The 230,686-nt window shown below is 63.1% G+C and carries 197 protein-coding genes, 1 tRNA gene, 1 other RNA gene, 3 pseudogenes and 1 riboswitch; of the genes and pseudogenes, 100 read left to right on the plus strand and 102 right to left on the minus strand.

What is annotated here, in order from left to right:
• The first annotated feature begins 173 nt into the window (after positions 1-173).
• Together BUS12_RS36220 and BUS12_RS36225 are read left to right on the plus strand one after the other, a co-directional pair.
• Positions 174-1,397, plus strand: coding sequence for a lanthionine synthetase C family protein (locus tag BUS12_RS36220; RefSeq protein ID WP_074302291.1), 1,224 nt, complete (start codon positions 174-176; stop codon positions 1,395-1,397).
• A gap of 396 nt (positions 1,398-1,793) precedes the next feature.
• Complete coding sequence (locus BUS12_RS36225; protein ID WP_074302292.1) at positions 1,794-2,021, plus strand: hypothetical protein; 228 nt, start codon at positions 1,794-1,796, stop codon at positions 2,019-2,021.
• A gap of 139 nt (positions 2,022-2,160) precedes the next feature.
• Here BUS12_RS36225 and BUS12_RS36230 read toward each other — a convergent pair whose 3' ends face one another.
• The 4 genes from BUS12_RS36230 to BUS12_RS36245 form a co-directional block, all read right to left on the minus strand.
• Positions 2,161-4,389, minus strand: coding sequence for an NADP-dependent isocitrate dehydrogenase (locus BUS12_RS36230; protein ID WP_074302293.1), 2,229 nt, complete (start codon positions 4,387-4,389; stop codon positions 2,161-2,163).
• Between the two features lie 555 nt (positions 4,390-4,944).
• Positions 4,945-7,008 (minus strand): M3 family metallopeptidase, encoded by a 2,064-nt coding sequence (locus tag BUS12_RS36235; protein ID WP_074302294.1) that lies wholly within the window; start codon positions 7,006-7,008, stop codon positions 4,945-4,947.
• A gap of 143 nt (positions 7,009-7,151) precedes the next feature.
• Positions 7,152-7,622, minus strand: coding sequence for a GNAT family N-acetyltransferase (locus BUS12_RS36240; protein WP_216352750.1), 471 nt, complete (start codon positions 7,620-7,622; stop codon positions 7,152-7,154).
• A 133-nt stretch (positions 7,623-7,755) separates the two neighbouring features.
• The gene (locus tag BUS12_RS36245; protein ID WP_074302295.1) at positions 7,756-8,259 is read right to left on the minus strand and encodes a cupin domain-containing protein; all 504 of its coding nucleotides are present in this window, start codon (positions 8,257-8,259) and stop codon (positions 7,756-7,758) included.
• Between the two features lie 347 nt (positions 8,260-8,606).
• Between BUS12_RS36245 and BUS12_RS36250 the strand changes: the two genes are divergently transcribed.
• The 3 genes from BUS12_RS36250 to BUS12_RS36260 all read left to right on the plus strand — a co-directional run bounded on the left by BUS12_RS36250 (position 8,607) and on the right by BUS12_RS36260 (position 9,934).
• Positions 8,607-8,921, plus strand: coding sequence for a hypothetical protein (locus tag BUS12_RS36250; protein WP_074302805.1), 315 nt, complete (start codon positions 8,607-8,609; stop codon positions 8,919-8,921).
• A 13-nt stretch (positions 8,922-8,934) separates the two neighbouring features.
• Positions 8,935-9,282 (plus strand): hypothetical protein, encoded by a 348-nt coding sequence (locus BUS12_RS36255; protein WP_074302296.1) that lies wholly within the window; start codon positions 8,935-8,937, stop codon positions 9,280-9,282.
• A gap of 205 nt (positions 9,283-9,487) precedes the next feature.
• Entirely contained in the window at positions 9,488-9,934 is a 447-nt protein-coding gene (locus tag BUS12_RS36260; protein ID WP_253190322.1) for a lytic transglycosylase domain-containing protein, read from the plus strand.
• Between the two features lie 401 nt (positions 9,935-10,335).
• Here the strand turns inward: BUS12_RS36260 and BUS12_RS38585 are convergent, their stop codons facing one another.
• The gene (locus BUS12_RS38585) at positions 10,336-11,412 is read right to left on the minus strand and encodes a tetratricopeptide repeat protein (protein WP_143788583.1); all 1,077 of its coding nucleotides are present in this window, start codon (positions 11,410-11,412) and stop codon (positions 10,336-10,338) included.
• 405 nt (positions 11,413-11,817) lie between these two features.
• Here BUS12_RS38585 and BUS12_RS39075 point away from each other — a divergent pair, with 405 nt between their 5' ends.
• Positions 11,818-11,958, plus strand: a complete 141-nt coding sequence (locus BUS12_RS39075; protein WP_171991773.1) for a hypothetical protein — start codon at positions 11,818-11,820, stop codon at positions 11,956-11,958.
• A gap of 117 nt (positions 11,959-12,075) precedes the next feature.
• On the opposite strand, the gene BUS12_RS36270 is transcribed toward BUS12_RS39075, so the two are convergent.
• A complete protein-coding gene (locus BUS12_RS36270) occupies positions 12,076-12,537 on the minus strand; it encodes a DUF3331 domain-containing protein (protein ID WP_074302298.1) in 462 nt (153 codons plus the stop codon).
• Between the two features lie 28 nt (positions 12,538-12,565).
• On the minus strand, positions 12,566-14,275 hold the full coding sequence (locus BUS12_RS36275; RefSeq protein WP_074302299.1) for a thiamine pyrophosphate-dependent enzyme: 1,710 nt from the start codon (positions 14,273-14,275) through the stop codon (positions 12,566-12,568).
• Between the two features lie 261 nt (positions 14,276-14,536).
• Between BUS12_RS36275 and BUS12_RS36280 the strand changes: the two genes are divergently transcribed.
• Positions 14,537-15,325 carry a sulfite exporter TauE/SafE family protein gene (locus BUS12_RS36280; protein WP_074302300.1) on the plus strand — a complete coding sequence of 263 codons (789 nt, stop codon included), beginning with the start codon at positions 14,537-14,539 and terminating at the stop codon, positions 15,323-15,325.
• A gap of 43 nt (positions 15,326-15,368) precedes the next feature.
• Here BUS12_RS36280 and BUS12_RS36285 read toward each other — a convergent pair whose 3' ends face one another.
• On the minus strand, positions 15,369-15,623 hold the full coding sequence (locus BUS12_RS36285) for a hypothetical protein (RefSeq protein WP_074302301.1): 255 nt from the start codon (positions 15,621-15,623) through the stop codon (positions 15,369-15,371).
• Between the two features lie 210 nt (positions 15,624-15,833).
• Positions 15,834-16,190: a BON domain-containing protein gene (locus BUS12_RS36290; RefSeq protein WP_074302302.1), complete on the minus strand. Its 357-nt coding sequence runs from the start codon at positions 16,188-16,190 to the stop codon at positions 15,834-15,836.
• Positions 16,191-16,844: 654 nt separating this feature from the next.
• Between BUS12_RS36290 and BUS12_RS36295 the strand changes: the two genes are divergently transcribed.
• From BUS12_RS36295 to BUS12_RS36305, 3 genes are all read left to right on the plus strand, one after another.
• The gene (locus tag BUS12_RS36295; RefSeq protein WP_074302303.1) at positions 16,845-18,239 is read left to right on the plus strand and encodes a TAXI family TRAP transporter solute-binding subunit; all 1,395 of its coding nucleotides are present in this window, start codon (positions 16,845-16,847) and stop codon (positions 18,237-18,239) included.
• Positions 18,240-18,395: 156 nt separating this feature from the next.
• Positions 18,396-19,037: a 2-hydroxychromene-2-carboxylate isomerase gene (locus BUS12_RS36300; RefSeq protein WP_074302304.1), complete on the plus strand. Its 642-nt coding sequence runs from the start codon at positions 18,396-18,398 to the stop codon at positions 19,035-19,037.
• Positions 19,038-19,298: 261 nt separating this feature from the next.
• Entirely contained in the window at positions 19,299-20,297 is a 999-nt protein-coding gene (locus BUS12_RS36305; RefSeq protein ID WP_074302305.1) for a LysR substrate-binding domain-containing protein, read from the plus strand.
• 20 nt (positions 20,298-20,317) lie between these two features.
• Here BUS12_RS36305 and xdhC read toward each other — a convergent pair whose 3' ends face one another.
• The 3 genes from xdhC to xdhA are packed head-to-tail and all read right to left on the minus strand — an operon-like array spanning position 20,318 to position 24,831.
• Positions 20,318-20,890: a xanthine dehydrogenase accessory protein XdhC gene (gene xdhC, locus BUS12_RS36310; protein ID WP_074302306.1), complete on the minus strand. Its 573-nt coding sequence runs from the start codon at positions 20,888-20,890 to the stop codon at positions 20,318-20,320.
• 25 nt (positions 20,891-20,915) lie between these two features.
• Positions 20,916-23,282 carry a xanthine dehydrogenase molybdopterin binding subunit gene (xdhB, locus tag BUS12_RS36315; RefSeq protein ID WP_074302307.1) on the minus strand — a complete coding sequence of 789 codons (2,367 nt, stop codon included), beginning with the start codon at positions 23,280-23,282 and terminating at the stop codon, positions 20,916-20,918.
• A 31-nt stretch (positions 23,283-23,313) separates the two neighbouring features.
• The gene (gene xdhA, locus BUS12_RS36320; RefSeq protein WP_074302308.1) at positions 23,314-24,831 is read right to left on the minus strand and encodes a xanthine dehydrogenase small subunit; all 1,518 of its coding nucleotides are present in this window, start codon (positions 24,829-24,831) and stop codon (positions 23,314-23,316) included.
• Between the two features lie 377 nt (positions 24,832-25,208).
• Between xdhA and BUS12_RS36325 the strand changes: the two genes are divergently transcribed.
• Positions 25,209-26,420, plus strand: a complete 1,212-nt coding sequence (locus BUS12_RS36325) for an MFS transporter (RefSeq protein ID WP_074302309.1) — start codon at positions 25,209-25,211, stop codon at positions 26,418-26,420.
• Positions 26,421-26,480: 60 nt separating this feature from the next.
• Here the strand turns inward: BUS12_RS36325 and BUS12_RS36330 are convergent, their stop codons facing one another.
• From BUS12_RS36330 to BUS12_RS36340, 3 genes are all read right to left on the minus strand, one after another.
• Entirely contained in the window at positions 26,481-26,720 is a 240-nt protein-coding gene (locus BUS12_RS36330; protein ID WP_074302310.1) for a DUF6900 domain-containing protein, read from the minus strand.
• A 304-nt stretch (positions 26,721-27,024) separates the two neighbouring features.
• Positions 27,025-28,254 carry a pyridoxal-phosphate-dependent aminotransferase family protein gene (locus BUS12_RS36335; protein ID WP_074302311.1) on the minus strand — a complete coding sequence of 410 codons (1,230 nt, stop codon included), beginning with the start codon at positions 28,252-28,254 and terminating at the stop codon, positions 27,025-27,027.
• Positions 28,255-28,475: 221 nt separating this feature from the next.
• Positions 28,476-28,679: a hypothetical protein gene (locus BUS12_RS36340; protein ID WP_074302312.1), complete on the minus strand. Its 204-nt coding sequence runs from the start codon at positions 28,677-28,679 to the stop codon at positions 28,476-28,478.
• A gap of 588 nt (positions 28,680-29,267) precedes the next feature.
• Between BUS12_RS36340 and BUS12_RS36345 the strand changes: the two genes are divergently transcribed.
• On the plus strand, positions 29,268-30,011 hold the full coding sequence (locus BUS12_RS36345) for a hypothetical protein (RefSeq protein WP_143788585.1): 744 nt from the start codon (positions 29,268-29,270) through the stop codon (positions 30,009-30,011).
• Positions 30,012-30,126: 115 nt separating this feature from the next.
• On the opposite strand, the gene BUS12_RS36350 is transcribed toward BUS12_RS36345, so the two are convergent.
• The 3 genes from BUS12_RS36350 to aspT (BUS12_RS36360) form a co-directional block, all read right to left on the minus strand.
• Entirely contained in the window at positions 30,127-31,776 is a 1,650-nt protein-coding gene (locus tag BUS12_RS36350) for a bifunctional aspartate transaminase/aspartate 4-decarboxylase (protein ID WP_074302314.1), read from the minus strand.
• 111 nt (positions 31,777-31,887) lie between these two features.
• On the minus strand, positions 31,888-33,573 hold the full coding sequence (aspT, locus tag BUS12_RS36355; protein WP_074302315.1) for an aspartate-alanine antiporter: 1,686 nt from the start codon (positions 33,571-33,573) through the stop codon (positions 31,888-31,890).
• Between the two features lie 196 nt (positions 33,574-33,769).
• Positions 33,770-35,452 carry an aspartate-alanine antiporter gene (aspT, locus tag BUS12_RS36360; RefSeq protein ID WP_074302316.1) on the minus strand — a complete coding sequence of 561 codons (1,683 nt, stop codon included), beginning with the start codon at positions 35,450-35,452 and terminating at the stop codon, positions 33,770-33,772.
• A gap of 557 nt (positions 35,453-36,009) precedes the next feature.
• Here aspT (BUS12_RS36360) and BUS12_RS36365 point away from each other — a divergent pair.
• Both BUS12_RS36365 and BUS12_RS36370 read left to right on the plus strand, forming a co-directional pair.
• Positions 36,010-37,008 (plus strand): LysR family transcriptional regulator, encoded by a 999-nt coding sequence (locus BUS12_RS36365; RefSeq protein ID WP_074302317.1) that lies wholly within the window; start codon positions 36,010-36,012, stop codon positions 37,006-37,008.
• Between the two features lie 30 nt (positions 37,009-37,038).
• The gene (locus tag BUS12_RS36370; protein ID WP_074302318.1) at positions 37,039-38,037 is read left to right on the plus strand and encodes a 2-hydroxyacid dehydrogenase; all 999 of its coding nucleotides are present in this window, start codon (positions 37,039-37,041) and stop codon (positions 38,035-38,037) included.
• A gap of 68 nt (positions 38,038-38,105) precedes the next feature.
• Here the strand turns inward: BUS12_RS36370 and BUS12_RS36375 are convergent, their stop codons facing one another.
• Positions 38,106-38,627, minus strand: a complete 522-nt coding sequence (locus tag BUS12_RS36375; RefSeq protein WP_074302319.1) for a plasmid fertility inhibition factor family protein — start codon at positions 38,625-38,627, stop codon at positions 38,106-38,108.
• 161 nt (positions 38,628-38,788) lie between these two features.
• Between BUS12_RS36375 and BUS12_RS36380 the strand changes: the two genes are divergently transcribed.
• The 3 genes from BUS12_RS36380 (at position 38,789) to BUS12_RS36390 (ending at position 42,113) form a co-directional block, all read left to right on the plus strand.
• Entirely contained in the window at positions 38,789-39,571 is a 783-nt protein-coding gene (locus BUS12_RS36380; RefSeq protein ID WP_074302809.1) for a crotonase/enoyl-CoA hydratase family protein, read from the plus strand.
• A gap of 134 nt (positions 39,572-39,705) precedes the next feature.
• On the plus strand, positions 39,706-40,872 hold the full coding sequence (locus tag BUS12_RS36385; protein WP_074302320.1) for an MFS transporter: 1,167 nt from the start codon (positions 39,706-39,708) through the stop codon (positions 40,870-40,872).
• An 83-nt stretch (positions 40,873-40,955) separates the two neighbouring features.
• Positions 40,956-42,113, plus strand: coding sequence for an MFS transporter (locus BUS12_RS36390; protein ID WP_074302321.1), 1,158 nt, complete (start codon positions 40,956-40,958; stop codon positions 42,111-42,113).
• Between the two features lie 47 nt (positions 42,114-42,160).
• Here BUS12_RS36390 and fahA read toward each other — a convergent pair whose 3' ends face one another.
• Complete coding sequence (gene fahA / locus BUS12_RS36395) at positions 42,161-43,501, minus strand: fumarylacetoacetase (protein ID WP_074302322.1); 1,341 nt, start codon at positions 43,499-43,501, stop codon at positions 42,161-42,163.
• Positions 43,498-44,877, minus strand: coding sequence for a homogentisate 1,2-dioxygenase (gene hmgA, locus BUS12_RS36400; protein WP_253190308.1), 1,380 nt, complete (start codon positions 44,875-44,877; stop codon positions 43,498-43,500). Before hmgA ends, fahA begins: the two co-directional genes overlap by 4 nt.
• 268 nt (positions 44,878-45,145) lie before the next feature.
• Between hmgA and BUS12_RS36405 the strand changes: the two genes are divergently transcribed.
• Positions 45,146-45,970, plus strand: a complete 825-nt coding sequence (locus BUS12_RS36405) for an EAL domain-containing protein (RefSeq protein ID WP_074302323.1) — start codon at positions 45,146-45,148, stop codon at positions 45,968-45,970.
• A gap of 75 nt (positions 45,971-46,045) precedes the next feature.
• Here the strand turns inward: BUS12_RS36405 and BUS12_RS36410 are convergent, their stop codons facing one another.
• Positions 46,046-46,831, minus strand: a complete 786-nt coding sequence (locus tag BUS12_RS36410; protein ID WP_074302324.1) for an IclR family transcriptional regulator — start codon at positions 46,829-46,831, stop codon at positions 46,046-46,048.
• Positions 46,832-46,944: 113 nt separating this feature from the next.
• Here BUS12_RS36410 and BUS12_RS36415 point away from each other — a divergent pair, with 113 nt between their 5' ends.
• Positions 46,945-48,135, plus strand: a complete 1,191-nt coding sequence (locus BUS12_RS36415) for an acyl-CoA dehydrogenase (protein WP_074302325.1) — start codon at positions 46,945-46,947, stop codon at positions 48,133-48,135.
• 110 nt (positions 48,136-48,245) lie between these two features.
• Here BUS12_RS36415 and BUS12_RS36420 read toward each other — a convergent pair whose 3' ends face one another.
• Positions 48,246-48,884: a peroxiredoxin gene (locus BUS12_RS36420; RefSeq protein ID WP_074302326.1), complete on the minus strand. Its 639-nt coding sequence runs from the start codon at positions 48,882-48,884 to the stop codon at positions 48,246-48,248.
• Between the two features lie 339 nt (positions 48,885-49,223).
• On the opposite strand from BUS12_RS36420, the gene BUS12_RS36425 reads away from it, so the two are divergent.
• From BUS12_RS36425 to BUS12_RS36435, 3 genes are all read left to right on the plus strand, one after another.
• On the plus strand, positions 49,224-49,526 hold the full coding sequence (locus BUS12_RS36425) for an ElaB/YgaM/YqjD family protein (protein WP_007584918.1): 303 nt from the start codon (positions 49,224-49,226) through the stop codon (positions 49,524-49,526).
• Between the two features lie 113 nt (positions 49,527-49,639).
• Positions 49,640-50,026, plus strand: a complete 387-nt coding sequence (locus BUS12_RS36430; protein WP_074302327.1) for a phage holin family protein — start codon at positions 49,640-49,642, stop codon at positions 50,024-50,026.
• A gap of 63 nt (positions 50,027-50,089) precedes the next feature.
• Complete coding sequence (locus BUS12_RS36435) at positions 50,090-50,557, plus strand: DUF3318 domain-containing protein (RefSeq protein WP_074302328.1); 468 nt, start codon at positions 50,090-50,092, stop codon at positions 50,555-50,557.
• Here BUS12_RS36435 and BUS12_RS36440 read toward each other — a convergent pair.
• From BUS12_RS36440 to glyA, 7 genes are all read right to left on the minus strand, one after another.
• Positions 50,551-51,027, minus strand: a complete 477-nt coding sequence (locus BUS12_RS36440; RefSeq protein ID WP_074302329.1) for a type IV pilin protein — start codon at positions 51,025-51,027, stop codon at positions 50,551-50,553. The two genes, BUS12_RS36435 and BUS12_RS36440, sit on opposite strands and share 7 nt — an antisense overlap.
• A gap of 12 nt (positions 51,028-51,039) precedes the next feature.
• Positions 51,040-51,534: a pilus assembly PilX family protein gene (locus BUS12_RS36445; RefSeq protein ID WP_074302330.1), complete on the minus strand. Its 495-nt coding sequence runs from the start codon at positions 51,532-51,534 to the stop codon at positions 51,040-51,042.
• Positions 51,531-52,358 carry a type IV pilus assembly protein gene (locus BUS12_RS36450; protein ID WP_074302331.1) on the minus strand — a complete coding sequence of 276 codons (828 nt, stop codon included), beginning with the start codon at positions 52,356-52,358 and terminating at the stop codon, positions 51,531-51,533. Before BUS12_RS36450 ends, BUS12_RS36445 begins: the two co-directional genes overlap by 4 nt.
• Positions 52,355-52,780, minus strand: a complete 426-nt coding sequence (locus BUS12_RS36455; protein ID WP_074302332.1) for a type IV pilus modification PilV family protein — start codon at positions 52,778-52,780, stop codon at positions 52,355-52,357. Before BUS12_RS36455 ends, BUS12_RS36450 begins: the two co-directional genes overlap by 4 nt.
• Positions 52,777-53,346 carry a GspH/FimT family pseudopilin gene (locus tag BUS12_RS36460; protein WP_074302333.1) on the minus strand — a complete coding sequence of 190 codons (570 nt, stop codon included), beginning with the start codon at positions 53,344-53,346 and terminating at the stop codon, positions 52,777-52,779. Before BUS12_RS36460 ends, BUS12_RS36455 begins: the two co-directional genes overlap by 4 nt.
• Positions 53,347-53,497: 151 nt before the next feature.
• Positions 53,498-53,980: a transcriptional regulator NrdR gene (nrdR, locus tag BUS12_RS36465; protein ID WP_074302334.1), complete on the minus strand. Its 483-nt coding sequence runs from the start codon at positions 53,978-53,980 to the stop codon at positions 53,498-53,500.
• Positions 53,981-53,986: 6 nt separating this feature from the next.
• Positions 53,987-55,234, minus strand: coding sequence for a serine hydroxymethyltransferase (gene glyA, locus BUS12_RS36470; protein WP_074302335.1), 1,248 nt, complete (start codon positions 55,232-55,234; stop codon positions 53,987-53,989).
• 175 nt (positions 55,235-55,409) lie between these two features.
• A riboswitch (ZMP/ZTP riboswitch) is annotated at positions 55,410-55,509 on the minus strand.
• A gap of 370 nt (positions 55,510-55,879) precedes the next feature.
• Here glyA and ydfG point away from each other — a divergent pair.
• The 10 genes and pseudogenes from ydfG (at position 55,880) to BUS12_RS39875 (ending at position 63,139) form a co-directional block, all read left to right on the plus strand.
• Entirely contained in the window at positions 55,880-56,626 is a 747-nt protein-coding gene (ydfG, locus tag BUS12_RS36480; protein WP_074302336.1) for a bifunctional NADP-dependent 3-hydroxy acid dehydrogenase/3-hydroxypropionate dehydrogenase YdfG, read from the plus strand.
• 57 nt (positions 56,627-56,683) lie between these two features.
• Positions 56,684-57,163 carry a tol-pal system-associated acyl-CoA thioesterase gene (gene ybgC / locus BUS12_RS36485; protein WP_074302337.1) on the plus strand — a complete coding sequence of 160 codons (480 nt, stop codon included), beginning with the start codon at positions 56,684-56,686 and terminating at the stop codon, positions 57,161-57,163.
• A gap of 154 nt (positions 57,164-57,317) precedes the next feature.
• Complete coding sequence (gene tolQ, locus BUS12_RS36490; protein ID WP_074302338.1) at positions 57,318-57,995, plus strand: protein TolQ; 678 nt, start codon at positions 57,318-57,320, stop codon at positions 57,993-57,995.
• Positions 57,996-58,005: 10 nt separating this feature from the next.
• Positions 58,006-58,458, plus strand: coding sequence for a protein TolR (gene tolR / locus BUS12_RS36495; RefSeq protein ID WP_074302339.1), 453 nt, complete (start codon positions 58,006-58,008; stop codon positions 58,456-58,458).
• Positions 58,455-59,468 (plus strand): cell envelope integrity protein TolA, encoded by a 1,014-nt coding sequence (tolA, locus tag BUS12_RS36500; protein ID WP_074302340.1) that lies wholly within the window; start codon positions 58,455-58,457, stop codon positions 59,466-59,468. Before tolR ends, tolA begins: the two co-directional genes overlap by 4 nt.
• A gap of 114 nt (positions 59,469-59,582) precedes the next feature.
• A complete protein-coding gene (tolB, locus tag BUS12_RS36505; RefSeq protein WP_074302341.1) occupies positions 59,583-60,875 on the plus strand; it encodes a Tol-Pal system beta propeller repeat protein TolB in 1,293 nt (430 codons plus the stop codon).
• A gap of 18 nt (positions 60,876-60,893) precedes the next feature.
• A complete protein-coding gene (pal, locus tag BUS12_RS36510) occupies positions 60,894-61,403 on the plus strand; it encodes a peptidoglycan-associated lipoprotein Pal (RefSeq protein WP_074302342.1) in 510 nt (169 codons plus the stop codon).
• A 15-nt stretch (positions 61,404-61,418) separates the two neighbouring features.
• Positions 61,419-62,168 carry a tol-pal system protein YbgF gene (gene ybgF, locus BUS12_RS36515; protein ID WP_074302343.1) on the plus strand — a complete coding sequence of 250 codons (750 nt, stop codon included), beginning with the start codon at positions 61,419-61,421 and terminating at the stop codon, positions 62,166-62,168.
• 162 nt (positions 62,169-62,330) lie between these two features.
• Positions 62,331-62,406, plus strand: a tRNA-Lys gene (locus BUS12_RS36520).
• 302 nt (positions 62,407-62,708) lie between these two features.
• Positions 62,709-63,139 (plus strand): annotated as a pseudogene (locus tag BUS12_RS39875) (DUF488 domain-containing protein).
• Between the two features lie 66 nt (positions 63,140-63,205).
• Here BUS12_RS39875 and BUS12_RS36530 read toward each other — a convergent pair.
• The 3 genes from BUS12_RS36530 to BUS12_RS39545 all read right to left on the minus strand — a co-directional run bounded on the left by BUS12_RS36530 (position 63,206) and on the right by BUS12_RS39545 (position 66,037).
• Positions 63,206-63,925 (minus strand): hypothetical protein, encoded by a 720-nt coding sequence (locus BUS12_RS36530; RefSeq protein ID WP_253190310.1) that lies wholly within the window; start codon positions 63,923-63,925, stop codon positions 63,206-63,208.
• A 484-nt stretch (positions 63,926-64,409) separates the two neighbouring features.
• The gene (locus BUS12_RS36535; RefSeq protein WP_074302813.1) at positions 64,410-64,829 is read right to left on the minus strand and encodes a hypothetical protein; all 420 of its coding nucleotides are present in this window, start codon (positions 64,827-64,829) and stop codon (positions 64,410-64,412) included.
• Between the two features lie 8 nt (positions 64,830-64,837).
• Positions 64,838-66,037, minus strand: a complete 1,200-nt coding sequence (locus tag BUS12_RS39545) for a hypothetical protein (RefSeq protein ID WP_074302344.1) — start codon at positions 66,035-66,037, stop codon at positions 64,838-64,840.
• 302 nt (positions 66,038-66,339) lie between these two features.
• Between BUS12_RS39545 and tnpA the strand changes: the two genes are divergently transcribed.
• The 7 genes from tnpA to BUS12_RS36575 all read left to right on the plus strand — a co-directional run bounded on the left by tnpA (position 66,340) and on the right by BUS12_RS36575 (position 71,339).
• Positions 66,340-66,735: an IS66-like element accessory protein TnpA gene (tnpA, locus tag BUS12_RS39955; protein ID WP_074302345.1), complete on the plus strand. Its 396-nt coding sequence runs from the start codon at positions 66,340-66,342 to the stop codon at positions 66,733-66,735.
• Positions 66,720-66,914: an IS66 family insertion sequence element accessory protein TnpB gene (tnpB, locus tag BUS12_RS39885; RefSeq protein WP_367117703.1), complete on the plus strand. Its 195-nt coding sequence runs from the start codon at positions 66,720-66,722 to the stop codon at positions 66,912-66,914. Before tnpA ends, tnpB begins: the two co-directional genes overlap by 16 nt.
• A 259-nt stretch (positions 66,915-67,173) precedes the next feature.
• Positions 67,174-67,833 carry an N-acetylmuramoyl-L-alanine amidase family protein gene (locus BUS12_RS36555; protein ID WP_253190323.1) on the plus strand — a complete coding sequence of 220 codons (660 nt, stop codon included), beginning with the start codon at positions 67,174-67,176 and terminating at the stop codon, positions 67,831-67,833.
• A 67-nt stretch (positions 67,834-67,900) separates the two neighbouring features.
• Positions 67,901-68,317: a DUF2628 domain-containing protein gene (locus BUS12_RS36560; protein ID WP_216352751.1), complete on the plus strand. Its 417-nt coding sequence runs from the start codon at positions 67,901-67,903 to the stop codon at positions 68,315-68,317.
• A gap of 469 nt (positions 68,318-68,786) precedes the next feature.
• Positions 68,787-69,140 (plus strand): hypothetical protein, encoded by a 354-nt coding sequence (locus BUS12_RS36565; protein WP_074302349.1) that lies wholly within the window; start codon positions 68,787-68,789, stop codon positions 69,138-69,140.
• A gap of 392 nt (positions 69,141-69,532) precedes the next feature.
• Entirely contained in the window at positions 69,533-70,669 is a 1,137-nt protein-coding gene (locus BUS12_RS36570) for a glycosyltransferase (protein ID WP_083640841.1), read from the plus strand.
• 298 nt (positions 70,670-70,967) lie between these two features.
• Positions 70,968-71,339 carry a hypothetical protein gene (locus BUS12_RS36575; protein ID WP_074302351.1) on the plus strand — a complete coding sequence of 124 codons (372 nt, stop codon included), beginning with the start codon at positions 70,968-70,970 and terminating at the stop codon, positions 71,337-71,339.
• Between the two features lie 104 nt (positions 71,340-71,443).
• Here BUS12_RS36575 and BUS12_RS36580 read toward each other — a convergent pair whose 3' ends face one another.
• Positions 71,444-72,070 carry a ParB-like protein gene (locus BUS12_RS36580; protein WP_074302815.1) on the minus strand — a complete coding sequence of 209 codons (627 nt, stop codon included), beginning with the start codon at positions 72,068-72,070 and terminating at the stop codon, positions 71,444-71,446.
• 278 nt (positions 72,071-72,348) lie between these two features.
• On the opposite strand from BUS12_RS36580, the gene BUS12_RS36585 reads away from it, so the two are divergent.
• Entirely contained in the window at positions 72,349-73,161 is an 813-nt protein-coding gene (locus tag BUS12_RS36585; RefSeq protein ID WP_074302818.1) for a mechanosensitive ion channel family protein, read from the plus strand.
• Between the two features lie 173 nt (positions 73,162-73,334).
• On the opposite strand, the gene BUS12_RS36590 is transcribed toward BUS12_RS36585, so the two are convergent.
• On the minus strand, positions 73,335-74,015 hold the full coding sequence (locus BUS12_RS36590; RefSeq protein ID WP_074302352.1) for a VTT domain-containing protein: 681 nt from the start codon (positions 74,013-74,015) through the stop codon (positions 73,335-73,337).
• Between the two features lie 255 nt (positions 74,016-74,270).
• Here BUS12_RS36590 and mutL point away from each other — a divergent pair, with 255 nt between their 5' ends.
• Positions 74,271-76,343, plus strand: coding sequence for a DNA mismatch repair endonuclease MutL (mutL, locus tag BUS12_RS36595; protein ID WP_074302820.1), 2,073 nt, complete (start codon positions 74,271-74,273; stop codon positions 76,341-76,343).
• A gap of 100 nt (positions 76,344-76,443) precedes the next feature.
• Entirely contained in the window at positions 76,444-77,397 is a 954-nt protein-coding gene (miaA, locus tag BUS12_RS36600) for a tRNA (adenosine(37)-N6)-dimethylallyltransferase MiaA (protein WP_083640864.1), read from the plus strand.
• A 761-nt stretch (positions 77,398-78,158) separates the two neighbouring features.
• Here the strand turns inward: miaA and purM are convergent.
• Complete coding sequence (gene purM / locus BUS12_RS36615) at positions 78,159-79,226, minus strand: phosphoribosylformylglycinamidine cyclo-ligase (RefSeq protein ID WP_074302356.1); 1,068 nt, start codon at positions 79,224-79,226, stop codon at positions 78,159-78,161.
• Positions 79,227-79,369: 143 nt separating this feature from the next.
• Here purM and BUS12_RS36620 point away from each other — a divergent pair, with 143 nt between their 5' ends.
• The 7 genes from BUS12_RS36620 to panB are packed head-to-tail and all read left to right on the plus strand — an operon-like array spanning position 79,370 to position 85,688.
• The gene (locus BUS12_RS36620; protein ID WP_074302357.1) at positions 79,370-80,446 is read left to right on the plus strand and encodes an AI-2E family transporter; all 1,077 of its coding nucleotides are present in this window, start codon (positions 79,370-79,372) and stop codon (positions 80,444-80,446) included.
• A gap of 49 nt (positions 80,447-80,495) precedes the next feature.
• Positions 80,496-81,248, plus strand: coding sequence for a DnaA regulatory inactivator Hda (gene hda / locus BUS12_RS36625; RefSeq protein WP_074302358.1), 753 nt, complete (start codon positions 80,496-80,498; stop codon positions 81,246-81,248).
• A complete protein-coding gene (locus BUS12_RS36630) occupies positions 81,241-81,927 on the plus strand; it encodes a histidinol-phosphatase (RefSeq protein WP_074302359.1) in 687 nt (228 codons plus the stop codon). The genes hda and BUS12_RS36630 overlap by 8 nt, the downstream gene beginning before the upstream one ends.
• Positions 81,924-83,519, plus strand: coding sequence for a polynucleotide adenylyltransferase PcnB (gene pcnB / locus BUS12_RS36635; RefSeq protein ID WP_074302360.1), 1,596 nt, complete (start codon positions 81,924-81,926; stop codon positions 83,517-83,519). The genes BUS12_RS36630 and pcnB overlap by 4 nt, the downstream gene beginning before the upstream one ends.
• Positions 83,520-83,567: 48 nt before the next feature.
• The gene (gene folK, locus BUS12_RS36640) at positions 83,568-84,122 is read left to right on the plus strand and encodes a 2-amino-4-hydroxy-6-hydroxymethyldihydropteridine diphosphokinase (protein ID WP_074302361.1); all 555 of its coding nucleotides are present in this window, start codon (positions 83,568-83,570) and stop codon (positions 84,120-84,122) included.
• A complete protein-coding gene (locus BUS12_RS36645) occupies positions 84,119-84,835 on the plus strand; it encodes a deoxynucleoside kinase (protein WP_074302362.1) in 717 nt (238 codons plus the stop codon). The genes folK and BUS12_RS36645 overlap by 4 nt, the downstream gene beginning before the upstream one ends.
• Before the next feature lie 37 nt (positions 84,836-84,872).
• Positions 84,873-85,688 carry a 3-methyl-2-oxobutanoate hydroxymethyltransferase gene (panB, locus tag BUS12_RS36650; RefSeq protein ID WP_074302363.1) on the plus strand — a complete coding sequence of 272 codons (816 nt, stop codon included), beginning with the start codon at positions 84,873-84,875 and terminating at the stop codon, positions 85,686-85,688.
• An 88-nt stretch (positions 85,689-85,776) separates the two neighbouring features.
• Here the strand turns inward: panB and pabB are convergent, their stop codons facing one another.
• The 8 genes from pabB to hrcA form a co-directional block, all read right to left on the minus strand.
• Positions 85,777-87,729, minus strand: coding sequence for an aminodeoxychorismate synthase component I (gene pabB / locus BUS12_RS36655; protein ID WP_074302822.1), 1,953 nt, complete (start codon positions 87,727-87,729; stop codon positions 85,777-85,779).
• A 28-nt stretch (positions 87,730-87,757) separates the two neighbouring features.
• The gene (dnaJ, locus tag BUS12_RS36660; protein WP_074302364.1) at positions 87,758-88,900 is read right to left on the minus strand and encodes a molecular chaperone DnaJ; all 1,143 of its coding nucleotides are present in this window, start codon (positions 88,898-88,900) and stop codon (positions 87,758-87,760) included.
• A 267-nt stretch (positions 88,901-89,167) separates the two neighbouring features.
• Entirely contained in the window at positions 89,168-91,126 is a 1,959-nt protein-coding gene (gene dnaK / locus BUS12_RS36665; protein ID WP_074302365.1) for a molecular chaperone DnaK, read from the minus strand.
• 141 nt (positions 91,127-91,267) lie between these two features.
• The gene (locus BUS12_RS36670) at positions 91,268-91,693 is read right to left on the minus strand and encodes a thioredoxin family protein (RefSeq protein ID WP_074302366.1); all 426 of its coding nucleotides are present in this window, start codon (positions 91,691-91,693) and stop codon (positions 91,268-91,270) included.
• Positions 91,694-91,739: 46 nt separating this feature from the next.
• Positions 91,740-92,333: a nucleotide exchange factor GrpE gene (grpE, locus tag BUS12_RS36675; protein WP_074302367.1), complete on the minus strand. Its 594-nt coding sequence runs from the start codon at positions 92,331-92,333 to the stop codon at positions 91,740-91,742.
• Between the two features lie 483 nt (positions 92,334-92,816).
• Complete coding sequence (locus tag BUS12_RS36685; RefSeq protein WP_074302369.1) at positions 92,817-93,224, minus strand: RNA-binding S4 domain-containing protein; 408 nt, start codon at positions 93,222-93,224, stop codon at positions 92,817-92,819.
• Between the two features lie 51 nt (positions 93,225-93,275).
• Entirely contained in the window at positions 93,276-94,346 is a 1,071-nt protein-coding gene (gene hemH / locus BUS12_RS36690; RefSeq protein ID WP_074302370.1) for a ferrochelatase, read from the minus strand.
• 212 nt (positions 94,347-94,558) lie between these two features.
• Entirely contained in the window at positions 94,559-95,578 is a 1,020-nt protein-coding gene (gene hrcA / locus BUS12_RS36695; protein ID WP_074302371.1) for a heat-inducible transcriptional repressor HrcA, read from the minus strand.
• A 170-nt stretch (positions 95,579-95,748) separates the two neighbouring features.
• Between hrcA and BUS12_RS36700 the strand changes: the two genes are divergently transcribed.
• Positions 95,749-96,651 (plus strand): NAD kinase, encoded by a 903-nt coding sequence (locus BUS12_RS36700; RefSeq protein WP_074302372.1) that lies wholly within the window; start codon positions 95,749-95,751, stop codon positions 96,649-96,651.
• A 43-nt stretch (positions 96,652-96,694) separates the two neighbouring features.
• Complete coding sequence (gene recN, locus BUS12_RS36705) at positions 96,695-98,374, plus strand: DNA repair protein RecN (RefSeq protein ID WP_074302373.1); 1,680 nt, start codon at positions 96,695-96,697, stop codon at positions 98,372-98,374.
• A 183-nt stretch (positions 98,375-98,557) separates the two neighbouring features.
• Here recN and glnE read toward each other — a convergent pair whose 3' ends face one another.
• Positions 98,558-101,350 (minus strand): bifunctional [glutamate--ammonia ligase]-adenylyl-L-tyrosine phosphorylase/[glutamate--ammonia-ligase] adenylyltransferase, encoded by a 2,793-nt coding sequence (gene glnE, locus BUS12_RS36710; RefSeq protein ID WP_074302374.1) that lies wholly within the window; start codon positions 101,348-101,350, stop codon positions 98,558-98,560.
• 175 nt (positions 101,351-101,525) lie between these two features.
• Between glnE and BUS12_RS36715 the strand changes: the two genes are divergently transcribed.
• The 6 genes from BUS12_RS36715 to BUS12_RS36740 all read left to right on the plus strand — a co-directional run bounded on the left by BUS12_RS36715 (position 101,526) and on the right by BUS12_RS36740 (position 110,574).
• The gene (locus tag BUS12_RS36715; RefSeq protein ID WP_074302375.1) at positions 101,526-105,737 is read left to right on the plus strand and encodes a YhdP family protein; all 4,212 of its coding nucleotides are present in this window, start codon (positions 101,526-101,528) and stop codon (positions 105,735-105,737) included.
• Positions 105,738-105,877: 140 nt separating this feature from the next.
• The gene (locus BUS12_RS36720) at positions 105,878-106,720 is read left to right on the plus strand and encodes a carbon-nitrogen hydrolase family protein (RefSeq protein WP_074302376.1); all 843 of its coding nucleotides are present in this window, start codon (positions 105,878-105,880) and stop codon (positions 106,718-106,720) included.
• 97 nt (positions 106,721-106,817) lie between these two features.
• A complete protein-coding gene (gene tldD / locus BUS12_RS36725; protein ID WP_074302377.1) occupies positions 106,818-108,284 on the plus strand; it encodes a metalloprotease TldD in 1,467 nt (488 codons plus the stop codon).
• Positions 108,285-108,605: 321 nt separating this feature from the next.
• A complete protein-coding gene (gene aroG, locus BUS12_RS36730) occupies positions 108,606-109,679 on the plus strand; it encodes a 3-deoxy-7-phosphoheptulonate synthase AroG (protein ID WP_074302378.1) in 1,074 nt (357 codons plus the stop codon).
• A gap of 221 nt (positions 109,680-109,900) precedes the next feature.
• On the plus strand, positions 109,901-110,245 hold the full coding sequence (locus BUS12_RS36735; protein ID WP_074302379.1) for a type II toxin-antitoxin system RelE/ParE family toxin: 345 nt from the start codon (positions 109,901-109,903) through the stop codon (positions 110,243-110,245).
• Positions 110,242-110,574: a helix-turn-helix domain-containing protein gene (locus BUS12_RS36740; protein ID WP_074302380.1), complete on the plus strand. Its 333-nt coding sequence runs from the start codon at positions 110,242-110,244 to the stop codon at positions 110,572-110,574. The genes BUS12_RS36735 and BUS12_RS36740 overlap by 4 nt, the downstream gene beginning before the upstream one ends.
• 93 nt (positions 110,575-110,667) lie before the next feature.
• Here BUS12_RS36740 and hmpA read toward each other — a convergent pair whose 3' ends face one another.
• Both hmpA and BUS12_RS36750 read right to left on the minus strand, forming a co-directional pair.
• Complete coding sequence (gene hmpA, locus BUS12_RS36745) at positions 110,668-111,873, minus strand: NO-inducible flavohemoprotein (protein WP_074302381.1); 1,206 nt, start codon at positions 111,871-111,873, stop codon at positions 110,668-110,670.
• A 113-nt stretch (positions 111,874-111,986) separates the two neighbouring features.
• Entirely contained in the window at positions 111,987-112,541 is a 555-nt protein-coding gene (locus tag BUS12_RS36750; RefSeq protein ID WP_074302382.1) for a cob(I)yrinic acid a,c-diamide adenosyltransferase, read from the minus strand.
• 212 nt (positions 112,542-112,753) lie between these two features.
• On the opposite strand from BUS12_RS36750, the gene BUS12_RS36755 reads away from it, so the two are divergent.
• From BUS12_RS36755 to proC, 6 genes are all read left to right on the plus strand, one after another.
• Positions 112,754-114,169, plus strand: coding sequence for an FAD-binding oxidoreductase (locus tag BUS12_RS36755; RefSeq protein ID WP_074302383.1), 1,416 nt, complete (start codon positions 112,754-112,756; stop codon positions 114,167-114,169).
• 77 nt (positions 114,170-114,246) lie between these two features.
• The gene (locus BUS12_RS36760; RefSeq protein ID WP_074302384.1) at positions 114,247-115,740 is read left to right on the plus strand and encodes an FAD-linked oxidase C-terminal domain-containing protein; all 1,494 of its coding nucleotides are present in this window, start codon (positions 114,247-114,249) and stop codon (positions 115,738-115,740) included.
• 103 nt (positions 115,741-115,843) lie between these two features.
• The gene (gene glcE, locus BUS12_RS36765) at positions 115,844-116,932 is read left to right on the plus strand and encodes a glycolate oxidase subunit GlcE (RefSeq protein WP_074302385.1); all 1,089 of its coding nucleotides are present in this window, start codon (positions 115,844-115,846) and stop codon (positions 116,930-116,932) included.
• 8 nt (positions 116,933-116,940) lie between these two features.
• Positions 116,941-118,167: a glycolate oxidase subunit GlcF gene (glcF, locus tag BUS12_RS36770; protein WP_074302386.1), complete on the plus strand. Its 1,227-nt coding sequence runs from the start codon at positions 116,941-116,943 to the stop codon at positions 118,165-118,167.
• Between the two features lie 72 nt (positions 118,168-118,239).
• A complete protein-coding gene (locus BUS12_RS36775) occupies positions 118,240-118,938 on the plus strand; it encodes a YggS family pyridoxal phosphate-dependent enzyme (protein ID WP_074302387.1) in 699 nt (232 codons plus the stop codon).
• A gap of 16 nt (positions 118,939-118,954) precedes the next feature.
• On the plus strand, positions 118,955-119,770 hold the full coding sequence (proC, locus tag BUS12_RS36780) for a pyrroline-5-carboxylate reductase (RefSeq protein ID WP_074302388.1): 816 nt from the start codon (positions 118,955-118,957) through the stop codon (positions 119,768-119,770).
• 75 nt (positions 119,771-119,845) lie between these two features.
• Here the strand turns inward: proC and ubiA are convergent, their stop codons facing one another.
• From ubiA to recG, 8 genes are all read right to left on the minus strand, one after another.
• The gene (gene ubiA / locus BUS12_RS36785) at positions 119,846-120,709 is read right to left on the minus strand and encodes a 4-hydroxybenzoate octaprenyltransferase (RefSeq protein WP_074302389.1); all 864 of its coding nucleotides are present in this window, start codon (positions 120,707-120,709) and stop codon (positions 119,846-119,848) included.
• 164 nt (positions 120,710-120,873) lie between these two features.
• Positions 120,874-121,362, minus strand: a complete 489-nt coding sequence (locus BUS12_RS36790) for a Dps family protein (protein ID WP_074302390.1) — start codon at positions 121,360-121,362, stop codon at positions 120,874-120,876.
• Between the two features lie 219 nt (positions 121,363-121,581).
• On the minus strand, positions 121,582-122,067 hold the full coding sequence (dps, locus tag BUS12_RS36795; protein ID WP_074302391.1) for a DNA starvation/stationary phase protection protein Dps: 486 nt from the start codon (positions 122,065-122,067) through the stop codon (positions 121,582-121,584).
• A 44-nt stretch (positions 122,068-122,111) separates the two neighbouring features.
• Positions 122,112-122,270, minus strand: coding sequence for a hypothetical protein (locus BUS12_RS39080; protein ID WP_171991774.1), 159 nt, complete (start codon positions 122,268-122,270; stop codon positions 122,112-122,114).
• A gap of 151 nt (positions 122,271-122,421) precedes the next feature.
• Positions 122,422-123,873 carry a catalase gene (locus tag BUS12_RS36800; protein ID WP_074302392.1) on the minus strand — a complete coding sequence of 484 codons (1,452 nt, stop codon included), beginning with the start codon at positions 123,871-123,873 and terminating at the stop codon, positions 122,422-122,424.
• A 91-nt stretch (positions 123,874-123,964) separates the two neighbouring features.
• Positions 123,965-124,102, minus strand: coding sequence for a hypothetical protein (locus tag BUS12_RS39085; protein ID WP_171991775.1), 138 nt, complete (start codon positions 124,100-124,102; stop codon positions 123,965-123,967).
• 171 nt (positions 124,103-124,273) lie between these two features.
• On the minus strand, positions 124,274-125,233 hold the full coding sequence (locus tag BUS12_RS36805) for a LysR substrate-binding domain-containing protein (RefSeq protein ID WP_074302393.1): 960 nt from the start codon (positions 125,231-125,233) through the stop codon (positions 124,274-124,276).
• A gap of 189 nt (positions 125,234-125,422) precedes the next feature.
• Positions 125,423-127,741, minus strand: coding sequence for an ATP-dependent DNA helicase RecG (gene recG / locus BUS12_RS36810; RefSeq protein ID WP_074302394.1), 2,319 nt, complete (start codon positions 127,739-127,741; stop codon positions 125,423-125,425).
• Between the two features lie 190 nt (positions 127,742-127,931).
• Between recG and queA the strand changes: the two genes are divergently transcribed.
• The 5 genes from queA (at position 127,932) to secF (ending at position 133,973) form a co-directional block, all read left to right on the plus strand.
• Positions 127,932-128,981 (plus strand): tRNA preQ1(34) S-adenosylmethionine ribosyltransferase-isomerase QueA, encoded by a 1,050-nt coding sequence (queA, locus tag BUS12_RS36815; RefSeq protein WP_074302825.1) that lies wholly within the window; start codon positions 127,932-127,934, stop codon positions 128,979-128,981.
• Between the two features lie 129 nt (positions 128,982-129,110).
• Positions 129,111-130,346 (plus strand): tRNA guanosine(34) transglycosylase Tgt, encoded by a 1,236-nt coding sequence (gene tgt, locus BUS12_RS36820; RefSeq protein ID WP_253190311.1) that lies wholly within the window; start codon positions 129,111-129,113, stop codon positions 130,344-130,346.
• Positions 130,347-130,492: 146 nt separating this feature from the next.
• The gene (gene yajC, locus BUS12_RS36825) at positions 130,493-130,816 is read left to right on the plus strand and encodes a preprotein translocase subunit YajC (protein WP_074302395.1); all 324 of its coding nucleotides are present in this window, start codon (positions 130,493-130,495) and stop codon (positions 130,814-130,816) included.
• A gap of 145 nt (positions 130,817-130,961) precedes the next feature.
• Positions 130,962-133,004, plus strand: a complete 2,043-nt coding sequence (gene secD / locus BUS12_RS36830) for a protein translocase subunit SecD (protein ID WP_074302829.1) — start codon at positions 130,962-130,964, stop codon at positions 133,002-133,004.
• A gap of 18 nt (positions 133,005-133,022) precedes the next feature.
• On the plus strand, positions 133,023-133,973 hold the full coding sequence (secF, locus tag BUS12_RS36835) for a protein translocase subunit SecF (RefSeq protein WP_074302396.1): 951 nt from the start codon (positions 133,023-133,025) through the stop codon (positions 133,971-133,973).
• A gap of 107 nt (positions 133,974-134,080) precedes the next feature.
• Here the strand turns inward: secF and BUS12_RS36840 are convergent, their stop codons facing one another.
• The 4 genes from BUS12_RS36840 to BUS12_RS36855 all read right to left on the minus strand — a co-directional run bounded on the left by BUS12_RS36840 (position 134,081) and on the right by BUS12_RS36855 (position 137,257).
• Positions 134,081-135,358, minus strand: a complete 1,278-nt coding sequence (locus tag BUS12_RS36840; protein WP_074302397.1) for an MFS transporter — start codon at positions 135,356-135,358, stop codon at positions 134,081-134,083.
• 102 nt (positions 135,359-135,460) lie between these two features.
• Positions 135,461-136,027 carry a YceI family protein gene (locus BUS12_RS36845; protein WP_074302832.1) on the minus strand — a complete coding sequence of 189 codons (567 nt, stop codon included), beginning with the start codon at positions 136,025-136,027 and terminating at the stop codon, positions 135,461-135,463.
• A 97-nt stretch (positions 136,028-136,124) separates the two neighbouring features.
• Complete coding sequence (locus BUS12_RS36850) at positions 136,125-136,688, minus strand: YceI family protein (RefSeq protein WP_074302398.1); 564 nt, start codon at positions 136,686-136,688, stop codon at positions 136,125-136,127.
• An 8-nt stretch (positions 136,689-136,696) separates the two neighbouring features.
• The gene (locus BUS12_RS36855) at positions 136,697-137,257 is read right to left on the minus strand and encodes a cytochrome b (protein WP_074302399.1); all 561 of its coding nucleotides are present in this window, start codon (positions 137,255-137,257) and stop codon (positions 136,697-136,699) included.
• A 423-nt stretch (positions 137,258-137,680) separates the two neighbouring features.
• Here BUS12_RS36855 and BUS12_RS36860 point away from each other — a divergent pair, with 423 nt between their 5' ends.
• The 8 genes and pseudogenes from BUS12_RS36860 to BUS12_RS36895 form a co-directional block, all read left to right on the plus strand.
• Positions 137,681-138,400 carry a paraquat-inducible protein A gene (locus tag BUS12_RS36860; protein ID WP_074302400.1) on the plus strand — a complete coding sequence of 240 codons (720 nt, stop codon included), beginning with the start codon at positions 137,681-137,683 and terminating at the stop codon, positions 138,398-138,400.
• Between the two features lie 7 nt (positions 138,401-138,407).
• On the plus strand, positions 138,408-139,118 hold the full coding sequence (locus BUS12_RS36865; RefSeq protein ID WP_074302401.1) for a paraquat-inducible protein A: 711 nt from the start codon (positions 138,408-138,410) through the stop codon (positions 139,116-139,118).
• Entirely contained in the window at positions 139,111-140,769 is a 1,659-nt protein-coding gene (locus BUS12_RS36870; protein ID WP_074302402.1) for a PqiB family protein, read from the plus strand. Before BUS12_RS36865 ends, BUS12_RS36870 begins: the two co-directional genes overlap by 8 nt.
• Positions 140,766-141,572 carry a PqiC family protein gene (locus BUS12_RS36875; protein ID WP_074302403.1) on the plus strand — a complete coding sequence of 269 codons (807 nt, stop codon included), beginning with the start codon at positions 140,766-140,768 and terminating at the stop codon, positions 141,570-141,572. The genes BUS12_RS36870 and BUS12_RS36875 overlap by 4 nt, the downstream gene beginning before the upstream one ends.
• 110 nt (positions 141,573-141,682) lie before the next feature.
• On the plus strand, positions 141,683-143,794 hold the full coding sequence (locus BUS12_RS36880) for a site-specific recombinase (RefSeq protein WP_074302404.1): 2,112 nt from the start codon (positions 141,683-141,685) through the stop codon (positions 143,792-143,794).
• 30 nt (positions 143,795-143,824) lie between these two features.
• Positions 143,825-145,108, plus strand: coding sequence for a THUMP domain-containing class I SAM-dependent RNA methyltransferase (locus tag BUS12_RS36885; protein ID WP_074302405.1), 1,284 nt, complete (start codon positions 143,825-143,827; stop codon positions 145,106-145,108).
• A gap of 327 nt (positions 145,109-145,435) precedes the next feature.
• The gene (locus tag BUS12_RS36890; protein ID WP_074302406.1) at positions 145,436-145,822 is read left to right on the plus strand and encodes a VOC family protein; all 387 of its coding nucleotides are present in this window, start codon (positions 145,436-145,438) and stop codon (positions 145,820-145,822) included.
• A 54-nt stretch (positions 145,823-145,876) separates the two neighbouring features.
• Positions 145,877-146,569 (plus strand): annotated as a pseudogene (locus BUS12_RS36895) (helix-turn-helix transcriptional regulator); the annotation flags it as partial.
• A gap of 49 nt (positions 146,570-146,618) precedes the next feature.
• On the opposite strand, the gene BUS12_RS36900 reads toward BUS12_RS36895, so the two are convergent.
• Genes BUS12_RS36900 through BUS12_RS36910 form a run of 3 tightly spaced genes read right to left on the minus strand, consistent with a single transcriptional unit; the run spans position 146,619 to position 149,565 of the window.
• Positions 146,619-148,073, minus strand: coding sequence for an NAD(P)(+) transhydrogenase (Re/Si-specific) subunit beta (locus BUS12_RS36900; RefSeq protein WP_074302407.1), 1,455 nt, complete (start codon positions 148,071-148,073; stop codon positions 146,619-146,621).
• Positions 148,070-148,411, minus strand: a complete 342-nt coding sequence (locus tag BUS12_RS36905) for an NAD(P) transhydrogenase subunit alpha part 2 (RefSeq protein ID WP_074302408.1) — start codon at positions 148,409-148,411, stop codon at positions 148,070-148,072. Before BUS12_RS36905 ends, BUS12_RS36900 begins: the two co-directional genes overlap by 4 nt.
• Before the next feature lie 11 nt (positions 148,412-148,422).
• Complete coding sequence (locus BUS12_RS36910) at positions 148,423-149,565, minus strand: Re/Si-specific NAD(P)(+) transhydrogenase subunit alpha (protein WP_074302409.1); 1,143 nt, start codon at positions 149,563-149,565, stop codon at positions 148,423-148,425.
• Positions 149,566-149,785: 220 nt separating this feature from the next.
• Between BUS12_RS36910 and BUS12_RS39560 the strand changes: the two genes are divergently transcribed.
• The 3 genes from BUS12_RS39560 to BUS12_RS36925 all read left to right on the plus strand — a co-directional run bounded on the left by BUS12_RS39560 (position 149,786) and on the right by BUS12_RS36925 (position 153,141).
• Entirely contained in the window at positions 149,786-150,286 is a 501-nt protein-coding gene (locus BUS12_RS39560) for an NUDIX hydrolase (RefSeq protein WP_074302410.1), read from the plus strand.
• Positions 150,283-151,428, plus strand: coding sequence for a tRNA 2-thiouridine(34) synthase MnmA (mnmA, locus tag BUS12_RS36920; protein ID WP_083640843.1), 1,146 nt, complete (start codon positions 150,283-150,285; stop codon positions 151,426-151,428). The genes BUS12_RS39560 and mnmA overlap by 4 nt, the downstream gene beginning before the upstream one ends.
• 102 nt (positions 151,429-151,530) lie before the next feature.
• Complete coding sequence (locus BUS12_RS36925) at positions 151,531-153,141, plus strand: FMN-binding glutamate synthase family protein (RefSeq protein ID WP_074302414.1); 1,611 nt, start codon at positions 151,531-151,533, stop codon at positions 153,139-153,141.
• A gap of 93 nt (positions 153,142-153,234) precedes the next feature.
• Here the strand turns inward: BUS12_RS36925 and BUS12_RS36930 are convergent, their stop codons facing one another.
• Complete coding sequence (locus BUS12_RS36930; RefSeq protein ID WP_074302415.1) at positions 153,235-153,849, minus strand: glutathione S-transferase C-terminal domain-containing protein; 615 nt, start codon at positions 153,847-153,849, stop codon at positions 153,235-153,237.
• A 204-nt stretch (positions 153,850-154,053) separates the two neighbouring features.
• Between BUS12_RS36930 and BUS12_RS36935 the strand changes: the two genes are divergently transcribed.
• The 5 genes from BUS12_RS36935 (at position 154,054) to purH (ending at position 159,820) form a co-directional block, all read left to right on the plus strand.
• Positions 154,054-155,466 (plus strand): aminopeptidase P N-terminal domain-containing protein, encoded by a 1,413-nt coding sequence (locus BUS12_RS36935; RefSeq protein WP_074302417.1) that lies wholly within the window; start codon positions 154,054-154,056, stop codon positions 155,464-155,466.
• A gap of 24 nt (positions 155,467-155,490) precedes the next feature.
• Entirely contained in the window at positions 155,491-156,723 is a 1,233-nt protein-coding gene (locus BUS12_RS36940) for a UbiH/UbiF/VisC/COQ6 family ubiquinone biosynthesis hydroxylase (protein ID WP_074302419.1), read from the plus strand.
• A gap of 178 nt (positions 156,724-156,901) precedes the next feature.
• Positions 156,902-157,966 (plus strand): tRNA dihydrouridine synthase DusB, encoded by a 1,065-nt coding sequence (gene dusB / locus BUS12_RS36945; RefSeq protein WP_074302421.1) that lies wholly within the window; start codon positions 156,902-156,904, stop codon positions 157,964-157,966.
• Positions 157,963-158,196, plus strand: coding sequence for a Fis family transcriptional regulator (locus tag BUS12_RS36950; RefSeq protein ID WP_007180440.1), 234 nt, complete (start codon positions 157,963-157,965; stop codon positions 158,194-158,196). The genes dusB and BUS12_RS36950 overlap by 4 nt, the downstream gene beginning before the upstream one ends.
• A gap of 58 nt (positions 158,197-158,254) precedes the next feature.
• Positions 158,255-159,820 (plus strand): bifunctional phosphoribosylaminoimidazolecarboxamide formyltransferase/IMP cyclohydrolase, encoded by a 1,566-nt coding sequence (gene purH / locus BUS12_RS36955; protein WP_074302422.1) that lies wholly within the window; start codon positions 158,255-158,257, stop codon positions 159,818-159,820.
• A 157-nt stretch (positions 159,821-159,977) separates the two neighbouring features.
• Here purH and BUS12_RS36960 read toward each other — a convergent pair whose 3' ends face one another.
• A complete protein-coding gene (locus BUS12_RS36960) occupies positions 159,978-160,217 on the minus strand; it encodes a hypothetical protein (protein ID WP_074302424.1) in 240 nt (79 codons plus the stop codon).
• 169 nt (positions 160,218-160,386) lie between these two features.
• Here BUS12_RS36960 and ruvC point away from each other — a divergent pair, with 169 nt between their 5' ends.
• From ruvC to ruvB, 3 genes are all read left to right on the plus strand, one after another.
• A complete protein-coding gene (ruvC, locus tag BUS12_RS36965; protein WP_074302425.1) occupies positions 160,387-160,929 on the plus strand; it encodes a crossover junction endodeoxyribonuclease RuvC in 543 nt (180 codons plus the stop codon).
• A 67-nt stretch (positions 160,930-160,996) separates the two neighbouring features.
• Positions 160,997-161,578, plus strand: coding sequence for a Holliday junction branch migration protein RuvA (gene ruvA / locus BUS12_RS36970; RefSeq protein ID WP_074302427.1), 582 nt, complete (start codon positions 160,997-160,999; stop codon positions 161,576-161,578).
• 115 nt (positions 161,579-161,693) lie between these two features.
• Positions 161,694-162,758 carry a Holliday junction branch migration DNA helicase RuvB gene (gene ruvB, locus BUS12_RS36975; protein WP_074302429.1) on the plus strand — a complete coding sequence of 355 codons (1,065 nt, stop codon included), beginning with the start codon at positions 161,694-161,696 and terminating at the stop codon, positions 162,756-162,758.
• 98 nt (positions 162,759-162,856) lie between these two features.
• On the opposite strand, the gene BUS12_RS36980 is transcribed toward ruvB, so the two are convergent.
• The 3 genes from BUS12_RS36980 to tyrS form a co-directional block, all read right to left on the minus strand.
• Positions 162,857-163,528, minus strand: coding sequence for a histidine phosphatase family protein (locus BUS12_RS36980; protein WP_074302431.1), 672 nt, complete (start codon positions 163,526-163,528; stop codon positions 162,857-162,859).
• Positions 163,529-163,684: 156 nt separating this feature from the next.
• Complete coding sequence (gene dtd / locus BUS12_RS36985) at positions 163,685-164,143, minus strand: D-aminoacyl-tRNA deacylase (protein WP_074302833.1); 459 nt, start codon at positions 164,141-164,143, stop codon at positions 163,685-163,687.
• Between the two features lie 28 nt (positions 164,144-164,171).
• On the minus strand, positions 164,172-165,419 hold the full coding sequence (tyrS, locus tag BUS12_RS36990) for a tyrosine--tRNA ligase (protein WP_074302432.1): 1,248 nt from the start codon (positions 165,417-165,419) through the stop codon (positions 164,172-164,174).
• Between the two features lie 130 nt (positions 165,420-165,549).
• On the opposite strand from tyrS, the gene BUS12_RS36995 reads away from it, so the two are divergent.
• Complete coding sequence (locus tag BUS12_RS36995) at positions 165,550-166,683, plus strand: anhydro-N-acetylmuramic acid kinase (protein ID WP_074302434.1); 1,134 nt, start codon at positions 165,550-165,552, stop codon at positions 166,681-166,683.
• A 101-nt stretch (positions 166,684-166,784) separates the two neighbouring features.
• Here the strand turns inward: BUS12_RS36995 and erpA are convergent, their stop codons facing one another.
• The 3 genes from erpA to rplM form a co-directional block, all read right to left on the minus strand.
• Complete coding sequence (gene erpA / locus BUS12_RS37000; RefSeq protein ID WP_074262450.1) at positions 166,785-167,150, minus strand: iron-sulfur cluster insertion protein ErpA; 366 nt, start codon at positions 167,148-167,150, stop codon at positions 166,785-166,787.
• A gap of 195 nt (positions 167,151-167,345) precedes the next feature.
• The gene (gene rpsI / locus BUS12_RS37005; RefSeq protein WP_074302436.1) at positions 167,346-167,738 is read right to left on the minus strand and encodes a 30S ribosomal protein S9; all 393 of its coding nucleotides are present in this window, start codon (positions 167,736-167,738) and stop codon (positions 167,346-167,348) included.
• Positions 167,739-167,749: 11 nt separating this feature from the next.
• A complete protein-coding gene (gene rplM / locus BUS12_RS37010; protein ID WP_074262452.1) occupies positions 167,750-168,178 on the minus strand; it encodes a 50S ribosomal protein L13 in 429 nt (142 codons plus the stop codon).
• A gap of 601 nt (positions 168,179-168,779) precedes the next feature.
• Between rplM and BUS12_RS37015 the strand changes: the two genes are divergently transcribed.
• Complete coding sequence (locus tag BUS12_RS37015; RefSeq protein WP_074302834.1) at positions 168,780-169,202, plus strand: OsmC family protein; 423 nt, start codon at positions 168,780-168,782, stop codon at positions 169,200-169,202.
• Positions 169,203-169,348: 146 nt separating this feature from the next.
• Here BUS12_RS37015 and rnpB read toward each other — a convergent pair.
• From rnpB to pyrC, 3 genes are all read right to left on the minus strand, one after another.
• Positions 169,349-169,760: RNase P RNA component class A (gene rnpB / locus BUS12_RS37020), an RNA gene on the minus strand.
• 144 nt (positions 169,761-169,904) lie between these two features.
• Positions 169,905-170,741, minus strand: a complete 837-nt coding sequence (locus BUS12_RS37025; RefSeq protein WP_074302837.1) for a DUF3025 domain-containing protein — start codon at positions 170,739-170,741, stop codon at positions 169,905-169,907.
• A 130-nt stretch (positions 170,742-170,871) separates the two neighbouring features.
• Positions 170,872-171,933, minus strand: a complete 1,062-nt coding sequence (gene pyrC, locus BUS12_RS37030) for a dihydroorotase (RefSeq protein WP_074302839.1) — start codon at positions 171,931-171,933, stop codon at positions 170,872-170,874.
• 184 nt (positions 171,934-172,117) lie between these two features.
• Here pyrC and BUS12_RS37035 point away from each other — a divergent pair, with 184 nt between their 5' ends.
• On the plus strand, positions 172,118-173,068 hold the full coding sequence (locus BUS12_RS37035; protein WP_074302438.1) for a class II glutamine amidotransferase: 951 nt from the start codon (positions 172,118-172,120) through the stop codon (positions 173,066-173,068).
• A 112-nt stretch (positions 173,069-173,180) separates the two neighbouring features.
• On the opposite strand, the gene BUS12_RS37040 is transcribed toward BUS12_RS37035, so the two are convergent.
• The 5 genes and pseudogenes from BUS12_RS37040 to BUS12_RS37055 all read right to left on the minus strand — a co-directional run bounded on the left by BUS12_RS37040 (position 173,181) and on the right by BUS12_RS37055 (position 177,761).
• Positions 173,181-173,906 carry an amino acid ABC transporter ATP-binding protein gene (locus BUS12_RS37040; RefSeq protein ID WP_074302440.1) on the minus strand — a complete coding sequence of 242 codons (726 nt, stop codon included), beginning with the start codon at positions 173,904-173,906 and terminating at the stop codon, positions 173,181-173,183.
• A pseudogene (locus BUS12_RS38605) lies at positions 173,903-174,032 on the minus strand (amino acid ABC transporter permease); the annotation flags it as partial. The gene BUS12_RS37040 and the pseudogene BUS12_RS38605, both read right to left, overlap by 4 nt.
• A gap of 62 nt (positions 174,033-174,094) precedes the next feature.
• A complete protein-coding gene (locus tag BUS12_RS37045) occupies positions 174,095-174,988 on the minus strand; it encodes a glutamate/aspartate ABC transporter substrate-binding protein (protein ID WP_074302442.1) in 894 nt (297 codons plus the stop codon).
• Positions 174,989-175,272: 284 nt separating this feature from the next.
• On the minus strand, positions 175,273-176,577 hold the full coding sequence (locus BUS12_RS37050; RefSeq protein WP_074302444.1) for a Glu/Leu/Phe/Val family dehydrogenase: 1,305 nt from the start codon (positions 176,575-176,577) through the stop codon (positions 175,273-175,275).
• Positions 176,578-176,804: 227 nt separating this feature from the next.
• Positions 176,805-177,761, minus strand: a complete 957-nt coding sequence (locus tag BUS12_RS37055) for a LysR family transcriptional regulator (RefSeq protein ID WP_074302446.1) — start codon at positions 177,759-177,761, stop codon at positions 176,805-176,807.
• A gap of 199 nt (positions 177,762-177,960) precedes the next feature.
• On the opposite strand from BUS12_RS37055, the gene purB reads away from it, so the two are divergent.
• Positions 177,961-179,349, plus strand: a complete 1,389-nt coding sequence (gene purB, locus BUS12_RS37060) for an adenylosuccinate lyase (RefSeq protein ID WP_074302448.1) — start codon at positions 177,961-177,963, stop codon at positions 179,347-179,349.
• A gap of 221 nt (positions 179,350-179,570) precedes the next feature.
• Here purB and BUS12_RS39565 read toward each other — a convergent pair whose 3' ends face one another.
• Together BUS12_RS39565 and BUS12_RS37070 are read right to left on the minus strand one after the other, a co-directional pair.
• Positions 179,571-182,402 (minus strand): RHS repeat domain-containing protein, encoded by a 2,832-nt coding sequence (locus tag BUS12_RS39565; RefSeq protein WP_074302450.1) that lies wholly within the window; start codon positions 182,400-182,402, stop codon positions 179,571-179,573.
• The gene (locus BUS12_RS37070; protein ID WP_074302452.1) at positions 182,399-186,898 is read right to left on the minus strand and encodes a SpvB/TcaC N-terminal domain-containing protein; all 4,500 of its coding nucleotides are present in this window, start codon (positions 186,896-186,898) and stop codon (positions 182,399-182,401) included. Before BUS12_RS37070 ends, BUS12_RS39565 begins: the two co-directional genes overlap by 4 nt.
• 597 nt (positions 186,899-187,495) lie before the next feature.
• On the opposite strand from BUS12_RS37070, the gene BUS12_RS37075 reads away from it, so the two are divergent.
• The 3 genes from BUS12_RS37075 to BUS12_RS37085 all read left to right on the plus strand — a co-directional run bounded on the left by BUS12_RS37075 (position 187,496) and on the right by BUS12_RS37085 (position 197,099).
• On the plus strand, positions 187,496-191,182 hold the full coding sequence (locus BUS12_RS37075) for a Tc toxin subunit A (protein WP_074302454.1): 3,687 nt from the start codon (positions 187,496-187,498) through the stop codon (positions 191,180-191,182).
• Between the two features lie 57 nt (positions 191,183-191,239).
• Positions 191,240-195,859 carry a Tc toxin subunit A-related protein gene (locus BUS12_RS37080; RefSeq protein ID WP_074302456.1) on the plus strand — a complete coding sequence of 1,540 codons (4,620 nt, stop codon included), beginning with the start codon at positions 191,240-191,242 and terminating at the stop codon, positions 195,857-195,859.
• A gap of 265 nt (positions 195,860-196,124) precedes the next feature.
• Entirely contained in the window at positions 196,125-197,099 is a 975-nt protein-coding gene (locus BUS12_RS37085; RefSeq protein WP_143788588.1) for a LysR family transcriptional regulator, read from the plus strand.
• 27 nt (positions 197,100-197,126) lie between these two features.
• On the opposite strand, the gene BUS12_RS37090 is transcribed toward BUS12_RS37085, so the two are convergent.
• The 4 genes from BUS12_RS37090 to edd all read right to left on the minus strand — a co-directional run bounded on the left by BUS12_RS37090 (position 197,127) and on the right by edd (position 201,916).
• The gene (locus BUS12_RS37090; RefSeq protein ID WP_074302459.1) at positions 197,127-197,621 is read right to left on the minus strand and encodes a gluconokinase; all 495 of its coding nucleotides are present in this window, start codon (positions 197,619-197,621) and stop codon (positions 197,127-197,129) included.
• A 10-nt stretch (positions 197,622-197,631) separates the two neighbouring features.
• Positions 197,632-199,005: a GntP family permease gene (locus tag BUS12_RS37095; protein ID WP_074302460.1), complete on the minus strand. Its 1,374-nt coding sequence runs from the start codon at positions 199,003-199,005 to the stop codon at positions 197,632-197,634.
• Between the two features lie 395 nt (positions 199,006-199,400).
• Entirely contained in the window at positions 199,401-200,042 is a 642-nt protein-coding gene (eda, locus tag BUS12_RS37100; protein WP_074302462.1) for a bifunctional 4-hydroxy-2-oxoglutarate aldolase/2-dehydro-3-deoxy-phosphogluconate aldolase, read from the minus strand.
• Between the two features lie 2 nt (positions 200,043-200,044).
• On the minus strand, positions 200,045-201,916 hold the full coding sequence (gene edd, locus BUS12_RS37105; RefSeq protein WP_074302464.1) for a phosphogluconate dehydratase: 1,872 nt from the start codon (positions 201,914-201,916) through the stop codon (positions 200,045-200,047).
• Between the two features lie 294 nt (positions 201,917-202,210).
• Here edd and BUS12_RS37110 point away from each other — a divergent pair, with 294 nt between their 5' ends.
• Positions 202,211-203,056, plus strand: coding sequence for a MurR/RpiR family transcriptional regulator (locus tag BUS12_RS37110; protein WP_074302466.1), 846 nt, complete (start codon positions 202,211-202,213; stop codon positions 203,054-203,056).
• Positions 203,057-203,261: 205 nt separating this feature from the next.
• Here the strand turns inward: BUS12_RS37110 and BUS12_RS37115 are convergent, their stop codons facing one another.
• From BUS12_RS37115 to BUS12_RS37160, 10 genes are all read right to left on the minus strand, one after another.
• Complete coding sequence (locus BUS12_RS37115) at positions 203,262-206,198, minus strand: YadA-like family protein (protein WP_083640844.1); 2,937 nt, start codon at positions 206,196-206,198, stop codon at positions 203,262-203,264.
• Between the two features lie 552 nt (positions 206,199-206,750).
• Positions 206,751-207,167 (minus strand): CopD family protein, encoded by a 417-nt coding sequence (locus tag BUS12_RS37120; RefSeq protein ID WP_074302469.1) that lies wholly within the window; start codon positions 207,165-207,167, stop codon positions 206,751-206,753.
• A gap of 59 nt (positions 207,168-207,226) precedes the next feature.
• On the minus strand, positions 207,227-208,498 hold the full coding sequence (locus BUS12_RS37125) for a glutamate-5-semialdehyde dehydrogenase (RefSeq protein ID WP_074302471.1): 1,272 nt from the start codon (positions 208,496-208,498) through the stop codon (positions 207,227-207,229).
• A 216-nt stretch (positions 208,499-208,714) separates the two neighbouring features.
• Positions 208,715-209,833 carry a DNA polymerase III subunit delta gene (holA, locus tag BUS12_RS37130; protein WP_074302473.1) on the minus strand — a complete coding sequence of 373 codons (1,119 nt, stop codon included), beginning with the start codon at positions 209,831-209,833 and terminating at the stop codon, positions 208,715-208,717.
• A gap of 48 nt (positions 209,834-209,881) precedes the next feature.
• A complete protein-coding gene (gene lptE / locus BUS12_RS37135) occupies positions 209,882-210,433 on the minus strand; it encodes an LPS-assembly lipoprotein LptE (RefSeq protein WP_253190312.1) in 552 nt (183 codons plus the stop codon).
• Between the two features lie 88 nt (positions 210,434-210,521).
• Positions 210,522-213,113 carry a leucine--tRNA ligase gene (gene leuS, locus BUS12_RS37140; RefSeq protein WP_074302478.1) on the minus strand — a complete coding sequence of 864 codons (2,592 nt, stop codon included), beginning with the start codon at positions 213,111-213,113 and terminating at the stop codon, positions 210,522-210,524.
• Between the two features lie 142 nt (positions 213,114-213,255).
• Positions 213,256-213,687 (minus strand): ExbD/TolR family protein, encoded by a 432-nt coding sequence (locus BUS12_RS37145; RefSeq protein WP_074302481.1) that lies wholly within the window; start codon positions 213,685-213,687, stop codon positions 213,256-213,258.
• 30 nt (positions 213,688-213,717) lie between these two features.
• Positions 213,718-214,422 carry a MotA/TolQ/ExbB proton channel family protein gene (locus tag BUS12_RS37150; protein WP_074302483.1) on the minus strand — a complete coding sequence of 235 codons (705 nt, stop codon included), beginning with the start codon at positions 214,420-214,422 and terminating at the stop codon, positions 213,718-213,720.
• 75 nt (positions 214,423-214,497) lie between these two features.
• A complete protein-coding gene (dapB, locus tag BUS12_RS37155) occupies positions 214,498-215,295 on the minus strand; it encodes a 4-hydroxy-tetrahydrodipicolinate reductase (RefSeq protein ID WP_074302484.1) in 798 nt (265 codons plus the stop codon).
• 118 nt (positions 215,296-215,413) lie between these two features.
• Positions 215,414-216,235, minus strand: coding sequence for an outer membrane protein assembly factor BamE (locus BUS12_RS37160; protein WP_074302486.1), 822 nt, complete (start codon positions 216,233-216,235; stop codon positions 215,414-215,416).
• A 162-nt stretch (positions 216,236-216,397) separates the two neighbouring features.
• On the opposite strand from BUS12_RS37160, the gene fur reads away from it, so the two are divergent.
• Positions 216,398-216,826: a ferric iron uptake transcriptional regulator gene (gene fur, locus BUS12_RS37165; protein ID WP_074302488.1), complete on the plus strand. Its 429-nt coding sequence runs from the start codon at positions 216,398-216,400 to the stop codon at positions 216,824-216,826.
• A 226-nt stretch (positions 216,827-217,052) separates the two neighbouring features.
• Here the strand turns inward: fur and BUS12_RS37170 are convergent, their stop codons facing one another.
• The 3 genes from BUS12_RS37170 to BUS12_RS37180 all read right to left on the minus strand — a co-directional run bounded on the left by BUS12_RS37170 (position 217,053) and on the right by BUS12_RS37180 (position 220,032).
• Complete coding sequence (locus BUS12_RS37170) at positions 217,053-217,541, minus strand: ureidoglycolate lyase (protein WP_074302491.1); 489 nt, start codon at positions 217,539-217,541, stop codon at positions 217,053-217,055.
• A 30-nt stretch (positions 217,542-217,571) separates the two neighbouring features.
• Entirely contained in the window at positions 217,572-218,582 is a 1,011-nt protein-coding gene (gene alc / locus BUS12_RS37175; RefSeq protein ID WP_074302493.1) for an allantoicase, read from the minus strand.
• Positions 218,583-218,703: 121 nt separating this feature from the next.
• Positions 218,704-220,032, minus strand: coding sequence for a C4-dicarboxylate transporter DctA (locus BUS12_RS37180; protein WP_074302495.1), 1,329 nt, complete (start codon positions 220,030-220,032; stop codon positions 218,704-218,706).
• A 226-nt stretch (positions 220,033-220,258) separates the two neighbouring features.
• Between BUS12_RS37180 and BUS12_RS37185 the strand changes: the two genes are divergently transcribed.
• A complete protein-coding gene (locus BUS12_RS37185; protein ID WP_074302497.1) occupies positions 220,259-220,951 on the plus strand; it encodes a FadR/GntR family transcriptional regulator in 693 nt (230 codons plus the stop codon).
• A 140-nt stretch (positions 220,952-221,091) separates the two neighbouring features.
• Here the strand turns inward: BUS12_RS37185 and gap are convergent, their stop codons facing one another.
• Positions 221,092-222,102 carry a type I glyceraldehyde-3-phosphate dehydrogenase gene (gap, locus tag BUS12_RS37190; protein WP_074302499.1) on the minus strand — a complete coding sequence of 337 codons (1,011 nt, stop codon included), beginning with the start codon at positions 222,100-222,102 and terminating at the stop codon, positions 221,092-221,094.
• A 100-nt stretch (positions 222,103-222,202) separates the two neighbouring features.
• Positions 222,203-224,224, minus strand: coding sequence for a transketolase (gene tkt, locus BUS12_RS37195; RefSeq protein ID WP_074302841.1), 2,022 nt, complete (start codon positions 224,222-224,224; stop codon positions 222,203-222,205).
• Positions 224,225-224,584: 360 nt separating this feature from the next.
• Between tkt and speE the strand changes: the two genes are divergently transcribed.
• From speE to BUS12_RS37210, 3 genes are all read left to right on the plus strand, one after another.
• Positions 224,585-225,454, plus strand: a complete 870-nt coding sequence (gene speE / locus BUS12_RS37200) for a polyamine aminopropyltransferase (protein ID WP_074302501.1) — start codon at positions 224,585-224,587, stop codon at positions 225,452-225,454.
• Between the two features lie 99 nt (positions 225,455-225,553).
• Positions 225,554-225,967, plus strand: a complete 414-nt coding sequence (locus BUS12_RS37205; RefSeq protein ID WP_074302503.1) for a VOC family protein — start codon at positions 225,554-225,556, stop codon at positions 225,965-225,967.
• A gap of 19 nt (positions 225,968-225,986) precedes the next feature.
• The gene (locus BUS12_RS37210; RefSeq protein ID WP_074302505.1) at positions 225,987-226,727 is read left to right on the plus strand and encodes a 16S rRNA (uracil(1498)-N(3))-methyltransferase; all 741 of its coding nucleotides are present in this window, start codon (positions 225,987-225,989) and stop codon (positions 226,725-226,727) included.
• 170 nt (positions 226,728-226,897) lie between these two features.
• Here the strand turns inward: BUS12_RS37210 and BUS12_RS37215 are convergent, their stop codons facing one another.
• The 3 genes from BUS12_RS37215 to BUS12_RS37225 form a co-directional block, all read right to left on the minus strand.
• Positions 226,898-227,458, minus strand: coding sequence for a barstar family protein (locus tag BUS12_RS37215; protein WP_074302843.1), 561 nt, complete (start codon positions 227,456-227,458; stop codon positions 226,898-226,900).
• Positions 227,459-227,474: 16 nt separating this feature from the next.
• Positions 227,475-227,903 carry a ribonuclease gene (locus BUS12_RS37220; RefSeq protein WP_074302507.1) on the minus strand — a complete coding sequence of 143 codons (429 nt, stop codon included), beginning with the start codon at positions 227,901-227,903 and terminating at the stop codon, positions 227,475-227,477.
• 369 nt (positions 227,904-228,272) lie between these two features.
• Positions 228,273-230,612: an NADP-dependent malic enzyme gene (locus BUS12_RS37225; protein WP_074302509.1), complete on the minus strand. Its 2,340-nt coding sequence runs from the start codon at positions 230,610-230,612 to the stop codon at positions 228,273-228,275.
• Positions 230,613-230,686: the final 74 nt, after the last annotated feature.

Raw genomic sequence — 230,686 nt, forward strand, 5'->3', positions numbered from 1 at the left:
TCGGGATCGGCCAAGGGCGCAAGGGCTAGATGATCGGACAGCATGACGCCTTGCGCAAGCTGATTTGCGCGCTTATCGAGCGTGCAATGCAACATCCGATTCGCCGTGCATAGAGCCGAACGACAACGGCCTCACACGGCGGTCACTCTCTCCCATTCCAACGCGAGGTATGCATGCTTTTCAATCCGGCCCGTCACGAACCGCTGCAAACGATCGCATGGGATGAGACTCGGGTGCGCCAGTTCATCACGCGGATCGTCAGGCAGACCGAGGCGCACATGAACGTGGACGGACTGTGGCCCACGCATCCCAACGACGGCGACGGCGAAGACAATCCGCGCGAGCCGCTCACGCCGCTCTATCACGGCGCATGCGGCGTAGTCTGGGCACTCGATTACCTCGCAGCCGTCGGCGCAGTCGAACTCGAACGCGATCCGCTGGCGCATGCCGCGTCATTGCAAGCGTTGAATCGCGCGTGGCTCGAAGCGGATCACAACACCTCCTTCGGCGCGTGGATGATGGGCGAAACGCCCTGGCTGATGCTCGCGTACGGACGCGCGCCCAGCGAAGCGCTTGCCGACCAGCTCGCCGGACTGATCGCCGGCAATATCGACAACCCCACCCGCGAACTCATGTGGGGCTCGCCCGGCACGCTGCTGGCCGCGTCGTTGCTCCATGAGCGCACCCACGACGAACGCTGGGCCGAACTGTTTCGCCGGACCGCCGGCCAACTCGCGGCCGAACTGAAGTGGTCGGAAGAGCGCGGCTGTCATTACTGGACCCAGGATCTGTATAAGAAGGAGTGGACCTTCCTCGACGGCGTCCACGGTTTCGTCGGCACCGCACTGCCGCTGATACGCGGCCGGCATCTGCTCGACGCCGCCAGTTGGAGCGAATGGGAAAGCCGTATCGTCAACACACTGCAACGGACCGCGACGCTTGAAGGCGGCGCGGCCAACTGGCCGGCATTCCTCACGCCGCCCGAAGGCCGCAAGCCGACCATGCTCATGCAGTTGTGTCACGGCGCGCCGGGGTTCATCGTTTGCGTGGCGCATTTGCCGAGCCGCGAGCTGGATCCACTGCTGCTCGCGGCAGGCGAGGCAGTCTGGGCAGCGGGACCGCTCACCAAAGGATCCAACCTGTGTCACGGCACAGGCGGCAATGGCTATGCGTTTCTCTGCCTTTACCAGCGCACGGGAGACATCAAGTGGCTTGAGCGAGCCCAGGCCTTCGCGATGCACGGCATCGCACAGACCGAGGCCGATGAAGCAACGCACGGGCAATTGCGCTACTCGCTGTGGACGGGCGACCTCGGCTTCGCGATCTATCTGTGGGACTGTCTGCGCGGCGCAGCGGCCTTCCCGACTTTGGATGTGTTCTACGGCGCGGCGGGGTGATCGGTTTGCGTGGCGTGGCGCTACCGCCGGCGCCACGCCGCACCAAACGGCCAAATATCGGGAAATTTCACGATGTGGCATGAGTCGCTGCACTACAAAAAATCGTGGTGCATGGCACAAAGCACCCGTTTCGCAATGCCGTCCCACATTCCACAATCCGGAACAAACTCAATAAGCCACTGTTTTATAACATTATTTTTTATCTGAACGATCACACCACCAGCGCTTTCCCGGCGGCTCGCTGACGTAGACTCTTTTACATGAGCTGGCGTTCTGAGCGGCTGGATCGAGCGGCCTACCGCAACCGATCCGCAAAGCCTGCTTTTGAACCGGCCCGCGTCCCGCACGCAGGTCAGCCACGGAATCGCATTTTTTATGATGATCGGGAGAGAAAAAATGAAAGGCTTTCGCTTTGGCTCGACGGAAGGATCGTTCTACATTTTGCCCGGCAAGGACGGCTGGGAAGCGTCGTTCGGCAACGAAACGCTTGGGGCGTTCGACAGTCCCCAGCAGGCCGCCGACGACCTCGCACGCGGCGTGTGCTGTCCGCATCTGTCCGAATCCGATACTTCGACGCTTGAAATACCGGAGAAGATCGCCGACTGGGAAATCGTGCACGTCTGAGTGAATCCCACGCGCAAATGCGCCGCGGGCGGGTTGCAAGGCAGGGCTTAACGACCCCACCTTGCAACCCGCCCGCGGCGTTTTAACCGAAGCTTATTGACGCAAGCTCGTTGACGTCAGCTCATTGACGTCAGCTTCCTTACGCAACCGCATCCACGATCTTGTTGAGCGTAGCGCTCGGACGCATGGCCTGGCTCGTCAACTCGACGTTCGGACGGTAGTAACCGCCGATGTCCACCGGCTTGCCTTGCGCAGCCGCCAGCTCTTCGACAATCTTCGCTTCGTTCTCGGCCAGCGCCTTCGCCACACCGGCGAACTGTGCCTTCAATTCAGCGTCGTCGTTTTGCGCGGCCAGCGCCTCGGCCCAATACGTCGCCAGGTAGAAGTGGCTGCCGCGGTTGTCGATACCGCCCACCTTGCGTGCCGGCGACTTGTCGTTGTCGAGGAACTTGCCCGTTGCCTGATCCAGCGTCTTGGCCAGAACCTGTGCCTTCGGGTTGTGGTACGCGTTGCTCAGGTGTTCGAGCGAAGCGGCGAGCGCGAGGAATTCACCCAGCGAGTCCCAACGCAGGAAGCCTTCTTCGACGAGCTGCTGCACGTGCTTCGGCGCCGAACCGCCCGCGCCGGTTTCGAACATGCCGCCGCCGGCCATCAACGGGACGATCGACAGCATCTTCGCGCTGGTGCCCAGTTCCATGATCGGGAACAGGTCGGTCAGGTAGTCGCGCAGCACGTTGCCGGTGACCGAGATCGTGTCCTTGCCCGCACGAATGCGTTCGATCGAGAACTTCGTGGCTTCGACCGGCGTCAGGATGCGCAGATCCAGACCGTTCGTGTCATGGTCCTTCAGGTATTGCTCGACCTTCTTGATGATCTGGGCGTCGTGCGCGCGCGCCGCGTCCAGCCAGAACACCGCCGGCGTGCCGGTCGCGCGGGCGCGGTTCACGGCCAGCTTGACCCAGTCCTGCACCGGCGCATCCTTGGTCTGGCACATGCGCCAGATGTCGCCTTCCTCAACGGCCTGCTCGAGCAGCACCGTGCCGGCTTCGTCCGTCACGCGGACCACGCCGTTCGCCTTGATCTGGAACGTCTTGTCGTGTGAACCGTATTCTTCCGCGGCTTGCGCCATCAGGCCGACGTTCGGCACGCTGCCCATCGTCACCGGATCGAATGCGCCGTGCTTCTTGCAGTCTTCGATCACAGCCTGATACACGTCGGCATAGCAACGGTCCGGAATCACAGCCTTGGCGTCGTGCAGCGCGCCGTCGGCGCCCCACATCTTGCCGGACTCGCGAATCATGGCGGGCATCGATGCGTCGACGATCACGTCGCTCGGCACGTGCAGGCTCGTGATGCCCTTGTCCGAGTTGACCATCGCCAGATGCGGGCGTTGTTCGTATTGGGCCTTGATATCCGCTTCGATCGCTTCGCGCGTTTGCTCCGGCAGATCCTTCAGGCGCGCATACAGGTCGCCGATACCGTTGTTCGGATTGAAGCCGACCTTCGCCAGCGCATCCGCGTGCTTCGCCAGCACGTCCTTATAGAACACCGAGACCACGATGCCGAAGATGATCGGGTCCGAGACCTTCATCATGGTGGCCTTCAGGTGCACCGAGAACAGCACGTTGTTAGCCTTCGCATCGGCGATCTGCGCTTCGATGAAGCTGCTCAGCGCCTTCTTGCTCAGCACCGACGCGTCGATGATCTCGCCGGCCTTCACCGCCGTCTTTTCCTTCAGGACCGTCTTGCTGCCGTCAGCGGCCGTCAGTTCGATCTTCACGCTGCCGGCTGCGCCGATCAGCGCCGATTTTTCGCTGCCGTAGAAATCGCCGCTATTCATATGTGCGACGTGCGACTTCGAAGCCGCGCTCCATGCACCCATTTTGTGCGGGTGCTTGCGCGCGTAGTTCTTGACCGACAGCGGCGCGCGGCGATCCGAATTGCCTTCGCGCAGCACCGGGTTCACGGCGCTGCCCTTGATCTTGTCGTAGCGCGCCTTGACGTCCTTCTCTTCGTCCGTCGTGGCGACGTCCGGATAGGACGGCAGCTTGTAGCCCTGATCGCGCAGCTCGGCGATCGCAGCCTTCAATTGCGGCACCGACGCGCTGATGTTCGGCAGCTTGATGATGTTCGCTTCCGGACGGGTAGTCAGCGCGCCCAGTTCGGCGAGATCGTCGGCCCCCTTTTGTTCCGCCGTCAGATAATCCGGGAACGCGGCGATGATCCGGCCGGCCAGCGAGATGTCGCGCGTTTCGACGGCGACGTCCGATGAGCGCGTGAAAGCCTTCACAATCGGGAGCAGCGAGTAAGTCGCCAGAGCCGGCGCTTCGTCGGTGAGGGTGTAGATGATCTTCGGCGTTGTAGACATAGCTGATGCGTTGCTTGATGAAGTGATAGACAGAGCGTTGGTCGCGCTGGGCTGGCAAGGCGGCACGGTCGGAACGGCAGACCCATGCGCACCGGACCGGCGCGGCCCACGGACTACTTTTAAGGCGCGCCCGTGAGTATAGGCGTGTTTACCAGAATACGCTTCCGGACCTTGACATAACGGCCGGGATTCGGGTGAGGTCGGCCATGCCGATCCGGCACCTTTCCGGCCTCCCGCATGCACCTCGCCGAGCCAGTGAAAGCGCCGTGCGGCGCGGCTTTCGGCGATGTGGAGCCATCCTGGACGCGCGGGCCGGCCCGACGATTCGACGTCCGGCGGGACTCGCCCGCGTTTCGTCAAGCGCCGAAACAGTGCCTTGCGCGCCACGCGGGCAATCGGGCCCGGGCGGTATTGTAAGAAACGGAAGGGTAGTGATTTGAACACGACAAATTTCGTCGTGCGAGGGGGACGACCGGCAGGTGCAGGTATACGGTCAACGGTCGGGCGCACCCGGTAGATGCGCCCGACCGTTCCAACATGACACTACGCGCTGCGTCAGCCCAGCGCGGAGGTTTCCAGCAAGCCGCGTTTTTCCAGCATCGGCTCGACCGACGGATCGCGCCCGCGGAAGCTTCTAAAGGCCGTCGCCGGATCGATCGAGTTGCCCACGCTGTAGATCCACTTCAGCAGACGCTCGGCGGTGGCGCGGTCGAACGGATCGCCGGCCTCCTCGAAGGCGGCGTAGCCATCCGCCTCCAGCACCTCGGCCCACATGTAGACGTAGTAACCCGCCGCGTAGCTGTCGCCCGAGAACAGGTGCTGGAAATGCGGCAGGTAGTGACGCATGCCGATATCCTCAGGCACACCAAGCCGCGCAGCCTGCTCTGCCTGGAACTGCGCGATATCCACGGGCGTGTTGTCGGTGCGCGCGTGCAAGGCCATATCGAGCAGCGCCGGGCCGACATACTGCACGGTGGTGAAGGCCTGATTGAAGCGGCTCGCCGCCTGCAAACGTTCGAGCAGTTCCGCCGGAATCGGCTCGCCGGTTTCGACGTGACGCGCATGACGCAACAGCACTTCACGCTCCCGCGCCCAGTTCTCGAACAACTGCGACGGCAGTTCCACGAAGTCCCTGAGTACGTTGGTACCCGCCAGGCGCTCATACTGCACGTTCGACATCAGGCCGTGCAGCCCATGACCGAACTCGTGAAACAGCGTGCGGATATCGTCGAAGCTCAACAGCGCCGGCGAACCCTTGGCGAAGTTGTTGTTGTTCAGCACGATCGGCAACGTGCCGCCGTTGCGGCCCGACTGCGAGCGCAAGAGGCTCATCCACGCACCGCTGCGCTTGGTCTGCCGCGCGAAGTTGTCGCCGATGAACACGCCGATCATTTTTCCTTCGGAGTCCATCACTTCCCATAGACGCGCGTCGGGGTGATAGAGCGGAATGCCGTGACGTTCCTTGAAACGCACGCCGAAGAGCCGCGAGGCGCAATCGAACATCGCGGTCAACATCGCGTCGAGCGAGAAGTACGGCTTGACCTGCGCATCGTCGATGGCAAAGTTTTTCTGCCGCACCTTCTCCGACAGATAGCGCCAGTCCCATGCGGCAATCGGCGTCGGCTGGCCGAGCTCCACCGCTAGCGCATTCAGGCGCTCGCGGTCGTGCTTCGCCTTGCTGATGGCAGGCTTCCAGGCACGCTGCAGCAGTTCGTCCACAGCCGCCACGGAAGGCGCCATGCGATCGGCCAGCTTGTACTCGGCATAGGTCGCATAGCCCAGCAGTGCCGCTTGCTCCTGGCGCAGCGCCACGATCCGCGCCGCCAGCGGGCGGTTGTCGTGCTCGCCGGCCTGGGCACCACGTGCGCCGCGCGCGCGCCAGACCTGCTCGCGCAGATCGCGCCGCTCGGAGAACGTCAGAAACGGCTCCGCGAGCGACGGCGACAGCGTAATCACATGCGTGCCTTCCGGCAGACCGCGTTCGCTCGCCGCCTGCAAGGCCGCGTCCAGAACGAACGGCGGCAGGCCGGCACGCTCGTCGGGCGTGGCAAGCGTCAAGGCGAAAGACGACTCGTCGGCAAGCACGTTCTGCGAGAACTGCGTGGACAGCGCAGCCAGTTCCTCGACGATCGCCGCGAAACGCGCTTTGTCCTGCGCGGCGAGCGTGGCGCCGGCGAGCTCGAAGTCCAGATGAAAACGTTCGAGCAAACGCAGTTGCTCGGTCGTCAAGCCGAGACTGTTGCGCTTTTCATAGAGCGCATGGAGTCGCGCGAACAACGCTTCGTTCTGGTAGACCGCGCTCGAATGCGCCGCCAGACGCGGCGACAACTCGCGCTCGATCGCCTGCAACGCGGGCGAAGTCTCGCTTGACGCGAGGTTGTAGAACACCATTTCGATGCGGTTCAGCCATTCGCCGCACGCATCGAACGCGGCTACGCAATTATTGAAAGTGGGTGCGTCAGCGAGTGTGGCAACGGCTTCGATCTCGCGCTTATGCTGCAGCATCGCGGCATCGAAGGCGGGGGAGAAATGCTCGGGGAGAATGCGATCGAACGGCGGTAAACCGTAAGGTGTTTGCCATTCTTCGAGTAGAGGATTGGCTTCTTGCGAGAGGGACATGGATGGTTTCCTTAACGCGGGGTCACCATTCTATTCCTCGCCAATAGGCGTTTGCATAAATCTCATAGAGGCGAGGCTCAGCGCGCCCTGCCGTCCGGCAAGGCGCGCTGCGTTATGCAGAACACATCTTCTGTAAGCGCGCGTTAAGGTGCTGCGTTCGTCGGTACGACATGCGGATATTCGTAGTCGAGGTATTCCGCACCGGTCCTCACGCATTGAAAACCCGCGGACTCGTAGAGGAAGCGCGCCGGGTTGCCGAGGAACACACTCAAGGTCAGTTTCGCAAAACCGCGCGCACGCGCATCGTCAATATACCGATCGAGCAGCAGACGGCCGAGACCGCGTTGACGACACTCGTTCACTACATAGATCGAGGCGAGACAGGCTGCGCCGTCGATCGCTTCCCAGAAGCAATATCCCACCGGCACACCGTCCTGCTCGACGACGAACATGCGCTCGAGTGCGGAGGTCCACTGTCGCAAGTGGGAATGCATGGCATCCTTCCAGCGCTGCTCGTGCTCGGGTTCGATGGTCTGGATGTAATGGAGCTCGCCCTTGTAGACCATCGGCAGATCGGTTGGCCGCGCTTTTCTAACTGTTTGCTTCAGATTCAAGCCGCACTCCTTTTGGCGGAACATCATTCCCGCCGAGGTTGCGCGGACGGCGCATTCTATAGGCGATCCCCGTATCGTGTTGGCGTGGTCAATATTCGCGCGCGATGGTTGCGCGCTCAACCAACCTCGGCGCTCACGGCTCGGCGTCCCAGTAATCGAGCGAATTTTCCTTGCGCTGAATCGCGGTGAACAGCCCACCGCGTGCGCCGCGCACGATAGCCTGGTACTTGCCGGAATCGGGATACTCAACCACCTCCGGATCGTCGCGCGTGCTGATGGACAGATACTTCAACGGCGCCTCGGATGAGTTGACGATCTGATGCGGATATTGCGGACCAGGCGGAATGAAAATGACGTCGCCACCGCGGATCGGCAGCAGCTCGCCCGCCACTCTCAACGTGCCTTCGCCATCGAGGATCACGAACATCTCCTCCTGCGCATAATGAAAGTGATAGGGACATGAGCACTTGCCCGGCGCGACGATATCGATCGAAGCACCGAGTTTCTGTGCCGCCGTCCCCGACGCCAGCCGGGTGCACAGCGTTTCGTAAAGCGGCGCCCGGACTTCGGCATTCAATTCGACCTCGTTGAAGTTTCTGATGAGCTTGGCCGCAAGCTCCCTGGCGGTGTCGTTCACGTTTCCTCCGGTGGACGTTGCATTAAAAACGGTGTGCGCGCACGCAATGGCTACGCCGTTATTGTCTGATCTTTCGGCACCGCCCACCAGGTAAAAGCGCCCGCTGACCCGCACGACCGTGCAGGGCAACTTTACTTCCGGACGCGGGCCGGCAAGCCGTTGACTCACGCCTCACGGCCAATCTTGAGATACGTTTTCTTTTTTGCCAAACGTTTGCGTTCTGCATATCAAGTTCCCGCCTAAGCCTGCCGAAAACGCGTTCATAGCGTCGACGACACTTAAGGGAGCCTCTTGTGAAGCAGCTATGGTTTTTCGTGGCCCTTCTCGCATTGGCCGGATGCGCGCAAATGCCTCCGGTGACCGCCACGCAAGCGCCGAAGCCGCCGGTCAGCAACGAGATCATGAGCTTCACGATTCCGCCGGATGCACTCGGCGCACGCGATCCGCAACTGACCGCCGTGCTCGCCAAAGCGGGCGCGCTTGCTGCAGCGCAAAAACAGCCGACCACTATTCTCGTGACGGCGCTGGGGCAGGACCTGCCGTACCTCAACCAGGCCATCTGGCGAGGCGTGCCGGCCCAACATGCCGTCCGGCTGAGCCTCGATAACCTGACGGCCGGTGCGAATCAGCCGTACAGCGTATCGATCAAGCCCACGCAATAAGGAAGCCGAGTTTATGTATCGCCTGACCTTACTGACAACCAGCCTGCTGCTGGCGACGTCCGCGTTTGCAGGCCAGCCGGGCAGCGACGTGCAGCCCGGGGCAGCCGTGACCGTGGCGTCCATACCGCCCGCGGCGGCTGCGGCGGACAAGGTGTATCCGCCGCTGCCGACCCTCGCCATGCTGCCGCCCGCCACCGATGACGACGACGAGCCGCCCGTCAAACCGTCGAGCAAGAAAAAGAAGGTCCGCACCCAGGACCGGAAATGGGTGCCGCCGACGGCGCACCTCGTGGTCTCGGATGCCTCGCATGCGTACCTCGGCGGCATCGAAAAGCAGCTCGATCTCGCGCTTGCCAAGTAGCGCCGGCACGCCGGCTTCAACCCGCATCAACTCGCACTGACCTGCGTTACCCGCATCACCCGTCATTCCCGAGTAACCGCAAAGCGCCCACGCCACACCGGGCTCCATCACCCATCGCCAGCACGCGGAGGCTTCAGCCGTGTCGAACGAACAACCCATCGCTCCGGCGGCTGCACGCCGCCAGGCCACCCATGCGGGCCATGCCGTGCGGCATGCCTACGCAGCCCTCGTCCTGTCGCTGTTGTGCGGCGCCGCGCATGCGGAGGATTGCTTTAACCAGGCCGCCGCCTACCAGGGGGTCAACCCTTCGGTGCTGCGCGCCGTGGCATGGTTCGAATCGAAGGGCGACGCGAGCGCGATCAATCGCAACGCGAACGGCTCGATCGACGTCGGCCAGTTGCAGATCAACTCCATCCATTTCGGCGATCTCGCCCGCGAGGGCGTCCCCCATCGCGCCCTCACCGATCCGTGCGTGAACGTGTATGTGGCGGCCTGGCTGCTCAAGCAAAAGATGGTGAAGTACGGCAACACCTGGCGCGCGATCGGTGCGTATCACTCGGAGTCGCCGAGGCTGCGCGATGCGTATGCGCGGAGCATTCAGAAGATCCTGGTAACGTGGGGTGAGTTGCAGGTCGCGCAGAAGTCGGATTAGGTTGGGGTCGATCCGTTGTCCGGCCGGGTCTGAGTGGACGGCTCGGGCCGGGTCCGCCACGTAGTTGGGGACGGTGGAACAGGGATTGCTGCTCGTTCCATACCTCCACTCCTGCCAGGGAGATCAACGTGACGAGCGCGCCCCGCGATGCAGAGAAGGACCCCGAGCAACCCGCTGACGAACCTGCCACTCCGGTCTCAAAACCGATTGGCGACGCTATTCCCACGCCCGTCGAACCGGGCCTCGATCAGCCACTGCCGGAGAAGCCGGCGGATGAGCCGGCGGAAAGGAAGCCTTGAAGCTTGAGCCCCCGCCGACTTCCGGAGACGACACGCGGTCTTGAGGGCCGATCTGCTTCGTTAGCAACGGTCCAACCTTTCCCATTTCCCAAGAACACGCATTCAATGATGCGGAGCAGGCGGCGACGCCGGCTCGTGTGGCGCCTCGGCGCTGGGCGCCGTCGCCGGTCTGCGCTCCGTCTGGGCCTCATGCATCGCCTCGGCGACGATACGCTTCGCGTCCGCGCTGCCCGAGTCGATCACCAGCGCGCTGCCGGCATTGTGCCAGGCACAGGTCCAGCGGCTCATGTATTCGCAACCGCGCGCGACATCGAGCGCGGCGTCGCGTTGCTGTTCGCGCGCGCTCAGGTCGGCGCGCATGCTGAGTGCATCGCGGTTCTTCGGCTGGACGTTGAGGACCGCCGCGAGCCGTGATTCAGCAGCGGACAGGTTGTCCCGCTGCAGCATCGCGCGGGCGATTTGCAGATTCCTCGCGACATCCGCCTGTACATCGGGGCGCGTCGGGCTCTGGCTGCCTGCGATGTCGCGCTTCGTTATAGGCGTTGGAGCTGTTGGAAGCGCGGGAGGCGTTGCGTGATGAGGCGTCGCTGCGAACGTTTCGACAGGCTTGGGAGAGGTGGTCGGCTTGGGCGCGGCGGCTGGCTTGGGAGCCGTGGATGGCTTCGCGGCAGCAGGGTTTGTGACCTGAGCGGCTTGGGTAGTCGAGGTTTGAGTAGCCGCGGTTTGTTGGGTCGAAGTCTGCGCGGTTGAGGTTTGTACCGCCGAACTCTGCGCGCCAGGACTGCGCACCCCCGAGGCCGGCACGGCCGCGCTCTGACTAGTCGTGACCGAGCCGAACACGGCTTTCGGCGCCACATTGCCCACCTCGCGACCCGACCGCAATCCAAAGTACGCCACCCCAGCTACAACCAGCAACGCCAACCCCGACAGCAAGACCAACACCACACCCGGCAGCCGGCGAGATCGCCCCGGCCCGCCCCACGGATCGTGCCTGGCGTAAAAGCGGTCGTCCTCAGCGCCTGCGGGCGTGTTCCACGCAGCGGGCGCGGCGAGTTGCGGTTTGATGGAGGCAGCAGAGGCAGGCAGACGGGCTGTCGCCGACGAGGAATTCGGTGGCAACCAGCCGAGCGGGTCGAGCGAGTCGGCCTGGTTGGCGCCACAAGAAGGACAGGACAGCAAACGGGTGGCTAAGGTCGCACCACAGTGCCGGCACTGTGTGAAATCGGGCTGATCGGAAGTGATATCACTAAGCATTGGCCGAACCGCCACTCACGTTGCGAGAACAGACATGTCCGCCTGTTGAGCGCGGCACGCGCAAAATATGACTGGCTTGCGCACAAAGATCAATCGGCGATTTCGGCCAATTGGCGGATGAAGGATATTCGCGCGCGTTAGCGACTCAATACCGCGCAATAAGGTGGGATGAACCCCATCCTCAAGACCCGATGTTGAAGCGAGGCAAGCGGTGCGGCACAACGTCCGGCTTGCTGGCGCAAATGTTGCGCGACAGCGCAGACAATTCAGCGCACACTGAGTGGAGGCTCGGACATTTCGCCGGGCACACATGCAAACGGGAGTCTTGTCATGGCAAAAGGTCAAATGCGCAGCAATCGCGAAGTCAAGAAACCGAAGCAGGACAAAAAGTCCGCGCCGGCCACGTTGCCTTCGGGCGCGCCACCCATTCGGGTGACGCCGGCTTCGTCGTCCACAACCAAGAAGCATTAAGCCAAGGTCGATAAGGACTCAGGCTAAGGACCCAGCCGAATCGCAGTTCGATTCGGCAACGCGTGTGGCGGGCAGCGCACATGAACGCCACACGCGAGTTCATTGAATTAGTCGCGCTCAACCGCGCTGTCCAGCAGTCAACACCCCCGCCGTCAGGCGAGCGGGTTCTCCCCTTTCCAGCCGTGCAATCGCCGCCGCCGAAATCGACTGATGGGTGTTGCTCGCACTGCTTTGCCGCACGTTCGGGCGATAGACCGGGGCCCCCGGCAAAATGGGTTCGCCACTCACCGAACACACGCCCTTACGACGAGCCGTACGCAAATTCCAGGTCTGCTCGCCATACCGACCTGACGTCGCGTCGGCCCAGGAAATCACGATCGAAGTGGGTGAAAGACGCTCCAGTATCTCGACGCAGGCAGCGTTTCGTCTGGAGTCCCGACCTTTGCCATGCCGTGCCGTCGAAGCCAGGCGAGCTTCGGCATCCCGCTCGGCCCAGGGCGACGACACCGGGGCAAGCAAGGCCAGCATGTGCAACCACCGCTGATCGTCGGCACTGCCGTTGATGAGTCCCATGTCCATGGTCGCGACGCCTCAATGCGGGCCAGTCCTATAAGTTTTCGCGGATCATCGCGAACACGTCGGCGGACTGTCCCTGCAGCAGGGCTTTCGCCGAATACAGGACCATCCCGTACGCCGCGCCCCACTCGATCTTCGGCGGCATCACGAGCGTCATCGTATCCACCTTGACGTTGAGCAGCGCGGGGCCAGGCTCGTTCAGCCAGGCGACGACAGCGTCTTCGAGCTCGTCGGATTTCGTCACCGTGCGCCCCCACAGTCCGATCACTTCCGCGACCTTGCCGAAGTCGGGGTTTTGCAGGCCCGTATAGAGCGGCAGCATGCCTTCGGACTTCTGCTCGATGTCGATAAATCCCAGCTTGCCGTTATCGAACACCACCACCTTGATGGGCAGCTTCTCCTGCACGATCGTCATAAGCTCGCCGAACAGCATGGCGATACCGCCGTCGCCGGACATTGCAATCACCTGGCGGCCCGGTTGGCACTTTTGCAGGCCCAATGCCATCGGCATGGCCGCCGCCATCGTGCCGTGCAGCAGACTCGAAAACACCCGGCGTTTTCCATTCGTCTCGATGTGCCGATAGAGCCACACCGTGGGCGTGCCGTCGTCGGCGCAGAAGATCGCATCGTCCGTTGCGTGGCGGTTGATCAGCTCGGTCAGATAGATGGGTGGAATCGTCCCGCGGTCCGAGGCCACAGCCTTGGAGCGGTGGGTTTCGAGCGCCTGAGCATGCCGTGCGACGAGCTTGTCGCGGAACTCGGTCGACGTGCGCGGCTTGAGGCGCGGCAGCAATGCCTCCATGGTGGACTTGATATCGCCCACCAGCCCGAGCGTGACCGGATGGCGGCGGCCGAGATGATCGGGCGCAAGGTCGATCTGGACGATTTTGGCCTTCTCCGGATAGAACTGCCGCCACGCGAAGTCGGCGCCGAGCAGTAGCAAGGTCTCGCATTCGGAGACCGCCAGATAGCCCGCTTCGCCGCCGATAATCCCGGTCATGCCGACGTTGTACGGGTTGTCGTGCTCGAGCACGTCCTTGGCGCGGGACGTGTGCGCAATCGGTGCCTTGAGCCGCTCGGCCACCGCGAGAATTTCAGCGTGGGCGCCGCGGCATCCCGAACCGCCATAGATCGCAATCTTGTCGCCCGAATTGAGGATCTCGGCAACGCGGTCGAGGTCGGCGTCGCTCGGCCGGACCATCGGCACGTTCGTGTGCACGGAATACGGGACGTTGTCGTTCGCACTGGCGTGGGCAATGTCGACCGGCACGATCAGCACGGCCACCCCACCCTTCGCAATGGCGGTCTGACAGGCGATCACCGTCTTGCGGCGCGCCTGCTCCGGCGTAATGATCATGTCGCAGAACACGCTGCACGAGCCGTAGATCGCCTTGAAGTCGACCTCTTGCGGAAAGTTGAAGCCGAGTTCCTCGCTCGCCACCTGGGTGGCGATGAGGATAACCGGCGCCCGATTGCGGTTGGCGTCCACCAGGCCGTTAATGAAGTGAAGACTGCCGGGGCCGCAGCTTCCGGCGACGGCCGTCAGGTTGCCGGTCAACATGGCTTCGCCTTCGGCGGCGAACGCGCCTGCCTCCTCGTGGCGCACATGGACCCACTCGATCTCGCTCTCGTTGATGTGGTGGGCGATGAGATTCAGCGTGTCGCCCACGATTCCGTAGCAATGTTTGACGCCGGCTGCAGCGAGGGTCTCCACAATGATCTCGGCAACTTTCTTGCTCATCTCCACTCTCCTGAAAGGGATCCATGCACCATGTGCGAAGATTGATTTTGCATGGACCCCTTATCAGCAGATATCACCCCGATGGGGGATCGGTGCCATGCCGATGGCTCCGTGAAAGCAGCGGACACGCTGACCCGCCAGTTTTGCGACAATAGCGCCTTTGCCGCACCGGTTCGCGCCGCGAATCCCACCTCTGCCGTGGGACGCGTCAGGCTCGAGGATGCGGTTCGCAACCCCATACGACCGGTAGCGGTCCGCCCCATGGCACTCCCCCATATCGAACTCCTGTATTCGTTCTCCGGCCTGTTCGTCGGCTTCCTCGTCGGACTGACGGGCGTCGGCGGCGGCTCGCTGATGACGCCGATCCTGGTCCTGCTGTTCAAGATCCACCCCGCCACCGCGGTCGGCACCGACCTGCTGTACGCCGCCGCCACCAAGGCAACCGGCACGCTGGTGCACGGCCTGAAGGGATCGGTGGACTGGCAGGTGACCACGCGGCTTGCCGCCGGCAGCGTCCCCGCGGCCACCGTCACGCTGATCCTGCTGCACCGCTATGGCATGGATACGCCGGGCGCGAGCCGGTTGATCCAGATCGTGCTGGGCGCGGCCTTGCTGATCACGTCGGTGGCGCTGGTGTTCCGGCCACAACTCGCCAAACTCGGCGCGGGCCGCGAGAGCTCGCTCACCCAGGGCCGCACGCTCGGCTTGACCGTACTGACGGGGGCGGTGCTGGGGGTGTTGGTATCGCTGACTTCGGTGGGCGCGGGGGCGATCGGCGTGACGGTGCTGTTGCTGCTGTACCCGCGGCTGCCCACGACGCGGATCGTCGGCTCGGACATCGCCCATGCCGTGCCGCTGACGCTACTCGCCGGCGCCGGCCACTGGCTGCTCGGCTCGATCGACTGGTCGATGCTGCTGTCCCTGCTGGTGGGCTCGCTGCCGGGCATTGCGATCGGCAGTTACCTATCTGCGCGGGCGCCGGATGCGCTACTGCGCAACATCCTCGCCGCCACGCTGACGCTGGTGGGCGTGAAACTGGTGATGTCCTGAGGCGCGGGGCGCCGCGCCTTGCGGCCCTACCTGCCCCCGCCCGCTACTTGAAGAACCGGCAGGTCAGGTCGGTTTCGAACTGCCGCACCCAGTAGCCGGCCTCGTCGGCACGATACGACTGGGCCCAGCCGCCGCGCCGCACGGTCACGAGCCGGCGGTGATGGTCGATATCGTCCGGATCCGCCGACCCGGTGATCTCAAAGTGCGCCGGCGCAAAGCCGTGCCGCGCGCACACCAGTTCGAAGGCTGCCCGATCGCCGATCGGCAGGTCCGTATAGCGCTGTTGCGTGGTGTCCATTTCGGTTCACTCCGGGTTCACTCCGGTTCCAAGCCCTTACAGTACGCCTCAACCCGCGAAATTTGTGTGTCATAGCGCACTGCGCATATCGCTCGCATCGGCCAGCTTCGCGGCATCCTCTACTGCGTCGCCCCGGTCCCCAAAGCAGAACGGGCTCCGGCGAAACGCCGGAGCCCGTTCCAGACACTGCGGCGCACGCGCCGCGGCCGATCAGTTCGGCAGAACCACCGTCAGCTTGTTCGACACCGACGTCACGCCGTCGACACCCTTGGCGACTTCGCCGGCCTTGTCGACCTGACCCTGGTCAGGCACCGAGCCCGTCAGCGTCACTGCGCCGCCACGCGAGCGCACGGCGATGCTCGACACGTCGATACCCTGAGCCTTGGCCAGCGCGCTGCGCACTTTGCGACCCAGTGTACGGTCCGCTTTCTTGACCGTCTTGGCGCTCGGAGCGGCCGGTGCGGCGCCCGTCGTGCCCGTTGCATCGCTTGACTGCGCGTACGTGTTGCACGCGACAACCACCGCCACCACACCACCCAGCGCCTTCAGAAAATCGACCGATTTCATGATTTCTCCTGTTTACTTCGGTTATGACCGCATCTAACAAGCGGCTTCGTTACGACTTCGGGCGGCCGTTGCGGCGCACGCATACGCGCGGCTGGGCCACGGCCGATTTGAGGCTTCGACACGGTGTGCGAGAGGCGAGAGAGGCCGGCCCGAGCCATCGCATTGCGACGCCCAGCCGACGAGCCGCGAAGTCCGCCAACGCGCCCGGTTCTACTTTGTCGTGCCGGGTCGCGCTGCGCAAACGTTGAATCGCAGCAGCGATGCACAATTTAATCTACGCGCGCCAGAAGCGCAAAGGGTTTAGCGCAGGACGCCGGCCTTCATGTTGGGTCCCCGCCGGGTTCCTGCGGGGTTGGCGTGGGGTTTCAACCAGGGTTCCTGCGCGGTTCGCGTGGGGTTCGCGCGCGGTTCACGCGCGGTTCACGATTTGTTACGGGTTTATGGAACCGCACCCACACCGCGCCTGCCGCCACCGCGTCAATCTCATGTACCATCGGCGCGAGTAAGCCGCCTGGCGCGGCCGCCCGGCCTCCGGAGAGAGGCCGGCAGAGGTCTCGTCGAGCCGGACGGGCGGCCCCCGTGCACCACGACGCGGCTCGCCGCCGGCCTGAAGCCGCTCCATTCACCGAACCATCGTCGCCGTCACGTCATCCCATGAAGTCTTCCACCGGCCGCAAACCTGCCCGCCTCGTCGCCCGTTTCGTGGCGATCTCCTGGCGCGATCTGGCGGTGTCGTTCGGTCCGATCCTGTTGATCGCCGCCGCCGCCATCTGGGTCGCCGTGCGCCTGATCCAGCCCGCGCCGCCCGACACCCTGACGATCACCACCGGTCCTCAAGGCAGTTCGTTCTGGAATGCCGCGCAAAAGTACAAGGCCATTCTTGCGCGCAACCGCATCACGCTCAACGTGCTGCCCTCCGAGGGCTCCGCCGAGAACCTGCAGCGCCTGGCCGATCCGCATAGCAAGGTCGACGTCGGCTTCGTGCAGGACGGCGTGGCGGCCGGCCCGGTGCCGGACGGCCTGATATCGCTCGGCAGCGTGGCTTATGTGCCGCTCGCGATCTTCTACCACGGCGCCACCGTGACCCGGCTGTCGGAGTTCAAGGGTCAGCGCCTCGCGATCGGCGCAGAGGGCAGCGGCACGCGCCAGCTGGCGCTGGCGCTGCTGAAGGCCAACGGCATCGAGCCGGGCGGCGCCACCAAACTGCTGCCGCTGTCCGGCGACGATGCGGCTGAGGCGCTGGTGTCGGGCCAGGTCGACGCGGCCTTCCTGACCGGCGATTCCGCCCAGCCGCCGGTGATGGGCAAGCTGTACCGCACGCCCAACGTGCAGTTCTACAATTTCACCCAGGCCGAAGCCTATGCCCGGCGCTTCCCCTACCTGACGCAGATCCATCTGCCGATGGGCGCCTTCGATCTCGGCAAGAACCTGCCGTCGGCGCCGATCCAGATGGTCGCGCCGACCGAAGAACTGGTGGCGCGCGACTCGCTGCATCCGGCGCTCTCCGATCTGCTGATCGACGCGGCCCGCGAAGTGCACGGCAAGGCCAACGTGATGCAGCATGCCGGCGAGTTCCCGGCGCCGCTCGCACACGATTTCCCGATCAGCGACGACGCCGCGCGCTACTACAAGTCGGGCAAGAGCTTTCTGTACCGGATCCTGCCGTTCTGGATCGCGAGTCTCGCCGACCGTCTGCTGGTGGTCGTGGTGCCGCTGATCGTGGTGCTGGTGCCGGCGCTGCGGCTGGTGCCGTCGCTGTATGCGTGGCGCGTAAAGTCGCGCATCTACCGCTGGTACGGCGCGCTGATCGCCATCGAGCGCAGCGCGCTCAGCGAGACCTCGGCCGAGGAGCGCGTGACGCTGATCGAGCGGCTCGATGCGATCGAGGAATCGGTTAACGGACTGAAAATGCCGCTCGCCTACGCCGACCAGTTCTATGTGCTGCGCGAGCATATCGGCTTCGTGCGCGATCGGCTCACGCACGGCGGTGAGCCGCCATTGGACGCGGCCCGGCCATCCGTGCCCAACGAAAGCTCGGAAACGGCCTGAGCGCCCAGCACTTCAGCAAGCGCTGAAGATAATGCGGACTGCACGGGACCCCGGCTCCGCGTAAGATCACGACAATCTGGATGGTTTAGCAGACGCGTGTAACAGACGCGCGTGTGCAATCGCTCCGTCCAGATCCGAGCAATCCGGGAGACATTTATGACCGATGGCATCGACGCCACGCAACCGTTGTGGTTTTACGACTTCGTCTCGCCGTTCACGTACCTGTTGCTCGAGCAACACGATAAATGGCCGGGCTTTCCGTTCGTCGTCACACCGGTTGTATTGAACGATCTCTATCAGCACTGGGGCCAGCGCCCCGCCTACGGCGTGGCCGCCAAGCGCGTGTTCATGTACCGTCACGCGCTGTTTCGCGCGGATCAGCTCGGCATCCCGTTCAAGATGCCGCCGGCCCATCCGTTCGATTCGACGAGGCCGCTGCTGCTCGCCGTCGCGGCCAAGGCGGACATCAACTGCGTGCGGGAGATTTTCCGCTTTATCTGGCGCGAGGGACGCGATCCGTCGAGCGACGAAGCGTTCGCCGAACTGTGCGAACGGGTCGGCTTGCCGGACGGTCCCGAGCTGATCCAGCAAGAAGAGGTCAAGGCACAATTGCGCCGCAACACCGCCGATGCGATCGCGCTGGGTGTGTTCGGCGTGCCGACCTTCTGGCTCAACGATCAGCTGTTCTGGGGCGAAGACGCGCTGCCGATGGTGCTGTACTGCGCGCGCACGCCGAACTGGCTGGAGTCGAAGGAAGTGAAGCGGATCAGTTCGCTGCCGTCCGGGCTGAAGGGTTGAAGAACGGAATAGCCAGGAGGCCACGGCGAGTCGAGCTGAAAGCCGGATGTCAGCGCCTTCGCCGCGCATCGAAGCGGCATGGCGCCACGATGCACGCCACCTATGCCCTGGCCGCCCTGTGATCCCGGCCATACCGCGTCCGCTATGGCGGCCGCACGGCAAACAGGCCTAAGGTTATGCACTTCGCGCCCCGCTCCGCGAGCCGCCTGGGTGGGGGCTCCGAACGACGCCTCTCCCGAGTCTGATCCGCGCACCTGATCCATGGACGACACTGCCGCCTCCCTCGATATCTGGCTCGTGCGCGTGCTGCGCACGCTGCTTGTCGAGCGCAGCGTCACGCAGACGGCGCAGCGCCTGAACCAGACCCAGCCCGCCATCAGCACCGCACTGCGCAAGCTGCGCGAGACGCTGAACGACCCGATCCTCGTGCGCGGCAAGTCCGGCATGGTGCCCACGGAATACGGCGCATCGCTGCTGCCGTCGGCGCAATGCGTGCTGCGCGAGGTGGATTTTGTCGCGACACCCCATGGCGACTTCGACGCGGGCCGCTCGCGCCGCACCTTCCGGATCGCCGCGCCCGACTATCTGAACGATTTCTTCATGCCCACCGTGATCGCGCAGTTCCGCGAAGCGGCGCCGCACGCGCGTCTGGAAATCGATTCGCTGAACCCCACGCTCGACCACGCCGCCGCGCTCGAAGCCGGTGAACTGGACCTCGTGATCGGCAACTGGCCGAAGCCCGATACGCGCTTCGAGAAAAGCGACCTGTTCGCGGATACGGTGGTGTGTCTGATGCGCGCCGACCATCCGCTCGCGCAGGCGCCGCTGACGCGGGAGACCTATCTGGCGGCCCCGCATCTCGCGCCGACGCCGTACAGCGGCGCCAGCAGCGGCGCGATCGATATCGGCTTTGCACGGGCGGGCGCCGAGCGGCGCATCGTGACGACGCTGCCCTACTTCGGCCTCGTGCCGCAAACGCTGCTGCAATCGGATCTGATCTTCACGACGACGCGCCGCTTCGCGATGCACTACGCGAACATGCTGCCGCTCGCGGTGGTCGATGTGCCGATTCCGTTTCCGCGTATCCGGTGCTACCAGTTATGGCATCCGCAACCGGATCGGCCGAGCGATGTCGGCTGGTTGCGGACCTTGATGTCGCAGGTGTCGGAGCGCCTGGTGGCGCAAAAGGCGCGGCGCGTGAAGAAGCCGGGCGCGGTGGGGAATGCCACGGGGAAGGCGGCGGGAACAGAGGCGGCGTAAAAGCGCGCCGCTACGCGAACTCAAACGCTTGCGCAGACCTCACGCGCCATCGACGCCGCCGGCCGCGCCGCCTCTCGCGAGCGCACCTGCAGCAACTCGGCGCACACGGCCACTGCGATGGATTGCGGCGCCTTGTCGACGATACCGCCCACGCCAATCGGGCAGGTCATCTCTACCAGCCGCTCCAGATCCACCCCACGTTCGATCAACCGCCGCTCGAACTTCACGCGCTTGGTCTTCGAGCCGATCATCCCGAAGTAGGTGAAATCGCGCCGCCGCATGATGCGCGCGGCGAGCGAGAAATCGAGCGCATGGTTGTGCGTCATCACGAGGAAGTACGCGCCCGCCGGTGCGGTGTCGACGATCGCCTCGGGCGTGTCGGTGGCCTCGACCTGCACGTTGGCCGGAACTTCGTCGGGGAACAGCTCGTCGCGCTCGTCGACCCATTGCACGACGCACGGCAGGCTCCCCAGCAAGGCAATCAGCGCATGACCGACGTGACCCGCGCCGAACAGCACGATATGCATCGGTGCCGGACGCGACACAGCATGGCTGCTGCGCCGGCCGATCTGAACGAAAGAAGACAGGTCCATGGCGGGCATTCCGGTAGCGCTTCGGTTATTGACGCGGTGCGGCCGTAGCGGCGCGCACGGCCGCAACCGCTTTCAGGATCTCTTCGCTCGTCGCGGGTGCGTTGAGCGGCGGATTGACCTTGTAGTCGCCCACGCTCGCCACCGCATCACGGACTGCGAAGAACACCGAGAACGGCAGCAGCAGCGGCGGCTCGCCCGTGGCCTTCGAACGGTGGATGCTGTCTTCAGCATTTTTGTTCTTGAACAGCCTGACGCGGAAGTCCGGCGGCGTATCGTTGACGGTTGGGATCTTGTAGGTGGATGGCGCATGCGTCATCAGCTTGCCACCGGGGTTCCACCACAGCTCCTCGGTCGTGAGCCAACCCATGCCCTGAATGAAGGCCCCTTCCACCTGACCGACATCGAGTGCCGGATTCAGCGAATCGCCCACGTCATGCAGCGCATCGGCGCGCAGCACGCGCATTTCGCCGGTCAGCGTGTCGATCACGACCTCCGCCACCGCCGCGCCATACGAGTAGTAGTAGAACGGCCGACCCTGCAGCTTCGACTGATCCCAGTACAGCTTCGGCGTTGCATAGAAACCGTCCGACCACAACTGCACGCGGGCGAGATACGCCTTGGCGATGATCTCGTCGAACGGCACCACGGCGTCGCCCACGGCCACGCGGTCGTGACCGAAGCGCACGCTGGCGGCGCTCACCTCGCCCGCGCCGTAGCGATCCGCGGCAAAAGCGGCAAGGCGCTCGCGCAACTGGCGCGCGGCGTCCTGTGCGGCCTTGCCGTTCAGATCGGAGCCGGTCGAGGCCGCCGTGGCCGAGGTATTCGCCACCTTGCTGGTGTCGGTTGCCGTGACACGCACGCGGTTGAAGCTGATGCCGAGTTCATGCGCGACCACCTGCGCAACCTTCGTGTTGAGCCCCTGTCCCATCTCCGTGCCGCCGTGATTCACCAGCACCGAACCGTCGGTGTAGATGTGCACCAGCGCGCCGGCCTGGTTGAAGTGGGTAACGTTGAACGCAATGCCGAACTTCACCGGCGTGAGCGCCATCCCCTTCTTCAGCACTTCGTTGTTCGCATTGAACTCGCGAATCGACTCGCGACGCGCACGGTATTCGCTGGTCGCTTCGAGTTCGTCGATCAACTCGTGGATCACGTTGTCTTCGACGACCTGCCCATACGGCGTCTGATTGCGCTCGGTCTTGCCGTACAGATTGCGACGGCGCACGTCGAGCGAATCTTCGCCCAGCGAACGCGCGACGTTGTCCATGATGTATTCGATCGCGAACGCGCCTTGCGGACCGCCGAAACCACGGAACGCCGTATTCGACTGCGTGTTGGTCTTGCCGCAGAAGCCGTCGATCGTCACGTCCGAGAGCCAGTACGCGTTGTCGAAGTGGCACAGCGCCCGCGTCATCACGGGACCTGACAGGTCGGCGGAGAAGCCGCAGCGCGAGGTCATGTCCACGTTCACACCTTCGATCACACCCTTGTCGTCATAGCCGACTTCGTAGGTGTAGTGGAAATCGTGGCGCTTGCCGGTGACCATCATGTCGTCGTCGCGGTCCGGGCGCAGTTTCACCGGACACAGCAGCTTCCACGCGGCAATCGCCGCGCAGCAGGCGAACAGGCCCGATTGCGATTCCTTGCCGCCGAAGCCGCCGCCCATCCGGCGGCATTCGACCAGCACGTTGTGCGACGGCACGTGCAATGCGTGCGCCACCAGGTGCTGCATTTCGGTCGGGTGCTGAGTTGAACAGTAGACGTGCATGCCGTCGTCGTCCTTCGGCACTGCGTACGAAATCTGTCCTTCCAGATAGAACTGCTCCTGGCCGCCGAGCAGCATTTCGCCGGCGTCATGATGGGCCGCACGCGCGATCTTCGCGCCGGCGTCGCCGCGAGCGAGCTTCATGGGCGGCAACACGTGCTGATTCGCGGCGCGGGCCTGCTGCGCGGTGAGAATCGCCGGCAGCTCTTCGAAGACGGTTTCGGCGCGGCGCGCGGCGAGCCGCGCTGCTTCATGCGAAATCGCGACGACGATGAACATCGGCTGACCGACATACTGCACCACACCGTCCGCGAGGATCGGATCGTCGCCATGGATGATCGGGCCGACGTCGTTCACGCCCGGGATGTCCTGCGCCGTGAAGACGGCGACCACGCCGGGCGTCGCGCGCACCTTGTCGAGCGACATCGAGACGATCTTCGCATGCGCTTTCGGCGAGAGGCCGAGCGCCGCGTGCAGCGTGCCGGCGAGCACCGGAATGTCGTCGGTGTAGGTGGCGCGGCCGCTCACGTGCAGATGCGCGGACTCATGCGGCCGCGAGATGTGTACCTGGGTGAAATCGTCGAAGTCCTGAACGTCTTTCAGGAACGGTTCTGCTTGCTGATTCATTCGAGTGGTTCTCCGTATCCGGTTGACTGGGTCAGGCGTTCGCGCAGGCGGCCTGCACCGCGCGCACGTCGAGCGCGGATTTGGGCAGCGGATTGTGCGGCCGGGTCTCCAGCCAGAAGCGATACAGCGTGTTCTTCGCCGCCTCGAGGCGATAGTTGCTGGTGGCGCGCATGTCGCTCAATGGCGCGTAGTCGTTGCCGAGCGCGATCATCGCCGCCTGCGCGGTGGCTTCGTGCCATTCGGCGTCACGCAGCACGGTTTCAGCGTGCGTCGCGCGCTTCGAGGTCGCGGCCATGCCACCGAAAGCAATGCGCGGTTCGCGGATCGTGTCGCCGTCGGCAATGAACGAGAACGCCGCGCACACCGCCGAGATGTCCGAATCGAAGCGCTTCGAGAGCTTATAGGTGCGGAACTGCAGGTTCTGGCGCACGCCGGTGCGCGTAGGCACCTTCAGTCCGACGACGAACTCGTGCTCGGCCATGTCCTTCTTCTGATACGCGAGGTACAGGTCTTCGAGCGGCATTTCGCGTTCGATCTCGCCGCCGCGCACCACCACATGCGCGCCGAGTGCGATCAGGCCGGGCATCGAATCGCCGATCGGCGAGCCGTTGGCAATGTTGCCGCCGAGCGTGCCGGCATTGCGGATCGGCAGCGAGGCGAAGCGCTTCCACATCTCCGTCAGTTCGGGATAGTGCTTCGCGATCTCCTCGTAGGCCGCCTCGACGCTCACGCCCGCGCCGATCTCGATCCACTCGTCGGAGACCTCGATGCGCCGCAAGGCTTCGATCTGGCCGACATAGACGATATTGCCCAGCTCGCGCATCTGCTTGGTGACCCACAGGCCGATATCGGTGCTGCCGGCGAGGATGCGGGTGGCCGGTTGGGCCGCCTTGATCTGCGCGAGCGCGGCGACCGTGCGCGGCGCGTCGAACTGCTGGCCGGCGAATTCGTAGTGGAAGGTCTCGCCGCGCTTGAGCGTGGCGAGCTTCGCCGACAGCGCGGCGAGGTCGACCGGCGCCTTCGGAGCCGGCGCTTCGAACATGCGTACCGCCGCGTCGACGATCGGCCGGTAGCCGGTGCAACGGCACAGGTTGCCGGTCAGGGCATTGCTGATGTCGTCGCGCGAGGGCACCGTCCTGTTGGCGCAGCTCTGTTCGTGGCCGTGCTTTTCGTACAGCGACCACATCGACATCACGAAACCCGGCGTGCAGAACCCGCACTGCGAGCCGTGGCATTCGACCATCGCCTCCTGCACCGGATGCAGCGAGCCGTCCGGCTGGCGCAGGTCCTCGACCGTGAACAGCGCCTTGCCGTCCAGGGTAGGCAGGAACTGGATGCAGGCGTTGACCGCCTTGAAGTTCACGCCGCCCGCTTCGTCGCGCTCGCCGACCACGACCGTGCACGCGCCGCAGTCGCCTTCGGCGCACCCTTCCTTGGTGCCGGTGCAGTGGGCATCTTCACGCAGGTACTGCAGCACGGTGCGGGTGACGGGCGCATTCGCGATCTCGCGGATCGCGTTGCGGTGGTAGAAGCGAATCGGCTGGGTCATGTCTCTTACTCTTGAGTTGTTCTGTCCGTGGGGACAATGCTGCGGTGACGATTCGAACGCTATCACCGTCAATATCTGCAACCCATAGCGAAGGGCACATGCGGGACATATCGTTGGGACGATAAGGAGACAGGTTTGGAGCGAAGTGCACTTATATGAGATGCGTTAAATTGCAGCATTTATTATCAAAATACCGCAATTTAGCCACGGTATTCGCCATCTAAGCGAGCCCGGCGCGTGAAGCGACACCGAAATCCGTCCTTTATATCGATCCGGCACCGTATTTTTGGCGCAAAAAGTATTAAGCAAGTCCTGCAAGGGAATCGGTTCCATGGGAAAATCACGCCTTCCCGCCGATTTCAAGTCTCGTTTTCCCCATGTCCGCCGACACCGCTACACCGCGCAGCGAATTTGCGACCACCCTGCAGATCATTCCGGTCGTTTTTTTCACGTTTATTTGTTATCTGACCATCGGCATTCCGCTCGCGGTGCTGCCTGGCTATGTCCACGACGACCTGGGCTTCAGCGCGATCGTCGCCGGGGCGGCGATCAGCGTGCAGTACCTGGCCACCCTCGCCTCGCGCGCGCTGGCCGGCCGCTCGGCCGACACGCTCGGTCCGAAGCGGACCGTCGCCATTGGACTGATCGGCTGCGGCACGAGCGGCGTGATGCTGCTGCTCGCCGTGCTGTGCGGGCACTGGCCGGGTCTCAGCCTGACGCTGCTGGTGTTGAGCCGGCTGGTGCTCGGTTTCGGCGAGAGCCTGTGCGGGACCGGCGCCATTCTGTGGGGGATCGGCCGCGTGGGGGTGTCGCACAACGCGCGCGTGATCTCGTGGAACGGCATTGCCACTTACGGCGCGCTGGCGATCGGTGCGCCGCTCGGCGTGGCGATTGCGCATCTGGTCGGCTATGCGGCGCTCGGCATCGTGGTGATCGCACTGGCCGCGCTTGGCTACTACCTCGCGCGGCACATCGCGCCGGTGCCTGTCGTACATGGCGAACGCATGTCGTATCGCAGCGTGTTCATGCGCGTGCTGCCGCACGGCATCGGACTCGCGCTCGGTTCGGCTGGCTTCGGCTCGATCGCGACCTTCATCACCCTGTTCTACGCCGCACGGCATTGGCCGAACGCAGCCCTGTCGCTGACCGTGTTCGGCACGCTGTTTATCGGCGCGCGCCTGCTGTTCGCCAATACCATCAAGACGTATGGCGGCTTTCGGGTGGCGATTGCGTCGTTTTCGTTTGAATGCGTGGGCTTACTGATGCTCTGGCTCGCGCCCGAGCCGCACTTCGCGCTGGCCGGCGCCGCGTTGACCGGCTTCGGCTTTGCCCTCGTGTTTCCGGCGCTCGGCGTCGAAGCGGTCGGCCTCGTGCCGCCGGCCAGCCGCGGTGCGGCGTTGTCCGCGTACTCGGTGTTTCTGGATCTGTCGCTGGGGATTACCGGGCCGCTCGCCGGCTATATCGCAGGTGCGTTCGGCTACGGCTCGGTGTTCCTGTTTGCGGCGGCGGCCTCCGCGGCCGCGGTGGTGCTGTCGACCATGCTGTACCTGCGCAACGCCCGCGTGCCGAACGCGCCGGCCGCGACCTGACGGGCCAGCCCTGTTACGCCCGGAGTGGCCGACCGGCCGTAACGGGCAGCCTCGCGCCGCTCAAGGAAAGAAAATTTCGTCGATCGAGCGGGTGTCGTCATTGCCGCCGCGCGCCACGCGATGCCCCACCATCAGGCCCGCATCGTAGGCGGCTTCGAGCGCATGGGTCAGATCCTCGATGTGGACAATGCGCAGGTCCTTCGTCAGCTTGCCAGTCTGCTCGAGCTGATCGATGCCGAGGATGTCGGTGGAAATCGTCCGCAGTAACTCAAGACGTTCGTCGTAGATGGTGTTGCTCATTTTGTACCCCCTTTACAGGCGGGGCGTGAGACCTCACATGAGAAATCACTGTTGCCCAATTAGCCTTTGATTTGCGTCATCCTTCAGTTGTAATAATAGTAAGGAAACGCAGGCTTGGCACGTGACCTGCAGTCGCAGGTTGAAGCTCTATTCCAAAAAAGTGACGGCATCTGCGGCGATCAGACGCTTAAATGGGGACAATGTCGCGGCTGGGCGATGTGAACAGCCGCGAACGTACCGCACCGCCCGCCGGCGAGCCGGCCTCCGCGGCCGGCCCGCACCCAGGAGACGCCGCGCCGCGCAACTAGCGCGCCGTCACGCTACGCGCTCCGCCCGACAGCGACTTTTCCAACGCCGCCACACCCGCGGGCAAATCGACGGCCACACCCAGATCCAGTACGGTCCGGCCCAGCGCATGCAGCGTCCGGAACAGGTTGTGTTCGCGGCATTGCTCGCCCATCTGCCCGATCCGCACGATCGGCAAACCAAACGAGCCCGATATCTCCACCTGATGATGCCGCGAGATGTGCCCGCAGATATCGCCGGGGCTCAGGCCCTGCGGAACCTCGATGCCGACTACCGAGTTCAGCCGACACGCCTGCGGTGTGTAGAGCTGCAGACCAAGCGCCGTGATGCCTTCCTGCAGCGCCACGGAACACTTCAGATGCCGCGCGAAGCGCTTCTCGAGCGTCTCCGCGCACACGAGGCGCAGCGCCTCATGCAAGGCCAACACGCCCGACACCGGCGCCGTGTAGTGATAGCCCGCGTTGTGCCAGAAATTCTCCGCCAGCGACGCGTCGAGACACCAGTGCGCATTCGGCGCCGTGCGGCGCTTCACCCGCTCCCATGCGGCATCCGAGAACGCGATCAGGGACACGCCGGGAATCGACGACAGTCCTTTCTGGCCGCCGGTAATCACCGCGTCGATACCCCACGCGTCCATTTCCAGCGGCATCGTGCTGAGCGTGCACACGGCGTCGACGATCACCAGCGCGCCGGCCGCCTTCGCCAACGCCGCAATGTCTTTCAGATGATGATTCACCACCGTGTTGGAGGTCTCGCCCTGCACGATCGTGACGATCTCCGGCCGCTCGCGGCGGATCGCTTCGGCCACCTGATCGAGACTTGCCACCGTGCGATCCGCTACGTCGAGCGTCGCCACCTCGGCGCCGACGCGCCGGCCCATCTCCGCCATCCGTTCGCTGAAAAAGCCATTCTTGATGCTCAGCACACGCGTGCCCGTCCAGGCCAGATTGGAGATCGCCATTTCCATCGCCGCCGAGCCTGGGCCCGCCACGCCGAGCACCCACTTGGAGCGGGTCTGGAACACGTAACGCGCCATGGTCTTCACCTGACCGATCACCTTCACCATCGTACTTCCAAGGTGATTGATCACCACCGTATTGGCCTTGGCGACAGCGGCGGGAATCGGCACCGGGCCGGCGCCCATCATCAACAGCGGTTCTTCGGGGAGGATGGCGTCGAGCGATTCGACGTCCGGACAGGGAACGGGTGTGGAAGTAGTGGTGGACATGATCGGTACGGAGGAAGTCAAGGTGCCGGAGGTGCAAGCGGCCTCGCCAACTGTGACGCTGGCGAGGCCGCTTATACGTTGACCAGCGATCATTCACCGATCCGGCCGATTGTGCAAGTTTTTTGACAGCATGGCCTGGCCGTGATGAGCGGCCCGTCTCCTCGCCCGCTGCGACGGGTATCCCGCTTCGGATCAAGGCTGGTCATGAAGGCTACTCCGCGTCACTCGTAGCCGTTCTCGTCGAGAAGTTTTTCGATCGCAAGCCAGAGCGGACGCTCGTCATAACAGCCGTTGTGCCTGGGGACGTTGCACGGATACAAAGGATGCATGCGCCCCTCGTCCGGCTCTTCGTCGGGCGTCCGCGTCCACGCCCGCAGTACGCGCAGCAGCGTAAGCGCTTCCGTGTTCGTCTGTTCGATGTTCATGACCGTGCCCTCCAGGAAGGCGCCTCGAACCCGGAGGTTCAGGACGGTTCCGTACCATGCGTGCCGCCCTGGGACTCCGGGGATGAGTTGCCTATTCGCGAATACCTATGTCTACTTCGATTAACCCCTCTTCGACTTTATTCAATCAATACGATCTCGCAGACAACGACAACATAAACGAATCCGGGCGACTTCACTATTTAACCGGCTGCAATGATCGGAATGACATTTTACGGACTCGCCTGCCGCATCGCACCACAACCTGCCACCCGTGAAAATTGCCAGACCCACTTTCCATTCCAGCCAATTTTTGTATATCATCAGATCAGTGTCAAGCGCATTTGACGCACGTGTTGAACGAATCGATCGAGCCCGAGCATGGCTCTTTTGTTGCCTGAAACCATGCACTCGTCATTGACGAACGCCACGTTCCACAGGCAACTCCGCGCGAAATCCAGTCTCTGCTTTCAAACGACTCGCACTTTTTAATTAGCATAAAAATTTAACAGCCGTTTAATTCATTTTTTAATGCAATATGCCGCCGGCTCTCTTGTGGGATATCAAGCATCGTCACATGGAGGTTTACCCGTGATCAGCGCATCTTCGCAATGCACAAAAGTATTCCGTTCTGTTTTGACGAATTCCAGTCAGTTCGAAGCGTACGTAAACCGGATCGGGCGGCCGAGGTTTGCCATTAATTGCGTTGGCGATCAATTCGACGAGCAAGGTCCAGGTCTGCTGCCGGACGAATGGCTATTCGCGGATGACCTGGAACGCCTGATGATGGATTTCTTTGCCTGGGAAGCACGCGGCATCCGCATGGAATGGGTCACACCCACGGTCAGCGGCAAGCCCTCGCCAAGGTGGAGAGTGGCCGGCTTATCCGACTACCTCAACAAGTCGGCCTCGCACCTCAACGCGGCCCTTCTCGGTACCTTGTGTCAGGCGATGGGGGCCGACGGCGCGCGCAAGGCCTTTCTCGAAGCCGTTTTCGCAGACGCCGGCAGCTACGGATTCATCGCATTGCATGCGGATCGTTACGACCACTTCATTGAAGAATGGAAAACCAACGACGACAAAGCCGCGCGCCCCGCGGACTATCGGGCAGACAAACGTTTCGGAGTGGTGAGCGCGGTCGGCGAACTGGGCGTCGAGCATGCGTCGGTTCAGTACTGGGCGTCGATCGGCTGGGCGAGCGGTTGGCTCAGCGAGGCGCAACTTCGCGAAGTCGGCCTCTCTTACGATGTGCTGATCGGTCAGACGTGCGTGATCAACGGACTGGGCGAGGTTGAGTGGATCGGCAATATTCCCCTTCCAGACTGCGACTTGTGAAGAAGCCGCTACCCAGCAAGAGCCCGCACGGCCCGACCACGGCCGTACGGGTGCGCCTGGATCGGGGCGGGCCTGGCGGGCGACTCGCATATCACGCTAGCCGCCCGCCAGGTCTTCACTTCACCGCATGCCTGTCCAGCTTGCTGCCGGTTTCCTTGTTGTAACGTTCGACGTACTCCTCGATCAGCTTGCGCATTGCACGGCCAATCTGGCGATAGTCGGACTCGTTGAGGTTGGCGAGCGACACCCGGCCCGACGGATGCTGCGTGCCGAAGCCCTTGCCCGGCAACAGCACCACGCGTGCCTCGCGCGCGAGGCGAAACAGCAACTCGCTCGGCTCCGTATTCTTGAGCAGCCATTCCACGAACTTGCGGCCGAACATCCGCTCGCCGAGAAACTCGATGTCGAGAATCGTGTAGTAGTCGACCTGATTCGGATCGTCGTCCTCGAAGGAAATGCCCACCTCCTCGTACAACGCCTGCTTGCGCTTGCGAATCAGCCGCTTCAACGCGTTCTTGTACGCATCCGGCGTATCCATCAACGAGAACAGCGAGAACAGCACCATCTGCACCTGCTGCGGCGTCGATAGACCGGCCGTGTGATTCAGCGCGACAGTGCGGCTGTCCGCCACCAGACGGTCGATGAACTTCAGCTTGTCCGGTTCCGTGGTGATCGACTCGTACCGCGTGTGCAACTCCTTCTTCACGTCCTTCGGCAACTCGGCCAGCAGCTTGTCGAGCACGTTGTCGCGATGCGTGGCGATCGTGCCGAGACGCCAGCCGGTCGCCCCGAAGTACTTCGAATAGGAGTACACGAGAATCGTGTTCTTCGGCGCCAGCGCGAACAGCGACACGAATTCGTCGGCGAAGGTGCCGTACACGTCGTCGGTGAGCAGGATCAGGTCCGGGCGCTCCTTGACGATGTCGGCGATATATTCAAGGCTCTCGTCATTGATCTTCACCGAGGGCGGATTGCTCGGATTGACGAGGAAGAACGCCTTCACCTTCGGATCGCGCAGCTTGTCGAGTTCCTTCTTCGAATACTGCCAGCCGCTTTCCACCGTCGCTTCGAGATTCACGACATTGAGCTGATAGTCGTTCAGACGCGGAATCTCGATGTACGGCGTGAAGATCGGCATGCCGAGCGCGATCGTATCGCCCGGCTTGATGAGCCGGTTTTCGCGCATCGTGTTGAAGATGTAGGTCATCGCCGCAGTGCCGCCTTCCACTGCGAAGATGTCGAACTCGCCGACAAACGGATACTTGCCGATCATCTCGCGGCGCAAATACTGGCCGACAATGATCTCCGAGAGCTTGAGCATGCGGTCCGGCACCGGATAGTTCGAAGCAAGGATGCCTTCGCACATCTCGTACAGGAAGTCGCCCGCCGAAAGACCCAGTTGGTCGCGCACGTACGAGATGGCGCCGCGCAGGAAGTCGATGCCTGGCACACCTTTGTTTTCGCGCAGGAACAGGTCGAAGCGTTCCGTGAGCCCCTCGCGGCGTGGGAAACCGCCCACGCCCTCCGGCATGTAGGCGAACGAGCGCTCCGATTCGCGCATCGCGAACAGGCCCAGTTGCCAGAAACCATGGCGCGGGATGGTCGCCAAAAAGTTCGGGTTGCCGCGGCCGGCGTTGAGCATCGAAACGTTGGCGGCACGCTCGACCGCCCCGCCGCCAGCGGCCTTGATCAGTTCATCCTTCAGTTCGAACGGGCTGAGTGCTGCCAGCTTGTCCTGTTCGGTTTCGCTTTTGCCTTTTGCCATGATGCATTCTCCATTGCAAGGGTGAGATACGCCGGCGGCGGGCGCTCCTGCGGCAGCGCCGGCGTGAAGGAATGAGAGTGGCGAATCGAGCCTTATGAGACCGGCTCTGCGTTAGACAAGACCCACGACAAGCGGCCCGAGCAGCGTCAGCGCCACATTCGCAATCGCATAGGTAATCGCGAACGGCACGGTGGGCACGGCGCTTTCCGCCTTGTCGAGCACGCCGCCGAAAGCCGGGTTCGCGCTGCGCGAACCGGACAGCGCGCCGGCCAGAATCGCGGCGTTCTTGTAGCCGAGGACATAGCGGCCGAACAGCATCGTCAGCAGCAGCGGGAACAGCGTGACGAACACGCCCAGCAGGAAGATCGTCATGCCGCTCTGCTTGACCGTCACCACGGCCTGCAGTCCGGAGTTCAGGCCCACCACCGCGACGAACGCAGCCAGCCCGAAGTCTTTCAGCAACTGCGAGGCCGCCGACGGCAACACGCCGTACATGGGATGCTTGCCGCGCATCCAGCCGAACAGCAGGCCGGCGAGCAGGCAGCCGCCGCCCGAGCCGAGCGTGAGCGGAATCCCCGCCACATTCACCACGATCAGGCCGATCAGCAGCCCAAGCACCAGACCCACACCCATGTAGATGAAGTCGGTCTTGTTGCTGTACGGCAGCTCGTAGCCGGCCGCATCCACGGCACGTTTGGTGTCTTTCGGCGAGCCGTAGAAGGTGATCACGTCGCCGTGTTCGAGCTTGGTCTCCGGCAGGATGGGCAGCGGCTGGCCGGCACGCTTCGCGCCCTGGATATACACGCCATGACGCACGTCTCGATCCACGACTTCGCGTGCAGCGGCGATCGTCGTATGGTTCATGCCTTTGCGGGTGAACACGCCTTCGCGGGTCTGCATCACGACGCCAATGTCGTCCACGTTGGCGATCTCACTGCCGTTCGCGCCGAATGCGACCACAGCTTCGCGGCGGCCGATCACCAGCACTTCGTCGTTGAGTTGCAACGTCAGATCGGGTGTCGGCTCGAGGTTCTGACCGTCGCGCCTGATGCGCTCGATGGTCAACATGTCCTGATGCTGCGTCTCGACTGCCTTGACCGTTTTTCCGGCGCTTACGTCGATCTTGTAGGCACGTCCCACCAGTTCGGGCAACGCACGAATTTGCCCCGCTCCCAGCGACGACGACGAACCGGCGGACAGCTCCTTCTCCGCCTCGATCGACGCCTCTCGCAAGCCCTGCCCCATGAACTTCGGCAGGATGTTCACGCAGACGATGATCGCGCCGAGCGAGCCGAACACATAGGTCACCGCATAAGCGATAGCCACGTCGGACTGCAACGACTTGATCTCGTCGGCGGGCAGGCTGAGTCGCGCGATCGCGTCGCCCGCCGTGCCGATGATCGCCGACTGCGTCAGCGCGCCGCCGGCCAGTCCTGCCGCGAGTCCCTTGTTGAGGTGGAACAGCTTCGCGCACACCACCACAGTGATCAGCGCGGACACCGCAAGGAAGATCGCCATGGCGATTTCACGCAGCGTCTTGCGGTTGAGCGAGTTGAAGAAGCCCGGTCCCGAGTCGTAACCGACCGCGTAAATGAAGACGGCGAACATCACCGACTTCACGCCGTTGTCGATCGTGACGCCGAACTGGCTGATCACGACAGCGGCAAGTAGCGAGCCGCCCACCCCGCCTAGCTGGAATTTGCCGAAATTGATCTGGCCGACGTAATAGCCGACTGCCAGAGAGAGAAACAACGCGATCTCAGGTGACTTATGAAAAATGCTATGTAGCCAGTCCATCGTGCCCTCGCTGTGATGAGTGACCGTACTGCCCGGTGTAATTGCCGGCGGACGTCGTGGCACTCCCGTCCGCGGCCCTGACTGCGTCAAGCCCTGTGCGACCTCTGTCTCGCCCCTGTCCTGTCGTTTTGTCGAGCCGCGCGGCGTCCGGTCTGCGTGCGGTCTCTGTGGTATTGCTGCCGTCCTGCTGCAGCGCCTAGCCGAACTTGCCGGCCAACCCCACCACCACTGGCCCCATCAACGGCAGCAGGATGTTGGAAAGCGCATAGGTGATCGTGTAACCGATGACCGGCGTCGAATTGCCGGTCACGCCGACGAGCGCGCTGATAGCCGGCGTGCTGCACTGCTGCCCGGCAATCGCGCCGAGCAGCATGGGGGTTTCGAGCTTGAGAAACATACGGCCGATCCACAGCGACAGCAGCCCTGGAATCAGCACCATGAGAATCCCGACGACCGGCAACGCGATGCCGTACTCGCGCACCAGCCTGATCGCGTCCGGCCCCGCCGACAGGCCGACCGCGGCGATAAACGTTGCAAGGCCGAAGTCCTTCAGGATTTGCGCGGCGGCGGAAGGCAGCGAGCCGATCAGCGGATGGCGCGAGCGGATCCAGCCGAACAGCAGCCCCGACAGCAGGCAACCGCCGCCGGTGCCGAGCGCAATCGAAACGCCGCCGACGCGGCCGCCCAGATGCCCAATGGCCATGCCGAGCAACACCCCCAGCCCGAGATAGACGAAATCGGTCTTCTGGGTCGCGGGCAGCACGTAACCAAGCTGGCGCGCGCCGCGTTCCACGTCGGCCTTGGCGCCGACGAGGGTCAGCACGTCGCCGCGGTTCAGTTCGGTGCCCGGCAAGGCCGGCACCGTCGTCTCGAGCCGCGTCACGGCAGCGATATAGACGCCGCGCCCTTGTTCCGGCGTGGCCTGTTCGCGCAGCTGCGCGACGGTCATGCCGTGCGCCTCGCGCCGCGTCAGGACCACGTTCACGCGCTCGGCGGCCAGCGCGCCGAAGCGCGCGTCGGACACTTCCGTGCCGATTGCCGGGCCGGCCGCCACCACCGCCTCGCGCCGCCCGGCGACCAGTGCGATATCGCCGGCAGCCAGCAGCAGATGCGGTTCGAGCGCCAAACGCGCGCCGTCCCGGTCCACCTGCTCGACCGTCAGGTTGCAGCCATAGCGCTGTTCGAGCGCTTCGATCGCGAGCCCCGCCGCCGGGCCGACGCGAAACACCCGGCTCACCAGCGCAAGCGCGCCCATGCGCTGGCCTTCGTCGAGCGCGCCGTCGCCGCCCAGCTTGCGCCACACGCGCTCGGCTTCCTCGCGCAAATTGACGCGCAGCAGCAGCGGCGCGAACTGGCTGGTAAACAGCACGATGGTGATCAGGCCGAACAGGTAGCTGACGCTATAGGCCGTCACGATGTTGGCCTGCAGACGCGCGGTTTCGGCCTCGGCGAGGCCCAACCTGCCAATGGATTCCGACGCCGTGCCGATCACCGCCGACTCCGTCGCGGCGCCCGCCAGCAGGCCGGCCGCCGTGCCGGCATCGAGACGCAGCGCGAACACCGCGGTCATCACGAGCAGCAGCACCGAAACGATTTCGACAATCGACAGCAAGCCGTAGCGCCAGCCCCGGCCGATATTGGCGAAGAACTGCGGGCCGCCGGTGAAACCGAGCGCAAAAATAAACAGGGCAAAGGCAATGTTTTTCAGGTCGGGCGCAAGCCGGGCGCCGGTTTGGCCCAATAGCAACGCCACGATCAACGTGCCGCAGACCCCGCCAAGCTGGATCGGTCCAATCTTGAATGAGCCAATGAAATAGCCTAAAGCAAGGCTCGCAAACAGCGCGATTTCCGGTTGCGACCTGAGCAATTCGCCGATCATGTTCTGGGTTGCCGCTTTACCGTTGATTTATAACAATCGTGAGAAAAAATCGCCTTGAAATTTCTAAAAAGCCAATTCCTGGCAATCCTTCCGGGTGCGACAAGCGGCACATTGCCGCAACGCGATATGCGTCATTGAATTAAGGATTAAGGATTTATTGCACTCGGACGAGGCGAGACCGGGACCCGGGACCTGAGACTCCATGTCGCAGCGTGGCGACGGCCAGCCATTCGAGTCGGATTGCATAAGCGCATTGCTTCCTCGTTGAGTTGCCCAGGTACCATAAAAAGTCAGGTTATTTGGGTCATGGGTCAATACATTGCGTTCCGAATCATGCCGATTCGGTCAATACCTATTACCCTACAGACAAGTCGGAAAATTCCCAAACCCGAATTCGACAAGTCTGATCAATAAATATTGTAATTCGTCGTAATAGTCAATATGATTTTCCACAGTAGTCGCAGCACCCCTGGTCCGGACGATTGCTGATTCGGCCGTTCGTTATGCCGCAGCAAGTCTCACCCTCGCGGTTTTTCTAGCACATGAGGCGAATTCCAATGAACCAGATTCACGCAATGCGAGTTTTCGTCCGGGTGGCCGAAACGGAAAGTTTCCGCCGCGCCGCGCAACAACTCGCGGTATCGAATGCGCTCGTCACGCGCTCCATCGCCACGCTCGAAGCCCATCTGAAAACGCGGCTGATCAATCGCACCACCCGCAATCTCGCCCTGACGGAGGCCGGCACACGCTACCTCGAAGGTTGTCGCGGGCTGCTCGAAGAACTCGATCGGCTGGAAAACGCCCTTGCCGACAGCGAGTCCGAGCCGGGCGGCACGCTGCGGCTCGTCGCCTCCGGTGCGCTCTCGCTGCTCTCGCTGACCCCGCTGCTCGACGGTTTCCGCCGCCAATACCCGAAGGTCAAGGTGCGGCTCACGCTGACCGACCGGCATGTGGATCTGATCGAGGACGGTTACGACGTCGGCCTCGTCACCGGCTTCGTCGCGCCCAGCCAGGATCTGGTCGAACGGCCTATCGGCACGCATGCGCTAGTGGTATGCGCCGCGCCCGGCTATCTCGCGGAGCAAGGTGTGCCGCACACGCCGGAACAACTCGCCCTGCACGCGTTCATCGCGCTGCCGGCGGAGCAGCCCAACAGCACCTGGCATTTCACCGGACCGGGCCGGCGCACCGAAGAGGTCACGCTGCAACCGGTCTACTCCGTCAACAGCGCGATGATGCTGCGGCTGGGCGTGCTGGCCGGCATGGGCGTCGCGATCCTGCCGTGGCAAATGGTGGCCGACGACCTGGCAGCGGGCACCCTGACACGCATCATGGACGATCACCGGGTCGACGACCCGGACCTCAAGGTGTCGATCGTCTATCCGAATCGCCAGTTCCTGCCGGCCAAAACGCGCACCTTCGTCACCCATACGCTCGAGCATTTCAGCCGGAGCGTTGCGAGCGCGGACGCCGCCGCCGTGCCGGCAGCGGCGCAAACACCGCTACCGGTGGCCGGCGAGATGAGCACCAGCCTGCATGCGCTACGGGACGCTTAAACTATCGGCATACCGTCTGCGGAGCACCTCATGCGCATGATCCTGTTCAGTAGCCGTCAGTACGACAGCGAAACGTTTAACGAAGCGAACGCCGCCTACCGCTACGACCTGCACTTTCAGGAATCGCACCTCGACGCCGAAACCGCTGTGCTGGCAGAGGGCTTCGAGGTGGTCTGTCCATTCGTCAACGACTGCGCGGACGCAGCGGTGCTCGAGCGCCTGCACGCGGGCGGCACACGCCTGATTGCGTTGCGCTCGGCCGGCTTCAATCACGTCGATCTGGCGGCCGCCCAGCGGCTCGGCGTGACGGTGGTGCGCGTGCCGGCCTATTCGCCGCACGCGGTGGCCGAACATGCGGTGGGATTGATTCTCGCGCTGAACCGGCGCTTGCCGAGAGCGGCCGCGCGCACGCGCGAAAGCGACTTCTCGCTCAACGGCTTGCTCGGCTTCGATCTGCACGGCAGGACCGTGGGTGTGATCGGCACCGGCATGATCGGCCGTGTTTTCGGCCGCATCATGGCGGGCTTCGGCATGCAGGTGCTCGCCTACGACCCCGGCACGCCCGCGCAGGATCTGCTCGCGCTCGGCGCACGCTACGTGCCGCTCGATACGCTGCTCGCCGAAAGCGACGTCGTCAGCCTGCACTGCCCGCTGGTGCCGGACACCTACCATCTGATCGACGAACGCGCACTCGCCAAAATGAAGCGCGGCGCGATGCTGATCAATACGGGGCGCGGCGGGCTGGTCGAAAGCAATGCGCTGATCGGCGCACTCAAGAGCGGGCAGCTCGGCAACCTGGGGCTCGACGTCTACGAGGAAGAAGGCGGCCTGTTCTTCGAGGATCATTCGAACCTGCCGCTCCAGGACGACGTGCTGGCGCGTCTGCTGATGTTCCCGAACGTGATCGTCACCGCTCACCAGGCGTTCTTCACCCGCGAGGCGATGAACGAAATCGCGCAGACCACGCTCGGCAATGTGGCGGCGTGGTATGGCGGCACACCGCGCAACAGGGTGTCCGTGCGCGGCTAGAACAACGGCCAGGGTGCAGCGAAGGCACCGCCCACGCTCAGCCGCAACGCAGCCGGGCAAGGACGCGGCTAAGGCGCCCGATCCATGGTCTGACGAATCGCGGTGCGCGCATCGTCGGCCGCGCCGCACACTTCGCGCAGCAACGCCACTTCGCGCTCGTGCACCTCGACCGGAAACCAGCGTGCGCCGGCATCGGCCAGATAGCGCGCGCGATGCTGGCCGTTGCGAAACGCCACGACGCCTTCGTGTTCGAGTCCAAACCAGCCCATCAGACCCGGCGCGCGGCGCGTCGAAACGGTCACATAAGGCATCTGCGGAATGCGCGGGTTGGCGGGATCGAGAAACTCGCGAATGCCGCGCACCTTGCCCGTATGCCATTCGTTGACGGGCTTCAGGACGTAGTCGGTATTGTCGCGATTCGCGCAGTCGAGCAATTTGCGGGCGTCGACCAGCACGACCTGATGACGGGTGCCGTCGGCAATGAAGACGCGCTTCAGACGAACGTGGTCGTACCACGGGTGTTCGTGCAAAGGCACGATCCAGATGGGCTCCGCCAGAGGCGATTCGAGAGTCGGCGTGGGTGATGACATGGACAATAACAAGTGCAGACTCGATGTGCCGGCGTACGAAGCCGGCATGCTAAAAAAGCGCTTACGCTACGGTTCCCTCGTGAAGTATATGTGACAGCGTCGAGCAATAATCAGCGCGCATAGCAAATAGCTGGCGATCTGGACAGCCCTCGGAGATGGCGATGACACCCGAAGAATTTGGCGACCACGTGAGAATTGAAGCAAGCGAAACCGTGGCGACGATCGTGCTCGAGCGGCCGGCGCGGCGCAACGCGGTCGACCGTCCGACTGCCGACGCACTATCCGCCGCGTTCCGACGCTTCGAAGCCGAACCAAGCTGGCGCGCAGCGGTGCTGTTCGGCGCGGGCGGCACTTTCTGCGCGGGCGCCGATCTCAGCGCGCTCGCAGACGACACGCGCCGCAACGAACTGCACGCCGATGGCAGCGGCCCCGGTCCGATGGGTCCGACGCGCATGCCGTTCACGAAGCCGGTGATCGCCGCGATTGCCGGCTACGCCGTTGCGGGCGGTCTCGAACTGGCCGCGATGTGCGATCTGCGAGTGGTCGAGGAAGACGCGGTGCTCGGCGTCTTCTGCCGGCGCGTCGGCATTCCGCTGATCGACGGCGGCACGATCCGGCTGCCACGGCTGATCGGCCTGTCGCGCGCGCTGGACCTGATCCTGACCGGCCGTGCGCTCGACGCGCACGAAGCCCTCGCGTTCGGCCTCGCCAATCGCGTCGTGCCGCCGGGTACGGCGCGGGCGGCGGCCGAGCGGCTGGCCGCGGAACTCGCCGCGTTTCCGCAGGGCGCCTTGCTGGCAGACCGTCGCTCCGCACTCGAAAACAGCCCGCTCGACGACCTGCCGGAGGCCTTGCGTCGCGAGGGCGCGGGCGGTTATCAGGCAGTCTTCGCCGAGGGCGTGGCGGGCGCGCTGCGCTTTGTTGAGCGAAAAACAACACCCTGAGCGCTCGCCAGCAGCACCGTTTTGGCTTAGGTACAATCCCTTACTTGCTTGCCCTGCCGACGCCCGCGCTCTCGTTCCGAAACGCGCGCCGGCCACGCGCGCATCGCGCGGACTTCGTACCGATCTCCCCCATCATGCCTTTGCCTCTGCTTGCCCTCGCCGTAGCCGCGTTTGGAATCGGTACCACTGAATTCGTCATCATGGGCTTGCTGCCCGATGTGGCTCGCGATCTGGCCGTCTCGATCCCCGCCGCCGGCATGCTGGTATCGGCGTACGCGCTGGGCGTGACGATCGGTGCGCCGATCGTCGCCATCGCGGTGGCCAACATGCCGCGCAAGAAAGCGCTGATGAATCTGATCGGCGTGTTTATCGTCGGCAATCTGCTGTGTGCCGTCGCGCCCAACTATGGCGTGCTGATGGCCGCGCGCATCGTCACGGCGTTTTGCCACGGCGCGTTCTTCGGCATCGGCTCGGTGGTCGCGGCGGGGCTCGTCGCGCCGAACCGGCGTGCCCAAGCCATTGCCCTGATGTTCACCGGCCTCACGCTCGCCAACGTACTCGGCGTGCCGCTCGGCACCGCGCTTGGCCAGGCAGTAGGCTGGCGCGCCACGTTCTGGGCCGTCACCGTCATCGGCGTACTGGCGGCAGCGGCGTTGGCGGCGTGTCTGCCCGCGAAGATCGAAATGCAGAAGGCCAGTCTCGTGCACGAGTTCACCGTGCTGAAGAACCCACAGGTATTGATGGTGCTCGGCATCAGCGTGCTGGCATCGACCAGCCTCTTCTCCACCTTCACCTACATCACGCCGATTCTCGAAGACGTCACCGGCTTCACGCCGCATGCGGTGACGCTGGTGCTGCTGCTGTTCGGTCTCGGCCTGACCGTGGGCAGCACACTTGGCGGCAAGCTGGCCGACTGGCGTCTGATGCCGTCGCTGATCGCGTTCCTGCTCGCCATCGTCGTGATCCTCACGATCTTTGCCGGCACCATGCACGCGGCCGTGCCCGCGATGATCACGATCTTCGTGTGGGGCGTGCTCGCTTTTGCGATCGTGCCGCCGCTGCAAATGCTGATCGTCGATCGCGCGAGCCATGCGCCGAATCTCGCCTCGACGCTCAACCAGGGCGCCTTCAATCTGGGTAACGCCAGCGGTGCATGGCTTGGCGGTATGGTCATCGGCGCAGGCGCGCCGCTCACCACGCTGCCGTGGGTCGGCGTCGCGGCGGCTGCCGGCGCGCTCGCCTTGACGCTGTGGTCGGTGCAGATGGGACGCCGCACGCAGAGCGTCGCCGTCACCGGCTAAGCCTGCCTGTCGACGCCGGCGGCGCGCCTGGCGGCGCCTTGCCGGGATGCGCATGACAGACGGGCGGTGTAGCATCTCGCCCGATGAAAGTCATCTACACACGCGATTTTCTCGCACTCATCCTCAGCGTCGCCGTGGTCGGACTCGGCAGCGGCGCGACCCTTCCTCTCACTGCGCTTGCCTTGACCCAGGCCGGCTACGGCACCGACGTGGTCGGCCTGCTGAGCGCCGCGCAAGCGGGCGGCGGCCTGCTCGTGGTGCCGCTGGCCGGCTGGATCGCGGCGCGCTTCGGCGGCCGCCAGGTGATCGTCGGCGCGGTGCTGGTCGTGGGCCTGGCCACGGCGTCGATGCAGATGAGTTCGAACCTGTGGGTCTGGGGCGTGCTGCGCATCCTCTGCGGCGCCGCGTTGATGCTGCTCTTCACGATCGGCGAAGCATGGGTCAACCAGCTCGCCGACGATGCGACGCGCGGCCGCGTCGTCGCCATCTATGCGACGAACTTCACGTTGTTCCAGATGGCCGGCCCGGTGCTGGTGAGCCAGATCGCCGACTTCACCGCCTGGCGCTTTCTGCTGTGCGGCGCGCTCTTCATGCTGGCGCTGCCGGCACTCGCGGCCATCCGCTCGACGCCCGTCTCCAGCGCCGAGCCGCAAGCGCACGATAGCTGGCGGCACGTGCTGCCGCAGATGCCAGCGCTCGTGATCGGTACCGGCTTCTTCGCGCTGTTCGACACCATCGCGCTGTCGCTGATGCCGCTCTTTGCGATGGCGCACGGCATCTCCGGCGAGGTGGCCGTGCTGTTCGCCTCCGCCCTGCTGCTCGGCGATACGACCATGCAGTTTCCGATCGGCTGGCTCGCCGACCGCCTTGGCCGCGAGCGCGTGCATATCGGCGCGGCCGTGGTGGTCGTGGTGCTGTTGCCGCTGCTGCCGTGGGCGATTGCGTCGCCGTGGCTATGCTGGCCGCTGCTGTATGTGCTGGGCGCGGCGGCGGGGTCGATCTACACGCTCTCGCTGGTGGCATGCGGCGAGCGCTTTCGCGGCGTGGCCCTGGTATCGGCCAGCTCGCTGGTCGGCGCGTCGTGGAGCGCCGCGAGTTTCGGCGGTCCGTTGCTCGCGGGGGCGTTGATGAAAAGCGTGGGCGATGACGCGATGATCGGCGTGCTGCTGGCGAGTGCGCTCGCGTTTCTGGTGGCGGTGTGGTGGGAAAAGCGGCGCGGGGCGACGCAGGCGCTGCAGTGAACGAGCGGTGGGGCCAAGGGCCCGCGCCCGTAAGTGCGCCTGCGACTTTAACGCTGCGCCGGCAGAATCTCGCCGCTGCATGCGCCGAAACCGACCCGGTAGCCTTCGCCCTGGCACCATCCGGCAAGCGTCAATTCATCGCCGTCTTCGATGAAGGCGCGCGTTCCACCCTCCTTCAACTCCAGCGGATTCTTGCCGTTCCACGTCAGCTCAAGCAAGCTGCCGTACGAGTCTGCGGCAGGCCCGCTGATCGTCCCCGAACCCATCAGGTCGCCCACTCGCGTATTGCAGCCCGACACGGTGTGATGCGCGAGTTGCTGCGCCATCGTCCAGTACATGTGCCGGAAATTGGTGCGGGCGATGGTCGTCGCCTGTTGCGCGCGCAGCGGGCGTAGCGTGACTTCAAGCGCGATATCGAACGCATGCGCGCCGTCATGCCGCAGATACGCGAGAGGTTGCGGCTCCTGCACCGGTTGCGCGACGCGGAACGGCTCCAGCGCATCGAGCGTGACGATCCACGGGGAGATCGTGGTCGCAAAGCTCTTCGCGTTGAACGGCCCGAGCGGCACGTACTCCCACTGCTGGATGTCGCGTGCGCTCCAGTCGTTGAGCAGCACCATGCCGAAGATATGCGCCTCCGCATCGGCGCAGGCAATCGGCTCGCCGAGCGCATTGCCGCGTCCGACGATAAAGCCGGTCTCCAGTTCGATATCCAGCTTGCGGCATGCGCCGAACACCGGGCGCTCCTGGTCCGGCAGCTTGAGCTGGCCGTTCGGCCGCCGCACCGGCGTGCCGCTCACCACCACTGACGAGGCCCGGCCGTTGTAGCCGATCGGCATCTCCGACCAGTTCGGCAGCAGCGCATTCTTAGGATCACGGAACATCGAACCGACGTTCGTCGCATGCTCCTTCGACGAATAGAAATCCGTGTAGCCAGGAATCTGCAGCGGCAGATGCAGCGTGGCGCTTGCCTGAGATACCAGCGCGCGTTCGCGCAGGGCGGCGTCGTCGCGCAGTGTGGCGCTTTCGCGGGCGAGCAACTGGCTCAACTGGATACGCACGCTGCGCCAGGCATCGCGTCCGAGGGCGATGAAATCGTTCAGCGTGTCGCGGGCGAAAACCGGTGCGCTTGCCGCCGTGCTTGCGCTTACGCCTGCACCTGCGCCGGCATCCGGTAGACGCAGCAGCCCGCTCGCCTGCAAGACCGCAAGGTCGACGATGCTGTCGCCAATCGCCACGCCCACCCGCCGCGCCGCATGGCGCGTATCGCTGAACACGCCGAACGGCAGGTTCTGGATCGAAAAATCACAGGCGGGATCGTTCGCCGCTTCGATCCAGCTTTTGCGCGACGCATCGAGCGTCGCCTGAAGATCGCTCGCTGCGCTCATCGTTGCTCCGGGTTGAAGTGTTTCTTGAGACCTTGCCAGCACTCGTAGTAGTGCGCCTGCAATTGCGCGGTTTCGAGGGCAAAGCGGGTCGGCTTGATCAGCGTGCGGGTTTCGAACATGAACGCCATGGTGTCGCCGACCTTGTGCGGTTTCGAGGTATCGCTGTGCGATGCCTTCTCGAAGGTACCCGCGTCCGGGCCGTGGCCCGACATGCAGTTGTGCAGGCTCGCGCCGCCCGGCACGAAACCCTCGGCCTTCGCGTCGTAGACGCCGTGCACCAGTCCCATGAATTCGCTCGCCACGTTGCGATGGAACCAGGGTGGCCGGAAGGTATCTTCAGCGGCGAGCCAGCGCGGCGGGAAGATCACGAAGTCGATCGTGTCGACGCCCGGCGTGTCGCTCGGCGAATGCAGCACGAGGAAGATGGACGGATCGGGATGATCGAAACTGATCGAGCCGATCGTATTGAAGCGGCGCAGGTCGTACTTGTACGGCGCGTAGTTGCCGTGCCACGCGACCACGTCGAGCGGCGAGTGGCCGATGTCCGCGCGCCACAGATTGCCGTTGAGCTTGGCGATCAGTTCGAATGCGCCTTCGCGGTCTTCGTAGGCCGCGTGCGGCGTGAGGAAGTCACGCGGATTGGCGAGACCGTTCGAGCCGATCGGCCCGAGGTCCGGCAACCGCAGCAAGGCGCCGAAGTTCTCGCAGATATAACCGCGCGCGGCGCCATCGGGCAGCGTCACGGCAAAGCGTACGCCACGCGGGATCACCGCGATCTCGAACGGCTCCACGTCCAGCCGCCCGAGTTCGGTGGCGATGTGCAGCCGCCCTTCCTGCGGCACGATCAGCAGTTCGCCGTCGGCGCTGTAGAAGAAGCGGTCCTGCATCGAACGGTTGGCCGCGTACAGGTGGATCGCGCAGCCGCTCATGGCCTCGGCCGAACCGTTGCCGGCCATCGTCACCCAGCCGTCGATGAAATCGGTCGGCTCGGCGGGCATCGGCAGCGGATCCCAGCGCAACTGGTTGGGCGGGGTCGGCGGCACGTCATGGAAGTTCGCCACCAGACGATGCGACGGCAGCGCCGTGAACGGCTGATGCACTGCCGCCGGCCGGATCCGGTAAAGCCACGAGCGGCGGTTGTGACTACGCGGCGCGGTGAAGGCCGTGCCCGACAGTTGCTCCGCGTACAGGCCGTAAGCGGCCCGCTGCGGCGAGTTGCGACCTTGCGGCAGCGCGCCCGGCAACGCTTCGGTGGCGAATTCGTTGGCAAAGCCCGACTGGTAGCCCGATTGATAGCCCGGCTCGATGTCGGGCCGCGCGGGGTTGCCGGTGGGGTTGTCCGCACTGGCGTGGGCGGAGCTTGGGTGGGCATTCATCGAGTCGTCTCCTCATCCTGACCGGGTTCCTGGGGGCAAGCGTGGCGAAGGCGGCGCAAGCGCAGCCACCACCGCCGCCATTCTGCGATTTACGAATGGTAAAACTAATTACGAATAGTGAAATTAACGTTAACCCTGAATCATCCGTAGGAACCCCGATATGGTTATCAGCATTTTGTTCATGTGACGACGGTGCGGACTGCTACCATCGAAAGATGCGGCCAAAGCCGCCTTTCGATGCGCGCACGACGCGCCACCACCACCACACATGATCCCGCAGACTGTTCCCGAACTCGTCGCCCGTGCTGCCGACCATCCGTTTCTCGGCCAGCATCTGGCGTTGGGCGAAGGCATCTATCACGACAGCGCACTGGCCCGTTTCGAAGGGCTGGAACTCGCCAGCGCCTATGAGCCGATCTTCGATATCAGCGTGCATGCGCTTGCCCAGTCGCTGTCGGCCGCACCGGAGAGCGTGGATCGTTTCGGCGACGAACTGGGATTTCAGGCGGTGACGGTGCGCCTCGACGGGGAACCCTACGACCCGTTCGACCGCATCGAGGACGACCCGCAACTGGTCACGCTGGACCGCATGTCGCGCGCGCTGCATGCGATCAATTTTTTCGGCGCGCAGCGCCATGGGCTGTTGTTCCTGCGGGTTCACGAACGCTTGCTGAAGAGCGTGAAGTACGACCATGGCCGGCACTTCTCGACGGTGCTGGTGTCGTTCGGACTCAATCCGTCGCGCATCGTGATCGAATTGCCGGCGGCCGCGGTCGCGCACCGCACCTTCCTCGGCTATCTGACGAAGAGCTACCAGCGCTATGGCTTCAAGGTGGCGGGAAATCTGCCGAACGCCGGCCAGATCCTCTCGGTCTCCGACATGGCGCGGCTCGACTTCATCAAGATGGATGCCGGCCTCGCCTTGCGCGACGCCATGGTAAAGCCGCTAGTGGGCTATGCGAACCGCTTGCGCATACCGTTGATCTTCAACCGCGTCGCGAGCGAAGCGCAGTTCGACTTGCTGCAGCAGTACGACGTGCGCTTCGTGCAAGGGCCTCTGTTTGCGGTGCATAGTCACAACGGCACGGTTTGACGTGCACGGCAGAGGAAGTCGCCGGTAATCAAGCCGGTAATCAGGCGTGCAATCAGGCCTTCAATCGGCCCGGGTTCAACCGGCATCGCCGAGGCGCCGCGCCAACGCCTTCAGCCGCGGCGCGACGCTCTCACGAAACACCTCTTCCCCCATTGACGACGCCGGCCCGCTGCAACTGAGCACCAGCCAGCGCCCTTCGCGCGGCTCGCGAAACGGTACGGCGACCGCGTTCACATCGTCGTGCCAGTCGCGAAACGAATAGCAGCAGCGTTCGAGCGCGAACGCCGCGATCTCCTTCTCCGCGTCCGCCACCAGCGTCGCGCCCTCTTTGCCAGCCGCCTTCTTCAACTCCGCCATCAACGCGGCACGCACGTCGAGCGCTTGCACCGCGAGATACGCGCGGCCCATCGAACTCGTCAGCATGGACAGCTTCGAACCCGACGCGAGACCGAGCGTCAACGCCGTCTCGCTGCGGATCGTGTCCAGATAAATCATGTCGAGCCCGTCGCGGCATCCCAACGACACCGCCGCCCCCACCTCGCGTGCGAACGTGCGCATATGCGGCCGCGCCAGTTCGAGCGTGTCGGTGCCCGAGAGCAGCGCGAAGCCGAGTGACAGCACCCCCGCATCGAGCGCATATTTGCCGAGCGACTCGTCGAGACGCAGGTAGCCGAGCACCGTCAGCGTATAAGCCAGACGATTGACGGTGGCCTTCGGCAAGCCGGTGCGCTCGACGAAATCGCGGTTGCCCAGCATCGTCTCGCCGGGCCGGAACGCGCGCAGCAGGTCAAGGCCGCGGGCCAGCGCGACGACAAACTTGCGCTCGTCCAGGGGTTCGAGGGGAGTAGATGCAGGCGTCATCGGGTGATACACTCGGGGCTGATTTGCAAAACATTGTTTCGCATAGCGGAACTCAAGTCAAGCACTTCAAGTCAACACCAGACACATCAGATTCGATTCAGGAGATACGCATCATGGCCGACGCCGCGCAGTTTCACTGGGAAGATCCTCTGTTGCTCGATCAGCAACTCACCGAAGATGAGCGCATGGTGCGCGACGCCGCGGCGGCCTACGCGCAAGACCGGCTGCAACCGCGCGTGCTCGAGGCGTTCCGGCATGAGAAGACCGACATCGAGATCTTCCGCGAAATGGGCGAACTTGGCCTGCTCGGCCCGACCATTCCCGAGCAATACGGCGGCCCCGGTCTGAACTACGTGGCCTACGGCTTGATCGCACGCGAAGTGGAGCGCGTCGATTCCGGCTACCGCTCGATGATGTCGGTGCAGTCGTCGCTGGTGATGGTGCCGATCTACGAATTCGGCTCGGATGCGCAAAAAGACAAGTACCTGCCGAAGCTCGCCACCGGCGAATGGATCGGCTGCTTCGGCCTGACCGAGCCGAACCACGGCTCCGATCCGGGCAGCATGGTTACGCGGGCGAAGAAGGTCGACGGCGGCTTCTCGCTGTCGGGCGCGAAGATGTGGATCACCAACTCGCCGATCGCCGACGTGTTCGTCGTCTGGGCCAAGCTCGAAGAAAACGGCAAGGACGCGATCCGCGGCTTCATTCTGGAGAAAGGCTGGAAAGGCCTGTCCGCACCGACGATCCACAGCAAGGTGGGCCTGCGCGCCTCGATCACGGGTGAGGTCGTGATGGACGAAGTGTTCGTGCCGGAAGAAAACATGCTGCCGAAGGTGAGCGGCCTCAAAGGCCCGTTCACCTGCCTGAACTCGGCGCGCTACGGTATTGCCTGGGGCGCGCTCGGCGCCGCCGAGGCCTGCTGGCATACGGCGCGTCAATACGTGCTCGACCGCAAGCAGTTCGGCCGGCCGCTCGCCGCCAACCAGTTGATCCAGAAGAAGCTCGCCGACATGCAGACCGAAATCACGCTCGGCCTGCAAGGCGTGCTGCGCCTCGGCCGCATGAAGGACGAAGGCACGGCCGCGGTCGAAATCACCTCCATCATGAAGCGCAACTCGTGCGGCAAATCGCTCGAGATTGCGCGTCTTGCCCGCGACATGCTCGGCGGCAACGGCATCTCGGATGAGTTCGGGATTGCGCGGCACCTGGTGAACCTCGAGGTCGTCAACACCTACGAAGGCACGCATGACATTCACGCGCTGATTCTCGGACGCGCGCAAACGGGCATTCAGGCGTTCTTCTGATTTCCTGAACGTTCCGAGGCGGTGAAAAGAAAAGCAAAAGGCCAACCTGTGCGGTTGGCCTTTTGCATTGCGGCAGCGCTCCGGCTTGCTGCCGCAGCTTGCTGCTTCGCTTACTTGTTCGGCTGCGGCGTCAGGCGCAGATACGGACGCAGCGCCTTGTAGCCCTTCGGGAATTTCTGCTTGATCACTTCCTCGTCCTTCAGCGACGGCACGATCACCACGTCGTCGCCGTGCTTCCAGTTGCCCGGCGTGGCGACCTGGTAATTATCGGTGAGCTGGAGCGAGTCGATCACGCGCAGCACTTCGTCGAAGTTGCGGCCCGTGCTGGCCGGGTAGGTGATGGTCAGACGAACCTTCTTCTTCGGATCGATCACGAACAGCGAGCGGACCGTGAAGGTTTCGCTCGCATTCGGGTGGATCATGTCGTACAGCTCCGAGACCTTGCGGTCGCCATCGGCGAGAATCGGGAAGCCGACGTTGGCGGCCTGCGTCTCGTTGATGTCCTTGATCCATTCCTTGTGCGACTCTGCGCTGTCCACCGACAGGGCAATCGTCTTCACATTGCGCTTTTCGAATTCGCCGGCGAGCTTTGCCGTGAGGCCAAGCTCGGTCGTGCATACAGGCGTGAAGTCCGCCGGATGGGAGAACAACACGCCCCAGCTATCGCCCAGCCACTCATGGAACTTGATGCGGCCAATGCTCGATTCCTGCTCGAAATCCGGTGCGATGTCGCCAAGACGTAGACTCATGATGCTGCTCCTTTGTATGTTCGGACGGTCCGTTCAGGCTGGCGCCTACGGTACCCCGCAAATTTAGAGCATACGGGAGCGCGCGTACACCGCGAACGAACATCGCGTCACAACTTTATGAGTTTTTGTAATTTTCATCGGAATGGAGGAAACTTTGCGGGACAGATCAACTCCATCATGATCGCGGTATGCCGTTTGACCGCCGGGTGAGGCGGTCGCTAACCGGCCGTGGATTGGCCGGGAACGGATCGTGCGTTGTCGTGCGCTAACCCGCTGCGCTCGCCACGTGACGTTTCTTTGGTTACGATTCACGCATGCCATACGAGATGGGAGCTGTAAATGTCGGAAGTCAACAAGGAGAGATTGATGTCGGATATCAAAACCGTCCTCGCGGACGCTGAAGACCTGCTGAAACAGGCCGCGAGCGCCACCGGCGAACGCGCTTCCGAACTGCGTGAAACGGCGCTGTCGCGCCTGAAACAGGCGAAGGAGAAGGCTGCTGATGTGCAGGTCGTGGTGGTCGAGAAAGGCAAGAAGGCTGCCCGTGCAACGGATGACTACGTGCACGAGCATCCTTGGGCTTCGATCGGCATCGCCGCAGGTGTCGGCGTACTGGTCGGCCTGCTGATCAATCGCAAGTAAAAACAGCTGGCGTTGCCGGGCGGTTTTTCCGGCACGCCGCCGACACGGGTTGACCGGTGCGTGCCTGACCGGTCCGCTTCTTCTGGCGCATCTCACGCGCAAGCGCCCAAGCCATGACGATCGACAATCAATCGCAGCGCGCGGATCACAGTCCCTTGCGCCGCATCCTCAGTTCCGTATTTGCGATCCTGCAAACGCGGCTTGAACTGGTGGGTATCGAACTGGCCGAGGAAAAGGACCGCCTGCTGGGCGTCCTGTTTCTCGGACTCGCGGCGATGATGCTCGCCACGATGGCCTTGATCGCGCTCACGGCGCTGGTCGCCATCGCGTTCTGGGATACCTACCGGTGGCAGGCGCTGGCCGGCATTACGGCGGTCTATGCGATCGCGGCACTGGTTTGCGCGATCAAGGCGCGCAGTGGCTTGCACAGCGCACCGATGGTGTTTGAAGCCACGCTGGCCGAGTTCGAGAAGGACCGCGAGATATTTCGCAAACCGTGACACAGGCCCGGGCACGGCCGCTGGCGCCGCTTGCCCGTTCGACAACCCCTTGCGCCCGACACCATGAGTTCTCGACACCCCGATACCGCCTTCCGCAACAAGCGCCCGGCCGCCCGCGACCTGAGCGCGCCGCACCTGCGTGCACTGCGCAAGGAATTGCTGCTGGTGCGCTCGGAAGTCGAGCGTATGGAACTCGCGCAGGCCGCGGTTGAGTTGCGTCAGGCCGTCACGCACTTCAGCTGGATCAAGTTCATCGTGCCGGGCTTCGCCGGCGGCATGCGCTGGAACAAGGCGCGCGGCGCGACAGCGGGGATCAGCGCGCTGCTCAAGGAGTACCCGCTGGTCAGCTCGATTGTTTCGATGCTGCTTGCCAAACCGTTGCGCGCCACGGTCGCGGCCACCGCCAAGCCGGTGTTGAAATGGGGCAGTCTGGGACTCGCCGCGTGGGAAGCCTATCGCGTCTGGCAGCAGATGAAGAGCGACTCGGGCCGGACCAAGGGCGAAGCCGCGGCGCAGGACAGCGGTTACTGAGTGTTCCAGCATACGTTTGAATCCGGCGCGTTGGCGCCATCCGCGGCGCGATTTCCCCGTAGACCCGTTGCGTCGAGCGTGAAGGTGCCGCAGGCGTCGTCGCGCATCGGGCCTGTCTCTAGAGGCTGCGCTTCCACCGCGTAGCCGCCGTTCGTTTCGTCAGCAGGTAGGGCGCGCAGCCGGTAGACGGGTGTGCCGAAGGGCGGCGCCTGGTCGAGTCCGCTGGGTAAGGGACTTACTGCGGGACTTACTGCGGGGCTTACTGCGGAACTCATCCCTGGGCTCACTTCTCCGGCGGCCCCCGCTTCGACAAACTGCGCCGCGCGATACAGCGCCGATGCCGCGTCGATCCGATGCGAACGCGCGACATGACTGCGATACGAGGGGACCGCGTACACCACCAGGATGGCGCCGATCGCCAACGCGATGACCAGTTCGAGCAGCGTGAACGCCGATGCTTGCGACCTCATGCCGATGCGCCTTCAAAACGGCCTGGCGGTAACCCGCCGCCAATGTTGCTCGGTCGTGCTGCCGGCCACGACCAGCTCCAGTTGCACCCAGGCTTGCGACTCCTGGGTGCGGCCGAAGCCGCGCGCCGTCAGCAGGTAAGCGCTGACCTCGGGACGCGTGCTCGGGCGCCAGGCCTCGGCCAGGCATTGCGGCGCCATGGCTGAGCCCGGCCACACGGCGATGGGCGTGACGGCGCCGGCTGTGAAGGTCGATTCGAGTCTCCATCCGGTTGGTTCGCTAGCCACTGCGCTTGCGACGCGCGCCGTACCTGCTGCGACGGCTCGGGCGCACAGGGTGAGCACCGAATCGGCGGCATGGAAGGCTTGCAGGGTGTCGCGAAGATTGGCGGAAACACGCGCCGCTGCCAGGGAGGTTTCGAACCAGGCGGCGGAAGTGATCAGCATCATCGACGAGATCAGCAGAACGATGGGTAAGGCGGCGCCACGGACGTGAGGTGCGGTCTTCATGACGCACTCACCTCGTTATTGCGGATCGCCACGCGCCGCCAGAATGCCTGGCGCGCGCGCAAGTCTGTTCCTGCGACGTTCGCGCCGTCGCAATCGACGTAGCGTGAGCGCCGCCCCTGAGGCGCACCGCGCACCAGGACGCACAGGTCCACCGCGACGACATTCGCCCATTGATCCGGCGCGAGCGCCGATGCATCGAGCGCGGTCTGCGCGCCGGCTAGCCAGTACCTGGCGCGCAGCCGTTCAACGCCCTCCACCAACGGCTGCGCGGAACCGGATTTGCCATTGCCGTCGCAATACAGCTCGGACTCGCCCGTCGAGGCGCTGAGCTTCGCGAAGAAGCGATTGACGATCAGCACGCGACCCGCACCGTAAGCCGCATTCCCGACGCTCACGGCCTGGCCCAGACAGTCGGTTGGCTGTCCCGTGGACGAAGGCCACGTGGAAACGTTGTCGCCGACGTAGCGAATCGCGATGCCATCCGATCGGCTTGTCAGCGCTTCGCAAGTGGGGTTGTCGTCGGTCCCTGTCGGCCGCGCAGCAGAGCATCCGAACAGCGTGGGTTTCTGTTGCGGCTGCGGCAGGTCGGCCGGCACAAAGCCGGTCATCTGGATTTGCTGACCGATCAAGGTGAGCGCCGTCAGGCCGGCTTCGCGAATCTGGGTCGTATCGTCTGCACGGCCAAACGCCGCGCGCTGCGAACGGTACAGGGAGACGGCGCCCACGGTGACGACGAGCCCCAGCCCCACGGCGATGACCAGCTCGACGAGCGTATGCCCGCGCGCTCGAATCCGCCAGCGCGGATGAATCTCACGCGGCTTCATTTCGCGAACGCCAGGGCGACGCACGAGCGGTTGGCGGAGAGCGCCAGATCGCCGCACGATTCGGGCTTGTCGATAATCTCGCCCGGCGTTCGCAAAGTGGCCGCTGCCGACCATGTGACGCGGGCGAACGAAACCCCGCCGCCGCGCTCGCTGACCGATGCATCGCCCTGGGGCAGCAGACTCGCCGCACGGACGCTCCATTGCCGCAGGGCAACGTCGCCGCCGGTCGGCGCCCGTGCGGCCTCGGCTACGGCATCAGCCACGAAAGCCGCATGTTCGCGCGACGCTGCGGCACGCGCCTCACGCGCGATCCACAACTGCGACGCAATCAGACCGAGGGCCGTGACTGCGGTCAGCGCGACTGCGAGCATGACCTCGATCAGCGATGCGCCGCATGACTGTTCGACTCGGATGGTTTTCATGACGTCGCTCCACAAGCACCGTCCGCAATGCGCGGCCGTCCGCCCGCAGCGATGCGGATGCAGCGCCGCCAAGGCTCGCCGCGCGTGACCTGCGAAGGCACATGCGGTGCGATGTCGAAGCTGCGAAAGCTGCCGATCAACTGCCCCGCGGGCGGTGTGAAGGTAAGGTTGGTCTGCGTCCCGGCAATACTCACTGCCGCGAGTTCGGTCTGCGCGCGCAATACCGTGGACATTCCACCGCGCTCGACCATCACCGCCCAGCCGCACGACCAGTCCGCGACTCCCACGCGGCACGCTTGCCCCGAGGCCAGACAATGGCGCGCCGCATCGACGCGGCACACCGTCACGCGCACGCCGCGCCGAACCGCCTCGCTGCGCGCGTAGGACAGCGTCGACAGCAGCGCCCGGGCTCGTGCATCGACCTGATCGCGCATGCGCCAGGCAACCAGCGACGGCGTCGCCATCACCGCAGTGACAGCCAGAACGGCGACCACCACTAGCGTTTCGATCAACGTGAAACCGCGGCGACGCACACGCGGCAATTCGGCATCCTGCTTCATCTGCATTCCTTAGCTTCGAAAGAATGCAACCAATTTACTCAGGCAGGAGCGCGTCGACAATCGGCCGAACGGCCAGGTAGCGAGCGTGCGGCGTCACCGGCAACAATGTCGGCGTGACGCATACAGAAAGGGAATACCGATGCTATTACGAGAACAATCAGCGCTTGCGGGGCGGCTTGGGCGGCGTGGCCGCACGGCGAAATTCTTCAATGACGTCTTCGAATTCAGACACGTCTTCGAAGCGGCGGTACACCGAGGCAAAACGGACGTAGGCAATCGTGTCGAGCTCGCGCAACTCGTTCATCACGAGTTCACCAAGACGCTCACTGCGCACTTCGCGTTCGCCACTGCCCAGCAACTGATATTCGATGCGGGCGACCGCCGCGTCGACCGCGTCCGCAGCAACCGGGCGCTTTCTCAGCGCCAGTTGCATGCTCGCGACAATCTTGCGGCGATCGAATTCAGTGCGGCTGCCATCCTTCTTGACGACCGACGGCAACGCCAGCTCGACCCGCTCATACGTCGTGAAACGTTTGTCGCAGGCCGGGCAGCGGCGGCGCCGGCGAATCGCGGCGCCGTCCTCGGATACGCGGGAGTCCACGACCTGCGTATCGTCGTGCCGGCAGAAGGGGCAGCGCATCGTGGCTTACTTGTAGACCGGGAAGCGCTTGGTCAACTCGGAGACCTGCGTGCGGACGCGTTCGATCGTCGCGGCGTCTTCCGGGTTGTCCAGCACGTCGGCGATCAGGTTACCTACCTGCTCGGCTTCCTTCACACCGAAACCGCGCGTGGTCATGGCAGGCGAGCCCAGGCGCACGCCGCTCGTGACAAACGGCTTTTCCGGATCGTTCGGGATCGCGTTCTTGTTGACCGTGATGTGCGCCGCGCCGAGCGCCGCTTCAGCGGCCTTGCCGGTGATGTGCTTCGCGCGCAGGTCGACCAGCATCACGTGGCTTTCGGTGCGGCCCGAAACGATACGCAGACCGCGCTTGACAAGCGTTTCCGCCAGCACGCGAGCGTTATCCACGACCTTTTGCTGGTATTCCTTGAATTCAGGCGACAGCGCTTCCTTGAACGCAACAGCCTTACCGGCAATCACGTGCATCAGCGGACCACCCTGGATGCCCGGGAAGATAGCCGAGTTGATCTGCTTTTCGAACTCGGCCTTCATCAGGATCACGCCGCCGCGCGGACCGCGCAGGCTCTTGTGGGTGGTCGTGGTCACGAAGTCGGAGTGCGGCACCGGGTTCGGATAGACGCCCGCGGCAACGAGACCCGCGTAGTGCGCCATGTCCACCATGAAATAGGCGCCCACCGACTTCGCGATCTTCGACATACGTTCGAAGTCGATGCGCAGCGCGAACGCCGACGCGCCCGCGACGATCAGCTTCGGCCTATGTTCCTGAGCGAGCTTTTCAGCGGCTTCGTAGTCGATATCTTCCGCTTCGTTCAGGCCGTAGCTGACGACGTTGAACCACTTGCCCGACATGTTCACGGGCGAGCCGTGCGTCAGGTGGCCGCCGTGGGCGAGGCTCATGCCCATGATGGTGTCGCCCGGCTTGAGCATGGCGAAGAACACACCCTGATTCGCCTGCGAACCCGAGTTCGGTTGCACGTTTGCGGCTTCGGCGCCGAACAGTTCCTTCACGCGGTCGATCGCGAGCTGCTCGACGATGTCCACGTACTCGCAACCGCCGTAGTAGCGCTTGCCCGGATAACCTTCGGCGTACTTGTTGGTGAGCTGCGAGCCTTGCGCAGCCATCACGGCCGGGCTCGTGTAGTTTTCCGACGCGATCAGTTCGATGTGATCTTCCTGACGGCGGTTTTCCTGCTCGATCGCCTTCCAGAGTTCGGGATCGATGTTGGCGATGGTGCTTTGGGCTCTATCAAACATACGGGTTCCGTTGAGTGTGTTCAGGTTGACCGGATCTCGCGCCGAATTTCGTGCAGAAAGCGTAGTGGGTACGCGGCGCTGCTGGCGGCTGGGCCAGCCCTGACGTGGCGGATGAAGATGGGCCGCACACGCGAGGCAGGACAGCCACCGGCGGCGCAGATGAATGCGCGCGGATCACGGCTGCCCAGGCGAACGGCAAAACGGCACCCTGCGCTTCACGGTGGGTCGCTCCACCTTGAACCTGTTTGGTTCTATCGCCAGTCACGCAGGGATGAGCGCGTTAGTGTATTGGAAGCGCCCCGAATAGGCAACCGCGTCTCCACCAGGCTCACGGCCACGGCGCAAACCCCGTTCACGAGCGTCACAGCCGGTCGTCGCATCATCAGTGTCCCGCCCGGAATCGGAGAGGCAGCGGCTCTCGCCAGCGGGTCGCAAACATCTGATGAAAACGGCACACAGGCAGGAGCCGCCGGCGCCCTGCATGCCCACTCCGGTGCGCCCGATCCGGCCACGGTCCGCGCGCCGACCGTCCCCAGCCAGTCCGCCCGCCTGACGGTAGTCCGCTGGGACCAGGGTCATTCTTGCCGCAGCGCCGCAATGGAAGTAGGCTTGGCAACTTTCCCCCCTCCCGACCAGGAAACCGCAATGATCGTCTTCGTCACCGGGGCGTCCGCCGGATTCGGCGCCGCCATCGCCCGCACTTTCGTCAAGGGCGGCCATCGCGTCGTCGCCACCGCGCGCCGCAAGGATCGTTTGCAAGCGCTTGCCGACGAACTAGGCGAGGCCCTTCTGCCGTTCGAACTCGACGTGCGCGACAGCGCCGCCGTCGCGGCCGTGCCGGCCGCGCTGCCGGAAGCGTTCGCCGCCATCGACGTGCTGGTCAACAACGCGGGCCTCGCGCTCGGCCTCGAGCCGGCGCAGCGAGCTAACCTCGACGACTGGCGAACCATGATCGACACCAACTGCACCGGACTCGTACAGGTCACCCACGCGCTGCTGCCGGGGATGGTCGAGCGCCAGCGCGGCCACGTGTTCAACCTCGGCTCAGCGGCCGCCAACTGGCCTTACGCGGGCGGCAACGTGTATGGCGCCACCAAGGCATTCGTGCGCCAGTTCAGCCTGAACCTGCGCGCCGATCTGGCCGGCACGCCGCTGCGCGTGACCGACGTCGAACCGGGCCTGTGCGGCGGCACGGAGTTCTCGAACGTGCGCTTTCGCGGCGACGACCAGAAGGCTGCTAACGTCTATCAGAACGTGCAGCCGCTGACGGCCGAAGACATCGCCGACGCGATCTACTGGACCGCGACGCGCCCGGCACACGTCAACGTCAACACGATCGAACTGATGCCGGTTGCGCAGTCGTTCGCGGGGCTCTCGGTGCATCGCGGTTGAACGCCTTGAGCCGGAGCGCCGCCCCGAAAATAACGCCGGGGTGTGCGTTCCGGTAAAATGCGCCGCATGAATATGTCCCCCAGCGAGTCCGGCGCCGAAATCGGCTTCACCTGGCCAATTCGCGTGTACTACGAAGATACCGACGCCGGCGGCATCGTGTTCTACGCGAACTATTTGAAGTTTTTCGAGCGGGCGCGCACCGAATGGCTCCGCGCGTGCGGCGTCGAGCAGGATCGCCTCGCGGAAGAGACAGGTGCATTGTTCATCGTACGCAGCACTGCAGTCGACTATCGTGCGCCGGCCCGGCTTGACGATCTCGTGAAAATTGTCAGCCGCCCTGAACGAATTGGCCGCGCGTCGGTCGATTTCTCGCAGGAGGCCTGGCGTGACGGCACGCTGCTTGCTACCGGAAGCATTCGGGTCGGCTGTGTCGACCGGGTAGCGCTGCGTCCTGCCGCCATTCCAGCACAGGTTCTCGCCGCATTGCGGCGCGGGCCGAAGCTTACTGCGCCCAACGTGTCAACGGACAACGCCTGAACATCGTTGTTACGGGGCCAGTGAACTCGTATCGATCAAGCAACACAAAGCATGGTTCGGCCCGCGGTTTGCCGATGCTTCCGGTTTCCCCACGGAAAGCTTCGACGGACCTTGCAGCCGGACGCCCCCTTTCGGGACGTTACAGCGAACCTATATGAACACTACACAAGATCTATCGATCATTTCTCTCGTTCTTAATGCGAGCCTGCTGGCGCAGGCAGTGATGGCACTGTTGCTGTTGCTGTCGCTGCTGTCGTGGACGTTTATCTTCCGCAAGTGGTTTGCGATCCGCCGGGCGCGCGCGCAAACTGAACGCTTCGAACGCGATTTCTGGTCCGGTGGCGACCTGCAGGCGCTGTATCAAAGCGCAGCGAACAACCGTCACACGATCGGCGCACTCGAACGGATCTTCGAATCCGGCATGCGCGAGTTCCTCAAGGGCAAGGAAAAGCGTCTCAACGACCCGGGCCTGATCCTCGACGGCGCACGCCGCGCCATGCGCGCAGCGTTCCAGCGCGAGATGGACGTGCTAGAGGCCAATCTGTCGTTCCTCGCCTCGGTGGGTTCGGTCAGCCCGTACATCGGTCTGTTCGGCACCGTGTGGGGGATCATGAACGCGTTCCGCGGCCTCGCCAACGTCCAGCAAGCCACGCTCGCCAACGTCGCGCCCGGCATCGCCGAAGCGCTGACTGCAACGGCCATCGGTCTGTTCGCCGCCATTCCGGCGGTGGTCGCCTACAACCGTTACGCGCACGACATCGACCGTCTGGCGATCCGCTTCGAGACCTTCATCGAAGAATTCTCGAACATCCTGCAACGCCAGGCGCACTAAGGAGTCCACGATGGCCGGTTCCTCCAGTCGCTCCTCCAGTATGCGCGGCGGCCGTTCGCGCCGCGCGATGGCCGACATCAACGTCGTGCCGTATATCGACGTGATGCTCGTGCTGCTCGTGATCTTCATGGTGACCGCGCCGCTCGTCGCACCGTCGATCGTCAATCTGCCTACTGTCGGCGGCGCTGCGCCGCAACAGCAAACGCCCCCGGTTGTCGTCAATATCCGCGCAGATGGCAACATGAACGTCAAATATAAAGACGACAATGGCGCCATGCAGCAGGAAGACATGACGCGCGCGGATCTGGACAGCTTCGTCACCGACCGCGAGCAGTCGCATCCGGATCAACCGGTGGTGATCGCCGCTGACAAGACGGTGAAGTACGAAGCCGTGATGAACGTGATGTCCGACCTCAAGGCTCGCGGCGTCAAGCGCGTTGGCTTGCTCGTCAAATCGCAATGATCCGCAAGAATTCCGCCCGCCCGCTCCAGCCACCGCGTGAACGCGGCACCTGGCGAGCCTTTGTGCTCGCGCTGGTGATGCACGTGCTGCTCGGATTCTTCCTGTACCACGGCATTCAATGGCAAAACAGCACGCCGGCCGGCGCCGAAGCCGAACTGTGGACGGACGTACCCGAGGTAACGACGCCCCAGCCGCCCCCGCCTCCCCCGGTGCCGGTGGCCCCTGCCCCGCCGCTGCCTGACGAGCAGGCCGATATTGCGCTTCAGGAAAAGAAGCGTCAGCAGCAGGAAGCCGCCCGCCAGGCGCAGCTCGCCGAACAACAACGCCAGCAGCAATTGCAAGCGCAGCAGGAAGCCGAGGCGAAGCGCCAGCAGCAGCTCGCGGCCGACCAGGCTGCGCAACTGGCCGCCCAGAAGGCCGCGGCAGCCAAGCTGAAGCAACAGCAGCAGCAACAGGCTGACAAGCTCAAGCAACAGCAACTCGCCGACCAGCAAAAGCAGGATCAGTTGAAGCAGCAACAACAGGAAGACCAGCAGAAGCAGGCCCAGGCCGACGCGCAGAAGAAGGCCGATGCGCAGAAGGCGAAGGCAGCCAAGGCGGCGGCCGATGCAGCGCAAGCGAAGAAGGTCGACCAGGAACGTCGGGCGCGGCTCGCGCAGATGCAGGGTATGGCCGGCGGTGAAGGCTCTACCGGCAACGGTCTTGCGAAGAGCGGCACAGGCACTGGCTCGGGTGGCACGTCAACCTCGCCGGGCTACGCGGACAAGGTCAGGCGGCGCGTGCGGCCCAACATCGTATGGTCGGGCGACACGCAAGGCCTGGAAACCGAAATTTCCGTGCGCTGCTCACCTACCGGCACGCTGCTGGACGTGACGGTGACCCGTCCCAGCAGCAATCCCCAATGGGATGCAGCCGCTGAGCGGGCGGTCCGGGCGTCCGATCCGATGCCGGTCGACGTGGATGGAAAAACGCCGTCGAGCTTCAAGATCACCTTGCGACCAGCAGGTTGACAGCAGCCCATGCGCCCCGCCCAGCGTGGCGCGCCCGGGAACGAATTGAACGTTTCCGGGTCTGTCTGCTGTCATACCGTGTTAGAAATCTGATTTTTTGGGAATCCATACAGCATGACTTTGATGACCAAGCTAGGCCTGCGGACTTTGGTGGCGTCGTGCCTGATTGCGGCCGGCGGCGCTGCGCACGCGCAACTCAACGTCCTCGTCACGGGCGTCGGCTCCACCCAGTTCCCCATCGCAACGGCGAATTTCGCCAATGAAGCGAGCTCGCCGCAACAGGTCAGCACGATCGTGCGCCAGGATCTGCAGCGCAGCGGCAAATTCACCAATATCGACGCCGGCAGCGCGCCGGTGGCGGAAACGGATTCGGTTGACCTCGGCAGCTGGAAGGCCAAGGGCGCCAACGCGTTCGTGGCCGGCAGCGTGAACCGCCTGCCCAACGGCCAATACGAAGTGCGCTTCAAGCTGTACGACACGGTCAAGGGCGAGAGCCTCGGCGGCCTCGTCCTGGTCAGCCCCGAAAGCGGCCTGCGGATGAGCGCCCACAAGGTGGCGGACTACATCTACGCCAAGCTGCTGGGCGATCGCGGCGTGTTCGCCACGCGTCTGTCTTATGTGATCAAGACCGGCAACCGCTACCAGTTGCAGATTTCCGATTCGGACGGCCAGGACGCGCACATCGCGCTGTCGAGCCCCGAGCCGATCATCTCGCCGGCGTGGTCGCCTGACGGCACGAAGGTGGCCTACGTATCGTTCGAAAAGAAGAAGCCCATCGTCTACATCCACGATCTGCCCACGGGCCGTCGTATCGTCGTCTCGGACCAGAAGGGCAACAACAGCGCGCCGGCCTGGTCGCCGGATGGACGCACGCTGGCAGTGGCGCTTTCGCGCACCGGCAACACGCAGATTTTCGCCGTCAACGCTGACGGCAGCGGCCTGCGCCGGCTGACTCAAGGCACCTCGATCGACACCGAACCCAACTACTCTCCTGACGGACAGTGGATCTATTTCACCAGCGACCGCGGCGGTCAACCGCAGATCTACAAGATGCCGGCGCAGGGCGAAAGCGCAGGCGCGGCTCAGCGCGTCACGTTCACGGGCAACTACAACACCAGCCCGCGCGTGAGCCCGGACGGCAAGCAACTGGCCTACATCTCGCGTGTAGGCGGGGCCTTCAAGCTGTACGTCCAGGACTTGCAGTCCGGCTCGGCAACCGGCCTGACCGATACAACACATGACGAATCGCCCAGCTTCGCGGCGAATGGTCAGTACATTCTTTACGCCACACAGGTGAACGGCCGTGGCGTGTTGGCCGCAGTATCGACCGATGGTCGCACTCGGCAGGTCCTGTCCGTTCAGGGCGGCATCGTTCGCGAGCCGTCCTGGGGCCCGTTTATGCAATAACACACAAGGAGAGTAACAATGATGTCCAAACTTCGTATCGTATTTGCCGCATTGCTGGTCGGTGCACTCGCTGCATGTCACTCGGGCGTCAAGCTCGACGACAACGCCAATAAGGGCGGTGCTGTCGCCACGCAACCGAACCCGAATGCAGTCGCACAGGTGAACGTGGACGAGCTGAACGATCCGAACAGCCCGCTCGCCAAGCGTAGCGTCTACTTCGACTTCGACAGCTACTCGGTCAAGGACGAATACCAGTCGCTGCTGGGTCAACACGCCCGTTACCTGAAGGCACATCCGGAACGTCACGTGCTGATCCAGGGCAACACCGACGAACGCGGCACGAGCGAGTACAACCTGGCACTCGGCCAGAAGCGTGCTGAAGCTGTGCGTCGCGCGCTGTCGCTGCTTGGCGTGCCGGATTCGCAAATGGAAGCCGTGAGCCTCGGCAAGGAAAAGCCGATGGCCGACGGGCATGACGAAGCGTCGTGGGCACAAAACCGCCGCGCCGACCTCGTCTACCAACAGTAATAGGTGATGAGCCGTATGACGCAACGTTTCTCCTGGCTGCGCTTTGCTGCAGCCGCCTGCGTGGCGGGCTCGGCCTTGATGGCCGCGCCGGCTCACGCCGGCATGTTCGACGACGACCAGGCCCGTCAGGCGATTCTCGATCTGCGTACCAAGACCGATAGCCTGTCGAGCCAATTGTCGGCCGCACAGCGGACCATCCTCGATCAGTCCAACCGCCTCGACCAGCTCAACCAGCAGGTCGCGACGCTGCGCGGGCAGAACGAGGACATGGCCAACCAGCTTGCCACGGTGCAGAAGCAGCAGAAGGACTACTACACCGATCTCGACACGCGGCTCAAGAAATTTGAACCGCAGCAGCAGACGGTCGACGGTGTGGAAGGCACGGTACAGCCGGGCGAGACGGACGCGTTCAATGCGGCTTCAACGCAGTTCCGCAACGGCGACTTCAAGAACGCGGCGGCCTCGTTCCGCAGCTTCATCGCCAAGTATCCGCAGAGCCCCTATCAGCCGACCGCGCAGTACTGGCTCGGCAACGCGCTGTATGCACTGCGCGACTACAAGGGCTCGACGGCGACCTGGGAAGGCGTCGTGAAGAATTACCCGCAGCATCCGCGTGCGCCGGAAGCGATGCTCGCGATTGCCAACAATCAGCTCGAACAAGGTCAGAAGGCTGCGGCCAAGAAGACCCTCGAGCAGATCGTCGCGCAATACGGCAGCTCGGACGTCGCACAGTCGGCACAAAGCAAGTTGTCGCAAATCAAGTAGTTTTGCAGGTAGCAGTAAACGCGTAGTGTCGGATGAAACGCCACGCGCGCCTCTCGCCGGGAAGCCCAGGGCAGTCGATGCCTTGGGCTTTTCGTTTTGTGGCGCGGCACTGGATGGGTTGACAGGATCGAAGGCTTATCGCTATAATCCCGCTTCTCTTTTGGGTCGTTAGCTCAGCTGGTAGAGCAGCGGACTTTTAATCCGTTGGTCACAGGTTCGAATCCCGTACGGCCTACCAAGAAAACCAAAGGGTTACAGGCGTAAGGCCTGTAACCCTTTGTCCGTTTACGGCTTCATGTAGGCGCTGTGTAGGCATTTGGGCGCAACACAAAACCATTCCGATCCATATCTCCATGGGGCAAAACGATTGCCAACCCTAGGCGACCAGAGCCTGCCACCGAGCGCATAGCGACTTTTAATCATGGCGGGGAACATCACTAAGTTTCGTGCGGCCTGCTGCACCGAGACCATTGGCACATTGAAAGGCTCACAATGACTGTTTTCACCGTAGGCTACGAAGGACTGGACATTGATGTGTTCATGTCGTTACTCGCAGAGCACGGCATCGAAACGGTTGTCGACATCCGCGAGCTACCATTGTCGCGCAAGCCCGGCTTCTCGAAAAAAGCTTTGGCCAGTCCGGCCTAGATTACGTTCATATGGTCGAGTTGGGGTGCCCGAAACCGGTACGTGACCGCTACCGGGAGGACGGTAACTGGAAGCGGTACACGGAAGGCTTTTCGAAGTACCTAAAGACGCAAGCAGCCGCTATCGCCGAACTGTCCGAACTGTCCGAACTTGCAGGCTCGTCGAATTGCGCACTGCTCTGTTACGAAGCCGACTTCAATTTCTGCCATCGTTCGATGGTAGCCAACGCCGTCCGTGACTACTGCGGCGCGGACGTTGAGCACATCAAGGCAACAGACGTTAGAACAGTGAGTCCTGCCGGTCGTCAGCAGGCTTTTGCTTAGGCGGATAGATCAAGCTGATGATCAGCCACTGATCTTGAAAACGATGCTGATTGCCCATCAGGAACATCAGGTCTTTGCGGCTAAGGTGTTCCTTAGCTTTGCGCGAAACGGTTCTTCCCAGCTTGCGCCGTAGGCGTGGTGACAATTCCAAAACAATGCGCCAGCCTCCCAATCGACGATCTTGTGCCTGTGCTCCTTCTCACCCTCTGGAGTCTTGCATAAGAATCGATAGTGGAAATCGAACGGCACTTTGCGCAGTTGCTTCACCTGCTGCTTCGCCTCCGCTTCTGAAAAGAGATCGCCCTGCATTTGCTCGCGCGCTAGCTTCTCCCTTTCCTCATCAGTCCAGTCCGTGTTTCGCGCCTTGGTGATGTCGAGACCAAGAAGGCGGTCTGGACGCAGCAATGCAAGAGACAATTCGTCGGTGAGCCGTGCCTCTTCAACGGCGTCGAAACTGTCAAACGAGGGAATCTTTTCCAGCCATTCCCGGCGGGCAGCCCAGTCCTTTTTGGTGTCAATCAATTTTCCGCAGGCAATCGTATCGACATAAAGCTTGTGGCTTTCTGGCCGATGATCCTTAGTGGCCTTTTCTACGCGCACGTCAACCCACTGCCATTTTTTGAACTGCTGGTCTTGCTCGATCATCCGGAACGGCACCGGGTACAAGCGGCGCATTGAGCCGTCCTGGCTGATGCCCGCTACGCAGGAGGTCTCCACGTATTGCGCGCTAGGCGAAGGATAGGTCTTCGCCAGAATCAGAATGCGCTCCACTCTCCCAAGTGCCATTGCTCCGTTTCTCCTCTTCAACCGATGTTATCGCACCACGGCTAAATCAAAACAGCGAACAACTTCTTTAGGTAGTTGCTACCGCCGCCTTCCATGAACAGCACATGACGACCCAACCGCGTTGGAAGTCGGGGAGCTGAATTTGGCCAACAGCGATGCCGTTGAGAACATCCTTCAGCGCGGGCTCTACGGTACGGAAATTCATATCGTCGGCCTCGCGATTACGTCTGTTCCGTCCGGCCAGTGTCCCACGTTGCACCGAAGTGCTTGCGCAAGGGCTCCAGTGCATGCGGTAGTTCCGCGACGCAAGTCACACCCAGATACTGAGCTGCACGGGTTGCGCCAACGTACACGAACTTATCGAACAACTCTGGCCGGATAGCGGCCAGTTGGTGATCTGCGTCTGATGAGCCTGCGCTTGTGCCGACAGTGACTCATTGACAGGAATCCACTTTCCGCTTGCATTGTTTGTGGCAACTAAAAATCAGGCTTGGCGTGCAGGTTCATTCTCATCTAATACGTGCAACTCAAATTCTCGCGCCTCGACCACAATACTCACCGATGAAGCGAACCCTTGCAGACTCCCCTCTAACTCGTACCTCGATGTTTTTTCTTGCGTCACCCCCGAGTAAATAAAATTGACGGGATCGCGCCAAATTATCCCGCCCTCTTCTCGGACATAAGGATTGACAATGAAATTAAACCTCTCAACATCCAAGAAAACCAACAAACAATGCCCAACAAATCCATCGGAATTCTTCCGCCAAAAGAATCGATCGAGTCCACCAAATGCTGCGAGCCAATGACTTACATAAATCATTGCGTTCGTTCCATCAAACATATGTGCACCGTACTGACACTCTGACGCTCCGAGCATTGCCCAACAATCTTTTATGATCTTCATCGTGATCCTCACTTCTTAACAAAGACAATAGAGCGCATTGTGCTATTCGGAATCGGCGAGCCATCTGTGCGCGCAAAATCGAGACCCTGGTACTCAGGCAGAAGAGCACCCTGATATTGGATCTTTAGTCCCAATTGGTCAAATTGAGCGGCAGTCGGCATATTCGAAAAATATGGATTGACACTGTTACCATTGATCACGACCTGCCCCCCTGATTCGGTGATCCGCGCAGCCTCTGGCAAGTAGTTCATCATCGAACCCGTACCTCCGCCAGACGCGGGAATAAATGGGTTGTTCGCCACCACTTTTGCCTGACTATTGCTCGCAATATTTGGCATGTTCGTGGCGTCAGCAGCTACCGCAGTTGGATCTGTTGGACCAACGCCCATTGCGCCAGACACCTTAGGACCACTGGAATCGGTGAACAACTCAACCGTACCACCGGCCTTAACGTTGTTTGTGGCATTTCCGCTCGACGGCGACGAACCGGAATCGCCTGCATCGTTCCCACCACTATTCAACGTGGCAGTGCTCGGCACATACCCCGGCGTACCCGATACGGCATTCGCAGCCTGTCCCGACGAATTTACCAGCACGCCTCCCGCACTCGATGCCGGCGGCTCGCCACCCTCAACCACGCCCGCAGACAGACCGTTCGCAGCGCCCCTGGCCAGCTGTGTCGTGGGAGGTTGAGACATTATCGCCCGAGCATCGCCGTCCATCTTCGCTTTAAACTGGGCTGCCCAGCCGTCCACCGTCTTGTTTGCCGAATCGAGCGGACCGGTAATCCACGAGGGCAGGTTGTTCTGCAGGTAGGAAGCGATCACGTTCTGCGATGCCGCGAGATCCTCTTTCGCCTGATCATTGCCGAGGTCATTTTTCCGGTTGTAGAGGTCGACGTTCGAGGCCGCTGCGGCCCCTGCCGTGCCCCCAACCAGCGCGCCACCCAGCCCGGCGAGGATATTGCTGCTGATGTTGCCCACCAGCGACGAGTCGGTCGCATCCGTCACTGCATCGGCGACAGCCCTGGTCTGGTCGGCGCTTTTCGATGACAGCCCTGCGCCAAGCCCCCCACCCACAGCCGTGAACACGCTGCCGCCCCCGAGACCACCGATGAGCGCGCCACCCACAACCTGTAGTTCAGCGCGCGAGTCGCCGCCTTCCATCCACTGTTTGGCTTCGTCCGAATCCACCGCGAAGGCGGCCAAATCGCCACTCTTGGCGTCCGCCGTGGCCCGTCTACGACGACAAAATCGCGAAAATCGACCTTTCCAAACTGCGTACCTCGCATCTGAAAGACTGGCTGGCGAACCAGATCGACTCGATCGAAGAAGGCACCGAAGACATTCGGCAGTTAGTGAAGGCAATGCTCTTTGCAGCGGCTCGGCCTGGAGAGCTTGCCAAAACAAACGTCAAACAGTAACCGTCCGACCCTGACCGTATAGACGCCTGATGAAGGCGACGCCATGCTTTCCGGGGGCACAAATGTGACTGTGTCCACAAAGGAATCATGGACACAGTGACTGAATTCACCGAAGTCAAAGTCGCCCGGAAGTATCGCCGGCGTACCGTGGACGAGAAACGCCAGATCGTCGAAGAGACGTTATCCAGTGGACGTTCGGTGGCGGAGATTGCACGCAGTCACGAAGTGAACGCGAATCAGCTGTTCGACTGGCGCAAGCAGTATCTGGATGGACGCCTTGGCGTGAACGGTCGCGAATGCGCCTTGCTGCCGGTCACCGTGAATGAGGCCAGTGACAGCGGCGCGGCCGAACCGGATGCATCGACGCCTTCGGCACAGGCGTCCGGCACGATCCGAATCCAGTTGCCACGGGGCGAGGTACACGTTGAAGGGAGCGTCGATCCCGACACGCTGCGCGTGGTGATCCCGTGCCTGATCCGATGATTGGTCCGCTGGCAAACACGCGCATCTGGGTTGCCGCCGGATTTACGGATATGCGCTGCGGCTTCGACGGCCTGGCCGCGAAGGTGCAGACCGTGCTGGCGAAGAATCCGGCCCTCTGTCAGCCGCGCAGCATGCGCGAGAAAACACCGGAAATTCTTCATTTTTTGAGTGGCGCTTAACGTGTCGTGGAGTCTAACCAGGCGCGCGCCTATTGTCGCGATAATGGCCGCGGCTTAGAAGCGACAACACCAATCTCCATGCAATATGAATCGCATTTTCGCGCCTATAGATCGTGAGATTTAGATACACTAAACGCCCAAACGATGCCTGCTTTTCAGCCTCAATGCATTTTGAATATCCGTGAAATCGTTCACGACTTCACCGTGTCAAACCTCACCATTCCGGCGAAATAACGTGACCCGATTCCTGCGTTCAGCACTGATTCCTTTTGTACTCGCGTTGTCCGCAATACCCTGCCATGCAGTCTCGGTTATCGTCGACGCGGGGCACACACCGGCTCATCCTGGCGCCACCGGCGCAAGCGGGCGTGTCGAGCATCTTTACAACCTCGATCTAAGTGCGGCGGTTGCTCGCGATCTCCAGGCAGAGGGTTATAGCGTGACACGCACGGGCACGGACAGCCGCGAGATCGCGCTTGCGGATCGGCCCAATGCGAAGCCGGACGCCAACTTCTTCATCTCGATTCATCACGACTCGCTGCAGCAGGCATGGATCGATGCAGGACGACGCCGCGAGTTCAAGGGGTACTCGATCTTCGTTTCCGAGCGCAATCCGCACTATCAGGAAAGCCTCGTCTGTGCGAAGGCAATTGGCGAAAAACTGCTCGCGGCGGGCGAAACGCCTTCGCTGTATCACGCCACGCCTATCAAGGGCGAGAACCGTCCGTTGATAGACCGGCGACTCGGCATTCACCGCTTCGACGATCTGGTCGTACTCAAGACAGCGCCGATGCCGGCGGTGCTGGTTGAAGCAGGCGTCATTGCGAATCCGGACGAAGAACCGCGTCTGCAGAATCCTGACACGATTGCCAAGCTCGCGAATGCGATTGCGGGCGGCATCGTGGCATGCCAGCAGTAACGACACACCTTAGCCGTCCGTCCGCCCAAGCGCCGCTTGCGCCATCCTCTTATGGAGACAAATTATCTTGAGTACGTCCAACGTAGCCGATATCAAACCGAAGTGGCGCGAACGCTTTGAATTCTTCGACGCCTACGGATCGCCCGCGTCTGCCGAGTTTCGTGCGGCCTTCAAGGCGCTGCCGCGCGGCAAAAGACGGCTCATCAATTTCAGTTTCCTCGCCTTCTTCTTCGGCCCATTCTATTTTTTCGCACTCGGTCTGTGGAAGAAGGGGCTGTCGTTGCTTGCCATCGCGCTTGCGATCGCCGTCGTGGAAGTCATCTTCTCGGCCGTCACCGGCATCGATATTCCGCGGCCCGTCGATACCGGCCTCAATATCGCGATCGCCTTCGCCTTTGCCCTGTGTGTCAACTACGCCTACTACCTGAAAGAGGTAAAAGGCAGCCAGGGTTGGAATCCATTCGAAGGCATGCGAGCGTTCTAGGCGAATCACGGCGTGCCTCGATAATGGGGCACTGTCAGCCGTCAAGGTTTGAAACGCTATCGTCGCGCGCCAACCTTGCCAATATGGCATGTCGCAGCCATCCGTATTCCATTCATACATATTTTTGAAACGTTTTCTTATGTCAGATTTAAGTCCACAGTAACAAACGTCGCTTGAGACCGGCTAACTGTCTCCGCCAATCGAGCCCGTCCTCCGAGCCACCCCATAGAAATACGCAAACGGCGAACTTACCCGGTCTTTGGGTAAGCGAAGGAATGCGCTTGCGCTTGAAAAGACACCCCCAGTTCGCGACAAATCACGCAGCAGCAAAGTAGCCGTCATTCCCGTTGCTTGTCATCGTATTGCATACACGCTCTCAAAGATCTTTCCAATTTTCGAATGGATAAGGTTTGAATATCCCGAGTGGCTGCAAACCACCGACCTGCCCAATACGACCATGGAGGTTTTGATGCGGCTTTTGCTCTCGAATGCATTTCTGTCGATAGTCAGCAACCCCGCCGATACGTCCTCGCTGACCGTGCGGGCAAGCCGGGCCGGAGATATTGAAACGGTGTTCGGCCAGGGCTTCGAGGTGGTGACATCGCCTGGCCACGTCTATCCGTTCCGCGCGTTCATCCCGCGCCGGATCGTCGCGGACACCATTGCCGCGCATGTCTTCCACATCAACTACGGCAAGTTCAGGGAAGCGGTAGTGGACGCGCCGCTGTACGACGTCTACACGAAGGTGTATGACGCCATGGTCGACCTGCGAGATAGTCCACAGCACGGCACGCCCCCACGCAACGGACTGGGTTCTCTTTGAGCGCCGTGGTCGTGCGACGCGCACTACCTTACGCATCGCGCCACATGAATGACGTATGAAACGACGATCCGTCCAGCCCGCAAGCGATCAGCCATATCTGCGGGCGCGGTCGTATTTTCCGAATTTCCCCTTAATCAGAACGCCATTTGCAGTACGGAATACTGATATCTCTCGGTTTTATTACACCATCCAGTCAAAGCACGCCTAACGTTCGCCTCTCTCCGCTCACAAGTCGTAAGCCAGTTCTTACGCTGCTAGCATTTCAATCGTCGGGAGAATCGAATGCAACCGGGCAGCATCGCAGTCTGCACGGGTGCACCCAGCTTGCCCGGCGAGAAGACGGTAGTTGCCTCAAGTGTCGGGCTGCCCCACAAACATGGCGAGGACAAACGATGAGCGATACACCGCTAGAGCCTGGATGCGCAACGTCGCATGAGAAACTGACGGTGTTTTACGTGCAACCGCTCGTCACGCGTTATCGCGTCGAGGTTGTCGACTCCCTGAACCGGGCATTCAAGGTGCGAGTATTTGCCAGTTCGCCGGAAGTCGACCCGCGCGGGTTTTCGCGCGAAACGCCCACTTGCGACGAATTCGTGGTGACCGGCATCACCCGTATCTTTTCCGAGCGAGTCAAGCTTCAGACACGGGTCTTCGGACAGATCGTCCGCGTGCGTCCCGCTGCCGTCCTGATCTTTGCCGACATGCGGTATCTGTCGCTATGGCTCGCGCTGCTGGCCGGCAGGGCGCTCGGCGTGCCGGTGATCATTCATGGCCAGGGGCTCTACCGGAACGCGCAGCCGAGCCTGATGCGCAAACTCCGCTACCGCGCCGCGGTTGCACTCTGCACGCGCTATGTGTGCTATTCCGAAGGGTCGAAGCTATCGCTCGCGCGCATCGGTTGCCCGAGCTCGAAGCTGGTCGTCGCAGACAATTCGTTGCGCGTCTCCCATACCGTCAGGCCAACCGAGAAGTCCGGCAACGAGCAAGGCGTGATGTTTCTGGGGCGCATGCGCGACGGTTCGAAAGTCGAATGCCTGATCGAGGCAGTCGAATCATTGCGCCGAAAAGGCCACGACATCGTGCTGCATCTGGTAGGCGACGGCAAACACGGCGAGCGGCTGCAGCGTACCTATGCGGACCGTCCTTACCTGGTGTGGCACGGCGCGGTGTTCGACGATGGCGAGATCGCCTCGATCAGCCGCGCCTGCCGGATAGGCTGTTATCCCGGCGACGCGGGTCTGAGCGTGGTCCACATGTTCGGCCTGAGCCTGCCACCGCTGATCCACGACCAACCGGCTTCGCACATGGGGCCCGAGCCCGAATACGTGGAAGACAACGCCACGGGGTTCCTCTACCGACGCGATGGCGGAGTCGAGGCGCTGACGACCGAGCTCGAAAAGATCTGGCTCCTGCCAGCGGACGAGATCCGGGCCATCAGCACGGGCGCGTTCTCCAAATATCAGCAACTCAACTCGCCCACCCTGGGCCAGCGTCTCGCCACCATTGTCGACAGCGCCATTCATCAATAACGCGCAGCGGACAAATCTCGTTGCGCGGGTCGACGGAGCGCTGAGTCACTCAGCGCGATGCCGCCAGCCGCCGTTCCTACAGAATGCAACCAGCCTTTAGTCGGACTATCCCAATCCATCTACAGGGACACTGACAGCACCCCTTCAATCGACTCAATCGGAGTCCGAACATTCGAATTTATTGAGATGTAAAGACGTGTGATGATCGCGCCCGGCTTGCCGATAACGTGTTGCTTCAGCCTGCTGAAGCGCGCACGGGGAAAGCCAACAACAACACCCGCGCTTTCATTCCAACATCATGAGCAACTTTCTGTTCGACCTGGCCACGAACCTCGCGATTCTTGCGACGCTGCTGATCGCGTGTCATCTGTGCAATCTGGCCAGGCCCGACCTCGCGTTAAACGGCGGTTATATCTACGTCCTGCTGGCAGCAACAGCCCTGGTGTTCGATGCCACGCTGACCTTTCTCGTGTTCGCCGATGCGGCGAGCCGCTATGGACAATTCAGCACGCCGAGCGCGTTCGTCGAGCGTGCCTGCTCCTATACGCTTGCTTGCGCGTTGGCGCTTTACTTCGCACGATGCACGCGCATCCGCATGGAAAAGGCCAAAGCCGGTCACGCGCTGGTGATCCACACCTCGCCATACAGCGAGTCGCATCTGCCGATGTGATACCCGTCCCGTGACGCCGCCATAGCGTGGTCTTGGCGCCCCGCCGCGCGCCATCCCGCAACCGGAGCACGCGGCGCCCACGCAGCCAATCCTCCGTCAAGTCGTCAAGCCGGCGTCGCGATCACCCCGGACCAGCCTGGCAGGTAACGCGCCTCGGGGGTATGGGCGAGGGTCTTTGCCTGGTCGAGCGCCTTTGCAAAGTTCTTCGCAATCTTGCTCGCGGACACTCGCGGCCGCAGGAAGTCGGCCCACAGGAACTCGCTGAACGGCGTGGCGTCCTTCGCATAGCCGCCCGCATTGCGCAGCTCGCCGGCGAGACTGCGATAAGGGTCGTCGCTCATTTCGGTGACCACCTTCGGCAGATGTTCGTAGTCGTAGCGCGAGCCGTCTGCCCCAAATGGATGGACCCACTGGTTGTGCTCCATCATGCGCCAGAAAATGGTGAAATCGAGCCACGACAGGTCTTTGAGCACCATCACCTTCACTTCCTTGACGCCCTCTTCGAGCAACGCCCGGCCAAGGTGATGATGGTCGACGATGTAGTAACAGTGCTCCGGCCCGAGCACCGCAGGAAACGAGTGCGCATCGATCGCGGCGCTACGCTCCTTCTTGTTCAGCGTCTTCCAGTGAGCCCGCTTGAGCGCGACCTCACGATAGCCCACCGTCATCTGCGTGGGCCGCAATGCCGTGAGCTTTGCCGGGATGAAATGAATGTCTCTGTTCGGGACCATGGTCTGCCTCATCAAATCGTTAAAGACAATTTCGTTGAAAGCCATTTCGCTGAAAGCAATTCCGCGGGGAACGATAGCGCGAATTGCATACGCCGTTAATACCACCGATACATTTCGCATACCTGACAGGAATGGTCCTTGCGCAGGCGCGAGCCGTCAGCTATAACTGGCGAAGACCGAGAGTGAGAGATCGCGCCCGTCGTCGGGCATTGCAGGCGCTGTGTTGAATCGAAGCAGTTCGTCATCCGTCACACGCAACCGACTTGAGCGAGGGCATTTTGAATCTCGAAACCGTACGCATCTTCCTGATGACGCGAGGCATCGACCTCGGCACCAAAGTTCTCGGCGCGATTGTCCTATGGATTGTCGGCCGCTGGGTGATCGGGGTCATCACCGGCCTGCTGCGCAAGCTGCTCTCGCGCAACGGGCGCGTCGACCCTACCCTCGCGCACTACCTCGGCTCGATCCTCGGTGCCTTGCTGAACCTGCTGCTGATCCTTGCGATCCTGCAGGTCTTCGGAGTCCAGACCACCTCGTTCGCGGCGCTGCTCGCAGGCCTCGGTCTCGCCATCGGCACAGCATGGGGCGGCCTGCTCGCCCACTTCGCGGCCGGCATCTTCATGCAGGTGTTGCGCCCCTTCAAGGTCGGCGACTTCGTGATGGCCGGCGGCGTAACCGGCACCGTCCAGGAGCTGGGCCTGTTCGGCACCACGATCATCACGCCGGACAATGTCACGACGATCGTCGGCAACAACAAGATCTTCTCGGACACGATCTCGAACTACAGCGCGCTGCCGGTGCGCCGCGTCGAGCTGACGGCGAAGATCGCCAACGGAGTGGACCCGCTCGATGCGGCCAACCGGTTGCGAGCCGCCGTCGTCAAGATTCCTAACGTTGCGGACAGTCCGGCGCCGGATATCGAGGTGCTGTCGTTCACGCCGGAGGGGCCCTTGCTGTGCGTGCGTCCCTACACGCATACGAACAACTACTGGCAGGTCTATTTCGACACCAACCGCGCCATCATCGAAACCTTTCGCGAAGCGGGCTACCCGACACCGGAAACGCCATTGGTGCGCCGCGCCGCGACCTAGCGAACCCACGCCTCTCCCCTACCGGCCCGCCCTGCGCGGAGGGCCGGCAGGGTCACTTGCGTCGCTCGCCGAGGGCGAAAAAAAGCGGCGCCGCGAAATCTCGCGGCGCCGCTTGTGTTTGCAGGGTCCTGACGACAGGCCCGATCGCCGCGCGCAGGCGGCTTGCTGACTGCTTACCGGCTGCCGGGCCCGGACTTCGCAGCCGCCGGCTTGCGCAGCATCTTCCACAGCGCGCCGAGCACCACCGGCACGACCGCCGCGCCGATCCCCACCAGCACGATCACGTTCAGGTACTGGCGAATGAACGGGATGTTGCCGAAGAAATAGCCCAGCAGCACCAGCAGCAGCACCCAGAACAGCGCGCCCACGAAGTTGAACAGCTGGAAGCGGCTCAAGGTCATCTGCGACGCGCCGGCGACGAACGGCGCAAAGGTGCGCACCACCGGAATGAAACGCGCGAGCACGATGGTCTTGCCGCCGTGCTTCTCGTAGAAGTTGTGGGTTTTCTGCAGCGCTGCGCGATCGAGGAAGCGTTCGAGCACCGGAATATGCGAATTGAACACCTTGGGTCCGATCGCCTTGCCGATCAGATAGTTGAGCGTATTGCCCCCCACTGCGGCAACGAGCAACAGCACGATCAGCAGACCGAGGTTCATTTCGCCGCTCGCGCAGAACGCGCCGCCGATGAACAGCAGCGAGTCGCCCGGCAGGAACGGCAGAACGACCAGCCCGGTTTCGCAAAACACGATCAGAAACAGCACGGCGTAGACCCACGCGCCGTATTGTTGAATGAAGACTCCCAGAAACTTGTCGATATGCAAAACAAGATTCACGAACTGCAGCAGCGTGTCCAAAAGCGTCCCTTATTGAGCGAGTGGCATGAACGGCGGAAGCGGCGCGCCGTCATGACATGGTGAAATGGGCAACGATCCGAGCGCCCGAAGGCGCCGAAATTGACCGCGCCATGATACCGAAAGTGCCCGGCTGCGATAAAAAAACTGCGTACGCGGACGCACACCCGCCGCCGGTTGTCCGCAGCGAAGGCTTGAGCCAACTGCCGGATTCCGATGCTCGCCAGCCGGTTCGCCACGAATCGCTATAATTTCGCCATGTCCGAATTCTCCGAACCGCCCGTCGACGCCGCCAGCCAACCTGTGGCGCCAGTCCTACGTCCATTGCGGGCGATCCAGCCCTTGCCCGACCTGCTGATCAGCCAGATCGCCGCCGGCGAAGTGGTCGAACGGCCGGCCTCGGTCGTTAAGGAGTTGCTGGAGAACGCGCTGGACGCCGGCGCGCAGACGTTGCGCATCCTGCTCGACGAAGGCGGGGTCAAGCGCATTTCGATCACCGACGACGGCTGCGGCATTCCCGAAGCCGAACTCTCACTCGCGCTGATGCGCCACGCGACCAGCAAGATCCGCTCGCTCGCCGAGCTCGAAGCGGTCGGCACGCTCGGGTTTCGGGGCGAGGCGCTGGCGTCGATTGCCTCGGTGTCGGAGCTGTTCATCACGAGCCGCACGGCCGACGCCCCCCACGCGGTGCGCATCGAAGCGCAAACCGGCGTGCTGAGCCCGGCGGCCGGCACCCAGGGAACGACCATCGAAGTGCGCGAGCTGTACTTCAACACGCCGGCGCGCCGTAAATTCCTGAAAAGCGAGCAGACCGAACTCGGCCACTGCCTCGAGATGATCCGCCGCGCGGCGCTGGCGCGGCCGGACGTGGCGATTTCGGTGCTGCATAACGGCCGGGCGGTCGAGCACTGGAACGCGTCGGAGCCGGCCACGCGCGTCGCAAAGATCATGGGCGAGACCTTTGCCACCGCCCATCTGCCGCTCGACGAATCGGCCGGGCCGCTGGCCGTCTATGGCTGCGCCGGCCTGCCGACCGCGAGCCGCGGCCGCGCCGACCAGCAATATTTCTTCGTCAACGGGCGCTTCGTGCGCGACAAGCTGCTGACTCATGCCGTGCGCGCCGCATACGAGGACGTACTGCACGGCGAGCGCTACCCGTCGTATGTGCTGTTTCTCGATCTGCCGCCCGAGGGTGTCGACGTGAACGTGCATCCGTCGAAGATCGAGGTGCGCTTTCGCGATTCGCGCTCGATCCACCAGTTTGTCTTCCATGCCGTGCAGCGGGCTCTGGCGCGGCATGCGGGCGCCTCGCCGGAAACCACGGCAGGCGGCCACGCGGCGCATCTCGAACCGGTCGCGGGCAGTCCGGTGTCGTTTGCGGCCACGCCGCTCGGCGGTCTGGCGAGCACAGGCGGGATCAGCGGTGCCGGTGGCATCGGTGGTGGAAGCGCAGGCGGTGGCGCCTTCGCAGGCGGCATGGCGGGTGCTGGAGGGAATGCCGGCGGCGGGTTTGGCGGCGCCCAGGCGGGCAACACCTGGCTGCGTCAGGCGCGTATGACGCAGGGCACGCTGCCGGTCGCGCAACCGTTGGCCCTTTACGACGCGCTGTTCGGGCGCAAGGATAACGGCATCGGCACCGCGCAGGGCGCGACCACGCTGGAGGCGCGCGATTCGGCCGCCGAGGCGCCGTCGTTCTTCGCGCCGCCGGGATCGGCGTCAGGCGGCCCGTCGTTTCATGCGTCGGACGAACAGCCGCTCGGCTTCGCGCTCGGCCAGATTCACGGCATCTATGTGCTGGCGCAGAACGCGCAGGGCCTGGTGATTGTCGACATGCATGCGGCACACGAACGGATTCTGTACGAGCAGTTCAAGAACGCGCTGGCTGACCGGGCGATTGCGGTGCAGCCGTTGCTGATTCCTCTGTCGATGCAGGCCGACCCGGTCGAGATCGGCACGGTGGAGGAAGAGCGCGACACGCTCGACGCGCTCGGCTTCGACCTTGCGGTGCTGTCTCCGACCACGCTGGCGATTCGCGCGGTGCCGGCGCTGCTCAAGGACGCCGACCTGCAGGCCCTGGCCCGTGCCGTGCTAACCGATCTGCACGCTTACGGCGGCTCGCGGGTGCTGACCGAACGGCAGCACGAACTGCTCGGCACGCTGGCCTGCCACCACGCGGTGCGCGCGAACCGGCGGCTGACGCTGGATGAAATGAACGCGCTGCTGCGCCAGATGGAAGCGACCGAACGCGCGGACCAGTGCAATCACGGACGCCCGACGTGGTATCAACTGACGCTGTCCGACCTCGACCGACTGTTCATGCGTGGTCAATGAGCGCGCGCATCGCGAGAAGGCTGCTGCGATCGCGCGCACCACTCACACCACTCACGCCATTCGTTCCGTACGCGCCACTCGCGCCGCGGACATGCCGGTCATGACGCAACCTACCCCCACACCGATTGCCTGCATACTGGGCCCGACTGCCTCGGGCAAGACTGCGGCGGCGCTTGCGCTGGCTGCGCGCAGGCCGGTGGAGATCATTAGCGTGGATTCGGCGCTGGTGTATCGGGAGATGGACATTGGGACGGCCAAGCCGACTGCGGAGGAACGGGCGCGGGTGCGGCACCATCTGATCGATATCGTCGACCCTGCCGATGCTTATTCGGCGGCTGAATTTCGCACGGACACCTTGCGGCTGGTGGGGGAGATTTCCGCGCGGGGGCGGGTACCGTTGCTGGTTGGCGGGACGATGCTTTACTACAAGGCGTTGACGCAGGGCCTGAACGACCTGCCGACGGCTGATCCTGAGATCCGCGCGGCGCTTGATGCGGATGCCTTGCGGGACGGCTGGCCGGCCTTGCATGCGCGGCTGGCTGCGGTGGATGCGGTGACGGCTGCGCGTCTGGCGCCGAACGATTCGCAGCGGATTCAGCGGGCGCTGGAGGTGTTCATGGTGACGGGGCAGCCGATGTCGGCCTTGTTGGCAGCGCCTACGCGTACTGACGATGCGGCGTTGCCGTGGCGGTTTGTGCCGGTGGCGCTGGAGCCTTCGGATCGCGGCGTGTTGCATGCGCGGATCGCGGCGCGGTTTGATGCCATGCTGGCGGGCGGGTTGATGGAGGAGGTGGAGCGGTTGCGGGCGCGCGGGGATTTGCATCCTGGGTTGGCGTCGATGCGGTGTGTGGGGTATCGGCAGGTTTGGGAGTATCTCGATGGGGGGGGTGATTTTTCGACCATGCGGGATAAGGGGGTTTTTGCTACTCGGCAGTTGTGCAAGAGGCAGCTTACGTGGCTGCGGAGTATGCCGGAACGGGTTGTGGTTGATTGTTGTGCTCCGGATGCTACTGAACGGGTTTTGCAGGTTGTTGAAGGGGTTATTGCTGGCTGATGTTTTTTTGTCCTTTCTGACCGGGGTTTTGCCTGCGGCGCCTTGGTTTTGGCTGTCTTCTTCGGGTGTTGGCCTTTCCTTGCATTCTTAGCGGTCTATTTGCGTTGCCCCTGTGCGGGGCGGCACTTACTTTCTTTGCCGCCGCAAAGAAAGTAAGCAAAGAAAGCGGGCTCACACCGCTAGCTCTTAGGTGTCCACATCTTTTACATATCCGGAGTGGTCCGAGACGAGGGCCGCCCTCGCATTTCCCACGTTCGTGACACAGCGCTCATCCACCCCACTCCGCACTACGTGCGTCGCGGATGGGTATGCAAGGGAACCCCGTTTGCCATCGGAGCCGGAAGAAGGTCGAGCCGACGAGGTACTGGGGACGCTCGCATGCAAAGCGCCCCGCCCCAACGGCGACAAGCCAGGATAGTTAGAATACCTACAGAATCCGCCGAAGGCGCTATACCCGACGGCGGGGCGCGCAGCGCAACGCTGGAACGGATGACAGCCTTGTCACTAACGTGGATGGTGCGAGGAAGGATCTTGTGTTGGGCCGTTCCCGGATGCAGACTGGGATGGCTCACTACGGGCTGGCGGTTGCAGCCCGCTTTCTTTGCCTACTTTCTTTGCGGCGGCAAAGAAAGTAGGTGCCGCCCCGCACAGGGGCAACGCAAATAGACCGATAAGAATGCAAGGAGAGGCCAACGCCATAGGCAAACAACCAACAACAAGGCGCCGCAGGCAAAACCCCGCCCGGAAGGACAAAAAAAACCTCAAACCACTACAGTCTGCGCCTCACCCTCAAGCGACTTCCGCACAGCCCCGATCGCCCAAACCTGCTCCCCGGCGGCAGCCAGCAAACCAATAGCCTTATCAGCATCCGCAGCAGCAACAACAACAACCATCCCGATGCCGCAATTAAACACACGGTGCATCTCAGCATCAGCCACGCCACCGTGCTTCTGCAACCACGAGAACAACGGCGGCAGCGGCCAGGCCCGATGATCCAGCTCAGCAGTCAAGCCATCACGCAAAACGCGCGGAATATTCTCCACCAGCCCACCGCCGGTGATATGCGCCATCCCCTTCACCGACACCTGCTCCATCAGCGAAAGCAAAGGCTTCACATAGATATGCGTAGGCGCCATCAACGCATCCGCCAACGACCGCCCATCAAAGTCAGCGTTCAGATCCGGCTGCGCCCGCTCAATAATCTTGCGCACCAGCGAGAACCCATTCGAATGGATGCCACTCGAAGCCAGACCCAGTACAACGTCGCCCGGGACAATCGTGCTACCGTCAATGATCTTGCTCTTTTCGACCGCGCCCACCGCAAAACCGGCCAGATCGTATTCGCCGTCAGGGTACATGCCCGGCATTTCCGCCGTCTCGCCGCCAATCAGCGCGCAGCCAGCCAGCTCGCAACCCTGCGCGATGCCCTTCACGACCGTCGAGGCCGTGCCGACATCCAGCTTGCCGCAAGCAAAGTAATCGAGGAAAAACAGCGGCTCAGCACCCTGCACCAGGATGTCGTTGACGCTCATCGCCACCAGATCCTGGCCCACCGTGTCATGCTTGTTCAGATGAAACGCCAGCTTCAGCTTGGTGCCGACGCCGTCCGTGCCCGAGACCAGCACCGGTTCGCGGTATTTCTTCGGCACCTCGAAGAGCGCGCCAAACCCGCCGATGCCACCCAGCACGCCGTCGCGCATCGTCTTTTTGGCAAAGGGCTTGATCGCGTCGACAAGGGCGTCGCCCGCGTCGATGTCCACGCCGGCGTCGCGATACGACAGACCTTGGGCCGAATCGGTTGAATGCTGGGCGGATTTCGGTTGATTCATGGGGAAGAGCTCGAAGGTCGGTAAAATGCGATTTTACCCGATGCCGACCCGAGTTGGCGCTTCAGCGCTTACTCGGGTCCCATACAGAGTTGCCGGCCAGTTGGCTGGACTTTCCCCTGCGCCAATCATCTGGGAACCGCACTTTGCAGCAAAACTCGTCATTTCTTACGCCGTATCAGCGCCAGGCTTTCATCTGGGTCGCCATCGCGCTCGGCCTCGGCATCCTGCTGTGGCTGCTCAGTCCGGTCCTCACGCCGTTCCTGCTCGGCGCCATCCTCGCCTACATCCTGCAGCCCGGCGTAGCGTGGATGGTACGGCGCCGCGTGCCGCGCAGCCTAGCCGCCCTGCTGATGATGCTGCTGTTCACCATCGCCCTGACCCTCATGATCCTGCTGGTGCTGCTGGTGATCCAGAAAGAAGGCCCGCAGCTCAAGCAGCAGGTGCCCGTACTGTTCGCCCACGTCAGCGCATGGCTGCAGCCCAAGCTCGCGCTGCTGGGCCTCGCCGATTCGCTCGATTTCGCCAGCATTCGCGACCTCGTCACCGGCCAGCTCGAAGGCAGCGCGCAAACCATCGCGCTGTACGCCTGGACCTACCTTCGCACCAGCAGTAACGTAATGATCACCGTGATCGGCAACGTCGTGCTCGTACCGCTCGTTCTGTTCTATCTGCTTTACGACTGGAACCGCATGCTCGCGCGCGCCGAAGGTTTCGTGCCGCGCCGCTGGCTCGACAAGACCGTGCAGCTCGCCCACGACATGGACCAGATGCTGTCGCAATACCTGCGCGGCCAGTTGCTCGTGATGGCCGTGCTTGCCGTGTTTTACGCCGTCGCACTGAGCATCGCCGGCTTCGAGATCGCGCTGCCGGTCGGCATTTTCACCGGCGTGGCCGTGTTCATTCCGTACATCGGTTACGCCACCGGCCTCGCGCTGGCGCTGCTCGCCGCGCTGCTGCAGTTCGGCGACTGGTACGGCTTCGGCGCGGTCGCCGTCATTTACGGGGTCGGGCAGATTCTCGAGAGTTTTTTCCTGACGCCACGCCTCGTCGGCGAACGGATCGGCCTGCACCCGCTCGCCGTGATCTTCGCCCTGCTCGCGTTCGGTCAACTGTTCGGCTTTTTCGGCGTGCTGCTCGCGCTCCCCGTCAGCGCAATCCTCTCGGTAGCCCTGCGCGAATTGCGGCAAGGCTATCTGTCGAGCACGCTTTACAAGAACTGACCATGAGCGAACCGGCTCCTGGCCGCCCCCATTTCCGGCTTCCACTACTGTGCTTCGTCAACTGACGCTCGATCTCGGCACCCCGCCGCCATCGACATTCGACAACTTCTTCGCCGGCGCCAACGCCGAGCTGGTCACGCGGCTGCGCGAGCTGGAAGGCGCGCTCGCCGCCGGTCCGGTGGCCGATCGTACCTTCTACGTGTGGGGCGAAAGCGGTAGCGGCCGCACCCATCTGCTGCAGGCGCTGATCCACGAGGCACAGCCCGGACACGCCCGCTTTGTCAGCCCGCAAAGCAGTCTTGCAGCCTTTGCCTTCGACCCGCGCGTCGCGCTGTACGCCATCGACGACTGCGACGGCCTGTCCGGCGCGCAGCAGATCGCCGCGTTCAACCTGTTCAACGAAGTGCGGGCGCATCCCACCAGCGCGCTGGTGGCCGCGGGCAACGCGGCGCCGATCGGGCTCGCCGTGCGCGAGGACCTGCGCACGCGGCTCGGCTGGGGCCTCGTATTCCACCTTGCGCCGCTGGCCGACGAAGGCAAGGCCGCCGTGCTCAAGCACGCCGCCCGCGAACGCGGCATCGCGCTCGCCGACGACGTGCCGGCCTACCTGCTCACCCACTTCCGGCGCGACATGCCGAGCCTGATGGCGTTGCTGGACGCGCTCGACCGCTTCTCGCTCGAACAGAAGCGCGCGGTCACGCTGCCGCTCTTGCGCACGATGCTGGCGTCGCCTGCAGGCACCGAAGAACTGAGAACGGCAACCGTTTCACCCGCTTCAAGTAAAATGGGCCCCCATGGCTAATCTCGCTCTCTTCGACCTCGACCACACCCTCATCCCCACCGACAGCGACCACGAATGGGGCCGCTTCATGGTGAAGCACGGCATGGTCGACGCCGACAGCTTCGCGCGTGAAAACGATCGCTTCTTTGCCGACTACAAGGCCGGCAAGCTGGACATTCACGCCTACCTTATCGCCATGCTGACGCCGCTCGCGAAGTATTCGCGCGCGCAACTGGCCGAGTTCCACCAGATGTACATGCACGAGGTGATCAAACCCGCCATCGTGCCGGCCGCGCTCGAGCTGGTACGCCGGCACCGCGATGCCGGCGACCTGTGCTGCGTGGTCACCGCCACCAACGAATTCATCACCGGCCCGATCGCCGCCGTCTTCGGTGTCGACAAGCTGATCGCCTGCGAAGCCGAAACCGTGGACGGCCAGCCGCACTCCGACTACACCGGCCGTCCCACCGGCACGCCCAGCTACAAGGAAGGCAAGATCGTCCGTACCGAGGCATGGCTCGCTTCGCTCGGCAAGACATGGTCGGATTTCGAGCGCAGCTATTTCTACAGCGATTCGCACAACGACATCCCGCTGCTCCAAAAGGTCACTGACCCGATCGCGACCAACCCGGACGACACGCTACGCGCTCACGCGCAGGCAAACGGCTGGCGCATCCTCGAACTCTTTCAACCCACGTGATCAAAAAATTTATCCGCAAACTGTTCGGACAGGATCCGGCACCCGCTGACGACACCGCAGCCTCCGAAGCAGACGAAGCCGCCCGCGCAAGCGCCGGGCACGACCGCGAGCGCAACGCCGCCACGGCCGCCAGGCCGCGCCGCAAGACGGCGCGCGACACCGGCAAGCCCGCGGCGCGCGATCCGGACGTGCCCGTCATCATTCCCGCGGACGTCCACGGCATCAACCCGGCGCTGATCTCGCGGAACGCCATTCGCGTCACCGAAGGACTGCAGCAGGCGGGCCACCGGGCGTTTATCGTCGGCGGCGCGGTGCGCGACCTGCTGCTCGGCATCGCGCCGAAAGACTTCGACGTCGCCACCGACGCCACCCCCGAACAGGTGCAGAAGCTGTTCCGCCGCGCGCGCATCATCGGCCGGCGGTTTCAGATCGTGCACGTGCAGTTCGGCCAGGAAATCATCGAAACCTCGACGTTCCGTGCGCTGGTCGATCCGCCCGCGGCCGACGCCGCTCCGCCGCGGCGCCTGAAGCGCGACGAACTCGACCGCCGCACCCACGCCGTCGACGCCAGCGGCCGCGTGCTGCGCGACAACGTCTGGGGCGAGCAGCACGAAGACGCCACCCGCCGCGACTTCACGATCAATGCGATGTACTACGATCCGGCCACGCAAACCGTGCTGGATTATCACAACGGCATGGCCGACATGCGCGCCCGCTTGCTGCGGATGATCGGCGACCCGGCCACGCGCTATCGCGAAGATCCGGTGCGCATGCTGCGGGTGGTGCGGTTTGCCGCCAAGCTCGGCTTTGAAATCGAAGACGCCACACGCGCGCCGATCAAGGAAATGGCCGACCTGATCAACAACGTGCCGGCCGCGCGTCTGTTCGACGAAATGCTCAAGCTGATGCTGTCGGGCCACGCGCTCGCCTGCCTGACGCGTCTGCGCCAGGAAGGCCTGCATCACGGCCTGCTGCCGTTGCTCGACGTGGTGCTCGAGCAGCCGCACGGCGAGAAATTCATCACGCTCGCGCTCACCAACACGGACAACCGCGTGCGCGCCGGCAAGCCGGTCTCGCCGGGCTTCCTGTTCGCCACGCTGCTGTGGCACGACGTGCAGCAACGCTGGCAGGCCTTCGAGGCGCAGGGCGACTATCCGGTGCCCGCGCTGCACCGCGCGATGGACGACGTGCTCGACATGCAGACCGAGAAACTCGCCATCCACAAGCGCTTCTCGTCGGACATGCGCGAGATCTGGGGCCTGCAGTTGCGCCTCGAAAAACGCTCGGGCCGCGGCGCGCTGAAGCTGATGGAACACCAAAGATTTAGAGCGGGGTATGATTTCCTCCTGTTGCGCTGCGAATCGGGCGAACTCGATGAGTCGGTCGGTACGTGGTGGACGGAGTTCATCGACGGAGACGCTGCCGCGCGCGAGACATTGCTCACGCAAGGCGGGAAGGACCGAAGCCCCAAAAAACGGCGGAGGCGCAGCAGTGGCGCCAGGAACCGCCAGCCGGGCGACGGAATGGAGGGCGGCACGACAGTCGACCGCGCAGCAGACGACGTGAGCCAGGGCGGCTCGCACGAAGACTGACGCGGCCAGGCTTCTGGCCGTCGAACGATAGTCGCAGGAAGTTATGCCATGACGGTTGCTTATCTCGGCCTCGGCGCGAATCTCGGGGATGCGCGCCAGACCCTGAAAGACGCGGTGGTGTGCCTGGCCCAACAGCACACCATCACCGTGCTCGCCAAGTCGAGCCTGTATCGCACCGCCCCGATCGACGCCGGTGGCGACGACTACTACAACTGTGTCGTGAAGCTCGAAACGACCCTGCCGGTGCGGCATCTTCTGGCGCTGTGCCACAAGATCGAATCGCACTTCGGTCGCGAGCGGCCGTTTCGCAACGCACCCCGCACGCTAGATCTCGACATCCTGCTTTACGGCGATCACTCGATCGACGAACCCGATCTGATCGTGCCGCATCCGCGACTCACCGAACGCGCCTTCGTGCTGGTGCCGCTGACCGAACTCGCTCCGGATTTGACAATCCCCCAACGTGGCCGCGCCGACGCCTTCCTTGCCGCCGTCGCCGACCAGCGCATCGAAAGAATGAAATCGCCCTGCCAGTGCCCGGTGCTCAACGCGCTCGGCGGCAGCAACGACAGCACCAGCACCACCAAGGGCCGTTGCTCATGAACGCCACTCCGCTGACGGTCACAGCGCCGCAGCTGCGCCCGCCGTTCCGCTACATCGCGATCGAAGGGCCGATCGGTGTCGGCAAGACTTCGCTGGCGCGGCGCCTTGCCGAACGCTGGTCGATGCATCCGTTGTTCGAACGGCCGCAAGACAACCCGTTTCTCGAACGCTTCTATCGCGACACCGCCCGCTACGCCCTGCCCGCACAACTGCACTTCGCGCTGCAGCGCGCGCAGCAGGCCCAGGAAGTCGCGGCGATTCATGCTGCCGGCACGCCGCTGATCGCCGATTTCATGACGCAGAAAAACGAGATCTTCGCGCGCCTGACGCTGCCTGAAGACGAGTGGCAGTTGTATCGCGCGCTCTCGGCGCGGATCGATGCGCAAGCGCCGCGCGGTGCGGTGGGCGGCAATCCGGGCGCGGCGCCAGCACCCGATTTCGTCGTGTACCTGCAAGCCAGTCCGGAGGTGCTGTTTGCGCGCATTCAGAAACGCGCGGTGCCGATGGAATTGCAGATCTCCGACGCGTACCTGCACGCCCTGTGCGACGCGTACAACGAGTTCTTCTATCACTACGACCGCACGCCGGTGCTGACGGTCAACGCCGAACATCTGAACCCGCTCGACTCGGACGCGGACCTTGCACTGCTCGTCGAACGCATCGGGACGATGCGCGGGCGCAAGGAATTCTTTGTCAAAGGCACGTCGCTCTGAGCGACGGCGCCCTCTTCTTTTTCCAACGGAATACCCCATGAGCTATTTGCAGGAAACGAGCCGGAACGCCATTACCGTCCCGAAACTGCAGGCAATGCGCGATGCGGGCGAGAAGATCGCCATGCTCACCTGTTACGACGCGAGCTTCGCTGCGCTGCTGGATCGCGCGGGCGTCGACGTGCTGCTGATCGGCGACTCGCTCGGTAACGTGCTGCAAGGCCAGACGACGACGCTGCCGGTCACGCTCGCTGAGATCGCCTATCACACCACCTGCGTGGCTCGGGCGCGGCCGTCGGCGCTGGTCGTCGCCGATCTGCCGTTCGGCACCTACGGCACGCCTGAGGCGGCCTTCGCCAGCTCGGTGGAGCTGATGCGCGCGGGCGCCCAGATGGTCAAGCTGGAAGGTGGCGAATGGCTGGCCGATACGGTGCGCTTTCTGGTCGAGCGGGCGGTGCCGGTGTGCGCGCACGTAGGCCTCACACCGCAGTCGGTGCATGCGTTCGGCGGCTTCAAGGTGCAGGGCAAGACGGAAGCGGGTGCAAGCCAGTTGCTGCGCGACGCGCGTGCCGTGCAGGACGCCGGTGCCCAGTTGATCGTGATAGAAGCGATTCCGACGCTGCTCGGCGCCGAAGCTACCAAGCAGTTGCGGATTCCGACCATCGGCATCGGCGCGGGCGTGGATTGCTCGGGTCAGGTGCTGGTGCTGCACGACATGCTTGGGATTTTCCCCGGCAAGCGACCGCGCTTCGTGAAAGATTTCATGCAGGGCCAGCCGAGTATTTTTGCGGCCGTCGAGGCCTATGTGCGGGCGGTGAAGGACAGCTCGTTTCCGGGCCCGGAACATACGTTCTGAACTGGGTGTTTGGCATGTGCGGCCGGATGGTGGGTGGTTAATCCGGTCTCATCCGGTCTCATCCGGTCTCATCCGGCCACATACGGTCTCATCCGGCAAGACGCGCCGGCAACGCGCCCCGCAACGCGTTGCAGACTAGAAGCGCCTCGGCATTCAATACGTCGTCCCGCGTCAGCACGCGCTCTGCGGCGCCCAACGCGGCATCTTCCAGCAGCACGCCTCGCATCACACCAGGCAGCACGCCCGACGATAACGGCGGGGTCCACCAGCGCCCCGCCAGCTTGACAAACACATTCGAGCGACCGCCTTCGGTCAGTTCGCCACGCTCGTTGAAAAACAGCGTGTCGAACGCGCCGAGCGCCTCCGCGCTGCGCCAGCCGCGGTCGTACGCTTCCCGACGGGTGGTCTTGTGATGCAGCAGCACGTCGCTCGCGGCGGTCGCGGCGAAACCGTGATCCGGTGCGAGCAGCACACCCACTTCGCTGTCTTGCAACGGTATCAGCGGCGCAGCGCTGATCTGTGCCGCGCCGCTCATGGCGAGGGCCAACCTGACACGATGCGGTGTCTGCGGCGGCAATGCATGGCACTGTGCGTCGAGACGCGCACGCAACTCCATTTCGTCGAATCCGAAGCCGAACCACGCGGCGCTCGCCGCGAGCCGCGCGAGATGGCGCGCAAGGTGCCGGACGCCGGCCTCGCGCGTTGCGTGCATGGTTTCGAACAGCTCGAAACCGGGATCGGCGTCGGTCAGGAAACGGGCTTTCAATTGGCACTCCGCATGTTCGTCGGCAGCGACGCTGTCCAGTACGATCCCTGCGCCGACGCCCATGCTGCCGTGACGCGCGTGGCCGCTGCTTGCGGGGGCGTCGAGCGTCAGCGTGCGGATCGCGACGGACAGGCAGAAGTCGCCGCAGGTGTCTGTCGAATCCGCCGCATCGAGCCAGCCTATCGCGCCGGTGTACAGGCCACGCGGCGTACTCTCGAGCGTCTCGATCAACTGCATCGTGCGATGCTTCGGCGCGCCGGTGATCGATCCGCACGGGAACAGCGCGCGCAACACCTCGGCGAACGACGTCCGCGCGCGTAACCGCGCTTCCACCGTCGACGTCATCTGCCAGACGGACGCGTACGGCTCGACGGAGAAGAGCGCCGGCACCTTGACCGAGCCGGTCTCGGCGACGCGCGACAGATCGTTGCGCAGCAGATCGACGATCATGACGTTCTCGGCCCGGTTCTTCGGGTCGTTGGCGAGAAACTCCGCTGCGTGGCGGTCGGCAATGGGATCGTCAGGCGCCCGCGGCGCGGTGCCCTTCATCGGCCGCGCACGCAACGTCGCGCCCGCTTTCTCCACAAATAGCTCCGGCGAGCACGACAGCACCCAGCGCTCGCCCGGCAACGCGATCAACGCGCCATACGGCACCGGCTGCCGGGCCCGCAGACGCCGGTATAGCGCAGCCGGAGTACCGAACACGTCGAAGTCGAGCCGGTATGTGTAGTTGACCTGATAGGTATCGCCGATACGCAGCGCGTCGTGAATCGCGCCGATCGCCGCTTCGAATTGCGCCGGATCGACGCTCGCGCGAACACCGGCCGTTCCCGCCACCGACGGCTGTGCCGCGTCGCCGTCGAGCTGCGCCAGCCATGCATCGGCTTCGTCACGCGAAAGCTTCGCGCATCGTTCGAACAATAAAAAACGCAGCGTGGCATCGCCACGCTGCGTTTTATACGACTGGAGTGATTCAGCACCGGACGGTGGTACGCCGCCCCCGGAGATGTTCCGTTCGGTCAAGGCGAACCGCGACGTCCCAGATACACGCTCCTCCAGTACAAGCTGACGGCCGAACTCATAATCGCCCAGCACAACGGCATGCAGGCCGCCGCGCAGGTCGGCCGCCACCGCTTCGCACACTGCCTCGAGCGACGCCGCGCCGGCGCAAACCCTTTCGTGCACAAACGTCGTGTACAGACGGCTCGAGCGGCGCGCCGCCGTCGCGTCGCAATCGTCGAGCAATGCGAACACGGCGCCGCGATCATCCACCATCTTGCCTGCCGCCAACTTCAAACTGCGATTAATCGAAGAAGCTCTTCACGCGATCGAACCAGCTCTTGCTTTGCGGGCTATGACGCGCGCCACCCTCGACCAGCGACTTCTCGAACTGCTGCAACAACTCGCGCTGCGGCTCGGTGAGCTTGACCGGCGTCTCAACCTGGACATGCACGTACAGATCGCCGGCGATGCTCGAACGTAGCCCCTTGATGCCCTTGCCGCGCAGACGGAACGTCTTGCCCGACTGGGTGCCTTCGGGCACGGTGAAGCTCGCGCGGCCCGCCAGCGTCGGCACTTCGATCTCGCCGCCGAGTGCTGCCGTGGTGAACGGAATCGGCATCTGGCAATGCAGGTCGTCGCCGTCGCGCTCGAACACCGAGTGCTGCTTGATATGAATCTCGACGTACAGGTCGCCCGACGGACCGCCGTTGATGCCCGGCTCGCCGTTGCCGGCCGAGCGGATCCGCATGCCGTCGTCGATGCCTGCCGGAATCTTCACTTCCAGCGTCTTGGTTTCCTTCACCTTGCCCGCGCCATGGCAGTGCAAGCAGGGATCGGGAATGTGACTGCCGGTGCCATGGCACTTCGGGCAAGTCTGCTGGATGCTGAAAAAACCCTGCGACATCCGCACCGAACCCGAGCCGTTACAGGTCGGGCAGGTTTCGGGCTTGGTGCCGGGTTTTGCGCCCGAACCATGACAGATTTCGCACGATACCCAGCTCGGTACGCGAATCTGCGTGTCGTAACCGTGCGCGGCCTGTTCCAGCGTGATTTCCATGCTATAGCGCAGATCGGCGCCACGATACACCTGCGGACCGGCACGGCCGCCGCCGCCGCGTGCGGCGCCGCCGGCCGCCTGGCCGAAGATGTCGCCGAAAATATCGCCGAATGCATCGGCAAAGCCGCCGAAGCCCTGGGCGCCGGCGCCGCCCATGTTCGGGTCGACACCCGCATGGCCGTATTGGTCGTACGCGCCGCGCTTCTGCGAGTCCGACAGCATTTCATAGGCTTCCTTCACCTCTTTGAAATGCTCTTCCGCATCCTTGTTGCCCGGATTGCGGTCAGGGTGATGCTTCATCGCAAGCTTGCGATAAGCCTTCTTGATTTCGTCGTCGCTCGCGTTCTTTGCGACGCCCAGAACCTCGTAGTAATCCCGTTTCGCCATATCGGTTCAACGCCCTCCGCGCAGCAAGGCGCGGCGGCTCCTCTTGAATGCTGGAGTCTCACGACTCGTCCGGCCGCTGCTCGCTCCTCGTTTGCACGATTTGAGCAACGCCCTCCATAAAACAAATGTGCCCGGAGAGCCCAAAAGGCTCACCAGGCGCGATAACCGCTTTGCAGGTTCATGCCCCCGGAGACGGGTGCAGACCGTTTTGCAGCCGAGCCGCACACATTGCTGTGTGCGGCTTTACGGTCAAATGGCGACCTGGCTTTAGTCCTTCTTGACTTCCTTGAACTCGGCGTCGACCACGTCGTCTTCCGGCTGGCTCGCGCCGCCGGCCGAGGCACCGCCTGCGGCACCCGCGGCACCGGCCGCAGCGCCTGCTGCACCCTGGGCAGCCTGCATGTCGGCGTACATCTTTTCGCCGAGCTTCTGCGAGGCCGTTGCCACGACTTCGATCTTGGCTTCGATCGCCGCCTTGTCGCTCGAACCGCTCTTCAGCGTGTCTTCGAGGTCCTTCAGCGAGGCTTCGATCTTTTCCTTCTCAGCCGCTTCCAGCTTGTCGCCGTATTCGGTGAGCGCCTTCTTCGTGCTGTGCACCAGCGCGTCGCCCTGGTTGCGGGCATCGGCCAGCTCACGCAGCTTGTGATCTTCTTCCGCGTTCGCTTCTGCGTCCTTCACCATCTTTTCGATTTCGGCTTCCGACAGACCCGAGTTCGCCTTGATGACGATGCGGTTTTCCTTGCCGGTGGCCTTGTCTTTCGCGCCGACGTGCAAGATGCCGTTCGCGTCGATGTCGAAGCTCACTTCAATCTGCGGCACGCCGCGCGGGGCCGGCGGAATGCCTTCGAGGTTAAACTCGCCCAGCAGCTTGTTGCCGGCTGCCATTTCGCGTTCGCCCTGGAACACCTTGATCGTGACGGCGCCCTGATTGTCGTCCGCCGTCGAATACACTTGCGCGTGCTTCGTCGGGATCGTGGTGTTCTTGTTGATCATCTTCGTCATCACGCCGCCGAGCGTTTCGATACCGAGCGACAGCGGGGTCACGTCGAGCAGCAGAACGTCCTTGCGGTCGCCGGACAACACCTGGCCCTGAATCGCGGCGCCCACGGCCACGGCTTCGTCCGGGTTCACGTCACGGCGCGGTTCCTTGCCGAAGAATTCCTTAACCTTTTCCTGCACCTTCGGCATACGGGTCATACCGCCGACGAGAATCACGTCGTCGATTTCGCCAACCTTCACGCCCGCGTCCTTGATCGCCAGACGGCACGGTTCGATGGTGCGTTCGATCAGTTCTTCCACCAGCGCTTCGAGCTTCGCACGCGTGATTTTCAGGTTCAAGTGCTTCGGACCCGACGCGTCTGCCGTGATGTACGGCAGGTTGATTTCGGTCTGCTGGCTGGACGACAGTTCGATCTTCGCCTTTTCAGCCGATTCCTTCAGGCGTTGCAGCGCGAGTACGTCCTTCGACAGGTCGACGCCTTGCTCTTTCTTGAACTCGCCGATGATGTAGTCGATGATGCGCTGGTCGAAGTCTTCGCCGCCGAGGAACGTATCGCCGTTCGTCGAGAGCACTTCAAACTGCATTTCGCCGTCAACGTCGGCGATTTCGATGATCGACACGTCGAACGTACCGCCGCCGAGGTCATACACGGCAATCTTGCGGTCGCCCTTTTCTGCCTTGTCGAGGCCGAACGCGAGCGCAGCTGCGGTCGGTTCGTTGATGATGCGCTTGACTTCCAGACCGGCGATGCGGCCTGCGTCTTTGGTAGCCTGGCGCTGGCTGTCGTTGAAGTACGCGGGAACCGTGATCACCGCTTCGGTGACCGGCTCGCCGAGGTAGTCTTCAGCGGTCTTTTTCATCTTGCGCAGCACTTCCGCCGAGATTTGCGGCGGAGCGAGCTTCTGGTCGCGCACTTCGACCCAGGCGTCACCGTTGTCGGCCTTGACGATCTTGTACGGCATCAGGCCGATGTCTTTCTGCACTTCTTTTTCTTCGAAGCGGCGGCCGATCAGGCGTTTGACCGCGTACAGCGTGTTCCTCGGGTTCGTGACCGACTGACGCTTCGCAGGCGCGCCGACGAGAATTTCGCCGTCTTCCATGTAAGCGATGATCGACGGCGTGGTGCGCGCACCTTCCGAGTTCTCGATCACCTTGACCGAATTGCCTTCCATGATCGCCACGCACGAGTTGGTCGTGCCGAGGTCGATGCCGATGATTTTGCCCATTTTTACTAATCTCCTGACTTTGATCGCTGCGGAAAGTGCCTTGTGCCCATCTGGCGGCAAGGCACGCCGCCTTCAATTCATACCTGCACTCAACATAAGTGCGTCCGCATCGTTTTCAAGACCTTGAATGCAATGCGGTCTTTAATTTTTTTCAATCTCCTGCTGCTTCGGGATTGGCGAGGCAAGCTTCGCCCGCACCTTCTCCCGCGCGGCTGCCACCGCTGCCTCGAACTGCCCGAGGCCGTGCCAGCCGGTTGCCCGGCCAAGCCGCTTGCCATGGTGAAAGAAGAACCACGTCGGCACGCCGTGCAACATGAAGCGGCGGCCCAGCTCGCGGTGCTCGTAGACGTTGCTGTGAAACCATTTGAGCCCGAGCGCGCGAATCGCCTCGGGCTGCGCCAGCATCGCCTTCTTCGCTATTTCACAGTTAAAGCAGTCCAGCCCCCAGAAGAACACCACCGCCAGCTCATCGCCGGCCGCCTCGAGTCCGGCGTCGAACGACTCCGCGCTCAGTTCCTGCATCTCGAACACGGCAAAAGCCGTGGCGTCGACGGGAAGGTTGGCCATAGTAACGGCGTGCCGGCCTTGGCGGCTCTTAAACGCAACCGGGCGCTTACTTCGGCTGTGCGACGGTGACGAGTGCCGGACGCAGCACGCGGTCGGCAATCACATAGCCCTTTTGCAGCACGGAAACGACCGTGTTCGGCTCCTGCTCGGCCGGCACCATGGAAATAGCCTGGTGACGATGCGGGTCGAACTTCTCGCCGGCCGGAGGATTGATCGCGGCCACGCGACCTTTCTCGAGCGCCCCGTTCAACTGACGCAGCGTCAGCTCGACGCCTTCGCGGACCTTCTGCAGGTCGTCCGACGAGTGGGCAACGGCGGCCTCGAGACTGTCGACCACCGGCAGCAGATGCTCGGCAAAGCTTTCGATCGCAAACTTGTGGGCCTTGGTGACGTCTTCCTGCGCACGGCGGCGCACGTTTTCGGTCTCGGCCTTCGCACGCAGGAAGCTCTCCTGCAGCTCGGCAATCTTCGCTTGCGCTTCGGCCAGCGCGGCCTCGACGCCGGCCGGCGCGGCAGCGCCCGGCGCAGCATCAGCCGGGTTCGCGTCGGGCTGAAGCGCGGCGGCCTCGGCGGCCTGGCGCGCGGCTTCTTCGGCGGGCGTGGGATTCTGGCTCGTCGGGTTCTCTTGCGTGTTTTCCATGTCGCTGAAAGTCGTTAGAAAGTTAAAGCCAAGGGCGGCCGCATGGTGTTCGCGGGGGCTCGTTCGAGCGTTGCAAAAACACGACACAGACCACCGCTCATCGTTCGATAAGTTGGGGACCTAAAGCACGATTTCAAGCGGTCAAAACGACCTTTTTGCACCGCAGCAGTGCGGGAGAAATGCCTGGTTACAACCATTACTCTGACTTCATGAGAATGAGATTGAGTGGGGTCGAGGACTGACCTAAACTGCAGATGTCCGCCGGAAAAGGCACGTTTACCCTAGCCCGGTATATACCACTTCAATTCACTCACTACGCGCGTTCGTTCAGCACCTTTCGGGGGAGTACCGTGAAACTGACCTTCGCAATATCCGTGGTCGCCTTGGTGCTCATCGCGGGAACCACGACCATCTGCATGTCCGGGGCCGTCAATGACAGCACGACCGAGTATGGCGGCGTGCATGCCACGATGGAACAGTTGTTCAATCCCCACCTGAAAGTTTGTCGATAGTGCGCCGGTCGCGCTTGGTAGGACGCCCGTGCAAGGCGGCCGCCGGTTCGCGATACGTCTTGCGCCGCTCCTGTTCCACCTGCCGCTTTACCTTGCTGTCCTCGGTTTCCGCGTAAAGCGTTTGCGCCACGCTGGCGGGCCCGCGCACATCGCACATGCCCAGCACCTCGACCTGCCAAACGATCCTTTCGATCTCGACTTCAACGAGATCGCCGACCCGCACGTCCTTTGCCGGCTTGACCGTGGCCCCGCCGATACGCACATGGCCTTTATCGACGGCATCCGCCGCCAGCGAGCGCGTCTTGAAGAAGCGTGCAGCCCAAAGCCATTTGTCGATACGCAGACGCGCACCCGGTTCGGTTGAAATCCTGTAGTTCATCGATCAGTCCGGCGCCCTAAGCGCGTTCCCTAAGCGCGTTGAAACACGGCCTCACGCCTCCACCACCCCTTGCAGCGAAGCCGCCTGCACCGGCCAGCCCTGCAGATTCTGCGCGACGATCTCACCAAGCGCGGCAATCCACGCCTGCGAGGCGTTCAGGCAAGGAATCCGGTGAAACTCCTTGCCGCCGGCGTGAACGAACTCGTCGCGAACCTCCATGCCGATTTCCTCGATCGTTTCGAGGCAGTCAGCGGTAAAACCCGGACAAAACACGTCGGCCCGACGGACACCCGCGGCGCCCAGTTCCTTGAGCGTCGGCGCGGTGTAGGGCTGCAGCCATTCGGCCTTGCCGAAGCGCGACTGAAACGTAATGCGGCATTCGACCGATGTCAGCTCAAGCGCCTGCATCAGCAGCGCCCCGGTTTGCTGACACTGGTCGTGATACGGATCGCCCAGATCGAGCGTGCGCTTGGGCACACCGTGGAAGCTCAGCACCAGCTTGTCGCCTGCTGCGAAATCCGGACGGCCGTGAGCGTGCCAATACTGGTGCACCTGCGCCGCCAGCGCCGCGATATAGGCCGGATGATCCGCATACTGGCGGACGGTGCGGATTTCCAGCTGGTTGCGCATGCGCCCAAGCGCCGCAAATGCGGCGTCGAAAGCCGTGGCGGTGGTCGACGACGAGTATTGCGGATACATCGGCACGAGCAGCACACGTTCCGCACCGGCCAGCTTGAGCTGGTTCAGCATGTCCGGAATGCCCGGCATGCCATAGCGCATGGCGTAGTCGACGAGCACCGTGTAGTCGTTCGCCTGCAGCAGATGCCGCAACCCTTCCACCTGCTTCTCGGTGAACACGCGCAACGGCGAGCCTTCCGGCGTCCACACCGCGGCATACTTGCGCGCCGACGAGCGCCCGCGAAACGGCAGGATCAGGAGCCGCAAGATGACCTGCCAGACGGCGGCGGGAATCTCGACCACCCGTGGGTCCGACAAAAACTGCGCGAGGTAGCGCCGCACGGCCTTCGGCGTTGGAGCGTCGGGCGTGCCCAGATTGATCAGCAACACCGCAACACGATGGGCTGTGGCGGGCTGAGATGGCCGCTCGAGGTCGAAACGCATAGGCAACAGGGCTAACCGCTTAAGGCGGGAAATCGATTCAGGTGAAACTCATTATAGCGGCGCGATCCGCCGCCGATACCTGGCCATTCGGCCAATTGGCAAGCTCCGCGCCGCCAGGCATTATTACCGGCATGACGTTGCGGACGTCGACCGGCGGTCGGTTGCAGGCAGTGGCAATGGCATCGGCCGCCGCGCCTCGCGACAGGCGGTTGCTATTGCTGGCTCAGCGTCAACGAAAGCAGACGCGCCGTAATGTCGACGATCGGGATCACGCGGTTATAGGCCATCCGCGTCGGTCCGATCACGCCGAGCGTGCCGACGATCTTGCCGTTCACTTCATACGGTGCGGTCACCACGCTCATTTCTTCGATCGGCACGAGATTCGACTCGCCGCCAATGAAAATCTGCACGCCCTGGGCGTGACTCGACACGTCGAGTAACTGAAGGAGGCTGGTCTTTTGGTCGAATACATCAAACAGCTTGCGCAGCCGCGCCATGTCGGAAGACAGGTCGGCCACTTCGAGCAGATTGCGCTCGCCGGAAATCAATACGGTCTCGCCGGTGTCGGCTTCGTCGGTGCTGGCGGTGACGGCCGCGTGCATCAGCGTAGTCATGTCGCCGCGCAGTTCGTCGATCTCTTCGCGCAGGCGTCGGCGCACCTCGTCGAAGGACAGGCCGGCGAAGTGTGCGTTGATGTAATTGGAGGCTTCCACCAGTTGCGACGGCGAAAAGTCGCGCTGCGTCGCCATGATGCGGTTCTGCACGTCACCCTCGGGCGTGACGATGATCAGCAGAATGCGCTTGTCCGACAGGCGCATGAACTCGATCTGCTTGAACACATGGCTGCGCCGCGGCGTCAGCACCACGCCGGCAAACTGCGACAGGCTGGACAGCACGCTCGCCGCCGCCGCCACAATCTTCTGCGGCTCGCCCGCCTGCAAGGTGGTCTTGACGGTACGGGTGACGGCTTCTTCGTCCGCGGCGGACTCGACCGTGAGCATGGTGTCGACGAAAAGGCGGTAGCCACGCGGCGTCGGAATGCGGCCCGCCGAAGTATGCGGGCTGATTACGAGCCCCAGCTCCTCCAGATCGGACATCACGTTGCGGATGGTCGCCGGGCTCAGTTCGAGGCCGGAATAGCGGGACAACGTGCGCGAGCCGACCGGCTGACCCTCGGCGATATAGCGCTCGATCAGCGTTTTGAGGAGGGTTTGTGCGCGAGGATCTAGCATGACGGAAAATTTTAGCTTAATGACGCAACAACCGCGAGCGCTAACAATACCACTCGGTTCCGTGCGGGTCTCCCCGCGGACCTGGCAGGTAAGGCAGCGCCCCGCCCAGGCCGGGCGCCCGTGTGGCCCGGACGGTTCTTTTCAGTCCCCACCTATGGTGTAATGCCGGCATGCAAGTTACCAGCCAGTTCAAGACCGTTGCGCTAGTCGGGCGCAACAATACGCCAGGCATCGGCGAGCCTCTGACCGCGCTCGCCTCGTGCATCGCCAGGCGCGGCTTCGACGTGGTGTTCGAAGCGGACACCGCCGCGGAGATCGGCATCACCGATTACCCGGCCCTGCGCCCCGCGGAGATCGGCGCGCGCGCCGACGTCGCCGTGGTGCTCGGCGGCGACGGCACGATGCTCGGCATCGGCCGCCAGCTCGCGCCGTACCGCACGCCGCTGATCGGCATCAACCATGGGCGCGTCGGCTTTATCACCGACATCCCGATTTCCGACATGCAGGAAATCGTCCCGCTGATGCTCAGCGGCCACTTCGAGCGCGAGGAGCGCACCCTGCTCGAGGCGCGCATCATGCGCGACGGCAGCCCGATCTACCACGCGCTGGCGTTCAACGACGTGGTGGTGAACCGCAGCGGCTTCTCGGGGATGGCGGAACTGCACGTTTCGGTCGACGGCCGCTTCATGTACAACCAGCGCTCGGACGGGCTGATCGTCGCCACGCCGACCGGCTCGACGGCCTATGCGCTGTCCTCGTCGGGGCCGATCCTGCATCCGCAGTTGCAAGGCATCGTGCTGGTGCCGATCGCGCCGCACGCGCTGTCGAACCGGCCTATCGTGCTGCCGGACGACTCCAAGGTCAGCATCCAGATCGTGGCGGGGCGGGACGTGAACGTCAATTTCGACATGCAGTCGTTCACTGCGCTCGAACACAACGACACCATCGAAGTTCGCCGCTCGCGCCACACCGTGCCGCTGCTGCATCCGGTCGGCCATAGCTATTACGCGACGCTGCGCAAGAAACTTCACTGGAACGAATACCCGTCGCACGAAGACGACATCAAGCCCTGAGCGGATCGCCCCAGCCGGTAACCCACGCCCACCAGACGACCCCATGCTTCGCCACCTCTCGATACGCGACTTCGTCATCGTCGCCGCGCTCGATCTTGAATTCGACAGCGGCTTTACGGTTTTTTCAGGCGAAACAGGCGCCGGCAAGTCGATCCTGATCGACGCCCTGGCATTGGCGCTCGGCGCCCGTGCCGACGCGAGCGTCGTGCGTACCGGTGAGGCACGGGCCGACATCACTGCGGAATTCGAAACCCATGCGCAGCTCGAGCACTGGCTCGACGAGCAGGCGCTGGCCTCGGCCGCCGCCGCAGGGGCCGACGATCCGCACGGCAGGACCGTCATGCTGCGACGCGTGGTCGACGCGAACGGCCGCTCGCGCGCCTTCATCAACGGCACGGCGGCGACGCTCGCGCAACTGCGCGAGGTCGGCGAAATGCTGGTCGACATTCACGGCCAGCACGCCCACCAGTTGCTGATGCGCCCGGACGCCCAGCGCGAGCTGTTCGACACCCACGCCGGACTGATCGACAAGGCAGGCGCCGTGGGCCGCGCCTGGCGCAACTGGCGCGACAAGGTGCAAGCCATCGAACTCGCCAGGACGCGCGACCGCGAACTGCAGCTCGAGCGCGAACGCCTAGCATGGCAGTTGGCCGAGCTCGACAAGCTCGCCCCGCAGCCGGGCGAATGGGAAGAGGTCAACGCCGAACACAACCGCCTGTCGCATTCGGCCAACCTGATCGACGGCGTCCAGGGTGCGCTCACTGCGCTATCCGAGTCGGACGAGGCGATGATCACGCATCTCGCCTCGATCGTCTCCAAGGTACGCGACCTCGCGGAGATCGATCCGGCGCTGAACGACGCCCTCGCCGCCCTTGAACCCGCCGAGATCCAGTTGCAGGAAGCGGCGTATTCGCTGAGTCACTATGCGCAGCGGCTGGAGCTCGATCCCGAGCGCCTTGCCCAGATCGAGAAGCGCGTCGACGCGCTCCATTCGGCCGCCCGCAAATTCCGTTTGCAGCCGCAGACGCTGCCGGAGGAACACGCCGCGCGTCGCGCGCAACTGGCCGCTCTGGATGCCGCCGCGGATCTGGACAGCCTGCATGCCGCCGAAGTCAAAGCGAAGGAAGCCTATCTCGCCGAGGCCAGGCAGCTATCGAAAGCACGCGCCAAGGCCGCCAAGGCACTGGGCTCGGCGGTCACCACGGGCATGCAGGAACTGTCGATGAAAGGCGGCAGCTTCGAAGTCGCCCTCGTGGCACTGCCGGATGGAGGCCCGCACGGGCTGGAACAGGTCGAGTTCCGGGTGGCGGGCCACGCGGGCGTGCCGCTGCGGCCGCTCGCCAAAGTCGCCTCGGGTGGCGAGCTGGCGCGGATCAGCCTTGCGCTCGCCGTGATCGCCAGCGCCGCCAGCCCCACCCCCACGCTGATCTTCGACGAAGTGGACACCGGCATCGGCGGTGGCGTCGCGGAGGTGGTCGGACGCTTGCTGCACCAGCTCGGCCGCGCCCGCCAGGTGCTGTGCGTGACCCATTTGCCGCAGGTCGCCGCGCGCGGCGACCATCACTTCCAGGTGGCAAAAGCCGCCAACGGCAAGGGTGGGACGGTCAGCAGCGTCACGCCGCTCGACAAGGCAAGCCGGGTCGAAGAAGTAGCGCGCATGCTCGGCGGGCTGGAGATCACCGCCACGACGCGCAAGCACGCCAAGGAAATGCTGGCAGCGTAAGAGACGCCATCACACAGGGGCTGCGGGCCGTGCCGACACCACGGCGAGGCGCCCCGATACACTGCGGGCCGCCCCACTACCAGAGCCAGAGCGACCCCTCGCCCGTATTCACGGGTTTCACCGAGCAAATCCGCACAACACGCTCCGAGCCTTCAGCGCCCCGAGCCGGCCAGGCCCCAACCCTCACCCGAACACCCGTTGCCACAACGCCAGCACCGCCTGGCGCTCCGCTTCGACGGCGGCCGGCTCGACGCGCGCCTTCTCCATGCCGTCGAGCCTCAGCTTGTGCTGCAACTTGCGGTAAGTGCGATACGCCGCGCCCACCGTCTCGGCTTCCTCCTCGCTCATCATCCCGAAGCGCGACACCTCGCGTAGCAGCGCGATATTGCCGGTATTGCGGATCAACTCCGGATCGCGCGCCGCGTGCAGCAGCACCCAGTATTGAACGGTGAACTCGATATCCACCATCCCGCCGCGATCGTGCTTCAGATCGAACAGTTGGGTCCGGTTCGGATGCCCGGCCTCCACCCGCTCGCGCATCTCGACGATCTCACGCGCGAGCGGCCCTGCCTCGCGCGGAGTGGTCAGAACCTGCTCGCGGATCGCCTCGAACTTCGCGCCGATCTCGGCGTCGCCCGCGCAATAGCGCGCCCGCGACAGCGCCTGGTGCTCCCAGACCCATGCGGTATTCGCCGCGTCGCCTTCGCGCAACTGGTAACGCCTGAACGCGTCCAGATCCGTGACGAGCAGCCCCGACTCGCCGTTCGGCCGCAGCCGCAGGTCGACGTCGAACAGCGTGCCCGCGCCCGTGGCCATCGTCAGACAGGTGATCAGGCGCCGCGTGTACATGGCGTAGATCTCCGCTGCGTTCTCGTCGGCGTCGTCGTAGAGGAAGATCAGGTCGAGGTCCGACGCGTAGCCCAACTCCTTGCCGCCCAGCTTCCCGTACGCGATGACCGCAAAGCGCGGCACCTCGCGGTGGCGTCGGGCCAACTGGTTCCAGACGGCTTCGAGCGTGACGTCGAGCACGGCATCCGCGAGTTCCGAGAGCCGGTCGCTCACATGTTCGACGCTCAGCTTGCCGGCCAGATCGATCAGCAGAATGCGGAACACTTCGGCCTGATGGGCATGGCGCAACAGATCCATCTGCTGTTCGACGCCGTCCGCCGCGGCGAGCCGCAAGCGCAGGGTGCGCTTGAATTCGGGCCAATCGAACGGGCTCGCAATCGCTTCGTCGTCCAGCAGTTCGTCGAGCAGTTGCGGATGGCGGATCAGATAGCCGGCCGCCCAGTGCGAGGCGCCCAGCACCGACAGGACCCGGTGCAACGCTTGCGGATACTCGGTGAGTAGCGCCAGATAAGCGCCGCGGCGACTCACGGCTTCGAGCAGGTCGAAGAAGCGCGCCACCGTATCGCCGCGCCGCGCCGGCGGCTCCAGCGTGCGCGCGGCTTCGAGCGCGCGTTGCGCCACGATGTCGAAGCGCTGCCGGCTGCGCTCGGCGAGCCCCGCGTAACGCGACGATTGCCAGAGGGCGCGCAGCCGCGCGAGCAGTTCGGCCGGCTCGGCAATGCCAAGCTCGACGAGGCGCGCCTGCAAGGCAACGTCCGCGCTATCGTCGGCCAGCGCGCTGCTCCACACCCACACCGCCGCGCCGTCCTCCGGCGCGCCGCAACCATCGCGGCCCGTCACCTTGTCGGCGAAGATCTGATCGAACTGCTGTTCGACCAGCTCGCGGTGCGCCTCGAGTTTCACCATCAGCGCCGCATAGTCGTCGAAGCCCATGGCCTGCGCCAGCGCCGCGCGCTCCTCCGGGTCGACCGGCATCGCGTGCGTCTGCGCGTCGTTGCGATATTGCAAGCGGTGTTCGAGCTCGCGCAAAAAACGATAGGCCTGCGAAAGCTTCACGCACACGGTCGGCGCAAGCAGGCCGTGCGCCGCCGCGTGGCGCAGCACGGCGAGCGTCGGCCGCACGCGGAAACCTGCATCCTGCCCGCCACGAATCAACTGGAACACCTGCGCGCTGAATTCGATCTCGCGAATGCCGCCGCGGCCGAGCTTGATGTCGTCGGCCTTGTCGGGCCGCATCGAGGCGCGGCGTTGCGCTTCCTGGCGGATCTGCAGATGCAGCGCACGGATCGCGCTGATCACGCCGAAGTCCAGATAGCGGCGGTAGATGAACGGCAGAACGATTGCATCGAGCTGCTTCGACAGCCGGCGCGCGGCGTCGCTGCCGCGCTCGGATACGAGCCGCCCCTTGATCCAGGCATAGCGCTCCCACTCTCGGCCCTGCACGTAAAAATACTCTTCGAGCATGCCAAGACTACACACGAGCGGTCCCGAATCGCCATTCGGCCGCAAGCGCATGTCAACGCGAAACACGTAGCCATCGGCGGTGACTTCGGCCAGCGCGGCGATCAGGCGTTTGCCGAGGCGGGTAAAAAAGTCCTGCGTGGCAATCGGCGAGCGCTGGCCGCCGGCGGTTTCGCCGTCCTCTTCATAGAGGAAGATCAGGTCGATATCCGATGACACGTTCAGCTCGCGCCCACCCAGCTTGCCCATGCCGACCACGCCGAGCGTCAGGCGCTCGCCCTGCGGGTCGCGCGGCTCGCCGTACAGCACTTCGAGATCGGCGGAGAGCACCGCCAGCGCCCGCTGGATGGTCGTTTCAGCCAGATCGGTCATCGCACCGGTCACTTCGGCGACGTCCGCATGACCCGCCAGGTCGCGCTCCATCACGGCGCAGAACACCTCGGTGCGCAACTGGCGCAACGCCCGCTTGAGCCCGTCCTCGGTCAACGCGCCGCCGGCAGGGCCGGCCTGCGCGGCGCACAACGCGTCGAAGCGGGCTTCGATCCGCTCGCGCGTCAACGGCGCGGCAGCCAGCGCCGCAATGCGCTCCGCCAGTTCAGGACGGGCCGCCAGCGCGCGCGCCGCATAGTGTGAATAGCTGGAACTCAGGAGTATGGCGTCAGTCATCAAAGGTCTGGATCGCTTGTTGCGTCATCCGTCTCATCACGGAGCCTTGAAGCGCGTCGCGCAGGTCGCGAGGCGGCATGGGCACAGGCTTTGACGGATATTCGTCGCGGCTGGCCCGTGTGTTACATTTCGTCGTCAGACCGCAAAACTACCATACGCCCACCCCCGCCGCAGCATGTCCGAGCGAAACGAATCCGCCGCGCCACACGAACCCGGACAAGTCAGGCCAGTGCGCGGCGGCGACCATGTGGTGCTGCGTCACACCCTGAGGGTGCTGGCGGCCATTGCGCTGGTCATCTACTTCATCGCGGCGGCGCTCTTCATGGGGCTGCGCTACGGCTTGCTGCCACGGGTCGACGCGTTCCGGCCGCGCATCGAAGCACTCGTATCCGAGAAAATCCACGCGCAACTCAGCATCGGCAAACTGGCGCCGCACTGGACCGGTTTTCAGCCTGGCATCGACGTCACCAATCTGACCATTCGCGACCATGACGGCAAGGTCGGGCTCGCGATCCCGCACGCCACCGCCACGGTGTCGTGGAGTTCGCTGTGGCAACTCAAGCCGATCCTCTCGAGCCTGATCGTCGATCAGCCCGACGTGCTGATCGCGCGCGGCAGCGACGGCGCGCTATCGGTCGCCGGCGTCACGATGCCGAGCCGGCACACGGGCAACGACACCTTCACCACGTGGCTGCTGCGCCAGCAGGCCATCGTGCTGCGCGGCGGCACGCTGCGGTGGAAGGACGCGAGTCACGACGCGCCGGAACTGGCGCTGCAGAACATCCGGCTCGCTATCCTCAACGACGGCTACGACCACCACCTGGCACTGCAGGCGCCGCCGGACGGCAGCGTGCTGCACGGTCCGCTCGACTTCCGCGCGCAATTCAAGCACGCGCCGCTCTCGGCGATCGGCAAGCCGATCAACTGGACCGGCCAGGCGTACGTGTCCACCGGCCCGGTCGACCTGCCCGCCCTTGCGCACTACATCGACTTCCCGATCGAGACCTTCGCGGGCCGGGTCGACAACGCCATCTGGATCGAGTTTGCCCAGGGCCGCATGAAATCGGCGAGCGGCGAGCTGGCCGGCACCAACGTCTCGATGCGGGTGCGTCCAACCCAGCCGCGCCTCGACGTGCCGACCGCCAGTTTCTCGTGGAAAGTCGAGGTGGCGGAGACGGGCGACTACACGCTGCAACTGAACCACCTGCACGCCGAACTGGGCCAGCCGCCGCTCGACGACGGCACGCCACTCACCCGCACGCTCGCCTTGACGACGCTGACCGGCCACTACCGCAGGGCCTCCCTGCAGCACGGCCAGTTGATCAGCGTGACCGGCGACCGCGTCGACCTCGGGATCCTCGCCGAATTCAGCCGCGCGCTGCCGCTCTCCGGACACCTGCTCAACGAGCTGGTGCGCTTCAATCCGCGCGGGCTGGTGGCGAACTACCTGATCGAGGTCGAACGGGCCACGCCGAACTCCGGCGAAGCGGCCACCGAACATAACGCAAGCGGCGCCGAACCGATCGTGCGCTACCGTTTCAAGGCGGACCTGCAGGGCATCAGCGTGGCGGCCCAGGAACCGCCGCCGGGCTTGACCCCGCTCGGTCACCCGCGAGCCGGCTTGCCCGGGGTCGAGAACCTGTGGGGCAGCGTCGATGCCGACGAAACCCACGGCTCGATGACGATCGACACCAACAATGTGGCGCTCACGCTGCCGGGCGTGTTCGACGACCCGCGCCTCAAGTTCGACCGCCTGCAGGGGCGCGGCAACTGGACCGTCAAGCCGGCGGCGCCGGGCGAGGCGCATAAGGCGTTTGCGATCACCGTCCCGGAACTGAGCGTGGCCAACGCGGACACCGCCGCAAAGGTCACCGCCGACTACAGCAACCCCGGCCACGGCCGTGGCTCGCTCGATCTGAAGGCCCAGTTCGATCACGCCCAGGTCACGCGCATCGTCCGCTACCTGCCCACCAGCATCAGCGAGAAACTGCGCACTTACCTCGGTCACGGGCTGCAGGCCGGCATATCGCGCGGCGCGGTCATCGAGGTGCATGGCGACCTCACCAAGTTCCCCTACTCGCGCGATCCGAGTGCCGGTGTGTTCCATATCGTCGCGCCCTTCAAGGGCGGCAAGTTCGACCCCTCGCCGTATCCGCCGCGCCTGATGAAGGACGGCGTGACGCCGAACGTGTGGCCGGCGCTGGACGGCATCGACGGCACCTTCGAGCTGAAAGAGAACGTGCTGCGCTTCGATGTCGATCGCGCCCGTTACAAGCGCATCGCGCTCACCAAGGTCGGCGGCAAGATCGACGACCTGGGCACCAAGGCCTCGCCCCTCGTGATCAGCGGCGACGGCCATGGCCCGCTCGCCGACATGATCGATTACGTCAATGCGAGCGCGCTCGGCGGCCTGTCGAAGCACGTCGGCGAGAAGGTGCGCGCCGACGGCCCCGCGTCGCTCGCGCTGAAGCTGACCGTGCCGCGCACGCCGAAGCCGCATATCGCCGTCGAGGGCGCGCTGGGCTTCCAGAACAACCGCCTGAGCATGGACAACGTGCCGCCCTTGTCGCAACTCACCGGCAAGGTTCGCTTCACCGAACACACCGCCCAGCTCGACCGGCTCTCCGGCCAGTTCCTCGGCGGCGACGTCCACGCCAACGGCGGGGTCAAGAACAACGGCAGCTATGCGCTCGACCTGAACGGCCACATTGCCGTCGATGCCGCACGCGGCCTGAACCTGCACGGTCCGGCCGCGCAAGTGCTCACGCGCATGAGCGGCAGCGCGCCCTACGACCTGAGCGTGAGCGGCGCGAAGGGGCGCCTGCCCGACGTTACCGCGAACTCCGACCTGAGCGGCCTCGCGCTCGACTTCCCCGCGCCGTTCAACAAGCCGGTCGGTCAGCCGATGCCGCTGCACTTCACCTTCAAGCCGGCCGTCCCGGCAAGCGACGCCGGCCTGCAACGCACCGACCTGCGGTTCGGCCCGATCGCCGCCACCTATCTGCTGCGCCATACGCCGGGGCAACCGCCGACGGTGGTGGTCGGCGCGGTGGGTGTCAACAAGCCGGCCGAACTGCCGACCGAAGGGGTGATCGCCGCGGTCGACATCGACAGTTTCGACGCCGACCAGTGGCGCGCGTTCGTCAACCAGATGCGCAGCAAGGAAGCAGCGGCTGCGCCCGCTGCGTCGGCACCGGCGTCGGCAGCCAACGCGCCCAATCCGGCGCTGACGCAGTTCCTGCCGAACCGCTTTGCCGTGCACATCGGCATGCTGACGCTGCTCAAGCGCCACTGGGAAAGCGTGATCGTCGGCGCGTCGCGTGACAACGGCAACTGGCAGGCCAACGTCGCCTCGAATCAGGTGTCCGGGCACCTCGCCTGGCTGCCCGGTCCCGTCAAAGGCTCGCCCGGCACGCTGCAGGCCCGCCTCGCCCGTCTCGTGATTCCGTCCGCCACCGAAAACGACCTGCTCGGCCAGGCGATCTCGGCGCCGGCGCAGAACATGCCGTCGATCGATCTGGTGGTGAACGAGCTGATCGTGCGCGACCACAACATAGGCAGCCTGGAAGTCGACGCGCACAATTTCGAGGAAGACGGCGTCCCGGTCTGGCAACTGGACAAGCTCGACATCAGCAATCCGGCCGCCACCCTGACCGCGACGGCCAACTGGCGCACCTCGACGCGCCTCGGCGCCAATGCCGACGAAGACACGCCGAAGCGCACCGTGTTCGATTTCAAGCTCGACATCAAGGATGCCGGCGCCCTGCTCGAACGGGCCGGCCAGCCGCGCACGCTCAAGGGCGGCAGCGGCACGCTGTCGGGTAAGGTGGTCTGGCGCGGCGGCCCGACCCGCATCGACTACCCGACGCTGAACGGCAACCTCGCGGTCGACCTTCAGCACGGCCAGATCCTCAAGGTCGATCCGGGCGTCGCCAAGCTGCTGGGCGTGTTGAGCCTGCAAAGTCTCGCGCGCTTTGCGACGCTGAATTTCCGCGACGTGATCGGCGAGGGCCTGCCGTTCGAAAGCGTCAAGGGCACCGGGCAGATCAGCGACGGCATCGGCCGCACGGAGAACTTCCAGATGGTCACGGCGCCGGCCCGCGCCGAGATGACCGGCTCGGTCGACCTCGCGCAGGAAACCCAGGACCTGCATGTGCATATCGTGCCGACGATCAGCGCCGGCGCCGGCGTGGTCGCCGCCACCGTGATCAATCCGCTGTTCGGTCTCGCCGCACTGGTCGCCGATTTCGCGCTGTCCAAGTCGATTTCAAAAGCCTTCGCGCTGGACTATGCAATCACCGGTTCGTGGTCGAAACCGCATGTCGAGCGGGTGCGCAGCGATCGAGGTAAGATGGACCTGCCGGCTTCGACCGTGGAAGCGCATTGAGCCACCCCGCATTGACCACCGTGAGTGCCGTCTGACGATACTCGCGGCGCCGGACCGGCAACGGTACGCCCTTGATCGACACAGGCAGCGCCCGCAGTTCGCGCCAGCCTGCTCACTGCCGGGAGTCTTTCGAAACGCCCATGAGCGAACACCACGCCCACCCAACTTCCCCTGCCCTGTCCTGCCGCGTCGCCGCCCTGCAAATGGTCAGCACGCCGGATCGCGAGCGCAATCTGGCCGAGGCGGAACGCCTGATCGCCGAGGCCGCGGCCGACGGTGCGCAACTCGTCCTGCTGCCCGAATACTTCTGTTTCATGGGCTTCAAGGACACGGACAAACTCAGCGTACGCGAACCCTACGGCGACGGCCCGATCCAGCGTTTTCTGGCGGATGCGGCGCGCCGCCACGGCGTCTGGGTGATCGGCGGCACGCTGCCGATCACCGCGCCGGAAGCCAGCCGCGTCCTCAATACCACGCTGGTTTTCAATCCACAGGGCGAAGAAGCGGCCCGCTACGACAAGATTCACCTGTTCAATTTCGAAAAAGGCGAAGAATCGTTCGACGAGGCGCGCACCATCCGGCCTGGCGAGGAAGTTCGCACCTTCGACGCGCCGTTCGGACGGGTCGGCCTGTCGGTCTGCTACGATTTGCGCTTTCCGGAGCTGTATCGCCGCATGGGCGATTGCGCGCTGATCGTGGTGCCCTCGGCCTTCACCTATACGACCGGCGCCGCGCACTGGGAAATGCTGCTGCGCGCCCGCGCCGTCGAAAACCAGTGCTACGTGCTCGCCGCGGCGCAAGGCGGCAAGCACGAGAACGGCCGCCGCACGTGGGGACACAGCATGCTGATCGACCCGTGGGGCGAGATCGTCGCGGTCCGCGACGAAGGCGCCGGCGTCGTCGCCGGGAATCTGGAGCGCGCACGCATCGACGAGGTCCGCCAAAGCCTGCCGGCCTGGCGCCACCGCGTGCTCACGAGCTAAAGCTGAACTGGACATTGAAAGTACGACGCCGCCCACCCATGTATGCGATGCGCGTGCGCCAACCGAACCCCTTTGTATCGAGCAGAACAGACCTCGCATGAATATCATCGAACCCGGTATCCGCAATCTCGCCACCGCCAAGGACGTGCTCCTCACGCCTTACGGCCTCGACGAAGCCGTGCTCACCCGCACGCTCGCCGAAATCTTCACGCACCGCATCGACTACGCGGACCTGTACTTCCAGGCCACCCGTAGCGAAGCATGGAGCCTTGAAGAAGGCATCGTGAAATCAGGCAGCTTCAGCATCGATCAAGGGGTGGGCGTGCGCGCCGTGTCAGGCGACCGGACCGCGTTTGCCTACTCGGACGACCTGTCGCCCGAGGCGATCCGCCAGGCGGCCCTCGCCACCCGCTCGATCGCCAAGGCCGGCGGCGGCAAGCAGAAGATCAAGGTGGCCTCGTCGCTGACCGGCGTGGCCGGGCGCGACCTGTATCTGCCGTCCGATCCGCTGCATTCGCTCGACGCGACCGCCAAGGTCAAGCTGCTCGAGCGCGTCGAACAGATGGCGCGCAGCCGCGATCCGCGCATCACCCAGGTGATGGCGGGTCTGGCCGGCGAATACGACGTGGTGCTGGTGGCGCGTAGCGACGGCGCGATGGCCGCCGACATCCGGCCGCTGGTGCGCGTCTCCGTCACGGTGATCGCCGAACAGAACGGCCGCCGCGAGATCGGCAGCGGCGGCGGCGGTGGCCGCTTCGACTACGGCTATTTCACCGACGCCGTGCTGTCGAAGTACGTCGACGACGCCGTGCATGCCGCGCTGGTCAATCTCGACGCCCGCCCGGCCCCGGCCGGCGCGATGACGGTCGTGCTCGGACCGGGCTGGCCCGGCGTGCTGCTGCACGAAGCGATCGGCCATGGTCTGGAAGGCGACTTCAATCGCAAGGGCTCGTCGGCGTTCGCCGGACGCATCGGCGAGCAGGTGGCCGCCAAGGGCGTCACCGTGGTCGACGACGGCACGCTGCCGAACCGCCGCGGTTCGCTCAACATCGACGACGAAGGCAACCCGACCCAGTGCACCACGCTGATCGAGGACGGCATCCTGAAGGGCTATATCCAGGACACGCTGAACGCACGCCTGATGAAGATGCCGGTGACCGGCAACGCGCGCCGCGAATCGTACGCCGCCCTGCCGATGCCGCGCATGACCAACACCTACATGTTGAACGGCGACAAGGATCCGCGGGAAATCATCGCCTCGGTCAAAAACGGCCTGTACGCGGTGAACTTCGGCGGCGGCCAGGTGGACATCACCAACGGCAAGTTCGTGTTCTCGGCCTCCGAGGCCTACATGATCGAAAACGGCAAGGTCACCTACCCGGTCAAGGGTGCGACGCTGATCGGCAGCGGCCCGGAATCGCTCAAGTACGTCACCATGATCGGCAACGATATGGCGCTGGATTCGGGTGTGGGCGTCTGCGGCAAGGAAGGCCAAAGCGTGCCGGTGGGCGTCGGCCAGCCGACGCTGCGCATCGAGAAGATGACGGTCGGCGGCACGGCCTGATCGTCATCTGACGCATACTTCGTGCACGCTAAGCACGGAGTATGCGGATTATCCGCATTTTCGCAGCCCCCTGGTTGTCAACTGGGACTGCACGGGTTATAAAGTCACTCACCCTTTTTCGCCACAGACCTTACTTTCGCCATGTCCGCCAAGTTTTATTTTTACTTTTTTTGGCATCTCAGACCGCTGGCGGATCGAGAGGGGTGTTAGTGCACGTAAGGCACCCGAAATTCCCGAAAAACCGCCAGCGAGTCTGGCGGTTTTTTTTCGCCCTGCGCGAACACACTGCTCACGCTACGAATTGAATCCTGGAGAACAACCATGCCCCCACACAACACCGACGACGTCCGTATTCGAGAATTGAAAGAACTCACGCCGCCCGCCCACCTGATCCGCGAATTCGCCTGCGAAGAAGCGGTGTCGGACCTGATCTACCATTCGCGCCAGTCGATGCACCGCATCCTGCACGGCATGGAAGACCGGTTGATCGTGATCATCGGGCCATGCTCGATCCACGATACCAAGGCGGCGCTCGAATACGCGGGACGGCTGGTCGAGCAACGCAAGCGCTTCGCCGGCGAGCTCGAAATCGTGATGCGGGTGTACTTCGAAAAGCCGCGTACGACGGTGGGCTGGAAGGGTCTCATCAACGACCCGCATATGGACAACAGCTTCAAGATCAACGAAGGTCTGCGCACCGCGCGCGAGCTGCTGTTGCGCATCAACGAACTCGGCCTGCCGGCCGGCACCGAATACCTCGACATGATCAGCCCGCAATACATCGCCGACCTGATCTCGTGGGGCGCCATCGGTGCACGCACGACGGAGTCGCAGGTGCATCGCGAACTGGCGTCGGGCCTGTCGTGTCCGGTGGGCTTCAAGAACGGCACCGACGGCAATGTGAAGATCGCCGTCGACGCCATCAAGGCGGCGTCGCAGCCGCACCATTTCCTGTCGGTGACGAAGGGCGGCCATTCGGCGATCGTCTCGACGGCAGGCAATGAGGACTGCCACATCATTTTGCGCGGCGGCAAGACGCCGAACTACGACGCGGACAGCGTCAACGCAGCGTGCGCCGATATCGGCAAGGCCGGCCTCGCGGCACGTCTGATGATCGACGCGAGCCACGCCAATAGCTCGAAGAAGCACGAAAACCAGATTCCGGTCTGCGCGGACATTGGCCGTCAGGTTGCCGGCGGCGACGAGCGGATCGTCGGCGTGATGGTGGAGTCGCACCTCGTGGCCGGCCGCCAGGATCTGAAGGAAGGCTGCGAGCTGACCTACGGTCAGAGCGTGACCGATGCGTGCATCGGCTGGGACGAAAGCATCGCCGTGCTGGAAGGCCTCGCCGAAGCAGTCAGGCAGCGCCGCGTGGCGCGCGGCAGCGGAAATTAAGCGGCCACGCTGCGCGGTAATCCTCGGCAGCATCGCAAGCCCGGCTCGGTGAGCCGGGCTTTTTTTCGTCCTGTCACAGGCCGTTGCGAATCATTTAGTTGGCCGAACGGCCGAATGGTGGCGCGCCCCCCACCCCTGTAACGTAGGTACCCATGGCGGGAACGGAAAGGTATTGAGTTTCCCGGAAGATGGGTATACAATTTTATACATGCAAGGGACACATGGGGAACGAGAAAGAAATCCGCTGGGTAGGCTCCAGCTACAACGATCTGCTGGCATTCCCAGAGGAACCGCGTCGGCAAGCTGGCTTTCAACTGGGCAAAATCCAGGCAGGTCTTGACCCGGACGACTGGAAGCCCTTCGCGGCGGTCGGCCCAAGTACGCGTGAAATCCGCGTCAAGGAGAGTGACGGCATTTACCGGGTGATGTACGTAAGCAAGTTTGAGGAAGCCATTTATGTACTGCACTGCTTCCAGAAAAAAACCCAGGCCACCAGCCGGCATGACTGTGAGATTGCAGAGGTGCGGTATCGCGCCATAGTCAACGAGAGAAAGGTATTGCAATGACGATCGACACCAAAATCCGTCACGTAACCAAGCCGGGAGACAACCTCTTCCTTGAGCTCGGATTTGCCCCTGAAGAAGCGGCGCGGCTGCACGCGGCGTCGCAGAAACAGATCAACGACACGCGGCTGCTGAAGGAACAGTTGATGACCGAACTGTCCAGCTGGATCGACGAACACCATCTTAAGCAGGCCGAAGCGGCCGAGATCCTGATGGTGTCGCGCCCGCGGGTATCCGACGTGGTCAACAAGAAGACCGCCAAATTCACCATCGACACACTGGTGGAAATGATGAGCCGGATCGGCAAGCCGGTTACGCTGGCCGTCGGCTGACGCGCGCCGGGTCGGTGCGTGGGGTTTGCCTCGCGTTTGCCTCGCGCTTACCCTTTGCTTGCCTCGCGTTCAATCAAATCATGCGCCTGGCTTTTACTCGACTGTCCCCGAGCCGAACACCTCGGTATGAATGCGCCCGGCGTCCACACTGAGCGCCACCAGCGCGTCGCGTTGCGCCTGCATGAACGGAACCGGTCCACAGATGTAGTAATCCGCATCGGGCACGCCGCCCTGCGCGAGGAGTTTCGTCAGGTCGAGACGGCCCTCGAAGTCGTAATCCACGCCTTGCCTGTCGGTCGCGTCAATCGCTTCGTAGAACACCGCACGCGCGACGTTCGGATGCGCCGCAACCGTGTCGTTCAACCACTGCCGGAAGGCATGCACGCGGCCGTTACGGCACGCATGGACAAAGGTCACCCGGCGCGGACTCCGCTCGGCAAGCAGCGTCGACAGCATGGAGATCATCGGCGTCACGCCCACGCCGCCGCTCACCAGCACAACAGGCGTCGTCCGGGCGCGCTTGAGCGTGAAGTCGCCCATCGGCGCGCTGACATGCACAATCGTGCCGGCCTCGACGCCATCGTGCAGCAGGTTCGACACATGACCCGCCGGCGTGTCTTCACGTCCCGCTTCACGCTTCACGGAGATGCGCAACCAGTGTCCATTCGGTGCGTCGGACAGGCTGTACTGACGCGGTTGATCGACACCCAGCTCATCGACAAAACGCTTCACGCTCAGATACTGGCCGGGTTCGAAGCTGCATGCCGGCGAACCGTCCGCAGGCGCCAGATAGAACGACGCGATCTCGTCGCTCTCGATCTCTTTGCGCGCTACCACGAAGGGCCGGAAGCCGGTCCATGCGGCGCCGCTATAAAGCCTGGCTTCGGCGCCGATCATGATGTCCGCGAGTTGCCCATAGGCCGCTTCCCACGCGTCCATGGTCGGCTTGTCCACCGCATCGCCAAGCACATCGACGATCGCACCCAACAGATGCCGTCCCACGATCGGATAGTGCTCCGGGCGGATGTTCAGGCTTGCATGCTTGTGCGTGATCCGCGAGACGGCTGAGCCAAGTACGCCGAGATTGTCGATGTTCGCCGCGTAGGTGTAGACCGCCCGCGCGAGGGTTTCTGGCTGGCTGCCGCTGATCTGGTGGGTCTGGTTGAAGACGTTCTTCAACTCTGGATGGTGCGCAAACATGCGCTTGTAGAAGTGCCGGGTAATCGTCGTGCCGTGCGCGGCCAGAACGGGAACCGTGGCTTTGACGCGGGCAATCTGGTCAGTTGTCAGTGTGCTCATTGCGATGTCCTCGCTTAAAGATGTATTTACAATACATTTTTAAGCGGCACTGAAACCCCGGCATTTTGTCGCAGTGCAGCGTGCCGGCTGGACGCCTCGTCTATGCAGGTGCCTTACTTCGAGCCGCGCTGATGCTGCCAGAGCACATCGCTGCCGCCGTCCGCCCGATTGAGCACGCGCGCCAGCACAAACAGCAGATCGGACAGGCGGTTGACGTATTGGCGCGGCGCAGCGTTGATGGTCTCACTCTGGCCGAGCGCCACAATGGCGCGCTCGGCGCGCCGGCACACCGTCCGGCACACGTGCGCGAGCGCGGCCGGCCGCGAGCCGCCGGGCAAAATGAATTCCTTGAGCGGCGGCAGCGTCGCGTTGTATTCGGCGAGCCACCCGTCGAGCTGGCCGAGATGCCTGTCAGTAATCATCGTGTGGCCGGGGATGCACAGCTCGCCGCCCAGATCGAACAGATCGTGCTGGATTGCCGTGAGCGCCGAGCGCACGTCGTCCGGCAAGGTTTCGCACAGCAGCACGCCGAGATTCGAATTGAGCTCGTCCACCTCGCCGATCGCCGTGATCCGCAAGTCGTCCTTGCGCACCCGGCGGCCGTCGCCGAGACCCGTGGTGCCATCGTCGCCGGTGCGGGTGGCGATCTTGCTCAAGCGGTTGCCCATGATATGTGCCGTCCTTTCAGTGTCCGAAGCGCCTGCCATTCACCGGGCGCACGCATTCAACGCATTCCACGCTTCTGCCACGCTTCTGCCACGCACATCCCGATAACGCCGCCATTATAGGATCGGCTGTCCGGCCAGGCGCCGGCCGCCGGACGATCGGCGTAAAATGAATCAGAAGCTACAGACGCCATGCCCGTCACCAGGAGACACGTGTGAATCATCCCGCGCCGCCGGCCCCCTTGCGCCGTCCCTTCCCCGCCGAACTGCTCACCTCGCTCAAGTCCGCTTTCGGAGAGCGCGTCTCGACCGCCGAAGCCGTGCGCGCCCACCATGGCCGCGACGAGTCCCCGTTCGACCCGCAATTGCCCGACGCCGTGGTGTTCGCGCGCAATACGGAAGACGTGCAGACCATCGTCAGGCTTTGCGGGCAGCACGATGTGCCGATCATCCCTTATGGCAACGGGTCGTCGCTGGAAGGCCATCTGCTGGCGGTCCAGGGCGGCGTGTCGATCGATCTGTCCGAGATGAATCAGGTGCTGTCCATCAACGCGGAAGACCTCACCGTCACCGTCGAGCCGGGCATCTCGCGCAAGCAACTGAACGAAGCGTTGCGCGACACGGGCCTGTTCTTCCCGATCGACCCAGGAGCGGACGCGAGCATCGGCGGCATGTCCGCGACGCGCGCCTCGGGCACCAACGCCGTGCGCTACGGCACGATGCGCGAGAACGTGCTCGGCCTCACCGTCGTGCTGGCGGACGGCCGCGTCATCAAGACCGGCACGCGAGCCCGCAAGTCGTCGGCGGGGTATGACCTGACGCGCCTGTTCGTCGGCTCGGAAGGCACGCTCGGCGTCATCACCGAAATCACCCTGCGGCTCTATCCGCAACCGGAAGCCGTCTCGGCAGCGGTGTGCACGTTTCCGTCGATGGGCGACGCGGTGCGCGCCGTCATCGAAACCATTCAGATGGGCGTGCCGATTGCGCGCGTGGAGTTTGTCGATTCGCTCGCCATCCGCTCGATCAACCGCCACTCCAACCTCACGCTGCGCGAAGCGCCCACGCTCTTCTTCGAATTCCACGGCACCGAAGCCGGCGTGAAGGAGCAGGCTGAAACGGTGCAGGAGATCACCGCGCAGAACTCAGGCGAAGGCTTCGAATGGGCCACCCGTCCTGAAGACCGCAGCCGTCTGTGGAACGCACGGCACAACGCCTATTTCGCCATGCTGCAACTGAAGCCCGGCTGCCGCGCCGTGACCACCGACGTGTGCGTGCCGATCTCGCGGCTCGCGGAATGCGTGGTCGAAACCGAACAGGATCTGCTGGCCTCGCCGCTGCCTTGCCCGATCGTCGGGCACGTGGGCGACGGCAATTTCCACGTCGCGATCCTGATCGACCCGGCCAAGCCCGAAGAACTCGTCGAGGCCGAACGGCTCAACCAGCGCATCGTGCAGCGCGCGTTGCGGATGGACGGCACCTGCACGGGCGAACATGGCGTCGGTCTGCACAAGATGGGCTTCCTGCTGGAAGAACATGGCGAGGTCGCCGTCGACACGATGCGCTCGATCAAGCACGCGCTTGACCCACGCAATCTGATGAACCCCGGCAAGATTTTCTCCTGGGCCGCTTAAGCCTCGCCCGCTGACACCTGTCACACCTCGCGCGGCATGACCGCGCCCCGGCGCAACAGAGTACGAGGAGACGAAAGATGAACGCACCCGCCGAACTGTCGGCTGAAGTGCTCGCGCAGCGCCAACGCGAGGTCGTGCAGGCACTGATGGCCGTGCTGCCGACCCACTGCCTGCTCTACCGCGAGGAAGACACCGTCGCCTACGAGTGCGACGGTCTCGCCGCCTACCGCCGGCTGCCGCTGGCGGTTGCCTTGCCGGAAACCGAATCGCAGGTGCAGCGCATCGTGCAGATCTGCCACCGGCTCGATGTGCCGATCGTGCCGCGCGGCGCCGGCACGGGTCTGTCGGGCGGCGCCATGCCGATCCGCCACGGCGTCGTGGTGTCGCTCGCGCGCTTCAGAAAAATCGTCGAAGTGGATTCATATGCGCGTACCGCTACGGTTCAACCGGGCGTGCGCAACCTCGCTATTTCTGAAGCCGCCGCGCCCTATGGGCTCTACTACGCTCCCGATCCTTCGTCGCAGATTGCCTGCACGATCGGCGGCAACGTGTCGGAAAATTCCGGCGGCGTGCACTGCCTGAAATACGGCCTGACCGTGCACAACGTGCTGCGGGTGCGGGCCATTACGATGGAAGGCGAAGTGGTCGAGTTCGGCTCGCTCGCGCCCGACGCGCCCGGGCTCGACCTGCTGGCGGTACTGATCGGCAGCGAAGGGATGTTCGCGATCGTCACCGAAGTCACCGTCAAGCTGATCCCCAAGCCGCAGACCGCGCAGGTCGTGATGGCGAGTTTCGACGACGTCGTGAAAGGCGGCGATGCGGTCGCCGGCATCATCGCGGCGGGCATCATTCCGGCCGGTCTGGAGATGATGGACAAGCCGGCGACGCGCGCCGTCGAAGAATTCGTCAACGCCGGTTACGATCTCGACGCCGCCGCCATCCTGCTATGCGAGTCGGACGGCACGCCCGAAGAAGTGGCCGACGAAATCGTCCGCATGACGGCCGTGCTGCGCGAGCACGGCGCGACGCGCATCCAGATTTCGCGCTCCGAAAGCGAACGCCTGCGCTTCTGGTCCGGGCGCAAGAACGCGTTCCCGGCGGCGGGCCGCATCTCCCCGGACTACTACTGCATGGACGGCACGGTGCCGCGTCGCAGTATCGGGCCGCTACTGGCGCGCATCGAAGTGATGGAAAAGAAGTACCAGCTGCGCTGTATCAACGTTTTCCATGCCGGCGACGGCAACATGCATCCGCTGATCCTGTTCAACGGCAACGATCTGGACGAGTGGCACCGTGCCGAGGCGTTCGGCTCGGACATCCTCGAGACGTGCGTCGAGTTGGGCGGCACGGTGACGGGGGAACATGGCGTCGGCATCGAAAAGATCAATTCCATGTGCGTGCAGTTCTCGCCCGAAGAACGCGATGCGTTTCACGCCGTCAAACGGGCTTTCGACCCGCCCGGCCTGCTGAACCCGGACAAGGGCATCCCTACGCGAGCGCGCTGCGCCGAGTACGGCAAGATGCACGTGCGCGGCGGCTTGTTGCCGCATCCGGACCTGCCGCGCTTTTAGGCGGCTTCCCCCGATCCACCGACAACCCGATGCGGGTCCGCTCCGGGTTGTCAGCACGCCTCTGCCAGGTACAATCGAGCGAAACACAACGAAGCAGGACACCATGGAAGAGGACGACACCGTCGCCGCATGGTCCGAACGCATCCGTTCGGCCACCGCCGAAGGCCGCCCGCTACGCATTCGCGGCGGCGGCACCAAGGACTGGTACGGGCAGACGCTGGAGGGAGACATCCTCGACACGCGCGCGCATCGCGGCATCATTGCGTATGACCCGGCCGAGCTGGTCATCACCGCACGCGCCGGCACGCCGCTGCTGGAAATCGAGGCGGCGCTGGCCGACCATGCCCAGATGCTCGCCTTCGAGCCACCCCATTTCGGGCCTAGCGCTACTCTGGGCGGTTGCATCGCGGCCGGCATCGCCGGTCCGCGTCGCCCGTCCGCCGGGGCCGCGCGCGACTTCGTGCTCGGCGCGGTCATCATGAACGGCCAGGGCCAGGTGCTCCATTTCGGCGGCCAGGTGGTGAAAAATGTGGCCGGTTACGACGTCTCGCGGCTGTTGGCCGGTTCGCTCGGCACCCTCGGCCTGATCCTCGAGTTGTCGGTGAAAGTGTTGCCGTTGCCGAAGGCCGAAGCCACGCTCAAATTCGACATGAACGGCACCGACGCCGTGCGCAAGCTCAACGAATGGGGCGGCAGGCCGCTGCCGATCACCGCGAGCGCGTGGCGCAACGGCACGCTCGCAGTGCGCCTCGCCGGCGCCGAAGCGGCCGTCAAATCGGCGCGCTCGGCGCTGGGCGGCGAGGTGGTCGATGCCGTCGAAGCCGAACGTTTCTGGGCCGGCCTGCGCGAGCAGACCGACCCGTTCTTCGCGGCCATTGGACCGAAAAACGCCCTGTGGCGCCTCGCGCTGCCGTCGATCACGGAGCCGCTGCAACTGCCGGGCGCCCAGTTGATGGAATGGGGCGGCGGCCAGCGCTGGTGGATCACCGACACCGACGCGCAAACCGTGCGCATCAGCGCCAAACAGGCGGGCGGGCACGCCACCATCTTCCGCACCGGTCACGGCTATGACCGCAGCGCGGGCGTGTTCACACCCTTGCCCGCCCCGCTGATGAAAATCCACCGTGGCCTGAAAGCCGCTTTTGACCCAGCCCGCATCTTCAATCGCGGCCGGCTGTACCCCGACTTCTGAGCGGCGCGATGCAAACCAACCTCGCGGAATTCATTCGCCACACCCCCGACGGCGCCGAAGCCGACGCCATCCTGCGCAAGTGCGTGCATTGCGGCTTCTGCACCGCCACCTGCCCGACCTACCAGCTGCTCGGCGACGAGCTGGACGGACCGCGCGGGCGCATCTATCTGATCAAGCAGATGGTCGAAGGCGCGGAGGTGACGCGCAGTACCCAGACCCATCTGGATCGCTGCCTGACCTGCCGCAATTGCGAAACCACCTGCCCATCGGGCGTGCAGTATGGGCGACTGGTGGAAATCGGCCGCAAGATCACCGAAGAAAAGGTGACCCGTCCTTTCGGCCAACGGCTGCTGCGCCGCGTGCTGGCGAGCTTCGTGCCGAACAGCGCGCTATTCACGCCGGCCATGCGGCTCGGCCAGCACGTGCGCGCATTCTTGCCGAAGAAGTTGCGCGACAAGGTGCCGGCGCGCCAGCGCCCGCTCGAGTGGCCCGTCGCCAAGCACGAACGCAAGATGCTGATGCTCGCCGGTTGCGTGCAGCCGGCCATGATGCCGAACGTCAACATCGCCACCGCGCGCGTGCTCGATGCGCTCGGCGTCGAGACGATCGTCGCCGCCGAAGCCGGCTGCTGCGGCGCGATCCGGCTGCATCTGGGCTACAACGACGAAGCGCTCGACGATATCCGCGCCAATATCGACGCCTGGTGGCCGTACGTCGAACAGGGCGTGGAGGCGATCGTGATGAACGCTTCCGGCTGCGGCGCCACGGTCAAGGAATACGCGCACCTGCTGCGCCACGATCCGGCGTATGCCGAGAAAGCGCGGCGCATTGTCGGACTGACGCGCGACATCTCCGAGATCCTGCCGGAGTTCGAAGAGTCGCTCGTCGCCGTGACGCGCCGCCGCGCCGTCCATACCGTGGCGTTCCATCCGCCCTGCACGCTGCAGCACGGTCAGCAGTTGCGCGGCCAGGTCGAGCACGTGCTGGCCGCGCTCGGCATTGAAGTGCGTCTGCCGGCGGACAGCCATCTGTGCTGCGGTTCGGCCGGCACCTATTCGCTGACGCAGCCCACGCTCTCGTATGCGTTGCGCGATCAGAAGCTCGAGAAACTGCAGGCCCAGGAACCGCAGGTCATCGTCTCGGCCAACGTGGGCTGCATTGCGCACCTGCAAAGCGGCACCTCGACGCCAGTGGCGCACTGGATCGAACTCGTCGAGCACATGCTGTACGCGTGATGAACGAGATGGCGCGGCGGGGGTCCGTATAATCCGGTACATCGTCCCTGTGCAGATTTCTCCTGACGTCTCATGCCCGATCTCGTACACAACTTCCACGCGGTTCTGGAGCGGATTGCCCTTGCCGCGCAACTCGCGGGACGCGACCCGCGTTCGGTCGCCCTCCTCGCGGTGTCGAAGACGTTTCCCGCCGAAGACGTGCGCGCCGCGCATGCGGCCGGCCAGCGTATGTTCGGCGAAAACTACGTGCAGGAATCGTTGACGAAGATCGAGGCGCTGGCGGACCTGCGCGCATCGCTCGAATGGCATTTCATCGGGCCGCTGCAATCGAACAAGACGCGCCCGGTTGCGGAGAATTTCGACTGGGTGCATTCGGTCGACCGGCTGAAGATTGCGCAGCGGCTCGCCGAACAGCGTCCGGCGCATTTGCCGCCGCTCAATGTGTGCCTGCAGGTGAACGTGAGCGGCGAGGCGTCGAAAGCCGGTGTGACGCCGGCTGAAGCGGCCGAAGCGGCGCACGCGATCGCCGCCCTGCCGCAACTGCGCCTGCGCGGTCTGATGTCGATTCCCGAACCGGCCGAAACCATCGAAGCACAACGCGCGCCGCATCGCCAGCTACGCGAACTGTTCGAGCGGCTCCGTGCCGACGGACTCGAACTGGATACGCTGTCGATCGGCATGTCGGGCGATCTCGAAGCCGCGGTGCTCGAAGGCGCGACGATCGTGCGCGTCGGCACGGCGATTTTCGGCGCCCGCGATTACTCCCACTGACCTCTCCCGGATCATCATGAAAATTGCCTTCATCGGCGGCGGCAACATGGCTGCTGCAATCATCGGCGGCCTGATCAAACACGGCGTCGCGCCGACCGACCTGTACGCGATCGACCCCAACGAAGACGCCCGCAAGCGCAACGAGCAACAGTTCGGCGTTCGCACGGGCGCCGGCGCGGATGCCGCGCTCGCGCCGTTCGACGCGATCGTGCTGGCCGTCAAGCCGCAGATTCTCAAGACGGTGGCGGAAGGACTGGCGCCGCATCTCGGCGACAGGCAGGTGGTGATCAGCATTGCCGCGGGGATTCGCAGCAACAATCTGTCGCGCTGGCTCAACGGCCATCAACGCATCGTGCGTGTGATGCCCAATACCCCTGCGCTGATCGGCATGGGCGTCGCCGGCCTGACGGCGACGGGCAGTGTCGACGCAGCAGACCGTGCGCTCGCCGCCCAGGTACTGGGCGCGGTGGGTGAGACCGTCTGGTTCGACGACGAAGCGAAGATCGACGCCGTGACTGCCATCTCGGGTAGCGGGCCGGCCTACGTGTTCTACTTCATCGAAGCGCTGCAGGAAGCCGCGCGCCAGCTCGGCATGGACGAAGCGCAAGGCCGCGCGCTGGCCGTCGCAACCTTCACCGGCGCCGCACAACTGGCTGCGCAATCCGACGAGCCGCCGGGTGTATTGCGCGAACGGGTGACGTCGAAAGGCGGTACGACGGCGGCCGCGCTTGCCTCGTTCGACGCGAGCGGCATCAAGGATGCGATCGTGCGCGGCGTGCTGGCGGCCGATGCGCGGGCCAAGGAAATGGGCGACGAGTTCGGCAAGCTGTAAGGGGGATCGAGCGGCCCGCGGCTAACCACCAGGCCGCTTCAGTCCGGCAGACTGCGCGGCCGCGCTGCGCCGCCCTCAGAACGACGCAGCCGCATAGTGCGCCGCAATCCCCACAAACAGCGCGCCGCCCAGCCAGTTGTTATGGCGAAAGGCGGCAAAGCACGGCATGCGCTCGCGATTGCGGATCAGCGTGTAGTGGTAAATCGCGCAGCCCGCGGCCGCGGCCCAGCCGAGCCAATACAGCGGACCAAAACCCAGCGTCAAGCCAATACGAATGTAGATGCCGAGCGTGAACGCGTAGCACAGCATGATCGCAAAGACATCGTAGCGGCCGAAGGTCAGCGCCGAGGTGCGGATGCCGATCTTGATGTCGTCGTCGCGATCGACCATGGCGTATTCCGTGTCGTACGCCACCGACCAGAACACGTTGGCGAGCAGCATCAGCCAGGCGAGCATCGGCACATGGCCCTGCACGGCGGCAAAGGCCATCGGGATGCCGAACCCGAAGGCGATGCCCAGATACGCCTGCGGGATCGCGAAGAAACGCTTGGTGAACGGATACGAACCCGCCACGAACAGCGCCGCCACCGAGAGCTCTTTGGTCAGCGTATTGAGCGGCAGAATCAGCAGAAACGACACCAGCGCGAGCGCCGCGGCCAGCACCAGCGCTTCCCACGCCTTGATCTTGCCGGAGGTGATCGGCCGGTTTTCGGTGCGCTTCACGTAGCGGTCGAAATCGCGGTCGGCATAGTCGTTGACGGCGCAGCCGGCCGAGCGCATCAGGATCGTGCCCAGCGTGAAGATCACCAGCAGCGACAGCGATGGACGCCCTTCCGACGCAATCCACAGCGCGTTGAGTGTCGGCCAGAGCAGCAGCAGGCTGCCGATCGGCTTGTCCATGCGGACGAGGCGCAGAAACAGGGGAAGTCGGGCGAACATGGGCGGGCGTCGTCAAGTGCAGGCGGTGGCCACATTTTAAGGTATGTGCGCGAGGGGCACTGCGAAAGCGCGCAGCGCAATGGCGCGCCGCTTCGGTTTAAGTTCGGCCCACCAAAAACAAAGCCTCCCGTTCAGGGAGGCCCGGTACTTCAGCTCGCTACCGCTTAAGCCAGCATCGAACGCAGCATCCACGCGGTCTTTTCGTGCGTCTGCATGCGTTGCGTGAGCAGGTCGGCGGTCGGCTCGTCGTTGGCGGCTTCCGTTGCCGGGAAAATGCCGCGCGCGGTGCGCACCACGGCTTCCTGGCCTTCCACCAACTGGCGAATCATCTCTTCCGCTGCGGGCACGCCGTCCGCTTCCGGGATCGACGACAGCTTCGCAAACTCCTTGTAGCTGCCCGGCGCATGCACGCCCAGCGCACGGATGCGTTCGGCGATCGAATCGACGGCCAGCGCCAGTTCGTTGTACTGCGTCTCGAACATCAGGTGCAGCGTGTTGAACATCGGACCCGTGACGTTCCAGTGGAAGTTATGGGTCTTCAGATACAGCGTGTACGTATCGGCGAGCAGATGCGACAGGCCGTCGGCGATCTTCTTGCGATCCTTGTCGCTGATACCAATGTTGACGTGTTGCACGGTTTCTTTTTTGGCCATGACGACTCCTTTTGACGAGTGGTGCGAAGCGGCAGGCAGAGCACGATGCGCCAATGCGCAAACCCTGTACCTGCGAACGTCCGCCAGTTTATCGTACAAATACGCAAATTTTGCACGACCGCTGCCCGCGAGCCGCGTTGCACACCAACGCCAGACCGTCAGCAACCTGAGGTTGCCCACACCACCAGGGCGTTGCCCTCGGCTGTGTCTTCACTCGCGTTACTTTGCGTAGTGATGGGCTTCGACCTTCCACAAATATTCGTCCACGGCACGCGAGATCTGGGTGAAGAGATCGGATGTCGTCGGATCTCCAGCGCTACCCGACTCCATGATGGCCGCAAGCATCTGCTGTCCGTATTTCGCAAGCGCACCCGCGATCTGGCGCACGTGGTCATTGCCGTCCTGCCATTCGAGCGAATACCGTTCGAGCGGCGTTTTGTCCGCCACCTGCTGGACCCGGCCGTCGGCCGTGCCGCCGAGGGCGACGAGACGCTCCGCACTCAGATCGGCCCACTCGATAGCGGCAGTGTGAAGCTCGTCGAACAGCAAATGCAGCGCGATGAAGTTGGGACCCTTCACGTTCCAGTGCGCCTGCTTCGCCTGCCGCTGCATGTCGATCGCGGTGACGAGCGAATGGCCGAGCAGATCCACAGACTTGCGCCGAATCTCTTGCGGCAGAGTATTGCGCGTAGGGTGAAGCGACATGACAACCTCCGTGTGAAAAGTGCAAAAAACTTCGTCGGTCAGGGTTAGTGGCCCGACAGGTGTTGCAGCGCGTGCGACGCGATCAACGCATAGCCGCTCGTCACGATGGCGAGCCCGACCAGCTTGCGCGAGAAGTTGCCGCCAAACACCATCCGTGCGTCACGCGCGAGCCGTGCGCTGCCGGTACTCAACATATGAACCATGATCGTTCTCCTTCGCTTCGTCTTCGAACCGGCAACACGCGCATGCGCTCGCCATCACTATCGGATCGGCCCAGGCGGTGTGCTTTAACCGCCTGAGCCTGCAGCACCTGCCGGCCCCGTTAGCCGGCATCGCGCATGCTTCGCTTGATACTTACTTCGCAGCCTTCTGGAGTGCCGCCAGCGCAGCCGCCACCCCTTCCGCATACGCCGGATCGATCCGGCGGAAATGCTCCATCTGACGCGCGACGATCTCTTGCGGCACACCGTTGATATGGCGTGCGATGTTGCCGAAGAAGCGCTCGCGTTGCGCCGCGTCGAACAGCCGGAACAGCGCAGCCGGCTGGCTGTAGTAGTCCTCGTCTTCGCGATGGTCGTAGCGGTCCACCACGCCCGCGGCGAGCGGCGGCTCGGCCGCGTTGCGGTCCTGCGCGAAGTCGCCGAAGCGGTTCGGCTCGTAGTTCACCGTCGCGCCGAGATTGCCGTCCGTGCGCATCCCACCGTCACGATGGAACGAATGCTGACGCTGCACACGCGGAGCATTCACCGGGATCTGGTGGTGGTTGATCCCGAGGCGATAGCGCTGCGTGTCGCCGTACGAAAACAGACGCCCCTGCAACAGACGGTCGGGCGAGAAGCCGATGCCCGGCACCACGTTGGCCGGCGTAAAGGCTGCCTGCTCGACGTCCGCGAAGTAGTTCTGCGCGTTGCGGTTCAGCTCGATCGTGCCGACGTCGATCAGCGGGTAGTCCTTGTACGGCCACACCTTGGTGATGTCGAACGGGTTGTAGCGATACGTCGCCGCATCCGCTTCCGGCATCACCTGAATGCAGAAGCGCCATCTCGGGAAGTTGCCGCTGTCGATGTTGCCCACCAGATCGCGCTGCGCGCTTTCACGGTCTTGCGCCACGACCTGGGCCGCTTCGGCGTCGGTGAAATTCTCGATACCCTGCATCGACTTGAAGTGGAACTTCACCCAGAAGCGCTCATCCTTGGCGTTGATGAACGAGAACGTGTGCGAGCCGAAGCCGTGCATCTGACGGTAGTTCTGCGGAATGCCGCGATCGCTCATCAGGATCGTCACCTGGTGCAGCGACTCCGGATGACGCGACCAGAAGTCCCACGCCGCCACGTTGCTGCGCAGGTTCGTGTACGGATCGCGCTTTTGCGTGTGAATGAAGTCCGGGAACTTGAGCGGATCGCGGATGAAAAACACCGGCGTGTTGTTGCCGACGATGTCCCAGTTGCCCTCTTCCGTGTAGAACTTGATCGAGAAGCCGCGCACGTCGCGTTCCGCGTCGGCGGCGCCGCGCTCGCCTGCTACCGTCGAAAAGCGCATGAAGAGCGGCGTTTCCTTGCCGACCTCAGCGAACACCTTGGCCTTCGTGTAGCGCGAGATGTCCTGCGTCACCTTCAGCGTGCCGAACGCGCCCGAGCCTTTGGCGTGCACACGACGCTCCGGAATCACTTCGCGGTCGAAGTGCGCCAGCTTTTCGAGCAGCCAGACGTCTTGCAGTACGACCGGGCCACGGGCGCCGGCGGTCATCGAATTCTGGTTGTCGGCGACGGGCGTGCCGGCCGCGGTAGTAAGTTTGCTTTCAGACATCGTGTATTCCTGGTGAGGTAGTGTTGTTGTGAGGAAAGCAGGCTGCGCGCGCAGTCTTGCGATGCAGCGGCCCACCCGTCCGGAAGACGGCTCAGGCGCTCAGCGCGCGGTCGACCAGCAACGAGAACGCAACGGTGCGCATGCTGCTCAGCGACGCCGCAAGGCGATTGACCGGCACAGTACGTTGGGTGGAAAGCGGCTGGGATTGCTGCGCGTGAGACTGGGTCATGACTTCCTCCGTGTCTTGTGGGATCGGGTGATCCATGGAGGAAACTATAACAATGCTATCGAAAATTAGTATTTGATTAATTTTATCTATTCGATAGGGGCCGACGCTATCGGCCCGAAGTGCTGCCGGCCAGCGCCCGCGGCGGCGCCGGCCTTGCCTCGAAAGGCGTGCTCAGTTCACCGCGACGGGCAGATCGAGCTTGTTCACGCCGGGCAGATCGCAGGCGTTGATGGCGTCGCAGATCGCGTCGATGGCGGGCATGCGCGTGAAGCTCTTGCGCCAGGCCAGCACCACCCGGCGATCCGGCACCGGTTCGTCGAAGGCCACATAGCTGAGCAGCCCCGCATCGATGCCGCCCGCATGCGCCTTCACTTCATGCACCGACATGCGCGGCAGAACCGTGATGCCGACGCCGCTCGCCACCATATGGCGAATCGTCTCGAGCGACGAGCCTTCGAACGTCTTCTGGATGCCGTCCGCATTCTGCGAGAAGCGCATCAGCTCGGGGCACACGCCCAACACGTGATCGCGGAAACAATGACCGCTGCCGAGCAACAGCATGGTTTCCTGCTTGAGGTCGTCCGGATCGATCTTCGCGCGGTGTTCCCAGGCATGGCCGGACGGCAGCGCCACGACGAACGGCTCGTCGTAGAGCGGGCGCAGCATCAGGCCCGTTTCCGGGAACGGCAGCGCCATGATGGCGACGTCGATCTCGCCCTGCTTGAGCAACTCGATCAGCTTGAGCGTGTAATTCTCCTGCAGCATCAACGGCATCTGCGGGACGCGCTTGATCATCTGCTTGACCAGCGTGGGCAGCAGGTACGGTCCGATCGTATAGATCACGCCAAGGCGCAGCGGCCCAACCAGCGGGTCTTTGCCCTGCTTGGCGATTTCCTTGATGGCAAGCGTCTGCTCCAGCACCCGTTGCGCCTGGGTGACGATCTGCTCGCCGATGGGCGTGACACTGACTTCGCTCGTACCGCGCTCGAAAATCTGCACGTTCAGCTCGTCTTCGAGCTTTTTGATCGCCACCGACAGCGTCGGCTGGCTGACGAAACACGCCTCGGCCGCGCGGCCAAAATGCCGCTCGCGAGCAACCGCGACGATATATTTCAATTCAGTGAGCGTCATTGGGGACCAATCAGTGCGATGAATTCGATAGGTTTCAGTTATACACCTATGGGGCCAATTCGCCAACCACCCCCGGCACCCGGGATTGCCCGTAAAGGTTACCGACCGTCACCGTTGCGTTCGACGTCTTCGGCGACACGCCCGCTTCGAACCTTCGTTCGGACCTTCGCTGGACCTTCGTTTGGACTGTCAGGCCTTCAGGTACTGTTCACGCGCCCCGAGCCAGCGCGCCAGATGCTGGGTGACGACGTCCGGATGCGCTTGCAGCAGATGCGCCGCCGCTTCGCGCGCCGGCTCGATCAGCCAGCCGTCCTGCTCGAGGTCGGCAAACCGCAGCATGGCGGCGCCGGACTGGCGCGCGCCGAGAAACTCGCCGGGGCCACGGATTTCGAGGTCGCGGCGGGCGATTTCGAAGCCGTCGGTGGTTTCGCGCATGGTTTGCAGACGGGCGCGGGCCGTCATCGAGAGTGGTCCGGTGTAAAGCAGCACGCAGACGGACGCCGCGCTGCCCCGCCCGACCCGACCGCGCAACTGATGCAACTGCGCGAGGCCGAAGCGTTCAGCATGCTCGATCACCATCAACGACGCGTTCGGCACGTCCACACCCACTTCGATCACCGTGGTCGCCACCAGCAACTGCACCTCGTTGCGGGTGAACGCGTCCATCACCGCCGCTTTTTCCGCCGGCGCGAGCCGCCCGTGCACGAGACCCACGTTCAGTTCGGGTAACGCGGCGATCAGCGTTTCGTAGGTTTCGACGGCGGTCTGAAGCTGCAGCGTCTCGCTTTCTTCGATCAGCGGACACACCCAGTAGACCTGGCGCCCCGTCAGCGCCGCCTCGCGCACGCGGCCGATCACCTCCTCGCGGCGCGCGTCGGAGACGAGCTTGGTCAGGATCGGCGTGCGGCCGGGCGGCAACTCATCGATGGTCGAGACGTCGAGATCCGCGTAGTAGGTCATCGCCAGCGTGCGGGGGATCGGCGTGGCGGACATCATCAACTGGTGCGGCTGGAAGCCGCTCGCGCCGTCCGCCGCGTTCCGCCCCGGAGGAAGTCCCCCTGGGGGATGCGCCTTGGCGCGCAGCGCGAGCCGCTGCGCGACGCCGAAACGGTGCTGTTCGTCGACGATCACGAGGCCAAGACGCGCGAACTCCACGGCATCCTGAATGATCGCGTGCGTGCCGATCACCAGTTGCGCGGTGCCGAGCGCCGCGGCTTCGATCGCCGCACGCTTTTCCTTTGTCTTCAGACTGCCGGCCAGCCACGCGACGCTCACCCCGAGCGGCTCCAGCCAGCCGCGCAGTTTGCGCGCGTGTTGTTCGGCGAGGATTTCGGTGGGCGCCATCAGGGCGGCCTGATAACCGGCGTCGATCGCCTGCGCGGCGGCCAGCGCGGCGACGATGGTCTTGCCGCTGCCCACGTCGCCTTGCAAGAGGCGCTGCATCGGGTGAGGCTGGGTCAGATCCAGCGCGATCTCGCCGCCCACGCGCTCCTGCGCACGGGTCAGCGAAAACGGCAGCGCCTTCAGGAGACGCGCCACCAGCGAGGCCGGGTCGTCCGCCGTCCGCCGCGGCATGCTCGGCGCCGCGCGAGTGCGGCGCTCGTCGTGCGCGCGCTTGAGCGACATCTGCTGCGCGAGCAGTTCCTCGAACTTGATCCGCACCCAGGCGGGGTGCGTGCCGTCCATCAGCGCGGTTTCATCGGAATCCACGCCCGGGTGATGCAGCATGCGCACCGCCTCCATCAGCGGCGGCACGCCGAGCGGCTGCAAGTACGTCCTGGCGACGGCTTCCGGCAACAATTCCGGCAACGCCGTGCGCGACAGCGCGTTATCAATGGCTTTGCGCAGATACGCCTGACTCACCCCCGCCGTGCTCGGATAGACAGGCGTCAGCGCCTGCGGCAAGGGCGTGTCGCCGTCGACGACGCGCACCGCCGGATGCACCATCTCCATCCCGAAGAAGCCGCCACGGACGTCGCCGCGCACGCGCAGCCGCGCGCCGATCGCCATCTGCTTGACCTGCGAGCCGTAGAAATTCAGAAAGCGCAGCACCAGTTCGTCGCCGTCTTCGTCACGCAGTTTGACCAGCAACTGACGGCGCGGACGATAGGCGATCTCGTTGTCGAACACCACGCCTTCGGTCTGCGCGATGCCGCCCGGCAACAGATGCGCGATCGGCGTGAGCGAAGTCTCGTCCTCGTAGCGCATCGGCAGATGCAGGACCAGATTGATGTCGCTTGTGAGGCCGAGTTTGGCGAGCTTGTCCACGGTTTTGGCGAGCGCCGGCGTGGCCTTGTCCGCGGTCTTGGCGGCCTTGGATGTCTTCGCCGCCTTCGGTGTTCTGGACGTCTCGCCCGTCCCGGCGACCTTGGTCACCTTGGCCGCTTTGGCTTCTTTCCCCGGTCCGGCATTGAGCAGTTCGCCCCCCTTGCCGCGAGCGGCGGGGCGCTTCGGCTCGGCGCTCACTTCGTCAGTAGCAGAGGGCAAACGGCGGTCGGACAAAGGCATGGGTTGCTTCGCAAGTACAATATCGGCTTTCAAAGGTTTCGCGGCCTCGCAGCGCGCCGGCTGGAACCAGCCGTGTGGCGCCGCTGCGGCGTCCCGCAATCATAGCCGCACGCCGCGGGGCTTCGGTGCAATTCCGCCCGGCTTCGGCCCAATTCCGTTTCGTTTCACGTCCAGCATCCAGCCCGTTCGCATGTTCACGCTTTCCGATTTCGATTTCGACCTGCCGCCCGAGTTGATCGCGCAAACCGCGTTGCCGGAGCGCAGCGCGAGCCGTCTGCTCGAGGTAGACGGCCTCGCTACGCCCGCGCGCCTCACCGACCGCCGCTTCGCGGAACTGCCCGACTGCATTGCGCCGGGCGATCTGCTGGTGTTCAACGATACCAAAGTCCTGAAGGCGCGCTTCCTCGGCCAGAAGGCCAGCGGCGGCAAGATCGAGGTGCTGGTCGAACGGCTGACCGGCGAGCGCACGGCGCTCGCGCAGATCCGCGCCAGCAAGAGCCCCGCGCCCGGCACGACACTGCGCCTCGCCGACGCGTTCGACGTGACGGTCGGCGAGCGCGTCGAGCCGTTCTATACGCTGCACTTCCCTGAAGACTGCCTGACGCTGATCGAGCAGTTCGGCCGCCTGCCGCTGCCGCCCTATATCGAGCACGGCCCCGACGCCACCGACGAAACCCGTTACCAGACGGTGTTCGCGCAGAATCCGGGCGCGGTGGCCGCGCCGACCGCGGGCCTGCACTTCGACGACGCGCTGCTCGCCCGTCTCGACGCACGCGGCGTGGAGCGCGCCACACTGACGCTGCACGTGGGCGCGGGCACGTTCCAGCCGGTGCGGGTGGAGAACCTCGCCGAGCACAAGATGCATAGCGAGTGGTATCAGTTGCCGCAAACGCTGGTGGAGCGGATCGCCGCGACGAAGGCGCGCGGCAACCGCGTGATCGCAGTGGGCACGACCTCGATGCGCGCGCTCGAAGCCGCCGCGCGCGACGCCGAAGCCGCCGGCCGGCCGCTCGCCGCGACCGCCGCCGAGACCGATATCTTCATCACGCCGGGGTACAGGTTCCGCGTGGTGGACCGGCTGGTGACGAATTTCCATTTGCCGAAGTCGACGCTGCTGATGCTGGTGTCGGCGTTTGCGGGCATCGAGACGATCCGCGCGGCTTACCGGCATGCGATCGAGGAGCGCTATCGCTTCTTCAGCTACGGCGACGCGATGCTGCTGACGCGCAACGACGGCTGACTTCGCTTGCCGGCCAGGCGGCGCTCAGGGTAGTCTGCCGCACCTTGTTTTTCTTTACCCGCCGCCGCGGCTCGCCCGGCGGCGTTCACGTTATGCGCCGGACTGTTCTCCGGTGGCACAGGAGTCCCCATGACCGACGGTCATACCCACGATACAGGCGCCGCCCGCGCCGCTTGCCCAACCTGCGCCGATCACGGCGGCAACCCCGCGGAACGTCCCGCCAACGGCCTCAAATTCGAGCTGCTCACCACCGACGGCCAGGCGCGTCGCGGCCGCCTGACGCTGAATCACGGTGTGGTCGAAACGCCGATCTTCATGCCGGTCGGCACCTACGGCACGGTGAAGGCCGTCCAGCCGCGCGAGCTTGAAGAAATGCACGCGCAGATCATCCTCGGCAACACGTTCCACCTGTGGCTGCGTCCGGGGCTCGAGACGATCGGCGCGCATGGCGGCTTGCACCGCTTCATGGGCTGGAACAGGCCCATCCTGACCGATTCCGGCGGTTTCCAGGTGTTTTCACTGGGCGATCTGCGCAAGATCACCGAAGATGGCGTCACGTTCGCCTCGCCGATCAACGGCGACAAGCTGTTCCTGTCGCCGGAAGTGTCGATGCAGATCCAGAAGGTGCTGAACTCGGACATCGTCATGCAGTTCGACGAATGCACGCCGTACGCGACCAACAACGTGCCCACCTCCCACCAGGACGCCGCCGACTCGATGCGCATGTCGATGCGCTGGGCCCAGCGCTCCATCGACGAATTCAACGGCCTCGGCAATCCGAACGCACTATTCGGCATCGTCCAGGGCGGCATGTTCGAAGACCTGCGCGACGAATCGCTGGCGGGCCTGGCGGCGATGGACTTCCACGGCCTCGCGATCGGCGGCCTGTCGGTCGGCGAGCCGAAGGAAGACATGATGCGCGTACTCAACCACATCGGCCCCAGGCTGCCGGCCGACAAGCCGCACTACCTGATGGGCGTGGGCACGCCGGAAGACCTGGTGGCCGGCGTGGCGGCCGGCGTCGACATGTTCGACTGCGTCATGCCCACCCGCAACGCCCGCAACGGCTGGCTCTTCACGCGCTTTGGCGACCTCAAGATCCGCAATGCGACCCACAAGAACTCGCTGCGCCCGCTCGACGAAACCTGCGGCTGCTACACCTGCCGGCATTTCACCCGCGGCTACCTGCATCATCTGCATCGGGTCGGCGAAATTCTTGGCGCGCAGCTCAACACGATTCACAATCTGCATTACTACCTCGAACTGATGGGCGAAATCCGCGTATCCATCGAGGCGCACGAGTTCGAAGCGTTCCGCAAACGCTTCCACGAGAACCGGGCCAGAGGGGTCGAGCAGGCCGCCTAAAGGGTTTCTACGACAGTTTCATTTCGCGACGGCCCAAATAAGCTTTAACAGCTTGATCGGAAAGCCCATTTGCCGCGCCGTCGTACCAAATGCCGGTGGTAGAATAATCGGCTGATTTTTTTGATCGTTATAACGGAGAGACCAACGTGTCGTTCATTTCAAACGCCTTCGCTCAAGGCTCAGGCGGTGCAGAATCGAGCCTGATGAGCTTCCTGCCGCTGATCCTGATGTTTGGCGTGCTGTACTTCATCATGATTCGCCCGCAAATGAAGCGCCAGAAGGAACATCGCAACATGCTCTCCGCCATGGCGAAGGGCGACGAGGTGGTGACGAACGGTGGCATCGTCGGCAAGGTGACCAAGGTTAGCGACGCGTATGTGGGCGTCGAAATCGCCGAAGGCACGGAAATCACCGTGCAAAAAGCATCGGTCACGACGATTCTCCCGAAGGGCACGATCAAGTCGCTGTAAGGCCTGCTCTCTCGCGTCCGGCGCGGCCTCGCGGAACTGGAGCCAGAATGCCTGTCATGTCATCCATGCAACCAGGCAGGCTGTGTTCCCCGCGCTCATCGCCGGACGCATCGCTTCCAAGCCAACCTTCCCGTTGGACCACTCCATGAATCGTTACCCCCTCTGGAAATATGTCGTGATGGTCGTGGCGCTTGCCATCGGCCTCATCTACACGCTGCCCAATTTCTTCGGCGAAGCGCCGGCGGTGCAGGTGTTGAGCGGCAAGGCAACGGTCAAGCTCGATTCGACGACGCTGTCGCAAATCGAAGCCGCACTGGCTGCCAATCAGATCACTGCTTCCGACGTGACGTTCGACAACGCGTCGACCAACGCGAACATTCGCGTGCGTTTGTCGGACACCGACACGCAGTTGCGCGTGAAGGACTTGCTGTCGAAGACGCTGAACAGCGACCCGACCGATCCTGACTTCGTCGTCGCCCTGAACCTGCAAAGCGCGTCGCCGCGCTGGCTGACCGCCCTGCACGCGCTGCCGATGTACCTCGGCCTCGACCTGCGAGGCGGCGTGCACTTCCTGCTGCAGGTGGACATGGCAGGCGCGCTGAACAAGAAGCTCGATTCCGACGCCTCGGACGCGCGCACCTTGCTGCGCGACAACAACATCCGCGACGGCGGCGTGAACCGCGTCAACCAGACGGTGGTGATCAACTTCGCCGACAAGGACACCGCGAGCACGGCGAGCACGCAGCTCTCGCGCAGCATCACGGAACTCCAGTGGGCAACCCAGACGGCGCCTGACGGCAGCTATCAGCTGATCGGCACGTTCACGCCGGCGGTGCAGAAGACCGTCGAAGATGCGGCGCTCAAGCAGAACATCACGACGCTGCATAACCGGGTCAACGAACTCGGCGTGGCCGAACCGGTGATCCAGCAGCAAGGCTCCGACCGCATCGTGGTCGAACTGCCGGGCGTGCAGGACACGGCGAAGGCGAAGGACATCATTGGCCGCACGGCGACGCTCGAAGCGCGCCTCGCCGACCCGGTCAATACGCATCCGAATCCGGGCGATCCGGTGCCGCCGGGCGACGAACTGTTCACCGACGCCAACAAGGTGCCGGTGCTGCTGAGAAAGCAGGTGATCTTTACCGGCGACCGCATCATCGACGCGTCCGCGGGCTTCGACGAACACCAGCGTCCGTCGGTCAACCTCCGCCTCGACTCGGCCGGTGGCCGCGCCGTGGCGAGCGTGTCGCGCGACAACATCGGCAAGCCGATGGCCATGGTGCTGTTCGAAAAGGGCAAGGGCCAGGTGCTGACCGTGGCGACGATCCAGTCCGAACTGGGCGACCGCTTCCAGATCACCGGCCAGCCGACGCCGCAAGCCGCCGCCGACCTCGCGCTGCTGCTGCGCGCCGGTTCGCTGGCCGCGCCGATGGACATCATCGAAGAACGCACCATCGGTCCGAGCCTTGGCGCCGATAACATCAAGAAGGGCTTCCACTCGGTGATCTGGGGCTTTGCCGCCATCGCCGTCTTCATGATGGCGTACTACATGCTGTTCGGTGTGGTCTCGATCATTGGCCTGTCGGTCAACCTGTTGCTGCTGGTCGCCGTGCTGTCCATGTTGCAGGCCACCCTGACCTTGCCGGGTATCGCCGCTATCGCGCTGGCGCTCGGTATGGCCATTGACGCGAACGTGCTGATCAACGAGCGCGTGCGTGAAGAGCTGCGTCACGGTGCGCCGGCGCAACTGGCCATCCAGAACGGTTACGCGCATGCGTGGGCAACCATTCTCGACTCGAACGTGACCACGCTGATCGCCGGTCTGGCGCTGCTCGCGTTCGGTTCGGGTCCGGTCCGCGGTTTCGCGATCGTGCACTGTATCGGCATCCTGACGTCGATGTTCTCCGCGGTGTTCTTCTCGCGCGGTCTCGTGAACCTCTGGTACGGCGGCAAGAAGAAGCTGAAGTCGCTGGCGATTGGTCAGGTCTGGCGTCCGGCAGCGGTTGAAGGTGCAGGCGCTGCCGCGTATCTGGGCAGCGAAGACGCCGCCACCGACACGGCACGGGCCACGAGCGCCGCCTCTGCCAAGCCGAAGGCCACGGCCCAGGCGCGCGCCGCCGGCAAGCCGACGGTGCGCCGTCGCAACAGCCCCGGCAACACGCCGCAGAAACCGGGTTCATCCCGCTGAGCCCCGGAGAACAAGACCATGGAATTTTTCCGCATTCGCAAAGATTTGCCGCTCATGCAGCGCGCGTTGGTGTTCAACGCAATCTCGCTGCTGACGTTTATCGCTGCCGTGTTTTTCCTGCTGCATCGAGGGCTGCATCTGTCGGTGGAATTCACCGGCGGCACGGTCATCGAAGTCCAGTATCCGACTACCGTGCCGCTCGAACCGGTGCGCGGCACGCTCGCCAAGCTCGGCTACCCGGACGCCCAGGTGCAGAACTTCGGCACCTCGCGTGACGTGCTGATTCGCCTGCCGGTCAAGACCGGCCTGACCTCCGCTCAACAGAGCGATCAGGTGATGGGCGCGCTGAAGGGTGAAGACGCGCAGGTGCAGTTGCAGCGCGTCGAGTTCGTCGGCCCGCAGGTCGGCAAGGAGCTCGTCACCAACGGCCTGCTCGCGCTCGCCTGCGTGGTGGCCGGCATCGTGATCTACCTGTCGTTCCGCTTCGAATGGAAGTACGCCGTGGCCGGCGTGATCGCCAACCTGCACGACGTGGTGATCATTCTTGGCTTCTTCGCCTTCTTCCAGTGGGAGTTCTCGCTGTCGGTGCTGGCCGCCGTGCTTGCGGTGCTCGGCTACTCGGTGAACGAATCCGTGGTTATCTTCGACCGGATTCGCGAAACCTTCCGCCGCGAACGCAAGATGACGGTCATCGAAGTCATCAACCACGCGATCACCAGCACGATGTCGCGGACCATCATCACCCACGGCTGTACGCAGATGATGGTGCTGTCGATGTTCCTGTTCGGCGGTCCGACGCTGCATTACTTCGCATTGGCGCTGACGGTCGGTATTCTGTTCGGTATCTATTCGTCGGTGTTCGTTGCCGCTGCGCTCGCGATGTGGCTCGGCGTGAAGCGCGAAGACCTGCTGAAGGACAAGAAGGAACGCCACGATCCGAGCGACCCGAACGCAGGCGCGCAAGTCTGAGGTTCGAGGCTGTCGCGGGTCGTCGCAAGAAGCACAAAGGCCGGTTCAGTCGAACCGGCCTTTTTCGTTTACCCGCGCGCCGCGCAAACCTGCCGTGAAAAGCCCGCTCAGCTAAAACCCAGCTTCCGCCGCGCCGCGATCAACGCGATCAGGCTCAGCACCGCCGCGAACATCATGTAGAAACTCGGTGCCACCTTCGAGCCCGTGGCGCCGATCAACCACGTGATGATGAACGGACCAAAGCCGCCGAAGATCGTCACCGCGATGTTGTACGACAGGGACATGCCCGTCGTGCGCGTCTGCACCGGGAAAATCTCCGACAGCAAGCCCGGCAACGCGCCGAAATAACCGGTCATCAGGAAACCGAGCACGATCTGCACGACGATCAGCGTGCCGAAGCTCGGATGAGCAACGAGGTAGACGAAGGCCGGATAGATCAGCACGAACAACAGCACCGCCGACGTCAACATGATCCGGGTGCGGCCATGGCGGTCCGAGAGATGACCCACCAGCGGCGCAAACACCATCTGGATCAGACCGGTAAGCGCAATCGCCGCAAACGCGACCGAGGGCGCGAGGCCGAGTTGCTTGATGCCGTAGGTCGGCATGAACAGCACGAGGTAGGTGGAGACCGTGCCCAGCACCACCACGCCCATCGCAATCAAGAGACGCAGCTTCTGGCTCGCAAGCGTATCGCGCAACGGTGTCGTAGTCGTCTCCGCGGCAAGAAATTCGGGCGTCTCGTCGAGACGCGTGCGGATGTACCACGCCACCGGCCCGATCAGCAGTCCGAAGAAGAACGGCACACGCCATCCCCACGCGGCCATCTGCCCGGCCGAGAGCTTGCCCGTCAGCACCACCCCGAAGCCGGCCGCCAGCAGCGTCGTCAGTCCCTGGCTTGCCACTTGCCAGCTCGCGAAGAATCCGCGCCGGCCGGGTTCGTGCTCGGCGAGAAAGGCCGTCGCGCTGCCGAACTCGCCGCCTGCGGAAAAGCCCTGCATCAGGCGCGCCGCCACGAGGATCAGCGGCGCCGCGAGGCCAATGGTCTGGTAGGTGGGCAGGATGGCGATGATCAGCGTGCCGCTCATCATCAGCAGGATCGACAGCGTGAGGGCCGCCTTGCGCCCGGCGCGGTCCGCGTAGGCGCCAATCACGATCGCGCCGAGCGGCCGCATGAAGAACGATACGCCGAAGGTCCCGAGCGTCAGCAGCAACGAGACGGTGTCGTTGCCGGTGGGGAAAAACAGCCTGGCGATCAAGACCGCGAAAAAGCCGTAGACCACCAGATCGAACCATTCCAGCGCATTACCGATCGACGCGGCTACCACCACGCGCCACGAATTCGGGCGGCTCGCCGCCAGGCTTGCAGACGTCGTTGCGTTCATGCAGATCTCCGTTGCGCTTGGAATTGTCGTTGTAGGGCGATCGATCGCGCCCTTGTACGGCCGGACTGGTTGCGCGCACAACCAGTCCGATGCCGGCGTTTCTTACTGCTTGATCCCTTCAGCCTGAATTTCCAGCCTGGTCTCCATGCTGAAACCATACTTGCTGCCGAAGTCCATGCCGTAGTCCGCGCGGTTGAATTCGGCGCTCGCTTCCACGCCGCACACTTCGCGCTTGAGTACCGGATGCTGCATGCACTTGAACGACTCGATCGTCAGGTTCAGCGGCTTGGTGACGCCATGCATGGTCAGGCTGCCGATCACTTCAACGGGCTTGTCGCCGTCGAACTTGATATCCGTGCCTTTGTAGGTGACCGCCGGATACTTCGCGACATCGAAGAAGGCGTCAGATTGCAGATGCTCGTCGAGCTTGGTGTCGCCGGTCTGGACCGAAGCCGGGTCGACAGTCACGTCGACCGTGCCGGTTTTTGCCGCGCGGTCGAGCGTGACCGTGCCCGAACTTTTCGCGAACTTGCCGCGCCACACCGACAGGCCGCCAAGGTGGTCCGCCGCGAAGCTCGGATAGGTGTGGGTGGGGTCGAGCATATAGGTATCAGCCGCCACCGCGCTGAACGAGACGGAGGCAGTCAGGGCGACGGCAGCGATCAGCAAAGTCTTTTTCAAGTCATGCTCCTTTCAGGATTCAGAAACGCACCGCGCTCGGTGCGGGTTCACAGTGCGGCTGCGGCAGACGTCGCCGCATGACGCCTCATTTGCGTGCTGCCACGATATGAAACTTGATGACGACGTCGTCGGCCACCACCGAGGTGTCTTTCCACTCGCCGGTGCCGATATCGAACTGCGAGCGCTTGATGGGCAGCAAGCCGTCGAAGGCCTGCACGAGCCCCTGCTGGGTGACCGTGACCGGCACCGCCACGGTCTGCGACTTGCCCTTGATGGTCAGCTTGCCCGTCACCGTGAAGCGGTTGCCGCCCGCCGGCGCGATCGCGCTCGAGACGAAGGTCGCCTGCGGATACGTCTTCGCGTCGAACCAGTCCTTGCCGCGCACCTGCTCGTTGTAGCTGTCGTCGCCCAGATCGTAACTGCCCACGTCGACGCTGAACTGCGCGCTGCCCTCGGCCGGCTTCGCCGGGTCGAAGGCGACCTGCGCCGTGAACTTGTTGAACTTGCCTTCGACCGGCACGTTCATCTGCTTCGAGGTCGCGGTAATCGTGCTCTTCGAGACATCGACCTGGGCCAGCGCGCTGCCCGCCGCGCTCAGCGAGGCAGCCGCGAACGCCGCCAGCATGTAGCGATAAAACGAAACCTTCATGGGGGTCCTTATTTGATGAAAGGGATCATGCGCGACAGCAGGCCGTCGCGGTCCAGCCATTGATGCTTGAGCGCCGCGGCCACATGCAGCACGAACAGAACCAGCAGCGTGTAGTTGAGCGCGATGTGAATATTCTTCAGCAGCACCTTGAGCACGGGGTCCGGCGCGATCAGGCGCGGCAGCGGCACGAGGCCCAGATACACCACCGGCACGTTGGCGGCGGAGCTATAAAGATAACCTGATACCGGGATCGCAATAATCAGCACGTAGAGCAGCAGATGCGTCAGATGTGCCGCCGTGCGTTGCCACGAGGCCATGCGGCGCGGCAACGGCGGTGCGCCGTGAGTGGCGCGCCAGAGGATGCGCAGCACCGACAGCCCGAACACGGTCACGCCGATCCATTTATGCCAGGAGAAATAGCGCAGCTTGGCGGGCGTAAAGCCGGGGATGTCGGTCATCACCCAACCGAGGGCGAAGCCGCAGATAATCAGCAGCGCGATCAGCCAGTGAAGCGCGATGGCCGTTCGCGTGTAGGAATCGCGAGCGCCGAAGGTAGGTTTGATTGCCATGAAAGGTCAACGCAAGCTGAGAGGTTAGCGGCGCAAGCGAATGACAACCCGGTTGAACGCAGGCCGGTCATCCCGTATGCGAATCGCGTAGGATCGCGGCCGCCGGCATCACCGGCCTGCCGCGACATACGCCAAGGCCGCCATGCTACCCCAAGCCGAAAAAGCCGGCAGGTCTCGTTCCGGGCAGCATGCCGCGCGCTGTCATACGCCGCAACAAAGCAATTGAACAATTGGGGCCCGCAAATGTCCGATCACCTGTCGGAATGCTTAACGAAGCTCTACGCTTGTCTGACGTGTGTCTCGGACCGGCCCAAATACGCATGAGAGGAAGCCTTTGGTACTATTGCTCCAGGCTTTCGCCAGTCCCTACCGTGCAAGCCTGCGTTGCACGCCCCCGCTCACGTCGTTTTGCCCTTCGGCCGTATGGAACATGACAACCTGATCGCGTGCCACGAGTGCGATACCCTTTTCAAGAAGCCTCAACTGCTCGGCAGCCGCTCCGTGGCCCGCTGCCCGCGTTGCGGCGCGACCCTGTACCGGAGCGCGTATCGGCGGCTGGACGGCATCAGCGCCATGACGCTCGCGGCGCTCTTCACCTTTCTGATCGCGCAGGCCTATCCGATTCTCGAGCTCGACGCCAACGGCATTACCTCGCAAACCACGCTGTTCGGCGCGCTCGTCGCGCTCTGGAACGAGGACATGCAGATCGTCGCGGTGATGGTGTTTTGCGCGACCACGCTGTTCCCGCTCACGGAACTGGTCGCGCTGCTCTATGTGCTGATCCCGATCCGCTCGGGCTATGTGCCGGCCGGCTTCAACCAGGTGCTGCGGGCCATCCAGTTCGTGCGACCGTGGGGCATGATCGAGGTGTTCATGCTCGGCGTGCTGATCACCATCGTGAAGATGGTGAGCCTCGCCCGCGTGATCCCCGAAGCGGCGCTGTTCGCCTTCGGCGCGCTCACCTTGATGTTCGCGGTGGTGGTCATGTTCGACCCGCGCACCTTGTGGGACATCGCCGACGAACTGACCGCGCGGCGCGCCCGGCCCACGCCGCGCACGGCCGCCGACAGCGCGGCGGCCGCGGTCGGCGCAACGCTGACGGGCAGCGCATCCGGCCAGCCCGCCGCGCCCCACCAGGGATGACTGCACGATGAAATACGTCACCGCGTTGCGCGCGGGCCTGGTTTCCTGCCACGCATGCGGCCGCGTCGCCCCGCGCATCCGCTCGATCACCCCGCAGCACTGCGAGCGCTGCGGCGCGGTGCTGCACCGGCGCAACCCGGACAGCCTGATGCGCACCTGGGCGCTACTGCTTGCCGCCGCCTTGCTGTATATTCCCGCGAATCTGCTGCCGGTGATGCATACCTCGTCGCTGCTCGGCTCGGAAGACGACACGATCATGAGCGGCGTCGTCTACTTCTGGACCTCGGGCGACTGGCCGCTCGCCATCATCGTGTTCATTGCCAGCATCATGGTGCCGATGCTCAAGCTGAGCGTGCTCGTGCTGCTCACCGTGACGGCCCAGCGCCGCTCGCGCTGGCGCCCGATGCAGCGCACCAAGCTGTACCGCATGGTCGAACGGATCGGCCGCTGGTCGATGCTCGACATCTTCGTCGTCACGCTGACGGTCGCGCTGGTGCGCTTCAAGTCGATCGCCGTGATCACGGCTGGACCGGGTGCGATTGCGTTCGGCTCGGTGGTGATTCTGACCATGATCGCGTCGATGCAATTCGACCCACGGCTCATCTGGGACACCGTGGAAGGCACGGACGGCAGTGCGAAGAAACAGGCGAAACCCGTGACAGGCCCGCAAGACGCGCAAGGCAGCACCCAACACTCTCAGGACCTCAAACATGACTAGCCCGCAAGGACCGACGCCCGCTCCCAGCGCGCCGCGCAACGATTCGAACGGACCCACGCTGCCACCCAACCTGCCCGATCCCGAGATCGAACCGCGCAGCCACTGGTTGCCGTCGCTGGTCTGGGTGATCCCGCTGATCGCCGCATTGATCGGCATCGCGCTCGTCATCAAGTCGGTGACCGAAAAGGGACCGGAGATCAGCATCAGCTTCAGCAATGCCGAAGGCCTCGAACCCGGCAAGACCCAGGTCAAGTACAAGGACGTCAATATCGGCCTCGTGAAGAACGTCACGCTGTCGAAGGATCTTTCGCACGTCCTGATTCAGGTGCAGTTGACCAAGGAAGCCGAAAACTTCGCCGTCAAGGACACGCGCTTCTGGGTGGTGCGTCCGCGCGTCGGCGCGAGCGGCGTCTCGGGCCTCACCACGCTGCTCTCGGGTGCGTATATCGGCGTGGACGCCGGTCATTCGCAGGACAGCCAGAAAGATTTCGTCGGGCTCGAAACGCCGCCGCCGATCACCGGTGACCAGAAGGGCCACCGCTTCACGCTGCATGGCGATTCGCTCGGCTCGATCGATATCGGCTCGCCGATTTTCTACCGGCGCGTGCAGGTCGGCCAGGTGGTGGGCTTCTCGCTCGACAAGGACGGCACCGGCGTCACCATGCAGGTGTTCGTCGCCGCGCCGTACGACCAGTATGTCGGCGTCAACACGCGCTGGTGGCATGCGAGCGGCGTCGATCTGCGGCTCGATTCGAGCGGCTTCAAGCTGAACACGCAGTCGCTCGCCACGGTGCTGGTGGGCGGCCTGTCGTTCCAGTCGCCGCCGGGGCAGGCGGTCGGTACGCAGGCGCCGCAAAACATGACCTTCCGCCTCGGCTCGGATGAAACCGACGCGATGCGCGAGCCGGACGGCGTGCCGTTGCGCGTGGTGATGAACTTCAACCAGTCGCTGCGTGGGCTGTCGGTCGGCGCAACGGTCGATTTCCGCGGCATCGTGTTGGGTCAGGTGACCAACATCGGCATCGACTACGATCCGAAGACCCGCAACTTCACGATGCCGGTGACGATGAACCTCTACCCCGACCGCCTCGGCAAGCGTTTCCGCGAGTCGGCGCCGGAGCCGGGCAGCGTCGCCGGGGAGGACCTGCTGCAACGCCTCGTCAAGAACGGCTTGCGCGGCCAGTTGCGCACGGGCAACCTGATTACGAGCCAGTTGTATGTGGCGCTCGATATCTTCCCGAAGGCCGCGCCCGCCACGGTCGACGTCCACAGCGATCCGCTCGAGCTGCCGACCATCCCGAACACGCTCGACGAGTTGCAACTGCAGGTGGCCGACATCGCGAAGAAACTCGATCAGGTGCCGTTCGACCAGATCGGGACCAACCTGAACAACTCGCTGAAGAACGCCGATCAACTGTTCACGCGCCTGAACACCGAGGTGGTGCCGCAGGCCCGCGACACGCTGGCGGCCGCCAAGCAGACCTTCGGCTCGGCTGAGGCGACGCTGCAGCAGGACTCGCCGTTGCAATCGGACGTGCATCAGGCGCTGCAGGAACTGACCCGCACGCTGCAGTCCTTGAATGCGCTGTCGGACTATCTGGAACGCCATCCGGAATCGCTGTTGCGCGGAAAACCAGGAGATCAACCATGATGTTTGCCCGGCTCCCCCGTTCGCCGCGCGGGCTTGCCCGCGCCGCCGCGTACCTCGGCGCCTGTGCCGGACTGCTGGCGCTTGCGGCGTGCTCGTCGTCGCCGCCGAGCCGCTTCTACACCCTGGGCGCCGACGCTGCGCCCGTCACTGCGCGCAGCACGGCCGCGCCGGCGCTGCTGATCGAAGTGCCGCCAGTCGACGTGCCGTCGCAGGTCGCGAAAAATCAGCTCGTGGTCCAGACGGGTCCGACCCAGGTGCAGGTCCTCGAACAGGACCGCTGGGCCTCGTTGCCTGGCGACGAGATCCGCCGCGCGTTGTCGTCCGATCTCACGCAGCAGCTGGGCACGATCGACGTTTACGGCACCGCGTATCCGGAAGGCACGCCGGTCTATCGGGTCAGCGTCAACGTGCAACGCTTCGAGTCGTGGCCAGGCTCGCATGCCTTGATCGACGCCGTGTGGAGCGTGCGTGCGGTACGCAGCGAGACCGTCATGACCTGCCGCAGCACCGTCAGCACGCCGGTGACGGCGGGCTACGACGCGCTGGTCGACGGCCATCGCCAGATCGTGCAGCAGATCTCCACGCAGATCGCCGCCGGCATCAAGGCCATGGCGGCCGCGGCGCCGCGTGTCGCCACCGCTGCGCCGGCGAAAAACGGCTCCGGTGTGCCGGCGCGGATCGCCCCGGCGACCGTGCCTTGTCCGTTGCCGGTGGGCCCGAGCGCCGCGCTCGACGGTGCCGGCGGTTTGGCCGGCACTCTCGTTGGCGGCCTTGCCGGCACGCACACTGGCGCGCAAGGCTGAGCCGCCGGTATGGCGGCGGCGGACGCGCATCGGGCGTCCGCCGCGCTCTGTGCAGCGACGCCTGCGGCACCTCTCGACGTCAATAACCCAGCGTCCGCATTGAGCATCCCATGTTCCGTTCCCTCCAAACCTTCGTCAAGAAATGGCGCGCGTCGCGCAACAGCGGACACCAGCTCGACGCGCTGCTGGCAATCGCCGATCAGCACGCTCAATATGCGGAACGCAGCGAATGGCTGATCGAACTGGCGCACTGGATCCATCGCGGCGGGACGGTGCAGCCCGTCGCGCAGGAGCCGCTCGCCGACGAGGCGCGCCGGCAGCCCGAGCACACGCGGCTGCGCTATCTGCTGCATGTACTGGATCGCAACCCGCTGTGGAAGGCAAACGTGGCGGGCATTCTGCGCGCGCTGCTGCGCGAGAGCGACGGCATTTCGCTGTTGTGCGACGCCGGCATGCCGGTGCACTCGGCGTTTTTCGGCGCGCTGTTCGAGCGCTTCGAAGCGTCGCTGATTCCGCCCGCGCCGAACCGCCGCGACCTGGCGGCGATCTTCACGCTGATGTTCACGGCGGCGGAAGATGCCGACTGGATCGCGGCGCTGCCCACCGATCTGCTCACACGCATCCGCGATCTGTTCACTTACGAGCTGGACAGCGGCAACCCGCGCGAGGGCGTGCCGTTCTCGCTCGATCTGCTCGCCGCCCTGCACAACCTGACTTGCCAGATCAGCTCAACCGGACTGTCGCAAACGGTGCGCAGCCGTCTGGGCGACGCGGACGTACGCGTGGCCATGGAGAAGCAGCCGTTCTACCGCCTCACCCGCGCGATGCTGGCGCTGGAGTCGGCGCATCAGGCGGAGGAAGCCGGCGCGGACCCGGGCAAGCTGCTGCATGAGGTCAACTATCTGCGCGTGCTGCTGGACGAATGCCGCATCGCCACCGACAACGTCTTTAGCCATCTGTACCGCAACGGTGTAAGCGTCGACATCGTGTTTCAGATCGAACGCATGCGCATGCGTATCCAGCGCGCCGAGCATCTGCTGGACGCGTGGATGGCCTCCGACGACCCGCACGCGAGTTCGCGCCTCGTCGCCGAGCTGGTGAAGGCCAACCATGCAAGCCAGAGCGTCGCGCACCTGATGCGCAGCAACTTCTCCTTGCTGGCGCGCAAGGTGGTGGAATACAGCGCGGATACCGGCGAGCATTACATTGCACGCGATCGCGCCGAGTATCTGAAGATGCTGCGCATGGCCGCGGGCGGCGGCCTCGTCACCGTCGTGACGGTGTGCGTGAAGTTCGCCATCACCGGCGCGCATCTGCAGACGATGCTGGAAGGCTTGCTCGCCGGCGTCAACTACGCGGCCAGCTTCCTGCTGATGCACTTCCTGCATTTCTCGCTCGCCACCAAGCAGCCGGCCATGACGGCGCCGACCATCGCCCGTGAGCTCGACGGCGCGGGCACGCCCGAAGGCGTGGACAGTTTCGTGAGCTCGGTGGTCGCGCTGATCCGCACCCAGGCCGCGGCCGTGTTCGGCAACGTGATGCTGGTCTTTCCGGTGTGTCTCGGCGTACAGCTTCTGTGGCACGCGGTGTTTCACGCCAACATCATCTCGCCGGAGAAGGCCCACGCCACGCTGCATTCGTTCTCACTGATCGGACCCACGCCGTTTTATGCGGCGCTGACCGGCGTGCTGCTGTGGTCGTCGAGCCTGCTTGCGGGCTGGGCCGACAACTGGTTCGTGCTGCACCGGGTCGCCGATGCGCTCAGCTACAACCGCCGCTTGCGCATGACGCTCGGGCCGGCCGGCGCCGCGCGGCTCGCGAATTTCTGCCGCTCGAATGTGGCAGGGGTGGTGGGCAATATCACGCTGGGTCTGATGCTGGGGCTCGTGCCCGCCATCGTGAGCGCGCTCGCCTTCAGTTTCGAGGTCCGGCACGTCACGCTGAGCGCGGGGTCGATCGGCGTGGCGCTCGGTGTGCTGGGCAGCAGCGCGCTGGACTTGCCGGAGTTCTGGTGGGCTATAGCGGGCGTGTGCAGCATGGCCATCCTGAACGTGGCGGTCAGTTTCGCGCTCGCGTTTCATATGGCCGTACGCTCGCGCGACCTGCGGCGCAACTATGTGCGCTCGTTGCGCGGGGCGATCTGGCGCCGGGTGTTCCAGCAGCCGCTGGATCTGGTGTGGCCGGTGAATGCCCGGCCGGCGCACCCCGACCGCGTACAATAGCGCCTTATTCAACGCCTCCCGGCAACTTCAATGTCCTTCGATTTTTTCATCCCCTGCCCTCGCGGCCTGGAAGCCGCGTTGGCGGCCGAGCTCGCCGAAATCGCCGCGCGCCACCTGAATGGTGCGCCGTTCACCGCGGGCGCGCAGGTCCCAGGCGGAGTGCATTTCCGCGGCGGCTGGGCAGCCGGCATGGCGGCCAATCTGCATTCGCGCATTGCCAGCCGTGTGCTGCTGAAAATCGCCCACCGGCCGTATCGCAGCGAACAGGACATCTACGCACTCGCGCTCGAACAGCGCTGGGAGCAATGGTTCTCCGCGCGTGAAACGCTGCGCGTCGACGTCACGGCCATCAAGTCGCCGCTGCGCAGCCTCGAATTCGCCACGCTGCGCGTCAAGGATGCAATCTGCGACCGTCTGCGCGAAGTGAGCGGCGACCGTCCCAACATCGACACCAGCGCGCCCGATGTGCGCGTCTTTGTCTTCCTCACCGCCACCGATTGCACGCTGTACCTCGACACGTCCGGCGAGCCGCTCTTCAAGCGCGGCTGGCGCCTCGACAAGGGCGCTGCGCCGCTGCGCGAGAACCTCGCGGCAGGCATCCTGCGCCTGACCGGCTGGACGGCCGGCACGCCCCTGTACGACCCGATGTGCGGCAGCGGCACGTTCCTCGCGGAAGCCGCGCAAGTAGCGCTGAATATCGCGCCGGGTGCGGAGCGCCGCTTCGGCTTCGAGAAGCTCAAGCAATACGAAGCCAAAACCTGGCAGACGCTGAAAGCGGCTGCTCTGGACGCCAAGCACGCCGCCCGGACGTCGCGCGCCGATCTGCAGATTTTCGGCAGCGACATTTCCGGCGACATGCTGATCAAGGCACGCGCCAACTTCGAGCGCGCGGGTTTGTCTTCGGTCTCGCTCAAACAGGTCGATGCACGCGGCATGGCGCCGCCGTCGTCGGAGCCGGGCATCCTCGTCGCCAATCCGCCGTATGGCGAGCGGATCGAAGTACGTGGCCGCAACGCGCGTGGCGAGCTGCGCGAGACGCGTGAAAACCGCGAGGACGACAGCTTCCGCCGCGCCCAGGAAGAGGCGCCGGACAGCGAATTCTTCAAGTCGCTCGGCGATGCGTTGAAGCAGCGCTTCACCGGCTGGCACGCGTTCATCCTGACGTCGGATCGCAAGCTGCCCGGTCAGTTGCGGCTGCGCGAATCGACCAAGACGCCGCTCTTCAACGGCGCGCTCGAATGCCGGCTGTTCCGCTTCGATCTGATCGCCGGCAGCGTCAGGCAACGCCCGGCAAACGATACGCCGGCGGCTTGATATAACCGGGTCGCACGTGAGTTGATTGAAAGGCTGCGGATATCATGTCCGCAGCCTTTTTCATTGCGCAGGCCAATCGGGCGATGTGCCGCCGCCCGCATCCGGACAAACGCTTCGCGCCATCTCGCGGCGCGCCAAAACCTTCGGTTCCAGCAACACCTCGCTTCAAAGTCATTCCAGCGGGAGCGAAGGCTACTGACAGAACGCTGTCAGTAGCCCCGCCGCACACTCCTGATCACGCCATCCGGCGCATCGCAAGGGCCAACCGGGGCCAACCCGGGACGACCTGGACAACCCAGGCCACCCCACCGCCCCAAGGAGAGTGTCATGTCAGCAGCCGCCACCCACATCATTTCCTGGTTCGAGATTCCCGCCACCGACTTCGAGCGCGCCGTGCGTTTCTACGAGACCGCGTTCGCCACCACGCTGCGGCGTGAAAACGTCGGCGGCCAGCCGATCGGGATCTTCCCGTACACCGAACCGGCCACCGGCGGCTGCGTCATCCACAGCCCCACGCTCAAGCCTTCCACCGATGGTGTGATGGTCTATCTGAACGCCGGCCCGAGCGTCGATGCTGTGCTGGCCCGCGTCGAGAAAGCCGGCGGCAAGGTGCAAGGGCCTGTCATCGAGCTGCCGCAGGATATCGGCTATATCGGCTTCTTCACCGATACCGAAGGCAATCGCATCGGACTGCATTCGCCGAAGCATGATTGACGGCATCGCACAGCGCTATGATCGCGGGACCGCCCCGCTCCCTTCCATAAGACGCCCACGATGACGCGCCGTGCCGACCGCCTGTTCCAGATCGCCGAGCTGCTGCGCGGCCGGCGTCTGACGACCGCGCAGCAGCTTGCCGACTGGCTGCATATCTCGCCGCGCACCGTCTATCGGGACGTGCGCGATCTGCAGTTGTCGGGGGTGCCGATCGAAGGGGAAGCGGGGATCGGCTACCGTCTGAACCGCTCGGCGAGCCTGCCGCCGCTCACCTTCACCGTCGACGAACTGGCCGCGCTCGCCGCCGGCGCACGCATGCTGGAAACCTGGGGCGGCGCGAGCTTCGCAAAGGGCGCGCGCGGCGCACTGGCGAAGATCGCCTCGACCATGCCCGCCGACAAGCGCGCAACCCTCGACCGTCTGCCGATCTTCGCGCCGTCGTTTCACATCAAGGGCGAGTTCGCGGAGAAAGTCGATGCGCTGCATCTGGCCATCGACGGCAAGCGGGTCGTCAGCTTTGCGTATCGCGACCGCAAAGGCGCGCACACGGAGCGGCGCGTCTGGCCGCTCGGGCTGTTTTATTGGGGGGCGCGCTGGACCATCGGCGCGTGGTGCGAACTGCGCGGCGACTTCCGCAATTTCGACGTCGAAGAGATTCGCGAGTTGCTGGTACTCGAGCCGTTCCCCGATATGGAGGGCAGACGACTCGCGGATTTTCTCAGGCACGTCGAGGTGAAACAGCGCTGAGGTCAGGACATCTCGGGGCCACGCCCTACGCGCGGCCCCGAAGCCATCCTCACTCGACCGACTTCACCATATCCTCGATCACCTTCTTCGCATCGCCGAAGACCATCATGGTCTTGTCCATGTAGAACAGATCGTTGTCGAGACCCGCGTAGCCGGCCGCCATGGAACGCTTGTTGACGATCACCGTGCGCGCCTTGTACGCCTCGATGATCGGCATGCCTGCAATCGGCGACTTCGGATCGTTCTTGGCCGCCGGATTCACCACGTCGTTCGCACCGAGCACCAGCACGACATCGGTCTGGCCGAACTCGTTGTTGATGTCGTCCATCTCGTACACGAGGTCGTACGGCACCTCGGCTTCCGCCAGCAGCACGTTCATGTGGCCCGGCATGCGCCCCGCCACCGGATGAATCGCGTAGCGCACATCGATGCCCTTCTCGATCAGCTTGTCGGTGAGCTCCTTCAGCGCATGCTGTGCGCGGGCCACGGCGAGACCGTACCCCGGCACGATCACCACGGTCTCGGCATTGCCCAGCATGAACGACGCATCCTCGGCCGAGCCCGACTTGACCGGCCGCTGCTCCTGCGCGCCGCCCGCGGCCGCCGCGCCCGGTTCGGCGCCAAAGCCGCCCAGCAGCACGTTGAAGAACGAGCGGTTCATCGCGTGGCACATGATGTACGACAGAATCGCACCGGACGAGCCCACCAGCGAGCCGGCGATGATCAGCATCGGATTGTTCAGCGAGAAGCCGATGCCCGCCGCCGCCCAGCCCGAGTACGAGTTGAGCATCGATACGACCACCGGCATATCCGCGCCGCCGATCGGAATGATGATCAGTACCCCGAGCGCAAACGCGATCAGCGTCATGATGATGAACGGCAGCCATGCTTGCGTGAGAAAGAAGATCACGCCGAAGCCGAGCATGCCGATCGCCAGCATCAGGTTGATCAGATGCTGGCCCGGATACACCACCGGCGCGCCCTGAAACAGGCGGAACTTGTACTTGCCCGAGAGCTTGCCGAACGCGATCACCGAACCGGAGAAGGTGATCGCCCCGACGAAGGTGCCGATAAAGAGCTCAATCCGGTTGCCGTACGGCAGAAACCCCGGGATCGGATTGTCCGGATCGACGAGGCCGAACGCCGACGGCTCCGACACCACCGCATAGGCAATGCACACGGCCGCAAGACCGATCAGCGAGTGCATGGCGGCGACCAGTTCCGGCATCTTGGTCATCTCGACGCGCGCGGCGACGAACGCCCCGATCGCCCCGCCGACCACCAGCGCCGCGAACAGGAGCCCAAGGCCAAGCCCGAGATTCGAGCCGAGCCCGGCGGCCTGCTTGAGGATCAGCGCGATGGTGGTGAGGATCGCAATCGCCATCCCGGCCATGCCGAACGTATTGCCGATGCGCGCCGTCTTCGGATTCGAGAGCCCTTTGAGCGCCTGAATGAAGCAGACCGAAGCAACGAGATAAAGCAGCGTGACGACGTTCAGACTCATTGCTTGCCCCCTTCAATGCGCGCCGCACCGGCAGCGGGAAGCTTCTTCGGCTCTTTCTTCTTGAACATCTCCAGCATTCGCCTCGTGACGAGGAAGCCGCCGAACACGTTGACCGCGGCCAGCGCCACCGCCAGCGTGCCGAAGAACTTGCCCGTATCGCCGACCGTCAGGCCGGCGGCCAGCATCGCGCCCACAATGACGATCGCCGAGATCGCGTTGGTCACGGCCATCAGCGGTGTATGCAGCGCCGGCGTGACGTTCCAGACCACGTGGTAGCCGACGTAAATCGCCAGGATGAAGATGATCAGGTTGATGACGGTATGGTTGATGACTTCCATTGCCGGTGTCCTTATGCCTTGCGCGTGACTGCGCCGTCACGGGCCAGCAGCGTGGCCGCGACGATGTCGTCCGCGAGATCGATGTTGAGTGCGCCTTCCTTGTCGATGATCAGCTTCAGGAAGTCGAGCAGGTTGCGGGCGTAGAGCGAGGACGCATCGGCGGCCACCATCGACGCCAGGTTCGTAAAGCCCACGATCTGCACGCCATTTTTGACCACGATCTTGTCCGGCTCGGTCAGCGGACAGTTGCCGCCGCGCCGCCCTTCGTACTCGGGGCCGCGGCCCGCGGCCAGATCGATCAGCACCGAGCCGGGTTTCATGGCCTGCACGGTGTCGACGGAGATCAGCGTCGGTGCGGGACGGCCCGGAATCAGCGCGGTCGAAATCACGATATCGGCCTGTTTGGCGCGTTCGTGGACCAGCGCGCCCTGGCGTTGCAACCAGCTTGGCGGCATCGGTTTTGCGTAGCCGCCGACGCCTTGCGCGGCCTCGCGTTCCTCGTCGGTCTCGTACGACACCTCGAGAAACTTGGCGCCCAGCGACTCGATCTGCTCTTTCACCGCCGGTCGCACGTCCGAGGCCTCGATCACGGCGCCGAGGCGCTTGGCGGTCGCGATCGCCTGCAAGCCCGCCACGCCGGCGCCGAGTATCAGCACGCGCGCCGCTTTCACGGTGCCGGCTGCCGTCATCAGCATCGGCATGAAGCGCGGGTAGAGGTCGGCGGCGAGCAGCACAGCCTTGTAGCCGGCAATGTTGGCCTGCGACGACAGCACGTCGAGACTTTGCGCGCGGGTCGTGCGCGGCGCGGCTTCCAGCGCGAACGCCGTGACGCCGGCCGCGGCGAGCTGCGCCGCGTTGTCGGCATTGAAAGGATCGAGCATGCCGACCAGCACCGCGCCGCGTTTCAGGTGCGGCAATTCGGCTTCGGTCGGGGACTGGACTTTGAGAACGAGATCGGCGCCGAATGCGGTCGCGGCGTCGACGATCTCCGCGCCGACCGCGCTAAAAGCCTCGTCGGGGAAGCTGGCGCCGGTTCCGGCACCGCTCTGGATCGTGACCCGGTGGCCCTGCGATACGTATTTCTTGACCGTCTCGGGGGTGGCGGCAACGCGTGACTCGTGCGCTCGCGTCTCGGCTGGCACTCCGATGTGCATCTTTGACTCCTCCTCGGCCTTGCTGTTATTACGACAGAGCTGCCGACGAGGGACGCCGGCTTGCAATTGCAACGGCTACGACGCCACTTTAACCGAAACCGGGGGGCGCACCGAAATCAGGGACAATCCGGGGGGCCGGCGGGAGCCGCACGGGTCCGCAGTGGCGCCCGAACCGCCGCTTCCCGGCAGCCAGCCGCCATAGACGGTAAAATACCGCCCCATGAATCCCGAAACCTGGGCTGCGCACGTCACCGTGGCCGCCATCGTCGAGCGCGACGGACGCTTTCTCCTCGTCGAGGAGCACACGGACCACGGGCTGCGTCTGAACCAGCCCGCCGGCCATCTGGAAGCGGGCGAAACGCTCGCCGAGGCGGTCGTGCGCGAAACGCTCGAAGAATCCGCGCATCCGTTCACGCCCGAGGCGCTGGTGGGCGTCTACATGACGCATTTCGAGCGCCCGGCCGCAGCCGGCGTCACCTATCTGCGCTTCACGTATTGCGGCAGCGTCGGCGAGGCCGAGGCTCACCGCGCGCTCGATCCCGATATCGTCCGCACGCTGTGGATGAGCGCCGACGAGTTGCGCGCCTGTCCCGAGCGGCATCGCACGCCGCTCGTGATGCGCTGTATCGACGATTACCTCGCAGGCCGGCGTTTCCCGCTCGACTTCGTGCATACGCATTCGGTCGGGCCCACCCGATCAAGCAAGTCAGGCAACCCATGAGCAAGCAGAAAGTCGTAGTAGGCATGTCGGGCGGCGTCGATTCGTCGGTCACCGCATGGCTGCTCAAAGAGCAAGGTTACGACGTCGTCGGTCTCTTCATGAAGAACTGGGAAGACGACGACGACGGCGAGTACTGCTCGACGCGGCAGGACTGGATCGACGTCGTTTCGGTGGCCGATCTGATCGGCATCGACGTGGAAGCGGTCAACTTCGCCGCCGAATACAAAGACCGCGTGTTCGCCGAATTCCTGCGCGAATACTCGGCCGGCCGCACGCCGAATCCGGACGTGCTGTGCAACGCCGAAATCAAGTTCAAGGCCTTCCTCGACCACGCCATGTCGCTCGGCGCGGAAACCATCGCGACCGGCCACTATGCGCGCGTGCGCGAGGTCGAAGGCCGCTTCGAACTGCTGAAGGCACTGGACCATACGAAGGATCAGTCGTACTTCCTGCACCGCCTCAATCAGGCGCAGTTGTCGAAGACGATGTTTCCGCTCGGCGAAATCCCCAAGACGAAAGTGCGCGAGATCGCCGAGCAGATCGGCCTGCCGAACGCGAAGAAAAAAGATTCGACCGGCATCTGCTTTATCGGCGAGCGGCCGTTCCGCGATTTTCTGAACCGCTACCTGCCCACCAAGCCGGGTCCGATGAAAACCACCGACGGCAAGGTGGTCGGCGAGCATATCGGCCTCGCGTTTTACACGTTCGGCCAGCGCAAGGGCATTGGGCTCGGCGGCAGCAAGGAAGGCAGCGGCGAGCCGTGGTTCGTGGCCGGCAAGGAGATTGCGTCGAACACGCTGTATGTTGCCCAGGGCCACGATCATTCATGGCTGCTGAGCCACACGCTGAGCGCGGGCAATACCAGTTGGGTAGCCGGCCGCTCACCCGCCGAAGACTTCGCCTGCGGCGCGAAAACGCGCTACCGGCAAGCCGACGCGGCCTGCACGTTCAGCACGGCGGGCGAGGCGGACGGCCACTTCGCGCTCAATTTCGCCGACGCGCAATGGGCTGTCACACCAGGGCAATCGGCCGTGCTCTACGATGGCGAGATCTGCCTGGGCGGCGGCATCATCGAACATGCGGTGACCGCGCAGCCGGCCGTGCGGCAGCCGCAGACCGCTGTGCTGCTCACCGCGCGATAAGTCGTGCGGTGAGCTGTGCAACGAGCAGTACAACAGGCAAAACGATAAGCGGCGCAGCAACATAACAATCAGCGGTTAACCGCTCTCTGCAATGGAGTCCCCATGTTTTCTCGACGTTACCTCGCCATGTGGTGTGCAGTTGTGCTGCTCGTTGCCTGCGCGGCGCTCGCCGCGGCACATCATCTGTCGTGGTTCTGGATCATCGTCCCCGCATTGCTCGTCGCGCTCGGTCTGTTCGATCTGACCCAGGAACGCCATGCGATCCTGCGCAACTATCCGTTGTGGGGCCACTTCCGGTTCATGTTCGAATTCATCCGGCCTGAGATCCGCCAGTATTTCGTCGAAGACGACACCGACGAAAAGCCGTTCTCGCGCGCCCAGCGCAGCATCGTTTATCAGCGTGCGAAGAACGATGTCGACAGCCGCCCGTACGGCACCGAACTCGACGTCAAGGCGGTAGCGCACGAGTGGATCAGCCACTCGCTCGCCCCCACCCAGCTCGACGGTCACGACTTCCGCGTGGTGGTCGGCCCGGACCGTGCGCAACCCTACTCGATGTCGATCTTCAACGTCTCGGCAATGAGCTTCGGCTCGCTCTCGGCCAACGCCATCATGGCGCTCAACCTCGGCGCCAGGAAAGGCAACTTCGCGCACGACACGGGCGAAGGCTCGATGTCGAAGTATCACCGCGAGCATGGCGGCGACATCATCTGGGAAATTGCTTCGGGCTACTTCGGTTGTCGCAACGACGACGGCTCCTTCAATGCCGACAAGTTCGCCAGGCAGGCAAAAGAGCCGCAGGTGAAGATGATTGAAGTGAAGCTGTCGCAAGGCGCGAAGCCGGGTCACGGCGGCGTGCTGCCGGCGGCCAAGATCACGCCGGAAATCGCCGAGACGCGGGGCGTGCCGATGGGCCGCGACTGCATCTCGCCCGCCACGCACTCCGAATTCTCGACGCCGCGCGGCCTGCTCGAATTCGTCGAGCGCCTGCGCACGCTGTCCGGCGGCAAGCCGACCGGCTTCAAGCTGTGCATCGGCCATCCGTGGGAGTTCTTCGGCATCGCCAAAGCGATGCTGGAGACGGGCATCCTGCCGGACTTCATCGTCGTGGACGGCGCGGAAGGCGGCACGGGTGCCGCACCGCTCGAATTCACCGATCACGTCGGCGTGCCGCTGCAGGAAGGGCTGCTGCTGGTGCACAACACGCTGGTCGGCATCGGCTTGCGGCAGCGCATTCGCATCGGCGCAAGCGGCAAGATGATCACCGCCTTCGACATCACCAAGACGCTCGCAATCGGCGCCGACTGGGTCAACTCGGCACGCGGCTTCATGTTCGCGGTGGGTTGCATCCAGGCGCAGACCTGCCACACGGGCCGCTGCCCGACCGGGGTTGCGACGCAAGATCCGGTGCGCCAGCGCGCACTGGTGGTGCTGGACAAGTCCGACCGGGTCCTCAACTTCCACCACAACACCTTGCACGCACTGCAGGAAATCATCCAGGCCGCCGGTCTCAAGCATCCGGCCGAATTGCGCGCGCATCACATCGTGCGGCGGGTGTCGTCGCATGAGGTCAGCCTGATGTCGGATCTGCTGAAGTACCTCGAACCGAACGATCTGCTGAACGGTAACTACCGCTACTCGCTGTACGAAAAGTGGTGGCCGGTGGCGAGCGCCGAGTCGTTTGCGCCGAAGGTGGAACTCGCGGCGACCTGACGCGCGGCTTGCGGACGGCGGCACGGCCTGGCCGCCGTCCGTCCGTCCGTCGTGCTCGCGCAGCCGCGCTCGGTCCACCGCTCAGCCTGCCGCTCAGTCCGCCGGGAAAGTATCGATGAACGGCTGCCGCTGCGACAGCTTCTGGAAGTGCTTGTCGAGATTCGGATACGACTCGCGCCAGTTCAGACCCGGCGTGCGGAAATCCAGGTAGCCGAGCGCGCAGCCCAGGGCGATATCCGCGAGCGTGTAGCGATTGCCCGCGCACCACGGTTTGCCGCCGAGCCCCTGCGACATTGCCACGAGGCCATCGTCGATCTTGCGTTGCTGGCGCGCCAGCCAGCCGTCCGAGCGCTGTTCGGCCGGGCGCAGCATGCCTTCCAGGCGGATCAGCACCGCCGCATCCAGAACCCCGTCGGCGAGCGCTTCCCAGCAGCGCACCTCGACGCGCTCGCGCCCCGACGGCGGAATCAGCTTGCCGACCGGCGACAGCGTATCGACGTATTCGCAGATGACACGCGAGTCGAACACCGCCTCGCCGTCCTCCATCACGAGACACGGCACCTTGCCGAGCGGGTTGAAGGTATGGATGGTGGTGTCCGGCGCCCAGACGTTTTCGAGCACCAGCTTGTAGTCGATCCTCTTCTCGGCAAAGACGATCCGCGCCTTGCGGACAAACGGACTGCCGAGCGAACCGATGAGTTTCATCATCACATCTGCCTTTTCTGCTTCTGGAATTGGGCGGAAGTATACGTTGGTTGACGGCCCTCCTGAGTGCCGCGCCCCATCTTCCGGAACAACGCCCACCGGAGCTGTGGACGGATTGCAACATTGCAGCTTCCTGCGCCGCCCGTCCACCTGGCCGGATGGCCAGGGCGCCGAATCCGGATGCCGATTGGGCGCTACAATTGCGCCATGAACCAGCCGAACGAACCCACTCTCGCCATCGACGTTTACCGCAAGCGCCGCGAGCGCGTGCTAGCTGCGCTGCGCGCGGCAGGCGGCGGCGTCGCCATCGTCCCCACCGCGCCCGAAGTGGTGCGCAACCGGGACGCCGACTATCCCTACCGGCACGACAGCTACTTCTACTACCTGACGGGCTTTACCGAGCCCCAAGGGCTGCTCGTGCTGGACGCCAGCGCGGGCGAGAACGGCCCGGCGTCGATCCTGTTCTGCCGCGCCAAGAATGCCGAGCGCGAGATCTGGGACGGCTTCCGCTTCGGTCCCGAGGCCGCCCGCGAGGCGTTCGGCTTCGACGCGGCGTTTGCGGTCGAGGAGATCGAGAGCCAGATGCCGCTCATCCTCGCGGACAAGCCGGCGCTGCACTACGCGCTCGGCAGCTCGGCCCAGCTCGACGAACAGGTGCGCCGCTGGCTCGACGCGGTGCGCGCCAAGGGCCGCAGCGGCGTCGCCGCGCCGGCCGCCGCGCACGACCTCCTGCCGCTCCTCGACGAGATGCGTCTCTTCAAGGACAGCCACGAACTGGCCATCATGCGCCGCGCCGGCGAGATCTCGGCGCTCGCGCATCGTCACGCCATGGCCGCGTCCCGCGCCGGCGTGCGCGAGTACGAACTCGAGGCCGAGCTGCTGTACACGTTCCGCAAATACGGCGCGCAAGGGCCGGCGTACGGCTCGATCGTCGCCGCCGGCGCCAATGCCTGCGTGCTGCATTACGCGGCGGGCAACACCATCGCACAAGACGGCGACCTGATCCTGATCGACGCCGCCTGCGAACTCGACGGCTACGCGTCGGACATCACCCGCACGTTCCCGGCGAACGGCCGCTTTACGCCGGCGCAACGCGAGCTGTACGACATCGTGCTCGCCTCGCAGGAAGCCGCGGTTGCCGCCACCCGCCCAGGCGCCCATTTCGACGACCCGCATAACGCGGCCTTGCGCGTGCTGTCGCAGGGGCTGCTCGACACGGGCATCATCGAGCGGGGGCTTTTCTCCTCGGTCGACGACGTGATCGAGGAACGCGCCTATGCGCCGTTCTACATGCACCGCACCAGCCACTGGATCGGCATGGACGTGCACGACTGCGGCGACTACCGGGAGCGCGGTGCGCCGCGCGATGCACAAGGCGCACTGCCTTCGCGCATCCTGAAGCCGTCGATGGCGCTGACGATCGAACCGGGGCTCTACATCCGCCCGGCAGAAAACGTCCCTGAGCAGTACTGGAACATCGGCATCCGCATCGAGGACGACGCGGTCGTCACACCGGACGGTTGCGAGCTGCTCACGCGCGACGTGCCGGTCAAGGCCGACGAAATCGAAGCGCTGATGCAGGAAGCGCAGGCTGCGGCCGGCGCTGCGCGGCAGGCGTGATCAGACCGAAGCGATAGATAGCCCATGAACGACGTTTCTCAACCGGCCGGTGTGCCGCAGCCAGGCTCACCTGATACGCCCGAGGTGCCGTTCGACTTCGACGTGGCGATTGTCGGCGCCGGGCCGGTCGGGCTGGCGCTGGCCGGTTGGCTCGCGCGCCGCAGCGCGACCCAGGCGCTGTCGATTGCGCTGATCGACGCGCGCAAGCCTGAAGACGCGCTCGGCGATCCGCGGGCGATTGCCGTCTCGCAAGGCAGCCGCATGATTCTGGAGCCGCTGCGCTGGCCGGCGGACGCCACGGCGATTCACCGCATCCACGTGTCGCAGCGCGGGCACTTCGGCCGCACGCTGATCGATCACACCGAGCACGGCCTGCCCGCGCTCGGCTATGTGCTGCGCTACGGTTCGATCGTGCAGGCGCTCGCCGAGGCCGTACGGCCGACCGCCGTGCACTGGCTGCAGTCCACCTCGGCGCAAGCGCCGGTTCAGGAACACGACGGCGTGACGTTGCCGGTCGAATCCGCGCAAGGCCCGCGCAACCTGCGCACGCGTATTCTGGTGAACGCCGAAGGCGGCTTGTTCCAGGAGCAGCAGAAGAAAAGCGGCAGCGCCGGCGGCACGCGGGATTATGGGCAAACCGCCCTGGTCGGCACGGTCAGCGTGGCGGCGCCGCGTCCGCATGTCGCGTGGGAACGTTTCACGGACCAAGGGCCGATTGCGCTCTTGCCCACGGGCGGCGCGCGTGACGCCGACTACGCGCTGGTCTGGTGCTGCTCGCCGGACGAAGCGGCACGCCGGGCTCAACTACCGGACGACGCGTTCCTGCGCGAACTCGGTACGGCTTTTGGCGACCGGATGGGCCGCTTCACGCAGATCAAGGGCCGCGCGGCGTTCCCGCTCGGCCTTAACGCGCTCGATACGCTCGTCAAGGGACGGGTCGTCGCAATCGGCAATGCGGCGCAGACATTGCATCCGGTGGCGGGCCAAGGGTTGAATCTGGGACTGCGCGACGCGCATGCGCTCGCCGACGCGCTCTCGCAGCACGGCGCGACGCCGCTCGCGCTGGCCGCGTTCGCACAGCGCCGTTCGCTCGACCGGCGCCTGACGATCCGCTCAACCGACACGCTCGCCCGTCTCTTCACGGTGGACTTCCCCGCGCTCGCTGCGCTGCGCGGACTCGCGCTGACCGCGCTCGAATTCGTGCCGCCGGTCAAAACCGCGCTGGCCCGGCAGATGATGTTCGGGCAACGTCGCTAGCTCTTCGGGTCATTCGCGTTCCGCGGCTCTATGAACCCGTGCACTTTCATAGAAGATTTAATGGGTTACGACAGCCTCAAGTCGGGTGTCGCGATTCCGTTAACGCTAAAATAGCGGTTTTCCCTCGTATTTCGCACCCGCCCCCATCACGCTGATGTCCGGCGGTTGCGTCCCTGCCATGCCCACTCTCGGCTCCCACAATCTGCGCAACAACCTGTTCGTCGCCCCCATGGCGGGCGTGACCGACCGGCCGTTCCGCCAGCTCTGCAAGCGGCTGGGCGCGGGCTATGCCGTGTCGGAAATGGTCGCGTCGAACGCGCAGTTGTGGAAAAGCGAGAAGACCATGCGCCGCGCCAATCACGCGGGCGAGGTCGAGCCGATTGCCGTGCAGATCGCCGGCGCCGATCCGGCCATGATGGCCGAGGCGGCCCGCTACAACGTCGCCAACGGCGCGCAGATCATCGACATCAACATGGGCTGTCCCGCCAAGAAGGTGTGCAATGTGGCCGCCGGCTCCGCGCTGCTGCAGAACGAGCCGCTGGTGCAGCGAATCGTCGAGGCGGTGGTGGGCGCAGTGGGCGTGGGGCCGGATGCGGTGCCCGTCACGCTGAAAATCCGCACCGGCTGGAACCGCGACAACAAGAACGCGCTGAGCGTCGCGCATCTGGCCGAAGACGCCGGCATTTCGATGCTCACGGTGCACGGCCGCACCCGCGCCGACCTGTATCACGGCGACGCCGAATACGAAACCATCGCCGCGGTGAAGGCCGCGGTGCGCATCCCGGTAGTCGCCAACGGCGACATCACCACGCCGCAGAAGGCCCGCGAGGTGCTCGCCGCTACCGGCGCCGACGCCATCATGATCGGCCGCGCGGCGCAGGGCCGCCCGTGGCTGTTCCGCGAGATCGAGCATTTCCTGCAAACCGGCGAGCTGTTGCCGCCGCCGCGCATCGACGAGATCCAGCAGGTGATGAACGAGCATCTCGAAGATCACTACGCGTTCTATGGCGAATTTACGGGCGTGCGCACTGCGCGCAAGCACATCGGCTGGTACACTCGCGGCCTTTCTGGCGCCAATGTGTTCCGGCACCGCATGAATACGCTGGACACGACGCGCGAACAACTTCTCGCCGTCAACGAGTTCTTCGACGCCCAAAAGGCGCTCTCCGACCGCCTCGTCTACGTGGAAGAGGATGTCAACCCGAACGGCGAGCCGGACCACTCCGACCGACTAGCAGCATGAGCAAGAACAATATCGAACAATCCGTCCGCGACAGCCTGGGCATGTACTTCCAGGACCTCGACGGCTCCAATCCGCATGACGTCTACGACATGGTTATTTCGTGTGTCGAAAAGCCGTTGCTCGAGGTGGTGCTCGAGCAGGCCGGCGGCAATCAGTCGCTGGCCGCCGAGTATCTCGGCATCAACCGCAATACGCTGCGCAAGAAGCTGCAACAGCACGGTTTGCTGTAGCTCGTTGTAGTTTTTTGGCGCCCCTGCCACGTCCACCTTCGGCTTCTCATTCTTCATCATGATCAAGCAAGCGCTCATCTCCGTTTCCGACAAGTCCGGCATCGTCGATTTCGCCAAATCGCTGTCGGACCTCGGCGTCAAGATCCTGTCCACCGGCGGCACCGCGAAACTGCTCGCGGACGCGGGCCTCGCCGTCACTGAAGTGGCCGACTACACCGGCTTCCCGGAAATGCTCGACGGGCGCGTGAAAACGCTGCATCCGAAAGTGCACGGCGGCATCCTCGCGCGCCGCGACCTGCCGGAGCACATGGCAGCGCTTGAGAAGCACGATATTCCGACCATCGACCTGCTGGTCGTGAATCTGTACCCGTTCGTGCAGACGGTAGCGAAGGAAGAGTGCTCGCTGGAAGACGCGATCGAGAACATCGACATCGGCGGTCCGACCATGCTGCGCTCCGCGGCGAAGAATCATCGCGACGTAACGGTGGTAGTCGACCCTGTGGACTACGCGGTCGTGCTCGAAGAAATGCGCGCGAACAGCAACGCTGTGTCGTACAAGACGAACTTCCGTCTGGCCACCAAGGTGTTCGCGCACACCGCGCAGTACGACGGTGCGATCACGAACTACCTGACGAGCCTGACCGAAGAACTGCAGCATGCGTCGCGCAACACCTACCCTGCTACGTTCAATCTGGCCTTCGACAAGGTGCAGGACCTGCGCTACGGCGAAAACCCGCACCAGAGCGCCGCGTTCTATCGCGACCTGTCGGTGCCGGCCGGCGCGCTGGCGAACTACGCGCAGTTGCAAGGCAAGGAACTGTCGTACAACAACATCGCCGATTCCGATGCAGCATGGGAATGCGTGAAGACTTTCGACGTGCCGGCCTGTGTCATCGTCAAGCATGCGAATCCGTGCGGCGTGGCGGTGGGCGCCGATGCGCACGAAGCCTACGCCAAGGCGTTGCAAACCGATCCGACCTCGGCGTTCGGCGGCATCATCGCCTTCAACCGCGAAGTGGACGAGGCAGCGGCACAAGCGGTGGCCAAGCAGTTCGTCGAAGTGCTGATTGCGCCTTCGTTCAGCGCGGCAGCACGTCAGGTGTTCGAAGCGAAGAAGAATGTGCGTCTGCTGGAAATCGCGTTGGGCGAAGGCCATAACGCGTTCGACCTGAAGCGCGTGGGCGGCGGCCTGCTGGTGCAGTCGCTCGATTCGCACAACGTGCAGCCGCACGAACTGCGCGTCGTTACGAAGCGTCATCCGACGCCGCAGGAAATGGACGATCTGCTGTTCGCCTGGCGCGTGGCGAAGTATGTGAAGTCGAACGCTATCGTGTTCTGCGGCAACGGCATGACGCTCGGCGTCGGCGCAGGCCAGATGAGCCGCGTGGACTCGGCGCGGATTGCGAGCATCAAGGCGCAGAACGCGGGCTTGACGCTGGCAGGTTCGGCGGTGGCGTCGGACGCGTTCTTCCCGTTCCGCGATGGTCTCGATGTCGTGGTCGCCGCAGGCGCAACCGCCGTGATCCAGCCGGGCGGCTCGATGCGCGACGATGAAGTCGTCGCTGCCGCCGACGAGCACAACATTGCGATGGTGCTGACCGGCGTGCGTCACTTCCGGCATTGATGCCTGCTTGACCCGGCGATGCTGCGTTGTGCGCTGTTGCAAGGCCGGCGCGCCACACCTCCTGGTCGCATGAACCACGCGAAACGAAACGGCCCGGCAGATTTTTCTGCCGGGCCGTTTTGTCTTGTGCGCGCGGCTTCGCTTGCGCGTACGCCGCTCAATCGTCGGGGTCTTTTCTGGCGTAACCAGCGCTCACCTCGTCGTGGGTGCTGATGTATGTGCTCAAACCCAGACCACGCTGAGCCAGTCGGCTCATCTCCGCCACATGATCGGCTCCGGCACTCGCATCTGTGTACCAATAGGTCACACCGGATCTGAAGCGAACCGCAATACAGCCGACGCCGAGCGCGTAAGCCTCGACGCCCGAGTCACCGCTTAGATTTCGATAGCGCTCCATGCCTGCCTCCTCGGCTGTTTCCGGTTGCCCCGACTACTTATGCCTCGCCCTTACTTCGTCCGGCTGCCGCAAGCGTGGCGAAGCTTTATTCGCGGCTCGGCGGCTTGCGCACCCCGCCGCGCGTCCCGTTCGTTGTAGTATCGCAGGCACTTAGTTCGCAGCGCATCTCATGAGAATTCTCGGCATCGACCCCGGCTTGCGTGTGACCGGTTTCGGCGTGATCGACCAGCACGGTCATCAGCTCACCTACGTGGCAAGCGGCACCATCAAGACCGCTGACGCCGACTTGCCGTCGCGCCTCGGCACGATCTTCGAAGGCATCTCCACGCTGATCCGCCAGCACGCCCCCGATCAATCCGCGATCGAAAAGGTGTTCGTCAACGTCAATCCGCAATCTACGCTCCTGCTCGGCCAGGCGCGCGGCGCAGCGATCTGCGGGCTGGTGGCGGGCGGCGTGCCGGTAGCCGAATACACCGCGCTGCAACTGAAGCAGGCCGTGGTGGGCTACGGCCGCGCGACCAAGGAGCAGATGCAGCAGATGGTGGTGCGTCTGCTGAACCTCGCCGGCGTGCCCGGCACCGACGCCGCCGATGCCCTCGGCATGGCGATCTGCCATGCCCACAGCGGCAGCACGCTCAGCACGCTGGGCGGCATCGCACCCTCGCTCGCCAAGAAGGGCCTGCGGGTGCGCCGCGGGCGGCTGGTGGGCTAACGCCTGCCGCGTCCGGGCGCCCCCGCGCTGCGCTACACTCGCCCTTTCTCTCACGATTGAACCCGCCATGATCGGTCGCATTGCCGGCGTCCTGCTGGAAAAAAATCCGCCCCACCTGCTCGTCGATTGCAACGGCGTGGGCTACGAGGTCGACGTGCCGATGAGCACGTTCTACAACCTGCCCTCGACCGGCGAACGGGTGGTCCTGCTCACCCAGTTGATCGTGCGGGAAGACGCGCATCTGCTGTTCGGCTTCGGCACCGCCGAAGAGCGCGCCACCTTCCGCGAACTGCTGAAGATCAGCGGCATCGGCGCGCGCATGGCGCTCGGCGTGCTCTCCGGCATGAGCGTGCACGAACTGGCGCAGACCGTCACGATGCAGGACGCGGCGCGCCTGACGCGCGTGCCGGGCATCGGCAAGAAAACGGCGGAACGCCTGCTTCTCGAACTGAAGGGCAAGATCGGCGCCGACCTGGGCGCGATGGCGGGCGCGGTGTCGGCATCCGACCACGCCTCCGATATCCTGAACGCACTGCTCGCATTGGGTTACTCCGAAAAAGAAGCCTTGGCCGCCGTCAAGAACGTGCCGGCGGGCACGGGGGTGTCCGAAGGCATCAAGCTCGCACTGAAGGCGCTTTCGAAGGCCTGATGGAAAGCGAGGCGCCGGGCGTGCTGTGGGGTAAAGCTTCGCACGCCGCGCGCCAAAGCGCACCCTGGCCGTTCGGCCAGCTTCGGCGGCGAGCGCCGCGCGGTACAATGCAACCATGATCGAAACCGACAAACTCGCCGCTGAGCGCATCATCGCTGCCACGCCCGTATCGCCGAACGAAGAAGCGTTCGAGCGGGCGTTGCGCCCGCGTCAGCTCGACGAGTACGTCGGGCAGGAAAAGGTGCGCGGCCAGCTCGAAATCTTCATCGAGGCCGCCAAGCGCCGCTCCGAATCGCTTGACCACGTGCTGCTGTTCGGGCCGCCGGGTCTCGGCAAGACCACGCTCGCGCACATCATCGCGCGGGAAATGGGTGTCAATCTGCGGCAAACGTCCGGCCCGGTACTCGAGCGCGCCGGCGACCTCGCCGCGCTGCTGACGAACCTCGAAAAAAACGACGTGCTGTTCATCGACGAAATCCATCGGCTCTCGCCGGTCGTCGAGGAAATCCTGTATCCGGCGCTCGAGGATTATCAGATCGACATCATGATCGGCGAAGGGCCCGCGGCGCGCAGCGTCAAGCTCGATCTGCAGCCGTTCACGCTGGTCGGCGCCACCACCCGCGCCGGCATGCTGACCAATCCGCTGCGCGACCGCTTCGGCATCGTCTCGCGGCTCGAGTTCTACAACGCCGAAGAGCTGGCCCGTATCGTCACGCGGTCGGCGTCGCTGCTTCACGCGCAGATCCACCCGGACGGCGCGTTCGAAATCGCCAAGCGCGCCCGCGGCACGCCGCGGATCGCCAACCGGCTGCTGCGTCGCGTGCGCGACTTCGCCGAGGTCAAGGCGGACGGCAACATCACCGCGAAAGTGGCCGACGCCGCACTCAGAATGCTGGATGTCGACCCGGTCGGCTTCGACCTGATGGACCGCAAGCTGCTCGAGGCGATCCTGCACAAGTTCGACGGCGGCCCGGTCGGCGTCGACAACCTGGCTGCGGCTATCGGCGAAGAGCGCGACACCATCGAAGATGTGCTCGAACCGTATCTGATCCAGCAAGGTTTTCTGCAACGCACGCCGCGTGGCCGCGTCGCTACCCTGCTGACCTATCGGCACTTCGGTCTTGCCGCGCCGGACTCGACCAGTCCGGTACGCGACCTGTGGGATTCGGGCGCGACCTGAGTCTCTGCGCGTCGCGCGCTGCATCGGCAGAATCAGCGGAATCGGCAAAACCCGCGGGCCCGTTCAATGGGCGCAGCGCGCGCCCACACCCGTCACACTCAGAGACCGGGCTTGACGATCTTGCGCAGCGTGTCGTCCTCGCTCGGCGCATCCAGATGCGAGACATCCGCCCACGATTTCACCGTTGCCTTGCCGCCGTCGAACTCGACCACATTGACGCTCGTATTGAGCAGCGCATAGTCGCGCGGCACTTCTAGCGACAGGTCGCGTGCGAAGCGGTAGACACAATCCAGCACGCCGCCATGCGCGACGCACGCAATGCGGCCGCCAGGATGCGCTGCGACGATCGGCTCGATCGCATCCATCACCCGGTGGTAGAAGGCCCGCATCGACTCGCCTTCGGGCGGTGCGAAGCCAGGATCGCGGGTTTGCCAGCGGTCGTATTCGTCGGGATAACGCTCCGCAATCTCATCACGGTCGTAGCCCTGAAACGCGCCGTACGAACGCTCGCGCAAGCCTTCGCGCAGATGCAGCGGCAAACCGAGGACATCGGCGACAGGCTGCGCGGTCTGCTGCGCACGTTGCAGATCGCTCGAGTAGATCGCATCGAGCCGGCCGCCCTGCTGAGCTTCATCCGCGAGACGGCGCGCGAGTCGCTGAGCCTGCTCGAGACCGCTCGTCGCCAGGGGAATGTCGATGTGCCCCTGGATGCGCTTGATGCGGTTCCAGTCGGTCTCGCCGTGCCGGATGAAAAGAATCTGCGTGGACATGAGAAGAGAAGGGGGCGTCGGTAGCCGGTGGTAGCGAAGCGCTATTGTCGCAAATGCGGCGCGGTGCCGGGGACGATGCTGAAGCTGGCCCTGGCTTGCCCTCGCACTTATCCCCTTGGCCCGTGAAGCGCGAACGGCGCGCGCGGCCGCGAAACCCTAGGCGTGCGTCTGCAACCAGAAGGTGACGGGGCCATCGTTGACGAGCGAGACCTGCATATCCGCCCCGAATTCGCCGGTTTCGACAATCGGATGCTTCGCGCGGGCCGCCGCAACGAAGTAGTCGAACAGGCGCTTGCCCTCGTCGGGCGGCGCAGCCGGCGTGAAGCTCGGGCGCAGGCCGCTGTTGGTATCGGCCGCCAGCGTGAACTGCGAGACCAGCAGCAGACCGCCGGAACGCCCTGCCCCGTCGAGGTTTTGCACCGAGAGATTCATCTTGCCGGCGGCGTCGCTGAACACGCGGTAGCCGAGCACCTTCGCCAGCAACCGGTCGGCGGCGGCGTCCGTATCGCCGCGCTCGGCGCACACCAATGCGAGCAGGCCCGCTTCAATGGCGCCCGTGACACGTTCGCCGACGCGCACTTCCGCGCGCCTCACGCGCTGGATCAGCGCGATCACGCGCGGCACTCCGGCATGCGACGCTCCATCACGCCGTCAGCGTCACGCGCGCAAAACGGCGCTTGCCGACCTGCACGACATACTCGCCCGCGTCGACTTTCAGACCCTTGTCCGACACCGTCGCGCCGTCGATCTTCACGCCGCCCTGTTCGATATTGCGCAGCGCTTCGCTAGTCGACGGCACCAGATTCGCCTGCTTCAGCAACTGACCGATTGCGAGCGGCGCACCTGCCAGGGTGACCGAAGGAATATCGTCCGGCACACCACCCTTCGCGCGATAGTTGAAGTCTTCGAGCGCACGTTCCGCATCCGCCTGCGAGTGGAATCGCGCGACGATCTCCTGCCCAAGCAGCACCTTGAAGTCGCGCGGATTGCGGCCCGCTTCGATTTCTTTCCTGAAGCCGGCGATTTCGTCCATCGGGCGGAACGACAGCAGTTCGAAGTAACGCCACATCAGATCGTCGGAGATGCTCATCAGCTTGCCGAACATATCCGTCGGCTTTTCGCTGATGCCGATGTAGTTGTTCTTCGACTTCGACATCTTCTCGACGCCGTCGAGCCCTTCGAGCAGCGGCATGGTCAGGATGCACTGCTGGTCCTGGCCGTACTGCTTCTGCAGTTCGCGGCCCACCAGCAGGTTGAATTTCTGGTCGGTGCCGCCGAGTTCGAGGTCGGCATTGAGCGCGACCGAGTCGTAACCCTGCATCAGCGGGTACAGGAACTCGTGAATCGAGATCGGCAGACCGCCCTGGTAGCGCTTGGTGAAATCCTCGCGCTCGAGAATCCGCGCCACCGTGTAACGCGACGCGAGCTTGATCATGCCGTCGGCGCCGAGCGGCATCGACCATTCGCTGTTGTACCGAATCTCGGTCTTCTCGCGATCCAATACCAGCGCGGCCTGCTCGAAGTAGGTCGTGGCGTTCGATTCGATCTGCTCGCGCGTCAGCGGCGGGCGCGTGGCGTTACGGCCGGACGGGTCGCCGATCAGCGAGGTGAAGTCGCCGATCAGGAAAATCACCGTATGGCCGAGATCCTGCAACTGGCGCATCTTGTTCAGCACGACGGTATGCCCGATGTGGATATCGGGCGCCGTCGGGTCGAGACCGAGCTTGATGCGCAGCGGGACGCCGGTGGCCGCGCTCTTCGCGAGCTTTTGTGCGAATTCCTCTTCGATCAGCAACTCGTCGACACCCCGTTTGGTAACGGCGAGTGCGTGACGGACTTCATCGGTGATCGGAAAGACGGGACTGGGCTTGGACGTGGACTCGGTGCTCATGCTGGAACGTGAGGTCGCAAAAAGTGAGATTGTCCCATAGATGCGTGCCGCCGCGTCCGCGGACGGTGGTGGCAGGCGTCTGATAATCTGCGAAGATGGCTCATCACCAGCGACTGACAGGAGCGGCAACGTGGCGCAAGACAGCACGGCGGACGGCATCTATTTCGGATTGATGTCGGGTACCAGCATGGACGGGGTGGACGGCATCGCCGTCGAATTCGCCAAGGGCAAGCCTCCGGTCGTCCTCGCGGAGGCCTTTGTCGGCTTCGCAGAGGGGCTGCGCGAGGCGCTGTTCGGCCTGCAGCACCCAGGCGAGAACGAGATCGAGCGCGAAGCGCTGGCGGCCAATGCGCTCGCCACGCGCTACACGGTGTGTTGCCACGAACTGCTACGCGCGGGCAATCTGTCCGCCGCCGACGTGCGGGCGATCGGTGTGCATGGCCAGACCGTGCGGCATCGTCCGGAGAAGGGCTACACGCGTCAGATCAACAATCCGGCGCTGCTGGCGGAGATGGCGCACATCGACGTGATCGCGGACTTCCGCAGCCGGGATGTCGCCGCGGGCGGCCAGGGCGCGCCGCTGGTGCCGGCCTTCCATGCGACCGTGTTCGGTGCGCCGGGCGAAACGCGTGTGGTCTGCAACCTAGGCGGCATCAGCAACATCACGATTCTGAACGCCGCGGGCAGCGTGCGCGGCTTCGACTGCGGGCCGGCCAATGCGCTGCTCGACGAGTGGGCGCACCGCCACCTCGGCAAACCTTACGACCAGAACGGGCACTTCGCAGCGGGTGGCCAGGTGCATCGGCCGTTGCTGAATGCGCTGCTGGACGAACCGTTCTTCACGCAACAGCCGCCCAAAAGCACCGGCCGCGACCTGTTCAATCCGGCCTGGCTCGACGAGAAGCTGCAGGCGTTTGCCGGTCTGCCCCCCGCCGACGTGCAGGCGACGCTCGTCGTGCTGACGGCGATCACGGTGGCACGCGAGATCGAGCGACACGCATCGGATGTCCGCGCGGTCTACGTCTGTGGCGGCGGCGCGCGCAATCCGGTGTTGATGAAAGCGATCCAGGCCGCGCTCGAGGACAGTGGCGTGAGCGGCGTTCCGGTGCTGACTACCGAAGCGCTCGGGGTGCCGCCTCACCAGGTCGAGCCGCTGGCGTTCGCTTGGCTGGCGATGCGCTGTGTGGCGCGCGAGCCAGGCAATCTGGCCGCCGTCACAGGCGCCGCGGGCGAACGGGTGCTGGGCGCGATTTATCCGCGCTGAGCGGCGCTAAGCGGCGCTGAAGGCAGCGCAAACGCACCAATAAGAAACGGGGCCAAAGCCCCGTTTCTGCATACTGCCGGTCCAGCCTTCGACCAGATTGCTTAGACCGAGAACGACGAGCCGCAACCACAGGTGGTGGTGGCGTTCGGATTCTTGATCACGAACTGGGCGCCATTGATGTCGTCCTTGTAGTCGATCTCAGCGCCAACCAGGTACTGGTAGCTCATTGAATCGATCAGCAACTGGACGCCGCTCTTGTTCATCACGGTATCGTCTTCGTTGACGGCTTCGTCGAACGTAAAACCGTATTGAAAGCCCGAGCAGCCGCCGCCCTGCACGAATACGCGCAGTTTCAGCTCCGGGTTGCCTTCTTCGTCGATCAGCTGCTTGACCTTGTCAGCCGCTGCGTCGGTAAAAACGAAGGGGCTAGGCATCTCGGTCACGGGGGTGTCGGTGACTGCGTTCATTCGAACTCTCCAAAAAAGCTTCTAACCGCTATTGTAGGGCTGATCTCGATATCGTGCCGAAGCCCACAAAATCAATGGGTTCTCTTCAGGCGCGACCCTACCGCACGGCAGCCCAATATGAAAAAAGCCGCCAACGCGAACGCGCCGGCGGCTTTTGCAGTGGCCTGGCCCGAAAGCCAGAGCACACCGAAGCGATTAACGCTTCGAGAATTGCTTCCTGCGGCGTGCCTTGTGGAAGCCGACCTTCTTACGTTCGACTTCACGTGCATCACGCGTGACGAAGCCAGCCTTCGACAGTTCCGGCTTCAGCGTTGCGTCATAGTCCATCAGCGCGCGGGTGATGCCGTGGCGAACCGCACCGGCTTGACCCGTTTCACCGCCACCCGACACGTTGACCTTGATGTCGAACGTGACGCCGTGGTTCGTGAGTTCCAGCGGCTGACGCACGATCATCAGCGACGTTTCGCGCGAGAAGTACTCAGCGATAGGCTTGCCGTTGACAACGATGTCGCCCTTGCCTGCCTTGATGAACACACGTGCAGTGGCGCTCTTGCGGCGGCCCGTGCCGTAATTCCAGTTACCGATCATGTGGGCTCCCCTTAGATCTCGAGCGCTTTCGGCTGTTGTGCCGAATGCGGATGCGTTGCTTCAGCGTAGACCTTCAGCTTCTTGATCATCGCGTAGCCGAGCGGGCCCTTCGGCAGCATGCCTTTGACCGCCTTCTCAAGCGCACGGCCCGGGAAGCGTTCTTGCATCTTGCCGAACGTCGTTTCATAGATGCCGCCCGGGTAACCCGAGTGGCGATAGTACTTCTTGTCCGTGGACTTGTTGCCCGTGACACGGAGCTTGCCGGCGTTGATAACGATGATGAAATCACCGGTGTCGACGTGCGGAGTGAATTCTGGCTTGTGCTTGCCGCGAAGACGGTGTGCCACTTCGCTGGCGACACGCCCGAGAACCTTATCCGTCGCGTCAATCACGTACCATTCGCGCGTAACCTCATGGGCTTTTGCGGAAAATGTCTTCATGATCGATCCAAAAATAATTGCTGCGCCCTGTGTTTTTTCCTGCTTGTAATGTGCGCATCGAGGCGCGTGCAGGCTCTCCCTGTTCTTCCTCCGCGGGCACGAATGCGGAAAAGCCTTGGATTATAAAGGAAATTCCGGCCTCAAGTCAAAATTTGAGGCAAGCGGCGAGCAGGCGAAAAAAAACCCGAACGAGCGGTTCGGGTTTAATCCACCAAAGGAGGAGGGTGGAGGAGACATGCGGAGGTTGCCGGACTGCGACAACCAATGAAAACGATTATATGAGCCGACCTTGTGCGACGCAAGATTATTTGCATTGCGAAATTCGATTTCATAATGTGACAAACGAGCAAGCGCCAACAAAAGACCATAAAACTGTTTTGTATCAAATACATAAGCACGATCCGGCGCACTTTTCGCGTGTCAAAACTAGAGTAAAACCCCTAACGGCATCAGGGCAATCCCGCACCCTCAAACCATGCCGCACCGCAGCACGCAAGGCGTCAACGAGCATAACGGCGCGCCGGAGTGCCCTCGGGCGAACACTCAGGCGCCGGGCTACAATGGCATTTCGAATACAAGTTATGCGAGCTGGGGTAAAGGCATGGAATGCAAAGTAAGCTGGATGGGGCAAGACGGCATGGCGTTCGCCGCCGAAACCGGTAGCGGCCACCTCGTCACGATGGACGGCGCGCCGGAAGGCGGCGGCCGCAATCTGGCCCCGCGGCCGATGGAAATGGTTCTGCTCGGCACCGGCGGATGCACCGCGTACGACGTGGTGATGATCCTCAAGAAGAGCCGCCAGGAAATCGCCGGCTGCTCGGTGACGCTGAAGGCAGAGCGGGCCAGCGAAGACCCGAAAGTGTTCACCAGGATCCACTTTCATTTCACGGTGACCGGCAAGAACCTGAACCCGGCTACGGTCGAACGCGCCATCAATCTGTCGCACGACAAGTATTGCTCGGCCTCGATCATGATCGCCAAGACCGCCGAACTGACGCACTCGTTCGATATCGTCGCGGGCTGACCGCCGCGGCGTACGGTGGGCCGGATGCAATCAACCAGCGCCCATGACACGGGCAATCCAACGCGCCAATACGCGCGGCGCCCAATAAACGCGGCACCAAAAGGAAATGCCGGCATCCTCACGGACGCCGGCATTTTTCTATTCAGCGGCAAAGCAGGTCGATAAGCCGGATTCTGTGCACGCGCCGCGCCGAAGCGCCGCGCGCGTGGCAGCCATTCCTCTAGGCGCGCCATTGCTGACGCGCTCAAGCTTCCTACCCGCAGACGTGACGGGGGCCCCATCCTGCATCTCGAAGATGCTAGCCTGCCTACTTGGAATTGCTCCGGGTGGAGGTTACCGTGCCGGTCTGCCTCGCAGCAGCCGCGGTGCGCTCTTACCGCACCGTTTCACCCTTACCTGATCCCGGCTTGCGCCGGGCCATCGGCGGTTTGCTTTCTGTTGCCCTGTTCCGCGTGTCACCACGGATGGCCGTTAGCCATCACCCTGCCCTATGGAGTCCGGACTTTCCTCGCCCTCTTTGACCGAAGCCGCAGAGGCCGCGACTGCCTGACCTGCTTTGCTGGCCGGGATTTTAACACCTGCTGACCGGGGCGGACGCGCGCAAGCGCCGAAATAGAAAGCTGGCGTGGCCTGACGGATGACTGCCGCGACGGCCGCCAAGCCGCAGCCCACCGCGCCCACCGCCCGCCGCCCGCCGCCGGTTCAGCGCGCCTGGCGACGTCCTGAGCGAAACACAGCGGGGTCGTCATAGAAGGCAGCGGCCCCGTTGGCGGGCCACCAGCCGGGGATGCCCAGCACCGGAAGCGGTGCAAACACGCGCGTCGTCAAATCCCGCGTGGATGAGAGCTCACGGCTGACCGCTTCGTCGAGCCAGGCATCGCGCTCCGCAACAGGCCACGAGAAGTACTCGACCGGGACGTCGACGATCCACGTATGTCCCGTGCACGCCTTGTACGGCGCGATCAGCTTTTCGAGCAGCGCGTGACCGAAGCAGCGCACCTCGCACCGTTCGCCCCACGCCGCGCGGTTGGCAACGCATAGCGTCACCCAGTCGAAGCCGCGTAACGCACGGCTGAGCGCAGGGTCGGCACACGCGAACAGCAGCGCGTTCTCATCGAACAGGGTCAAGGCGTCGCGCTCGCCGCCGCGCGTCGGACCGACACCCAGAGCATCGATGGCAGCCGACTGCCGCGCATTCAGCGCGGCCTTGATGCGCGGGAACGCAAACCAGACCGAGGCATTGAAGAAGTCGTGCAGGTTATGACGGGTGGGCACGCAACCGGTCGAGGCAATGTGAGCCTCATAGGCCGCGCCTGGCGGCAGATCATCCTGCGCGATGAAGGCAAGCCGCTGGCCGCGGCCGGTGGTCTGCCGCGACTGCTGGGCGTCGGCGTTCATTTCGGCAAGCAGCGCGGCGTAGCTGTTCAGCGCAGCTTGCTGCCAGCGGATGCCCCGCGCGCTGAACTGGGCGAACCACGGCAGCGACCAGTCGATGTCGGCAAAGCCCGGCTTGCCAACATGGGCAGCGCTGCTTGCCATAGCGCACCCTGTTGCCGCCAGCCCATGCGCAGCGAAGCCCAAGCCTCGGCCGTCGACGACCATCTCGTCCCGTGCGGCGCCCGCCGCGACCGCCCACATCACCGTATCTTGCCCGGCCACCTGCCCTACCTCAGACCAGCCGCCAGCCGATCGTCTCGCCACCGCGCAACGGCACGACCGGCGTATCGCCCACCGGCAGTTCGGCCGGCAGCGTCCACTGCTCGCGGCGCAGGGTGACCTGCTCGCCGCTACGTGGGAGACCGTAAAAGTCCGCGCCGAAGAAGCTTGCAAACCCCTCGAGCTTGTCCAGCGCACCGGCCTGGTCGAACGCTTCCGCGTACAGTTCGAGCGCATGCAGCGCCGTGTAGCAGCCCGCGCAACCGCACGCATGCTCCTTCAGCCCCTTCGGATGCGGCGCGCTGTCCGTGCCGAGGAAGAAGCGCGGATTGCCCGAAGTCGCCGCCTCGACCAGCGCCACGCGATGCGTCTCGCGCTTGAGTACCGGCAGACAGTAGTAGTGCGGACGAATGCCGCCCTGGAAAATCGCGTTGCGGTTATAGAGCAGATGGTGCGCGGTGATCGTCGCGCCGAGCAGCTCCGGCGCCACGCCGGCCTCGCGGATATAGTCCACCGCGTCTTTGGTCGTGATGTGCTCGAACACTACCTTCAGCGCCGGAAACGCGCGGCGCAGCGGCGTCATTACGCGGTCGATGAAGACCTTCTCGCGGTCGAACAGATCAATGGATGCATCCGTCACTTCACCGTGCACCAGCAGCGGCATGCCGGTTTCCTGCATGACTTCGAGCGTCTTCGCGCACTTCATGATGTCCGTGACGCCGGCGTCCGAATTCGTCGTGGCGCCCGCCGGATACAGCTTCACCCCATGCACGAAGCCGCTTTCGCGCGCGCGGCGCATCTCGTCGGGCGGTGTGTTGTCGGTGAGGTACAGCGTCATCAGCGGCTCGAACTTCACGCCCGCCGGGATCGCCGCGACGATGCGCTCGCGGTAAGCCTGCGCCATTGCCGTGGTCGTGACCGGCGGTTTCAGGTTCGGCATGATGATCGCGCGGCCGAACTGGCGCGCGGTGTCCGGCAGCACCGCCGCCAGCATGGCGCCGTCGCGCACGTGCAGATGCCAGTCGTCGGGACGGGCGAACGTCAGGGAATCGATCGAAGCAGTGGAAGCAGTCATGGCGTGAAGTTGACCGACCCGGCGCAGCAGCAGCGTTGACGTGAGCAAACCGCCACATTGCGGTCTATACATAGATCAATTTAGCTATTTGACGCGCCTGGCTCGGTGATATGCTTGGGAAATCATCATTGTAACGGGGTCAAGCCCAAACGGGCCGACCGTTAAGACGCTCCGCCTTAGCAACATGTGCCAACTTCTCGGAATGAACTGCGCCGCGCCGACGGACGTCACGTTCTCGTTCACCGGCTTTGCGGCGCGCGGCGGCGTCACCGATCACCATGCAGACGGCTGGGGCATCGCCTTCTTCGAAGACAAGGCCTGCCGCCTCTTCATCGACCATCAATCGTCCGCGACCTCCCCGATCGCCGAAATGGTCAAGCGCTACCCGATCAAGTCGAAGAACACGATCGCGCACATTCGCAAGGCGACGCAAGGGCATATCCAATTGGAGAACTGCCACCCGTTCATGCGCGAACTGTGGGGCCGTCACTGGATCTTCGCGCACAACGGCGACCTCAAGAACTATTCGCCGTTCCTGACCGGTGTCTACCAGCCGGTCGGCACCACCGACAGCGAACTCGCGTTCTGCGCCTTGCTGCAAGGTCTGCGTAAGGCCTTCCCGACCACCCAGCCGCCGCTCGACGAATTGTTCGCAGTACTCGGCACGCTCACGCGCGAGATCACGCAGTTCGGCGTGTTCAACTTTTTGATGTCCAACGGCCAGGCGCTGTTTGCGCATTGCTCGACCAACCTGCACTACATCGTGCGCCGCTGGCCGTTCTCGACCGCGCATCTGGTCGACGCGGACGTGTCGATCGATTTCGCCAAGTACACCACGCCGGAAGACCGCGTTGCGGTCATCGCCACCGCGCCGTTGACCGACAACGAAGTGTGGACCGCGTTCAAGCCCGGCGACCTGCTGATGTTCCAGCACGGCGAAGTGGTGGGCCGCGTGAATGTGCCGGTGCCGCCGTGCGTACTCGAGAAGCTGCGCAATCCGGCTACGGATGCTTCGGCTTCGGCGCCCGCGCCGGTCGCGGCATCCTCGACCACGGCGATTCGCAATCCGGCAGTGCGCGAGACCGCCACGCTCGATGTCGAAGCGGCAGACGACGCAGCCGCGTTCGAGTCCTGAGGCACACGGCGCCGTTTGACGGGTACGCTCGCTGCATGCGAAAACGCCGCTCCAGAGAGCGGCGTTTGCATGTTTGGCGAGCCTGTCGCGGCGGCGACCGCCGCAGCAAGCCTCAGTGCAAAATCTTCGCCAGAAAATCCTTGGCCCGATCCGACTTTGGATTAGCGAAGAAATCTTCCTTGCGGTCGTCCTCGACGATCAACCCTTTGTCCATGAAGATCACACGGTGCGCGACCTTCTTCGCGAAGCCCATTTCGTGCGTCACGCACATCATGGTCATGCCTTCCTGCGCCAGTTCGACCATCACGTCGAGCACTTCGTTGATCATCTCCGGGTCGAGCGCCGAGGTCGGTTCGTCGAACAGCATGGCGATCGGGTCCATCGAGAGCGCACGGGCAATCGCCACACGCTGCTGCTGACCGCCGGAGAGCTGTCCCGGAAACTTGTCCGCGTGAGCGCGCAGGCCGACGCGATCCAGCAGCTTCAGCGCCTTCGCCGTGGCTTCGTCTTTCGAGCGGCCGAGCACCTTGACCTGCGCGAGCGTCAGATTGTCCGTGATCGACAGATGCGGGAACAGTTCGAAATGCTGGAACACCATGCCGACTTTCGCGCGCAGCTTCGACAGGTTGGTCTTCTTGTCGCCGACCGATTGACCATCAATGGTGATCTCGCCTTTCTGAAACGGTTCGAGGCCGTTGACCGTCTTGATGAGCGTCGACTTGCCCGAGCCCGATGGGCCGCACACCACCACGACTTCACCCTTTTTGACTTCCGTCGTGCAGTCGGTCAGCACCTGGAACTGACCGTACCACTTCGACACGTTCTTGATAGAAATCATCTTGCAACCCTTTTCTGAAGACCTTTAACGAGGCCCGATGCGTTTCACACGGGCCACGAAATCACACGCGCCCGCGAACAGTACCATTTCGACATTCGTGCCGTCACGGCCGTCAATATTCGCGGCGGGTCCAAGCCGGGCAGCGCGGCGCCGGCCCGGCACCCAACCCCCGGCCAGGCAATGGTCGGCTAGTCGATCGGTTTGTCATTCGGGTTCTTGAAGAGCGCCTTGATGGCGTCATTTTCCGGGAAGTTCAGATTCAGGCCTTTGGGCGGAATCGGCGATTCGAACCACTTCTGGTAGATCTGATCGGCTTCGCCCGAGGTTTCAACCCGCGCGATTGCGCCGTCCACCACCTTCTTGAACGCCGGGTCGTTCTTACGCATCATGCAGCCGTACGCTTCTTCCGATTGCGGCGCTCCGACGATCACGAATTCGCCCGGATTGCCCCACTTCGCGCGCTCGCCGGCTAGCAGCGCGTCGTCCATCATGAACGCGGACGCGCGGCCGTTAGCGAGGGTCTGGAACGCCTCCCCGTGATCCTTCGCGCTGATGATGTTCATGCCCATGCCCTTGTTCTGGTTCATCTTGCGCAGGAGCCGCTCCGAGGTGGTGCCGGCCGTCGTCACCACCGTCTTGCCCTTGAGATCCGGCCAGCCTTTGATGCCCGAATCTCTCCGGGTCATCAGACGGGTTCCGATCACGAAGATCGTGTTCGAAAACGTGACCTGCTGCTCGCGTTCGATGTTGTTCGTGGTCGAACCGCATTCGAGATCCACGGTGCCGTTCTGCACGAGCGGGATGCGGTTTTGCGGCGTAACGGGCGTCAGCCTCACCTTCAGGTCAGGCATATTGAGCTTCTGCTTGACCGCATCCACGATCTTCAGCATGAACTCGTACGAGTAACCAATCAGGTTCTGCTGGTCGTCGTAGTACGAAAACGGAATCGACGATTCGCGATAGCCCAGAGAAATAACGCCCGTATCCTTGATCTTCTTTAGCGTACCGGCGTCCTGCGCCTGCGCGCCGCCGGCAAACAGCCCGAGCGTCGCGACCAGCAGCGCAGCTTTCCTGACCTTCATAGATGATCTCCTGTCGACCAGTTCGCCGCCCTGGTCCCATGCAAAGCGCGGCAACGAACCCATACCGGTTCAGCACTGTAATTAAATTGAAATCCTTGCTGCAAGCCTCATTGCCGACAGAGTACCTTGCCGGAGCCTTCGCGCACACCCATGTCCGCGCCCGCGTGCGATGCGCGCATAAAAAAACGGGCGACATCGAGAAGATGCCGCCCGTCGAGGAGACCCGCGGTCTGGTCGGACCGCGCTAACCACAAGGGAAACTGTAGGAAACTGAGACTACCCGATCACGGATACAGGCCGCGCAGTTCGCGCGCTTCGAGGATGCGCTTACAGGCGACGATAAACGCTGCCGTACGCACCGAGACCTTCTGTTCGCTCGACACTTGCCACACCGCGGCAAACGCTTCGCGCATCACGCGCTCGAGACGCTGGTTGATCTCGTCTTCGGTCCAGAAGAAGCTCGAGAAGTCCTGCACCCATTCGAAGTACGACACGGTCACGCCGCCCGCATTCGCCACCACGTCCGGGATCACGAGGATGCCCTTGTCGTGCAGGATGTCGTCCGCCGCGGTCGTAGTCGGGCCATTCGCGCCTTCGACGACGATCTTCGTCTTGATCTTGCCGGCGTTCTGCTCGGTGATCTGGTTTTCCAGTGCCGCCGGGATCAGGATGTCCGATTCGACCGTCCAGAAGTCTTCGGGCGCGATCGCGTCCGCTTCCGGGAAACCACCCACGCCACCGGTCTTCGCCACGTGCGCCAGCAGCGCCACCGCGTCGATGCCCGTCGATTTGAAAATCGTACCCGTGTGATCCTGCACCGCGACGACCTTCGAGCCGGCCTCCTGGAACAGGCGTGCCGCGATGCCGCCTACGTTACCGAAACCTTGCACGGCGATGCGTGCGCCTTCGATGTCGACACCAATGCGGCGCGCGGCTTCCGAGGCCACCACGAACACGCCACGGCCGGTGGCTTCGCGACGACCCAGCGAACCGCCGAGTGCGATCGGCTTACCCGTCACGACGCCCGTTGCCGTTTGGCCCTGGTTCATCGAGTACGTGTCCATCATCCACGCCATGATCTGCTCGTTCGTGTTCACGTCCGGCGCGGGAATGTCGGTGTTCGGTCCGATGATGATGCCGATTTCGCTGGTGTAGCGGCGCGTGACGCGCTCGAGCTCACCACGCGACAACGTACGCGGATCGACGCGGATGCCGCCCTTGGCGCCGCCGTACGGCACGTTCACGGCTGCGTTCTTGACCGACATCCATGCGGACAGCGCCATCACTTCCGACAGCGTCACGTCCTGGTGATAACGCACACCGCCCTTGCCCGGACCGCGCGACACGTTGTGCTGCACGCGATAGCCTTCGAAGTGAGCGACGGTGCCGTTGTCGAGTTCGATAGGTACATCGACGATCAGAATGCGCTTCGGACGCTTGAGAGTTTCGAGCCAGCGCGACAGCGAGCCGAGATACGGCGCGACGCGGTCGACCTGACGCAGATAGTTGCCCCAGGGGCCGAGGTTGTCGCTATTCAGATAGGACGGGACGGATTGCAACGGCGATGCGGACTGCGGTTGGGATGACATGAACGCTCCAAGCGTTTTGACCGAATGACGCCATTGTCGAAAAACGCTAATTTGAAATCCAATGCCGTTTGATCATCCCGTTATGTCTTTTGTGCATAACGTTAAAATTCCGCAAAAAGCTGTCGCTTAGGGCGCAACAATGCAGGCGGGTTGCGGGTGCTGCTGCGTTTGCTCCTGCGTATGCTCTTTAGCACCGCACCTGATGCAACGCGTGGCTTCCGGCGAGCTTACGCTGCGCCTTGAGCGAGCTCTCCGGTCACCGCATCCCAGAGCTGCCGCACCAGTACCTGACGCGGATCCTCACCCTGCGCCGCCAGCTTGTCGCGATACAGGCGGATCTCCATGGTCAGCGTGAACTGCCCTTCCGGCGTGCCGCGAACGGCGCGGTCGAGGCGGATCAGCTTGCCCTCCGCGACCGCATCTTCGACAGCGCTATGCGGCAGGAATGCAATGCCGTGTCCGGCCAGCGCCATGGCTTTAAGGCCTTCAGCCATGTCCGTTTCGTAGAGCTGGTCGAGATACAGCCGGCCGGGCGCGTTCGCGATGATCACCTCGGTCATGCGGCCCAGATACGCGTTCGGCGTGTATGACAGATACGGCGCCGGCGCGTCCGGCGTGCCCGGCAGCGTGTAGCGCGCGCGGCCCGCGCGGCCAGGTGCGGAGAACGGACTGATCGGTTCGATGCCGAGCGTCAGCATGTCGTAGCGGGCCGGGTCGAGCGCGACTGGGTGGCTCGGATGATGGTAGCCCATCACCAGATCGCAGCCGCCTTCGACCAGCGAGAGCACCGCGTCGTGCACGTTCAGCGCGCGCAGGCGGGTATGCACGGGCCCGAGCTGCGCCTCGATACGCTGCAGCCAGCGCGGGAAATACGTCAGCGAAAGCGTATGCGGCACCGCGAACTCGATGGTCGCGGCGGGGCTTGCCATGTGGCCGCGCAGCAACGTGCGCGCCTCGTGGAACTGCGAGAGCATCGCGAGCGCCTGCTCGTAGAAGATCTGACCCGCGGCCGTGAGGCGCGTCGGATAAACCGAACGGTCGATCAGTTCCGTGCCGAGCCACGCTTCCAGCGCCTGGATGCGGCGCGAAAACGCCGGTTGCGTAACGTGGCGCAGCTCAGCGGAACGGCTAAAGCTGCGGGTTTCCGCGAGCGAAACGAAGTCTTCGAGCCATTTCAGTTCCATGCGGACCCTGCGACGAGCGGGAAAGAAGAAGTCAGCATTCTAGCGGGGCACTGCCTGGGCGACGAGGTTAGCGACCTTCGCGGCCCACCCGACCGGTCCGCCCAGGCACCCAGTGGAATCAGGAGCCCGCGCCGCCCAGTGGTAAAATCGCGGATTCCCTCCGTTTCCGATCTGCTCACCGAGCTGTCACGCCCCCATCATGTCCGACACCCGCCCCGATACCCTGTTCGCGCTCACCGCGCTCTCCCCGCTCGACGGCCGCTATGCGTCGAAAACCGAAGCCCTGCGCGAATGGCTCTCGGAAGCCGCATTCATGCGTCATCGCGTGACGGTCGAAATCCATTGGCTGATCGCACTCTCGCACGCCGGCTTCGCCGAAGTGCCGCGCTTTTCCGAGGCATCCGAACAATTCCTGCTGCAACTGGCCGAGCGCTTCACCGCGCACGACGCCGCACGCATCAAGGAAATCGAGCGCGTCACGAACCACGACGTGAAGGCCGTCGAATACTGGCTCAAGGAATCGGTGAAGGGTCAGCCGGAACTGGAGCGTGCGAGCGAATTCATCCACTTCGCGTGCACCTCGGAAGACATCAACAACACGTCGCACGGCCTGATGCTGGCCGGCGCGCGCGAGCACGTCATCGTGCCGGCGCTGCGCTCGGTGCATGCGCGCCTCGTCTCCCTGGCCCACGCGCAGGCTGCGCAGCCGATGCTGTCGCGCACCCACGGCCAGCCGGCCAGCCCGACCACGCTAGGCAAGGAAATCGCCAACGTCGCGGCGCGTCTCGCGCGTGCGATCGAGCGGATCGAAAAGGTCGAACTGCTCGGCAAGATGAACGGCGCAGTCGGCAACTTCAACGCGCATCTGTCGGCGTATCCTGAGTTCGATTGGGAAGCGTTCTCGCGCGAAGTGGTCGAGAAGCGTCTGAAGCTCAAGTTCAACCCGTACACGATCCAGATCGAACCGCACGACTACATGGCGGAACTGTTCGATGCCGTCTCGCGCGCCAACACGATCCTGCTGGATCTCGACCGCGACGTGTGGGGCTACATCTCGCTCGGCTACTTCAAGCAGCGTCTGAAGGCCGGTGAAATCGGTTCGTCGACGATGCCGCACAAGGTCAATCCGATCGACTTCGAAAACTCCGAAGGCAACCTCGGCCTCGCGAATGCGACGCTGCGCCATCTGGCCGACAAGCTGCCGGTCTCGCGCTGGCAGCGCGATTTGACCGACTCGACGGTGCTGCGCAATATCGGCGTCGCGTTCGGCTATTCGCTGCTCTCGTACGACGCGCTGATCCGCGGTCTGGACAAGCTCGAAGTGAACCCGGCACGTCTGAACGAAGATCTGGACAACTGCTGGGAAGTGCTGGCCGAGCCGGTGCAAACCGTGATGCGCCGTTACGGCATCGAGAACCCGTATGAGCAGTTGAAGGAACTCACGCGCGGCAAGGGGATTACGCGCGAGGCGCTGCAGACTTTCATCGGCGGGTTGAATATTCCTGCGGATGCGAAGGAGCGCCTGCTGGCGATGACGCCGGCTTCGTATGTGGGCAAGGCGATTGAGTTGGCGAAGCGGATTGCCTGAGCGGTGACGCGTTAGCCGCTAGCTACGGCTGACAGACATGAAAATGGCGCTCCGCGGAGCGCCATTTTCTTTTACGACGTGCCCGGAACGACAGTTAGGGCTTAGGGAGCCGTCGAGGTCCGGTGAAGAGAATTTTCTTTCAGATCATCATTCGCTCCTGGGAATACCGCCCTCCCCTCCTTGCCGCGCAAAACGAGTGACCGGTGCGCGTTGTCGTAGATCTAACGACTACCGCCGTCATATCTCATTCCGAACTTAATCGCGATAGCCGCTGATCGCGGATTTATCGCTTCCGTAATGAACGATTTAATCGACACGTCCTTGAAATATCTTTTCAATAATTTAAACGTGACAAACTTACCCACCGCCTTCACATTAAACTGCCTGACCTGTTTATAGGATCCTGCCCGCTCCACTTCCGCCTCACTCATTCCAGCACGATACGCCTGAGTGTAGGGATGAGCCACAAGCCGATGAATAAAAATTTCCTTTGAATAATCATCATATATCGTCCCTACCACTCCAATTACCCGTTTATACCTGTCTTCTTTACGAAAATCCTTGTCTTCGCGTGGCATCAATACAAACGTGGAACTAGTCGCACGACTGTATGACTCGAACTCATCGTCACCCTCTTCTTCTGAGGCGGCAACATCCCTCATGAATCCTTCCGTTACCGATACGCCCAATTTAAAATTATGGATTGCTGACTTGCCACCTTCTGAAGGAACCCCGACAAGCGCACCGCTCATACCGGCATACTCTTGTCGATAAAACGCCAAGGTGTTGACAAGCTCGGAATGCGTAAACCCATACTTCAGATTTCCATCAACTTGCACGAGCTTATAGTCATTACTCGCTTTAAATTTATGCTTCCCAAAGTCGAATTTCTCCAATTTCACGGCGCCAGAAAGATCCGCCGAAATTAGTTGAACTTTTTCACGAAGGCCGACTTCGCGCCTGTACCTCCCCATCTTGATTTCATCATGATCGGCGCCCCTGCGATCCCGGTATGAAACAGGATTATTTTTCACCATGCAGTATATGTTCGGCCCGTCCACCATCCCCGCGGGATCCGGACTCATCCAGCGACATAGCCACGGTGCGTAGTAACGATAGCCGTAATAATATAGGCCGGCGCCATCCCGCTCCTTCCCGGAATAGCGGACCACTTTGTATTTCGCTTCGCTGTCGCTTTTGGCTGTCAACACCGCAGTACCCCCATACGGGTAATACTCTTCCTGCGTCAGGATATTGGCGCCGTTATCCAGCTCGAGCAGGCTGGAGCCAATGTGATCATCAAAACTATAACGGAGTTGATCGTTGGCAATCTCTTCGGGCTTGCCATTATCCCAATGCAAAACACGGATCCCCGCCCTTCCGGCGGCGGCAACGGTCATGACCTGCAACGCCTCGTTCACCGTAACGGCACCGTTGCTGTCAGTGCTGGTAGTCCGCAATTCAAGCCCTGGTAGATAAATTACGTCGTCGACCCGCCAGATGTTGGCCGCGACGTTAGTCTGCCTGCGAGTCTGCTTACGGACTCGAACGCTGCCTCGATATTGATAAATTTCCCGATCATTGGCATTCGCGGCGCCACCACGATCGAGCAGCGCGATTGACTGCAACTGGTTGCGAACATTCCAGATAAGTGGCGTGCCAGGCTGCATCTGCGTGACGTTGCCACAAGAATCAAAAAAACTATTGATGTTGCTCTGCGTGATACCGCCATTTAAATCCTGGGCCAAGGCGCGGTTAGAGTATGCGTCGACGAACAGCGTATTCGTATACGACGTATTTCCTGCAGCGTGGGTAATCTTGAAGAGATTGCCGCCCCTGTCATAGATGTAGTTCCGCGTGTAGTTGCGCACGTTCGCCGTGTCGACAGCCGCATCGGGCAACGACGGACCCTGCTGGCCGGCAGTGGTGTTCTCCCGTCCACTGGCGCTTAACAGTTGGTATAGCGCATCATATGTGTACGAGTTCTGCGCCGCGACCTCCTGATTCCTGAAATATCGAGTCGCTGCTGCCCCGTTACTGATGGATAGAATATTACCCACGGGGTCGTATTGATAACGCAAGTCCTGCAACTGAGTACTGCGTGATCCGCTAACCGGACGAGTAGTCGTGATGCCAAGCAGACGCTGGGTTTGCGGTTCGTATGCGTAGTCAGTCACCACGTCATTACCGGCCGTCTCCTGCAGCAGTTGGTCAGCGGCACTGTACGTGATTTCTTTCAGCAAGATCTGCTCGGCCGCCCCTGAAATCGTCAGGAAACTCTGGCACTGCGCGCCTGCCACGTCATAGGCGAAGCGCTGTTGATTGCCCTTCGCATCAATCTGCCTTGTCCGCGCACCGGTGGCGTCGTATTGGATAGCAGTGAAGTACGTTTCACCCGACATAGCGCTTTGCCAAACGTTTTCGTCATCGCCCTGCCAGTCGCTTTGTTGCTCGGCGTCAGTCAAAAACTGCTGTGCATCACCCGTTGGCGCGCCAAGCAGCGTAAAGCCCGGTGAACTGATCAAACCGGCTTCATCGTAGTGACGGACAAGCTGCCCGCACATATTGTTGCCCTGAGGATTTTGAGCGTTCCCGTTGTCACCATAAATAAGGCGTTCCGCCGCCCGCTCGTCTTCACCATCAACCCGTTCGAAAACGGCCACCGCACGGCCTAGCGTGTCGAATTCGAAGCGCCTTTGACTGCCGCGACCGTCTTTGCTCCACTTCAGGCGTCCTTCAGCGTCATACATCTTCACGCTCCAACCGGCATCGACGCTGTCGCTACGCAAGGTCTGTCCCGACAAAGACAGTTGCCCAAGGAGATTGGGTACCTGACTCGCGTCCGCTTGGCATAGCGTGAAAAGACGCGCATCCCATAGACTGCTTTGAAGGCCGTCGTCGCGTAAGACGGAATGGGTAATGAGTTCATCCAACGCCTGTTCGCCAGCCGTACGGTTATATCGGAGTACCCGAACAGGTTTGCCCCGGTTATCCACTACCCCGATCGAAGGTGTTCCACGGCAAAGCGATGACGTGTTATCGGCGAATTTCATGATTGATCCCGATGGAAATCGACACTGGCAAGCCTGGATTGTCGGGATGCGCTCACTTCGTCGAGCGTATCGTTCTCGTCCTCACTGACGACGAACCATGGGTAATAACTCTGCCGTCGCAAATAATCGAGTGCGGTAACGACCTGAATTTCTCGACCAATGGCATCGTAGTAGTGGGTGTCCGCATAGCCGTTCGTTCGCATTGCCATGTCGGCCACGTACTGCCAGTCGTCGATAAAATAGGGCTGATAGCTGCGGACCGGTTGCCCCTTGTTGTCGTATTCGATTCGCCCCGTTACAGCCCAGCGGGGATCGGTCGTCACTTCGACCGGTTGATCGTTACCGTCCACGACAAGCTCGCCATCGTTGCCACGTTGCCAGGCTGTACCCACCGCGACTTTTCGGCAGCTTTGCAGTTGTCGTCCGAAACCATCTGCATAAACGACGGTGACTTGAACCTGCTGTGCAGCGTCGTTGGGATAACGATCCGCGACCAGAACTGTGCTATTCACCGGCATCTTTACTGCAGTAGCTAGTACTTCGCGCACGGCCGTCGGTAGCTCCGGAAGATGCAGATTGCCCTTTAGCCATCTATGCCCGGCTGCACGAATATGGCCCCGCTCGGTAATGAATCGCGCTGCCAGCAGATGTCGCCAATATTCTTGGGCCTTCGATGCATCGTCGCTCAGTTTCTCTAGTGAGATCTGCCCCATCCAGCTGAATGAATCGTATGCGCAGATGCTCGCCACTTTCTGGATGGAGACTCCCGCGTTGTCGATGACCTGCGAGACCTTCAGGTCGAAAGGGACCGGATTGTCAGCCAGATTACCGAACCCCGCAGCCTGTGAATTTTCCGTGCCATAGACCGTTGTTGCCAGTGTCCGCCCCATGGCATCAATCTGCACTTCGTGAACGTTGGCGTTCATGTCGGTCATCCTGGTCGGCAGCAGAAACCGGTAGTCATATTCGAACGCGGTCTCATTGCCGAGCGCGTCCTGCACGGACGTCAGCGCACAATAGTGAGCGTCATAGCTCATCGTTGACGCACCCGTCAGCGACGTTTCCTGCTGCGTACCGGGGCGGTAAAAGGCGTCGCTACCGAGGTACGTGACAAAGTCGTGCTGGACACTCCATACGGGATTTTCCTTTGCCCCTGCTACAGGTAGCACAGTAGCCGTCGACACATACCCCGCAGAGGACAGCATTGAGGACAGCGTAGCCGAGTCCAGAATACCGTCGTAGGCGGCGAGGCAGGTGTCATTCAATTGCGCCGTTTCACTATGATCGACAAGTGCCAAAAGATCGGGCACCCCGCTCTCCGTTTGATAAGCCACGACATTCTGACCACCATACAAACGAGTCGCCGTATCGGCCAGCAAGCCACCACTGACGGTGAGATTTTCAAAATTCAATCCGCCCTTCGGTACCTGACTCGCCTCATACGTCAGCACGTTGCTGCGCTGCTGGTTCGGCAGCCCTAGCCGCCATCCCTGAAAATCGGTCAAGTGGTACACACTGGCACGCTGCTCTTTCAGGCGCAGTACCTGTTGTTGATCGTCGTACGAACTGTCCCAGCAGGTTGAGGGTAATGTATCCGGATAAGGCGATGTCTCCGCCTGAGCCCGACGTGGATAGTTGACACCTACACTCCAAAGTTGCGAGCCGAATTGATCAATCGTTAGCGCAACCTGCTGACTGACTTGCGGGTCAGTCGCGATGCGTTCATACGTATAGCGGATCTGTTCAAGCAAACTCGGCATAACAACCGGTGCCGAGCCCGATGCCGCAGGCTGAACCTGGCGCACCTGATACCGCGAAACGCTGACGCTATATGGCACGGAGGCCTTCTCATCGTCATCGAGTCCATACACCTCGCTACGCAGCGCAGATCCTTTGAGTGCGCGATATAGCCAGTAACGGGTGGTATCGTCCGGATCGGTCAAAGCGACGTCCTGCGAATCGAACCAGGTTAGGCGCGTTGGATTGACGGTATAGGCAGCATCATCCACATAAGGTTGCCCGTAAAGGTTTGTCTCATCCTCCTCGCGCCCCATGTGGTACCAGCTTCTGCTTTGCAGAGGCGGCGCAAAAGCAATCGCATCGCCCGTTGCTGAGGCATCCTGATTGGTATCCAGTGCCTCAACGTAACCAAACCCACGAAACTCCTGCTCGTGACCGTCATAGACCCCACAGCGATAGAGATAGCTCTGGCTAAGCACGTTGCCGGTAATCTCGTCGGTGGTCCTCACGGCTGACACCACGTGAACAGGAAAAGGCAACTCACAGACCGCCGAAGTGCGCTCCTTCTTCTCGTCGAGCCACTCCTGCGCCGAGCTGCGGTAGGTCAGCGCTGTGTTCATCCCCATATTGTTGTTCAGGCCATCGAGCAAGTAAGGCTTTGCCGCGGTGAGAGTGCAATACCAGTGTTTCGTCGATAGATACGGCTGAGTCAGTACAAGGCTGGCCATCCCAAGTCCCTGTACGTCGGCAATGCTCAACTGGCATAGACGGTCAAAACGAATTCCAGTAGGCAGAGGCAAGTCATGTGGCCCTTCCAGCCCATTGCCGCTTTGATTGAACCAGATGTGAATGGCGTCGCTGTCGACATAAATCAGATCGGCCGCGCCGGAACCATCCAGGTCGGCCAGATAGACCCGCTCGGGATTGAAACTCACCTCTTCAAGGCTCAACGCTGCCAATTGAAAAGACGTGCCGAAAAGCCCGCGGCCGAGGTTCGGCCAGACCGTCACGCCGTCGTGCCGGATCCGCACGAGATGTTGCTGTCCCGATCCCAGCACGTCACTAAAGGCGATCATTTCGCGCTCATCCCTGCCGGCTATCGGTAGCGTGTCGTTTTGGCCGACGTCAACACCGGCCGCAAATCCGGTCCGGTGATTTGCGTACAACCGCACGCTCTTCGGACCGATCAGCGCCAGATCGACCACACCCGCCCCGACCAAGTTGACCAGCTTCGCTTGCGGATGAAAAAATTCAATGGGAAGTGCATCGAACGGGGTGAAACCCGACCACTTCCCATCTGGATTCAAGCTGAAAAAACCTGCAAGCCCCGGCTGCGTCACCAGCCAGTCCAGCTTGCCGTCCCCGTCGATGTCCATCAGCCCCATCTGCTGCGGTTGCATGGCTGGAATCGAGGGTAACGGCTGCCAGCTATCGTAGGCCACGTCGTCGCCGCCACTATCGGCACGCATCGGCGCGCGGTAGTACCACAGATTGCCGGAGCGGTAGAGGATGCCTGCAATGCCTTCACCATGCAGGTCCACGAGTTGGTAAGGCTGGCCGTCATTCAAGCCGGGGAAGGTATTAAATGCCTGCCATTGCGTGGCGTCCGGGGCAAATTCGAATGGGGTATAGGTGAATTCGCCCGGCGGCAGTTGCTGTACCGTTGCATCGGTTTCATACGCTAACTGTTGCGCGCCCAGCAGCCTACTGAGTACGGGATTCTCATCGTATTCGAGCAGCAGTCGCGCCACCAGCGTGTCAGGCTCGCCGAGTTCTTCCTGGAAATGGTGATACATCAGTACCTGTCGACACAACCGGCAATTGCGCACTTCAAAGCCAAAGTTGTAGTGCGAAAAAGCATCCTTGCGCGGCAGCCAGGCACTGTCCGAGACAGGTGTGTAAGGAGGCGCAATCTGCGAATCGACGCCGCGCTCCCCATAGTCGAATACGAGAGAGAACAACCAGTCCTGCTTGTCCGGGCCTGTTGCGCCAAAGAGAAACAGATCTGCCGACGGCGTTACGTTGCCGTAGCTCGCTTCCACGAGATGGCGGTTTGCCCCGCGTGCACGCTGCGCCTCGTTGCCTAACGTGTCGACACCCGAATCATCTTCGGCCCGATAGCGATAATAGATGTGCTGACCGTTGGGCGATACGGACTCTTCGGCCAGCCAGACCGCGATGTCGATAGTTGTTTCGGTCATATGGGCGATCCGCGCTGCCGTTGTCTTGCCCAGACAATGGAGTTGGCCATCCGAACCGTGAACGAGCCAGAAGTCATTTTCCGCGGTGGTACCGGTCCAGTGCTCAATACGATTGAAGCTGCCTTCGATGCGCGGGTAAAAGCGGGTTACCGTATACGTGTCTCCAAGGCTCGAAGAACCGTATGCTGACACCCCCTCTTTCGTGACGATCACGCCGTTCTCATCACGTTCGGGTTCCAGCACCTCACCATCAGGGCCGACGAACTGATCGTCGGCGGTGTATTGCGGCACACCTTGATTGGTGCGGCGGGCAATGGAAAACTGACTGAGCCCCCAGCCGACACCAAACGAACTGTTGCCGGCGCCGCTGCTATATCCCAACGACAGGGATGGCGCGTAACCCCGCCCTGCCGAAATCGGCAGTGGCAGACTCATTGACGCCATGCCAGTCGGTCCCACCTGCCCCAATGTTGCGCTGACGCCATGCATCGCACCACCGCCCTTCGGCAATGAAGGCTCTGTGATCGCCACTGACGACTGAGCAGAAGTTTTCATAAAGGTATCTCCTGGCGGCGGGCGGAATTGCCGGGGCCCTGCTGATCGGATACGCCGGCATGACTATTTATCTTCATCGGGCATATTCAATTCAAATAAAAGCGATATTTATTGCAGTCCAGCATATCGCGCCAGCGAAAATCCAGTCGATCACCCATAAAAAAATCTTCTGTCCCTGCAACCTTGAAGTTCAACATAAACAGCAATGAAATGTTCAACTTTCCGGCATCTCTACATGTAGATCATAACCACACTTTTTCCTTGCAACCGACACTTCAATGATCTAATGTCCGTCTAAAGTTTGACATCGATTTATCACAACCGGAGTGGAACTCTCGATAAGACGTGTTTCGAACTGGAATCGAAATTTCTTGCGGATAGCCTGCGAGATCCATACGCCATTCCCTTAAATTTATTTATCGAATTCGACATGAAAATCTCTCTTTTTAATTGAATATTTTTTCGCATTCTGCAAATCCTGTTCCGCATCTGTAATCAAAAATTCGCCGATTGCTTGATAGCACTCAGCGAGCATGCTTGCGCGATTACATCCGGATACGACCCTGGGCGAATCCGCTTCCTGAGCGAGGTCATTGAATGAATTCAAGCATCACCACTACGTCGAGCTTGAGCGTCAGTCCATGTATTCTGAATATCGAAACCAGATTAAATCTGCCCGGCGCGTTGAGCGGAGCCGGGTATCTCTCGGTCTTTGACGTTATCCGGCAATCCCAAAGCCAGTTCGTTCGTCGCAACAAGGGCCTGTTGAAAGAACAGAGTGAGCAGGCTTACTGCCTGGCGCTTGGACTGGCCAATCAGGTACGCCGCGCATTTCGTAAAAATCAGCTAACCGCCAGCGTACAGAAAGCCCTGCCCCGCACGCTAAGTGGACAACGCGCGGTCGCACCACTGGCGGGCGGCGCTCAACAGGGGTTAATGACAGGCGGTCCGAGTTGGCAAACGCAGTTTAGCGACGACTTGACGGCGTACTGCCAGAGCGGGGCTCCAGAGGCGGACGATTCTCCCGTCGCTTATCTCAGCTGGCTTTACGATCAGGCGCGCAGCTTTGAACAGAGTGCAAGCGAGGCCGGCCTGAACATCATTAAACTGGAGGACCGCCGCCCTGATTTACCTGAACTGATGGTGGACGATGAGGCCATCAATCAGGTTGTGCCCTCATTGCAACTGGTCAATCAGATTCTGGAAGCGGCGATTACGCCGAGCATTACGGGCTCAACTGTCGATGAAACGCTGGCAGTGACCCGCTATCCGTCGGTACTGCCCTATCACGCCCCGCATGATCAGGTTGAGCTCTCGCTGGACAATGCCGGGGTGCCGCTATGCGGGGTAATCGGGCAGACCGATATCAGCTGGCCATATTTTGTTTCGGCCACGCTGGGAGGAAACAATAGTGAGCAAGCCTGCGCACTGCGCAGCCAGTTGGCGCCCGAGCAGCAAACCATTCTCACCGAAGCGACCAATGCCCCGTCGAAGGCCTTTTATAAGGCGAACTTCGGCTATGACACCGACAGCTATACCCCGTTCGCGGATCCCGATCTGCTGGCCTATCAAGCGGGAATTACCATACCGCAGCTGGAACAGCTGATTGCCAGCAACTGCGGCGGCCCGGGAACGAGCGTGGTGGCATCACCGAATGTGCCTACCGTGAGTGCCGATGCCAGTCAGTACGGCGCGGTGTTCGTGAATTCCGGCAGTACCCCTGCGATAGATCTAGAAGTTGCGCGCCACGGCTATGTCGACGTTATCAGCGGCAACGACACGAACAGATTATTCCTTGCCACCAATGCGACGCCCACAGCGGGTCTCTATAACGCGGGGCTGACAACGTACATCCAGCCGAACAGCTATGCCTATTTCGACGGAAACAGCGACGTCGCGACCCTGATGCGAGGAGATAAAGATTTTACCCTGTCCTTTTGGTTATATCGACTAAGCCTCACCGACTACCAGATGCCTATTTTTAGCAATAGTGGGTCTTGCGCTCAGCTCAGCTATTCCCCCGGATTTAGCCTTAGCACCTACGGCGCCACCAGTGCTGCGACCGTGAATTTTATGATTTGTGACGACGCAGGACAACCTACTTCGAGTAATTGGAAGAATAACGTAGAGCTCAATCAATGGACCTATATAGCCATGGTCTGGACTGCCAGCACTAGAATTGCGGAAATTTATGTGATTAAGGATGGAAATTCTGCTGAAGGTGCGAACATCTCGGTCGATGCATCGAAGTTAGGAAGCATCCTCACCGCGGACAATTTCACCTGGGCGTTTAATGCCCTGGGCGATCTGAAGACGCCTGATTTTCCAAAAGAAGGTACCAGACTTTTTATTTACGACGAAATCGCTGTTTTCCCCGGATGCCTGACGGCCGATCAAATCAGTGATATTACTACATCAAATAAGCCGCTATCCGTTCTCATTGACTCGCCCGACATCACCAGTTCGCCCTGGATTCCGCCGTCACATTACTATCCTCTCGACAGCGGGCTGCGCAATCTCTCAGACCCGCACATGGATCGGATAAACCGCATGGTACGTCTGCAGCGTTGGCTGGGTTTGCCCTACGAGCAGGTCGATTTACTGCTCGGTGCCTGCATCCGTGCGCAGAATTCAAATAACACCGATTTTTCGTCCAATACACATGCCCTGCGAATGCTCGGCGTATTCCGTCAATTCCAGAAAAAATACCAGACTACGGCCTACGAGTTTGCTGCCATCATCAATCAGATTACCCCGTACGCCATCTCTCCCAACGTCCCGTTTTTCGATCAGGTGTTTAATTCGCCGTCCTTGTTCGAAACGCCCTTTGCGATAACCGACGAGAATTTCAGCTACCCACCGGACACGGCGGATGACGAAAGGATTGTGAAGCAGATTTGCGCCGGCCTGAAGATTTCCGAAGCGCAGTTTGGCGCGCTCGCCGGGCACGTCATGGCGAAGCAGGGCGATTCCACTGACAAGACCCTGAAATGTTCACTAGACGTGGTCTCGGCGTTCTACCGCCTCGCAATGCTGCCACGTTGGATGGGACTTTCCTTTGCCGAAGGTGTAGCGCTGTTCAGTCTGTTGGCCGATGGTCAGATGGTCTGGAATACGCTGGCCGGCGTGCCGCAACTGGCTTCGCTGGATGGCAGCCCTCCCCAGCCGAAAGACAGCGATATCCTCGACGTGCTAATGGCACTCGACAGCGCAGCCGACTGGGCAAAAAGTCACTCACAGTCCTGGATCAAAAACTATCTGATCTTACAGGACACACTGGAGCATCCCGTTCCGAACACCAACGTCCTGAATGTCGTCACCAGCATTAACCAGCAATTGCCCGCGGCGCTGCTGACTGAAGCGGATTTTGATGACTCAGGTGTACCGGCCGCCCCCGACACTGACGGCTGGATGGGCGCCCTGAGTACGCTGGTGGACATTGAGGGACTGGTGCAGCCGGTTGTCCCGGCCAGCGGGACCACGGTCTACGACACGCTGAACGCGTCCGTCACCGCAATCGTCGATACGATGACCTTTGACCCCTCCTGTACGCAAACCAGGGAGCAGATCGCCAACAGCGTCACCACCGTCATTTACCAGGCTCTCCTGACCCAAAACGGCATTGCCGACAGCGCGTTGGCCCAGTTGCTGGGCACCCCGCAATCGCTCTCGACTTTCCTGCTGCAATGGGCCACGGACAGTGAGTATCGTCTGCTGTCCGACACATTGAAGCTCAACGGCATCACAGCGCCTGCGGGCATCCCGGACGCCTATTTGCAAGCGCTGTATCAGCTTGGCCGGCGCGCTTCAGTGGTGACGCAGTACCATCTGACACCCGCCACGCTCAACTGCTTTCTTGCTCATCCAGACTGGTTTGGGGTCACCGATCCCGCCTTGACCCTAACGCTTTTATACCGCCTCAGTCGCTATGCCGACTGGCTGACGCTGTCAGGCAAGGAAGACGCGGTACTGGCCTACCTCAACTGGGTCAACGACGATACCTCTCCAAACCCGGACCCGGCCACGGCCGCGACCGCACTGGCCGATCTGCTCGACTGGGATAAGACTGAAGTGCAGGACGCCGCTGGCCAGTTCGGCACCGCTAGCCTGGCGCTCACGGTCCGCGACGTCGACGGCGTGATGCGCCTGCAGACGCTGTCCGAAGAGACCGGACTGTCGGTCAAACCGCTGCTCAGTATCGGCAAGCTGACGCTGAACTCCACCTATTCGGACTGGCAGGCAGCGGGAGAATCGCTGGTCGCCGCACAGAGTGCACAGCAGTGAAGGCCCGGCGCGGGAATACGCCCGCGCCGCATCACACCTGTTTTCATGAGGTTTCCCATGAGCACCGATATCGCTGCATCCCTGAACGAACATCAGCGCGACGCCTTGCTGGCCTATTATCTCGGTCAATATGTGCCGAATAGCAGCAATACTGATTTAACCACTCTGGTGCAAACACCGGAAGACGTGTACGAGTATCTGTTGATTGATCCGTTGGTCAGTAATGCCGTGCCCACCTCGCAGGTCGCGCAGGCCATGTCCAGTATTCAGCAATATATCAACGGTATTGCCCTGAATATGGAACCGGGCTATGACACCCGCTATCTGGATCCCGACGATCTGACCCAGTGGAAAGCGGGCGCGAGCCAGTATGACGTGTGGGGGGGAGAGGTAGAGCTTGATATTTATCCGGAAGACTATATCGATCCCACGTTGCGGCAAAGTAAAACCGAGTATTTTATCGAGCTGGAATCGTCACTCGATCAACATGCAATCAATAAGGACAACGCCCAGCAGGCGGTACTGGCCTACCTCAACGAATTTGAGCAGGTGGCCAACCTGGACGTGATCAGCGGCTATCTGGATGGAGATGATCAGACCAGCGACACCTACTATATGCTGGGCAGAACACGTGAAACGCCGTACCAGTACTACTGGCGTTCGTTCGACATGAGCTGGGATGTGGACAATGTGATGTCCACCAGCGCGTGGAGCCAGTGGTATGCGATGAATACCGCCATCAATGACGATGCGCTCATGGGGCTGCCGCGTCTGGCGTATTTCAACAACCGGCTGTACCTGTTCTGGTTTGAGAAAACACAGTCGGGGAAAGATGTGGATATCTCAGGCGCCAGCGGCGGTGCCGTCACCACCACCAGTACGTCCTATCAAACCATCAGCGCCTATTCATCATACTGCGATTTTAATAGAAAATGGAGCGCGCCAAATATTCTGGCAGCAATCAGCAATCAGCAGGAAATGCAGCTTGATTCACCTCCGAAATTCCCGCTAACCGACGTTAATCAGGTGGCGACCTACTGCGACGACCTGTTTAACGCCACCCCGGAATTCCTGTATACCGCTGCAGTCTATTACCTCGAAAACGATGATCTACTACTATCCTTATATTCCAGTGCATCACAAGCATTGGGCGAAACACGGTTATCCAGGCAAGAATCAACCCCACCATCTGGATTTTATGGATACTCAGATTTCACAGTTGAAATTGACTACTGGTTTAATACGTCCATAGTTCAATCAGCGTCTAACGATACACAAAATAATTCCCTAACCGATTACGCACTTCTACTAGATCATTTTTCCACGTCAACTGGACAAGAGCGCATTCAATCGGCTTATAAAATTCGCAATTTTGAGGTGACCACAGTCGGAGTTGTCACAGCTTCGCAAGATGATTTTTCAGGAAAAGCATCAAGCAACCTACCATCTTTAACGACCGAGAATTTCTCGATTATCAACAATCCCGATCAAACGTTGACGCTAACCGTCTACGTGCCTGAGAGCTTCGATACCGGAAAGTTTATCACTGCACAGATACCGGAAACTGATCTTGAAGGCGGTAGCAGCTACATTTCTGACGCTGGAGTATTGCATGGCACAATGACACTTAATGATAACGCAGCAACTCCTTCCAATTTAGAAATTACAGGAACAGATTTCTCGGGAACGTACGCGCAATTGCGGCTAGACACCACAACAGCCCCGCGAGAGATAACGTCGACAAATAACGGAGATGGAACCATCACAATCACCAACTCAGGGACATTTAGTGATTATAAATATGGCTTATCGATTTTCCCTATTTTTATTGACAGCGCAGACGTTTTCTACGTACAACCAGATAAGGCGATCACTTGCACACCAGTAAATACAGAATGGACATTCAGCATTAAAAGCGGCTCATGGGCTTCTGGAACAACCATTCTCAATGTCGGCCCACAATCAGGCTTCCAGCCAGATAGCCAATCCTTTACTGGCACGATCGTTATTGACAAACCTTCCGACAACTCCTTCGTAATCAGCATATCGTTTGGTTATTTTACCGATGATAATCGCGTTGTTTACGAAACTTACCCGGTAACACTCACCAACACCACCACCATTAAAAATACCCCTTACATTTCAACGTGTACTGACACCGCTTTAGGCACGGCACTGTATCTGGATTTCGCTGGTGATACGTTTGTTGATAGCAGCACCAAGATTGCCAGCATCCGTCTTAACACCCTGTTCGCCAAAACCCTCATTGGCCAGGCCAGTGTCAGTCTTGATAGTCTGCTGAACTGGAATACCCAGTTGACAATGGAACCTGGGTTGGGGTCCGGGTCCCCACCTCCCGTACCCATGGACTTCAACGGCGCCAACGGCATTTACTTCTGGGAACTGTTCTTCTATATGCCGCACCTGGTGGCCTATCGCCTCAACCAGGAACAACAGTACAGCGACGCCCAGAGCTGGTATCACTACATCTTTGACCCCGCGGCACGCGGACGTGAGAGCAGTAACGACGCCTACCCGGAGCCGGATTACTGGAGTGTGCGCCCGCTGGTTGAAACCCCGGCCGCCGGCGCCCAGGGCACCGTCAGCCAGCTCACCACCGACCCCGACGCGATCGCCTCCGCCGATCCGGTTCACTACCAGAAGGCCATTTTCATGGCCTACGTCAGCAACCTGATCGCATCAGCCGATGCCAGCTACCGGCTATTGACCAACGATGGGTTGAGCCTGGCCAAACTGGGCTACGCCCAGGCCAAAGACCTGCTTGGGCCGCGCCCCGACGTGCACATTTACAGCGACTGGACACCGCAGACGCTATCAGCGCTGGCTGACGGTATCTATCAGAATCCTGCGCTGCGGACTTTTGAACGAAGTAGTCCAACAGACCTGCCCCTGTTCCCCGGCCGTTACGCACTGACGCAAACCGTTGGCACAAATGTGGCCTTCATCGCCCCGCTCAATGCCCAGTTGCTGCAGTACTGGAACCTGATCGACTCGCGCCTGTACAACCTGCGCCACAACCTGAGCATTGACGGACTGCCGATTACCGTGCCGCTGTACGCGGCCCCGATCAACCCCTCGGTACTGATGGCGCAAAGCGTCCAGGGCGGCTCGCTGACCAGCGCTGCCAACGGGGTGGTCGCCACCATCCCGCCGTACCGCTTCCGGGCGATGTGGCAAAGCGCTAGCTCGGCCGTGGGCTTCCTCAGCCAGTTGGGACAGACGCTATTGGGCTATTGTGAACGCGGCGACGCGGCCGCCCTGCAAGAACTCGATCAGCAGCAGTTACTCACTATTTCGTCCTTTACCATCTCGCTGCAGCAAAACGCGATTGATGCCTTGGCCAAGGACTACGACGCGCTGACGACCAGCAACACTCTGACACAGGCCCGACGGGACTACTACCAATCGCTGTACAACAACGGGATCAGCGCACAGGAGCAGTCGGCGCTCGACACAATGGCGACTATGGCGGTCTTGCTGGATGCAGCGGCGGGCGTAGTCGTCGCAGGGTCTGCGATGAACTGTGCACCAAACATCTTTGGACTCGCCGACGGCGGGAGCGTTTGGGGAGCTGCGCTGCAAGGTGCGGCGAAGTCCTCCGAGGTGAGCGTCACTGCGTTGGGCGCCGACACTCAGAGAATACAGACCTCTGCGGAATACGACCGCCGCCAGGACGAATGGTCCTTCCAGGCAAGCCAGGCGCAGGACGAGATGGATATGATCAGCCAGCAACTTGAAGCGCTGAGTGTCCGTCAGCAGGGTGCGCAAACCGCGCTGGCCCAGGCGCAGGCGCAACAGGCGAACCTGCAGTCGACGCTCAACTTCCTGACCAGCCGCTTCACCCAGTCGTCGCTCTACAACTGGCTGACCGGCCAGTTGTCGTCGCTGTATTACCAGGCTTACGACGCCGTGTTGTCCTTGTGCCTGAGCACGCAAGCGTGCTGGCAGTATGAGATGGGCGATGTGACCACCCGGTTCATCCAGACCAATGCCTGGAACGACAGCTATCGCGGTTTCCTCGTGGGCGAGACCCTGCAACTGAATCTGCAACAGATGCAGTCCGCCTGGCTGTCGCGCAACGTACGCCGTCTGGAGCTGACGAAAACCATCGCACTCAAGCAGTTGATCAACGACGACACCACCTGGGGCAACTTCATCAGTAGCGGCAACGTGGATTTCACGCTCGACGAAGCGCTGTTCGATTCGGACTATCCCGGGCACTACCTGCGCCAGTTGAGTCTCGTAACAGTGACGCTGCCAACGTTGCTGGGCCCCTATCAGGACGTGCGCGTAACACTGACCCAGACCAGCAGCAGCATGCTGCTCAAGGCGGATATCGAAGGCGTGAAATATCTCCGAGATGCCACGACCGGGAACGCCAACAACCTCATGGTCAACCCGCGCGCCAACCAGCAGGTGGCTATCTCGTCGGGGCTCAACGACAGTGGGCTGTTTTCGCTGAGCTTTGGCGACGAACGCTATCTGCCGTTTGAAGGCACCGGGGCGGTGTCGAAATGGCATCTGAGTTTCCCGAACCCCACTTCGGACGAACAGACCGCGCTGCGGGCCTCGCTCAACGATGTGATTCTGCAGGTGCATTACACCGCCCTGTACGGGGGCGCCAGCTTTGAGAGCGCTGTCGCCGCTTTGACGTGATCCCGTCTATTGAATTGGCATTGGAGGCAGCCCTGAGGCGGCCTCCTGCCATACCATCCGACATGATTCTCGCCCTAGCCGTTTTCGCAATCCAGACGAAATAGATGACAAAGATGTCACCTTCACGTCATGGCGACAACGGCAACGAATCTTATACTGCACACGCAAATTGATTGAAACAACATCGTTTTCCTAAGCAATTTATCCTAGACAAATCGTTTCTCAATGATATTCGCGCGGCTACGCCGCGCATGCGAGGCAATCCGTGGATCAGCTTCAAGCGATGCGACTGTTTGTCAACGTCGCTGACACGCAAAGTTTTCGTCGTGCTGCAAAGCAGCTCGCCGTGTCCAACGCGCTCGCGACGAGGTCGATCGCAATGCTCGAAGCCCGCTTGCAAACTCGACTTCTCAATCGCACCTCGCGCCGCGTCTCACTGACCGAGGCGGGCTTACGTTATCTACAAGGATGCCGCGCCGTGCTTGAGGATTTAGATCATGTGGAAAAATCAGTCGTAGAAAGCGCACGGGAACCGCGTGGCACCCTAAACATATTGGCGGCAGACGCATTATCGGTGCTTTCATTGACACCGCTCCTCGACGGATACCGGCGTCGCCACCCGAAAGTCAATGTGCGCTTGACGTTGGCCGAACGTAGCATGGACATGCTCAAGGATAGCTACGAAAGTCGATACGACGTCGGCCTCGTGACATCGACGATGGTGTCTGACGGCGAACTGGTTCAACGATTGATCGGCACACACCCTTTGGTAATGTGCGCCGCGCCCGCCTATCTCGCGAGTCACGGCGAGCCCGTCACGCTGGATGAACTCGCATCGCACTCATTCGTCGCGTTGCAGGAAGGACAGCACGAGGTCAAGTGGGATATCACCGATGCAGCAGGAACGTCCCAGCCCGTGTTGCTGCGACCGGTTTACACCGTCAACAGTGCCGTGATGGTCCGATCGGCGGCGCTTGCCGGGATGGGTATCGCGATCCTGCCCTCCCCGTTCGTGGACGACGAATTGACTGCAGGAGCACTTAAACGCATCTTGCAAAGCCATCAAATCGATGACCCCGAGAAAAACGTTTCAATAGTCTATCCGCGGCGTCAATATCTTCCACCCAAAACGAGTTCGTTTATCGACTACACCGTGCAATATTTCAACCGCGGAAAACCCGTGGCATCTGCGGCTGGCGACTATTTTTCCCCATATCGGTACGACCCGTCGGAAGATTAAATGCCCGGGTTCAGCCCATCCTCCACGTTAGCGAAGCTTCATCTGCACCAACACCTCATCCACAATCGCATCCGGCGACAGTTCGATACTCACCGTAATCGCCTCGTCCTCGCCCGGCTCTTCCAGCGTATCCAACTGGCTTTGCAGCAGCGAAGGATCGAAGAAGTGTCCGGTGCGCGTCTGCAAGCGCTCGTGCAGCACTTCATACGAGCCCTTCAGATACACAAACACCACGTCCCTATCGCCGCCGCGCAGAACGTCGCGATACGAGCGCTTCAACGACGAGCACGTGAACACCGCCGCTTCATCCGCGTGCTGCTTTTCCTCAATCGCAGCGCGAATCGTCTTGAGCCACGGCCAGCGGTCTTCGTCGGTGAGCGGAATACCTTTGTGCATCTTCTCCTTGTTGGCCGCGCTGTGAAACGCATCGCCATCCGTGAAGCTGCATTGCAGACGCTCCGCCAGCATTTCGCCAATCCGCGTCTTGCCGGCGCCCGACACGCCCATTGCGATCAGAATCATTCGATACTCCTTACAGGACCGTCGCCAGTGCGAAGGTCAAACCCAAACCCATCACCGAAATGATCGTTTCGAGCAGCGACCATGTCTTGAACGTCTGCCCCACCGTCATTCCAAAGTACTCCTTGATCAGCCAGAATCCGCCGTCGTTGACGTGCGAAAAAATCAGCGATCCCGAACCCGTTGCCAACACCAGCAGCTCCGGGCGCACCTGCACAGCGCCGGCCGCGGCGATGGGAGCGACGATGCCACACGCCGTGGTCATCGCAACCGTCGCTGAGCCGGTCGCGAGACGAATCAGCGCCGCCACAGCCCATGCAAACAACAGCGGCGACAGATGCGCCGCCGTGGCGGCATTGACGATTTCCTTCGAAATGCCGCTGTCCATCAGCACGCGTCCGAAACCGCCGCCTGCTCCCACAATCAGCGTGATGCCGGCGATCGGCGCCAGGCACTCGCCGCAAAATTTCTGGATCTGCTCGCGGTTGAAGCCGCGCTTCGCGCCGAACGTCCAGAAGCTGACCAGCACGGCGATCAGCAGCGCTACATCCGAATTGCCGACGAAACGCAGCAGGTCGTTCGGCAACGTGTTCGGTGCAAACACAAGATCCGCCCAACTGCCGATCAACATCAGAATCACCGGCAGCAGAATCGTGAACAACGTCACGCCAAAACTCGGCAACTCACGTTTCGTTTGCTTCTCCTTGTCTTCCGCAGCCGAACCGAGAAACTGCGCGGCCAGCGGATTGTGCTCGGGCAGCTTGATGTAACGGCTGACCAGCAGCGCGAACAGCGGCCCCGCGACAATCGCACATGGCACGCCGACAATCAGACCGTACGCGATTGTCTTGCCGATATCCGCGTGATACGCCTGCACGGCGAGCATCGCCGCAGGGTGCGGCGGAATCAGCCCGTGCACGACGGACAAGCCGGCGATCATCGGCAGGCCGATCAGCAACAGCGACTTGCCGGTACGCTTCGCGACGTTGAACGCAATCGGAATCAGCAGCACGAAACCCACTTCGAAGAACACCGGCAAACCGACGATGATCGCCACCACCATCATCGCCCAGTGGATATGCTTTTCGCCGAACTTGTCGATCAGGGTCGTAGCAATGCGTTCCGCCCCACCCGACTCGGCCATCATCTTGCCGAGCATGGTGCCGAGGCCGACCACGATCGCAATGTGGCCAAGCGTGTTGCCATTGCCGGTTTCGAACGACTTGACGATGGTGCCCATCGGCATGCCGGCCACGAGTCCAAGCAGCAGCGAGACGATGATCAGGACGAGGAACGGATAGACCTTGAAGCGCGTGATCAACAGGATCAACGCGGCAATAGCGACCACCGCGTAAATCAGCAGCAAGCTGCCATGGCTAGCTCCCATGGAGCGCCTCCTTTTGCATTGTTGGTTATGAGCGCCGGCAAACCTGGCGCCTGGCACTTCGCGCGAAGCTTGGGACGGTTCGGCATTGTCTTGCGCAAACGTAGGCCAGTGTGAACCCAGTCGCGCCGGCTGTCTCCACGCCTCACGCGAAACCGGTTAATCCCGGTTAGCCGCTCGGACGCTGAATTTTACTGTTTGTTTGCATTCTGAGCGCGCGAAACGCCCAGCCACGATAAAAAAGGAGCCTCGGCGTCGCGACCTGAACGGCTGCAACAACGAGGCTCCTTGAGACTCCGCCCGATTCCCGACGTGACTTCGAACCCATGAGTCCCTTGCACGAACGCCAGCCAAACTATCTGCCGGCGCCAGCATCGCGACTCAGATCGGTCTCGCCCTCAGTGGGCCGGTGCGGCGAGTTCAGTCGCTGCACGCGCGAGACGCGTAATCTCGTCCCAGTTCTGCGCCGCGACCGCGGACTTCGGCGTGAGCCACGAACCGCCCACGCAGACGACGTTCGGCAGCGCCAGGAAGTTAGGGGCCGTTTCCGCCGAGATGCCACCGGTCGGGCAGAACTTCAGCGTCGGGAACGGGCCATAAAACGCCTGCAGCATCGGCACACCGCCCGCCTGCTGCGCCGGGAAGAACTTGACGATCTCGTAGCCGAGTTCGAGTGCAACGATGATGTCGCTCGGGGTCATCACACCCGGCAGCAGCGGCAGACCGGCGTCCTGCGCGGCCTTGTGCATGTCCTTCGTCAGACCCGGCGAGACGCCGAACTGTGCGCCCGCTTTCTTGGCCTGCGCGCAGTGCTCCGGCTTCGTGATCGTGCCGACGCCCACCACGATGTCTTCGGCCAGCTGGCTCGCGCGTTCGATAGCCTTCAGACCGGCTTCCGTACGCAACGTGATTTCCAGCACCTTCACGCCGCCTGCATGCAGTGCACGCGATACGCTCTCACCTTGTTCCGCCGAGTCGAATGCGAGCACCGGAATCACCGGGCCGAGGCGCACGATATCGCTTACTTTCTTTGCCGTCATAGTCAGACTCCTTGTTTCTGCAGCGCGTGGCTTGCGTGAACTTCACCCACCATCGGGCCAAATACCGAGGCGCCCAGCTCCGCAGGCGCAGCGGCCGCACGGAACACACCAAACAGTTCGCGGCCGAAGCCGACTTCGTTTTCCGCCTGATGCTGCGGCAACGCTTCCGGCCGCGCCGCCCATTCGGCCGCATCGATTTCGATGTCGAGCACGCCGGCTTCAGCGTCGATCACCAGCATGTCGCCCGTGCGCACCTTGCCGATCGGCCCTTCCAGCAAGGCTTCCGGCGAGACGTGGATGACGGCCGGCACCTTGCCCGAAGCGCCCGACATACGCCCATCCGTGACGAGCGCGACATGGAAACCCTGATCCTGCAACACGCCGAGCAGCGGCGTCAAACGGTGCAGTTCGGGCATGCCGTTTGCGCGGGCGCCCTGGAAGCGCACCACCGCCACGAAATCGCGCTTCAGTTCGCCCTTATCGAAGGCTTCCTGCACCGCTTCCTGCGAATCGAACACAATGGCAGGCGCCTTCACCTTGCGATGCTGCGCCGCAACCGCCGAAATCTTGATGACGCCGCGCCCGAGCTTGCCCTGCATCAGACGCAGACCGCCGTCCGGCTGGAACGGCTCGCTGATGCCGCGCAACACCGCCGTTTCCTGGCTCTCCGTCACGCCCGGCACCCAGGTCAGCTTGCCGTCGAGCAGCTTCGGCTCTTCGGTGTAGTGATGCAGTCCCTTACCGGCCACCGTGTTGACGTCTTCGTGCAGCAAACCGCCTTCCAGCAGATTGCGGACCAGGAACGCCACGCCACCCGCGGCGTGGAAGTGGTTCACGTCGGCCTTGCCGTTCGGGTAGATCTTCGCGAGCAGCGGCACGTTTTGCGAGAGCTGGTCGAAATCGTCCCAGTCGATCACGATGCCCGCCGCGCGCGCAATCGCCACCAGGTGCAGCGTGTGATTGGTCGAACCGCCCGTCGCCAGCAGGGCGACGATGCCGTTGACGATGGCCTTCTCGTCGACCACGTGGCCGATCGGCGTGTAGTTGCCGCGCTCCACCGTCAGGTCGAGCACGCGACGCGCAGCTTGAGCAGTGAGCGCATCGCGCAGCGGCGTGTGCGGATGCACAAACGCCGAGCCGGGCAGATGCAGACCCATCACTTCCATCAGCATCTGGTTGCTGTTCGCGGTGCCGTAGAAGGTGCAGGTGCCGTGACCGTGATACGCAGCCGCCTCTGCTTCGAGCAGCGCGCCGCGGTCGCACTGGCCGGTGGCGAACTGCTGGCGGATCTTCGCCTTGTCGTCATTACCGAGACCGCTGGTCATCGGGCCGGCAGGGACAAAGATGGTCGGGATGTGGCCGAACTGCAGCGCGCCGATCAGGAGACCCGGCACGATCTTGTCGCAGATGCCGAGGCACAACGCCGCGTCGAACATGTTGTGCGTGAGTGCGACTGCCGTGCTCATCGCAATCACTTCACGCGAGAACAGCGACAGCTCCATGCCCGCATTGCCTTGCGTGACGCCATCGCACATGGCCGGCACGCCGCCCGCGAACTGCGCGACGCCGCCGTTTTCACGAGCGGCCTGCTTGATGATGTCGGGATAATTCTTGAACGGCGCGTGCGCGGACAGCATCTCGTTGTACGACGACACGATGCCGATGTTCGGCTCGCGGATCTGTTTGATCACCAGCTTGTCGTTGCCTTCGAGGCCGGCAAAGCCGTGCGCGAGATTCGCGCACGACAGCGCGCCGCGCACCGGAAACTTGCCTTGGGCTTTGTCGATGCGCGCCAGATAGGCGGCGCGGGTGGGCTTGCTGCGTTCGATCACGCGTTGCGTGACCTTGAGCAATTGCGAATGCGGGGAAACCATCGAAGCTCCTTCGTCACTGGCTGAAGGCGAACACGCGCGCAGGGCCAGGTGGGGATCGCGGGGACGTCGAATCTAGTCGACCACGAGAGTTTAGTAGAAAAACTACACGATCGCAACGCGAATCCTCTTTGCAGCGCAGCAACTGGAAATATCGCTGCAGTCCTTTATACAAGGCCATCGGGCCAAACCCAACAAGCAACTTAGGGAATACACCTACTCACAATATGTAGTTTTTGTACATCTCTAGCAATCAGCTATAGTCCACGCATTCTTCAGCATAGTGCGAGTTTTCCAATGATGCTGTCCCAGCTGGAAGAGATGCGTGAGCAGTTGCGCCCATCCGAGCGCAAGCTGGCCGACTACGTGATCGAAGCGCCGCGCGAGGTGCTCGACCTGTCGATGAACGAGGTGGCCGCGCGCGCCGGCGTGAGCCAGCCGACCATCGCGCGCTTTTGCCATGCGCTCGGCTTTTCGGGTTTCCGCGAGTTCAAGATCCGGCTCGCGCAGGGCATTGCGGCCGAAGTGCCGGCGGTGTATCGCGACGTACGTCCCGACGAACCGGCGCCGGGCGTCGCCGCCAAGGTGCTCGACCGGACCATCGGCGCGCTGATCCAGGTGCGCAACAATCTGTCGTCCGATAGCGTCGCGGCGGCGATTGCGCTGCTCGCCAAGGCGCGGCGGATCGAGTTTTACGGTGCTGGGGGTTCCGGCATCGCGGCTCTCGACGTGCAGCACAAGTTCTTTCGCCTCGGCATGCCGAGCGTCGCGTATTCGGACCCGCATACGTTTCTGATGTCGGCGCCGCTGCTCGGTGAAGGCGATGTGGTGGTGGCGATTTCGAACACCGGGCGCACGCGCGATATCGTCGATGCGGCAACGATGGCGCTCGCAACCGGCGCGAAGGTGATCGCGATCACGCACGGCAATTCGCCGCTGGCGCGGCTGGCGACCGTGGGTCTGTTTGCCAACGTGGATGAGGATACGGATATCTTTTCGCCGATGACCTCGCGCGTCTCGCATCTGGCGATTGGCGATATTCTGGCGGTGGGAGTGGCGCTGAGCCGCGGGCCGGAGCTGGTTGAGAAGATGGCTCAGGCGAAGGAAGTGATTAATCGCAGGCGGATTGATCCGCGGGGGTAAGAGGCGGCGGGCGACGCGGCCGGAAGTTACTGCTTAAGCCCACGTACAGCGTCGAATCCACGTGTAGGGTCTGCACGACTCGGAGCGGTCAGCGAGTGCACAAAAAAGTCGGGCTCCCGTTTGGGAGCCCGACTTTTTGCTACCTGTCTATGCGCGGTTCGCCTAAAGCGGCCCGACTGCACCGCCTCTCGCAACCGTCATCCCGTTACCATTGATACGACGCACCCGCACCGACCGTCGTTTCATTGCCGCTCACGCCGGCGCCGATCTTGATCTTCAGATTCTGCGTGATTCGAGCAGACGCACCGACTGCCGCGGCTTGATAACCCTTGTAGGTTGCACCGGCCATACCGACCGCCACCGTCTTGCCCGGATCGACTTCCGGAATCATGGTCAGCGCTGTGGCCGCCGCGATGCCACCATAGGCCGCACGCGCGGTATCGCCGATAGCGGACTGCATCTGCCCAAGGTTCACCGCGTCGGTGGGCGCCTGACCCGGCGCCACGTTGGTGATGCGGCGCTCGTTGCCTTGGGAGCCGACCGAAACCGTGTTCGCCTGATCGGCCACCGAACCTGCGCCGATCGCCACCGAGTTATCGCCGCTAGCCTGCGCGCCGCCGCCAATCGCGATCGCACCGCTGCCCGTGGCCGATGGCGCCGGGTCGCTGGTGTTATTCACCGACATGGAACTGTTGCCGGTCTGCTGCTGGTTCTGCATCGACTGCGTCAGATTCGACAACTGCTGGTTGGTATCCCACAACTGCGCGCCGTTCACCGCATCCGTGCTCGTCGCCGACAACTCACCGGCCTGCACGTTGGTCAGCTTGACGGCGGCGGCGCTGGTCGAACCACCCAAAGTCACCTGGTTGTGCGCCGACGAGTCGTATGACACCGCATTCGCCACCGAACCGCTCATCGTGCCGACCGTGTTTTGCAGGCTGGCGATGTCGGAGGTGTTCTGCGTAACACGACCGTCGATGTTCGTGATGGCTGCACCCACGTTGTACACCGTCGTCCCGCCGACGCTATAGCTCGGCGCTGAAACGGTGCCGTCCGCGTTGGCGCTCGAACCGCCGCCGAGCGCCGCAGCCGTGCTGGCTGCGTTCGCGTACAACTGCGAGCCGTTCACCGCATCGACGCTCTCTACGCCAACCGTGCCGGCTGCCACGCCCGTCACGACGCGGTTACCCTTCGCACCGGCCATGTTGACGCGCAGACCATCCATTGATGCGCCGACCAGCAGATCACGCGAGGTCGGATCCTGCGTGACGATACCGATGCTGCCGTTGCTGATCTGCGTCTGCAGCGACGACAGACCGCTGTCGAGCGTATCGAGCGCGCCGCCGACCGTGGTCTGCGTGCCGCCCTGCACGTGGTACGTCGGGCCGGTGATCGAACCGTCCGAGTTGACCTGCGCACCGCCACCGAGCGACGACACAACCGGGCTCAACTGGCCGAGATTGACCGCTGAGTTGTTCGTCGTACCGGCAGCGACGCCGAGCAGTTCACGCGCACCTTCGGTACCGGTGAAGTCGACGCTCGAGCCGCCCGTGCTGCTGGCAACCGTCAATGCACCCGAAGTCTGGTCCTGCTGCACGAGGCCCACGGCGCCCGAGTTGATCTGGTTAGTCAGGTTGCTCACCGAGCCTTCAACCGTCGTGACGCGCGTGTCGAGGTTCGAGACGTCGGTGGCGTTTTGAGCGATGTCGCTGCTGTTCTGCGCGATGGCAGCGGCGTTCTGTGCAACGCTCTGGTTGGTCGCATACAATTGCGAACCGCTCACCGCGTCCTTGCTCGAGGCCGACACCTCACCCGCTGCCAGGTTAGTCAGCGTCGTGCCCGACTCGCCGCCCAGCGTGACCTTGCCCATCGTCGTATCGTCGTACGCGACGAAGGAGTTCGTTGCGTTGCCGCTTGTGTCGACCTTCAGACCCGCCGCCTGCAACTGCGCGTAGTTGATCGCGTCGGTGGCTTGCGTACCGGCCGTCACGTTCACGATCTGGCGCGTCGCTCCGGATACACCGACCGAAACCGTGCGGGCACGGTCGGCCACCGAACTCTGGCCAAGCGCGACGCTGCCCGCAATGGCCGACGCCCCACCGCCCAACGCGATCGCGCCGAAACCGTTTGCAACTGCGCCGCGTCCCAAAGCGACCGCATAACCGGCTGTCGCACTCGACTGGTAACCGATTGCGATACCCGAATTTGCTGTAGCTCCTGCGCCGAGTGCCAAGCTCCCGAAATAACCGTTAAATGACGTCGATGCATTGGCACCGATGGCAATGGCACCGTCATAGTCCGAGGTAACCTTTGCGCCAGACCCAATCGCTATTGCGTGAGGAGTGGAGACTATAGACGCGTTGTCAGAACCATTGTTACTGCCCGCCACTTTAAAGTAGGCAGAATTGGCGACACCCATGCCATTGGTGATGTTGCTGACGGTGGTCTGCAAGCTGCTAATATCCGTCGCGCTCGTCGTCACCCGGCCGTCGAGATTGGTGATAGCCGCGCCGACATTGTGTACTGTCGTGCCGCCCACGAGGTACGACGGCGCCGAGATCGCACCGTTCGCCGTCACGCTCGACTCGCCACCGAGCGCCGCTGCAGCACTCGCAGCGAGCCCATACAGATCGGAACCATTCACCGCGTCCGTGCTCGAGGCCGATACGTCGCCCGGTGCCAGGTTAGTGATTTTGAAGCCGCCCATATCGAGCCCGTTCAGCACGAACAAACCTTTATTCGTGATCCTCAACTGGTCGATGCCACCGGCACCAATATGGGCGGTATTGGGATCGGTCGCCGTGAAATACGCGCCTGCTGCACCGCTGCCGTCGTAGGAAACAATCCCGGCCTGCTGTGACGCAGCGTCGCAGTCGCCATTCGTGGTCACCTGCGCGCCGTCCGCGGAAGAGATGCAGTCCGTGTCACCCGGATTCGTCCCCAGGATGCCAACGGCGAAAGAGTTGGGCGTCGCAGCCGCTTCAGACTTTACCGCCGTGCCGAACCCCACCCCGGCTGCCAGCAGCGCCGCAATCAGCGCCTTCTGGTTCCTGCTCGACTTGCCGCGGCCCTTCGCCGTTTCCGATGCGGCCACGTACGTTCCGGTAGTTTCGTTCCATACGCTCTTGTATGACTTGTTCATGATTTCATCCTTCGGGATATCAGGTAACGGGTTCTGCGCGGCGAGAGGTGTCTTAACGGAGACCTACGCGCGTCAGTCAGTGCAGAAGGATTGAAATCAGGCCAGTCCAAGTTGATATTTGCGGACCATCCCATTAATCCTTCCGGGATGAAGCCACTATAAATTTAGGAATTTCGCCGATTAATAGGACGGTTCTTAAACCATAACCGTCGCTGATAAGATTTTTCCCACGAGAAGCGAGGATTTGTTGGACGTGCGACCGGCGTAAATCCCACACTGGCAAGACTCACGGATGACAAGGCACGCGAGAAGCGCATGCAGCAGCCCGATCGAGTCGTGCTTCAGATTCGGAAAATTCCGAAGGCAACAATCAGCGGAATGGCAATTCGACGGAAGGAAAGACGGCGCAGAAATGGCCGAAATGAGATTGACGATTCTAGACGAATGTCAATTTACGAAGCGGTGCTTCCGGAGTGGAATTCCGCGCATCCAAACAACCGTGCACGGATAATCGAATACGCAGAAAAACAGTAAATAGGATTACTCCTATTTTTAAAACGGCTTGATCACGACCAATGCCACCGCCGCCAACATCCCCAGCACCGGCAGCTCGTTAAACATGCGATACCACTTATGCGAACGACGATTCTCGCCACGTTCAAACGTCGCGAGCAACCGCCCGCAATAGACGTGATAAGCGATCAGCAACACGACCACGCCCAGCTTCGCATGCATCCAACCTTGCCCACGCCCAATGCCGATCACAAGCCACAGCCACAACCCGCACGCCAGCGCCGGAAACGCGATAAACGTCATGAAGCGGTAGAGCTTGCGAGCCATGACGAGCAGTCGCGCCGTCGCAGCGGGTTCCGTTTCCATCGCCAGATTGACGAAGATGCGCGGCAGATAGAACAGACCGGCAAACCAGGAAGCAATCAGAATGATGTGAAACGTTTTTACCCAAAGCATCGGCGGTCCTTGTGCGGCTTGTTAGCGTTTGTTTGCTGTCAATCGTGTGAAGCGGCGGGTCACTGACGGCCTTCGCCGTGCCCCAGCACCACATACTTCAGGGACGTCAGCCCTTCCAGCCCTACCGGCCCGCGCGCATGCAGCTTGTCGTTCGAAATGCCGATTTCCGCGCCAAGACCGAACTCGAAGCCATCCGCAAAACGCGTCGAGGCGTTGACCATCACACTTGCCGAATCCACTTCGCGCAGGAAGCGCATCGCGCGGTCGTGGTCTTCGGTGACGATCGCATCGGTGTGATGGGAGCTGTATTCGTTGATGTGCTCGATGGCCGCATCAAGGCCGTCGACTACCTTGATCGCCAGCACCGGCGCGAGGTATTCGGTGCGCCAGTCTTCCTCGGTTGCGTCGACGAGCGGGCCAATGCCAGCTTCCGCCAGCACGGCACGCGCCGCGGGGTCCACCCGCAACTCGACTTCCTTGCCGCGATACAGTTTGCCCAGCGGCGGCAATACTTCGTGCGCAATACCGCGCGCCACCAGCAGCGTTTCCATCGTGTTGCACGTGCCGTAGCGGTGAGTCTTGGCGTTGTCGCAGACCGTCAACGCCTTCGTCAGATCGGCACGGTCGTCAACGTACACGTGGCAGATACCGTCGAGGTGCTTGATCATCGGCACGCGCGCCTCTTCCATCAAGCGCGCAATCAGGCTCTTGCCACCCCGCGGTACGATCACATCAACGTAGTCCGTCATCGTGATCAGCTTGCCGACCGCCGCACGATCCGACGTGGCCACCACCTGCACCGCGTCCTGCGGCAAACCGGCGGCTTCCAACCCCTCGCCGATCAGCTTCGCCAGCGCGGTATTGCATTCAAGCGCTTCCGACCCGCCACGCAAAATTGCCGCATTACCGGACTTCAGGCACAGCGCGGCAGCGTCGATGGTCACGTTCGGACGCGATTCATAGATGATCCCAATCACACCGAGCGGTACGCGCATCTGCCCAACCTGGATGCCACTGGGACGGTATTTCAGATTGCTGATCTCACCGATCGGATCGGCCAGCGCCGCGACCTGGCGCAAGCCTTCAACCATCGTTTTCAAAGCCTTGTCCGATAGCGTCAGACGGTCGATGAACGCCGCGTCATGCCCTTTATCGCGAGCCCGGGCCAGGTCGCGCGCGTTGGCGTCCTTCAACTGCGCAGCATCGCGCTCGATGGCGCGGGCTACCGCATCGAGCGCGGCATTCTTCGCCGCCGTCGACGCCCGCGCCATCGCACGCGAAGCGTGACGGGCGCGGCGGCCGAGGTCGGTCATGTACTGGTCGATATCCATGGTGATTCTCGTGGTGCCGCGCACGCTCACGTGCCGCGGACTGACAGAATTAGCGAAACATCAAACGATTGTAAGGCGAGTTACGGCGGCTTGCCTGGCGCGGGGTCAGCCACGAGGTGTAGTCACGCGGTTCGTGGACGCCGGCACGGATGCTGACGCCGCGCAAAGTGAAGCACTCGCGTCCACCCGCCCTGCTGCCTAAACCGCTGCACTACCTCAGGCTGGCCTGCGCGCTGTAACGGCTGGCCCCGGCCTGCGTGGCGATGAGGCTGTCGCTGGCGTCACTGGCGAAGCCACTGTCATCGCCAGTTCGAAAAGCCCATCCCATGGATCAGGCGGCGGATCGTTACGGTGATTCCCGGGCGTGCCGCCGGAAAGTCCCTTGACCTGCCGGTCAAGCTTCGCAGCAAGTGCGAGCCCTTTCTCCAGCGCCGCTTCGGTCACACGCGAGAGCGCCGGTCCGATCAACCGCTCACGCGGCCCCCACACGCGGTTCTCGCGCGTGAGCATCGCAAGCGGCTTGCCCGCCGCAACCCCGCGCTTGATCCGCAACAACGTGCGGACTTCTTCAACCACGGCCCACAGCACCAGCACCGCGGCCTCGCCCTCGCCGCGCAAGCCGTCGAGCATGCGCGAAAGCCGGCCCACATCCCCCGCCAGCATCGCCTCGTTCAGCTTGAACACGTCGTAGCGGGCCACGTTGAGCACGGCGTCCTGAACCTGCTCGAAGCTCAACACCCCGGCCGGATACAACAACCCGAGCTTCTGGATCTCCTGATGCGCCGCCAGCAGGTTGCCTTCCACCCGCTCCGCGATGAACGCCAGCGCACGCCGCCCTTCCTCACCGGCGGCCACACGCTGCCCCTGTTGCGAGAGCCGTTGACCCACCCAGTTCGGCAATTGCGCGCGCTCGACCGGATCGATTTTCAGGGCAACGCCAGCCTCTGACAGCGCCGTGAACCACGCGGCCTTTTGCGTCGCCGAATCGAGACGCGGCAACGTGATCATCGTCAGAACGTCGGGGTTGACCGCGGCAGCGAGCGCTTTCAACGCATCGCCGCCATCCTTCCCGGGCTTGCCCGATGGGATCCGCAGTTCGACCAGTTGCTTGTCGCCGAACAGCGACATCGACTGGCTCGCGCCCAGCAGCGAGCTCCAGTCGAAGCCACGCTCGACCGTGAACACCGAGCGATCGGTATAGCCGGCCGCACGCGCCGCCGCGCGGATGCGGTCGCCCGCTTCCTGCGCGAGCAGGTGCTCGTCGCCGTACACGACGTACAGGCCGGCGAGTCCCTTCGCGAGGTGCGCTTCGAGCGCGTCAAGTCGTAGTTGCATGGCTACGGATCAGCAAGATTGGCAAAGCACGGCGATGCGCGGCACGGATCAAAGCGGCGGCGGCGGCAGCGGCGCGCGCGGCGAAATAGGTGGCACACCCTGGCCCGGCTCGGGGTGCAGCGAGTGCACCACGCCGAGGCGGCGTACCAACTGGTCGACTGCGTCGTTTTGCATATCCGTCATCAGAAGCACGGACTCCGAGGCCTTTGCCTGCGAGTACTCATCGCTATAGGTCATCGCCCGGTTCAGCGCAATGGTGCTCTGGGGAATCAGTTGCGTTCCGTCCGCGCCGACGAGCGAGTAGTACAGCGTGTAGTTCAACTGATACTCCTCGACGACACCGAGCGAGTTCATCGTCAGCACGCTTGTACCGCTGCTTTCGGTTACCCGCAGAATGGCATCGGCATTGGCGGCCGAAGCGACCACCACCGTATCGCTGCCGCCCTGCACCATCCGGCTAAAGCGCCCGATGAAGGCAGGCGGCGCACCCGTCACAGCGAGGCGTTTGAACGGATAGTCCTGCTGACCGCGCAGCTGGAAACCACAGGCGGACAACACCATGACCCCGCACGCCAGCGTCAAAAACGTTCTGCGAGTCACATTGGCTCCTGGTTCGCAGTAAATCCCGTACCCCATTCGTGCGCCGCCGCAGTTCGCAGCGGCCCACTGCTCATTCCCGGCTGCACCGTCAAACGACGATGTTCACGAGACGTCCCGGCACGACGATGATCTTCTTCGGCGCGTTGCCTTCAGCGAACCTGGCGAACATCTCATGCGCGAGCGCGGCCTGCTCGATCGCGTCACGCGGGGCGTCCTTGGCAACCTTCACCGCGCCGCGCACCTTGCCGTTCACCTGCAGCACCAGTTCGATCTCGGCCTGCTCCAGCGCCTTCTCGTCGACCTTCGGCCAGGCTGCGTCGAGCAGCGTGCCGAACTCATCGGCATAGCCGAGTTCTTGCCACAGTTGAAACGTCGCATGCGGCACCACCGGGTACAGCACGCGCAGCAGCACGCCGTAGCATTCCCGCAGCACCGCCGGCTGGGCGCCCTTGGCGCTGTCGAGCGCGTTGAGCATCTTCATTGCCGCCGACACCACCGTGTTGTACTGCAGACGCTGGTAGTCGAAATCGGCCTGCTTCAGCACGCTGTAGATCTCGCGGCGCAGCACCTTGTCCGTTTCGGCGAGTTGCGCGGCGTCGAACGAACCGCGTTCGCGCAATGCCGCTTCGTTCGCATGACCGAAGCCCCACACGCGACGCAGGAAGCGGCTCGCGCCTTCCACGCCGGCGCCCGACCATTCGAGCTGCTGCTCAGGCGGCGCGGCGAACATCACGAAGAGACGCGCGGTGTCGGCGCCGTACTGGTCGATCAGCACCTGCGGATCGACGCCGTTGTTCTTCGACTTCGACATCTTCTCGACGCCGCCCAGCACCACCGGCTGACCGTCGGCAATCGAGGTGGCGCCGATCGGGCGGCCCTTGTCGTCGTGCGTGACGGTGACGTCGAGCGGGTTGTACCAGGTCTTCTTGCCCGCTTCGTTTTCGCGGTAGTAGGTTTCGTTGAGCACCATGCCCTGCGTGAGCAGGTTCTTGGCCGGCTCGCCGAACTTGACGATGCCCAGATCGCGCGAGACCTTCGCCCAGAAGCGCGAATACAACAAGTGCAGGATGGCGTGTTCGATGCCGCCGATGTACTGGTCCATCGGCATCCAGTAGTCGGTGCGTGCGTCGACCATGGTCTTCGCATCCGGCGCGGCATAGCGGTAGAAGTACCACGACGAATCGACGAACGTGTCCATCGTGTCGGTTTCGCGCTTCGCAGGCGCGCCGCACTTCGGGCAGGTGCAGTTCACGAACGCTTCGGACTTCGCGAGCGGGTTGCCCGTACCGTCCGGTACGAGATCTTCCGGCAGCACCACCGGCAAATCCTGCTCCGGCACCGGCACGTCGCCGCAGGTGTCGCAGTAGATGATCGGGATCGGCGTGCCCCAGTAACGCTGGCGCGAGACACCCCAGTCGCGCAGACGGTAGGTGACCTGCTTGTCGCCGAGGCCGAGTTCCTTGAGGTCGCTGGCGATCGCGTCGACGGCCTGCGTGTAGGCCATGCCGTCGTACTTGCCGCTGTTGACCAGCGTGCCGTTCTTGTCGCCGTACCATTCCTGCCAGGCGTCGGTCGAGTATTCCTTGCCTTCGAGCGCCACCACCTGCCTGATCGGCAGATCGTATTTCTTCGCAAACGCGAAATCGCGCTCGTCGTGCGAAGGCACGCCCATCACCGCGCCTTCCCCGTAGCTCATCAGCACGTAGTTGCCGATCCACACTTCGACCTGCTCCTGCGTCAACGGATGCGTGACGTAGAAACCCGTGCCCATGCCCTTCTTTTCCATCGTGGCGACATCAGCCTCGGCGACACCGCCGCGCTTGCATTCTTCGATGAAGGCCTGCAGTTCCGGCTTGTCCTCGGCGAGGCGCGTGGCGAGCGGATGCTCGGCGGCCACGGCGCAGAAGGTCACGCCCATGATCGTGTCGGCGCGCGTGGTGAACACGCGCAGCACCTTCTGCTCGCCGTCGATCTCGTACGGGAAGCCGAAGTTCACACCGAAGCTCTTGCCGATCCAGTTCTGCTGCATGACCTTGACGCGCTCGGGCCAGCCGAGGCCTTCGAGGTCGTTCAGCAGTTCGTCGGCGTACTGGGTGATGCGCATGTAGTACATCGGGATCTCGCGCTTTTCCACCAGCGCGCCCGAGCGCCAGCCGCGCCCGTCTATCACCTGCTCGTTGGCGAGCACGGTCTGGTCGACCGGGTCCCAGTTCACGGTGCCGGTCTTCTTGTACGCGATGCCCTTTTCCAGCATCTTCAGGAACAGCCACTGGTTCCACTTGTAGTAGTCCGGGCTGCAGGTGGCGACTTCGCGCGACCAGTCGATCGCGAGACCCATCGACTGCATCTGCTTCTTCATGTACGCGATGTTGTCGTACGTCCACTTGGCCGGCGGCACGTTGTTGGCCATCGCGGCGTTTTCCGCCGGCATGCCGAACGCGTCCCAACCCATCGGCATCAGCACGTTGTAGCCGTTCATCCGCAGATAGCGGTACATCACGTCGTTGATCGTGTAGTTGCGCACGTGGCCCATGTGCAGCTTGCCCGACGGATACGGCAGCATCGAGACGCAGTAGAACTTGGGCTTGTCGGTGGTTTCCGTTGTCTTATAGGCGTCGACGGCGCGCCATTGCCCTTGCGCGGCGGATTCGACGTCGGAGGGAACGTATTTTTCGTGCATGGTGTGATGGGATCGCTGGGTTCGGTGCTTTCGCACCGGGCCTGGTGCTCTGCTTGATGAAATGGCGTCGTTTCCCCTTTTACAGGGGAAAACGCTGATTATACCGTTCGACGAGGGGTCCGCTGCGCGCCGCGCGGCACGGCTAATGGCTCGTCACGGGCGGCGGCGGATCCGTCACGAAGCCGAGTCGCTCGAGCCCGGCCTGCTGGGCGGCGCCCATCACCTGGGCGATGACCTCATAGCGCGTCGAACGCTCGGCGCGTAGCTGGATCTCCGGCTGCTCCGCCGCTTTGCCCGCCTCCACGAAGCGCGCGCGCATCTGCTCGAGGGTCAGGACGGTGCCGTTCCAGTAGATCTTGCCCGCGGCGTCGATGGACAGCGAAATGGTCTGCGGCGTCTGGCGCGCCGGCGCAGCGGCGACTTTCGGCAAGTCGAGCCGGATGGCGTGCGTGAATAAAGGCGCCGTAATGATAAAAATCACAAGCAGCACCAGCATCACGTCGATCAACGGCGTCATGTTGATCTCCGCCATCGGCGCCGCGGTTTGCCGTTTTTCGAGTCCGCCGAATGCCATCTCGACCTCCTGCCTGACCAAGGGTGAACGTTAGGCTGAACTGGGCTGGGCTGATTTCACCTGCGGCGCCACCGGGGCGGGCGCGCAGACGTAGGCGTGCAGATCGTGCGCGAAGCCGTCCAGTTCCTCGGACAACTGCCGCACCATGCGGCCAAGCACGTTATAAGCGAGCACCGCGGGGATCGCCACCACGAGGCCGAAGGCCGTCATGATCAGCGCCTCGCCGACCGGACCGGCGACGTTTTCGATCATCGCCTGCCCGCTCGCGGCAATGCTGCCGAGCGCATGATAGATGCCCCAGACGGTACCCAGCAGACCGACAAACGGCGCCGTGCTGCCCACTGAGGCGAGCAACACCTGGCCAAATTCAAGCCGCCGTTGCGAGGCGGTGAGCGCCTGGCGCAGGGCCCGCAGCACGCGCTCGCTACGTTCGACGCGCGCGAGCAAGGCGCCTGGGATATCCACTTCCGTGGCGTGCAGCGCGGCTTCGGCAAGCGGTGTGAAGACCCGCTCGCTGTCCGCGCGCCGCAACGCGGCGACGCCTTCCGAGAGCGTGGGCGCTTGCCAGAACTGGGCAATCGCGCGTGCCGCCTGACGCTTCGCACGGCCCAGCATCCAGCCCTTGACGATCAGGAAGCACCAGCTCGCCACCGACATAGCCAGCAGCACGTAGGCTACGGCATGCGTGATCGTATCGCTGGATTGCAGGTAGTGAAGAATGCCGGTGCCTGCCATTGGACCTCGCCGTCGGAAAGTGTGCGCCGGTTGCGCCTCAAGCGGGCTCGAGGCGCACGCGGGACAGTTGCGCGCTCAGCGCAGGCCGAGCACGTCCTGCATGTCGAAAAAGCCGTTTGCGTGGCCTTCGAGGAAATGCACGGCGCGCAGCGCGCCCTGTGCATAAGACAGCCGGCTCGCCGATTTGTGCGTGATCTCGATGCGCTCGCCGATGCCTGCGAACAGCACCGTATGGTCGCCGACGATGTCGCCGCCGCGAATCGCCGCAAAGCCGATGGTGGACGGATCGCGCTCGCCGGTGACGCCCTCGCGGCCATAGACCGCGCAGTCGTCGAGATTGCGGCCGAGCGCACCGGCGATCGCTTCGCCCATGGCGAGCGCGGTGCCGGACGGCGCGTCCACCTTGTGACGATGATGCGCCTCGATGATCTCGATGTCGTAACCGGTGGCGAAATGGCGTGCCGCGTATTCGAGCAGCTTGAGCGTGACGTTGACACCCACGCTCATGTTGGCCGCGAACACGACGCCGATCTTTTCGCCAGCCGCGCGCAGTTGCGCCTTCTGCTCGTTATCGAAACCCGTGGTGCCGATCACCAGCTTGACGTTGTGGCGCAGCGCCGCTTCGAGATGCACCAGCGTGCCGGCCGGACGCGTGAAGTCGATCAGGTAGTCGGACTGGGCAAACACCTGCTCGATGTCGTCGGTGAGCAGCACACCGGTTTGCTTGCCGAGGAACGCCCCGGCATCCTGGCCGAGCTGCGACGAACCGGGGCGCACGAGCGCGCCGGAAAGTTTGACGCCAGAATCGTTCAGGACGGTTTCGATCAGCATTCGGCCCATACGGCCCGATGCACCGGCAATAGCAATGTTCATGGCAGTCAATGGCAAAAAGCGACGCACAGCGCGCCGCGAAAACCGCGAAATGGCGGAAGAAACACAAATGACGGGCTCGCGCTGCGCACGCGGCCCGTCATTGTCAGGGACAACGTTTTTAGCTACCCGTTCCCGGAGCCGATGCGGGCGCCGACGTGAGCGGTGCGTTGTAGGTCGGGCCGTTGTTGCTCTGCGAGCCTGCCGGGCCGACCGGATTCTCTTGCGGCGCACCCGGCACCGTGGGCGGCGGCGGACGCGTGAACTGGAACTGCGGCTGGCCCGGCGACGTAGCGCCTTGCGGAACCACACCACCGTTCGCGGTCGGCGTACCGGCCCGCACCGACGGCGTGATCTTGCCGGTCGGCGCCTGCACGGCGTCCGTTGCACGGTTGGCGGCCTGCGCGGCTTCAGCATTCGGGTCCATCGACTGCCCCGCGGCTGCCGCGGCATCTGCCGGCGGCGTAGCCGTGGCTGCGGCTGCAGCCGTGCCCGAAGCGGCGACCGGCGCGCTGGCTGCCGCTGCCGCGGCTGCAAACGCCTTCTTGCCGCGCTTGTCGCCGTCGATTTCGGCGAGCAGTTCGAGGTTGGACGGCAGATCCTGACCGCCCGACCAGCTCGCAACGCGCTCACCCGCGAAATTCACGACAAAGTCGCGCTGCTGCACAACGCTCGTGTTGCCGCGCTTGAAATAGAACACGTAGTCCCAGCGGTCCGCGTGGAACATGTCGGCGAGGAGCGGCGTGCCGAGCAACTGGCGGACCTGGTCGCGCGACATGCCGACCTGCATCTGGGCAGCTGCCTCTGCTGAGACAAAGTTACCCTGCACAACGGTAATCCGATATGGCGTAATGCTTTGGGCGATTCGCTGCGTTACGCTGTCGTACGTCGAGCATCCGGCAAGAACCGCGACAGTCGCTGCAGCAATCAAGGTACCCCGCATGCGGCTCCCCCGGTAGATCAATAGAGATTTTGAAATCATTTCACTCACCGTGCGGGCCCTGCCAGTGGCGAGCCGCGCGAGTTTCATTGCATCGAAGATGACCTGAACAGCGAAAACACATTACTATTAGAACCCTGCATTGTACTCTAGGGATCCCTTGCCATGACCAATCCAACCGATCTGAAAAATATCGGCCTCAAGGCGACCCTACCGCGCCTCAAGATTCTGGAGATTTTCCAGCACAGCCCGGTGCGTCACCTGACCGCTGAAGACGTGTACCGCAACCTGCTGCACGAAGAGCTAGACATTGGCCTCGCCACCGTCTATCGCGTGCTCACGCAGTTCGAGCAGGCAGGGCTGCTGTCGCGCAGCAACTTCGAATCCGGCAAAGCCGTGTTCGAGCTGAACGAAGGCACCCACCACGATCACCTGGTGTGTATCGACTGCGGGCTGGTCGAGGAGTTCTTCGATCAGGAAATCGAAAGCCGCCAGCAAGCCATCGCCAAAGAGCGCGGTTTCAAGCTGCAGGAACACGCGCTGGCGCTGTACGGCGCGTGCACCAAGGAAAAGTGCCCGCATCGCAAACATTGAAGCGCACTATGGCCGCGCGCCTGACGGCGCGCAAGCGCAGCAAGTAATAAAAGGAAACCCGGTCGATGAAAGTCGACCGGGTTTTTTGCGTTCTGGCGCTGCTGCGTGGTGCGCTAAACGCACTGTCGGCGTGTCCTAAGCGTCCTGGCCTCGCTCGGTGGCTGTAACGGCCGGTAACGGCGGCCATAGCATCGACTTGGACGTCAGCCGCCATGCCCACCCGCCACTAGCGCACAAGACGCCAGGGCTCGACCAGCGCAAGCTCGTCGCAGTTAGGCTGCTCGCCGCCTCGATCCACCACCACGAAATCGCTGACACGCTCGAGAGCAAGCAACGGGTGGTGCCAGACCCCCTTTGCATAGTTGACGCCCTGCCAGCCCTCGGTCCAGAACGCGCGCATCTGCGCCGGATCGAATTCGCCCGCCGGCGCAACCACGATCAGGTAGCTCGCCCCCGCAAGCGGAAGGAAAGCCTGACTGCCGAGCGGATGCCGCTCCATCATTCCAATTTCGACCGGCAAGCTGCGCGGCTGGGCGCGAAACAGATTGACCAGCGGCCGGCCGCCCTGCTCGCCGACGTCGACCCTGGCAAGATCGTGATAGCGCTCGGTCGTGCCGCCGTTGATCGGGAAGTGGCGCGCGCCGTCCAGTTCGATCACCTCGCCGAACGGTGCGAACGCAGCACGTGTCAGGCGTTCCATCTGCAGGGTCTTCATAGCCCGGTCTCCTCCTTCGCCATTCGTCGCTTACGCCAGCTCGCCCCACAGACGCAGGCGCGACACGCCGCCGTCCGGAAAGATATTGAAACGCACATGCGTAACCGGCCCGAGCGAGGCGAGCTCCGCTTCGAACGGATGCACGTGGTCCATCTGCAGCTTCTGCTCGTCCATCAGCACCGGCCAGAACATCGCCTGCGTGACGAGCGACTCGTCCGTGCCGCCGCTCACGCTCGCGGCCTGCAGCGAACAGCGGTCCGGGAAATTGCCCTTGAAGTAAGCGGTGTCGACTTCAACCTTGCGGATCACGCCCGGCCGCGCCAGCGCGACGATCGCCCAGTCGTTACCCGGCTCGCGGCGGCGTCGCGTTTCCCAGCCGTCGCCCATGTTGACGCCGCGTCCCGGCATCAGCATCTGCGAGGCCGGTCCGAAGTGCTGGTTGTTGGCGGCGACCAGGTAGGCGCCGTTTTCGATGGCTGCCAGATCGATCAGACTGCCGCGCTCGACGCGCGCCCAGTCGCGCTTCGGCTGTCCGTACACGCGCAGGCGCGCAAGGCCGCCGTCCGGATACAGATTCACGCGCAGATGGGTGAAGGCACGCGTGTCGTCGACTGCGACGTAATGGTGTTGATTGCCTTGCAGCGTCATCGCCGGCACGAGCGCGTGCCATTCGGCGTTGTCCGGCGGCATCTCGCCGTCCGCATGGCAGCCCTCGAGCGAGGCGGCCGGCGGGAAATTGCCAGTGAAGTGGCTCGTGTCCAGATCCACGCCATGGATCACGCCCGGCCGCGCCAGTTGGACCACGCAGTAGTCGTGCCCCGTGGTGCGCTTGCGGCGAGTCTCCCAGCCGTCCATCCACTTGCCGTGATCGTCGTACTTGCCGGGGATGAACACCGCCGGTTGCGGATCGAGCATGCGCTCTTTCGGCGCGAAGAATTCGTCGCTGGCGAAGAGCGCTTTCGCACCGAGGCGCGGGTCGGCCAGATTCATGTAGCGGCGCGTGAAGGCGGGGGCGTTGGGGTCGAGGATCGGAGTAGCCATGGTCTCGGTCAATCGATAGGGAAGGGAAAGCCGGCGGGTGGTGCTGGTCACGCTTGTGGACGCGACGACGCCCGCCGGACGAGGTATGTGCTGATGTGCGCTGTCGAGGCTGCGCCCTGGATCAGATCGCGGTCGCGGGATCGGCGGAGACCGGCGCAGCGGCTGTTTCCTCACCGGCCGGAACGTACAGATAAGCGGCCTCGCGATTCAACACATGACGGGCGCGGACCTTGTCGATATCGTTTTCCCAAACGGCCACCACGACCGTGGCGACGCAATTGCCGATCAGATTGGTCAGCGCGCGGGCAATCCCGACGAACCAGTCCACCGGCAGGATCAGCACCAGACCGAGCACCGGAATGGCGGGAATCGCGGAGAGTGTCGCGGCCAGAATCACGATCGCCGAACCGGGGATGCCGTGAGCGCCCTTCGACGTGACCAGCGACACCAGCACCACCACGATCAGATCGTGCAGCGACAGCGGCGTGTTGGTGGCCTGAGCGATAAAGATCACCGCGAGCGTCAGGTAGATCGAGAAGCCATCCAGATTGAACGAGTAACCGGTGGGGATCACGAGGCCAACGGTCGAATCCTTCACCCCCATCCATTCGAGCTTGCGCATCACTTGCGGCAAGACGGCATCGGAGGATGCAGTGCCGAGCACAATCGACATCTCCTCGCGCAGATAGCGAATCAGCTTGAAGACGCTGAAGCCGGCGAGCCGCATCACCACGCCGAGCACCACCGCAACGAACACAATGCAGCTCGCGTAGAACACCACCACCAGCAGTCCCAGTTGCTCGAGCGAGGCGACGCCATAGGTGCCGGTGGTGAATGCGATCGCGCCCAGCACGCCGAGCGGCGCCAGCTTGATGATGAAGCTCATCACGCGAAAGAAGACCTGGGCGAGTTCGTCGATCAGGCCGCTCACCTTTTGCGCCTTACCGCCAAGCAGCGACAAGGCCGAGCCGAACAGCACCGAAAACACGAGGATCTGCAGGATATCGCCGGTGGCGAACGCGTTGAAGGCCGTGTCCGGAATGATCTTCAGCAGAAATCCTGCGGTGTCCTTCAGATCTTTGGTGTGCTCGGTATAGGTCGTGAGCGACGCGGCATCGAGCGAATGCAGATTGATGTTCATGCCGACGCCGGGCTTCGTGACATACGCCAGCACCGCGCCTATCAGGAGCGCGATCGTCGTCATGAACTCGAAGTAGACCACCGCCTTCAGGCCGACCCGCCCCACTTTCTTCAGATCGCCCGCGTGCGCCATGCCGCTCACCACGACACAGAACACGATCGGACCGATCACCATCTTGATCAGCTTCAGAAAGCCGTCGCCGAGCGGCCGCAACGATTGAGCGAAATGCGGAAACAGCGCGCCGATCACAATGCCCGCCACTAGAGCGATCACCACCCGGCCAAACAGCGAATTGAAAAACTTCAACACGGCCTTCTCCCGGTTACGGATATCATCTGTTCATACTGGTCCGACCAGTACTGTTATGGCGAATAGTAGGAAGCCGATATAGTCGAGTCAAGGCGGAAAATAATAGTGTTTACCCGCCTGAATCCACGACGGATGAGCGCTGGTTTGTCGGAAGATTAATTACGCGGTGCGGCCGCGGAAGCCGCGGATTACAATGCCGGTCAGACCGCGCGACTGCCCGAGGATCATGAAAAACGTTCCGCATACCGTTACCGACTCCGCCATTGCCACGATCCGCGAACGGATCGAAGGCGGCGTGTATCCGGTGGGCAGTCTGTTGCCCGCGCAACGTCAGCTCTCCGAAGAACTGGCCATCAGCCGCGCTTCGCTGCGTGAAGCGCTATCGACGCTCGAGGCGCTCGGGCTCCTGATGATCCGTCCCGGCAAAGGTGTGTATGTGGAGAGCTCACAGGTGTCCGCTGCCAACCCGTGGCGGTTTGCGGAGCAGTCGTCGCTGCCGGATACGTATCAGATGCGCTTTGCCCTGGAAGGCTTCGTCGCGCGCATGGCGGCGCTCGCGATCAGCGACGCCGACCTTGAATGGTTCGAGCAGAACATCGACGCGATGCACAGCGCGCTAGCCTGCAACGAACTGGATGAGGCCGCGCAACTCGACTTCGACTTTCACATGCGCATGGTGAGCATTGCCGGCAATGCGGCGATCGAATCGATCCTGCGCAGCAGTTCGGACATCATGAAGGAGAGCCAGCGCATGCCGTTCTTCCGGCGCGAATTGGTGCTGTCCACGTATCACGAGCATCGCGAGATACTCGACGCGCTCAAGACGCGCGATTCGGCGGCGACCGGCAAGGCCATCGAGGCGCACATCACCAACGCCGCGCAGCGCGCCGGCGTGTTTTTTCCAGTGCCGAAGGGGTAGAGGCATTCACGCGCCAGTGCAGATGCAGATGCCGGCCTGAACGCAGGCGTAAAAAAACCGCTCCGAGGAGCGGTTTTTCTATCTGCGAATGCAGCGCGCCAGAGCACGTGAAGCGCACTGGAAGCGCGCCGCAAACCCGCTTACTTCGCGTTCATGAGCGCGACAGTCGTATCCAGCATGCGGTTCGAGAAACCCCACTCGTTGTCGTACCAGCTCGACACCTTCACCAGACGGCCCGACACCTTCGTCAGCGTCGAGTCGAAAGTCGACGAAGCCGGGTTGTGGTTGAAGTCGATCGACACCAGCGGCGCCTTGTTGTAGCCGAGGATGCCCTTCAGCGAGCCTTCCGACGCTTCCTTCATGATTGCGTTGACCTCATCCACCGTCGTGTCGCGCTTGGCGATAAACGACAGGTCGACGATCGACACGTTGATGGTCGGGACGCGAATCGCGTAGCCGTCCAGCTTGCCGTTCAGTTCCGGCAGCACGAGGCCGACGGCCGATGCCGCACCCGTCTTCGCCGGGATCTGGCTATGCGTGGCCGAGCGCGCGCGGCGCAGGTCTTCGTGATACACGTCGGTCAGCACCTGGTCGTTCGTGTACGCGTGGATCGTCGTCATCAGGCCGTTTTCCAGGCCGATCTTGTCGTTCAGCGGCTTGACGAGCGGCGCCAGGCAGTTGGTCGTGCACGATGCGTTCGAGATGACCGTGTCCGATGCCTTCAGCACGTGATGGTTCACGCCGTAGACGATCGTTGCGTCCACATCCTTGCCGCCCGGTGCCGAGATGATGACCTTCTTCGCGCCGCCCTTGATGTGCGCGCTGGCCTTTTCCTTGGTCGTGAAAAAGCCCGTGCATTCCAGCACGACGTCGACGTTCAGCTCGCCCCACGGCAGTTCCGCCGGGTTGCGGTTAGCGAGCACGCGGATACGGTCGCCGTTGACGACGAGGTAGTCGCCGTCCACCGACACTTCGCCCGGGAACTTGCCGTGGGCCGTGTCGTATTGCGTCAGGTGGGCATTGGTGTTGGCATCGCCCAGGTCGTTGATGGCGACGATCTGGATGTCGTGCTTCTTGCCGTTTTCATAGAAGGCGCGCAGCGTGTTGCGGCCAATCCGGCCGTAGCCGTTGATAGCGACGCGAATCGTCATGGTTTATCTCCTGATGGCTGAAAAAAATACGTCCATGTTCGGCTCTGCTGGACCAGGTCCTGCCGGGCGTGGGGCGCACGCGGCAGGACCGGACACCCAATCAGCCGAGTGCGGCTTTGGCCGTCTCTACCACGTTCTCGACGGTGAAGCCGAAATGCTTGAACAACACGCCCGCCGGGGCCGATTCGCCGAACGTGTCGATGCCGACCACGCCGCCTTCCAGACCCACGTACTTGCGCCAGAAATCCGTCACGCCCGCTTCGATCGCCACGCGGCGCACACCCTTCGGCAGCACGCGCTCGCGGTATTCGGCGTCCTGCTGGTCGAACACCGTGGTCGCCGGCATCGACACCACGCGCGCCGCGATCCCTTCGCGCGCCAGCGGCTCGACGGCCTTCAGCGCCAGTTCGACTTCCGAGCCGGTAGCCAGCAGGATGACCTTGCGGGCGACGATCTCGTCGTTCCAGTCGCGCAGCACGTAACCGCCCTTGGCGATGTTGGCGATCTGCGCATCCGTGCGTTCCGAGAACAGCAGGTTCTGACGGCTGAAGATCAGGCACGACGGGCCATGATGTTCCACCGCCTGCGTCCAGGACACGGCCGTTTCGACGGTGTCGGCCGGACGCCAGACTTGCAGATGCGGGATCAGACGCAGGCTCGCGACGTGTTCGATGGACTGGTGGGTCGGGCCGTCTTCGCCGAGGCCGATCGAGTCGTGCGTGAACACGAAGATCGACGGCGCCTTCATCAGCGCGGCGACGCGCAGCGCGTTGCGGCTGTAGTCGGAGAACGTCAGGAACGTGCCGCCGAACGCCTTGAAGCCGCCGTGCAGCGCGATACCGTTGATCGCCGCGCTCATGCCGAATTCACGCACGCCGTAGTTGACGTAGTTGCCCGCTGCCTTGCCTTCCGCGTTCACGCGTACCGGCTTGGCGGCCTTCCAGTTGGTGAGGTTCGAACCGGTCAGGTCGGCCGAGCCGCCGAGCAGTTCGGGCAGCACGGTCGAGAGGCCTTCGATAGCCTGCTGCGACGCCTTGCGGGTAGCGATGGTTTCCGCGCGTTCGTTCGCGCCGGCGATGATGGCCTGCGCCTTTTCCGCCCAGTCGGCAGGCAGTTGCTTGGCCATACGGCGCGTGAACTCGGCGGCTTCCTGCGGATACTTGGCCTGGTAGGCGGCGAACGTCTTGTTCCACTCCGACTCGTTTTGCGCGCCGGCTTCCTTCGCATCCCATGCCGCGTAGACTTCTTGCGGGATCACGAACGGCTCCCACTTCCAGCCGATCTTTTCACGCGTGGCCGCGATTTCCTTCTCGCCGAGCGGCGCGCCGTGCGAGTCGTGGCTGCCGGCCTTGGTCGGCGCGCCTTCGCCGATCACCGTCTTGCAGCAGATCAGCGTGGGCTTGTCCGACAGCTTGGCTTGCTTGATGGCCGCGTCCACCGCGTCGACGTCATGGCCGACCACGTTCGGGATCACGTTCCAGCCGTACGCTTCGAAGCGCTTCGGCGTGTCGTCGTGGAACCAGTGCACCACTTCGCCGTCGATCGAGATGCCGTTGTCATCGTAGAACGCAATCAGCTTGTTCAGCTTCAGCACGCCCGCGAGCGAGCAGGCTTCGTGCGAGATGCCTTCCATCAGGCAACCGTCGCCGACGAACACGTACGTGTGGTGGTCGACGATCGCCGCGTCCGGCTTGTTGAATTCCGTGGCCAGCAGCGACTCGGCGAGCGCCATGCCGACTGCATTGGCCAGACCCTGGCCGAGCGGGCCGGTGGTCGTCTCGACGCCCGGCGTGATGCCGTATTCCGGGTGGCCCGGCGTCTTCGAATGCATTTGCCGGAAGTTCTTCAGTTCTTCGATGGGCAGGTCGTAGCCGGTCAGATGCAGCAGCGAATACAGCAGCATCGAGCCGTGGCCGTTGGACAGCACGAAGCGGTCGCGGTCGGCCCATTGCGGGTTCTTCGGGTTGTGGCGCAGATGACGCGACCACAGCGCAACGCCGATCTCGGCCATGCCCATGGGCATGCCGGGGTGGCCGGAATTCGCTTGTTGAACAGCATCCATAGCCAGCGCGCGGATTGCGTTGGCCATCAGGGAGGTGGGGGCGGGAGACGGGGTCGTCATGTCGAGTCCGGAGAACGAGTCCAAAAAGCGGGGCGCGGGCGGCGGTCCGGAAGCTCGGCGGCCAGTCTGCTACGGCGCACGGTGCGGCGCCTAGAGACGCGATACGGGCAGAGCAAACGGACAAGGCTGCAAAGCGTGACATTCTAACAGATGGTTGTGGCCTTTCCCGGCTGGAAACCGCATGGGCCGGTGGACTTGCGGTCCGGAACGGCCCGGCTTGCGGCTCGGCTTGCGGCTCGGCTTGCAGTCCGGATGCGGCCCGCATGGCGGTCTGGTTGCGACAGCCTCCCAATCGGGCCGGGCTTCGACTTTATAATCCGGGCATCGTCAACCGATCGCGCCCGCCGCGCGCCGCCCACCTTGAGCGCTCCGCTGCTATTCCAGCCGACTCCGTACGCCCTGTACGGCTTCCCGAACGCACGGCGGCTCGCGAGTGTCGCCTCGCCGCATCAGCAAATCGAAGTCTGGGACACCCCGCAACTCGGGCGGCTCTTCACGCTCGACGGCCGCCCAATGACTTCCGTCGGCGACGAGTTCATCTATCACGAATGCATGGTCCACCCGAATGCGCTGGCCCATCCCGCGCCGCGCCGCGCGCTTGTGCTGGGCGGTGGCGACGGCGGCGCAGCCCGGCAACTGCTGCGGCATCCGGGCATCACGCGGATCGTCGTAGCGGAACTGGACGCCGAGGTCGTGCGTCTCACCCGCGAATATCTGCCGCAGGTGCATGGCGGCGCGTTCGACGATCCGCGCGTGGAACTGGTGATCGGCGATGCCGCCGATTTCGTCGCGTCCACCGAGGAGCAGTTCGACCTGATCGTATTCGACCTGACGCCGCCCGACTCCCCGGCGGCGAGCCTCTACACGCCGGCGTTCTACGCGCAGCTAAAGCGCGTGATGAATCCCGCTGCGGCCTTGTCGCTGCACCTCGGCGCGCCCTACTTCCACGCCGCGCCCGCGGCCACGCTGCTCGACGGCCTGCGCGCCTCGTTTGCCGTCGTGCGCACGATGGGCGCCTTCGTGCCGCTGTACGGCTCGCTATGGATGATGGCTACCGCCAGCGACACGCTCGACCCCGCCGCCCTCACCCCGGCAGAGCTGACGGAGCGCCTCGCGGCCCGGAAAATCGCCGGTCTCGCCTGGTACGACGCCGAGGCGCATGCCGGACTCTTCTCGGCATCTCGCGCGGTGCGCGATAAACTAAGTCAATTCTTAAAGCCATCACGGTAACGCGGCGGCAGAATGTGCGGTTGGTCGGCGCGGAGGTCTGGTGCGCCGGCCCCTGGCCGCGCTGCACTCGCCCCGTTGACCCCGGATCCGGAGAACTCCATGACCGCCTCTCGCCCAGCCGGTGTGCCCTGGTTGACCCCTTATCTCACGGTTCGCGACGCCCGTGCGGCGATCGCGTTCTTCGAAGCAGCCTTTGGCTTCGAATTGCGCGACAGCGTCCAGGACGACGGTGTCGTCATGCATGTCGAGATGGTCTATCAAGGCCAGCTAATCGTGATGTTCGCGCCCGAAGGCGCGTTCGGCTCGACGGCGAAGACACCCAAAAGCGCGGGTGCGATTGCACCGCAATCGTTCTATGTTTATGTCGACGATGTCGACGCGGTTTATGCGCGGGCGCTGGCCGCCGGCGCGAAATCGCTGAGCGAGCCACAGGATCAGTTCTGGGGTGACCGTTTTGCACAGGTGGAAGACCTGGACGGCTACCGTTGGGCGCTCGCTCGCCACCTTTCGTGAACCAATGAGTATTTTCCTGATGCCTCGCTTCTTCGTCGGTACCGCCCTCAAGCCCGACGACATCATGCAGCTTCCCGATGACGTCACGCGGCACATCCTCGTTTTACGCCTGCAGCCAGGCGATTCGATCGTGCTGTTCAACGGCGAGGGCGGCGAATACAGCGCCGAACTCATCGAAGTGGAACGCCGTTCGGCCACCGTCAAGATTCGCGAATTCCGCGAGATCGAGGTGGAACCGCCCTATCACCTGACGCTTGCGCAAGGCATCGCCGGCGGCGACAAGATGGACTGGCTGATCGAAAAGGCCGTCGAACTGGGTGCATCCAGTTTCGTGCCGCTCACCACTACGCGCAGCGTGGTGCGGCTATCGGGCGAACGGGCACAACGGCGCCATTTGCATTGGCAAGGCATCGTGCGTTCCTCGTGTGAACAGTGCGGGCGCAATCGCCTGCCCGATGTCGCGCCGGTGCGGGAAATCGCCACCTGGCTTGGCGCGTTGCCTCGCGCACCCGAAGAAGGCGAGTTGCGCCTGTTGTTGTCGCCGCGCGCGAGCATCAGCTTTACGGCGCTGCCTGCCACACCGCCGCACGGACGCGTGACCTTGCTGATCGGGCCGGAAGGCGGTTTTTCAGCCGCCGAAGAAGCCGCGGCGACCAGTCACGGCTTCACGGCGGTTGGCCTCGGTCCGCGCGTGTTGCGCACTGAAACCGCGGGTATCGCGGTGCTGGCCGCGCTGGCGGCGCGCTGGGGCGGGTGGTAAGCATGTCGAAGTGTCGGCACTCGGCGTGAACGCTGGCGCTGGCGTCGGCACCGCGATCAATGCGAGACGAGAGACCATCACACCGGTAACCGTAGTGCCAACCAAAAGCAAAGGCCCGCCAATCGGCGGGCCTTTGCTTTGTTCAACTATTCGTATTGGATCAGTTTCGATCAGGCGAACGAATAAAACACGCGGAATGCCACCTTGCGCTCGGCCCAGAATTCCGCCGCTTCGCGGAACACGTCGAGCAGCGTCTCGCGCCCTTCCTTGTCAAATTTCTGCGCCACCGGCAGCGCCTCCAGCACGATTACGAAGCCGGGCTGCGTGCCCGCCTTGGCGACCAGGTCGGTCAGACAATCGTAGAGGGCGTCGTAATTTTTGCCGAAATGCTTCGGAAACAGAAATGAAGTCGCAATCGTTTCGAGGACTTCCTGCTTCGATTGCGCATTCGCGCAATGCGCATACAGAAAGTGCTGGCCAAGCTGGTTGGCTTCGTCAGCGAGATCCTGCACGCGAAACGCGCGGATCGACTGTACGATGTTCGGTCGTACGGTCTTGAAAAGACTCATAGGCCCCTCGTTCGATGAAAGCACAGTGCTGGCTTCGCTCTGGGTGTCCCGTCCGTCACCGGCGGTGCGCATCTGCATGACACGCTGAAACAGATTGCCGTCGCCGGCCGCGAAAAGATCCGTCGCGACTCCGGAGTCGTGCGCGTAGACGTTGTCGCTCATGCCGTTCATCCCGATGTCATTCAACAATACGATTAAAACTCGTGTAGTGGTCGTCCGAGTAGTAGCAGTTATCGGTCCGCTGTAGCGGACCCCCACAGACAATGCGCCGCGCGCCGCGATTGTGGGCACGCGGCGTAGGAACGGTGTATTCGTGATAATAGCCGCGCCGGTGCGGCGGCAGCAGCCTTTCGTGGTTGCCGAATACGATGCCGTCCTTCTCATACGGGTAAGGCCCGCCTGCGGCAATCAAGTTCAAAGTATTGACTGCTTCACGCGGCAATTGCGCCACCGCGATGGTGCCCTGCACCTGATTATTGCTGTCGCCGGGTGTCGCGCCGGGTGTCGAATAGTCCCGCGCAAACGCGCCGGTGACCATGCTCCCGCACAAACTGCCAAACGCCAGGGCGCCGATGAGCACGCCGCTGCGGAGCCACTTGCGTGCCATGAATCAGGATTCCCGCTGTTAGATCACGAGTTTGACGACCATGAAAGACGTAAGGGTATCGCTAATGGCCCCTGGAATCAACGTTCGCCCGGCAAACGGAAGGTTCCAATGTTGCAGCAAAACGCCGTTTGCGCCGCCTTGACGATTCTTGACAGATTTTTTTATCGCAATCGAGATAAAATTAACTCGACGGTGAAATCCGGAATGAGTGCGTCTGATCCGCTCGATTCCGGGCGCTTCGGAGGTGGAGATACCGTCGTTTCATCTTTTTTGGGTGACAATCCCCTGTACACCCTGCGGCGTGCCCATTGCGGGCACGCCTTTTTTTCGCCCGGTGGCGCGTTGCGGCCCCGCAGACGGGGCCTTCGTTTAACGCGCGGCGATCACGTCCGCAACCAGCAGCGCCGTCATATTGACGATCCGGCGCACGGTGGCCGAAGCGGTCAGCACATGCACCGGCTTCGCAGCGCCCAGCAGGATCGGGCCAATCGCAATGTTATTGCCAGCCGCCGTCTTGAGCAGGTTGTACGAAATGTTGGCGGCGTCGATGTTCGGCATCACCAGCAGGTTCGCATCGCCTTCGAGCGTCGATTCGGGCAGCACTTCGCGGCGCAGGTTGTGATCCAATGCGACGTCGCCGTGCATCTCGCCGTCCACTTGCAGGTCCGGCGCGCGTTCGCGCAAGATCTCGAGCGTGTCGCGCATCTTCTGGGCCGTCGGCGCATTGCTCGTGCCGAAGTTCGAATGCGACACCAGCGCAATCTTCGGCTCGATGCCGAAGCGGCGCACCTCCTCGGCCGCCATGATCGTGATCTCGGCGAGCTGCTCGGGCGTCGGATCGACGTTCACGTGCGTGTCGACGAGGAAAATCTGCCGGCCCGGCAGCACCAGGCCGTTCATCGCCGCGTAGACATTGCGGCCTTCCTTCTTGCCGATCACCTGATCGATGAAGTGCAGGTGGCGGTGCGTCGTGCTGACCGTGCCGCAGATCATGCCGTCCGCTTCGCCCTTGTTGACCAGCATCGCGCCGATCAGCGTGGTGCGGCGGCGCATTTCGAGCTTGGCCATCTGCGCGCTGATGCCCTTGCGCGCCATCAGCTTGTGATACGACTGCCAGAAGTCGCGGTAACGCTCGTCGTGGTCGGTGTTGACCACCGTGTAGTCCTGACCGTTGACGAGACGCAGGCCATAGCGCGCAATGCGCTCCTCGATCACAGCCGGACGGCCGATCAGGATCGGCTTGGCCAGCTTTTCGTCGACGATGATCTGCAGGGCACGCAGCACGCGCTCTTCTTCGCCTTCCGCGAATACGATGCGCTTTTTCTCCGGTTCGACGCCGCGCGCCAACTGGAAAATCGGCTTCATCGTCGTGCCGCTGTGGTACACGAACTGCTGCAGATGCTGTTCGTAGGCCTCCATGTCTTCAATCGGACGCTCGGCGACACCCGAATCCATCGCGGCTTTCGCCACGGCGGGCGCAACCTTGACGATCAGGCGCGGATCGAACGGCTTCGGAATCAGATAGGCCGGCCCAAACGACAGGTCCTGAATGCCATAAGCCGTCGCGACGATGTCGCTCTGCTCCTGGCGCGCCAGTTCGGCGATCGCGTTGACCGCGGCAATTTCCATTTCCCGCGTCACGGTCGTGGCGCCGGCATCCAGCGCGCCGCGGAACAGGAACGGGAACACCAGAACGTTGTTCACCTGGTTCGGGTAGTCAGTGCGTCCCGTGCACAGCACGGCGTCCGGGCGCACTTCGAGCGCCAGTTCCGGCAGGATTTCCGGGTTCGGGTTCGCCAGCGCGAGGATCAGCGGCTTGTCCGCCATCTGCTTGACCATGTCCTGCTTCAGGACGCCGCCGGCCGACAGGCCGAGGAAAATGTCCGCGCCGCCAATCGCTTCAGCCAGGGTGCGGGCGTCGGTTTCGCGTGCGAAGCGTTCCTTGTCCGGGTCCATCAGCTCGGTACGACCCTTGTAGACCACGCCGGCCAGGTCGGTCACGGTGATGTTCTCGAGCGGCAGGCCAATGTCGACCAGCAGGTCCAGACAGGCCAGCGCCGCAGCGCCTGCGCCGGAGGAGACCAGCTTGACCTGCTTGATGTCCTTGCCGACAACCTTCAGACCGTTGGTGATGGCCGCCGCGACGACGATCGCCGTGCCGTGCTGGTCGTCGTGGAACACCGGAATCTTCATGCGCTTGCGGCATTCGCGTTCCACGATGAAGCAGTCCGGCGCCTTGATGTCTTCCAGGTTGATGCCGCCGAAGGTCGGTTCGAGCGCGGCGATCACGTCCACCAGCTTGTGCGGGTCGGACTCGTTCAGCTCGATGTCGAACACGTCGATGCCGGCGAACTTCTTGAACAGCACCGCCTTGCCTTCCATGACCGGCTTCGAGGCGAGCGGGCCGATGTTGCCGAGGCCCAGCACCGCGGTGCCGTTCGTCACGACGCCGACCAGGTTGCTGCGCGCGGTGAAACGGGCGGCATTCAGCGGGTTCTCGACAATCTCCTCGCACGCGAACGCGACGCCGGGTGAATACGCCAGCGCGAGGTCGCGCTGATTGATCATCTGCTTGGTCGGCGCGATCGCGATCTTCCCAGGGGTCGGGAACTCGTGATAATCGAGAGCGGCTTCGCGGAGTTTGCTATTGACGGGATTCGACATAAGGCGGGCTTGGAAGTGCAGATTAGAATAGGTGTTCGACGGCATTGTAGCGCCAATCCCTGACGCGATTCCTTCAATCAGGGCACAGGTGCCGCGACCGAAACAGGGCCAACGGCAAC

The organism is Paraburkholderia phenazinium (assembly GCF_900142845.1).
Taxonomy (GTDB): domain Bacteria; phylum Pseudomonadota; class Gammaproteobacteria; order Burkholderiales; family Burkholderiaceae; genus Paraburkholderia; species Paraburkholderia phenazinium_A.

Excerpts from the sequence above, each read along its gene's own strand:
- BUS12_RS36285 (WP_074302301.1), bottom strand. The coding sequence starts at position 15,623 with ATGGACACCACGCAACAGCGCTATACGGACCTGCCGATCGGCGATCGG.
- BUS12_RS37025 (WP_074302837.1), bottom strand. The coding sequence starts at position 170,741 with ATGGCAAGCAGCGCTGCCCATGTTGGCAAGCCGGGCTTTGCCGACATC.
- glcE (WP_074302385.1), top strand. The coding sequence starts at position 115,844 with ATGGAAGAGGACGACACCGTCGCCGCATGGTCCGAACGCATCCGTTCG.
- BUS12_RS36630 (WP_074302359.1), top strand. The coding sequence starts at position 81,241 with ATGGCTAATCTCGCTCTCTTCGACCTCGACCACACCCTCATCCCCACC.
- BUS12_RS37205 (WP_074302503.1), top strand. The coding sequence starts at position 225,554 with ATGACCGCCTCTCGCCCAGCCGGTGTGCCCTGGTTGACCCCTTATCTC.
- panB (WP_074302363.1), top strand. The coding sequence starts at position 84,873 with ATGAGCTATTTGCAGGAAACGAGCCGGAACGCCATTACCGTCCCGAAA.
- BUS12_RS37185 (WP_074302497.1), top strand. The coding sequence starts at position 220,259 with ATGAAAAACGTTCCGCATACCGTTACCGACTCCGCCATTGCCACGATC.
- BUS12_RS37145 (WP_074302481.1), bottom strand. The coding sequence starts at position 213,687 with ATGGCATTCGGCGGACTCGAAAAACGGCAAACCGCGGCGCCGATGGCG.
- secF (WP_074302396.1), top strand. The coding sequence starts at position 133,023 with ATGGAATTTTTCCGCATTCGCAAAGATTTGCCGCTCATGCAGCGCGCG.
- hrcA (WP_074302371.1), bottom strand. The coding sequence starts at position 95,578 with ATGCTAGATCCTCGCGCACAAACCCTCCTCAAAACGCTGATCGAGCGC.
- BUS12_RS36950 (WP_007180440.1), top strand. The coding sequence starts at position 157,963 with ATGAGCAAGAACAATATCGAACAATCCGTCCGCGACAGCCTGGGCATG.
- BUS12_RS36775 (WP_074302387.1), top strand. The coding sequence starts at position 118,240 with ATGCCCGATCTCGTACACAACTTCCACGCGGTTCTGGAGCGGATTGCC.
- BUS12_RS36670 (WP_074302366.1), bottom strand. The coding sequence starts at position 91,693 with ATGGCCAACCTTCCCGTCGACGCCACGGCTTTTGCCGTGTTCGAGATG.
- BUS12_RS39080 (WP_171991774.1), bottom strand. The coding sequence starts at position 122,270 with ATGGTTCATATGTTGAGTACCGGCAGCGCACGGCTCGCGCGTGACGCA.
- recG (WP_074302394.1), bottom strand. The coding sequence starts at position 127,741 with ATGCCTTTGTCCGACCGCCGTTTGCCCTCTGCTACTGACGAAGTGAGC.
- BUS12_RS36865 (WP_074302401.1), top strand. The coding sequence starts at position 138,408 with ATGAAATACGTCACCGCGTTGCGCGCGGGCCTGGTTTCCTGCCACGCA.
- mutL (WP_074302820.1), top strand. The coding sequence starts at position 74,271 with ATGTCCGAATTCTCCGAACCGCCCGTCGACGCCGCCAGCCAACCTGTG.
- BUS12_RS36375 (WP_074302319.1), bottom strand. The coding sequence starts at position 38,627 with ATGTCATCACCCACGCCGACTCTCGAATCGCCTCTGGCGGAGCCCATC.
- ybgF (WP_074302343.1), top strand. The coding sequence starts at position 61,419 with ATGACGCAACGTTTCTCCTGGCTGCGCTTTGCTGCAGCCGCCTGCGTG.
- BUS12_RS36300 (WP_074302304.1), top strand. The coding sequence starts at position 18,396 with ATGACCGATGGCATCGACGCCACGCAACCGTTGTGGTTTTACGACTTC.
- aspT (WP_074302316.1), bottom strand. The coding sequence starts at position 35,452 with ATGATCGGCGAATTGCTCAGGTCGCAACCGGAAATCGCGCTGTTTGCG.
- BUS12_RS36220 (WP_074302291.1), top strand. The coding sequence starts at position 174 with ATGCTTTTCAATCCGGCCCGTCACGAACCGCTGCAAACGATCGCATGG.
- BUS12_RS37055 (WP_074302446.1), bottom strand. The coding sequence starts at position 177,761 with ATGGAACTGAAATGGCTCGAAGACTTCGTTTCGCTCGCGGAAACCCGC.
- miaA (WP_083640864.1), top strand. The coding sequence starts at position 76,444 with ATGACGCAACCTACCCCCACACCGATTGCCTGCATACTGGGCCCGACT.
- BUS12_RS36750 (WP_074302382.1), bottom strand. The coding sequence starts at position 112,541 with ATGGGCAACCGCTTGAGCAAGATCGCCACCCGCACCGGCGACGATGGC.
- BUS12_RS36430 (WP_074302327.1), top strand. The coding sequence starts at position 49,640 with ATGACGATCGACAATCAATCGCAGCGCGCGGATCACAGTCCCTTGCGC.
- BUS12_RS37050 (WP_074302444.1), bottom strand. The coding sequence starts at position 176,577 with ATGTCATCCCAACCGCAGTCCGCATCGCCGTTGCAATCCGTCCCGTCC.
- xdhC (WP_074302306.1), bottom strand. The coding sequence starts at position 20,890 with ATGGACCTGTCTTCTTTCGTTCAGATCGGCCGGCGCAGCAGCCATGCT.
- BUS12_RS36305 (WP_074302305.1), top strand. The coding sequence starts at position 19,299 with ATGGACGACACTGCCGCCTCCCTCGATATCTGGCTCGTGCGCGTGCTG.
- BUS12_RS36905 (WP_074302408.1), bottom strand. The coding sequence starts at position 148,411 with ATGGAAGTCATCAACCATACCGTCATCAACCTGATCATCTTCATCCTG.
- ruvC (WP_074302425.1), top strand. The coding sequence starts at position 160,387 with ATGAGAATTCTCGGCATCGACCCCGGCTTGCGTGTGACCGGTTTCGGC.
- BUS12_RS36890 (WP_074302406.1), top strand. The coding sequence starts at position 145,436 with ATGTCAGCAGCCGCCACCCACATCATTTCCTGGTTCGAGATTCCCGCC.
- pal (WP_074302342.1), top strand. The coding sequence starts at position 60,894 with ATGATGTCCAAACTTCGTATCGTATTTGCCGCATTGCTGGTCGGTGCA.
- purM (WP_074302356.1), bottom strand. The coding sequence starts at position 79,226 with ATGAATCAACCGAAATCCGCCCAGCATTCAACCGATTCGGCCCAAGGT.
- BUS12_RS36335 (WP_074302311.1), bottom strand. The coding sequence starts at position 28,254 with ATGTCCACCACTACTTCCACACCCGTTCCCTGTCCGGACGTCGAATCG.
- BUS12_RS36885 (WP_074302405.1), top strand. The coding sequence starts at position 143,825 with ATGTCCTTCGATTTTTTCATCCCCTGCCCTCGCGGCCTGGAAGCCGCG.
- hemH (WP_074302370.1), bottom strand. The coding sequence starts at position 94,346 with ATGCGTTTCGACCTCGAGCGGCCATCTCAGCCCGCCACAGCCCATCGT.
- BUS12_RS36390 (WP_074302321.1), top strand. The coding sequence starts at position 40,956 with ATGAAAGTCATCTACACACGCGATTTTCTCGCACTCATCCTCAGCGTC.
- tyrS (WP_074302432.1), bottom strand. The coding sequence starts at position 165,419 with ATGAGCACCGAGTCCACGTCCAAGCCCAGTCCCGTCTTTCCGATCACC.
- erpA (WP_074262450.1), bottom strand. The coding sequence starts at position 167,150 with ATGAACGCAGTCACCGACACCCCCGTGACCGAGATGCCTAGCCCCTTC.
- BUS12_RS37160 (WP_074302486.1), bottom strand. The coding sequence starts at position 216,235 with ATGCGGGGTACCTTGATTGCTGCAGCGACTGTCGCGGTTCTTGCCGGA.
- BUS12_RS36940 (WP_074302419.1), top strand. The coding sequence starts at position 155,491 with ATGAACGACGTTTCTCAACCGGCCGGTGTGCCGCAGCCAGGCTCACCT.
- grpE (WP_074302367.1), bottom strand. The coding sequence starts at position 92,333 with ATGGAAAACACGCAAGAGAACCCGACGAGCCAGAATCCCACGCCCGCC.
- BUS12_RS36800 (WP_074302392.1), bottom strand. The coding sequence starts at position 123,873 with ATGTCTGAAAGCAAACTTACTACCGCGGCCGGCACGCCCGTCGCCGAC.
- dusB (WP_074302421.1), top strand. The coding sequence starts at position 156,902 with ATGCCCACTCTCGGCTCCCACAATCTGCGCAACAACCTGTTCGTCGCC.
- folK (WP_074302361.1), top strand. The coding sequence starts at position 83,568 with ATGACGGTTGCTTATCTCGGCCTCGGCGCGAATCTCGGGGATGCGCGC.
- BUS12_RS36980 (WP_074302431.1), bottom strand. The coding sequence starts at position 163,528 with ATGTCCACGCAGATTCTTTTCATCCGGCACGGCGAGACCGACTGGAAC.
- aspT (WP_074302315.1), bottom strand. The coding sequence starts at position 33,573 with ATGGACTGGCTACATAGCATTTTTCATAAGTCACCTGAGATCGCGTTG.
- tolQ (WP_074302338.1), top strand. The coding sequence starts at position 57,318 with ATGAACACTACACAAGATCTATCGATCATTTCTCTCGTTCTTAATGCG.
- BUS12_RS36880 (WP_074302404.1), top strand. The coding sequence starts at position 141,683 with ATGTTCCGTTCCCTCCAAACCTTCGTCAAGAAATGGCGCGCGTCGCGC.
- BUS12_RS36365 (WP_074302317.1), top strand. The coding sequence starts at position 36,010 with ATGAACCAGATTCACGCAATGCGAGTTTTCGTCCGGGTGGCCGAAACG.
- BUS12_RS36645 (WP_074302362.1), top strand. The coding sequence starts at position 84,119 with ATGAACGCCACTCCGCTGACGGTCACAGCGCCGCAGCTGCGCCCGCCG.
- BUS12_RS36385 (WP_074302320.1), top strand. The coding sequence starts at position 39,706 with ATGCCTTTGCCTCTGCTTGCCCTCGCCGTAGCCGCGTTTGGAATCGGT.
- BUS12_RS39085 (WP_171991775.1), bottom strand. The coding sequence starts at position 124,102 with ATGACCCAGTCTCACGCGCAGCAATCCCAGCCGCTTTCCACCCAACGT.
- BUS12_RS36350 (WP_074302314.1), bottom strand. The coding sequence starts at position 31,776 with ATGGCAAAAGGCAAAAGCGAAACCGAACAGGACAAGCTGGCAGCACTC.
- BUS12_RS36450 (WP_074302331.1), bottom strand. The coding sequence starts at position 52,358 with ATGAAGCCGCGTGAGATTCATCCGCGCTGGCGGATTCGAGCGCGCGGG.
- BUS12_RS36440 (WP_074302329.1), bottom strand. The coding sequence starts at position 51,027 with ATGAGGTCGCAAGCATCGGCGTTCACGCTGCTCGAACTGGTCATCGCG.
- BUS12_RS39075 (WP_171991773.1), top strand. The coding sequence starts at position 11,818 with ATGGCAAAAGGTCAAATGCGCAGCAATCGCGAAGTCAAGAAACCGAAG.
- BUS12_RS36790 (WP_074302390.1), bottom strand. The coding sequence starts at position 121,362 with ATGGCCAAAAAAGAAACCGTGCAACACGTCAACATTGGTATCAGCGAC.
- BUS12_RS36930 (WP_074302415.1), bottom strand. The coding sequence starts at position 153,849 with ATGATGAAACTCATCGGTTCGCTCGGCAGTCCGTTTGTCCGCAAGGCG.
- BUS12_RS36270 (WP_074302298.1), bottom strand. The coding sequence starts at position 12,537 with ATGGACATGGGACTCATCAACGGCAGTGCCGACGATCAGCGGTGGTTG.
- gap (WP_074302499.1), bottom strand. The coding sequence starts at position 222,102 with ATGACGATTCGCGTCGCTATCAACGGCTACGGCCGGATTGGCCGCAAC.
- BUS12_RS36805 (WP_074302393.1), bottom strand. The coding sequence starts at position 125,233 with ATGACGCTCACTGAATTGAAATATATCGTCGCGGTTGCTCGCGAGCGG.
- BUS12_RS36230 (WP_074302293.1), bottom strand. The coding sequence starts at position 4,389 with ATGTCTACAACGCCGAAGATCATCTACACCCTCACCGACGAAGCGCCG.
- BUS12_RS36720 (WP_074302376.1), top strand. The coding sequence starts at position 105,878 with ATGAGCGAACACCACGCCCACCCAACTTCCCCTGCCCTGTCCTGCCGC.
- BUS12_RS36370 (WP_074302318.1), top strand. The coding sequence starts at position 37,039 with ATGCGCATGATCCTGTTCAGTAGCCGTCAGTACGACAGCGAAACGTTT.
- purH (WP_074302422.1), top strand. The coding sequence starts at position 158,255 with ATGATCAAGCAAGCGCTCATCTCCGTTTCCGACAAGTCCGGCATCGTC.
- alc (WP_074302493.1), bottom strand. The coding sequence starts at position 218,582 with ATGGCTACTCCGATCCTCGACCCCAACGCCCCCGCCTTCACGCGCCGC.
- BUS12_RS36685 (WP_074302369.1), bottom strand. The coding sequence starts at position 93,224 with ATGAACTACAGGATTTCAACCGAACCGGGTGCGCGTCTGCGTATCGAC.
- BUS12_RS37080 (WP_074302456.1), top strand. The coding sequence starts at position 191,240 with ATGAGCACCGATATCGCTGCATCCCTGAACGAACATCAGCGCGACGCC.
- BUS12_RS36435 (WP_074302328.1), top strand. The coding sequence starts at position 50,090 with ATGAGTTCTCGACACCCCGATACCGCCTTCCGCAACAAGCGCCCGGCC.
- BUS12_RS36460 (WP_074302333.1), bottom strand. The coding sequence starts at position 53,346 with ATGCAGATGAAGCAGGATGCCGAATTGCCGCGTGTGCGTCGCCGCGGT.
- BUS12_RS37035 (WP_074302438.1), top strand. The coding sequence starts at position 172,118 with ATGTGCCAACTTCTCGGAATGAACTGCGCCGCGCCGACGGACGTCACG.
- BUS12_RS36715 (WP_074302375.1), top strand. The coding sequence starts at position 101,526 with ATGTCCGAGCGAAACGAATCCGCCGCGCCACACGAACCCGGACAAGTC.
- BUS12_RS36850 (WP_074302398.1), bottom strand. The coding sequence starts at position 136,688 with ATGAAGGTTTCGTTTTATCGCTACATGCTGGCGGCGTTCGCGGCTGCC.
- BUS12_RS36330 (WP_074302310.1), bottom strand. The coding sequence starts at position 26,720 with ATGAGCAACACCATCTACGACGAACGTCTTGAGTTACTGCGGACGATT.
- BUS12_RS37210 (WP_074302505.1), top strand. The coding sequence starts at position 225,987 with ATGCCTCGCTTCTTCGTCGGTACCGCCCTCAAGCCCGACGACATCATG.
- BUS12_RS36225 (WP_074302292.1), top strand. The coding sequence starts at position 1,794 with ATGAAAGGCTTTCGCTTTGGCTCGACGGAAGGATCGTTCTACATTTTG.
- BUS12_RS36860 (WP_074302400.1), top strand. The coding sequence starts at position 137,681 with ATGGAACATGACAACCTGATCGCGTGCCACGAGTGCGATACCCTTTTC.
- xdhB (WP_074302307.1), bottom strand. The coding sequence starts at position 23,282 with ATGAATCAGCAAGCAGAACCGTTCCTGAAAGACGTTCAGGACTTCGAC.
- dapB (WP_074302484.1), bottom strand. The coding sequence starts at position 215,295 with ATGAACATTGCTATTGCCGGTGCATCGGGCCGTATGGGCCGAATGCTG.
- BUS12_RS36280 (WP_074302300.1), top strand. The coding sequence starts at position 14,537 with ATGGCACTCCCCCATATCGAACTCCTGTATTCGTTCTCCGGCCTGTTC.
- ybgC (WP_074302337.1), top strand. The coding sequence starts at position 56,684 with ATGCGCCGCATGAATATGTCCCCCAGCGAGTCCGGCGCCGAAATCGGC.
- BUS12_RS36250 (WP_074302805.1), top strand. The coding sequence starts at position 8,607 with ATGCCTCCGGTGACCGCCACGCAAGCGCCGAAGCCGCCGGTCAGCAAC.
- aroG (WP_074302378.1), top strand. The coding sequence starts at position 108,606 with ATGCCCCCACACAACACCGACGACGTCCGTATTCGAGAATTGAAAGAA.
- BUS12_RS36535 (WP_074302813.1), bottom strand. The coding sequence starts at position 64,829 with ATGAAGATCATAAAAGATTGTTGGGCAATGCTCGGAGCGTCAGAGTGT.
- BUS12_RS36295 (WP_074302303.1), top strand. The coding sequence starts at position 16,845 with ATGAAGTCTTCCACCGGCCGCAAACCTGCCCGCCTCGTCGCCCGTTTC.
- rpsI (WP_074302436.1), bottom strand. The coding sequence starts at position 167,738 with ATGATCGGTAACTGGAATTACGGCACGGGCCGCCGCAAGAGCGCCACT.
- BUS12_RS36255 (WP_074302296.1), top strand. The coding sequence starts at position 8,935 with ATGTATCGCCTGACCTTACTGACAACCAGCCTGCTGCTGGCGACGTCC.
- tolR (WP_074302339.1), top strand. The coding sequence starts at position 58,006 with ATGGCCGGTTCCTCCAGTCGCTCCTCCAGTATGCGCGGCGGCCGTTCG.
- BUS12_RS37225 (WP_074302509.1), bottom strand. The coding sequence starts at position 230,612 with ATGCCGTCGAACACCTATTCTAATCTGCACTTCCAAGCCCGCCTTATG.
- BUS12_RS36565 (WP_074302349.1), top strand. The coding sequence starts at position 68,787 with ATGCGGCTTTTGCTCTCGAATGCATTTCTGTCGATAGTCAGCAACCCC.
- BUS12_RS36935 (WP_074302417.1), top strand. The coding sequence starts at position 154,054 with ATGAACCAGCCGAACGAACCCACTCTCGCCATCGACGTTTACCGCAAG.
- BUS12_RS36570 (WP_083640841.1), top strand. The coding sequence starts at position 69,533 with ATGAGCGATACACCGCTAGAGCCTGGATGCGCAACGTCGCATGAGAAA.
- pabB (WP_074302822.1), bottom strand. The coding sequence starts at position 87,729 with ATGGTGGATGATCGCGGCGCCGTGTTCGCATTGCTCGACGATTGCGAC.
- BUS12_RS36290 (WP_074302302.1), bottom strand. The coding sequence starts at position 16,190 with ATGAAATCGGTCGATTTTCTGAAGGCGCTGGGTGGTGTGGTGGCGGTG.
- tkt (WP_074302841.1), bottom strand. The coding sequence starts at position 224,224 with ATGACGACCCCGTCTCCCGCCCCCACCTCCCTGATGGCCAACGCAATC.
- BUS12_RS37070 (WP_074302452.1), bottom strand. The coding sequence starts at position 186,898 with ATGAAAACTTCTGCTCAGTCGTCAGTGGCGATCACAGAGCCTTCATTG.
- tnpA (WP_074302345.1), top strand. The coding sequence starts at position 66,340 with ATGGACACAGTGACTGAATTCACCGAAGTCAAAGTCGCCCGGAAGTAT.
- BUS12_RS36960 (WP_074302424.1), bottom strand. The coding sequence starts at position 160,217 with ATGGAGCGCTATCGAAATCTAAGCGGTGACTCGGGCGTCGAGGCTTAC.
- BUS12_RS37170 (WP_074302491.1), bottom strand. The coding sequence starts at position 217,541 with ATGAAGACCCTGCAGATGGAACGCCTGACACGTGCTGCGTTCGCACCG.
- edd (WP_074302464.1), bottom strand. The coding sequence starts at position 201,916 with ATGGTTTCCCCGCATTCGCAATTGCTCAAGGTCACGCAACGCGTGATC.
- tgt (WP_253190311.1), top strand. The coding sequence starts at position 129,111 with ATGACCGACGGTCATACCCACGATACAGGCGCCGCCCGCGCCGCTTGC.
- tolB (WP_074302341.1), top strand. The coding sequence starts at position 59,583 with ATGACTTTGATGACCAAGCTAGGCCTGCGGACTTTGGTGGCGTCGTGC.
- mnmA (WP_083640843.1), top strand. The coding sequence starts at position 150,283 with ATGAGCAAGCAGAAAGTCGTAGTAGGCATGTCGGGCGGCGTCGATTCG.
- glnE (WP_074302374.1), bottom strand. The coding sequence starts at position 101,350 with ATGACTGACGCCATACTCCTGAGTTCCAGCTATTCACACTATGCGGCG.
- BUS12_RS37220 (WP_074302507.1), bottom strand. The coding sequence starts at position 227,903 with ATGGCACGCAAGTGGCTCCGCAGCGGCGTGCTCATCGGCGCCCTGGCG.
- BUS12_RS36700 (WP_074302372.1), top strand. The coding sequence starts at position 95,749 with ATGCAAGTTACCAGCCAGTTCAAGACCGTTGCGCTAGTCGGGCGCAAC.
- dnaJ (WP_074302364.1), bottom strand. The coding sequence starts at position 88,900 with ATGGCGAAACGGGATTACTACGAGGTTCTGGGCGTCGCAAAGAACGCG.
- BUS12_RS36580 (WP_074302815.1), bottom strand. The coding sequence starts at position 72,070 with ATGGTCCCGAACAGAGACATTCATTTCATCCCGGCAAAGCTCACGGCA.
- BUS12_RS36325 (WP_074302309.1), top strand. The coding sequence starts at position 25,209 with ATGTCCGCCGACACCGCTACACCGCGCAGCGAATTTGCGACCACCCTG.
- xdhA (WP_074302308.1), bottom strand. The coding sequence starts at position 24,831 with ATGACCCAGCCGATTCGCTTCTACCACCGCAACGCGATCCGCGAGATC.
- leuS (WP_074302478.1), bottom strand. The coding sequence starts at position 213,113 with ATGCACGAAAAATACGTTCCCTCCGACGTCGAATCCGCCGCGCAAGGG.
- BUS12_RS36445 (WP_074302330.1), bottom strand. The coding sequence starts at position 51,534 with ATGAAGACCGCACCTCACGTCCGTGGCGCCGCCTTACCCATCGTTCTG.
- tldD (WP_074302377.1), top strand. The coding sequence starts at position 106,818 with ATGAATATCATCGAACCCGGTATCCGCAATCTCGCCACCGCCAAGGAC.
- tolA (WP_074302340.1), top strand. The coding sequence starts at position 58,455 with ATGATCCGCAAGAATTCCGCCCGCCCGCTCCAGCCACCGCGTGAACGC.
- BUS12_RS36840 (WP_074302397.1), bottom strand. The coding sequence starts at position 135,358 with ATGAACGCAACGACGTCTGCAAGCCTGGCGGCGAGCCGCCCGAATTCG.
- BUS12_RS37045 (WP_074302442.1), bottom strand. The coding sequence starts at position 174,988 with ATGAAGGTCAGGAAAGCTGCGCTGCTGGTCGCGACGCTCGGGCTGTTT.
- BUS12_RS36900 (WP_074302407.1), bottom strand. The coding sequence starts at position 148,073 with ATGAGTCTGAACGTCGTCACGCTGCTTTATCTCGTTGCTTCGGTCTGC.
- BUS12_RS36275 (WP_074302299.1), bottom strand. The coding sequence starts at position 14,275 with ATGAGCAAGAAAGTTGCCGAGATCATTGTGGAGACCCTCGCTGCAGCC.
- BUS12_RS36425 (WP_007584918.1), top strand. The coding sequence starts at position 49,224 with ATGTCGGAAGTCAACAAGGAGAGATTGATGTCGGATATCAAAACCGTC.
- fahA (WP_074302322.1), bottom strand. The coding sequence starts at position 43,501 with ATGAGCGCAGCGAGCGATCTTCAGGCGACGCTCGATGCGTCGCGCAAA.
- BUS12_RS36760 (WP_074302384.1), top strand. The coding sequence starts at position 114,247 with ATGAACGCACCCGCCGAACTGTCGGCTGAAGTGCTCGCGCAGCGCCAA.
- proC (WP_074302388.1), top strand. The coding sequence starts at position 118,955 with ATGAAAATTGCCTTCATCGGCGGCGGCAACATGGCTGCTGCAATCATC.
- BUS12_RS39565 (WP_074302450.1), bottom strand. The coding sequence starts at position 182,402 with ATGAAATTCGCCGATAACACGTCATCGCTTTGCCGTGGAACACCTTCG.
- dps (WP_074302391.1), bottom strand. The coding sequence starts at position 122,067 with ATGTCGCTTCACCCTACGCGCAATACTCTGCCGCAAGAGATTCGGCGC.
- BUS12_RS37040 (WP_074302440.1), bottom strand. The coding sequence starts at position 173,906 with ATGATTTCTATCAAGAACGTGTCGAAGTGGTACGGTCAGTTCCAGGTG.
- BUS12_RS37075 (WP_074302454.1), top strand. The coding sequence starts at position 187,496 with ATGAATTCAAGCATCACCACTACGTCGAGCTTGAGCGTCAGTCCATGT.
- pyrC (WP_074302839.1), bottom strand. The coding sequence starts at position 171,933 with ATGACTGCTTCCACTGCTTCGATCGATTCCCTGACGTTCGCCCGTCCC.
- BUS12_RS36340 (WP_074302312.1), bottom strand. The coding sequence starts at position 28,679 with ATGAACATCGAACAGACGAACACGGAAGCGCTTACGCTGCTGCGCGTA.
- BUS12_RS36420 (WP_074302326.1), bottom strand. The coding sequence starts at position 48,884 with ATGAGTCTACGTCTTGGCGACATCGCACCGGATTTCGAGCAGGAATCG.
- BUS12_RS39560 (WP_074302410.1), top strand. The coding sequence starts at position 149,786 with ATGAATCCCGAAACCTGGGCTGCGCACGTCACCGTGGCCGCCATCGTC.
- BUS12_RS37090 (WP_074302459.1), bottom strand. The coding sequence starts at position 197,621 with ATGATTCTGATCGCAATGGGCGTGTCGGGCGCCGGCAAGACGCGGATT.
- hmgA (WP_253190308.1), bottom strand. The coding sequence starts at position 44,877 with ATGAATGCCCACCCAAGCTCCGCCCACGCCAGTGCGGACAACCCCACC.
- eda (WP_074302462.1), bottom strand. The coding sequence starts at position 200,042 with ATGACGGCAAAGAAAGTAAGCGATATCGTGCGCCTCGGCCCGGTGATT.
- BUS12_RS36415 (WP_074302325.1), top strand. The coding sequence starts at position 46,945 with ATGGCCGACGCCGCGCAGTTTCACTGGGAAGATCCTCTGTTGCTCGAT.
- glcF (WP_074302386.1), top strand. The coding sequence starts at position 116,941 with ATGCAAACCAACCTCGCGGAATTCATTCGCCACACCCCCGACGGCGCC.
- BUS12_RS37120 (WP_074302469.1), bottom strand. The coding sequence starts at position 207,167 with ATGCTTTGGGTAAAAACGTTTCACATCATTCTGATTGCTTCCTGGTTT.
- BUS12_RS36410 (WP_074302324.1), bottom strand. The coding sequence starts at position 46,831 with ATGACGCCTGCATCTACTCCCCTCGAACCCCTGGACGAGCGCAAGTTT.
- dnaK (WP_074302365.1), bottom strand. The coding sequence starts at position 91,126 with ATGGGCAAAATCATCGGCATCGACCTCGGCACGACCAACTCGTGCGTG.
- BUS12_RS36870 (WP_074302402.1), top strand. The coding sequence starts at position 139,111 with ATGACTAGCCCGCAAGGACCGACGCCCGCTCCCAGCGCGCCGCGCAAC.
- ruvB (WP_074302429.1), top strand. The coding sequence starts at position 161,694 with ATGATCGAAACCGACAAACTCGCCGCTGAGCGCATCATCGCTGCCACG.
- BUS12_RS37015 (WP_074302834.1), top strand. The coding sequence starts at position 168,780 with ATGGAATGCAAAGTAAGCTGGATGGGGCAAGACGGCATGGCGTTCGCC.
- BUS12_RS36910 (WP_074302409.1), bottom strand. The coding sequence starts at position 149,565 with ATGCACATCGGAGTGCCAGCCGAGACGCGAGCGCACGAGTCACGCGTT.
- BUS12_RS37095 (WP_074302460.1), bottom strand. The coding sequence starts at position 199,005 with ATGGGAGCTAGCCATGGCAGCTTGCTGCTGATTTACGCGGTGGTCGCT.
- queA (WP_074302825.1), top strand. The coding sequence starts at position 127,932 with ATGTTCACGCTTTCCGATTTCGATTTCGACCTGCCGCCCGAGTTGATC.
- fur (WP_074302488.1), top strand. The coding sequence starts at position 216,398 with ATGACCAATCCAACCGATCTGAAAAATATCGGCCTCAAGGCGACCCTA.
- BUS12_RS37215 (WP_074302843.1), bottom strand. The coding sequence starts at position 227,458 with ATGAGCGACAACGTCTACGCGCACGACTCCGGAGTCGCGACGGATCTT.
- ydfG (WP_074302336.1), top strand. The coding sequence starts at position 55,880 with ATGATCGTCTTCGTCACCGGGGCGTCCGCCGGATTCGGCGCCGCCATC.
- BUS12_RS37115 (WP_083640844.1), bottom strand. The coding sequence starts at position 206,198 with ATGAACAAGTCATACAAGAGCGTATGGAACGAAACTACCGGAACGTAC.
- BUS12_RS36405 (WP_074302323.1), top strand. The coding sequence starts at position 45,146 with ATGATCCCGCAGACTGTTCCCGAACTCGTCGCCCGTGCTGCCGACCAT.
- BUS12_RS36735 (WP_074302379.1), top strand. The coding sequence starts at position 109,901 with ATGGGGAACGAGAAAGAAATCCGCTGGGTAGGCTCCAGCTACAACGAT.
- BUS12_RS36530 (WP_253190310.1), bottom strand. The coding sequence starts at position 63,925 with ATGGCACTTGGGAGAGTGGAGCGCATTCTGATTCTGGCGAAGACCTAT.
- BUS12_RS36875 (WP_074302403.1), top strand. The coding sequence starts at position 140,766 with ATGATGTTTGCCCGGCTCCCCCGTTCGCCGCGCGGGCTTGCCCGCGCC.
- BUS12_RS36925 (WP_074302414.1), top strand. The coding sequence starts at position 151,531 with ATGTTTTCTCGACGTTACCTCGCCATGTGGTGTGCAGTTGTGCTGCTC.
- BUS12_RS36575 (WP_074302351.1), top strand. The coding sequence starts at position 70,968 with ATGAGCAACTTTCTGTTCGACCTGGCCACGAACCTCGCGATTCTTGCG.
- ubiA (WP_074302389.1), bottom strand. The coding sequence starts at position 120,709 with ATGTTCGCCCGACTTCCCCTGTTTCTGCGCCTCGTCCGCATGGACAAG.
- BUS12_RS36455 (WP_074302332.1), bottom strand. The coding sequence starts at position 52,780 with ATGAAAACCATCCGAGTCGAACAGTCATGCGGCGCATCGCTGATCGAG.
- BUS12_RS36380 (WP_074302809.1), top strand. The coding sequence starts at position 38,789 with ATGACACCCGAAGAATTTGGCGACCACGTGAGAATTGAAGCAAGCGAA.
- BUS12_RS36855 (WP_074302399.1), bottom strand. The coding sequence starts at position 137,257 with ATGGCAATCAAACCTACCTTCGGCGCTCGCGATTCCTACACGCGAACG.
- purB (WP_074302448.1), top strand. The coding sequence starts at position 177,961 with ATGTCCGACACCCGCCCCGATACCCTGTTCGCGCTCACCGCGCTCTCC.
- BUS12_RS36740 (WP_074302380.1), top strand. The coding sequence starts at position 110,242 with ATGACGATCGACACCAAAATCCGTCACGTAACCAAGCCGGGAGACAAC.
- hmpA (WP_074302381.1), bottom strand. The coding sequence starts at position 111,873 with ATGAGCACACTGACAACTGACCAGATTGCCCGCGTCAAAGCCACGGTT.
- BUS12_RS37110 (WP_074302466.1), top strand. The coding sequence starts at position 202,211 with ATGATGCTGTCCCAGCTGGAAGAGATGCGTGAGCAGTTGCGCCCATCC.
- BUS12_RS37150 (WP_074302483.1), bottom strand. The coding sequence starts at position 214,422 with ATGGCAGGCACCGGCATTCTTCACTACCTGCAATCCAGCGATACGATC.
- rplM (WP_074262452.1), bottom strand. The coding sequence starts at position 168,178 with ATGAAGACATTTTCCGCAAAAGCCCATGAGGTTACGCGCGAATGGTAC.
- recN (WP_074302373.1), top strand. The coding sequence starts at position 96,695 with ATGCTTCGCCACCTCTCGATACGCGACTTCGTCATCGTCGCCGCGCTC.
- nrdR (WP_074302334.1), bottom strand. The coding sequence starts at position 53,980 with ATGCGCTGCCCCTTCTGCCGGCACGACGATACGCAGGTCGTGGACTCC.
- BUS12_RS37125 (WP_074302471.1), bottom strand. The coding sequence starts at position 208,498 with ATGGATATCGACCAGTACATGACCGACCTCGGCCGCCGCGCCCGTCAC.
- ruvA (WP_074302427.1), top strand. The coding sequence starts at position 160,997 with ATGATCGGTCGCATTGCCGGCGTCCTGCTGGAAAAAAATCCGCCCCAC.
- holA (WP_074302473.1), bottom strand. The coding sequence starts at position 209,833 with ATGCAACTACGACTTGACGCGCTCGAAGCGCACCTCGCGAAGGGACTC.
- glyA (WP_074302335.1), bottom strand. The coding sequence starts at position 55,234 with ATGTTTGATAGAGCCCAAAGCACCATCGCCAACATCGATCCCGAACTC.
- secD (WP_074302829.1), top strand. The coding sequence starts at position 130,962 with ATGAATCGTTACCCCCTCTGGAAATATGTCGTGATGGTCGTGGCGCTT.
- BUS12_RS36235 (WP_074302294.1), bottom strand. The coding sequence starts at position 7,008 with ATGTCCCTCTCGCAAGAAGCCAATCCTCTACTCGAAGAATGGCAAACA.